The sequence below is a fragment of the Pseudalkalibacillus hwajinpoensis genome (genome assembly GCF_039851965.1).
Taxonomy (GTDB): domain Bacteria; phylum Bacillota; class Bacilli; order Bacillales; family Guptibacillaceae; genus Guptibacillus; species Guptibacillus hwajinpoensis_E.
This window is the reverse complement of record NZ_CP156674.1, coordinates 805,716-1,036,401: the sequence shown is the minus strand read 5'-3', so window position 1 is coordinate 1,036,401 and position 230,686 is coordinate 805,716. Positions and strand designations below refer to the sequence as shown.

At 40.8% G+C, this 230,686-nt stretch carries 230 protein-coding genes, 1 other RNA gene, 10 pseudogenes and 3 riboswitches (1 of these 244 running past the window's edge); of the genes and pseudogenes, 174 read left to right on the top strand and 67 right to left on the bottom strand.

The features are described from left to right. The 7 genes from nirB (ABFG93_RS05275) to ABFG93_RS05245 all read left to right on the top strand — a co-directional run. Nucleotides 1-826, top strand: partial view of a nitrite reductase large subunit NirB gene (gene nirB, locus ABFG93_RS05275; RefSeq protein WP_347551244.1) — the 3' end only. Its footprint begins 1,472 nt before the window's first position; the window shows 826 of its 2,298 coding nt (coding positions 1,473-2,298); the start codon falls outside the window, past its left edge; its stop codon occupies nt 824-826. Then, nucleotides 823-2,970: an assimilatory nitrate reductase catalytic subunit NasC gene (gene nasC, locus ABFG93_RS05270; RefSeq protein WP_347551242.1), complete on the top strand. Its 2,148-nt coding sequence runs from the start codon at nt 823-825 to the stop codon at nt 2,968-2,970. The genes nirB (ABFG93_RS05275) and nasC overlap by 4 nt, the downstream gene beginning before the upstream one ends. Nucleotides 2,971-3,181: 211 nt before the next feature. Continuing rightward, nucleotides 3,182-4,636 (top strand): NarK family nitrate/nitrite MFS transporter, encoded by a 1,455-nt coding sequence (locus ABFG93_RS05265; RefSeq protein ID WP_347551241.1) that lies wholly within the window; start codon nt 3,182-3,184, stop codon nt 4,634-4,636. A gap of 20 nt (nt 4,637-4,656) precedes the next feature. Next, complete coding sequence (gene nirB / locus ABFG93_RS05260) at nt 4,657-7,062, top strand: nitrite reductase large subunit NirB (RefSeq protein WP_347551239.1); 2,406 nt, start codon at nt 4,657-4,659, stop codon at nt 7,060-7,062. Between the two features lie 24 nt (nt 7,063-7,086). After that, the gene (gene nirD / locus ABFG93_RS05255; protein ID WP_347551237.1) at nt 7,087-7,422 is read left to right on the top strand and encodes a nitrite reductase small subunit NirD; all 336 of its coding nucleotides are present in this window, start codon (nt 7,087-7,089) and stop codon (nt 7,420-7,422) included. 27 nt (nt 7,423-7,449) lie between these two features. Continuing rightward, the gene (cobA, locus tag ABFG93_RS05250) at nt 7,450-8,226 is read left to right on the top strand and encodes a uroporphyrinogen-III C-methyltransferase (RefSeq protein ID WP_347552763.1); all 777 of its coding nucleotides are present in this window, start codon (nt 7,450-7,452) and stop codon (nt 8,224-8,226) included. Between the two features lie 163 nt (nt 8,227-8,389). Continuing rightward, entirely contained in the window at nt 8,390-10,792 is a 2,403-nt protein-coding gene (locus tag ABFG93_RS05245) for a M14 family zinc carboxypeptidase (RefSeq protein ID WP_347551236.1), read from the top strand. Nucleotides 10,793-10,834: 42 nt separating this feature from the next. On the opposite strand, the gene ABFG93_RS05240 is transcribed toward ABFG93_RS05245, so the two are convergent. The 4 genes from ABFG93_RS05240 to ABFG93_RS23025 all read right to left on the bottom strand — a co-directional run bounded on the left by ABFG93_RS05240 (nt 10,835) and on the right by ABFG93_RS23025 (nt 12,649). After that, nucleotides 10,835-11,092 (bottom strand): ATP-binding protein, encoded by a 258-nt coding sequence (locus ABFG93_RS05240; RefSeq protein WP_347551234.1) that lies wholly within the window; start codon nt 11,090-11,092, stop codon nt 10,835-10,837. 269 nt (nt 11,093-11,361) lie between these two features. Continuing rightward, nucleotides 11,362-11,865, bottom strand: coding sequence for a PAS domain S-box protein (locus ABFG93_RS05235; protein WP_347551232.1), 504 nt, complete (start codon nt 11,863-11,865; stop codon nt 11,362-11,364). A gap of 80 nt (nt 11,866-11,945) precedes the next feature. Next, complete coding sequence (locus tag ABFG93_RS05230; RefSeq protein WP_347551231.1) at nt 11,946-12,392, bottom strand: PAS domain-containing protein; 447 nt, start codon at nt 12,390-12,392, stop codon at nt 11,946-11,948. Then, nucleotides 12,365-12,649 (bottom strand): PAS domain-containing protein, encoded by a 285-nt coding sequence (locus ABFG93_RS23025; RefSeq protein ID WP_431522052.1) that lies wholly within the window; start codon nt 12,647-12,649, stop codon nt 12,365-12,367. Before ABFG93_RS23025 ends, ABFG93_RS05230 begins: the two co-directional genes overlap by 28 nt. Before the next feature lie 116 nt (nt 12,650-12,765). On the opposite strand from ABFG93_RS23025, the gene ABFG93_RS05225 reads away from it, so the two are divergent. From ABFG93_RS05225 to ABFG93_RS05195, 7 genes and pseudogenes are all read left to right on the top strand, one after another. Continuing rightward, entirely contained in the window at nt 12,766-13,191 is a 426-nt protein-coding gene (locus ABFG93_RS05225) for a hypothetical protein (protein WP_347551229.1), read from the top strand. Nucleotides 13,192-13,269: 78 nt separating this feature from the next. After that, nucleotides 13,270-13,755, top strand: a complete 486-nt coding sequence (locus ABFG93_RS05220) for a CBO0543 family protein (protein ID WP_347551228.1) — start codon at nt 13,270-13,272, stop codon at nt 13,753-13,755. Nucleotides 13,756-13,914: 159 nt separating this feature from the next. Further along, the gene (locus tag ABFG93_RS05215) at nt 13,915-14,562 is read left to right on the top strand and encodes a pentapeptide repeat-containing protein (protein WP_347551226.1); all 648 of its coding nucleotides are present in this window, start codon (nt 13,915-13,917) and stop codon (nt 14,560-14,562) included. 159 nt (nt 14,563-14,721) lie between these two features. After that, nucleotides 14,722-15,413: pseudogene (locus ABFG93_RS05210) on the top strand (DUF421 domain-containing protein). A 292-nt stretch (nt 15,414-15,705) separates the two neighbouring features. Further along, nucleotides 15,706-15,954 carry a hypothetical protein gene (locus tag ABFG93_RS05205; RefSeq protein WP_347551223.1) on the top strand — a complete coding sequence of 83 codons (249 nt, stop codon included), beginning with the start codon at nt 15,706-15,708 and terminating at the stop codon, nt 15,952-15,954. A gap of 3 nt (nt 15,955-15,957) precedes the next feature. Continuing rightward, nucleotides 15,958-16,185 (top strand): hypothetical protein, encoded by a 228-nt coding sequence (locus ABFG93_RS05200; RefSeq protein ID WP_347551221.1) that lies wholly within the window; start codon nt 15,958-15,960, stop codon nt 16,183-16,185. A 274-nt stretch (nt 16,186-16,459) separates the two neighbouring features. Then, nucleotides 16,460-16,933: a GNAT family N-acetyltransferase gene (locus tag ABFG93_RS05195; RefSeq protein WP_347551220.1), complete on the top strand. Its 474-nt coding sequence runs from the start codon at nt 16,460-16,462 to the stop codon at nt 16,931-16,933. A gap of 74 nt (nt 16,934-17,007) precedes the next feature. On the opposite strand, the gene mprF is transcribed toward ABFG93_RS05195, so the two are convergent. From mprF to ABFG93_RS05175, 4 genes are all read right to left on the bottom strand, one after another. Further along, nucleotides 17,008-19,542 (bottom strand): bifunctional lysylphosphatidylglycerol flippase/synthetase MprF, encoded by a 2,535-nt coding sequence (mprF, locus tag ABFG93_RS05190; protein ID WP_347551218.1) that lies wholly within the window; start codon nt 19,540-19,542, stop codon nt 17,008-17,010. A gap of 160 nt (nt 19,543-19,702) precedes the next feature. Further along, nucleotides 19,703-19,891: a hypothetical protein gene (locus ABFG93_RS05185; protein ID WP_347551216.1), complete on the bottom strand. Its 189-nt coding sequence runs from the start codon at nt 19,889-19,891 to the stop codon at nt 19,703-19,705. Next, a complete protein-coding gene (locus tag ABFG93_RS05180; RefSeq protein WP_347551214.1) occupies nt 19,872-20,318 on the bottom strand; it encodes an ArsI/CadI family heavy metal resistance metalloenzyme in 447 nt (148 codons plus the stop codon). Before ABFG93_RS05180 ends, ABFG93_RS05185 begins: the two co-directional genes overlap by 20 nt. Nucleotides 20,319-20,365: 47 nt before the next feature. After that, on the bottom strand, nt 20,366-20,695 hold the full coding sequence (locus ABFG93_RS05175; RefSeq protein ID WP_347551212.1) for an ArsR/SmtB family transcription factor: 330 nt from the start codon (nt 20,693-20,695) through the stop codon (nt 20,366-20,368). A gap of 251 nt (nt 20,696-20,946) precedes the next feature. Between ABFG93_RS05175 and ABFG93_RS05170 the strand changes: the two are divergent. From ABFG93_RS05170 to ABFG93_RS05150, 5 genes and pseudogenes are all read left to right on the top strand, one after another. Further along, nucleotides 20,947-21,555, top strand: a pseudogene (locus ABFG93_RS05170) (ArsB/NhaD family transporter); the annotation flags it as partial. 97 nt (nt 21,556-21,652) lie between these two features. After that, nucleotides 21,653-21,937, top strand: a pseudogene (locus ABFG93_RS05165) (arsenate reductase); the annotation flags it as partial. A 167-nt stretch (nt 21,938-22,104) separates the two neighbouring features. Continuing rightward, nucleotides 22,105-22,533, top strand: a complete 429-nt coding sequence (locus ABFG93_RS05160) for a MerR family transcriptional regulator (protein WP_347551210.1) — start codon at nt 22,105-22,107, stop codon at nt 22,531-22,533. A gap of 68 nt (nt 22,534-22,601) precedes the next feature. Then, nucleotides 22,602-23,885: a hemolysin family protein gene (locus tag ABFG93_RS05155; protein WP_347551209.1), complete on the top strand. Its 1,284-nt coding sequence runs from the start codon at nt 22,602-22,604 to the stop codon at nt 23,883-23,885. Nucleotides 23,886-24,027: 142 nt separating this feature from the next. Then, nucleotides 24,028-24,816: a serine/threonine protein kinase gene (locus ABFG93_RS05150; RefSeq protein WP_347551207.1), complete on the top strand. Its 789-nt coding sequence runs from the start codon at nt 24,028-24,030 to the stop codon at nt 24,814-24,816. 46 nt (nt 24,817-24,862) lie between these two features. Here ABFG93_RS05150 and ABFG93_RS05145 read toward each other — a convergent pair whose 3' ends face one another. Continuing rightward, entirely contained in the window at nt 24,863-25,024 is a 162-nt protein-coding gene (locus ABFG93_RS05145) for a hypothetical protein (RefSeq protein WP_347551205.1), read from the bottom strand. A gap of 262 nt (nt 25,025-25,286) precedes the next feature. Between ABFG93_RS05145 and ABFG93_RS05140 the strand changes: the two genes are divergently transcribed. The 6 genes from ABFG93_RS05140 to ABFG93_RS05115 all read left to right on the top strand — a co-directional run bounded on the left by ABFG93_RS05140 (nt 25,287) and on the right by ABFG93_RS05115 (nt 32,494). Then, on the top strand, nt 25,287-27,251 hold the full coding sequence (locus tag ABFG93_RS05140; protein WP_347551203.1) for a peptidoglycan D,D-transpeptidase FtsI family protein: 1,965 nt from the start codon (nt 25,287-25,289) through the stop codon (nt 27,249-27,251). A 43-nt stretch (nt 27,252-27,294) separates the two neighbouring features. Further along, on the top strand, nt 27,295-28,407 hold the full coding sequence (locus tag ABFG93_RS05135; protein ID WP_347551201.1) for an FtsW/RodA/SpoVE family cell cycle protein: 1,113 nt from the start codon (nt 27,295-27,297) through the stop codon (nt 28,405-28,407). A 129-nt stretch (nt 28,408-28,536) separates the two neighbouring features. Beyond that, complete coding sequence (locus tag ABFG93_RS05130; protein WP_347551199.1) at nt 28,537-29,196, top strand: DUF421 domain-containing protein; 660 nt, start codon at nt 28,537-28,539, stop codon at nt 29,194-29,196. 96 nt (nt 29,197-29,292) lie between these two features. After that, a complete protein-coding gene (locus tag ABFG93_RS05125) occupies nt 29,293-29,745 on the top strand; it encodes an SgcJ/EcaC family oxidoreductase (protein ID WP_347551197.1) in 453 nt (150 codons plus the stop codon). A 590-nt stretch (nt 29,746-30,335) separates the two neighbouring features. Beyond that, on the top strand, nt 30,336-31,421 hold the full coding sequence (locus ABFG93_RS05120) for a DUF1611 domain-containing protein (protein WP_347551195.1): 1,086 nt from the start codon (nt 30,336-30,338) through the stop codon (nt 31,419-31,421). After that, complete coding sequence (locus ABFG93_RS05115; protein ID WP_347551193.1) at nt 31,418-32,494, top strand: alanine/ornithine racemase family PLP-dependent enzyme; 1,077 nt, start codon at nt 31,418-31,420, stop codon at nt 32,492-32,494. The genes ABFG93_RS05120 and ABFG93_RS05115 overlap by 4 nt, the downstream gene beginning before the upstream one ends. Nucleotides 32,495-32,558: 64 nt before the next feature. On the opposite strand, the gene ABFG93_RS05110 is transcribed toward ABFG93_RS05115, so the two are convergent. After that, nucleotides 32,559-35,612, bottom strand: a complete 3,054-nt coding sequence (locus tag ABFG93_RS05110; RefSeq protein ID WP_347551191.1) for an efflux RND transporter permease subunit — start codon at nt 35,610-35,612, stop codon at nt 32,559-32,561. 172 nt (nt 35,613-35,784) lie between these two features. Here ABFG93_RS05110 and ABFG93_RS05105 point away from each other — a divergent pair, with 172 nt between their 5' ends. From ABFG93_RS05105 to ABFG93_RS05085, 5 genes are all read left to right on the top strand, one after another. Then, nucleotides 35,785-36,732, top strand: a complete 948-nt coding sequence (locus ABFG93_RS05105) for a TetR/AcrR family transcriptional regulator (protein WP_347551189.1) — start codon at nt 35,785-35,787, stop codon at nt 36,730-36,732. Between the two features lie 107 nt (nt 36,733-36,839). Then, the gene (locus ABFG93_RS05100; RefSeq protein ID WP_347552762.1) at nt 36,840-37,697 is read left to right on the top strand and encodes a GRP family sugar transporter; all 858 of its coding nucleotides are present in this window, start codon (nt 36,840-36,842) and stop codon (nt 37,695-37,697) included. A 16-nt stretch (nt 37,698-37,713) separates the two neighbouring features. Beyond that, nucleotides 37,714-38,499, top strand: a complete 786-nt coding sequence (locus ABFG93_RS05095; protein ID WP_347552761.1) for a glucose-1-dehydrogenase — start codon at nt 37,714-37,716, stop codon at nt 38,497-38,499. A 115-nt stretch (nt 38,500-38,614) separates the two neighbouring features. Beyond that, complete coding sequence (locus tag ABFG93_RS05090; protein WP_347551188.1) at nt 38,615-39,004, top strand: hypothetical protein; 390 nt, start codon at nt 38,615-38,617, stop codon at nt 39,002-39,004. 280 nt (nt 39,005-39,284) lie between these two features. Beyond that, on the top strand, nt 39,285-41,678 hold the full coding sequence (locus ABFG93_RS05085) for an immune inhibitor A domain-containing protein (RefSeq protein WP_431522051.1): 2,394 nt from the start codon (nt 39,285-39,287) through the stop codon (nt 41,676-41,678). Nucleotides 41,679-41,745: 67 nt separating this feature from the next. On the opposite strand, the gene ABFG93_RS05080 is transcribed toward ABFG93_RS05085, so the two are convergent. Continuing rightward, entirely contained in the window at nt 41,746-42,183 is a 438-nt protein-coding gene (locus tag ABFG93_RS05080) for a MarR family winged helix-turn-helix transcriptional regulator (protein ID WP_347551186.1), read from the bottom strand. A gap of 373 nt (nt 42,184-42,556) precedes the next feature. On the opposite strand from ABFG93_RS05080, the gene ABFG93_RS05075 reads away from it, so the two are divergent. After that, nucleotides 42,557-42,901 carry a MerR family transcriptional regulator gene (locus tag ABFG93_RS05075; protein WP_347551185.1) on the top strand — a complete coding sequence of 115 codons (345 nt, stop codon included), beginning with the start codon at nt 42,557-42,559 and terminating at the stop codon, nt 42,899-42,901. Nucleotides 42,902-42,994: 93 nt separating this feature from the next. Next, nucleotides 42,995-43,375, top strand: coding sequence for an SRPBCC family protein (locus ABFG93_RS05070; protein ID WP_347551183.1), 381 nt, complete (start codon nt 42,995-42,997; stop codon nt 43,373-43,375). 17 nt (nt 43,376-43,392) lie between these two features. Here the strand turns inward: ABFG93_RS05070 and ABFG93_RS05065 are convergent, their stop codons facing one another. Further along, on the bottom strand, nt 43,393-44,271 hold the full coding sequence (locus tag ABFG93_RS05065; protein WP_347551181.1) for a TetR/AcrR family transcriptional regulator: 879 nt from the start codon (nt 44,269-44,271) through the stop codon (nt 43,393-43,395). A 213-nt stretch (nt 44,272-44,484) separates the two neighbouring features. Between ABFG93_RS05065 and ABFG93_RS05060 the strand changes: the two genes are divergently transcribed. Both ABFG93_RS05060 and ABFG93_RS05055 read left to right on the top strand, forming a co-directional pair. After that, complete coding sequence (locus ABFG93_RS05060; RefSeq protein WP_347551179.1) at nt 44,485-45,996, top strand: DHA2 family efflux MFS transporter permease subunit; 1,512 nt, start codon at nt 44,485-44,487, stop codon at nt 45,994-45,996. A 220-nt stretch (nt 45,997-46,216) separates the two neighbouring features. After that, nucleotides 46,217-47,032, top strand: a complete 816-nt coding sequence (locus tag ABFG93_RS05055; protein ID WP_347551178.1) for an STAS domain-containing protein — start codon at nt 46,217-46,219, stop codon at nt 47,030-47,032. A 181-nt stretch (nt 47,033-47,213) separates the two neighbouring features. Here ABFG93_RS05055 and ABFG93_RS05050 read toward each other — a convergent pair whose 3' ends face one another. From ABFG93_RS05050 to ABFG93_RS05040, 3 genes are read right to left on the bottom strand one after another with little or no spacing between them, the layout of a single operon-like run. Beyond that, complete coding sequence (locus ABFG93_RS05050) at nt 47,214-48,356, bottom strand: Ger(x)C family spore germination protein (protein ID WP_347551176.1); 1,143 nt, start codon at nt 48,354-48,356, stop codon at nt 47,214-47,216. Beyond that, nucleotides 48,353-49,447, bottom strand: coding sequence for a GerAB/ArcD/ProY family transporter (locus ABFG93_RS05045; protein ID WP_347551174.1), 1,095 nt, complete (start codon nt 49,445-49,447; stop codon nt 48,353-48,355). Before ABFG93_RS05045 ends, ABFG93_RS05050 begins: the two co-directional genes overlap by 4 nt. Then, a complete protein-coding gene (locus ABFG93_RS05040) occupies nt 49,447-50,877 on the bottom strand; it encodes a spore germination protein (RefSeq protein WP_347551173.1) in 1,431 nt (476 codons plus the stop codon). Before ABFG93_RS05040 ends, ABFG93_RS05045 begins: the two co-directional genes overlap by 1 nt. 202 nt (nt 50,878-51,079) lie before the next feature. On the opposite strand from ABFG93_RS05040, the gene ABFG93_RS05035 reads away from it, so the two are divergent. The 3 genes from ABFG93_RS05035 (at nt 51,080) to ABFG93_RS05025 (ending at nt 53,615) form a co-directional block, all read left to right on the top strand. Beyond that, nucleotides 51,080-52,339: an NAD(P)/FAD-dependent oxidoreductase gene (locus tag ABFG93_RS05035; protein WP_347551171.1), complete on the top strand. Its 1,260-nt coding sequence runs from the start codon at nt 51,080-51,082 to the stop codon at nt 52,337-52,339. Nucleotides 52,340-52,381: 42 nt separating this feature from the next. Further along, the gene (locus ABFG93_RS05030; protein ID WP_347551169.1) at nt 52,382-52,699 is read left to right on the top strand and encodes a Rieske 2Fe-2S domain-containing protein; all 318 of its coding nucleotides are present in this window, start codon (nt 52,382-52,384) and stop codon (nt 52,697-52,699) included. Between the two features lie 118 nt (nt 52,700-52,817). Further along, on the top strand, nt 52,818-53,615 hold the full coding sequence (locus ABFG93_RS05025; protein WP_347551167.1) for a uroporphyrinogen-III synthase: 798 nt from the start codon (nt 52,818-52,820) through the stop codon (nt 53,613-53,615). Between the two features lie 67 nt (nt 53,616-53,682). Here the strand turns inward: ABFG93_RS05025 and ABFG93_RS05020 are convergent, their stop codons facing one another. The 3 genes from ABFG93_RS05020 to ABFG93_RS05010 are packed head-to-tail and all read right to left on the bottom strand — an operon-like array spanning nt 53,683 to nt 54,447. Beyond that, the gene (locus ABFG93_RS05020; protein ID WP_431522050.1) at nt 53,683-53,997 is read right to left on the bottom strand and encodes a DUF3243 domain-containing protein; all 315 of its coding nucleotides are present in this window, start codon (nt 53,995-53,997) and stop codon (nt 53,683-53,685) included. Nucleotides 53,998-54,031: 34 nt separating this feature from the next. Then, nucleotides 54,032-54,217, bottom strand: coding sequence for a YjzC family protein (locus tag ABFG93_RS05015; protein ID WP_347551164.1), 186 nt, complete (start codon nt 54,215-54,217; stop codon nt 54,032-54,034). A gap of 44 nt (nt 54,218-54,261) precedes the next feature. Continuing rightward, a complete protein-coding gene (locus tag ABFG93_RS05010; protein ID WP_347551163.1) occupies nt 54,262-54,447 on the bottom strand; it encodes a YjzC family protein in 186 nt (61 codons plus the stop codon). Between the two features lie 642 nt (nt 54,448-55,089). Between ABFG93_RS05010 and ABFG93_RS05005 the strand changes: the two genes are divergently transcribed. The 12 genes and pseudogenes from ABFG93_RS05005 to ABFG93_RS04950 all read left to right on the top strand — a co-directional run bounded on the left by ABFG93_RS05005 (nt 55,090) and on the right by ABFG93_RS04950 (nt 69,647). Further along, nucleotides 55,090-55,656 carry a type II secretion system F family protein gene (locus ABFG93_RS05005; protein WP_347552759.1) on the top strand — a complete coding sequence of 189 codons (567 nt, stop codon included), beginning with the start codon at nt 55,090-55,092 and terminating at the stop codon, nt 55,654-55,656. Nucleotides 55,657-55,767: 111 nt separating this feature from the next. Beyond that, nucleotides 55,768-56,630 (top strand): annotated as a pseudogene (locus tag ABFG93_RS05000) (MBL fold metallo-hydrolase). A 43-nt stretch (nt 56,631-56,673) separates the two neighbouring features. After that, nucleotides 56,674-57,714 carry an alpha/beta hydrolase gene (locus ABFG93_RS04995; RefSeq protein WP_347551161.1) on the top strand — a complete coding sequence of 347 codons (1,041 nt, stop codon included), beginning with the start codon at nt 56,674-56,676 and terminating at the stop codon, nt 57,712-57,714. A gap of 105 nt (nt 57,715-57,819) precedes the next feature. Further along, on the top strand, nt 57,820-58,827 hold the full coding sequence (locus ABFG93_RS04990) for a LacI family DNA-binding transcriptional regulator (RefSeq protein ID WP_347551159.1): 1,008 nt from the start codon (nt 57,820-57,822) through the stop codon (nt 58,825-58,827). A gap of 83 nt (nt 58,828-58,910) precedes the next feature. After that, nucleotides 58,911-60,140 carry an ABC transporter substrate-binding protein gene (locus ABFG93_RS04985; protein ID WP_347551157.1) on the top strand — a complete coding sequence of 410 codons (1,230 nt, stop codon included), beginning with the start codon at nt 58,911-58,913 and terminating at the stop codon, nt 60,138-60,140. A gap of 56 nt (nt 60,141-60,196) precedes the next feature. Next, entirely contained in the window at nt 60,197-61,060 is an 864-nt protein-coding gene (locus ABFG93_RS04980) for a carbohydrate ABC transporter permease (RefSeq protein WP_347551156.1), read from the top strand. Further along, on the top strand, nt 61,060-61,878 hold the full coding sequence (locus ABFG93_RS04975; protein ID WP_347551154.1) for a carbohydrate ABC transporter permease: 819 nt from the start codon (nt 61,060-61,062) through the stop codon (nt 61,876-61,878). Before ABFG93_RS04980 ends, ABFG93_RS04975 begins: the two co-directional genes overlap by 1 nt. A 19-nt stretch (nt 61,879-61,897) precedes the next feature. Continuing rightward, nucleotides 61,898-63,580: a glycoside hydrolase family 13 protein gene (locus ABFG93_RS04970; protein ID WP_347552758.1), complete on the top strand. Its 1,683-nt coding sequence runs from the start codon at nt 61,898-61,900 to the stop codon at nt 63,578-63,580. 216 nt (nt 63,581-63,796) lie between these two features. Then, a riboswitch (SAM riboswitch) is annotated at nt 63,797-63,911 on the top strand. A 171-nt stretch (nt 63,912-64,082) separates the two neighbouring features. Continuing rightward, the gene (locus ABFG93_RS04965; protein ID WP_347551152.1) at nt 64,083-65,921 is read left to right on the top strand and encodes an assimilatory sulfite reductase (NADPH) flavoprotein subunit; all 1,839 of its coding nucleotides are present in this window, start codon (nt 64,083-64,085) and stop codon (nt 65,919-65,921) included. Nucleotides 65,922-65,943: 22 nt separating this feature from the next. Next, nucleotides 65,944-67,647, top strand: a complete 1,704-nt coding sequence (cysI, locus tag ABFG93_RS04960) for an assimilatory sulfite reductase (NADPH) hemoprotein subunit (protein WP_347551151.1) — start codon at nt 65,944-65,946, stop codon at nt 67,645-67,647. Nucleotides 67,648-67,746: 99 nt separating this feature from the next. Then, nucleotides 67,747-68,973 (top strand): threonine synthase, encoded by a 1,227-nt coding sequence (locus ABFG93_RS04955; RefSeq protein WP_347551149.1) that lies wholly within the window; start codon nt 67,747-67,749, stop codon nt 68,971-68,973. Between the two features lie 128 nt (nt 68,974-69,101). Then, entirely contained in the window at nt 69,102-69,647 is a 546-nt protein-coding gene (locus tag ABFG93_RS04950; protein WP_347551147.1) for a hypothetical protein, read from the top strand. A gap of 70 nt (nt 69,648-69,717) precedes the next feature. On the opposite strand, the gene ABFG93_RS04945 is transcribed toward ABFG93_RS04950, so the two are convergent. Beyond that, entirely contained in the window at nt 69,718-70,197 is a 480-nt protein-coding gene (locus tag ABFG93_RS04945; RefSeq protein WP_347551145.1) for a site-2 protease family protein, read from the bottom strand. 342 nt (nt 70,198-70,539) lie between these two features. Here ABFG93_RS04945 and ABFG93_RS04940 point away from each other — a divergent pair, with 342 nt between their 5' ends. Next, the gene (locus ABFG93_RS04940; RefSeq protein WP_347551143.1) at nt 70,540-70,962 is read left to right on the top strand and encodes a DUF1801 domain-containing protein; all 423 of its coding nucleotides are present in this window, start codon (nt 70,540-70,542) and stop codon (nt 70,960-70,962) included. A 118-nt stretch (nt 70,963-71,080) separates the two neighbouring features. Further along, nucleotides 71,081-71,776, top strand: coding sequence for a DUF421 domain-containing protein (locus ABFG93_RS04935; RefSeq protein ID WP_347551141.1), 696 nt, complete (start codon nt 71,081-71,083; stop codon nt 71,774-71,776). A 652-nt stretch (nt 71,777-72,428) separates the two neighbouring features. Here ABFG93_RS04935 and ABFG93_RS04930 read toward each other — a convergent pair. After that, nucleotides 72,429-73,703, bottom strand: coding sequence for a hypothetical protein (locus ABFG93_RS04930; RefSeq protein ID WP_347551139.1), 1,275 nt, complete (start codon nt 73,701-73,703; stop codon nt 72,429-72,431). A 457-nt stretch (nt 73,704-74,160) separates the two neighbouring features. On the opposite strand from ABFG93_RS04930, the gene ABFG93_RS04925 reads away from it, so the two are divergent. From ABFG93_RS04925 to ABFG93_RS04915, 3 genes are all read left to right on the top strand, one after another. Next, on the top strand, nt 74,161-74,391 hold the full coding sequence (locus ABFG93_RS04925) for a hypothetical protein (protein ID WP_347551138.1): 231 nt from the start codon (nt 74,161-74,163) through the stop codon (nt 74,389-74,391). A 241-nt stretch (nt 74,392-74,632) separates the two neighbouring features. Continuing rightward, nucleotides 74,633-74,986 carry a DUF1878 domain-containing protein gene (locus ABFG93_RS04920; protein WP_347551136.1) on the top strand — a complete coding sequence of 118 codons (354 nt, stop codon included), beginning with the start codon at nt 74,633-74,635 and terminating at the stop codon, nt 74,984-74,986. Nucleotides 74,987-75,115: 129 nt separating this feature from the next. Beyond that, nucleotides 75,116-76,312 (top strand): alanyl-tRNA editing protein, encoded by a 1,197-nt coding sequence (locus ABFG93_RS04915; protein ID WP_347551134.1) that lies wholly within the window; start codon nt 75,116-75,118, stop codon nt 76,310-76,312. Nucleotides 76,313-76,529: 217 nt separating this feature from the next. On the opposite strand, the gene ABFG93_RS04910 is transcribed toward ABFG93_RS04915, so the two are convergent. After that, complete coding sequence (locus tag ABFG93_RS04910; protein ID WP_347551133.1) at nt 76,530-77,498, bottom strand: DMT family transporter; 969 nt, start codon at nt 77,496-77,498, stop codon at nt 76,530-76,532. A gap of 119 nt (nt 77,499-77,617) precedes the next feature. Between ABFG93_RS04910 and ABFG93_RS04905 the strand changes: the two genes are divergently transcribed. Both ABFG93_RS04905 and ABFG93_RS04900 read left to right on the top strand, forming a co-directional pair. Continuing rightward, a complete protein-coding gene (locus ABFG93_RS04905; protein ID WP_431522049.1) occupies nt 77,618-78,196 on the top strand; it encodes a helix-turn-helix domain-containing protein in 579 nt (192 codons plus the stop codon). Nucleotides 78,197-78,323: 127 nt separating this feature from the next. Then, nucleotides 78,324-79,595, top strand: coding sequence for a LysM peptidoglycan-binding domain-containing protein (locus ABFG93_RS04900; RefSeq protein ID WP_347551131.1), 1,272 nt, complete (start codon nt 78,324-78,326; stop codon nt 79,593-79,595). Nucleotides 79,596-79,727: 132 nt separating this feature from the next. Here ABFG93_RS04900 and ABFG93_RS04895 read toward each other — a convergent pair whose 3' ends face one another. After that, nucleotides 79,728-81,179: a SulP family inorganic anion transporter gene (locus ABFG93_RS04895; protein ID WP_347551129.1), complete on the bottom strand. Its 1,452-nt coding sequence runs from the start codon at nt 81,177-81,179 to the stop codon at nt 79,728-79,730. 356 nt (nt 81,180-81,535) lie between these two features. On the opposite strand from ABFG93_RS04895, the gene ABFG93_RS04890 reads away from it, so the two are divergent. From ABFG93_RS04890 to ABFG93_RS04870, 5 genes are all read left to right on the top strand, one after another. After that, entirely contained in the window at nt 81,536-81,733 is a 198-nt protein-coding gene (locus tag ABFG93_RS04890; RefSeq protein ID WP_347551127.1) for a helix-turn-helix domain-containing protein, read from the top strand. 362 nt (nt 81,734-82,095) lie between these two features. Continuing rightward, nucleotides 82,096-82,716, top strand: a complete 621-nt coding sequence (locus ABFG93_RS04885; RefSeq protein WP_347551125.1) for a TetR/AcrR family transcriptional regulator — start codon at nt 82,096-82,098, stop codon at nt 82,714-82,716. A gap of 41 nt (nt 82,717-82,757) precedes the next feature. After that, the gene (locus ABFG93_RS04880) at nt 82,758-84,206 is read left to right on the top strand and encodes a DHA2 family efflux MFS transporter permease subunit (RefSeq protein WP_347551124.1); all 1,449 of its coding nucleotides are present in this window, start codon (nt 82,758-82,760) and stop codon (nt 84,204-84,206) included. Nucleotides 84,207-84,263: 57 nt separating this feature from the next. Further along, nucleotides 84,264-84,369, top strand: a riboswitch (SAM riboswitch). Nucleotides 84,370-84,430: 61 nt separating this feature from the next. Next, a riboswitch (cobalamin riboswitch) is annotated at nt 84,431-84,610 on the top strand. Nucleotides 84,611-84,744: 134 nt separating this feature from the next. Continuing rightward, entirely contained in the window at nt 84,745-87,030 is a 2,286-nt protein-coding gene (gene metE / locus ABFG93_RS04875; RefSeq protein WP_431522048.1) for a 5-methyltetrahydropteroyltriglutamate--homocysteine S-methyltransferase, read from the top strand. 66 nt (nt 87,031-87,096) lie between these two features. Further along, nucleotides 87,097-87,264 (top strand): hypothetical protein, encoded by a 168-nt coding sequence (locus tag ABFG93_RS04870; protein ID WP_347551120.1) that lies wholly within the window; start codon nt 87,097-87,099, stop codon nt 87,262-87,264. Nucleotides 87,265-87,313: 49 nt separating this feature from the next. On the opposite strand, the gene ABFG93_RS04865 is transcribed toward ABFG93_RS04870, so the two are convergent. After that, nucleotides 87,314-88,060, bottom strand: coding sequence for a MerR family transcriptional regulator (locus ABFG93_RS04865; RefSeq protein ID WP_347551118.1), 747 nt, complete (start codon nt 88,058-88,060; stop codon nt 87,314-87,316). Between the two features lie 343 nt (nt 88,061-88,403). Here ABFG93_RS04865 and ABFG93_RS04860 point away from each other — a divergent pair, with 343 nt between their 5' ends. Further along, entirely contained in the window at nt 88,404-88,964 is a 561-nt protein-coding gene (locus tag ABFG93_RS04860) for a maltose acetyltransferase domain-containing protein (protein WP_347551116.1), read from the top strand. 167 nt (nt 88,965-89,131) lie between these two features. Here the strand turns inward: ABFG93_RS04860 and ABFG93_RS04855 are convergent, their stop codons facing one another. Further along, nucleotides 89,132-89,455 (bottom strand): hypothetical protein, encoded by a 324-nt coding sequence (locus tag ABFG93_RS04855; protein ID WP_347551115.1) that lies wholly within the window; start codon nt 89,453-89,455, stop codon nt 89,132-89,134. A gap of 240 nt (nt 89,456-89,695) precedes the next feature. Between ABFG93_RS04855 and ABFG93_RS04850 the strand changes: the two genes are divergently transcribed. Together ABFG93_RS04850 and ABFG93_RS04845 are read left to right on the top strand one after the other, a co-directional pair. Further along, the gene (locus ABFG93_RS04850) at nt 89,696-90,817 is read left to right on the top strand and encodes a HAMP domain-containing sensor histidine kinase (protein WP_347551113.1); all 1,122 of its coding nucleotides are present in this window, start codon (nt 89,696-89,698) and stop codon (nt 90,815-90,817) included. A gap of 149 nt (nt 90,818-90,966) precedes the next feature. Next, nucleotides 90,967-91,182 carry a hypothetical protein gene (locus ABFG93_RS04845; RefSeq protein ID WP_347551112.1) on the top strand — a complete coding sequence of 72 codons (216 nt, stop codon included), beginning with the start codon at nt 90,967-90,969 and terminating at the stop codon, nt 91,180-91,182. 221 nt (nt 91,183-91,403) lie between these two features. Here the strand turns inward: ABFG93_RS04845 and ABFG93_RS04840 are convergent, their stop codons facing one another. Further along, nucleotides 91,404-91,580 carry a hypothetical protein gene (locus ABFG93_RS04840; RefSeq protein WP_347551110.1) on the bottom strand — a complete coding sequence of 59 codons (177 nt, stop codon included), beginning with the start codon at nt 91,578-91,580 and terminating at the stop codon, nt 91,404-91,406. A 295-nt stretch (nt 91,581-91,875) separates the two neighbouring features. Here ABFG93_RS04840 and ABFG93_RS23020 point away from each other — a divergent pair, with 295 nt between their 5' ends. The 5 genes and pseudogenes from ABFG93_RS23020 (at nt 91,876) to asnB (ending at nt 95,915) form a co-directional block, all read left to right on the top strand. Continuing rightward, entirely contained in the window at nt 91,876-92,061 is a 186-nt protein-coding gene (locus ABFG93_RS23020; protein WP_431522047.1) for a hypothetical protein, read from the top strand. Then, nucleotides 92,027-92,152, top strand: a complete 126-nt coding sequence (locus tag ABFG93_RS04835; protein WP_347551109.1) for a hypothetical protein — start codon at nt 92,027-92,029, stop codon at nt 92,150-92,152. Before ABFG93_RS23020 ends, ABFG93_RS04835 begins: the two co-directional genes overlap by 35 nt. Nucleotides 92,153-92,270: 118 nt before the next feature. After that, complete coding sequence (locus ABFG93_RS04830) at nt 92,271-92,753, top strand: DinB family protein (RefSeq protein ID WP_347551107.1); 483 nt, start codon at nt 92,271-92,273, stop codon at nt 92,751-92,753. Nucleotides 92,754-92,891: 138 nt separating this feature from the next. Continuing rightward, nucleotides 92,892-93,474, top strand: a pseudogene (locus tag ABFG93_RS04825) (peroxiredoxin). Between the two features lie 533 nt (nt 93,475-94,007). Then, entirely contained in the window at nt 94,008-95,915 is a 1,908-nt protein-coding gene (asnB, locus tag ABFG93_RS04820) for an asparagine synthase (glutamine-hydrolyzing) (RefSeq protein ID WP_347551106.1), read from the top strand. 41 nt (nt 95,916-95,956) lie between these two features. Here the strand turns inward: asnB and ABFG93_RS04815 are convergent, their stop codons facing one another. Then, on the bottom strand, nt 95,957-97,342 hold the full coding sequence (locus tag ABFG93_RS04815; protein WP_347551104.1) for a DUF2254 domain-containing protein: 1,386 nt from the start codon (nt 97,340-97,342) through the stop codon (nt 95,957-95,959). Nucleotides 97,343-97,529: 187 nt separating this feature from the next. On the opposite strand from ABFG93_RS04815, the gene ABFG93_RS23015 reads away from it, so the two are divergent. From ABFG93_RS23015 to ssrS, 5 genes are all read left to right on the top strand, one after another. Continuing rightward, nucleotides 97,530-98,003, top strand: a complete 474-nt coding sequence (locus ABFG93_RS23015) for a CBO0543 family protein (protein ID WP_431522046.1) — start codon at nt 97,530-97,532, stop codon at nt 98,001-98,003. 67 nt (nt 98,004-98,070) lie between these two features. Continuing rightward, nucleotides 98,071-98,400, top strand: a complete 330-nt coding sequence (locus ABFG93_RS04810; RefSeq protein ID WP_347551103.1) for a DUF3889 domain-containing protein — start codon at nt 98,071-98,073, stop codon at nt 98,398-98,400. Between the two features lie 151 nt (nt 98,401-98,551). Then, nucleotides 98,552-98,851: a hypothetical protein gene (locus tag ABFG93_RS04805; protein WP_347551101.1), complete on the top strand. Its 300-nt coding sequence runs from the start codon at nt 98,552-98,554 to the stop codon at nt 98,849-98,851. 169 nt (nt 98,852-99,020) lie between these two features. Next, on the top strand, nt 99,021-99,935 hold the full coding sequence (locus ABFG93_RS04800) for an AEC family transporter (RefSeq protein ID WP_347551100.1): 915 nt from the start codon (nt 99,021-99,023) through the stop codon (nt 99,933-99,935). 112 nt (nt 99,936-100,047) lie between these two features. Further along, a non-coding RNA gene (gene ssrS, locus ABFG93_RS04795) (6S RNA) lies at nt 100,048-100,231 on the top strand. Between the two features lie 156 nt (nt 100,232-100,387). On the opposite strand, the gene splB is transcribed toward ssrS, so the two are convergent. Continuing rightward, nucleotides 100,388-101,416: a spore photoproduct lyase gene (splB, locus tag ABFG93_RS04790; RefSeq protein WP_347551098.1), complete on the bottom strand. Its 1,029-nt coding sequence runs from the start codon at nt 101,414-101,416 to the stop codon at nt 100,388-100,390. Between the two features lie 11 nt (nt 101,417-101,427). Continuing rightward, nucleotides 101,428-101,688, bottom strand: coding sequence for a transcriptional regulator SplA domain-containing protein (locus tag ABFG93_RS04785; protein WP_347551096.1), 261 nt, complete (start codon nt 101,686-101,688; stop codon nt 101,428-101,430). A gap of 488 nt (nt 101,689-102,176) precedes the next feature. Here ABFG93_RS04785 and ABFG93_RS04780 point away from each other — a divergent pair, with 488 nt between their 5' ends. The 11 genes from ABFG93_RS04780 (at nt 102,177) to ABFG93_RS04730 (ending at nt 111,838) form a co-directional block, all read left to right on the top strand. Continuing rightward, nucleotides 102,177-103,238 (top strand): AbrB family transcriptional regulator, encoded by a 1,062-nt coding sequence (locus ABFG93_RS04780; RefSeq protein WP_347551094.1) that lies wholly within the window; start codon nt 102,177-102,179, stop codon nt 103,236-103,238. 110 nt (nt 103,239-103,348) lie between these two features. Then, nucleotides 103,349-103,912: an HD domain-containing protein gene (locus tag ABFG93_RS04775; protein ID WP_347551092.1), complete on the top strand. Its 564-nt coding sequence runs from the start codon at nt 103,349-103,351 to the stop codon at nt 103,910-103,912. A 27-nt stretch (nt 103,913-103,939) separates the two neighbouring features. After that, nucleotides 103,940-104,488, top strand: a complete 549-nt coding sequence (locus ABFG93_RS04770; protein WP_347551091.1) for a phosphoglycerate mutase family protein — start codon at nt 103,940-103,942, stop codon at nt 104,486-104,488. Between the two features lie 382 nt (nt 104,489-104,870). Continuing rightward, complete coding sequence (locus tag ABFG93_RS04765; protein WP_347551089.1) at nt 104,871-105,116, top strand: biotin/lipoyl-binding protein; 246 nt, start codon at nt 104,871-104,873, stop codon at nt 105,114-105,116. Nucleotides 105,117-105,235: 119 nt separating this feature from the next. Then, complete coding sequence (locus tag ABFG93_RS04760; RefSeq protein WP_347551087.1) at nt 105,236-105,451, top strand: hypothetical protein; 216 nt, start codon at nt 105,236-105,238, stop codon at nt 105,449-105,451. Between the two features lie 66 nt (nt 105,452-105,517). After that, entirely contained in the window at nt 105,518-105,841 is a 324-nt protein-coding gene (locus ABFG93_RS04755) for an FBP domain-containing protein (protein ID WP_347551085.1), read from the top strand. A 202-nt stretch (nt 105,842-106,043) separates the two neighbouring features. Next, nucleotides 106,044-107,234, top strand: a complete 1,191-nt coding sequence (locus ABFG93_RS04750; protein WP_347551083.1) for a dicarboxylate/amino acid:cation symporter — start codon at nt 106,044-106,046, stop codon at nt 107,232-107,234. 580 nt (nt 107,235-107,814) lie between these two features. Continuing rightward, nucleotides 107,815-108,579, top strand: coding sequence for a class I SAM-dependent methyltransferase (locus tag ABFG93_RS04745; RefSeq protein WP_431522045.1), 765 nt, complete (start codon nt 107,815-107,817; stop codon nt 108,577-108,579). A 284-nt stretch (nt 108,580-108,863) separates the two neighbouring features. After that, the gene (locus ABFG93_RS04740) at nt 108,864-110,828 is read left to right on the top strand and encodes a phospholipase D-like domain-containing protein (protein ID WP_347551079.1); all 1,965 of its coding nucleotides are present in this window, start codon (nt 108,864-108,866) and stop codon (nt 110,826-110,828) included. Nucleotides 110,829-110,991: 163 nt separating this feature from the next. After that, complete coding sequence (locus tag ABFG93_RS04735; protein WP_347551077.1) at nt 110,992-111,159, top strand: DUF4083 domain-containing protein; 168 nt, start codon at nt 110,992-110,994, stop codon at nt 111,157-111,159. A gap of 73 nt (nt 111,160-111,232) precedes the next feature. After that, nucleotides 111,233-111,838, top strand: a complete 606-nt coding sequence (locus ABFG93_RS04730) for a 3'-5' exonuclease (protein ID WP_347551076.1) — start codon at nt 111,233-111,235, stop codon at nt 111,836-111,838. 72 nt (nt 111,839-111,910) lie between these two features. Here the strand turns inward: ABFG93_RS04730 and ABFG93_RS04725 are convergent, their stop codons facing one another. Together ABFG93_RS04725 and ABFG93_RS04720 are read right to left on the bottom strand one after the other, a co-directional pair. Beyond that, complete coding sequence (locus tag ABFG93_RS04725; protein ID WP_347551074.1) at nt 111,911-112,540, bottom strand: redox-sensing transcriptional repressor Rex; 630 nt, start codon at nt 112,538-112,540, stop codon at nt 111,911-111,913. Nucleotides 112,541-112,656: 116 nt separating this feature from the next. Further along, complete coding sequence (locus tag ABFG93_RS04720; protein ID WP_347551072.1) at nt 112,657-113,319, bottom strand: peroxiredoxin; 663 nt, start codon at nt 113,317-113,319, stop codon at nt 112,657-112,659. 148 nt (nt 113,320-113,467) lie between these two features. Between ABFG93_RS04720 and ABFG93_RS04715 the strand changes: the two genes are divergently transcribed. From ABFG93_RS04715 to ABFG93_RS04705, 3 genes are all read left to right on the top strand, one after another. Next, nucleotides 113,468-114,322 carry an MBL fold metallo-hydrolase gene (locus ABFG93_RS04715; RefSeq protein ID WP_347551071.1) on the top strand — a complete coding sequence of 285 codons (855 nt, stop codon included), beginning with the start codon at nt 113,468-113,470 and terminating at the stop codon, nt 114,320-114,322. Between the two features lie 84 nt (nt 114,323-114,406). Continuing rightward, nucleotides 114,407-114,658 carry a hypothetical protein gene (locus ABFG93_RS04710; RefSeq protein ID WP_347551069.1) on the top strand — a complete coding sequence of 84 codons (252 nt, stop codon included), beginning with the start codon at nt 114,407-114,409 and terminating at the stop codon, nt 114,656-114,658. A 413-nt stretch (nt 114,659-115,071) separates the two neighbouring features. Beyond that, nucleotides 115,072-115,287 carry a hypothetical protein gene (locus tag ABFG93_RS04705; protein WP_347551067.1) on the top strand — a complete coding sequence of 72 codons (216 nt, stop codon included), beginning with the start codon at nt 115,072-115,074 and terminating at the stop codon, nt 115,285-115,287. Between the two features lie 57 nt (nt 115,288-115,344). Here the strand turns inward: ABFG93_RS04705 and thiM are convergent, their stop codons facing one another. The 5 genes from thiM to ABFG93_RS04680 all read right to left on the bottom strand — a co-directional run bounded on the left by thiM (nt 115,345) and on the right by ABFG93_RS04680 (nt 121,139). After that, nucleotides 115,345-116,145, bottom strand: a complete 801-nt coding sequence (thiM, locus tag ABFG93_RS04700; RefSeq protein ID WP_347551064.1) for a hydroxyethylthiazole kinase — start codon at nt 116,143-116,145, stop codon at nt 115,345-115,347. A 312-nt stretch (nt 116,146-116,457) separates the two neighbouring features. Next, the gene (locus tag ABFG93_RS04695) at nt 116,458-118,818 is read right to left on the bottom strand and encodes an FdhF/YdeP family oxidoreductase (RefSeq protein WP_347551063.1); all 2,361 of its coding nucleotides are present in this window, start codon (nt 118,816-118,818) and stop codon (nt 116,458-116,460) included. A 124-nt stretch (nt 118,819-118,942) separates the two neighbouring features. Further along, nucleotides 118,943-119,299, bottom strand: a complete 357-nt coding sequence (locus ABFG93_RS04690; RefSeq protein WP_347551062.1) for a DUF2294 domain-containing protein — start codon at nt 119,297-119,299, stop codon at nt 118,943-118,945. Nucleotides 119,300-119,354: 55 nt separating this feature from the next. Beyond that, complete coding sequence (locus ABFG93_RS04685) at nt 119,355-120,617, bottom strand: L-lactate MFS transporter (protein WP_347551060.1); 1,263 nt, start codon at nt 120,615-120,617, stop codon at nt 119,355-119,357. A 294-nt stretch (nt 120,618-120,911) separates the two neighbouring features. Beyond that, nucleotides 120,912-121,139: a hypothetical protein gene (locus ABFG93_RS04680; protein ID WP_347551058.1), complete on the bottom strand. Its 228-nt coding sequence runs from the start codon at nt 121,137-121,139 to the stop codon at nt 120,912-120,914. Nucleotides 121,140-121,446: 307 nt separating this feature from the next. Between ABFG93_RS04680 and ABFG93_RS04675 the strand changes: the two genes are divergently transcribed. The 7 genes from ABFG93_RS04675 to ABFG93_RS04645 all read left to right on the top strand — a co-directional run bounded on the left by ABFG93_RS04675 (nt 121,447) and on the right by ABFG93_RS04645 (nt 128,142). Continuing rightward, nucleotides 121,447-122,334 carry a diacylglycerol/lipid kinase family protein gene (locus ABFG93_RS04675; RefSeq protein WP_347551056.1) on the top strand — a complete coding sequence of 296 codons (888 nt, stop codon included), beginning with the start codon at nt 121,447-121,449 and terminating at the stop codon, nt 122,332-122,334. 113 nt (nt 122,335-122,447) lie between these two features. After that, nucleotides 122,448-124,061 carry a gamma-glutamyltransferase family protein gene (locus tag ABFG93_RS04670; RefSeq protein WP_347551055.1) on the top strand — a complete coding sequence of 538 codons (1,614 nt, stop codon included), beginning with the start codon at nt 122,448-122,450 and terminating at the stop codon, nt 124,059-124,061. Nucleotides 124,062-124,086: 25 nt separating this feature from the next. Continuing rightward, nucleotides 124,087-124,650 carry a chromate transporter gene (locus ABFG93_RS04665; RefSeq protein WP_347551053.1) on the top strand — a complete coding sequence of 188 codons (564 nt, stop codon included), beginning with the start codon at nt 124,087-124,089 and terminating at the stop codon, nt 124,648-124,650. Continuing rightward, nucleotides 124,647-125,177 (top strand): chromate transporter, encoded by a 531-nt coding sequence (locus ABFG93_RS04660; protein WP_347551051.1) that lies wholly within the window; start codon nt 124,647-124,649, stop codon nt 125,175-125,177. The genes ABFG93_RS04665 and ABFG93_RS04660 overlap by 4 nt, the downstream gene beginning before the upstream one ends. 112 nt (nt 125,178-125,289) lie before the next feature. Further along, a complete protein-coding gene (locus tag ABFG93_RS04655) occupies nt 125,290-126,237 on the top strand; it encodes a nucleoside hydrolase (RefSeq protein ID WP_347552756.1) in 948 nt (315 codons plus the stop codon). A 187-nt stretch (nt 126,238-126,424) separates the two neighbouring features. Beyond that, nucleotides 126,425-127,039, top strand: coding sequence for a serine/threonine protein kinase (locus ABFG93_RS04650; protein WP_347551049.1), 615 nt, complete (start codon nt 126,425-126,427; stop codon nt 127,037-127,039). 5 nt (nt 127,040-127,044) lie between these two features. Beyond that, the gene (locus ABFG93_RS04645; RefSeq protein ID WP_347551047.1) at nt 127,045-128,142 is read left to right on the top strand and encodes an AI-2E family transporter; all 1,098 of its coding nucleotides are present in this window, start codon (nt 127,045-127,047) and stop codon (nt 128,140-128,142) included. Between the two features lie 40 nt (nt 128,143-128,182). On the opposite strand, the gene ABFG93_RS04640 is transcribed toward ABFG93_RS04645, so the two are convergent. Then, nucleotides 128,183-128,983, bottom strand: a complete 801-nt coding sequence (locus ABFG93_RS04640) for a peptidoglycan-binding protein (protein WP_347551046.1) — start codon at nt 128,981-128,983, stop codon at nt 128,183-128,185. Nucleotides 128,984-129,206: 223 nt separating this feature from the next. On the opposite strand from ABFG93_RS04640, the gene ABFG93_RS04635 reads away from it, so the two are divergent. The 5 genes from ABFG93_RS04635 to ABFG93_RS04615 all read left to right on the top strand — a co-directional run bounded on the left by ABFG93_RS04635 (nt 129,207) and on the right by ABFG93_RS04615 (nt 132,847). Further along, nucleotides 129,207-129,470, top strand: a complete 264-nt coding sequence (locus ABFG93_RS04635; RefSeq protein ID WP_347551044.1) for a hypothetical protein — start codon at nt 129,207-129,209, stop codon at nt 129,468-129,470. Between the two features lie 108 nt (nt 129,471-129,578). Beyond that, nucleotides 129,579-130,241 carry a type 1 glutamine amidotransferase domain-containing protein gene (locus ABFG93_RS04630; protein ID WP_347551042.1) on the top strand — a complete coding sequence of 221 codons (663 nt, stop codon included), beginning with the start codon at nt 129,579-129,581 and terminating at the stop codon, nt 130,239-130,241. Between the two features lie 111 nt (nt 130,242-130,352). Next, nucleotides 130,353-131,306, top strand: coding sequence for an alpha/beta hydrolase (locus ABFG93_RS04625; protein ID WP_347551040.1), 954 nt, complete (start codon nt 130,353-130,355; stop codon nt 131,304-131,306). A 305-nt stretch (nt 131,307-131,611) separates the two neighbouring features. Beyond that, on the top strand, nt 131,612-131,890 hold the full coding sequence (locus tag ABFG93_RS04620) for a hypothetical protein (RefSeq protein ID WP_347551038.1): 279 nt from the start codon (nt 131,612-131,614) through the stop codon (nt 131,888-131,890). An 87-nt stretch (nt 131,891-131,977) separates the two neighbouring features. After that, complete coding sequence (locus ABFG93_RS04615; protein WP_347551036.1) at nt 131,978-132,847, top strand: aldo/keto reductase; 870 nt, start codon at nt 131,978-131,980, stop codon at nt 132,845-132,847. 24 nt (nt 132,848-132,871) lie between these two features. Here the strand turns inward: ABFG93_RS04615 and ABFG93_RS04610 are convergent, their stop codons facing one another. Continuing rightward, a complete protein-coding gene (locus ABFG93_RS04610) occupies nt 132,872-133,387 on the bottom strand; it encodes a cupin domain-containing protein (RefSeq protein WP_347551034.1) in 516 nt (171 codons plus the stop codon). A 327-nt stretch (nt 133,388-133,714) separates the two neighbouring features. Here ABFG93_RS04610 and ABFG93_RS04605 point away from each other — a divergent pair, with 327 nt between their 5' ends. From ABFG93_RS04605 to ABFG93_RS04575, 7 genes are all read left to right on the top strand, one after another. Beyond that, on the top strand, nt 133,715-134,215 hold the full coding sequence (locus ABFG93_RS04605; protein WP_347551032.1) for a PTS sugar transporter subunit IIA: 501 nt from the start codon (nt 133,715-133,717) through the stop codon (nt 134,213-134,215). A gap of 92 nt (nt 134,216-134,307) precedes the next feature. Next, the gene (gene treP / locus ABFG93_RS04600; RefSeq protein WP_347551030.1) at nt 134,308-135,711 is read left to right on the top strand and encodes a PTS system trehalose-specific EIIBC component; all 1,404 of its coding nucleotides are present in this window, start codon (nt 134,308-134,310) and stop codon (nt 135,709-135,711) included. 94 nt (nt 135,712-135,805) lie between these two features. Next, entirely contained in the window at nt 135,806-137,497 is a 1,692-nt protein-coding gene (gene treC, locus ABFG93_RS04595; RefSeq protein WP_347551028.1) for an alpha,alpha-phosphotrehalase, read from the top strand. Nucleotides 137,498-137,501: 4 nt separating this feature from the next. Beyond that, nucleotides 137,502-138,221, top strand: a complete 720-nt coding sequence (treR, locus tag ABFG93_RS04590; RefSeq protein ID WP_347551026.1) for a trehalose operon repressor — start codon at nt 137,502-137,504, stop codon at nt 138,219-138,221. Nucleotides 138,222-138,344: 123 nt separating this feature from the next. Further along, a complete protein-coding gene (locus tag ABFG93_RS04585) occupies nt 138,345-138,833 on the top strand; it encodes a GNAT family N-acetyltransferase (protein WP_347551024.1) in 489 nt (162 codons plus the stop codon). Between the two features lie 28 nt (nt 138,834-138,861). Then, nucleotides 138,862-139,947 (top strand): nitronate monooxygenase, encoded by a 1,086-nt coding sequence (locus ABFG93_RS04580; RefSeq protein WP_347551023.1) that lies wholly within the window; start codon nt 138,862-138,864, stop codon nt 139,945-139,947. A gap of 244 nt (nt 139,948-140,191) precedes the next feature. Beyond that, nucleotides 140,192-141,184, top strand: a complete 993-nt coding sequence (locus ABFG93_RS04575) for a zinc-dependent alcohol dehydrogenase family protein (protein WP_347551021.1) — start codon at nt 140,192-140,194, stop codon at nt 141,182-141,184. 74 nt (nt 141,185-141,258) lie between these two features. Here ABFG93_RS04575 and ABFG93_RS04570 read toward each other — a convergent pair. Then, nucleotides 141,259-142,122, bottom strand: a pseudogene (locus tag ABFG93_RS04570) (glycine betaine ABC transporter substrate-binding protein). Nucleotides 142,123-142,258: 136 nt separating this feature from the next. Here ABFG93_RS04570 and ABFG93_RS04565 point away from each other — a divergent pair. Next, on the top strand, nt 142,259-142,453 hold the full coding sequence (locus tag ABFG93_RS04565) for a hypothetical protein (RefSeq protein WP_347551019.1): 195 nt from the start codon (nt 142,259-142,261) through the stop codon (nt 142,451-142,453). A 101-nt stretch (nt 142,454-142,554) separates the two neighbouring features. On the opposite strand, the pseudogene ABFG93_RS04560 reads toward ABFG93_RS04565, so the two are convergent. Further along, nucleotides 142,555-143,116, bottom strand: a pseudogene (locus ABFG93_RS04560) (LysE family transporter). A gap of 320 nt (nt 143,117-143,436) precedes the next feature. Here ABFG93_RS04560 and ABFG93_RS04555 point away from each other — a divergent pair. The 13 genes and pseudogenes from ABFG93_RS04555 (at nt 143,437) to ABFG93_RS04495 (ending at nt 158,236) form a co-directional block, all read left to right on the top strand. Then, nucleotides 143,437-146,664, top strand: a complete 3,228-nt coding sequence (locus tag ABFG93_RS04555; protein WP_347551018.1) for a DEAD/DEAH box helicase — start codon at nt 143,437-143,439, stop codon at nt 146,662-146,664. A gap of 68 nt (nt 146,665-146,732) precedes the next feature. Beyond that, a complete protein-coding gene (locus tag ABFG93_RS04550; RefSeq protein WP_347551016.1) occupies nt 146,733-147,020 on the top strand; it encodes an HNH endonuclease in 288 nt (95 codons plus the stop codon). Nucleotides 147,021-147,205: 185 nt separating this feature from the next. Further along, entirely contained in the window at nt 147,206-148,774 is a 1,569-nt protein-coding gene (locus tag ABFG93_RS04545; protein WP_347551015.1) for a glycine betaine uptake BCCT transporter, read from the top strand. 215 nt (nt 148,775-148,989) lie between these two features. Then, nucleotides 148,990-149,703 carry an NAD-dependent deacylase gene (locus ABFG93_RS04540; protein WP_347551013.1) on the top strand — a complete coding sequence of 238 codons (714 nt, stop codon included), beginning with the start codon at nt 148,990-148,992 and terminating at the stop codon, nt 149,701-149,703. 197 nt (nt 149,704-149,900) lie between these two features. Then, nucleotides 149,901-149,999, top strand: a pseudogene (locus ABFG93_RS04535) (GNAT family N-acetyltransferase); the annotation flags it as partial. A gap of 26 nt (nt 150,000-150,025) precedes the next feature. Next, nucleotides 150,026-150,619 carry a TIGR00730 family Rossman fold protein gene (locus tag ABFG93_RS04530; RefSeq protein WP_347551011.1) on the top strand — a complete coding sequence of 198 codons (594 nt, stop codon included), beginning with the start codon at nt 150,026-150,028 and terminating at the stop codon, nt 150,617-150,619. Nucleotides 150,620-150,767: 148 nt separating this feature from the next. After that, on the top strand, nt 150,768-152,327 hold the full coding sequence (locus ABFG93_RS04525; RefSeq protein ID WP_347552755.1) for a fatty acid--CoA ligase: 1,560 nt from the start codon (nt 150,768-150,770) through the stop codon (nt 152,325-152,327). A 166-nt stretch (nt 152,328-152,493) separates the two neighbouring features. Continuing rightward, the gene (locus ABFG93_RS04520) at nt 152,494-153,738 is read left to right on the top strand and encodes a DHH family phosphoesterase (protein ID WP_347551010.1); all 1,245 of its coding nucleotides are present in this window, start codon (nt 152,494-152,496) and stop codon (nt 153,736-153,738) included. A gap of 355 nt (nt 153,739-154,093) precedes the next feature. Further along, on the top strand, nt 154,094-154,297 hold the full coding sequence (locus ABFG93_RS04515) for a hypothetical protein (protein ID WP_347551008.1): 204 nt from the start codon (nt 154,094-154,096) through the stop codon (nt 154,295-154,297). 270 nt (nt 154,298-154,567) lie between these two features. Then, nucleotides 154,568-155,239: a YIP1 family protein gene (locus tag ABFG93_RS04510; RefSeq protein ID WP_347551006.1), complete on the top strand. Its 672-nt coding sequence runs from the start codon at nt 154,568-154,570 to the stop codon at nt 155,237-155,239. Between the two features lie 2 nt (nt 155,240-155,241). Next, nucleotides 155,242-156,366 carry an efflux RND transporter periplasmic adaptor subunit gene (locus ABFG93_RS04505; protein ID WP_347551005.1) on the top strand — a complete coding sequence of 375 codons (1,125 nt, stop codon included), beginning with the start codon at nt 155,242-155,244 and terminating at the stop codon, nt 156,364-156,366. Then, nucleotides 156,363-157,052 (top strand): ABC transporter ATP-binding protein, encoded by a 690-nt coding sequence (locus tag ABFG93_RS04500; RefSeq protein ID WP_347551003.1) that lies wholly within the window; start codon nt 156,363-156,365, stop codon nt 157,050-157,052. Before ABFG93_RS04505 ends, ABFG93_RS04500 begins: the two co-directional genes overlap by 4 nt. Beyond that, nucleotides 157,049-158,236: an ABC transporter permease gene (locus ABFG93_RS04495; protein ID WP_347551001.1), complete on the top strand. Its 1,188-nt coding sequence runs from the start codon at nt 157,049-157,051 to the stop codon at nt 158,234-158,236. Before ABFG93_RS04500 ends, ABFG93_RS04495 begins: the two co-directional genes overlap by 4 nt. Before the next feature lie 21 nt (nt 158,237-158,257). Here the strand turns inward: ABFG93_RS04495 and recQ are convergent, their stop codons facing one another. Then, nucleotides 158,258-160,351, bottom strand: a complete 2,094-nt coding sequence (recQ, locus tag ABFG93_RS04490; RefSeq protein ID WP_347551000.1) for a DNA helicase RecQ — start codon at nt 160,349-160,351, stop codon at nt 158,258-158,260. Nucleotides 160,352-160,509: 158 nt separating this feature from the next. Between recQ and ABFG93_RS04485 the strand changes: the two genes are divergently transcribed. The 3 genes from ABFG93_RS04485 (at nt 160,510) to ABFG93_RS23010 (ending at nt 161,812) form a co-directional block, all read left to right on the top strand. Next, complete coding sequence (locus ABFG93_RS04485; RefSeq protein ID WP_347550998.1) at nt 160,510-161,208, top strand: DUF421 domain-containing protein; 699 nt, start codon at nt 160,510-160,512, stop codon at nt 161,206-161,208. Between the two features lie 16 nt (nt 161,209-161,224). Next, complete coding sequence (fbpA, locus tag ABFG93_RS04480; RefSeq protein WP_347550996.1) at nt 161,225-161,404, top strand: Fur-regulated basic protein FbpA; 180 nt, start codon at nt 161,225-161,227, stop codon at nt 161,402-161,404. A gap of 285 nt (nt 161,405-161,689) precedes the next feature. Then, nucleotides 161,690-161,812: a Spo0E family sporulation regulatory protein-aspartic acid phosphatase gene (locus ABFG93_RS23010; RefSeq protein ID WP_431522076.1), complete on the top strand. Its 123-nt coding sequence runs from the start codon at nt 161,690-161,692 to the stop codon at nt 161,810-161,812. Here the strand turns inward: ABFG93_RS23010 and ABFG93_RS04475 are convergent. Then, the gene (locus tag ABFG93_RS04475) at nt 161,762-161,932 is read right to left on the bottom strand and encodes a hypothetical protein (RefSeq protein WP_347550994.1); all 171 of its coding nucleotides are present in this window, start codon (nt 161,930-161,932) and stop codon (nt 161,762-161,764) included. The two genes, ABFG93_RS23010 and ABFG93_RS04475, sit on opposite strands and share 51 nt — an antisense overlap. A gap of 336 nt (nt 161,933-162,268) precedes the next feature. Between ABFG93_RS04475 and ABFG93_RS04470 the strand changes: the two genes are divergently transcribed. Then, a complete protein-coding gene (locus ABFG93_RS04470; RefSeq protein ID WP_048310190.1) occupies nt 162,269-162,511 on the top strand; it encodes a type B 50S ribosomal protein L31 in 243 nt (80 codons plus the stop codon). A 38-nt stretch (nt 162,512-162,549) separates the two neighbouring features. Here the strand turns inward: ABFG93_RS04470 and ABFG93_RS04465 are convergent, their stop codons facing one another. Both ABFG93_RS04465 and ABFG93_RS04460 read right to left on the bottom strand, forming a co-directional pair. Then, the gene (locus ABFG93_RS04465) at nt 162,550-163,029 is read right to left on the bottom strand and encodes a sigma-70 family RNA polymerase sigma factor (protein WP_347550991.1); all 480 of its coding nucleotides are present in this window, start codon (nt 163,027-163,029) and stop codon (nt 162,550-162,552) included. Between the two features lie 365 nt (nt 163,030-163,394). After that, nucleotides 163,395-164,279: a TetR/AcrR family transcriptional regulator gene (locus tag ABFG93_RS04460; RefSeq protein ID WP_347550990.1), complete on the bottom strand. Its 885-nt coding sequence runs from the start codon at nt 164,277-164,279 to the stop codon at nt 163,395-163,397. Nucleotides 164,280-164,494: 215 nt separating this feature from the next. Here ABFG93_RS04460 and ABFG93_RS04455 point away from each other — a divergent pair. Further along, nucleotides 164,495-167,659, top strand: a pseudogene (locus ABFG93_RS04455) (efflux RND transporter permease subunit). 139 nt (nt 167,660-167,798) lie between these two features. Beyond that, complete coding sequence (locus ABFG93_RS04450) at nt 167,799-168,632, top strand: STAS domain-containing protein (RefSeq protein WP_347550988.1); 834 nt, start codon at nt 167,799-167,801, stop codon at nt 168,630-168,632. On the opposite strand, the gene ABFG93_RS04445 is transcribed toward ABFG93_RS04450, so the two are convergent. Together ABFG93_RS04445 and ABFG93_RS04440 are read right to left on the bottom strand one after the other, a co-directional pair. Beyond that, the gene (locus ABFG93_RS04445; RefSeq protein WP_347550986.1) at nt 168,615-168,965 is read right to left on the bottom strand and encodes a hypothetical protein; all 351 of its coding nucleotides are present in this window, start codon (nt 168,963-168,965) and stop codon (nt 168,615-168,617) included. The genes ABFG93_RS04450 and ABFG93_RS04445 overlap by 18 nt on opposite strands. A gap of 263 nt (nt 168,966-169,228) precedes the next feature. Next, entirely contained in the window at nt 169,229-169,900 is a 672-nt protein-coding gene (locus tag ABFG93_RS04440) for a haloacid dehalogenase type II (protein WP_347550984.1), read from the bottom strand. Between the two features lie 193 nt (nt 169,901-170,093). Here ABFG93_RS04440 and lepB point away from each other — a divergent pair, with 193 nt between their 5' ends. Then, nucleotides 170,094-170,648 carry a signal peptidase I gene (gene lepB / locus ABFG93_RS04435; protein WP_347550982.1) on the top strand — a complete coding sequence of 185 codons (555 nt, stop codon included), beginning with the start codon at nt 170,094-170,096 and terminating at the stop codon, nt 170,646-170,648. A gap of 310 nt (nt 170,649-170,958) precedes the next feature. Further along, nucleotides 170,959-171,762: a CAP domain-containing protein gene (locus ABFG93_RS04430; RefSeq protein WP_347550981.1), complete on the top strand. Its 804-nt coding sequence runs from the start codon at nt 170,959-170,961 to the stop codon at nt 171,760-171,762. Nucleotides 171,763-171,778: 16 nt separating this feature from the next. Here the strand turns inward: ABFG93_RS04430 and ABFG93_RS04425 are convergent, their stop codons facing one another. The 4 genes from ABFG93_RS04425 to ABFG93_RS04410 form a co-directional block, all read right to left on the bottom strand. Next, a complete protein-coding gene (locus ABFG93_RS04425; RefSeq protein ID WP_347550979.1) occupies nt 171,779-172,468 on the bottom strand; it encodes a DNA alkylation repair protein in 690 nt (229 codons plus the stop codon). Between the two features lie 265 nt (nt 172,469-172,733). Next, on the bottom strand, nt 172,734-173,582 hold the full coding sequence (locus ABFG93_RS04420) for an STAS domain-containing protein (protein ID WP_347550978.1): 849 nt from the start codon (nt 173,580-173,582) through the stop codon (nt 172,734-172,736). 103 nt (nt 173,583-173,685) lie between these two features. Beyond that, a complete protein-coding gene (locus tag ABFG93_RS04415) occupies nt 173,686-174,708 on the bottom strand; it encodes a YecA family protein (protein WP_347550976.1) in 1,023 nt (340 codons plus the stop codon). A 113-nt stretch (nt 174,709-174,821) separates the two neighbouring features. Beyond that, nucleotides 174,822-176,489 carry a PAS domain S-box protein gene (locus tag ABFG93_RS04410; RefSeq protein ID WP_347550974.1) on the bottom strand — a complete coding sequence of 556 codons (1,668 nt, stop codon included), beginning with the start codon at nt 176,487-176,489 and terminating at the stop codon, nt 174,822-174,824. Between the two features lie 241 nt (nt 176,490-176,730). On the opposite strand from ABFG93_RS04410, the gene ABFG93_RS04405 reads away from it, so the two are divergent. Continuing rightward, nucleotides 176,731-177,579 carry a YihY/virulence factor BrkB family protein gene (locus tag ABFG93_RS04405; protein ID WP_347550972.1) on the top strand — a complete coding sequence of 283 codons (849 nt, stop codon included), beginning with the start codon at nt 176,731-176,733 and terminating at the stop codon, nt 177,577-177,579. Here the strand turns inward: ABFG93_RS04405 and ABFG93_RS04400 are convergent. The 4 genes from ABFG93_RS04400 to ABFG93_RS04385 form a co-directional block, all read right to left on the bottom strand. Beyond that, entirely contained in the window at nt 177,576-178,382 is an 807-nt protein-coding gene (locus tag ABFG93_RS04400) for an ATP-binding protein (protein WP_347550970.1), read from the bottom strand. The genes ABFG93_RS04405 and ABFG93_RS04400 overlap by 4 nt on opposite strands. 445 nt (nt 178,383-178,827) lie before the next feature. Next, nucleotides 178,828-178,947 carry a DUF6254 family protein gene (locus tag ABFG93_RS04395; RefSeq protein WP_347550968.1) on the bottom strand — a complete coding sequence of 40 codons (120 nt, stop codon included), beginning with the start codon at nt 178,945-178,947 and terminating at the stop codon, nt 178,828-178,830. Between the two features lie 59 nt (nt 178,948-179,006). Then, nucleotides 179,007-179,855: a polysaccharide deacetylase family protein gene (locus ABFG93_RS04390; RefSeq protein ID WP_347550966.1), complete on the bottom strand. Its 849-nt coding sequence runs from the start codon at nt 179,853-179,855 to the stop codon at nt 179,007-179,009. Between the two features lie 293 nt (nt 179,856-180,148). Continuing rightward, nucleotides 180,149-181,423, bottom strand: coding sequence for an NCS2 family permease (locus tag ABFG93_RS04385; RefSeq protein ID WP_347550965.1), 1,275 nt, complete (start codon nt 181,421-181,423; stop codon nt 180,149-180,151). A gap of 186 nt (nt 181,424-181,609) precedes the next feature. Here ABFG93_RS04385 and ABFG93_RS04380 point away from each other — a divergent pair, with 186 nt between their 5' ends. Together ABFG93_RS04380 and ABFG93_RS04375 are read left to right on the top strand one after the other, a co-directional pair. Beyond that, entirely contained in the window at nt 181,610-182,899 is a 1,290-nt protein-coding gene (locus tag ABFG93_RS04380) for a purine/pyrimidine permease (protein WP_347550963.1), read from the top strand. 68 nt (nt 182,900-182,967) lie between these two features. Further along, nucleotides 182,968-183,402 (top strand): universal stress protein, encoded by a 435-nt coding sequence (locus ABFG93_RS04375; RefSeq protein ID WP_347550962.1) that lies wholly within the window; start codon nt 182,968-182,970, stop codon nt 183,400-183,402. A 30-nt stretch (nt 183,403-183,432) separates the two neighbouring features. Here ABFG93_RS04375 and rpiA read toward each other — a convergent pair whose 3' ends face one another. Beyond that, the gene (gene rpiA, locus ABFG93_RS04370) at nt 183,433-184,098 is read right to left on the bottom strand and encodes a ribose-5-phosphate isomerase RpiA (protein ID WP_347550960.1); all 666 of its coding nucleotides are present in this window, start codon (nt 184,096-184,098) and stop codon (nt 183,433-183,435) included. A gap of 349 nt (nt 184,099-184,447) precedes the next feature. On the opposite strand from rpiA, the gene gndA reads away from it, so the two are divergent. Then, nucleotides 184,448-185,860 (top strand): NADP-dependent phosphogluconate dehydrogenase, encoded by a 1,413-nt coding sequence (gene gndA / locus ABFG93_RS04365; RefSeq protein ID WP_347550958.1) that lies wholly within the window; start codon nt 184,448-184,450, stop codon nt 185,858-185,860. Between the two features lie 181 nt (nt 185,861-186,041). Here the strand turns inward: gndA and ABFG93_RS04360 are convergent, their stop codons facing one another. Beyond that, nucleotides 186,042-186,665: a cyclase family protein gene (locus ABFG93_RS04360; RefSeq protein WP_347550956.1), complete on the bottom strand. Its 624-nt coding sequence runs from the start codon at nt 186,663-186,665 to the stop codon at nt 186,042-186,044. A gap of 210 nt (nt 186,666-186,875) precedes the next feature. Beyond that, nucleotides 186,876-188,363 carry a glucose-6-phosphate dehydrogenase gene (zwf, locus tag ABFG93_RS04355; protein WP_347550955.1) on the bottom strand — a complete coding sequence of 496 codons (1,488 nt, stop codon included), beginning with the start codon at nt 188,361-188,363 and terminating at the stop codon, nt 186,876-186,878. A 384-nt stretch (nt 188,364-188,747) separates the two neighbouring features. Between zwf and ABFG93_RS04350 the strand changes: the two genes are divergently transcribed. The 3 genes from ABFG93_RS04350 (at nt 188,748) to deoD (ending at nt 190,909) form a co-directional block, all read left to right on the top strand. After that, nucleotides 188,748-189,365 (top strand): hypothetical protein, encoded by a 618-nt coding sequence (locus ABFG93_RS04350; RefSeq protein ID WP_347550953.1) that lies wholly within the window; start codon nt 188,748-188,750, stop codon nt 189,363-189,365. A 128-nt stretch (nt 189,366-189,493) separates the two neighbouring features. Beyond that, on the top strand, nt 189,494-190,024 hold the full coding sequence (locus ABFG93_RS04345; protein WP_347550951.1) for a DUF420 domain-containing protein: 531 nt from the start codon (nt 189,494-189,496) through the stop codon (nt 190,022-190,024). 174 nt (nt 190,025-190,198) lie between these two features. Further along, nucleotides 190,199-190,909 (top strand): purine-nucleoside phosphorylase, encoded by a 711-nt coding sequence (gene deoD, locus ABFG93_RS04340; protein ID WP_347550949.1) that lies wholly within the window; start codon nt 190,199-190,201, stop codon nt 190,907-190,909. A gap of 143 nt (nt 190,910-191,052) precedes the next feature. Here the strand turns inward: deoD and ABFG93_RS04335 are convergent, their stop codons facing one another. Beyond that, nucleotides 191,053-191,670, bottom strand: coding sequence for an NAD(P)-dependent oxidoreductase (locus ABFG93_RS04335; protein WP_347550947.1), 618 nt, complete (start codon nt 191,668-191,670; stop codon nt 191,053-191,055). A gap of 247 nt (nt 191,671-191,917) precedes the next feature. Here ABFG93_RS04335 and ABFG93_RS04330 point away from each other — a divergent pair, with 247 nt between their 5' ends. Further along, complete coding sequence (locus ABFG93_RS04330) at nt 191,918-193,132, top strand: amidohydrolase (protein ID WP_347552754.1); 1,215 nt, start codon at nt 191,918-191,920, stop codon at nt 193,130-193,132. Between the two features lie 20 nt (nt 193,133-193,152). Continuing rightward, a complete protein-coding gene (locus ABFG93_RS04325; RefSeq protein WP_347550945.1) occupies nt 193,153-194,997 on the top strand; it encodes a helix-turn-helix domain-containing protein in 1,845 nt (614 codons plus the stop codon). Here ABFG93_RS04325 and ABFG93_RS04320 read toward each other — a convergent pair whose 3' ends face one another. After that, on the bottom strand, nt 194,998-195,279 hold the full coding sequence (locus tag ABFG93_RS04320; RefSeq protein WP_347550943.1) for a hypothetical protein: 282 nt from the start codon (nt 195,277-195,279) through the stop codon (nt 194,998-195,000). 217 nt (nt 195,280-195,496) lie between these two features. On the opposite strand from ABFG93_RS04320, the gene ABFG93_RS04315 reads away from it, so the two are divergent. After that, entirely contained in the window at nt 195,497-197,293 is a 1,797-nt protein-coding gene (locus tag ABFG93_RS04315; RefSeq protein WP_347550941.1) for an ATP-binding protein, read from the top strand. A gap of 52 nt (nt 197,294-197,345) precedes the next feature. Here ABFG93_RS04315 and ABFG93_RS04310 read toward each other — a convergent pair whose 3' ends face one another. Beyond that, nucleotides 197,346-197,576, bottom strand: coding sequence for a helix-turn-helix domain-containing protein (locus ABFG93_RS04310; protein WP_347550939.1), 231 nt, complete (start codon nt 197,574-197,576; stop codon nt 197,346-197,348). Continuing rightward, nucleotides 197,551-198,039, bottom strand: a complete 489-nt coding sequence (locus tag ABFG93_RS04305) for a universal stress protein (RefSeq protein ID WP_347550937.1) — start codon at nt 198,037-198,039, stop codon at nt 197,551-197,553. Before ABFG93_RS04305 ends, ABFG93_RS04310 begins: the two co-directional genes overlap by 26 nt. Before the next feature lie 406 nt (nt 198,040-198,445). Here ABFG93_RS04305 and ABFG93_RS04300 point away from each other — a divergent pair, with 406 nt between their 5' ends. The 14 genes from ABFG93_RS04300 (at nt 198,446) to ltrA (ending at nt 210,168) form a co-directional block, all read left to right on the top strand. After that, complete coding sequence (locus ABFG93_RS04300) at nt 198,446-199,375, top strand: metal ABC transporter solute-binding protein, Zn/Mn family (protein WP_347550935.1); 930 nt, start codon at nt 198,446-198,448, stop codon at nt 199,373-199,375. A gap of 21 nt (nt 199,376-199,396) precedes the next feature. After that, the gene (locus ABFG93_RS04295; RefSeq protein ID WP_347550933.1) at nt 199,397-200,152 is read left to right on the top strand and encodes a metal ABC transporter ATP-binding protein; all 756 of its coding nucleotides are present in this window, start codon (nt 199,397-199,399) and stop codon (nt 200,150-200,152) included. Nucleotides 200,153-200,164: 12 nt separating this feature from the next. After that, nucleotides 200,165-201,535, top strand: coding sequence for a metal ABC transporter permease (locus ABFG93_RS04290; protein WP_347550931.1), 1,371 nt, complete (start codon nt 200,165-200,167; stop codon nt 201,533-201,535). After that, complete coding sequence (locus ABFG93_RS04285) at nt 201,532-202,419, top strand: metal ABC transporter permease (protein WP_347550929.1); 888 nt, start codon at nt 201,532-201,534, stop codon at nt 202,417-202,419. Before ABFG93_RS04290 ends, ABFG93_RS04285 begins: the two co-directional genes overlap by 4 nt. A gap of 282 nt (nt 202,420-202,701) precedes the next feature. Beyond that, complete coding sequence (locus ABFG93_RS04280; protein ID WP_347550927.1) at nt 202,702-203,541, top strand: DUF1206 domain-containing protein; 840 nt, start codon at nt 202,702-202,704, stop codon at nt 203,539-203,541. A gap of 28 nt (nt 203,542-203,569) precedes the next feature. Further along, on the top strand, nt 203,570-203,893 hold the full coding sequence (locus ABFG93_RS04275) for a thioredoxin family protein (RefSeq protein ID WP_431522044.1): 324 nt from the start codon (nt 203,570-203,572) through the stop codon (nt 203,891-203,893). A 262-nt stretch (nt 203,894-204,155) separates the two neighbouring features. Then, nucleotides 204,156-204,653, top strand: coding sequence for a DinB family protein (locus ABFG93_RS04270; protein WP_347550923.1), 498 nt, complete (start codon nt 204,156-204,158; stop codon nt 204,651-204,653). 203 nt (nt 204,654-204,856) lie between these two features. Beyond that, a complete protein-coding gene (locus tag ABFG93_RS04265) occupies nt 204,857-205,003 on the top strand; it encodes a hypothetical protein (RefSeq protein WP_347550921.1) in 147 nt (48 codons plus the stop codon). Between the two features lie 11 nt (nt 205,004-205,014). After that, complete coding sequence (locus ABFG93_RS04260; RefSeq protein WP_347550920.1) at nt 205,015-206,082, top strand: hypothetical protein; 1,068 nt, start codon at nt 205,015-205,017, stop codon at nt 206,080-206,082. A gap of 42 nt (nt 206,083-206,124) precedes the next feature. Then, nucleotides 206,125-207,405 carry an isocitrate lyase gene (gene aceA, locus ABFG93_RS04255; RefSeq protein WP_347550918.1) on the top strand — a complete coding sequence of 427 codons (1,281 nt, stop codon included), beginning with the start codon at nt 206,125-206,127 and terminating at the stop codon, nt 207,403-207,405. 357 nt (nt 207,406-207,762) lie between these two features. Continuing rightward, the gene (locus ABFG93_RS04250; RefSeq protein WP_347550917.1) at nt 207,763-207,966 is read left to right on the top strand and encodes a hypothetical protein; all 204 of its coding nucleotides are present in this window, start codon (nt 207,763-207,765) and stop codon (nt 207,964-207,966) included. Between the two features lie 113 nt (nt 207,967-208,079). Continuing rightward, nucleotides 208,080-208,385, top strand: a complete 306-nt coding sequence (locus ABFG93_RS04245; RefSeq protein WP_347550915.1) for a hypothetical protein — start codon at nt 208,080-208,082, stop codon at nt 208,383-208,385. Nucleotides 208,386-208,813: 428 nt separating this feature from the next. Further along, nucleotides 208,814-209,005: a hypothetical protein gene (locus tag ABFG93_RS04240; RefSeq protein WP_347548066.1), complete on the top strand. Its 192-nt coding sequence runs from the start codon at nt 208,814-208,816 to the stop codon at nt 209,003-209,005. Further along, a complete protein-coding gene (gene ltrA, locus ABFG93_RS04235) occupies nt 208,972-210,168 on the top strand; it encodes a group II intron reverse transcriptase/maturase (protein WP_347550913.1) in 1,197 nt (398 codons plus the stop codon). The genes ABFG93_RS04240 and ltrA overlap by 34 nt, the downstream gene beginning before the upstream one ends. 133 nt (nt 210,169-210,301) lie before the next feature. On the opposite strand, the gene ABFG93_RS04230 is transcribed toward ltrA, so the two are convergent. Then, nucleotides 210,302-211,144, bottom strand: a complete 843-nt coding sequence (locus tag ABFG93_RS04230; protein ID WP_347550911.1) for a superoxide dismutase — start codon at nt 211,142-211,144, stop codon at nt 210,302-210,304. 135 nt (nt 211,145-211,279) lie between these two features. Here ABFG93_RS04230 and ABFG93_RS04225 point away from each other — a divergent pair, with 135 nt between their 5' ends. Both ABFG93_RS04225 and ABFG93_RS04220 read left to right on the top strand, forming a co-directional pair. Next, nucleotides 211,280-213,997: a PBP1A family penicillin-binding protein gene (locus ABFG93_RS04225; RefSeq protein ID WP_347550910.1), complete on the top strand. Its 2,718-nt coding sequence runs from the start codon at nt 211,280-211,282 to the stop codon at nt 213,995-213,997. Between the two features lie 98 nt (nt 213,998-214,095). Further along, nucleotides 214,096-214,322: pseudogene (locus ABFG93_RS04220) on the top strand (alcohol dehydrogenase catalytic domain-containing protein); the annotation flags it as partial. A gap of 117 nt (nt 214,323-214,439) precedes the next feature. On the opposite strand, the gene ABFG93_RS04215 reads toward ABFG93_RS04220, so the two are convergent. From ABFG93_RS04215 to ABFG93_RS04190, 6 genes are all read right to left on the bottom strand, one after another. After that, nucleotides 214,440-214,652, bottom strand: a complete 213-nt coding sequence (locus ABFG93_RS04215; protein ID WP_347550908.1) for a spore germination protein GerPB — start codon at nt 214,650-214,652, stop codon at nt 214,440-214,442. Nucleotides 214,653-214,666: 14 nt separating this feature from the next. After that, complete coding sequence (locus ABFG93_RS04210; protein WP_347550906.1) at nt 214,667-214,882, bottom strand: spore germination protein; 216 nt, start codon at nt 214,880-214,882, stop codon at nt 214,667-214,669. Between the two features lie 66 nt (nt 214,883-214,948). After that, entirely contained in the window at nt 214,949-215,338 is a 390-nt protein-coding gene (locus tag ABFG93_RS04205; RefSeq protein WP_347550904.1) for a spore germination protein GerPE, read from the bottom strand. An 11-nt stretch (nt 215,339-215,349) separates the two neighbouring features. After that, nucleotides 215,350-215,529 carry a spore gernimation protein GerPD gene (locus ABFG93_RS04200; protein WP_347550902.1) on the bottom strand — a complete coding sequence of 60 codons (180 nt, stop codon included), beginning with the start codon at nt 215,527-215,529 and terminating at the stop codon, nt 215,350-215,352. Then, nucleotides 215,526-216,134, bottom strand: a complete 609-nt coding sequence (gerPC, locus tag ABFG93_RS04195) for a spore germination protein GerPC (protein ID WP_347550901.1) — start codon at nt 216,132-216,134, stop codon at nt 215,526-215,528. The genes ABFG93_RS04200 and gerPC overlap by 4 nt, the downstream gene beginning before the upstream one ends. Nucleotides 216,135-216,204: 70 nt before the next feature. Further along, nucleotides 216,205-216,426 carry a spore germination protein gene (locus tag ABFG93_RS04190; protein ID WP_347550899.1) on the bottom strand — a complete coding sequence of 74 codons (222 nt, stop codon included), beginning with the start codon at nt 216,424-216,426 and terminating at the stop codon, nt 216,205-216,207. Between the two features lie 109 nt (nt 216,427-216,535). On the opposite strand from ABFG93_RS04190, the gene ABFG93_RS04185 reads away from it, so the two are divergent. The 19 genes from ABFG93_RS04185 (at nt 216,536) to ABFG93_RS04095 (ending at nt 230,555) form a co-directional block, all read left to right on the top strand. After that, the gene (locus tag ABFG93_RS04185) at nt 216,536-216,799 is read left to right on the top strand and encodes a DUF1871 family protein (RefSeq protein WP_347550897.1); all 264 of its coding nucleotides are present in this window, start codon (nt 216,536-216,538) and stop codon (nt 216,797-216,799) included. Between the two features lie 299 nt (nt 216,800-217,098). Continuing rightward, nucleotides 217,099-217,767 (top strand): DUF4397 domain-containing protein, encoded by a 669-nt coding sequence (locus ABFG93_RS04180; protein ID WP_347550895.1) that lies wholly within the window; start codon nt 217,099-217,101, stop codon nt 217,765-217,767. 87 nt (nt 217,768-217,854) lie between these two features. Continuing rightward, the gene (locus ABFG93_RS04175; RefSeq protein WP_347550893.1) at nt 217,855-218,118 is read left to right on the top strand and encodes a hypothetical protein; all 264 of its coding nucleotides are present in this window, start codon (nt 217,855-217,857) and stop codon (nt 218,116-218,118) included. Between the two features lie 72 nt (nt 218,119-218,190). Next, complete coding sequence (locus ABFG93_RS04170; protein ID WP_347550891.1) at nt 218,191-218,355, top strand: DUF2188 domain-containing protein; 165 nt, start codon at nt 218,191-218,193, stop codon at nt 218,353-218,355. Between the two features lie 85 nt (nt 218,356-218,440). Next, on the top strand, nt 218,441-218,923 hold the full coding sequence (locus ABFG93_RS04165) for a ribonuclease H-like YkuK family protein (RefSeq protein WP_347550890.1): 483 nt from the start codon (nt 218,441-218,443) through the stop codon (nt 218,921-218,923). A gap of 268 nt (nt 218,924-219,191) precedes the next feature. Further along, entirely contained in the window at nt 219,192-220,211 is a 1,020-nt protein-coding gene (gene moaA / locus ABFG93_RS04160) for a GTP 3',8-cyclase MoaA (RefSeq protein WP_347550888.1), read from the top strand. A 2-nt stretch (nt 220,212-220,213) separates the two neighbouring features. Continuing rightward, the gene (gene fdhD, locus ABFG93_RS04155; RefSeq protein ID WP_347550886.1) at nt 220,214-221,011 is read left to right on the top strand and encodes a formate dehydrogenase accessory sulfurtransferase FdhD; all 798 of its coding nucleotides are present in this window, start codon (nt 220,214-220,216) and stop codon (nt 221,009-221,011) included. A gap of 124 nt (nt 221,012-221,135) precedes the next feature. Then, the gene (locus ABFG93_RS04150; RefSeq protein WP_347550885.1) at nt 221,136-221,408 is read left to right on the top strand and encodes a hypothetical protein; all 273 of its coding nucleotides are present in this window, start codon (nt 221,136-221,138) and stop codon (nt 221,406-221,408) included. A 195-nt stretch (nt 221,409-221,603) separates the two neighbouring features. After that, nucleotides 221,604-223,442, top strand: a complete 1,839-nt coding sequence (locus tag ABFG93_RS04145) for an LTA synthase family protein (protein WP_347550883.1) — start codon at nt 221,604-221,606, stop codon at nt 223,440-223,442. Between the two features lie 68 nt (nt 223,443-223,510). Continuing rightward, nucleotides 223,511-223,765 (top strand): hypothetical protein, encoded by a 255-nt coding sequence (locus ABFG93_RS04140; RefSeq protein ID WP_347550882.1) that lies wholly within the window; start codon nt 223,511-223,513, stop codon nt 223,763-223,765. A gap of 144 nt (nt 223,766-223,909) precedes the next feature. After that, the gene (locus tag ABFG93_RS04135) at nt 223,910-224,767 is read left to right on the top strand and encodes a transporter substrate-binding domain-containing protein (RefSeq protein ID WP_347550880.1); all 858 of its coding nucleotides are present in this window, start codon (nt 223,910-223,912) and stop codon (nt 224,765-224,767) included. Nucleotides 224,768-224,783: 16 nt separating this feature from the next. After that, nucleotides 224,784-225,461 (top strand): amino acid ABC transporter permease, encoded by a 678-nt coding sequence (locus ABFG93_RS04130; RefSeq protein ID WP_347550878.1) that lies wholly within the window; start codon nt 224,784-224,786, stop codon nt 225,459-225,461. Between the two features lie 159 nt (nt 225,462-225,620). Continuing rightward, nucleotides 225,621-226,346, top strand: a complete 726-nt coding sequence (locus ABFG93_RS04125; RefSeq protein ID WP_347550876.1) for a peptidylprolyl isomerase — start codon at nt 225,621-225,623, stop codon at nt 226,344-226,346. A 56-nt stretch (nt 226,347-226,402) separates the two neighbouring features. Next, nucleotides 226,403-227,038, top strand: a complete 636-nt coding sequence (locus tag ABFG93_RS04120; protein WP_347550874.1) for an HD domain-containing protein — start codon at nt 226,403-226,405, stop codon at nt 227,036-227,038. Nucleotides 227,039-227,136: 98 nt separating this feature from the next. Further along, nucleotides 227,137-227,307 (top strand): H-type small acid-soluble spore protein, encoded by a 171-nt coding sequence (locus ABFG93_RS04115; protein WP_347552753.1) that lies wholly within the window; start codon nt 227,137-227,139, stop codon nt 227,305-227,307. 99 nt (nt 227,308-227,406) lie between these two features. Beyond that, nucleotides 227,407-227,886 carry a GNAT family N-acetyltransferase gene (locus tag ABFG93_RS04110; protein WP_347550872.1) on the top strand — a complete coding sequence of 160 codons (480 nt, stop codon included), beginning with the start codon at nt 227,407-227,409 and terminating at the stop codon, nt 227,884-227,886. A 232-nt stretch (nt 227,887-228,118) separates the two neighbouring features. Continuing rightward, nucleotides 228,119-228,274, top strand: coding sequence for an aspartyl-phosphate phosphatase Spo0E family protein (locus ABFG93_RS04105; protein WP_347550870.1), 156 nt, complete (start codon nt 228,119-228,121; stop codon nt 228,272-228,274). A 54-nt stretch (nt 228,275-228,328) separates the two neighbouring features. Next, a complete protein-coding gene (locus tag ABFG93_RS04100) occupies nt 228,329-228,568 on the top strand; it encodes a hypothetical protein (RefSeq protein WP_347550869.1) in 240 nt (79 codons plus the stop codon). A gap of 67 nt (nt 228,569-228,635) precedes the next feature. Then, nucleotides 228,636-230,555, top strand: a complete 1,920-nt coding sequence (locus tag ABFG93_RS04095; RefSeq protein WP_347550867.1) for a PAS domain S-box protein — start codon at nt 228,636-228,638, stop codon at nt 230,553-230,555. Nucleotides 230,556-230,686: the final 131 nt, after the last annotated feature.

Sequence of the window (230,686 nt, the reverse complement as noted above, 5' to 3'; positions counted from 1 at the left end):
TCGTGTCGAACAGATCCAAACGTTGGAAGAGGTTCATCGGTTGTTTGAGTGGGAGAATACTGAAGGATGCCATACATGCACTCCGGCTTTAACGTATTATCTAAGCGGTAGCCCTGGTGAAAACCAGCAGGTTTCCTTTTCGCTACTCGATGATGGGACGTATGCTCTCATTCCTAAAACAAGCGGAGGTTTTGCTACATCGAAAGAATTGAACAGGATCACATCTGTCATAGAGCGATTTAACATTCCAATCGTAAGGTTCACAGAGGACCACCGGATTAAATTAATGGGTGTTCAAGAAGAGGTGCTTCCTTTTGTACTAGAATGCCTGCAGGCAGTATGGTCACATCGCTCTCTTTCAATCAAAATTGATGAGGGCAATCAAACGGGATATCAGAAAATAATGCGTTTTATTCGTCTTGGGGAGATGCTCGAACAAAAGCTCGAACGTCTAGAATTACCAGAGAAAGTTGAGATCACGCTATCGGCCTCTTTTCTGTCAAATGTCGAAACTGACTTGATGATTGTACAGGAGGGGGAGCGTTTTGAGGGGCACCTTTTGATCGAGGGTGAATCGCTTCTTCTATTTAGTGTGGAAGAGGAAAAGGAGATTCTCGGCCTCATAGGGGCATTTCTCCAACTCTATAAGCTCGATGCCTTTTATCGTGAGAGAGTGGAGAACTGGGTAAATCGAGTTGGGGTTATCCAAATCAGGGAAGCAATTTTTGATGAGGTTACTTTTGAAGGGCTGCATGAATTTTTAAGTGAATCACTACCGGATCAATTCGAGAATGATCGTATAGCTGTAAGGAGTGTGGAGAGATGAAGAACTTTTTGCATCATTTCAGAGAGAAGGAAAAGGAACGCGGTACTGAAGAGATATATGAATCGCAATGTCCCTTTTGCAGCGTGCAATGTACAATGAAGCTTGTTGAAGAGCGTATTGTGACTAGAAAAAGGGTTTCAGTCAGCGGCACGCCTAACGTGACATCTGAGGGCCGGCTTTGTGTAAAAGGAATGCATGCGCATCAGCATCATTTCAATCCGAAGCGCATTCAAACACCGATGCAGAGAAAAGACGATGCCTTTGTCTCAATTACGTGGGATGAGGCATTTGCTTTAATGAAAGACCGCTTCGAGTCGATTCAAGAAAAGGAGGGAAAGGATGCGATTGGCGTGTATGGGGGCGGATCGCTGACCAATGAAGAGGCGTACTTGCTCGGGAAATTCGCAAGGGTGACACTTGGTACGCGTTTTATCGACTACAATGGGCGATTCTGTATGTCAGCCGCCGCTTCAGGTGCAAATGACGCCTTCGGAATGGATCGAGGGTTTACAAATAAGCTGAGTGAAATTCCATATTCGAAATGCATCATTCTGGCTGGGACTAATATTGCAGAATGTCAGCCGACATTGATGCCTTACCTTGAAGAGGCGAAGCAAAACGGCTCTTTTTTGATTGCGATTGATCCGCGTGAGACGGCAACAACGGATCTTGCAGATCTTCATATCAAGATCAAGCCAGGGATGGATGCTTCATTCGTCAATGGACTTTTAAAAGTGATCATCAATGATAAGCTTGTTGATTCAGAATTTATAACTGACCGAACAAATGGCTATGAGGAACTTTGTCGCCATCTGGATGATAGTGACTTAGAGCAATTGTCCGATCTTGTTGATGTCCCTGTTGAAACCATTACCGAAGTGGCTCGAACTTTTGCTACATCTCCGACCGGAATGGTGCTCACAGCGAGAGGGGTTGAGCAGCTGGCCTACGGATATGACACTGTCCGAAATTACCTGAATCTCCTTCTTCTAACAGGAAAAATCGGTCGGATTGGCTGTGGATATGGCGCTGTGACCGGTCAGGGGAATGGGCAGGGTGGAAGAGAACACGGTCAAAAAGCTGATCAGCTTCCGGGTTACCGTTCTATTGAAAACTTAGAGGATCGTAGCTATATCGCCAATGTGTGGGGCATTGACGAAGGAGAGTTGCCTGGTAAAGGCGTTTCAGCTTACGAAATGATGGAGAAAATAGATCGCGGTGATTTGAAGAGTCTCTTTGTGATGGGGTCAAATCCTGTTGTATCGAACCCAAACATCAATCTCGTTGAAAAAGCGCTAAAATCTCTTGAGTTTCTTGTAGTTGTGGATATGTTTGAATCCGAGACTGCTCAACTGGCCGATTTAATCCTGCCGTCATCTTCCTATCTTGAGGATGAAGGAACGATGACAAATTTTGAAGGACGGGTAGCGCTTCGTAAAGCTGCAAGGGTGCGGCCAGAAGGTGTGAGGCATGACTGGGAAATCCTCTGTCAACTTTCCGCTGTTCTAGGAAAAGGAGCATACTTTCAGTACTCAAATCCGCAAGATATTTTTAATGAATTACGAATAGCAAGTAAAGGCGGAATCGCAGATTATTCAGGTATTACGTATGATAGGCTTCAAACTGAAAGGGTATACTGGCCGTGCACAGAAGACGAACCAGACGGGGAGAAACGTCTGTTCAGTGAGTCTTTTCCGACAAGGGATGGACGGGCTTCTATCGGAATCGTTCGGAATCATGTGCCAAGTGAGAGTGTCAGTGCTCGGTATCCGTTGTATTTAACAACTGGAAGAGTGCTCGAGCATTATTTAACGGGCGTACAAACAAGGAATTCCCCAGGTCTTCGCTCAAGAGTAGTAGAGCCGTTTGTGCAAATTCACCCTGAAACCGCAAAGCGATTTGGGTTGCAGCCTCATGAAATGGCCCGTCTAACCTCTGAAAGGGGCGAGATCCAGTTAAGGTGCCATGTTACTGATCGGATTCGAGAAGACACCCTCTTTGTTCCATTCCACTGGGGAGGTAAACAGTGCATCAATCGATTAACGTCACAGGAACTTGATCCTCGATGTAAAATGCCATCGTTCAAAGTTTGTGCGGTCGATATTCAACCCTCCTATGAAAAATCACAATCTAATGTAACATAATATAACATGTGTCAAAATATGAATATCGTGGAGGCAGCAGAGCTATTGTGCTGCCTTTTCTGGTGTTTTGAGGTCTATTTGGTGTAAGCGTTTCCATAAAAAGGATGTTAGATAAGTTTACAAATAAGCACATATTATTGTCAGAATATTTTAAACTGCAATACATATCCAGGATATAAATTCTTTAGTAAATGAGGAGGAAAAATGCAGCGTGATAAAACGTCGAATAACACCTAACGTTTCGATCCTTGGTCTAACGACTTTTGCTTTCTTTCTGTCATTTGTTGTCTGGTTTAATATGGCGCCTTTTATTCATGTCATTCAGGAGAAGTTTCAGCTTACGAGTGATGAAATTGGTGCATTGTTGATTATGAATGTGGCACTAACGATTCCAGCTCGTGTTTTGATAGGTGTACTGGTGGATCGCTTTGGTCCTCGGAAAGTCTATTCCAGTCTCCTAGTCGTCATGAGTGTTCCATGTATTGCATTCGCTTTAGCAACGACATACTGGCAGCTTCTAATCAGCCGTATGTTTCTCGGAATCATCGGTGCTGGATTTGTCATTGGGATCCGGATGATCTCTGAATGGTTTCCAGAAAAGCGGATGGGTATCGCAGAAGGCATCTACGGTGGCTGGGGCAATTTTGGTTCCGCTGCTGCAGCGATGTCCTTACCGGTACTTGCTCTTCTATTAGGGGGCGAGGAAGGCTGGCGGTATGCGATCGGGATAACTGGTCTACTTGTTCTCATTTATGGAATTGTCTTTTACTTCACAGCTTCAGATACACCTCATTCGAAATCCTTGCCAGGTGAAGTAAAACGAAAAGGTGGACTTGAAGTAACAAGCTATAAGGACCTGATTGGTTTGATTGCGATCATGCTCCCGATGTACGGCATTCTTGGTGTCTTTCTTTGGAAGCTGTATAGCATGGCGATATTAACCAGTGAAGCTGCGATTGCAGGTTGTCTTATCCTTTTAATCCTATTTATCTCCAGTAGTTTTCGTGCGATTCAATACAACAGGCCTGCTCTTGAAAAAGGGGTTCCTGAAGAAGAGCAGTATTCGTTTAAACAGGTATTCATTCTTGCTTCGGCCTATTTTGTAACCTTTGGCTCTGAGCTTGCGGTTGTCTCCATGCTTCCTCTCTTTTTCAGTGAGACGTTTGACCTTGGTTTAGCGGAAGCGGGAATCATAGCCGGGTCCTTTGCCTTCACGAACCTTGTTGCACGTCCACTCGGAGGATACTTAAGTGATCGGTTTGGAAGGAAACTGATTCTGACCATTATGCTTTTCGGTCTGTCAATCGGATACTTTCTTCTGTCACAAGTCTCAGGAACCTGGCCTCTCGCTCTCGCCATCGCGGTGACGATGCTTTGCTCCTTTTTTGTACAGGGAGGGGAAGGCGCCGTGTTTGCGATGGTGCCATTAATCAAAAAGAAAGTCACCGGTCAAATTGCTGGTCTTGTCGGAGCGTACGGAAATGTTGGAGCAACAACATTCCTTACCGTTTACAGCATGGTTCAGCCCGGACAATTCTTTTTGGTGATTAGCGTTACTGGTGCTGTGTGTACGGCAGGCATGATTTTACTCGTCGAGCCTAAACAAAGAGCAGTCAGAGAAGGGAAAGTCTCGAGAGTTCCATCCAATACGAACGTATCAAGATGATAATAAATGGAGGAGATACCATGAAAGAACGAATACTTGTAATTGGAAACGGGATGGCAGGGATCCGCTGTGTTGAAGAGATTGTGAAGCTTGAACCGAACGCATACGACATTACGGTAATCGGCAAAGAGCGGACACCCGCTTATGACAGAATCCAGTTATCAACTGTGCTGCAGGGGAACGGAACGGTCGATGAACTGCTCATTAAACCACTCGACTGGTACGACGAACAGAAGGTGACGCTTAGGACAGACGAAGCTGTCACTGAAATTGATAAGGACCAAAGACTTGTATATACGAATAAAGGGGGTGCACTCCCTTACGACCGCCTTATTATTGCTACCGGGTCAAACCCTTTTATCATCCCATTTCCAGGGATAGACAAAAAAGGTGTCATCACCTTTCGTGATATAGACGACTGCAACGCAATGATAGAATCCGCGAAAACGAAGAGGAAAGCGGTAGTGATCGGGGGAGGTCTTCTCGGGTTGGAAGCTGCAAGAGGCCTGCTTAACTTAAATATGGAAGTGAGCGTTGTACATAATACAGATGCGCTCATGGATCGCCAGTTAGATGCAACCGCCTCGAAAATGCTGAAAGATGAGCTTGAACAGCAGGGCATGACCTTCCTGATGGAAAAAGAAACGACGCATGTGACAGGTGATGAACATGTTAGCGGTCTCGCTTTTAAGGACGGGGAAGAAATTGAAGCTGATCTTGTGGTAATGGCTGTCGGGATCAAGCCGAATATCGCTCTTGCTAGCGAAACGGGTCTTGAAACAAACCGGGGGATTGTCGTTGATGATTTTATGAAAACGTCCCATCCCGGCATTTATGCGGTAGGTGAATGTGCCGAGCATCGGGGCATCGCTTATGGGCTCGTTGCACCACTCTATGAACAGGCTGCTGTTCTGGCGAAATCGATTAGTGGTGATGAAAGTGGACCTTATGAAGGGTCTGTTGTCTTTACAAAGCTTAAAGTATCAGGAGTTGATGTTTTCTCAGCCGGACTGTTCCAGGAAGAGGAAGGTGTGAAGGCGATTCGAATTCATGATGAATCAGAAGGCATCTACAAGAAAATCATGATTGCTGATCAGAAAATTGTAGGAACGGTCATGTTTGGTGACACTTCGGATAGCTCTAGAATTCTAAGCTACATGCGTTCAGAAATGAATGTGGAAAAGATGAAAAAAGTGGCGCTTCTTGAGCCTGAAGAAGATGGAGGGGATGACCTTGTTGCATCAATGCCAGAGAGTGAAATTGTGTGCGGCTGTAATGGTGTAACCAAAGGATGCATTACTAAGGCAATTCAGGACCAAGGCCTCCGCACCGTTGGTGAAATCAAAGGGTGTACAAATGCATCAAGATCATGCGGTGGATGCCAGCCGCTTGTAAGTCAGATCCTCGAGCATACGCTTGGCGACGTATTTGATGCAAGTGACCAGCAGGAGCCGATCTGTGGATGTACATCCCTTTCAAGAAACGAAATTGTAGAAGCGATTCGAGAGAAGGGGATTCAAACAACGAAAGAAGTGTACCATGTGCTAGATTTTGAGAATAAAGAAGGCTGTTCGAAATGTCGTCCATCTCTTAATTACTACCTTGGCATGCTGTTTCCTGAGGAATATGAAGATGAAGCAGCTTCGCGTTTTGTTAATGAACGGATGCATGCCAATATTCAAAACGATGGTACGTTCTCTGTTGTGCCGCGTATGTATGGCGGAGTTACAACCTCCGATCAGCTTCGAAAGATTGCCGAGGTGAGTGATAAGTACGAAATCAAAATGCTGAAAGTTACAGGTGGGCAGCGGATTGATATGCTCGGTGCTAAGAAGGATGACCTTCCATCGATCTGGGCAGATCTTGATATGCCGTCAGGATACGCTTATGGAAAAGCACTTCGAACAGTCAAAACATGTGTAGGAGAGCAGTTCTGTCGCTTTGGGACACAGGATTCGATTGGGCTTGGCGTTCGACTTGAGAAGAAATTCGAGCGACTCCAAACACCGCACAAAGTCAAGATGGCCGTATCGGCCTGTCCGAGAAGCTGTGCAGAGTCAGGTTTTAAAGATGTTGGGATTATTGGGGTAGACGGTGCCTGGGAACTTTATGTTGGTGGAAATGGTGGCATAAATGTTCAGGGAGGACACTTACTGGCGACAGTAACCACAGATGAAGAAGTAATGAAAACCACAGGTGCCTATTTGCAATATTACCGCGAGACGGCTAACTATTTAGAACGAACGTCGGCGTGGGTAGAGAGAGTCGGAATTGACCATGTGAAAGAAGTTCTTTCTGATGAGGAGGAGAAAAATAACCTCAATAATCGTATCGATATTGCGCTTCGTGCCACAAGAGATCCATGGAAGGAAGCACTTGAAGATCGAACGGTTCGTCAGCAATTTGAAACGATTTTACAGCCCTAACAACTTTTTTGGGAGGAATGTTCCATGCCAGTTCAAGCAAGTAAGGTTAATACAAGTAAGGTTAATATCGGTAGAATCGAAGACTTTCCGCAACAGTCAGGGAAAACTGTTGAGGTTCTAAAATGGTCTATTGCCGTCTTCCATTTGTCAAACGGATCGATGCAGGCGGTTGAGAATAAATGTCCACATAAAGGCGGCCCATTGGCAGAGGGGATCATTTGCGGAGATCATGTTTATTGCCCGCTTCATGATTGGAAAATCAGTACAAAGGATGGAAAAGTTCAGGAACCAGATACTGGATGCGTGCAGACGTTTCCGGTTGATGTAGAAGATGGCTATGTTTATCTGACGATAGAGTAGGAGACTGAATAAAAGGGAGCGATTATGATGGGAAAAGTGTATTTAATTGGTGCTGGCCCGGGAGACCCTGAATTGATTACGCTAAAAGGACTGCGTGCCATTCAAGAATCTGATGTTATCCTTTACGATCGACTTATTAGTGAAGAGCTATTAGGCTATGCGAAACCAGGAGCAGAACTAATCTTTTGCGGTAAACTACCAAACTATCATGCGATGACACAAGAGACCATTAATCGCTTTCTCGTTAAATATGCGAAGAAAGGAAAAGTTGTTGCAAGACTAAAGGGTGGAGATCCTTTTATTTTCGGACGCGGCGGTGAAGAGGCAGAATGGGTCAGCAAAAGAGGGATTCCCTATGAAGTAGTACCCGGTGTGACTTCTGGGGCTGCAGCACCAGCATATGCTGGTATACCTCTCACACACCGATCAGTCAGCGCGTCTGTTACATTTATTACCGGGCACCTTCAGGATAATAGCGAAGGAGAATGGGAGCATCTTGCAAAAGGGAAAGGGACCATTGCGATCTATATGGGGGTGAGTAAGCTGCCGTCGATTTGTGAAAAACTAATTCGCCATGGACGTTCCGCTGAAACACCGGTCGCGGTCATCTATCAAGGAACAACCGAGAATCAGAGGACGGTGACGGGTACGCTAGAAGGCATTGCGGAGCGCGTGAAACAGGCAAACATGAAGAATCCATCTATGATCGTAATTGGAGAAGTTGTCTCCTACCACGAAAGCTTGAACTGGTTCCAGGCTAAAGGGGCAGTCTCAGAAGGCATCGAGATGAATGGGGTATTGTAGATAAGTAGGGGGTCAGACACGTGTCTGACCCCCTTTCCCTCTTTCCTCTTCTCTTCTAGTTCAAAAGACCTCCCTCTAATCAGGATGAATGGTATATACAAATTATTGAATAAAAGGTTTAAACTAGTAATTATACTATTTAGTTAATTAGAGGAGGCTGGGGATGAAGAAGCAATTGATATCGGGGTTGGCTGCTATAGGGCTCTTAGCTGCGCCAATGACAGGTTCAGCAGAGGCGAATTGGCAGAATGTAAATTGGAATGAGACGTTACAGGAGGAAGACGGAAGTTTATTTAATAGTGAGAACTATGATTTTGTGAAGTATTCAGAAGTGGATGATAAGCTTCAAGAGATTGAAAAGAATAGCAATCGGATTACCGTTGAGACACCTGCGAAGTCTTCTGAGGGACAGGATCTCTATGTAGTAACGATTTCTGATCCATCTGCGAAAGGGAAATATGGCTATCAGCAGGCGTTGAGGAAAAAGATGTTTAAAAGTCCAGATAAAGCAGAGGATTTTATCGAGAAACATCCGGATTTTAAGGTGCCAGTAATGATCAACGCGTCGATTCATGGTACGGAATTTGTCGGTTCAGATGCAGCACTACAGTTGATTGAACGTTTCGCTACGGCAGATGATGCGAAAACGAAGGAACTCTTGGAAAATCACATCCTTATATTTAATGTAGTCGCAAATCCCGATGGCCGAATCGATGCGACACGTTTTAATGGAAATGGCATCGATCTGAATCGTGATTTCATTACACAGTCCCAGGTTGAAACAAAACATACGGTTGAATTGATCAAGGAATGGAATCCGATGGTGTTTCTGGATTTGCACGGTTATGTGAAAGCATATGGTGGCGCAGATCATCCAGGGTTAATTGAACCATGTACACCACCTCATAATCCGAATTATGAATACGATCTATTCTCCAACTGGGCGCTGGATCAAGCAGAATCAATGGAAAATAATGTTATTGAACATCGGGATGAATACGATAATACGAATATAGATGCATCAGGAGTTAACTATCAAACTATGACAGGTACATATATTCCTCAGCGTGACGATGAAGCAGGCTGGGATGATTATCCACCGATTTTCACACCGATGTATGCCATGTACCACGGAGCATATGGGTACACGCTTGAAGCTCCGACAAACGATTGGGATGGAGTGAAATGGCATTATGACGCGGTGATGGGTGCGCTTGAATTTTCGAATGAGAATAAGGAAGAAATGATCAAGGATCAAATCGAAGTGTTTAAGCGTGGCATCCAGTTTGATCATCCGTATCACACAGAGGGATTTTTCCCGAAGGCGTACATTTTACCAGTAGATGAAACGGATCCTACTGCAACGGAAAAAGCGGTTGAGCACTTGATGTTTAATGACATTAGTGTTTCAGAGGCTAAGAAAGATTTTAAATATGATGGTAAGGCGTATCCTGCAGGCACCTATATCGTGGATATGAGTCAGGCAAAAGCTGGCCTTGCCAATACGATGCTGTGGGATGGGGAGGATATCACGGACATTACCCCGTCTATGTATGATATTTCTGCCTGGAATCTTCCTGAGCTATGGGGATTTGAAGCGATTGAGGTAGATGCAAAAAGCAATTTGACTGTGAAAACATCTGATGTGAAAAAAGTCTTAACAGATGGCGAATTAGTAGGAGGTGGTCCTTACCTGATTCCGAACTCCTCCGTTGAAGCAGTCAACCTTGCAAATACGCTAATGAAAAATGGATTTGATGTGACGTGGGGAGCGGATGATCAGTTTATTGTTAACTCAGCATCAATTCCTGAATTGAAAAAGCTTGTGAAGGCTTCTGGCATTACCGTTGTTTCAGGGGAGGGAACAGAAGGGAAGCCACTTGATTCTCAGAAAGTGACAATCTTAGAAGATGGTGGGATGAACAAATCACAGTCGCATTCGGGTACACGGTTAGCGCTTGAGCGATTGGGCTTTACTGTTGAAGAGATCACGCCAGTGGAGCTGGCAGAGAATGGTCTTCAGGATACAGATGCTTTCTTCTATAGTGGAACGTCTCGCCTGATTTCTTACACCAATTCACGTGCGAATGCGGAGTTTGGACTTGAAAGTGAAAGTCAGTATCATGCATTCAAGGAAAACATCCAATCATTTGTTGAAAGGGGAGGCAAGTACATTGCAGTAGGAGCTGGAGCTTCCGATGCTACGAAAAAGCTTGGGTTAACTGATGTGACAGTTAATAAAGGCTATTCAAACAGCAATGGAATTGTGAGAGTAGACTATGGGGATACATCATTAACGTCAGGCTATGAAGCAACTGACTTCGGTTTCGTTTACCAGCCTGTTTGGTACTCTAATGTAGATGGTGTAGATGTTCATGCTTCATTTGATGATGAGGAGGATTTCTTTGTAGCAGGCCACTGGGAAAATCGTGATGGTGCAGCAGGACAGCCTGTGATTGTGAAAGAGCAGGATCAGGATGTCACGTTAATTGGAATTGAAGCAGGGTTCCGAGATCATACGGATTACTTGTTCCGACTACTTTCGAATGCGGTGTTTAGTGAATAAAAGGGAAAGAGCTGAGCGGGGTCAGACCCCTCTCTGACCCCGCTATAGCGGTAAAGAAATCGTCACAGTTGTTCCTTCACCCACAGTGCTATCAAAATGAATCGTTCCATTGTGTTCATGAATAATCTTATAGCAGACAACAAGACCGAGTCCTGTGCCTGTATCTTTGTTTGAAAAGAATGGCTCCCCGAGGCGCTCGAGTCTTTCTTCTGGAATCCCAACCCCCTTGTCGGCAATTTTGATAATCTGATGTTTGCTTGAGTGGTGAGTAGTGATGGCAATATCGCCACCGTCTGGCATCGATTCGGGCGTTCTTGATGATGTTCATTATCACCTGTGTAATCTGGTTTTTCTCAACGTACATTGTCTGAAATAGGGTATGAAATGTAGCATAAAAATCCACTTTTTTAAGTAGAGCTTCTGGCTCCATGAGTGATAGCACATTGCGAATGAGCGCGATGATATTCAGTTCTTGGTAGGTAACAGCCTGAGGTCTTGCAAGTGATAGAATTTCATTAATGATTGATTCGATCCGCTCCATTTCAGACAGCATGAGTTGCAGTATGTCATCATTGATTCGGTTCTTGTAAACTAGTTGTTAATGGATTTCTTACTTCGTGTGCTACCGCAGCTGAGAGTTGCCCTATTGCTGAGAGTTTCTCTGAGCGAAGGAGCAATTCGTCGGTTTTTTTACGGTCTTGAATATCTCGGGTAATGGCTAACATGGCTGTAATGTTTCCTTCATGATCTTTAATGGGTGAATAGGTGATGCTTACATCGATTAATGATCCATCTTTTCGCTTGCGAATGGTTTCGAAATCGACCACACCTTCTCCTCGCATTACTTTGCTAATCATTTTTTCAGCTTCTGCTTTGTTGTCCTCAGGGTACACATTCATCAAGTTTGTAATCATGTCACCATCGTTGTAGCCATGTAACCGCTGGAAGGCAGGGTTTACTTTAATGATTTTTTGATTCAAGTTACTTACAGATATCGCATCAGCATTGTTGGTGAAAATTGATTCAATCAGCTCCTTTGTCGAAACGAGTTCTTTTTCTACTTTTTTAAGCATGGAGATGTCTCTTCCGATGGAAATTATATATTTCCGGTTACCATTAAGCTTGAAGGTTGGGGCTTTGATAATTTCATACGTTACTTCCTCACCATTCGTCTTTTAATCTTGTGCTCATATTCAATTTTCGATTTCATTTCCCATGCTACTTGATCTGTTTTGGCACTATTAAGCAGAAGTTGATTAGTGCCATTATGGTAACAATTTAGTTGTTCACAGGTTTTCCCGACATATTGTTTATCTCCAATTTTGAAGATGGACTTAGCGTATTCGTTCATCTCAATAATTCGACCATTTCCATCTTTAAAAACCACAAATTCAGGGATGGAATCAATAAGGGATTGTAATTGAGCTGCCTGTTCCAATGTTTCAAGTTGGGACTTTTTATAATCAGAAATGTCCTTAATGATTTTATAGGCACCACGGAATGCACCATCAATTTTAATTGGAATGGTTTTGATTTTGAAGATGAATAGTATGACCATTTCGGTGAGAGGCGTCAATTTCGTAAATTTTCGGGCGTCCATTCAATGCAGATGTGAACTGATGTCGAACAGTTTCCGCGGATTCTAACGATATCACTTCGTTTCCTGGTCGTAAGTTCTTCAAGAGAATACCCCAACATTCTTCTTAGCGCTTTATTAATGGATGTCACATTCAGGTGCTCATCGATGCAGGCAATGCCATCAAGAAGAGTTGTAGCGCTGACGTTGTTCTTCGGAAGGCATGCTCTTATCCTGTAACTCGTCTTTCTTGTAGTGAGGCATATGAGGAGTTCCTTCATTATCTAAAAACATGATAAAAGCATGATGTTGATCCATTCGTGAGAAGCGGATAGTTTCATTAGTTTGAGAGAGCTTGGAGTCTGCAAATTGACCGGGATGTAAGGTGAAAACATGAGTGAGATACTGGTGGATCTGTTTTTCCTCTATGGATAACAAATTGTCAAATAGACTACTAGATTCAGTTTCCATTTGTACTGAAAGCCTTGATGCTGCCTTCGGGTTGCAGTGGATCAGGATGGATCCACTCGCTCCAAGCAATTTAGAGTTTTTCATCACAGGACGTAATGATGAGCGTAGACGAAAGTATGGAAAGGAGCGGTATTACCTTGGCTTTAAGGTGTATGACGATGTGATACAGGCCGGGCAGGAGAGCGGTGAGTTTAGCAGGAAGTACTCGAGCGCTACTATTGCTCGTTCGATTGTTTCTTTCATTGATGGACTTGCGCTTGATCATGCGATCCTTCCAGAAGAAGATATTCACCTGAAGGAGCAATCGATTCTATTTGTGGAGTATTTGAAGATGGCGCTTGAGGTGGAGTAGAAACATATTTATCCTAACTTCTAACGTATTGATGTTCTGAAATTGGAAACATTAGTAGGATAGAGGAGGTCATGTGCCGTGTCAAAAGATAAATGTATTCTCTATTTCATTTGGATTGTTACAGGTGTACTTCTATATAAATTTATACCGAGAAATAAACTGAGACAGGGAATTCTGGTCATGTTCTCTAAGCAATGTATATCATGGTTTTTTGGGCTTCTTGTTGTTGAAAAAGGGTTAATCAAATATCCTGTTCGGTTATTTAAGAAATCAAATAAAATGAGCTTCACTTTTGAATACTTTATCTATCCTGCTTTTTGTGCGATATTTAATTTGAATTATCCAGAGAACCGCAACAAATTCATTAAATTCGTTTATTACCTTTTTCATGTAGGGTTAATCACATGTGGTGAGGTGTTAGCGGAAAGGTACACAAATATTATTAAATATGTTAAATGGAAATGGTATTGGAGCTTCTTGACACTTGGAATGACGAATTACCTTTCAAGACTATTCTATAAATGGTTTTTTAAAGATGAATTTGAGGCGGAACCACCTAATTGAAGAGAATTTTTTGAAAAGGCTTCTAAACTATAGAAGTCTTTTTGTGTTAGCGCAAATTAGTGCCGAGACACAACCAATAATAAAATGACAGACTTATATTGATCCCCATCGTATGATATCTTTCTTAATATCCAAATGAAACGAGTGAAGGGTGTTAATATGGGCAAAAAAATTAAGCTTGAGCTTCCGAAAATACCCCCAGTATTAGAAGAGGGGAGTTTTCGCAATATTTATCGTGACGAAGATCTTCATTTAATGAATTGTAAGATTACGGGTGAAGGTGTAGATGACGTAGAGCTGGATCAAGTCGTTCTATCGAAAGTGGTTTTTAAAAATGTGACGTTTACGAATGCTTTGTTCAATCGGGTCGATATGATCGATGTGATTTTTGAAAATTGTAATCTTTCGAATGCAAGTTTTAAAGAAGGTATTATTCATCGTGTCACATTTAAAGACTGCAAGTTAATGGGGACTGATTTTTCTGAGGCGAATTTGGGGAATGTATCGTTCATTAATTGCATGGGAAATTTAAGTAGCTTTGTGGATGCTCGTCTTAAGCAGGTAGTGTTTAAAGAGACATCGTTACAGAGTGCGAACTATCACGACTGCATGTTTACCAAGGCGACGTTTTCTAAATGTAATCTTAACGATGTGAATTTTGCACAAACGCTACTAAAGGGAGTCGATATTAGTACGTGTACATTCGAGCGGATCCATGTTGCGCTTGATAGTCTGGACGGGTGTGAAGTTTCAGCTGAACAAGCGATTGGGTTTGCGAAGTTGTTGGGGTTGAAGGTAGTTGAATGATAGAGAGGAGAGGATGGGGGTCAGACACGTGTCTGACCCCCATCCTCTCCTCTTTAAAGGAATAAATCAGGTGATGTTATCAAATAATGAATGAGATCTCTTCGATGAAGTAAATAAGGTTTCATCTTTAAAAACCGTTAAATTAAAGAGGGGTAATTGATGTTGGAAACAATAAAAGAGACCTTGATGATTTATGGAAGAATTATTACATTTTACCTTTGTTATTGATCGTTACTATTTTCATGGGAAAGCGATCAATTGGAGAATTACCTGTGTTTGATTTTTTGATTATAATTACGTTAGGAGCGGTTGTGGGAGCAGATATTGCTGATCCTAAAATTGAACATATCCATACCGCTACCACTGTCATTGCAATGGGAGAATTTCAACGAATCATTTCTAGTATAGTACTTAAAAAGCGCAAGGTAGGTAAATTAATTACTTTTGAACCAACAGCGGTGATGAAAAATGGTACATTCCTTGTCGGTTATATAAAAAGCATTCGTTATTCAATAGACAATATACTTCAAATGTTACGTGAAAAGGATATCTTTGATGTAAGTGAAGTAGAACTTGCGATAGTAAAAGCAAACGGAAACTTATCTGTATTTAGACAAACAAATAAAAATTACGTTACTAAAGAAGAGTTAGGGATTCAATCTAAATCTGGCGGAATTGCGTATCCAGTCGTAAGTGAAGGGAAGATTTATAGTGAGGTACTTGCTGACTTAGGATTAAGTGAGAGTTGGTTAAAAACTAAATTCGCAGAAAAAGGTGTAATGAAGTTAAATAGTATCTTCTTCGCATCCATAAATGAGAATCAAGAAATCCACTTGTCTGACCCCCCTTAAATTTAAGTAGGTGAATATTCCTTTTTCTAGAAGTAGTTACAAATAAAACGTATAATGGGAGATTAAAGATGATTGAAACGACATGCTTTTTCTGTAAGGAAAAATATAGCATAGGTCCATCTGATTCACAGTATCGAAAAATAAAACAGAATCCAGGCTCGAGTTATGTTTGCAAGGAATGTAATCAAACCATGCAGAGAGATGCGCAGAGAAGTACAGGATTACATCCTGATCAAATTGACAAGTATGATAAGTTTTTTGGATAAATGTTATAGAGAGGAGCATTTGAGAAATGAAGAAAGCAATGAAGGTCTTTCCATTGCTGATACTTTCTATTCTAATTGGCTGTACTGGAAATGAAAGTGTCAATGATAAAGGAGATAACCTCAGTAAAGAGCCAGTTAAAGAAGCGAATAAAGCCGAAGGCAGTCAAACCTTTGAATCTGAATCTTACTCGATGCTTGGTGAAGAAGGAAGGATCGGCTTTATATATGGATCTAACACGCGATTCAAAGCGGGTGAGCAAAACAAATACATGTAGCATTTGTGGGGAGAGGAAGAAGAGCTGGATGGACCATTTGAAGTTGTAGCGATAAATAAAGAAACAGGTGAAGAAATAATAGTTGTTGAAGAGAGAGAATTAGCCGGGGCGAATAATGGCGCAGATGCTCATATACCTTCACAAATGGGTCTCCCTTCTAGTGGCATCTGGCAGATGAAAGCTTTTGTAGGTGGGGAATTATTTGGAACGGTTGTAGTAGAGGTAGGGTGAGTAAACGCTTAAACACTTTTGAATCATTTTGAAAAAGGATGGAACTGATGAAAATCAAATCATTCAATGGTTGAAGGAATGATGAAAGTTAATCATTCTGTTGGGTGGGTAAACCATACCACTGAAAAGATCACTGCGATCTATGAAACTAGTAATGGTATTGCGATCGTAAAAAGGTAAAATAGAAATGGCTAGATATTTAAGTAATCTAAGTGATGAATATGTAGACTGAGCCGAGGTTCTTCATAAAGATAAGACTAAATTGGAGGGTTTTATGGAAATTCGAAACATCAAACAATCAGACTACTATGTCATATCCCCCCTAATTAACAAGTGGTGGAATGGAAGACAAATGACGGATATGTTGCCTAAATTGTTCTTTGATCACTTTACAAATACGAGTTTCATTGCAGAAAAGGACGGGGAGATTATAGGCTTTCTGGTTGGTTTCTTATCACAAACTCATCTTCAAGAAGGGTATATTCATTTTGCTGGTGTTCACCCGGCACACAGGGGGTGCAACATCGGAAAACAGCTCTATCATGAGTTTTTCAAGACGGTTAAGGTATATGGTCGCAGTTTGGTTAGGTGTGTGACGTCTCCTGTCAATAAAACATCAATTGCTTATCACATCAGGATGGGATTTGAAATCGAGGGTGGTAATCGTGTGGTTAATGGAATTGCGGTTCACTCGAACTATGACGGGCCAGAGCGAGAGCGGGTTGTCTTTGTAAAGAGATTGAACTGAATATCTAGTTGATATTTGAAGATACATAAGGCCATATAAGGGGGTCAGACACGTGTCTGACCCCCTCCTACCTTTCATTTTCTTTTCCTTCCAATCAAAAGCGAAACCTGTGCCATTGTAAACGGCAGTGAGGATTTTTTTCGATACGCCAGGTATTTCTGTTCCCAGGTATGAGCATATTTCCCTTTGAATTTCCTTAGGCCCTGGAAATGATAGAAAACGTGACCGTGGAGGAAAATTTGGGAAGCAATTCGTTCACTTAAAAAAGAAAATTTGGATCGCCCTACGTTAGAAAGTGGGGCCATTCCTAAATTAAAGTTCGTATAGCCTTCTTCTTTCGCCCATTCGAATAAGGAGAGAAAAATAAAGTCCATTGTTCCAGACGGGGCACATTGTTTGAAACGCATTAAATCGACAGAAACTGTCTCATTCTGATCATAGACTGGCATCAGACTTGTAAAAGCGATAATATCTGTACCGTTTTCTTTCATAATGGAAATCTCTGACTTATTCAGGTAATCTTCATCAAAGAAACCTAACGAATACCCTTTTTCTTTTCTTCCATGAAGCCATTCGTCTGATACTTCCTTTAATTTATTTAGCAGCTCATCACTATGGGGTGGTTTTACGATTTCAAAAAGAAAATTCTCGCGTTCAAATTTATTTTTAACTGCTCTTAACCCTTTCATTTTCTTTCCGGAAAGGGTGAAGCGATCCAAGACAACAAATGCCTCCTCACCAAGCTTAAAAAAGCCAAAGCCGTTTTCATGAAGGGTTGGAAGCAAGGTGTTACTAACTTCATAGAAAACTGGCGAATATCCGTGAAGATCTGCCATTTGCTGAAACTCTTCTATGGCAAGAGGGAACTCTTCTTTCTCACCGATGGGATCTCCAAGAACTACGAGCTTATCTGCTGATTTTTGAAAACAAAATAGAACATTGCTTTTGGAATTCCAGAACACATATTTATCATGTAAAAAAATTAAGTGTGTTAAGGTATTTCCTCCATATGTCATGAGGTGATCTAGAATCTTTTCCTCTTGATTCCTTGAAGATTCCATCACCCATTTATTTGGTTTCACAACGAAATACCCAATTGCAAAAACAAGTAAGGCGATCATTAAACCAATGAATGCACTATAGAACAAATTATGATAATCGGTAATAATGTAAGGCATGACCCGTGATGGTATTGTGCCCTTTGTTGAAGGTAGACTTAAATAGCCAATCAACACGTACATGAATGTTATGAGTAAGATTAATATTCCATCAAAGAACATCTTACTCCACGTTACTACATAGCTTTCTCGGTAGAAGCGAGACTTTGACATTCCAAGGATAAAGGCAACGATCAGTAAAAAGATGGCTTCCTCATAGTCAATTCCTTTGGAAAATGTGAAGAATGCTGCAGAAAACAAGACGACAATGGTTATTAGATAAGCCCGCTTTACTTTATATTCAATCCCTCTCGATAACCCGAGCAAGGCGAAACCAGCCGCAACAGAAAGCTGGTGAGATAAATTTGCCATAACAGGAGTTGTAAGAACGTGCTCAAGAACTTTTAACCTGTCTATTATTCCAGGCAAGGCGGCAGATAAAAGTAAAATCAGCCCTGACGCAAATACTAATACGGTTAATAAAACGTGGCTGAATCTCTGAATCAGCGCCATCGGTAAGTTATCCCAGGATGCATTCCACTTTTCCCAATAATCTCTTATGAATAAGATCGTAGCTAATAAGAAAGGGAAGAACAGATAGCCGATCCGATATAAAATTAGCAGGAAAAGGACTTTCTCATCCTCAATACCTGCATACTGTGTTCCCCAAATAAAGACAAGGTCAAATGAACCAAGACCGCCTGGGATCATACTGACAATTCCTGCACATGAAGCCACAATAAAAATGGGCAAGAGGTCGTTAAAGGAAATGTTAACCTCTAATACTAGGGAGAGTAACCAGATAGCAAGAAAAGCGGATGTCCATTCAAGTAAAGAGACAACAATAAGCTGGAACCTGGTTTGCAAATTAATAGAGCGAGTAGAGTTTTTGTGGTTTTTAATAAAGAAAACCAGCAAGAGAACGGGAAAATAAAGACCTACCGCTGTTACAGTCACATAAAGCCATGAAATATTCACTAAAAGAGGTGTATGTCTGTAAGCTGCCAGTGTAATCAGAGCAAGGAGTGAAATCCCTGTCAGATAAAAGAAAGAAACGTTGGTGATTGTTTTAGATAATCTCCGCTTATCACGTTCATACGCTTTATAGAAGTACTTTCTTAGCACCCCACTGATTAAACCACCAGATCCTAAAAGATTTGAGAAAGAATTGACAATAAACGACTGCTTGATTAGTTGTTTTGCTGGAAAGGCTCTTTGTAATATTTTTAAGATGATTGAGTCATACAAGAACATCGGGCTAACCGCACCCATCGTGATTACGAGCACAATGAGCAGCTTAACAACATTAAACTGACCGACTTCATTGCGGAGCATGCTAACATCAATGTCACCCATAAAATCATTAATCCCAATCGCCGCCAGCGCAAAAAGAATAACCGGCAAAAAGATTTTCAAATATTGAAAAACATATTGTTCAATAATCGTTTTCATAATCATCTCCTAACAGGGGGGTCAGGCACGTGTCTGACCCCCTTATTAGATTTTACAATATTATTGGAGAGAACATTCGATAAATAATAAATCTATCAGATGGTTTTATGGAAAGAGTATGCTCAACATTAAATAAAGCGACCTCATGAGGTCGCTTTATTTAACAGCATGTCGCACAACAGGAGTTTGAGTTCGTTGTTGTAACTTTTGAAACCAAACGATGCTTTAACGTTCTAATATGACTTGTGATGTTAGCGTTTCCAGTTTCATATTTCCAGGCATGAAGGTTCACATGTTCTACCTTTCGTCTATGATCGTTCACCATCGCTTCAAAGAGAGAGTGATTCATGATCTTCAGCTCCTTCATTTTTTGTAGAGCAGCACGGACTATTTTTATCTGGTGAGTTCTCAACATCCTGTTTAGTATAGAAGAATTCCCATTCGTTTCCATCAGGATCGGTAAGCCAAAATTTATCCTGCATAGCATAACAACAATTGGTGTTCATTTCTTCTCTTGCGAAGAAGCCAAGCTTTTCAAGTCGGTCCTTATGTCTCAATACTTCCTCAAGACTGTCGACCTGAACCCCAAAGTGACTGACCTGGTTGCCTTTGACCTCATTCTTAGCATTCAACGTGAAGTTTAATGCTAATTGCTCGGGTAAGAATTTTGCATAATCGTTTTTCACTTTGACTGGTTGACCGTTGAAAACCTTAGAGTAAAATGCAATAGAAGCAGTTAAATCAGTAACGTTAAGACCGATATGTGTTCTCATCATGTGAACCACTCCTTAATCAATTTTTTTTGATGTATTAGTTAAAAAAATTAACAGCAATCATTCGTACGGAACATGCAACAGAGCTCTTCAGATAATAAGTGATTAACTTCTTTCTGATTCAATTTGTAATAACTCCATGTACCGCGGGTTTCCTTTGTAATTAAATTAGCATCCATTAAGATTTTTAGGTGATACGAAAGCTTGGATTGAGATAAGGTTAGTTTGTCGGTAAGGTCACAAACACAAAGTTCTCCAGCTTGTGTGAGTTCATACATAATGTGAAGTCTTTTATGATCTGAGAGGGCTTTAAACTTCTTTTCATATGCTTTAAATGTTTGCTCGAGTTGTTGGTCAAACAATGGAAGATCGAGAGCCATTGGATTCACCTTCTTTTCATCAAATTATTTTGATTAATCATAGTATATGTGAGAAATTAAAAAAATGCAATCGTTTCATCAAAACACTTTGATTAATAACTTCTTTATAATTTTGATGTTTAGGAACGGTTATAAGAAACAAGGATAGTTAAAACGTCTATAACAAGTAGCCAGCGGGTTTTAATATGAGTTGTGTTAGTCGTGAAACTACGGCAAGACGTACTGAATCCTCCTTCTACTTATTTTTATAGTGGGCTGTGCTCGGCGTTCTTCTGATTGGCTACATTATTAGCGAATGGATTCATATTCCTGTTTCGATCATTGCTGGTGTTGTCGCTATTCTCTTCTTACTCATGGCAAGACGTAGCGATGCGGTGGAAACGAAAAAAGTGATCAAGGGAGCGCCATGGGCAATTGTGTTCTTCTCAATTGGGATGTACGTGGTCGTTTATGGTCTTCGGAATGTAGGGCTAACAGATGTTCTTTCTGATGTCGTTCAAGGAGCTGCAGAGCAGGGGCTGTTTGTCGCTACGATTTCCATGGGCTTTATTGCAGCAATTCTTTCATCCATTATGAACAATATGCCAACAGTTATGATTGATGCACTGGCCATTGAAGCAACTAATACGTCAGGTACAATTCGTGAAGCGCTGATCTATGCCAACATCATTGGATCAGACCTTGGTCCGAAAATCACACCAATTGGTTCACTTGCGACGCTATTATGGCTGCATGTTCTTTCACTAAAAGGTGTGAAAATTTCCTGGGGTTATTATTTTAAAGTAGGAATTATCTTAACGATTCCAACGCTATTTATTACCCTTACAGGATTGTATATCTGGTTATTAATTATTTCGTAACGTTTCACCTAAAACCAACACAAAAAGGAGTTTTACATCATGTCAAAAAAAACCCGTTATCTATTTCCTGTGTACTGGAAACTCTTGCCGAAGCCAGATGGCTGAAGGATTGGGAAAAAAATACCTTGGTGATCAGTATGATGTTCATTCTGCTGGAATTGAAGCTCATGGATTGAATCCAAATGCGGTTAAAGCGATGAACGAAGTCGAAATTGACATTACAAATCAAACGTCAGATGTGATTGATTCTGAGCTATTAAACAACGCTGATTTCGTTGTAACACTTTGCGGGGATGCGAATGATAAATGCCCAATGACACCACCACATGTGAAACGCGACCACTGGGGATTTGACGACCCGGCTAAAGCGGAAGGAACAGAGGTTGCTGCTGAAGGTAAATAATTTGTGCGATGAAAGCCGAGATGATTCTCGGCTTTTTTGAATGGAATGAAACAGAATGAACGGAGCTACTAACCGTATAAAAAGGAAATAGAAAGCATAACGTTATACTGTACAGTTTACACATTTTAACTTAGAATGAGTATGAGGTGATTGATCTTGGGGTGTTGTTAAGAATAGGCGAGTTAGCTGAAGTAAGTCATGTATCGAAACGCACAATTGATTATTATACAAAAATGGGTTTATTGCAGTGTGAGCGATCCGATACGAATTATCGCTTCTATGGGAAAGATGCAATTGAGGATATTAAATTCATTGAACAATGTAAAGAAATGCAAATGACTTTAAAACAAATACAGCAACGGCTAGTGGTAAAGAAGTCTAGCCAGGTTGATACAGAAATGATCAGTAATCAGGTGAAACAAGTAATGGATAAAATGGAGTATTTGGGGGCTGAATTGAAGGACATTCACGCAAGCGTTGAGAAATTAGACGAAGCAACCCAGATGAAGATTAAGAAAAATCTTTCGCCTCAGACTGTAGCACTTATTCAATCGTTACTTCTTTACTCGACTTGATCTGTCCAGGATCAAAAATGCAATTATAATAGGTAACTATAAACAATAACTCAGGAGAGTGAAATTTTTTGAATGACATACCACTGGATTCGATTCTTTTATTAGGTTCCTTAATTCTTTTATCTGCTTTTTTTTCATCAGCTGAAACCGCATATTCAAGTGTCAACAAGATTAGGCTGAGAAATTTTGCAGATGAAGGAAGACGTGGAAGTAAAAGAGCTTTAGCCATTGCCGACAACTTTGATAAAGCATTATCAACGATTCTCATCGGAAACAATATAGTCAATATTGCTGCTGCTAGTATTTCAGCTGCCTTAGCCACTGATTTATTTGGCGGAAACACCGGCCTGGTTATTAGCACGGTTGTCATGACTATATTAATCTTGATCTTTGGTGAAATACTTCCTAAATCGTTAGCAAAGGAACATGCAGAGTCTTATTCATTAATGATCGCTACTGTGTTATATGTTTTAATCAAACTGCTTGCACCCGTTAATTTCTTTTTTGTTAAATTGAAGGTATTGGTATCAAGTCTTTTTGCGAAAAACAGTACACTACCATCAGTTACAGAAGAAGAATTAAAGGTCATGTTAGACATTAGTGAAGAAGAGGGCGTAATCGATAAAGAAGAAAGAGATCTCATTCATCGCTCGATGGATTTCGATGATACGCTTGCAGGCGAGGTATTGACACCGCGAATTGATGTAGTGGCGATTGATATCGATCAATCAGTTGAAGAAATTAAAGAGATATTCTTTGAAGAGAGATTCTCAAGAATACCTGTGTATCAAGATAGTATTGATAATATTATTGGGATATTAACGGAGAAAGAATTTTTTACACACTTGATAAAGTATCAAAAGGTTGATATTAAAGAGCTAATTAGAGAACCGTTGTTTGTGGTAGAGTCAATGAAGATTTCCACGCTGTTACCAAAATTACAAAAGGAAAAGGTCCATATGGCGATCGTCCTGGATGAATTCGGTGGTACTTCGGGATTAGTGACATTAGAAGACGTACTAGAAGAGATTGTCGGGGAAATCTGGGATGAACAAGATGAGAAATTCAGTACCATGTCACAAATCTCTGATAGCAATTATCGTTTTGATGCTCAATATCAGCTAGATGATTTCTTTGATTTAATGAATGCCACCACCCCTGATAGTTCTTATCACACGTTAGGTGGATGGGTGATTGAAAGCCTCGGGACGGTTCCTACCAACGGGGATTCCTTTCATTATGAAAATCTTAAAATAATCGTCGAGCAGGTTGAAGAGCGTCGTGTGAGAAAAATACAGGTGGAAGTGCTTGCCAAGGATCAAACTCTTGAAGATGTGATGGTAAGAGTCTAGTATTGAGAATCCATCAAGTGAAACTTCCATCAGAGGGGGTTTTACTGCCCATTAAGGGTTGAGATCAAAACTTTTAAATATCACATAATGAATCAATAAGAGCAGCTGATACTAATGGCTGCTCCTTCTTATGGGGGAAGTTATGGATAACTGGAGAAGGCGAATCAAACATCTTTATCAATTTTTCGTCGACCGTCCCTACTCACCGCAATTTCTTATTGGCAACCAGTATGAAGTTATACGTGTCATTGGAATGGGGAGTTACGGAATTACCTATCTCTGTGAAAACAAGCAAACTAGAGGTATGTGTGTATTAAAACAAATGCGCCCAAGTAAACTCAAAAACAGAGAAACTTCTTCATCCTATCAAATTGAGGCAGAGATGCTTGCTTCTTTAGAGCACGATGGAATCCCTAAGCTACGTGATGCATTCCATTTTAAGAATAATCAGTTCTTAGTGATGGACTACATTGAGGGTATTAACCTTGAAGATCTACTTTTCGATAAACACTATCGATTCAATGAACTGGAATCCCTTGAGTTTCTTGATTATTTGGTTGATATAATTGCTTATTTACATACGCAAAAGGTTAGTCATGGTGATATACGAATACCGAATGTGATGGTGAAAAACACTCAGCTTTATGTGATTGATTTTGGATTAGCGGTCTCAATGAAAAATAAGTCAGATCAGGAGGTGCTCGAGCTCATTCAAAAGGATTTATACGATCTTGGGGATTTTCTACTCTTTCTGCTCTACTCCTCTTACGATCAAATTAGTAGAAACGACAGTCCATGGACAGAAGAACTGACCATTCATTACTCAACGGAACAGTTGATAAAGCGACTTCTGCAGATTGAACCCGCATTTGAGAGTATATACCAGGTACGTGATCAACTTCATAAAATACTAATTGAGCACCATGCTTAATAACAAAACCAGCACCCGATCAATTGATCAGGTGCTGGTTTTGTTGTTAGCTACTACTTGAGCCTTTCCGTTTATAACGATGACTGCCTCCATAAGGCGAATGCTTACGCCCGCTTGAGCTGCTTTTTTTATAGTGCTTCCTTTTGTGGCTACTACCGCTGGATTTTTTGATTTGTTTTTCTACTCTTTTTAATATCTTTTTAAACATGATCCTTGGCCTCCTTTCAGTCTCAAATAGTGTCCATGCATTCAAGCAGAAAGATAGACTAGATTCACTATAGCTTATCACAGGGTATGAAGATTCACTAATTTTACAAAGTGATGGCAATCAAGTTCCATTTCCCGGTGTAACCGGATTTACATGTTTGTAACAATTATGAAAAGTTTAAGTCATTTATGTAATCGAAATTGATTCATGTTAAGGTTTGGTTAAGGGTCTTATAAAGATGGGATTAAAGGGGAAGGTCGTTTTGAAAAAATCAAAAAATACAAAGGGTAGTCATAAGAAAGTAACTGCGTTTCGATTAAATATGATGTTTTTTTGCGTCTTTTTCTTGTTTTCTATTCTTATATTAAGGATTGGAAGCATACAGATCGTAAATGGCGAGGAATACGAGAATAAGGCTACAGAAACTGAAGTGAAAGTCACGGAATCCACAGTTCCACGCGGGAAGATGTATGATCGAAACGAGAACTTGATTGTTGGAAATCAGCCTCAATATGCGCTTACGTATACTCGAGATAATTCAATTGCTCAAAATGAGTTATTAGAAACAGCAAAAGAATTGGCGAACTATATTGAAGTAGATGTGGAGGATTTAACGAAGGAAGAACTTAAGAAATACTGGTTGCAAACCAATACGAAAGAGGCAAATGCATTAATCACAGCAGATGAAAAAGAGAGATTAAGTGAAGAGGAAATTCAAAGCCTTAAGTTGAAACGACTAACGGATGAGCAGCTAAATCAACTTTCGTCAAAAGAAAAAGAAATCGTCGCAATTAAAAACCAAATGTTGTCCGGATATTTCTATTCTTCTGTCGTCATCAAGAAAGACTTAACGAACGATGAAATTGCTCGAGTTAGTGAACACCTTGGTTCCTTACCAGGCATACATGTAAAGGTTCTGGCAGAGCGAACTTACCCCTATGAAGATACATTTCGGGATATTCTAGGAAACACAGGACCAATCGCTAAAGAAAAATTATCAGAGTATGAGTCAATGGGATATGAAGCGACGGATAAGGTAGGGACCAGTTTTCTAGAAGAAGAGTATGAACCCTGGTTAAAAGGGATTAAGAGTAAAAAAATATTTTCAACTGACGATGCATCATCACCTGAATTGATTCCAGGGGAAAGAGGAAATGATCTCGTCTTATCAATTGACATTGCATTGCAAGAAAAAGCAAATGAGATATTGAAAAGGCAACTTCAAAATTCCGATATAGGAGCAACATCAGCCTATGCCGTTATGATGGATCCGAATACGGGTGAAATTCTAGCAATGGCAGGGCAAAAACAGCAGGATGGCAACTATATCAATCAGGCATACGGTAATGTATACAACGCTTATGAAATGGGATCAGCTGTTAAGGGGGCTTCCGTATTAACTGGGATGAATGAGGATGTTATTCAGCCGGGCTCCCGTTTCTATGATGAGCCTGTCCTAATCCCGGCCACACCTGAAAAGTCTTCTTACGTCAATATGGGTTTGATTGATGATCTAGAAGCCCTGGAACGTTCATCGAATGTGTATATGTTCAAAACGGCAATGGAACTTGCGGGCTATGAATATGAGCCGAATAAGGCTGGTATTCCATGGGATCGGGAAGCATATGATACGATCCGTAAGAATTTTGAACAGTTTGGTTTAGGGGTTAAAACTGGCATCGACCTACCGAGTGAGTCCAATGGCTATAATGGCGGTGTTAAGCGTCTTGGGAATCTCATGGATTTAATGATCGGTCAATTTGATACGTATACACCGCTTCAAATGGTTCAATATATCTCGACAATTGCGAATGATGGCAAGCGTTTAGAACCCCATTTATTGAAGCGAGTCCATGAGTCAACTAAAAAGGATAAACTCTCAAGCAGTGTGCTTTATCAGAATGTGCCTACCGTACTCAACCGACTCTCGGTGACAGAGGGTGAGATCGAACGAGTCCAGCGAGGGCTATACCTTGTGATGAATGGGGATCAAGGTACAGCTACAGATTATTTTGAAGATACCTCTTATGTACCTGCTGGGAAAACTGGAACGGCAGAGGTAGGAGATGGACAATATAATCTCTCGCTTGTCGGTTATGCTCCTTATAATAACCCGGAAGTGGCGTTTGCGGTTATTGTGCCGGGAGTGGAGAAAGAAGGAAGTATTAATAAGCACATTGGGCGAGATCTATTAGATGCTTACTTTCAAATGAAAGAGGAGAAATAATAACCATTACTGAAATGAATTTTGTCATGTAGGAGTAATTGATTTGATTAAACGTATGTTTCGCCATTATGATTACACAATGATTGTGGCAATGAGTGTATTGCTCATTGTTGGATTGCTTATGATTTATAGTGCAAGTTATTATGCTGCGTTAAGGTATGAAGTCCCAGCAAACTATTTCTTTCAACGCCAGCTGCTATCTGTCGCAATTGGCCTTGTAGCATTATTGGTCACGATGATGTTGCCATACAAACTTTATAAGATATTGCTTAAATACGTTATGATCGCAACTATAGTTCTGTTAAGTTTTGTTTTATTATATGGGGAAGTAACGAACAATGCTCAATCATGGATCAATGTGTTTGGGCTAGAATTTCAGCCTTCGGAAATAGCAAAAATTACTATTATTATTTACCTCTCGTCCGTGTTTTCAAAGAAACAGAGGTATATTTCGAGTTTTACCAGAGCAATCATTCCACCTCTGATGTTTGTATGTCTTATCGTGTTGCTAGTCCTTCTTCAACCTGACCTTGGAACAGCTGTCATTATTCTATGTTTGGCTGGGTTGATAACTATTTGCTCAGGAACGAGCTGGAAGAACATCTTATTCCTGATGAGTCTAGTTGGTATGGCTGGCTTATTTTCTAAATTTTTCTTAAGCGCTGAACAGCTTTCCAGGTTTGGTGCTGCTTATAATCCTTTTAAAAATCCAGAGGCCGGCTATCAAGTCATAAACTCTTATGTAGCGATTGCTTCCGGGGGCATCTGGGGCAGGGGATTTGGAATGAGTGCGCAAAAAATGGGTTATCTACCTGAGGCGCATACTGACTTTATTATGGCCATCGTAGCCGAAGAACTGGGCTTTTTCGGACTTCTGCTCATTATCGGCACGCTTTTCTATCTGGTTTATCGGGGATTGTTGCTTGGTATCCGCATGAAAGACAGCTTTGGCAGTCTGTTAGCGATAGGCATTTCATCGCTTATTGGCATTCAGGCATCAGTAAACCTTGGGGTTGTCACAGGCTTACTTCCCACGACAGGGATTCCATTTCCTTTTATTAGCTATGGTGGGTCATCTTTATTAACAGTCATGCTTGGGATGGGAATTCTTTTGAATGTATCTATGTTTCATAACATAAGAAAAGCAGGTGATTGAGGCTGAAGAAATAAAAATTTGCTCAATAAAGAAGACGGATTATTATGCCGTCTCGCTCTGAAAATTACTTTACGGATAGGCATATGAGCAAAAGGAGATAATGAGTTAAAAAGATTGTGGGGATAAGGCATGATTTTACCTATAAAGATTTTAACGCTATATCTCGTTACAATTGCGATTATGAGGTTAATGGGAAAGTCAACAATCGTCCAGATGACACCCTATGATTTAGTCGCTATTATCATCGTTGGCACTGTAGCATCTGAGCCTTTAATTAGTACAGAATTTTGGCCAACGATTTATGCCTTAGTGATTCTTGTAACGCTGCATATTCTATTTTCTAAGTTAACGCTATGGCAAATGGGAAACCATTTCTTTCTCGGAGAACCAACGATTCTTGTGAAGCACGGTGAAATTGTGGAAGACAATATTGAAAAATCCAGATTATCAGTCGCACAGCTTCTCTCCATTTTAAGAAGTAAAGGTTATCCTAAAATTGCTGATATTGATTATGCCATGCTTGAGCCAATTGGAGAAGTTAGTGTGATCCCAAAAGTTGGGAATACTCCTGTCACGGTACAGCATTTAGAGATATCCATAGATGACGAAGGATTGCCGATCTCGGTTGTGATTGATGGGAAAGTTCAATTGAAAAATCTTGAACTGCTAGGGAAAACGAGGGAATGGTTAATGGATCAACTTGAAGCGAATCATGTTCAAGTTAAGGACATTATTTATGCTTATGTGAATGAGAAAACGAAGAAGTTAAACATCAATAAAAGGTGCTGATTGAGCCTTGTACGAGTTGCTTTAGTGGTTCGAATGGGTGTTGCCTTACATAAAAAACAGGTATAGTTATATAAGAAATTGAAATGGGGGAGAATTATGGAAGCAGAGAAAATGAAATTGGTCAATGGTGTTTACGAGCTACTTATAGGTGCCTGGAATGATCGTAATGCAGAAGGGATGGCTCGTTTGTTTACAGAGGATGGAGAAATAATCGGATTTGATGGAAGTCACTCAGTTGGTCCACGGGAAATCCTAGCTCACTTAAGTCCGATTTTCAAAAATCATCCGACAGCTCCTTATCTATCAAAAGTAAAGGATGTTCGCTTCATAGGTAAAGATGTGGCTATCCTTAGAGCAATTGCGGGGATGATCCCGCCGGGTGAATCTGACATTAAACCAGAGGTGAATACTCACCACACGCTAATCGCTGTCAAGCATGCAGAAGGGTGGAAAATTGAATTGTTTCAAAATACACCCGCACAATTTCACGGAAGGCCAGAATTGGTTGAACAAATGACAAATGAATTGAGAGAATGGATGAATCGATAATGGGGCCGAATAATCGGCCTTATTTTTTGAGAAAGCAGATCTGGTTTTAGAAACATAATCATCAAATGGTATATGACAAAGCTGCATTTCAGCACCTGATCTTTTATTACATAAAATAAATTTAAACTTTAATTAATGATTTTCAATGATTAAGCGATGATTTGAAACAATAATCCTCAGATAAGGATTTGCCTTTGGTAAATCCCTTTTAAAAAATAATGTCCTAAATAAGTATTCCGAAAAAGCTGGAATTTATTTGAACAGAATGCCAATTTTAGCAACACACTTTTAAATTTTCGAAGATAAGCATCCATTTTCAAACAATCAAAAACATATTCTAATATAATGATAACAATTCAAAAAACACTTTATTACAAGTGTTTTTTTATATTACAAACTTCGAAAAAACTACGTCAATAAAATTTATCCTAATTTCATGTGCTATAATTGCATCTGCGTGTGAATGTTTTTTATTTTTTGAAAATTTCACTTACAGGCTTTTCTATATGGTCAAGTTATCTTGGCCGACATGTAGAATCTCTTTTACGCGGATTGACTGCAGTAAAACTAGATTTGGGAGGAATAGCCTTATGAAAGAAAGTGCAATCGTGTATTGTGAAGATAAATTTGGAACAATGGATGGAAAGACAGCCAATGGGCTGGTAAGAAGCTCAAGGAACTTTGAAATCGTTGGGGTTATTGACAGTACGAAGGCTGGGATGGATGCCGGTGAATTTCTATTTGGAAAGGAAAATGGTATTCCGATCTTCAAGGATCTTCATCATGCATTGGAATTGTTACAAAGGGTGCCTGATCAGTTTATATACGGAATAGCGCCATCTGAGGCATTTTTGAAAAAAGATGAAAGAAATCTTCTTTTTAATGCAATGGAACAGGGGATGAATATCGTTAATCCTCTTCACGAATTTTTTACAAATGATCAAGAATTTGTAGAGCTTTCTAAGAAGTTTAATGTCACGATAAACGACGTTAGGAAGCCTCCGGAAAAGAAAGACATGCATCTGTTTTCAGGTCGAATTCTAACGATTGATACGCCGATCATAGCGGTACTTGGTACAGATAGCGCCATCGGAAAACGAACAACATCTGTTTTGCTTGAAGATGCCTTAATCAAGCAGGGGTTAAATGTCGCCTTTATTGCAACAGGTCAGACAGGGTTGATCCAGGGGGCAAAATACGGTGTTGCCATTGATGCAATTCCCTCTCAATTTATGACAGGTGAAATTGAGAACCAGATCATGAAAGCGTGGGCAAATGAAAAACCAGATGTCATAATCGTTGAAGGACAGGGAGCCTTAAGTCACCCCGCATATATTAGTTCATGTGGAATTATAAGAGGGTCGAGACCAGGTGCCGTTATTGTACAGCATGCGCCAAAGCGGGAACATCTTGGTGATTTTAGCTATATGAAAATGCCGACGATCAAAAGTGAGATTGATCTGATCGAAAGCTTTGCGAATTCGAAGGTCATTGCTGTCACGATTAATCACGAAAATATGTCTGATGAGGAACTTGATCAGACAATTTCAAAATATGAAAAAGATCTTACACTCCCTACAACGGATGCCCTTAAATTTGGTTGTGATAAATTAGTATCAAGTATCTTTGAAGCCTACCCGGCCTTAAAAAGCAAACAGACTGTTACCACTCATTGACCACATCACATGCTCCGCGCATTGAAATAAATCTTGCAAAAATTGCCCATAACGCATCAACGTTAGTCGGCATTTATGGAGCTAAAAATATCGGGTTAATGGGAGTTACGAAGACGGTTTGCGGAGCACCTGAAATTGCTCAGGTCCTCTTAGACCAGGGAATTCCTACGCTCGCAGATTCAAAACTGATAAACCTTAAACGAATGCGGGAAGCAGGTATTAAGGCGAATTTTGTGTATTTGAGATCACCCGCCTTGAGTGAAGTTGATTTGGTCATTAAATATGCCGACATAAGCATCAATACTGAACTTGCTGTTATTACAAAATTATCTGAAGCGGCTTTAATAAGAGATCTTGTGCAGAAGATTATCCTTATGATCGAGATGGGTGATTTAAGAGAAGGGATCATGCCTGTAAACCTTGACTCTTTTATTCAAGAGGTTTTGACATTGCAGGGGGTTGAAATCGTAGGGATTGGTGTGAATTTCGCCTGTTTTGGAGGCGTCAAACCAGACAATCAGAAAATGAACGATTTATCTTTACTTGCTTCAATGATTGAAACAAAATTTTCTTTTCCACTTACATTCGTATCAGGCGGGAATTCAGCCAATTATCAGTGGTGTATGGGTGCTGCAGATGTTGGGAAGGTAAATAATTTACGTTTGGGAGAATCGATTTATTTGGGTCGAGAAACGTTAAATCGATTGGTGATTCCAGAGTTGTATACGGACGCATTTACTTTTGTGTCAGAAGTTATTGAGGCAAAAGTAAAACCTTCGATGCCATACGGAGATATAGGACAGAATGCTTTTGGAGAGGTTCCACAGTTTCAAGATCGCGGACTTATGAATCGCGTGATAGTTGGTGTGGGGAATCAAGACGTATTAGTAGCAGGTTTAACGCCGCTACTGGATATTGAAATTCTTGGGGCAAGCAGTGATCATACTGTGATTAATGCTAGAGATAGTAACTTGAGAGTTGGTGATGAAGTCACTTTCAATTTGAACTATGGTGCACTTCTTTCCATCATGACGTCTCCTTACGTATATAAAAAATACAGTTATATGATTTAAATAGAAACTTAGCATCTTCATAAAAGCCGCTCAGGAGCATTTACTCCTGAGCGGCTTTTGAAATTTACAACTCTTCTTGAACTGTCTTTTTTCTTCTAAAACGATAAAACACAAGATAGAGCATGGGTACCATAATCAGGGTTAGGATCGCTGAGAAAAGAATACCAGAAATAATTGTAACAGCAAGCGGTGTGAAGAGTGCATTTCCGCTTACGGCAACTGGAATAAGGGCAACGATTGAGGTAATGGCTGTAAGCAGAATAGGGCGTACGCGACCGGATTCGATCACCGCTTCTTTTACATCCATGCCTTTTTTCAATGATTGCTCAATGAATTCAATTAACACAACCGAGTTCCGGACTACGATACCGGTGAGTGAGACCATTCCCATGACACCAAGGAAACTGATCGGTGTTTGTGTGACAAACAGTCCAAGGATAGCACCTGCGATTGCCAGGTATACCGCAATAAGTACAAGGAACGGTAGTGAAAGTGAGTTGAATTGAAATGCTATTAACAGATATACAAGGAAGATAACGATGGTGAACAGAACTGTAATTTCTGCGAAGAAGTCACTTTGTGCTTCATTTTCTCCACCGAGTGTAATGCTGTAATCAGCGTCAAGTTGATCGCGCTGTTCTTCAACGATTTCTTTTACATTAGCTTCATAGTTCTCTTCATTTTCAGGGAAGGCACGAATGGTGATCGCACGCTCTCCATCAATGTGGGGGATCTTTTGAAGCTTTTCATTTCGTTCCTTTGTGACAAGCTTATCAAGTGAGATGAGCTCAGGTGGTTCACTATTTGTTGTAGCTGGAAACTCGAGATTTGAAAGATCGACTTCATCTTCTGCTCCCCCAAGAACAATGTTCATGTCTCGTTTGATGACACCATTATCAAATGCTTTTAATGGAATGCCTTCGGTTGCGAGTCGTATTTGCTGGCTTATCTGGTTAACCGTGATGCCGTTTTCCTCAAGTGCATCACGATCTGGCACATACTCAAGAGATGGTTCGAAATCACCAATATTATCAACGACAAGGTCGGTTTCCAGCGCTTCGATTTCAGTTGTTAAGGTTTCTCGCAATTCGATCAGTTTATCAATTTCAGGACCTGAAATTGTAACCGTCACAGGTGCTCCAACTGGGGGTCCCTGTTGAATGGTTTCCATAAAAATCTCTGCATCTGGATATTCATTACGAAGCTTATCTGTCCAGTCGTCAATTAGCCCCTGAGTTGTCTGATTTTCTCGATTAACCCGCGCCACTACCTGACCCGTGTTTTCACCTGTACTCTTCAATGAGCTGTTAAATAAACCAGGTGTTCCAGTCCCTGTAAAGACGCTTGTTTCATAGACACCGTCATCACTTTGCAACATTTCTTCGATGTCTTGAAGGGCTACGTGCGTTTCTTCTATTGGTGTTCCAATCGGTAGAGTGACGTCTACCGTTACTTCCTCCTTATCAGCTGCCGGGAAGAATTCGAACGGTGTTAGGACAACTAATCCAAAGATTGCCGTTGTGAATAGAAGACCAATGGTTGAGACGAGAACAGGTTTCGTTGAAAACTTTTTTAGTAAGCGGTCAGCGTAAACATCTGCAAGCTTATTTAACGGTTTGCCTAGAAGACCTGGCGCATCTGACGTTGGCTTCTTCGTTCTGCGGCTAATAAAGTATCTTAGAATCGGTACAAAAACAAGCGCCACGAGTGTGGAGGCGATAATGGTTGTAATCAGAACAGTAGGCAAGGCGCGAATAAAGGCTCCATTTCCTCCCGATAAAAAGATAAGCGGCAGGAAGGTGAAGACGATCGCAAGAGAAGAGGTTATGATTGATCCCCAGATCTCTTTAACACCGTTTACGGCTCCTATTAATCCTTTATCCCCGAGCTTGTATCTGCGCTGGATGTTGTCATTGATAACGATGGAGTCATCCACGATAATCCCGAGTGCAATGATTAAGCCGATTATTGAAATTTGGTTAAGGTCTACATCTGCAAACGGAAGTGGAATGAATCCCATCAGGACAGAAATTGGCACGGCAAGCGCCACTACAAGCGCTCCTGATCCAGATAGTCCCAATGAGGTTGCGACAATAACGGCAATAACTGAAATCGCTAGTGATAGAAACAATCCATTAAAGATATTGGTTACGATGGAGGCCTGTGAGTAGTAAGGCTCAAGTTCTATTTCAGACGGTAAACCCTCTGCAAGCTCATCCACTTTTTGGCTAACTCGTTCATCAACTGTTGGGATGTCCTGACCTGATTTTACGTAGGCTGTAAAGGAAATGGAAGGCTTTCCTTCAAATGTAATAATGTCTTCAAGCTCTTTAGGACTCACCTTTACTGTGGCGATATCCCTCAAGAAGACGGATTCATCAGCCGTGTTTTTCCCAATAAATAGCTCTTCCATCTGGTCAAGAGAGTCGAAGTTTTCCACTGACAATTGGACAACTTCATCGTCCATTTCCTGTTTGCCAAGAGGTGTTGGGTAATATTCATTGTTGATTGCGCTCTGAACATCAGTAACATTCAAGCCAGATTCTTTAAGGTTGTCTTGATTTAGCTCAATAATAATTTGTTCCTCAGGTAATCCTTTGATGGTTACACCCGAAACGCCTGCAAGTTCTGAGACTTCATCTTTCCAGCGATTTAATTCTTCCTGCAAGGAAAGTAGGTTATCTCTGTTTTCACTTGTGAGGTGATAGGAAACGATCGGCATTTTGGCAGTTGATTCGTTTACTTCAGGATCAAATGCTTCCTCTGGGAAGGAAGTGGACGCATCTGAAACAGCCTGGCGTACGTCGCTAAAGACATCTTTCTTGCTTTCTCCTTCTGCTACCTCTACAACGATCGTAGAGAAGCCGGCTGCTGAGGAAGAAGTTACCTCCGCAATGCCATCGATTGAACTGAGCGATGACTCGATTGGGTTTGTAATCGATCGTTCAACGGTATCGACGGTAGCCCCTGGATATACGGTGTTCACCGTTCTGATATTAACGGTTGTTTCTGGAATTTCGCGCTGTGGGAGTTGAATAAATGTAAATGCTCCAACAATAATGAACAAAAGAATAAGGATCATGAAAATCTTGGAGCGTTGTAGAATCCATTTCAGCATGATATGCCTCCTTTGATGGGCATCGACTGTATGGTCAATATGAATTTTGTAACACCCTTTATTTACTGTTATATATAGAGTTTTACTAGTTGACTCATTAGTCATTTTACCTTGATGATGATAGATGTCAAGATTCGGATATGCTTTAAAAGTCATCTAAAAGGGAATAGATATGATAAACTATTTTTTGGTTGGGACGGATGAAGATGTAGAGGTGAAGATAGTGGATAAACGGAAAGCTATATTAGAAGCTGCGGTAGAGCTTATTGCAGATAAAGGGTACACTCACACATCGATGCAGCAAATTGCAGATAGTGTAGGGATTTCGAAAGGATCCCTTTATTCATTTTTTCCATCGAAGGAAGATTTGATTATTTCGATTTATGAGCATTATCAGCAGCTTGTCTTCGAACGGGCTTTTGTTGTTGGTTTGGATGGGAACATTCCTGCAGATGATCGTTTTGCTAAGCAGTTTCAGGTGCAGTTCGAGGGGATTATCGAATACAAATCTTATATGAAAATGCATATGCGAGGCGAGTCGGCACAGAGTAGCGAGAAGCTCGAAGCAATGGGACATCGGATGAGAGGAAGGCTGTTCAGTTGGCTTGAACATAACCTTCTTGAGTTATATGGAGACAAGATTACGCCATATAAATGGGATTTAATGTGGATGACACAGTCGATTTATACTTCATACATGGGGCTGATGATTTCATCTGAAACCGAGCTACAGCCACGAGAGCTTGGAAGGCATATTGTAAGACAGATTGATCTTCTCGCATGCGACTTTCTTGATGGTAAGAGCAAGCCTTTACTGGATGACGAGATGATGCGTCCATTTTCAGTAGGGATGGATCGTGAAGGTGCTTTTACATCATTTGAGAAGAGAGAAAGTGCGTGGAGAGCACTTTACGAGAAGATTCATTCGCTTTCGAATGCACAGTATTATCTTAACGTTACGGATCGCATCTCAGAAGAATCCAGGAATTCGAAGCCGGATGAGCTTGTGATGAGAGGGTTATTGCATCTGTTGAAGGAAGCGGATCAGTTGAAGGAGGAAGTGGTGGCTTTAGAGAAAGAGCTTTTAAGTGATGAGGAGGGGGGTCAGACACGTGTCTGACCCCTTCTTTTTTTCTCTTAACTAAAGCGACTATGGATAAAAATCGTGTGAAAGAGAAATCTAATTAAGCAAGTAAATTCTCTTTAGAACAAGAAGGTGACTGGATGATTGAAATTTTAATTGCGCTTATTCCTGCGATTATGTGGGGAAGTATTCTCCTTGTGAGTACAAAGTTAGGTGGAGAGCCATATAACCAGGTGGTTGGAACGACATTAGGTGCTCTGATTTTCTCTGTTGTAGTGTATTTTTTTACTACCCCAGAATTTACAACAACAGCGCTTATTGTGAGTTTTGTTTCCGGTTTGTTGTGGTCGGTTGGGCAAATGAATCAATTTAAAGCTGTGACTTTTCTTGGTGTATCTAAAACGCTTCCAATCTCTACAGGACTTCAGCTTGTTGGAACTTCATTATTCGGTGTTATTGCATTCGGAGAATGGTCCTCAACGACTAAATTAATTATTGGGATTTCAGCACTTCTCCTTATTGTGGCAGGTGTCATTTTCACTTCTTATGAAAAATCTGAGAAGAACAAATCAGAAGGAAAGAGCGACTTAGCTAAAGGGTTCACTATCCTATTAATTTCCACAGCAGGTTATGTGGGATACGTCGTGATCATCAGATGGTTCACAATTGACGGTTGGACAGCTATTCTTCCTCAGGCTGTCGGAATGGTTGTTGGTGCACTCCTCTTGAGTATTCGCCACAAACCGTTTAATAAATATACAATTCGAAACGTCATACCAGGATTGATGTGGGCGACTGGAAACCTGGCACTGCTCATTTCAATTCCTAGAGTTGGTACAGCTACAAGCTTTTCACTTTCCCAAACTGGTATTATCATATCTACACTTGGAGGTATATTCCTTTTAGGTGAGAAAAAAACAAAGAAGCAACTTATTTTTGTGATTATTGGTTCCATTCTCATTATCATTGGCGGCGTTATGCTTGGTTTCACGAAAAAATAAGGAGGTTAGTGGTGTGGTGTATAAAGAATTGCAAGATAAAGTCGCAATTGTTACAGGTGCAGCTTCAGGTCTTGGTAAAGCGATTGCACTTCGATTTGGTAAAGAAGGTATGAAGGTTGTAGTGAATTATTTAAGTAAAGAAAAAGAAGCAGCTGAGGTTGTAAAAGAAATTCAGAATAGTGGTGGAGAAGGCATTGCTGTTCAGGCAGATGTTTCGAAGGAAGAAGATGTTGAACGGTTAATCTCTTCTGCCCATCAAGAGTTCGGTACGTTAGATGTGATGATGAATAATGCCGGGGTTCAAAAGGAAATACCTTCTCATGAGATGACACTGGAAGATTGGAATAAGGTAATTGCCGTTAATCTCTCTGGAACGTTTCTTGGCTCGACGAAAGCTATTGCGTACATGCTAGACAATGGGATTAAAGGTTCGATTATTAATATGTCTAGCGTTCATGAGATTGTACCATGGCCTCACTTTGTGCACTATGCTTCAAGTAAAGGGGGCATGAAGATGCTAACCCAGACGCTCGCACTTGAGTATGCCCCACATGGAATACGTGTCAATAACATTGGTCCAGGGGCTATTAATACGCCTATTAATGCTGAGAAATTTTCAGATCCGAAGACAAAAGAAGACGTCCTGTCAATGATCCCAATGAAAGAAATCGGGGAACCCGAGCAAATTGCATCGATTGCAGCTTTTTTAGCATCAAATGAAGCAAGTTACGTTACCGGAATCACATTATTTGCTGACGGAGGGATGAAGCTCTATCCAGCTTTTCAGGCTGGTAGGGGTTGAAGTAAAAAAAAAGGGGGGGGTCAGACACGTGTCTGACCCCTAACGTTGTAACTTTTATCCACTTCACCTCGTCTAAGTTCTTAAATGCTGATATTAATGGGATGGGGGACATTCTATGATACCGAAAAAGGTTGTATTAATGCTCTGTGGAAACTTCCTCTTGTTAGGAATATCGGGATGTGCCGGGATGGAGGGCAAGAATTCAAATTCCGCAGGTACTGACTCTGGTGAAGAGACGGTTGTGGAAGAAGAACCTGTTTCAGGAAAAGAAGAGAATTTATCAGGACAGATAGAAATGCTGGCAAACGATGAGAAAATCATTGAAATGTTGAAGTCTTCAGGTGTAATAGGAGAGGACGCAAGTCAGGAAGAAATTAAGCAAGCCTTAGAAGAATACCTGAAAGGGAAGGCTGAAGATAACCAGGTAAAAGACAAATCTAACAAACAATATATTAAGAAGTTAAAGGAGGATATTAAGAAAGATCTCCAAAGAGAGACCCCTTAATCTCTTCTTCAAAGTATGGCTTAACAAAGGCTCAGGTGCTTACCTGGGCCTTTTTTCTAATTAAATTGAATTTAATATCAAAACAAGGTTGGTTGGGAGGTTATGATTGTTTATACCTACAAATTTCGCAAGAAGATTGTCTGTTTATTAGTAAAAAGAGACTATCTTTACGGAAAACCTTGGATTTTGAGACTTTTGTATCATTCTAACTTTTCAGAAAAAAGTTTATAGTAAGTTTATTGTAAAGGTATTGTAAAAAAATATTAGGGGGCGTGAGAAGTTGAAGGGGAAAAACGTATTATCGATGGCAATGATTGCTGCTTTAACGATAGGTGCATTCACGGCACCTGCCGCAAGTAGTACAGTAAGTGCAGACACGACTTCAGTGAAGCAAGAAGTGAAGGAAGAAACAGTACATAAGCAAGGACCGTTTGACTTAGCGGTAGCAAATGAAGAGAAACTGATTGAAATGTTAAAAGAGAGTGGGGAAATTCCAGAAGCTGCTTCAGCAAAAGAAGCAGAACAAGCGCTGGAAGAATTTTTGAAAGAAAAATCCGAATCACTTAAAGAAAAGGAAGCAAACGGGGAGTTAGAAGATGAAAAGCTTGAGCTTGAAGCTGACATCAAAGATAAACTGAAAAACGATAATGGAAATAAAGCAAATGATAAGGCGAGAAAAGGTGTAAAGAAGCTTGATACGGTCGTTGAGGAAGACTATGAAGGAGATGTCCGTTCTGATAACGTCCTTGTCCTTCTAGTAGAATTCCCGGACTTTCCACATAACAGTATTCAACCAGATGAATCGGATATGTATTATGCTGATTATGTTAAAGAACACTATGAAGATATGATTTTTGGCGATAATGGATATGAAGGTCCGAATGGCGAGAATCTAATATCTATGAAACAATTCTATGAACAACAATCAAATGGAGCTTATACAGTCGATGGTACTGTTGCTGGATGGTATATGGCTTCTAAAAATGCTGCTGAATATGGCGGGAATTATCCTACTGAAAATGATAGCGACGTCAATGCACGCGGTTTAGTAAAAGAGGCGCTGACTGCCGCAGGAGCTGATCCTTCGGTAAATCTAGCTGATTATGATCAGGAAGATCGCTATGATCTTGATGGCGATGGTAATTTCCGTGAAGCAGATGGCCTAATTGATCACTTGATGGTTGTTCACTCTGCTGTTGGTGAAGAAGCTGGTGGAGGTCAACTTGGAACTGACGCGATCTGGTCCCATCGTTGGAACCTTGGAAACATCTTCCCCATTGCAGGATCTCCTGAACCAGAAGTGGATTACTGGGGAGTAGGTTCCATGTATGCATATGACTACACGATCGAGCCTGCTGACGGTGCGGCTGGTGTGTTTGCCCATGAATATGGACACGACTTAGGTCTTCCTGATGAATATGACACACAATATTCTGGTAAAGGTGAAGCGGTATCGTACTGGTCAATCATGGCAAGCGGCAGCTGGGCAGGAGCGGTTCCGGGAACAGAGCCAACTGGTTTTAGTGCATGGTCTAAAGAATTTCTGCAGGCTGCGCATGGAGGAAACTGGTTAAAGTACGATGAATTCGATTTAGAAGATATTGATAAAAAAGGTTTTGAAGTTTATTTGGATCAGGCCAATACGAAAGGGACTAATCTCGATGCCCTTCGAATCAACCTTCCAGATAAAGAAACTGAAATTAACAAGCCATTTAGCGGAGAGTATGAGTACTTTAGTGGAAGTGCAAATGATTTAGATAATTCAGCTGTATTTAATGTCGATCTTACAAATGCTACGGCTGGAGAACTAACGTTTAAAACCTGGTATGACATTGAGTTGGACTGGGATTATGGATCTGTTCAGGTAAGTGAAGAGGGAGAAAACTGGACAGCTATTCCGGGGAACATTACAACGGAAAAGGATCCACATGATAACAACCCTGGTTACGGAATTACGGGTAAATCCGATGGATGGGTTGATGGAACATTTGATTTGAGTGCATATGCAGGTAAAGATGTGCAGGTGAAAATCAACTACTGGACAGACGGTGCTGCTATTAACTCTGGTTTCTATGTTGATGACATTCGTGTAACCGCTGGTGGAGACGAATTGCTTTTTGATGATGCAGAAGGAGATCCTAAAGTTGATTTGCAAGGATTTACGAAAGACGATGGTGTTAAAGTATCTGAGCATTATTACTTGCTTGAATGGAGAAACCATCAAGGTGTTGATAAAGGTTTAGATCACATTCGCCGAGGAGCAAGTCTGATGTCATTTGATCCGGGCCTAGTTGTCTGGTATGCAGATAATAAATATTCGGATAACTGGACCGGAATTCACCCGGGAGAGGGTTATCTTGGCGTAGTGGATGCTGATCAGAAAGAATTATTCTGGAGTGACGGAACGGTGGCTCAAACACGTTACCAAATTCACGATGCAGCATTTAGTCTGCGTAAAGGTGAGAAAATGTTCATTGATTACCGTGATATCACTGGTCTCACAATGAAAGATAACCACAGAAACGTCGCGAAGGTATTCGACGATAGTAAGAGCTATCTGAACGAAGCAATTCCAGATGCAGGACGTAATGTTCCTAATTATGGTTTGGAATTCAAGGTAACGGGTGAAGCTTCAGATCGTTCTGTTGGCCGCGTTTTGATAACGAAAGATTAATACAGGTAAGGGGCGCCGATTATAGGCGCTCCTTACTTATCTTTCTGATTAACATCTGTCCTTTTCGCTAGACAATTTCCTTTAACGAATGGTTAAACTTATTTAATAGTTGTTCAAATGTCTGGCACTCTTCTTCGGACCATTCGTTTAAAAGGGTTGTAATGATATCCATTCTAGTTTGTTTATACTGAAGTAATTCTTTTGTTCCTAATTCCGTGATTTGATAGAAGTAGGATCGGCCATCGCGTGGATCTGCGATTTTCGTAACGAACCCTTTCTTCTCCAGGGCTGCAGCTTGCCTACTGACTGTTGAATTATTCAAATACAATTCATTCGCTAACACTTTTACGCCAATCGAAGTATGAAGAGAGATTTGATGTAACAAAAGATATTCCGAACGTTCAAGGTTTCCTTCTTTATCTTTTTTATTAGGAGTAGCTAAATTGATATAGCGAATCAAAAACGATAATTCAAGATGGATGTTTTCAATTGAGTGGTTGTCCATTCCAGTTTCACCTCATTATTTGCAATATGAATATGATAACTTGTCGTATTCAGATGTCAACTATCCAAAGCTGAGTCGTATAGTTGCATTATACAACTAAATAATTCTGTGTTAAAATAATTGCATTATACAACTATTAATAATCAGTTGGTCTATACTTTAAAGGAGATGTCGTCATGGCGTTTTATAAAATATGTAAACATTGTATGGGCAAGGGGCATGTACCGTTAAAAATATTTTTTCTGAAAAAGAAATGCCCTACATGCAAAGGAGAAGGAAAGGTTCATGGGGGCAGACACGTGTCTGACCCCATGAAGAATTTAGATTGACTCAGTGGTGCACCCCACGGTTTATGATGAATGGGGAGGTAAACATGTACAAGATAAGTGAATTTGTTCAGTTAACAGGATTGAGTAAAGAGACGCTGCGCTATTACGCAGAAGTGAACTTATTGGAGCCGGCTTTTACTGATCCGAAAAACAAATACCGGTATTACGATGATGGTAGTTATTTTCTAGCGTTGTTATTAGTGAAACTTCGACGATTTGGGTTTACGATACAGGAAATGAGATCTGTAATGGAGGACGAATCGTTCGAGCATTTAGAAGATTTACTGTGCGAGAAACGAGCTAATATACTTGTGCAAATCGAAGACCTTCGTCTTCAAATAACTGAAATTGATGAATTTCTGGAATCTGGCAGGGAGGAAAATGAATGATTAGTTGGAAAGAGGAGAAAGTGATTAAAGCTCCTATTGAAACAGTGTGGTGTTTGTTCTTGTGTGTGTGTAAATGAGAATATTAAAACAATCATGCCTAAGGTTGAAGAACATGTATTAATTGAGAAGAAAGAAAATGAAGTTGGAGCTAAACATCGTCAAACCTATCGTGAAGGTAAACGGTTAGAGACTTATACAGTAGAAACCCTGGCCTATGAAGATAATAAGGATAGCAAGGTGAAAAGAATAAGCTTTGTATTAGGGAAAGCCTTTGAAATCACACTGGGCTTCACTCTAGAAAAGCTAGATAAGAACAGCACGAAATTTGTTTATGAAGGGCAAAACAAAGGTGTTAATTTCGTTGGCAGAGCCATGCTCAAGCTAAGCAGACCGAAGGATCAGATGAATGTGGTGCAGGAGTTTATGGAACGAGTGGAAAAGGAAGCGTTAAAGAGGGGTCAGACACGTGTCTGACCCCTCCTCTCTTTTCCTTACTCAAAATAACTGTTTACTAAAGAATCAAGCGTTTCTACAGTTTTCTGATCAAGAGCCTGATCTTCCCTCAGTGAACAAAGCACACTTTCAATCAGGAATTTTCGTGATTTTTTCGAATGCAGGAGTTCATCCTGCACAAAATCCAAGCGCTCAATCGATTCTGAATAATTTTCTTTAGGTTGTAGCTTATCTTTCAGAGAACCAATCGTTTTGAGAAGGTTTGCCTGGAAGGTCTGGTCACTACGCATGCCTTCAGGAAACCAGTTTTCCATCTGTTCTGGTTTGTTTAATTGAACACCTGAAGCAGAGGCATCTTCTACAATCTTCACCATTCGCTCTACGCTATATCGAACTACTGGATAGATATCTGCGCTTGAACCGTTTGAGACCGAATAATATTTTACATTATGATGCAGGATACCTAGGAACATAATGGAAGCATCGAGTAAATATGGGCGCTTCTCCTCACCGAAGAGTTCGAGAAAACGATTGAACACCCACTGAAGCATCCTCTTTTGTCCATCTTTAAGAAATTGTTTTAAATCCTCATCATTAGAGACAAATACTTCCTCAAAAAGCGTAACCAGCTTATTTTTCTTATTCGTGTTCATCTGAAATTCGATTTGTTTAATAAAGATAGCAAGGTTAGAGGGATCCTGGCCAATGAGCAATTCATCTCTGCTGTTTTCCATAGATTCATAAAGCGCCTTAAAGAGCGCGATTAATAGCTCATTCTTTGATGAAAAATAATTATAGAACGTCCCTTTCGAAATGCCACTATAATCCAAAATATCCTGAATCGAAGTTCCTTGAAATCCTCTATCGATAAAAAGCTCATGAGCCATCTTAATGACATGTTGTTTTCGATCATGCATTGTATCACCTTTGGTTTTTGTATTATAAATGAGTGGGGATTCTATTTTGTACTGCCGGTATAAAGTTGATCATACCTTATTTTATTTATGGAAACAAATGCTTTCAAATTGGCAATAAATAATGATTGCAAAAATTATACTCATGGTATATGATATTAGAGATTTGAACCTGCGGTATAATTTATTGAACTAAAGGTATATGGGGGAAAAACAATGAGTGAAACAATAAAAGAAACGCCTCGTCCAAAGTACGGTATTCTGGCGATTCTTATCATCGGAGCATTTATAGCCTTTTTAAATAATACGTTGCTGAACATAGCCTTACCATCAATTATGGCAGATTTAGAAATAGAGACAGCAACGGTCCAGTGGTTAACTACAGGATTTATGCTCGTAAACGGAATAATGATTCCGGCTACGGCCTTTCTCATAGAAAAATATTCTGTGCGAAGACTATTTCTTGTCGCAATGGGCTTATTCACCGCTGGTACAGTTGTAGCGGGAATGGCTGATGTGTTCCCTGTATTGCTAAGTGGGCGAATGCTTCAGGCTTCTGGATCGGCGATTATGATGCCGCTGCTAATGAACGTGATGTTGATTAGCTTTCCAATTGAAAAGAGAGGAGCGGCAATGGGTGTGTTTGGATTGATTCTCATGGCTGCACCGGCAATTGGGCCGACGCTATCGGGCTGGATTATTGAACATTATGATTGGAGAATGCTTTTCCATTTCGTAACACCAATCGCGATTACAATATTCTTACTTGGATTCTTCCTATTAAAGGATAAAAAAGATAAGGTAAATATTCGTCTTGATGTATTTTCATTAATCCTTTCTAGTGCCGGTTTTGGTGGAATTCTATACGGATTCAGCTCGGCTGGAACTAAAGGATGGGATAGCCCAGAGGTTTACTTGACGATTGGAATCGGAGTCATTTCGCTAACTACATTCATTTTCCGCCAATCAAAACAGGCACACCCGATGCTGAATTTTACAATCTTTAAGTACCCGATGTTCGCTTTATCATCCTCGATTACAATGGTACTAAACATGGCGATGTTCTCCGGGATGCTGCTGTTACCGATCTACGTTCAAACCATTCGCGGCATTTCGCCACTTGATGCCGGATTGATGATGCTTCCAGGAGCGCTTGTGATGGCTTTCATGTCACCGATTACTGGACGTTTGTTTGATAAAATTGGTGGACGTATCCTGGCGACTACAGGTCTTGCGATCACAGTGGTCACAACGTATCTTTTCAGTACATTGTCAATGGATACTACGTATAACTACATTATGATTCTTCATGCAGTTCGGATGTTCGGAATGTCTATGGTCATGATGCCAGTATCGACGAACGGATTAAATCAGTTGCCAGCTCGCTTCTATCCACACGGTACAGCAATGAACAATACGCTCAACCAGGTGGCTGGTGCGATTGGTACAGCATTGCTTGTGACAATCATGTCGAATAGAACCGAGTCCGTTGCAGCTAACCTTGCAAAAGATGCGACCAGCAGCGGGGCAGTAGCTGCTGCTGCTCAGCAACAAATTGCTATGCAGGCGATGCTTGAAGGAATCAACTTTGCTTTCTTTATCGCTACATTCATCGCAGCGATTGCTTTTGTGCTCGCGTTCTTCATTAAGCGTGCGGGTCAAGAAGTGCCAGTTAAGGATCCAATTGTGAAAGAATCGAAGCCAGTTGATCTTGTAACGAATTCATAGAGGTCGCAAAGAGAGGGGTGGGGGCAGACACGTGTCTGACCCCCACTTTATTTTTTATTCTTTTACTCACAATAAAATTTAATTAAAGAAGGAAATCTGTTATGTCTATCTAATTAAATACAAGAGATGATTTTATATTTGATTATTAAAGGTGTTGTTATATAATGTTAAAGTCTATATACGAAGAAGAGACATTAAATTGTTTTGGAGGGGTGTCGTTATGGAATATACTTTTAAATTAAAAAAATATTTCGAGGAAAATAACCAAAAATTTCAAAGAACTCTATTATCAGAGGCAGGAAATGTAAAGAACAAAATCGATGAAATTCTCCAAATTGGTAATATTGATCTTGTCAATAACGCCAAAAAATTAGTTGTTTACATTATAGATGGTGAAGATGAAGAACTTAAAGCGTTTGCGAAACGAGAGGGGATAGCCTGGGCTACCCACTCCATAGCATTGTCATTTAAATTGGAGTGGGTACAAGCTATTCGCAGAACCTTATGGGTTTTTATAGAAAAGTTTTATGAAGAAAAAGATGAAGAAAGAATTAGAGATTTTTTTCAGCTAGAACAAGAAATAAATAATAGAGTAGACGAATTTCTAAATTCTTTTTTTATTAGTTATTCAACATATAAGGATTCATTGATAAAGGTTCAAAGAGAGTTGGTTGAAAATCTATCGGTTCCAATTATTCCAATCGATCCAACTATTTGCATATTGCCTTTAATTGGTTCTATCGATTCACATCGATCTGAGATCCTCAAAGAGAAAGTTTTGACTGAGGTAGCAGATTTACGAATTCAAACATTGATTATGGATTTATCTGGAATTGCAACTATGGAAAGGGATATTATTTTTGACTTAATGAAGATTATAGATGGTATTTCACTGATGGGATGTATAACTGTTATTACAGGATTAAGAAAAGAAATTGTTACAGAGATGACCGATTCAGGTATCATGTTTAACCCACAAACAGCAACATTAGGAACTTTACAACAAGCACTAAGTGAATACTTTGCAAGATCATAAAGGATATGAGTAATGAAAATTATTTAAGGTGAAAAGGAGCAACACAACAGAAAGCTTACAAAGGATAAGTGAACAGTTTAACTGAAATATTCCTTACACACCGATTGTACAGGTTCTTACATGTTGGGGCATAATGCAATGCCCCAACATAACTAAATACTGAACCTAAGTTCATCATTTTTTAAACAAGATCCTGTGTTCCAAACCCTGTAATTTTAAAATTTACATCAACGTGTATGGGTACCTCACTAAACAAAGTGTTCCATTTGTCTTTATTCTTTTTCCAATAGGAAGGGTGGTTAATTCTAACCCACGTCCCGAGGTCGAGGAAGTCCAGCTTAAAGTCATTTTGAGCAATGTCAATGACCTGTTCCATGGACTCGCTCACGATTTCTTCCGCATCCTTCTTCATCGCGTCATCCCATCCTTTCTTGAAAACATTCCGCTCCATATTCCAGTCTTCAGCAAGCTTGAGTGAGCCATTTACATTGATGTTAATAGTTAATTGGTCTCCTTTAAGGACGGGTTCGATCTTTGTTTTAGCCTCATTGATTTCAAGAACAACCTGGTCTTCAGGTGAGTGTTCGCGATCTATTGTAACGAGGCCACCCTTTACCGTATCTTTAATCCACTTCAAACCACCCACTTCTTCAGGTTCAAGCCAACCTGCCAGTTTATAATCTTCACTTGAAATAATAGCCGCTCCTAATAAGCGAACGCGGTTTTGGTTGATCCCAATTTCAGGAATGACGAAACTTGATCGATCAGAAATGTGTTCAGAAAGATCGCCGAACGTTAAGTTGTCTTGAACATGGAGACTTCGATCAATGTTTTGAGTGAGTTCTTTAATTTGAACAGCTGGAAACATTTCTTTTGTAGGTTCAACATTCATTATGGTGGCGACGTTCTCTTTTGTAATAAAAACTGGGACTGTTCGCCTAAATTCATGATCTCTTAAGAAAAAGCTGATGATTTTGTGCGCAGGTTCCTGCTTAAGAATTTTGTCTGAGATAACCAGGGATTTTAAATGCGTAAAGTTTGGTGGTCGATCTGTTTCTAACGAATTTTCACGGATAATTTCAAAAAAGTTTTTACCATTAAGCGTTAGGTTCTGATAAGGGTTGCTCAGTGCACCACCTGACTGCATGCCTGGAATGTTATTTGGAACAACGTACTGGTTGGTCATTGAGAACGGCTCCTCTCCGCCTTTATAATCAAGCCCAACACCGATGATCATGCCAAGGTCTTCAATTTCATTACTATCCCAGCAGGCAGTTAGCACGATTAGGATACAAACGAGCAGTGATAGAAGTTTTCGATTCATCTCCGTTCTACCCCCTTAATTAAACTAACGACTAGTAAAATGAGAGGTACGCCAATCAGGGCTGCATAAGATAGGTAATTTAAGTATTTAGCTGAATCAAATAGCTCCGTTACTCCTTCTGGTTGTAAGGAAAGAGCAAAAATGACGAATCCTACAGCAGCGTTCATAAAAATGTTTTTTTTACAATTAAACGTTCTGCATAAACCTAAAAAAGCGCTGTAATAATACGCTGATACCGTCGTGAAGATTGTAATAATCCAACCGAAGAGAAAAACCAGTTCAAACCGTTCAAAGAAAAATCCCTTGAATTCGAGCGATTTGGCCATTTCGATTGTGGGGAAAGTAATCACTTTTAGCTCTTGGATGCTCAAGATCCCAATGTTCAGGATGAAGAATAGAATGTAGATCACACAAACCGATCCTATAGAAATACCAAGCGTCCAATTCATTGATTTCCATTTAGTCATGGATTGGTAGCTTGACAGAATCATGATGAGTTCATACCCTACGAAGGAGAAAAAGGTCGAATTAACCCCTTTCAAAATTGCAAAGTGATCAAACTCGAAAATTGGAAGTAAATGAGTTGGTTCAATGTTCTTTATGCTTAGAACAGTTAAGAGAAAGAACATCAACAGGATAATCGGGAAATACAGTTGAAAGAAAAATATGATATTCGTTAAGCCACAAGAGACAAGATACATGCTTGCGAGAATCAGGGTGAGAATGACGATGTATTTAGGCGTATTATTCAAAAGATAATAGTTCACAATTTCCGCCGATGTGCGAATTACATAAGCTGAGATAGCAATCGCATAAGCCACAAAAACAATACTAAATGCTTTTCCGAGCCATTTACCGATAATACGCGGAGCAAAGTCAAAGAGATTTAGATCGGGATAGCGCTTCACAAGCAAAAAAATGAGAACTCCATTTAAGAAAGCGATGGCAGCACCTGGTATAATACTTAGCCACATGTTTGGTTGTCCGACGATACTAGCCGTTTCTCTTGGCAGGGTTACGATTCCAACGCCAATCATTGTAGAAATGAGGAAGACAATAATTGGGAGGATAGAAGGCTGTTTTTCACCCATTATTTTGTTCCGTCCTTACTTTGACGAAATGGGAAGCGAATGATGGAATCTTTCCACCGTTTCACATAATAAGGACCAAAGGGTTCCAGGTAAGGTACGGTAAAACTTCGCAATTTAACCAGGTGGGTCGTGACAATGAAAATCGTAATTAACATGCCGTAAATGCCAAGTGTAGCTGCACCTAATAATATGAAGAACCGAATGGTTCTTAATGCCAGACTTAGCTCATAATTGGCAACCGTGAAGGAGCAAATGGCTGTAAAGGATATGACCATGACCATCATTGGACTAACAATACCGGAACTTACTGCTGTTTCACCGATAACAATGGCACCGACAATACTTACGGTAGAGCCAATAGGCTTTGGTAGTCTTACACCTGCCTGGCGGAGAATTTCGATCGTGAATTCCATCAAAAATGCCTCGATAACAGATGGGAATGGAACACCCTCCCTTGTTTTGGAAAGAGAGATGGCAAGCCCCGTAGGAATGAGGCCATGATGAAAGGAAACAAACGAAATATACGTTGCGGGTAGTAGGACAGAAATGAGTGCTGTTACAAAGCTAAGTATTCTGAGAAATGAAGCAGGAATCCACTTGAAGTAATAGTCATCCTGAACTTGCAACAGCATGTTAAGCGTTGTTGGTGCGATAAGGGCGGTTGGAGATCCATCGGTTAGAATGGAAACTCTTCCTTCCATTAAGGCGTTAGCAACCTTGGTTGGGTGCTGAGTAATTGTTAGTTCAGGGAATACAGACAGATGATTTCGCTCTAATAACTGCTCCAATACACCTGCATCGCCGATGTATTCTGCTTTAACTAGAGAAATGCGTTCTTTGATTTCTTCAATTAATTCCACATTTGCTTTCCCTTTTATATAAGCAACGAAGAGATGAGTTGATACCTCTGTTCCTACTGTGAACTTTTCAAATAATAAATCCTTTGTTTTCAAGTGCATGCGTAATAACGCTTTATTATCGTCTATTGCTTCAATAAACCCGTCTCTAGGACCGCTTATTGTTGGTTCGTTAACAGGCTCTTCAGGTTTGCGCTTAATAAATTGCGCTGTATTCAGTGCATGGACGTCCTGTTTGCTTTCCTTCGTTACAAGAATAATCGTGTACCCGTCTATAAGAAACGTGCTGATGGCGTCAGGATCTTTAATCGAATGGATTGTTTCCAACGGCAAAAGCTCTGGAATTGTGGATTTACTCAAGGCCTCTGTCTGTTCTTTAAATGATAGCAAGGGAGTAATAATTGCTTTTTGGATCACGGTTTTATCCGTGATGTTTTCTAAGAACAGAAGGGAGACGTTGTAAGAACCTAGTTGCAAGGATTTATGTTGAAGATCGTTGCTATTATGAAAATCAGCTTTTATTTTATCTTTTATATTAAAAGTTTCTTCTTTTTTTCTTCTTCTAATCTTCATGTTTGCACCACTCCGAATGTCAGCTAATCCTTATTATTCACAATGATTGATCATCTATCCCATTTCTTGTTATAAATGTGATTTACCAACTTGCATTGACTTTCTCGGAAACCCTGTTAGGATATATCACGAGTTTATTATTTTTAATTTTCAAAAATGGTACGATTTTGCATAATGGTACAGCGTAGAAAGAAGGGATACCATGAAGGCAAAGCTTATGGTGGTAGGAAATGGTGAAGCGGCAACTCGATTTCTAGAGAGCTTACTTTCAATCCAGGCTAAGGGATTTGAAATAACAGTCGTGGGAAAAGAACCTCAGCCTGCTTATAAACGGCATTTGCTAACGCGCATTTTACAGGGAGAAGTGGCGATGGAGGATGCTGTCTTTCAAGACAGCGATTGGTATAAATCTAGTGGCATTCGCTATTATTCAAATGAAAGTGTCCTTACAATTGATACGGACCGATCGCAAGTGAAAACAGATCGAGGCAGAAAAGTTAGGTATGACCATCTAGTCATTGCGACAGGTTCTAGCCCTTATCTTCTTCCTATTCAGGGAGCAGGGAAAAAAGGTGTAAAAACGTACCGTACGCTCGAGGACTGCAGAGAACTGATTCAGACTTCGGAAACATATAAGAAGGCTGCAGTCATTGGAGCAGGTCTTCTCGGTCTTGAGGTTGCGATGGGCCTTGTTCACCTTGGACTAGAGACTACGGTTGTACACCATCAACCCAATGTGATGAATCGCCAACTTGATCGATTAGCATCTGAGATGCTTCAGGAAGCACTAGCAGCAAATGGACTGAACTTTGCTCTAAGTAAGCGAACGAGAGAAATTACGGGTGATTCTCATGTGAAAGGCATCCGTTTTTCTGACGGAAGCATGATGGAGGCTGATCTTGTTCTGATGTCAGTTGGCATTCGACCAAATGTAGAACTAGCGAAAAAAGCAGGTCTTGAGGTTCACCGAGGGATAGTGATTGATGATGATCTTTGTACGAGTGTACCTAATGTTTACGCGATTGGAGAATGTGCTGAACACCGCGATGTTTTGTATGGCACGATTGGACCGATTTATGAACAGGCTGAGCATCTTGCGAGAAAACTCTGTGATTTACCGGCTAGGTACACAGGCTCAATGGTATCAACCCATCTTAATATTAGGAGCATAAATGTATTTTCAACAGGGCAGGTGCTTGAAACAGAAGAAACAAGAACATTTCAGTGGATTGATCCGATTCGTCACATTTATAAGAAAGTCGTCACTCTTCATGGCCACGTAATTGGCGCAATTCTTTATGGAGACACTTCTGATGCGTTGCGGCTAACACAGTTGGTAAAAGAGTTTGCACCAGTAAACGAAATTCCTTCGAACACTCTTTTCCCAAATGTATCAAGAGATCGACACAATCTCAAGTTAGTTTCGAAAAAATTTCTTTCAAGTGGGGCAGGTCAACCGTAAAGTAATCTGAACTTTAAACTTTTACTCGAGAGGAACGTTCGCATGCCAGTTGAGGCGGTAAAGATCAATTTAGGAAGAGTACGTGAGTTTTCAAAAGATATGGGGACAAAAGTCAATTTACTAAAGTTATCTATTGCCGTGTTTCACCTCTCTGACGATAGGTTTTATGCCCTTCATAATTGCTGTCCAAAGGGAGGCGAACTTGTAGAAGGTGCCATTCTTGGCGAACACATTTTCTGCCCGCAACACGATTGCAAAATTAATGTGAAAAACGGGGTAATGCAGGCACCTGATAGCGGTCAGATTGAAACGTTTCATGTTGAAGTTGAAGACAGTTTCATTTATCTTACGTTAGCGTAACTTTTTCTCTATTCTGGATAAAAGCGATTGAAGTATTCATTACGATCCTGTACGATCGATCTTAACCGAAACAACTATTTACGATGTAAAAATTTTTGTGTATGGGAGGGGAGCTGTCATGCAGGCACTAACGAATAAAACAATTGCTGTAACTGGTGGAAGAAAGGGCGAGGAGATAAGCGCTCTTATTGAAAAGCAGGGAGGACGTGCGCTGATTCGTCCCGCGCAGGGGACTGTTTTTACTAATGAGGAGCAGGTTCTTGAAACGTTAAGGGATAGTATTGAAAACCCACCTGATGTGCTCATTTTTACAACAGGGATGGGCGAACGCCGGATGGCTGAGCTAGCTAACGAGGCCGGACTCGGCAAGAGATATGAGCAGTTGTTAGAGGCCATTCCAATTGCAGTAAGAGGAACGAAAACATTCCAGCATTTAAAACAAAAAGGGATAACACCAGCGACTGTCGCTGACAGTGGAACAATGAAACAGCTGGAGGAGAGGCTTAAGATTAAGGACAAGCGCGTGCTTCTTCAAATGCATGGTGAGAATGTGCCTGATTTCATTCAAACACTTGAACGAGCGAACAACACGGTTGTGACGATTTATCCGTATGAGCACACGCCACCAGATGAGGCGGTGCTTGACCAGTTAATTGAGGAGATTACGAACAAGCAACTTGATGCGGTAGCGTTTACGAGCGCAATCCAGGTGCGGTTCTTTTTCGAGTATGTGGAAAGGATGAAGAAGAAGGAATTTATTCTTTCCTCGTTCGGTGATCATGTGCTTCCTGTTGCGGTTGGAGAAGTAACAGCTGAGCATCTTGAAAGGCAGGGAGTAGAAGGAATTCTTATTCCGGCCACACCACGGATGGGCGCGATGGTGATGGAGATTGCGAAATATTATAAAGAAAATTAAACTGGAACAAAGAAAAGAGAGGCCGTTATCCATCATGGATAACGGCCTCTCCTGTGTGATTTCCGATTTAGTTCGTTTGGGCTGCAAGCTTCACGAGGACATGAGACATATGCTGACGTTCTTCCTCATTTGCTACGTTCCAAAGTTCATTCAACACTTTTTCTTCGCGGTTACGTGGCTCTTCGTGGTTTGCGAGGTAGTCGCCAACACGCTCAGCCCCCTTGGCAAGACCTTCTTCACCAAGTCCTAGCTTTTCACCTTTATGAACCTGATCACCAAGATAGTCTTTAAATGATTGGAAATTCTGTAAGATATCGTCTTTCTTATCCTCACTCATTTGAGCTGCTGCTTGTTTTGGATCGCGTTCTGCCATATTACTCATCTCCTCTTGAATACGTTAAGTCATTAAATCGTTCTTATGCTTTTTTCCAATATGCTGATTCTTTGCTTGATCGAAGTGGAGGAAACGTGTCGCCACTTTGGAGGCTGATATGCATCTCATCTTCAGTCGGATTGCTATTCTTTCTTCCGTCTGTTAAACCATCAAACTCATATTTTCCATTCTCAGGGGCCTTTTCACCAGTTTTGAAACGATCTGCCATTTTCCTTCATCTCCTCTTAAATAAGTTAAGTCATTATATCGTTCTTATGCTTTTTTCCAATATGCTGATTCTTTGCTTGATCGAAGTGGAGGAAACGTGTCGCCACTTTGGAGGCTGATATGCTTTTCATCTTCAGTCGGATTACTATTCTTTCTTCCGTCTGTTAAACCATCAAATTCATACTTTCCATTCTCAGGGGCATTTTCACCAGTTTTGAAACGATCTGCCATTTTCCTTCATCTCCTTTGTTGTTTTGTATATAGGGTATGTTTCCGGAAATGAGAGGGATTAAACCCATTAATTGCTATAAGAGCACATTGGAATGTAAATGAACTGGTTTTGGAATAAGGGTAAGGGGGATGAAAAAATCCTGTAATTGATCGTATGCCACTTACCAGTTTTTGTTGATGCCGTGAACATTCCTTCCATGTAAATCCCTCATAAGAATTTTTCTACACCCTTAATGTAATCGATCAGCGTGAATCGAACTGTGGGGTATATCACAGTTATTGCGACAAAATGATGAACGAGGAATTTTATTAAATCGGTAGGGAATGAGTTTTTTAGGTGACGTAAACGTTAGGAGAAGATGAACGCTAGATGACGCGCTGAGCGACAACTTAGAGCAATACTTTGGAAAGATGAATGAAGTTCAACGTAAATCTAAAAAAGAGAAAATGGATTATCACATCCGCTATGTCGCAAATATTGGGGGATAGGTATCAAACAGGTAAGCAAAATTCGTAAGAAAAGATCGAAAAAAGTTAGAAATTCTTCTTCATGAAGCTGGATTTGGGAATCGATCGGCTGTTGAATTTAGACTTATTCAACTTCTCATTAGCATCTGCGGGGGATTCTTAACTTTCTTGCTTATGGTACCTGTTTCAGATAGTAAAAATTCTGCGACCGTGTTATTAATACTTGCTGTTGTTTTCTTGTTCTACCGCTATCCAGTGTTTTATTTAGCAAAGAAAAAAACACAAAGAGTAAAAGTGATCAATAAGGAAATGTCTGTTTTCTTTGATATGGTGAGCTTACTTCTTGAAGCAGGGGTTGGGCTTGAGGGATCTATCTCTAATGTTTGTGCCAGGAAGCCAGGACCGCTCGCGGATGAGTTCAGTCAGGCGCTTGATGAAATGAAACGTGGCAAATCACGGAGGGAAGCGTTCTATAGCTTAAAGAAGCGTGTCCCATCAGATCATTTCCAGAGCGTCATGATGTCAATCATTCAGGCTGATCATCACGGGATTGGGATGGCGAAAGTCATTAAAAACATTACGACACGTATTTGTAAGCAAAGACGTGAACTCTCACGTGAACAGGCGATGAAGGCACCAGTCAAAATGTTGATCCCGATGATCCTGTTTATATTCCCACCTCTTTTTATTATCATAATTGGACCAATGGTTGTGAAATTGATTGTCGATGGACTGGGTTAATCAAAGGGGGGCAGACACGTGTCTGCCCCCCCTCTCTCTTTAATGATATGATGTAAAAAAAACACTCAATTTGATACATACTAACGTTGTTTATTTAGAGGAGGAAATGAGATGCAAACTATCGAAAGAATTGGAGATCGATTCTGGTATCAAACGCCAGTATTTGAGACAGATCGTCCAATTTTAGGAATGATTGTTGGTGATCAAAGGACCCTTATGATTGATGCAGGGAATTCTGAAGCACACGCTCGTTATTTTCTTGACGAGCTATCTAACAGAGGTGTCCCTGAACCTAATATGTTAGCCCTCACCCACTGGCATTGGGATCATATTTTTGGTCTTTCTGCTCTCGATCAGGTTATATCGATTTCATCAAAGCAAACGAAAGAAGAAATGGAGAAGCTACTTCCTTACTCGTGGTCAGATGAGGCGCTAGATGAGCGAGTAAAAAAGGGAACTGAAATCGAATTCTGTGCGACAGCGATAAAAAGGAGTTTGTTCATCACCGGGACATTACCATCACGCTCCCATCGTTAACTTTTGAAAATAAAGTGGAAATCGATCTTGGTGGTGTCACTTGTGTACTTCTTCAAGTAGGCGGGGATCATGCGTCTGATTCAGTTGTTGTGTACATGAAAGAAGAGAAGATCTTATTTCTAGGTGATAGCATGTACCCGGATATTTTTTCTGAAAAGGACAACTATACAGTCAGCAGAACGCTTCCATTGCTAGATCTGATGGAGCAATTCAATGCGGAGTGGTATGTGTATTCTCATTATAAACCCGTTTCGAAGGAAGAGTTCTTGAACGAAACGAAGGTGTTAAGAATTGCTGCAGAGCTGACCCATAAGTTTAGCGGAGATGAATGTCAGATGCAGAATGCCTATAAGAAGCAAGTTGGCAGGGAAATAAATGAGGAAGAGCTTGAAACAATTGCGTTCTTTGTGAATGGATATAATATGAAGAAGGCGTAAGTGTTGGAAACGTATATGCCACTTGATATGGGAGTGTTTTCTAGTGGGGATCTTTTCGAAAAAAGTAGATTACACCGTATCTCAAACCGGTATAAGTTCTAGTGAAGAGATCATGATTGGTGGGATTCGGCAGACAATTCTTATCCAGGCAGAGGATCAAACTAAACCTGTGCTGTTGATTTTGCATGGAGGGCCAAGTATGCCTCTTCCAGGTGTGTCGTCTAAAGGAAGAGACTATACGATTGTGACGAATACGCGAGAGTTAGTTAAACACTACGTTCTCGTCTACTGGGATCAGAGAGGAACAGGTAAATCCTACCGACATGATATTCCAGGAGAATCGATGACGGTTTCTCAATTTGTTTCGGATGCGAATGAGCTAACGGATTATTTGCGTACACGATTCAAACACCCTAAGATTTTTCTCGCCGCACATTCATGGGGGTCTACAATCGGGCTTGAGCTCGTCACAACCTTTCCAGATAAATTCTACTCATATGTAGGATTATCTCAGGTTGTGAGCTGGACTGAGAATGATCGCCTTTCGCTTGAATGGACAAAAGCGGAAGCAAAAAGAAGAGGGCATACGAAGGCATTAGTTGAGCTAGAGTCCGTTGGTGAACCACCGTTTGTAGAAAGCTTCCAACAGTGGGGAGTGTTAAGAAAGTGGCAAAGAAAGTTTAATACGCTCATTTATTCGGATGACGTGATCAAGCATCCAGGGTTAATGAATGTCACAAAGGCAATGTTTCAATCAGATGAGTACTCATTAAAGGATATTTACAACACGTATTATAAAGGATTTAAACTCGTCTATACAGATTCTTTTATTAAAGAATTAGCTGCCAACAATTTCATGGAGAGTGTACAGAAAGTTGCGATTCCAATTACCTTCATTCATGGGATGAAAGACTATCATGTCCATGGTCAGCTTGTAAAAACGTATTATGATCAACTCAATGCACGAGAAAAACGACTGCTGTGGGTAGATAAATCAGCCCATTTGTTCCACCCGGATGATACAAAGCTTATTGAGAAGTATCTGATTGAGCAGTTGAGGCATAGGAAATTGGTTTCGAAATAGAACAAACAATTTAATTTTCTGAAAAAAAGTGTTGAAAAGGCTTTCAATTAAAGTTATTATGGGAATAAGAAATTACGTAAACGTTTACTCGAAAGAAGGTGAGACATGGCTTCAACCATTAAAGATGTAGCCAAAAAGGCAAATGTGTCTATTGCTACAGTATCCAGGATTTTGAATGACTTACCGGGATATTCTCCAAAGACAAAACAAAAAGTCCTTGACGCCATTGAGGAACTGGGCTATCAACCCAATGCGGTAGCAAGAGGCTTAATTAACAAGAAAACACAAACAATCGGCGTTCTTTTCCCTGACGTATCAAGCATGCTATCGTCTGAAATTTTGAATGGTATTGAGGATGTCGCACATGAGTTGGGACACAGTGTCATTGTTTGTCACACTGATTCAAGTGGGAAACGAACGAAGAAATACTTACAGCTGTTAAATGAGAAAAGAGTAGAGGGCATCCTCTATGTTAGTGAAGTACTGACAAAAGAATATGATGATATTATGAAAAAGATGGATGTGCCAGTTGTTCTTATTTCTACTGAGTCATTAGAGTTTCAATTGCCTTATGTGAAGGTAAATGATCGATCTGCTGTTTTTAGTGCCACACAATATATGATCAATCAAGGGCATAAGAATCTTGGGATGATTAGTGGTCCAAAGGAAGATACAATTGCTGGCTATCCAAGGGCACAGGGTTTTCTAGAAGCATTAAATCACTACGGTTTAAGGGCTAGTGAGGAACAGGTCTTTTATACGAAAGGGTTTGCTTACGAAGATGGTCTTACTAATCTAGAACCTCTTCTATCACGATTTCCTGATCTTACAGGGATTGTAGCTACGAGTGATGATGTGGCAGTAGGTGTCATTTCAGCAGCATATAAGCTTGGAATTACGGTTCCTGATCAGTTGTCTGTAATAGGTTATGATAATATTAAGATTGCACAAATGATAATTCCCCCATTAACTACTGTCGCTCAACCCTTATATGAGATGGGGCAAACAGGAGCTAAAATGCTCTTTAAATCAATTGCCAGCGGGAACACAGTGGAAAGTAGAATTATGCCACATCGCATTATAGAGAGAGAATCCGTAAAAAAAATAAATTAATTTTTTTTTAATCATTTAGTTAAACGTTTACTTAAGTTTATTAACGCGATAAATGATTAAACCAACCGAAGGAGGAGTATAGGATGAAGCTTCATAGCAAATTGGTTACCGGTTTTGTTTCAATGGCTCTCGGCGCGGCACTTTTAACAGGATGTAGTAGTGGTGGTAAAGACGATGCACTAGAGGTGTTCTCTAATAAATCGGAGAATACGGAAACCTATAAGGCTCTCATTAAAAAGTTTGAAGAAGAAAATCCTGATATCGATATCAAATTAAATGCACCGCCAGAAGCAGAAACTGTCCTGAAGTCACGGTTAACAAAAAATGATTTGCCGGATGTTATGGCGATCGGTGGGAATGCAACTTATGGGGAGCTGGCCCGTGCAGGAGTATTAATGGATTTATCAGATTCAGAAATGATTAACAAAATTCAGCCTGCCTATTTAGATATGATTAACCGTCTAGCGGGAGAAGAAAAAGAAGGAACGTATGGTATTCCCTATGCTACAAATGCGAACGCTGTCATTTATAACAAAGATAAATTTGAAGAGCTGGGTGTTGAAGTTCCCAAAACATGGGATGAGTTTGTAGCAATACTCGACAAAGCAAAGGCTGAGGGAGAAATTCCTTTATACCTGACGTTAAAGGATGCTTGGACAGGAATGATTCCATGGAATTCTCTTGCTGCGAATATTCAACCTGAAGAGTTTGCGAAAAAGGTAAACAACGGTGAGGCGAGTTTTCAGGAAGATTATCCTGAAGTAGCAGATAAAATGTTAACGCTTTTAGAATATGGACATCAAGACAACATGGGTGTTGCTTATGGTGATGGAAACACAGCTTTCGCAAAAGGTGAAGGGGTTATGTACTTACAAGGAAACTGGGCCATCCCTGAAATCAAGAAAGCAAATCCGGATATTAACTTAGGGGTTTTTGCAATGCCAGTTACAAATACACCTGAAGAGAACAAACTAGTTTCCGGTGTAGACGTTTTATTTGCTGTTAATAGTGATACCGAATATTCCGAGGAAGCGAAGAAGTTCATTGAGTTTATGATTAATGAACAAAATGCAAAACAATATATCGATGAGCAAGCAGCATTCTCAGCTGTAGAGGGTGTATTCCAGGAGGATCCTGTCATGGAGGGAATAAAGGTTAACTTTCAAGAAGGTTCAATTACCAGCTTCCCTGACCATTATTATCCTGCAGGAATGCAAGCAGAGAATTTGATTCAAGACTTTTTGATTAATAAAAACAAAGATGAATTCCTGAAGAAAATGGATGAAGAGTGGGAAAAGGTTCAAAACCGATAAATGAAAATGGGCATCTACTAAGGTGCCTCTTCATTTACCTTAAAGGAGAGGTGAACATGCATAAACGGAAAAACGCTTTTATAATCATGACTGTTCCTGCCCTGTTGCTCTTTTTTACTTTCCATACATATCCTGCTCTTCAAGGGGTTTATTATAGCTTTACAAACTGGAGAGGGTATGGGGATTTTGATTTTGTTGGATTAAAAAACTATATTAATGTCTTTAAGGATGAGCGAGCTCTTCATGCCTATCTTTTCACTTTCAAATTCGCGGTCGTTTCAACCATTCTTGTTAATGTCATTAGTCTTATTGTAGCGATGGGGCTAAACGCAAAAATAAAATTTCAAAAGACGCTGAGAGCAGTTTACTTCATGCCAAATATTTTAAGTATCTTGATCGTCGGTTATATATTTAATTTTATCTTCGCACATTTCATTCCTGAAATTGCAGAAGGGCTTGGAATTAATGCGTTGACAAGGAATATTCTTGGAGATCAGGATGTTGCCTGGATCGGAGTTGTCATTGTAGCTGTGTGGCAGGCGGTAGCATTCAATACGATACTTTATCTAGCTGGTCTTGTGACTATACCTGAGGATTTATATGAGGCTGCAAGTATTGATGGTGCTGGACCATGGAGAAAGTTCTGGAGCATAACGTTTCCTCTTATTGCAACGTTCTTCACGATTAACATGGTGCTTGCCATGAAGAACTTCTTGATGGTGTTCGATCACATTATTGCGTTAACCGGTGGGGGGCCTGGACAGGCTACCGAATCGATCTCTCTATTAATCTATCGAGGTGGTTTTGAAGGTGGAGAGTTTGCTTACCAGTCTGCTAATGCGGTTGTTTATTTCGTTATCATTGTAGTCATTTCAGTCATTCAAATTAAGGTCTTACAAAGAAGAGAGGTGGAAATGTAATGGGAAAGAAATCGAATTGGTTTATAACAACCTTATTAATTCTTGGTTCACTGCTCATTCTCTTTCCATTGTATCTCACGGTTACGATCGCGCTAAAAACCCCTCAGGAACTAGCCGATTCATTTCTAGCTCTACCTAAAGAATGGCGATTTGAAAATTTCACAGAAGCAATCCAACTAACAAATTTCTTCAATGCTCTTGGAAACAGCGCATTCATTACGTTATTTGTTGTTGTTTTAACGTTGCTCACAAATTCGATGGTCGCTTATGCTATTGCACGAAATATGCATAAAAAGTTTTATAAGTTTCTTTTCTACTATTTCGTGAGTGCGATGTTTGTTCCTTTTCCTATAATCATGTTACCAATTGTGAAACAAACAAGTTCATGGGGAATTGATAATCTAGTTGGATTGATTATGCTATATGTCGTGTATGGACTTGCCTTTAACGTCTTTATCTACGTTGGCTATATCAAATCTATTCCGAAGGAGCTTGAAGAAGCAGCAATAATGGATGGAGCAAGCACATGGGGTGTTTTCTGGAAGGTTATTTTCCCGCTTCTTGCTCCGATGAATGCCACAGTCGGTATTCTGACAACACTATGGGCATGGAATGACTTTATGTTGCCACTCGTAATCTTGAGTGATCAAGAGCTTGCTACGTTACCTTTAGTGCAATATATTTTCCAATCTCAATTTAGTACAGATTACAATTTAGCATTTGCCTCTTATTTGATGGCTCTTGCTCCGATGATACTTGTTTATATCTTTGCCCAGAAATGGATTATTAGCGGTGTAACGAAAGGCGCTATTAAATAGAGAAATGGAGTGGATGATGATGGAGAAAACATGGTGGAAAGAAAGTGTCGTATATCAAATTTACCCGAGAAGTTTCAATGATAGCAATGGTGATGGGGTTGGCGATATTAAAGGCATTACTGAGAAACTGGACTACTTGAAGGAACTTGGTATAGATGTGATCTGGCTGTCTCCCGTCTATCAATCTCCTAATGATGACAATGGTTATGATATTAGTGACTACCGTGCCATTATGGAAGAGTTTGGCACGATGGAAGATTGGGAGGAAATGCTGCATGAGGTTCATCAGCGTGGTATGAAGTTGATTATGGACCTCGTGGTAAACCATTCTTCTGATGAGCACAACTGGTTTGAAGAAAGCCGGAAGTCGAAAGACAATCCATTCAGAGATTATTATATCTGGAAACCTGGTAAGGACGGCAAAGAACCGAATAACTGGGAGTCGGCTTTTAGTGGTTCTGTTTGGGACTATGATGAAAAAACTGATGAATACTATCTCCATTTATTCAGTAAAAAGCAGCCTGACCTTAACTGGGAGAATCCCACTTTAAGACAGGAAGTCTATGACATGATGCAGTGGTGGCTTGATAAGGGAATTGACGGTTTCAGAATGGACGTTATTAACTTTATTTCTAAAGTACCAGGGCTTCCGGATGCACCAAATCCGAATGGTAAACGCTATGTTTCTGGTGGAGATTATTTCATGAATGGTCCACGGATCCATGAGTATTTGAAGGAAATGAACGAAAAGGTTCTCTCTCATTATGATGTGATGACAGTGGGTGAAATGCCAGGTTTAGACGTAGCTGATGCGCAGAATTATACAGCTGATGATCGTAATGAACTGAATATGGTTTTCCAATTTGAGCACGTTGATCTTGATTCAGGTGATGGGAAATGGGATGTTCAGCCTCTAAAGCTAAACGATCTAAAGGAGACGTTCACGAAATGGCAGAAAGGGTTGGAAGAAGCAGGATGGAACAGCCTGTACTTGAACAACCATGATCAGCCACGGATGGTATCAAGATTTGGAGATGATACAACCTACCGTGTGGAGTCAGCGAAAATGCTCGCCACCTTCCTTCATACGCTGCAGGGAACGCCTTACGTCTATCAAGGTGAAGAGCTTGGTATGACAAATGTTCATTTTGATTCCATTGAGGAGTATAAGGACATTGAGACGTTAAATATGTATCATGAAAAGGTTGACCAGGATAAAGAAGATCCGGCAAAAGTCATGCAGGCGATATACAAGAAAGGGCGAGACAATGCTAGAACGCCAATGCAGTGGGATAACACGAGTCATGCTGGATTTACAACAGGTAACCCGTGGATAAAAGTGAATCCAAATTACAAAGAAGTGAATGCAAAATTAGCAGTAACTAATCCTGATTCTATCTACCATTACTATAAAGAATTGATTAAACTTCGAAAAGAAAATCCAATTCTTGTCTACGGTCAGTATGATCTTATTCTAGAAGACCATGACGAAATTTATGCTTATACGAGAAGGTATGAAGGTGAAACAATACTCGTTATTCTTAATTTCTCGGATCAGAAGTCTGAATTTGCTCTTCCTGAAGAGTTAAAGCATCGCAGTAAATCATTATGGATCAGTAACTACGATGTGAACGAGGATGAGTCAATTGGACGATTTGCGCTGCACCCTTTTGAGGCACGGGTATACAAGTTGGAATTCTAAGATCATGATTCGCAATAAAACTTTGAAGATAAAAAGCGTATCAATTGAGTGAAAATTGTCATGGTTATTTTGATTCAACTTTTTGAAATAGACCTTATTCTGGGCCTTTCTTAGTTAATTGAATGATAATAATTTTCTAATAATATATTGACATTTGATTCACAAGAGGATAAAATTTGAAGCAATCATTGCTTTTTAACAATTTCATAGCAACATTTCTTATCAAGAGAGGTGGAGGGACTGGCCCTTTGAAGCCTCGGCAACCGATGTGATGGTTCTTCATCACGTACTGTGCCAAATCCAGCAGGACGACGCGCCTGAAAGATAAGAAGATTGGCTGATTCTATTAACAAAACCTTTCTTCTTACTTTAACGAAGAGAGGTTTTTTTCGTTTACAGGATGCAGGAAAGGAGAAGTGAAATTAGTTTAGGTTTAAATCCGAGTAAACAACTTGTACTACATTGAATTTATTTTAAAAAAGTTATTGTGAGGTGGATATTATTGCAGTTCCAAGTGATGAACAGCCCGTTTACTCATGAGCAAACGGAGCTATTAAATCGATTATTGCCAACACTTACGGAAACTCAAAAAATCTGGTTGAGCGGGTATCTTTCTGTTCCTTCTGTTCCTGGTGCAACAGAAGCAGCAGCAACGCTTGAGCCAACTGTTCAAGATTATCCTGTTCCAAATCTAGAAAACCATAATCAGGGTGGGACTAAGACGCGCGAGATCACGATTCTCTACGGATCGCATACGGGAAACGGTGAGGGACTCGCTGAAGAATTCTTTAAGAGACTCGAACAAGACTATACGGTTACCCTTTCATCACTGGATGATTTCAAGCCGAAAGCTCTTAAGAAAGTGCAGGATTTATTGCTTATTTCAAGTACACATGGTGATGGTGATCCGCCGGATAATGCGCTCAGCTTCTATGATTTTCTTTATAGCGATCGAGCGCCAGAAATAACGGATATACGCTTTTCTGTACTTTCTCTTGGAGATAGCTCCTATGAGTTTTTCTGCCAGACCGGGAAAGATTTCGATCAACGATTGGAAGAATTAGGTGGGACGCGGATTTATCCTCGCGTTGACTGCGATCTTGATTTTGAAGAGCCTGCGGAAGAATGGTTTGAAGGGGTTCTAGCTGTTTTAAATGATGCGCCTGAAGTAAGTTCATCCTCAGCAGGGGAATCAGAACCATCTCAAGCTCGAGCAACATACTCCAGAAAGAATCCGTTTAAGGCTGAAATTATTGCGAATATCAACCTTAATGGAAGGGGATCGAACAAGGAGACGCGCCACCTTGAGCTAGACCTTGAAGGCTCAGGTCTTGATTATGAACCAGGGGATAGTCTGGGGATTTATCCTGAAAATGATACAGTCCTTGTCGATCATTTAATTGAAGAAATGGATTGGGATCCTAATGAACAGGTGCCAATCAATAAGGAAGGTGACCTTACATCCCTTCGTGAGGCGCTTGTGAAGACCTATGAGATTACAAGTCTCACAAAGCCTTTGCTTGAAAAAATCGCATTACTCACCCCAAATGATGCGCTTAATAAGGTGCTGGAGGCTGGAGGGGAAGAGCTTAAAACATACCTTTATGGACGGGACCTAATTGATTTAGTACGCGATTTTGGGCCGTGGCCCGTTTCAGCAAAAGAATTCATAACCGTGTTGCGAAAAATACCGGTGCGGCTATATTCGATCGCGAGCAGCTCAAGAGCTAATGAGGATGAAGTCCATCTAACAATCGGGGCGCTCAGATACGATGCTCACGGACGTGATCGCACTGGCGTATGCTCTGGTCAATGTGCGGAGCGTTCACAGCCGGGTGATACACTACCAGTGTTTGTGCAGCGTAATCAAAATTTCCGGTTGCCTGAAAATCCAGACACACCGGTGATAATGATCGGGGCTGGCACTGGCGTAGCGCCTTATCGCGCATTCTTGCAGGAGCGGGAGGAAGCGGGCGCACGAGGAGAAACGTGGTTGTTCTTCGGTGAACAGCACTTTGTCACAGACTTTCTTTATCAAATTGAGTGGCAAAAATGGTTAAAAGATGGTGTCCTTTCAAGAATGGATGTGGCTTTTTCTCGTGATACCAATGAAAAGGTATATGTACAACATCGGATGCTAGGGAGAAGCAAGGAGCTATATAACTGGCTAAACGCTGGAGCGCATGTATATGTATGCGGTGACGAGAAGTATATGGCGAAGGACGTTCATGCGGCCCTTGTAACAATCCTTCAGGAAGAGGGAGACTACAGTGAAGCGGAAGCGGAGGCTTACCTTGCTGATTTACGAAACGAAAAACGCTACCAGCGTGATGTGTATTGAGTAGCAGGAAAGGAGTGCGATCATGACGAAAAAGACGTTGCAGGAAAACCTGAGCGGGATGGAAAAGATTAAAGACGAAAGCAATTACTTGCGAGGGTCACTTGTCGAAAGCTTTGCTGATCCGATTACTGCATCGATTCCAGATGCGGATACAAAGCTATTAAAATTTCATGGCAGTTATATGCAGGACGATCGAGATATCCGCCAAGAACGTAAACAACAAAAGCTAGAACCTGCCTATCAATTTATGGTCCGTGTTCGATTACCAGGAGGTGTTTCAACCCCTGAGCAGTGGCTAGTAATGGATGACCTTTCTGATAACTATGGCAATGGAACGTTGAAATTAACAACGCGCCAAACTTTCCAATTGCACGGTGTTTTGAAATGGAACATGAAGAAAAGCATCCAGGCGATGGATCGCGTGCTGATGGATTCGATCGCTGCGTGTGGTGATGTGAATCGAAATGTCATGTGTAATGCGAATCCGTACCAGTCAGACATTCATGCTGAGGTCTATGGTCTTGCACGAAAATTAAGCGATGACCTTCTGCCAAGAACGAAGGCGTATCATGAAATCTGGCTTGATGAGGAGAAGGTGCTTGATCGAAAGGAAGAAGAAATTGAACCAATGTACGGCCCGCACTATTTGCCAAGGAAGTTTAAAATTGGTGTAGCCGTACCACCTTCGAACGATGTCGATATCTTCTCCCAGGATCTTGGCTTTATCGCCATTATTGAGGAAGGCAAGCTTCAGGGCTTTAATGTCGCCGTTGGTGGTGGTATGGGCATGACGCACGGAGACACGAACACGTATCCACAGCTTTCAAGGGTCATCGGTTTTTGCGCTCCTGACCAGATTGTTGAAGTAGCTGAGAAAATCATTACGATTCAGCGTGATTACGGAAATCGATCTGAACGGAAGAACGCCCGATTTAAGTACACGATTGATAGTAGAGGACTCGACTGGGTTAAAAGTGAACTTAACACGAGACTTGGATGGGACTTAGCTGAAGAACGCACATACCATTTCGATCATAACGGCGACCGCTATGGCTGGGTGAAGGGTGATGGGAAATGGCATTTAACGCTCTTTATTCAAAATGGCCGCATTGTTGATACGGAAGATTATAAGCTTAAGACAGGGCTAAGAGAAATCGCGAAGGCACATAATGGGGATTTCCGTCTGACCCCGAACCAGAATTTAATCATTGCGAACGTAACCGAAGAAAAAAGATCTGAAATCGAGGATCTTGTTGAACAATACGGTTTGACGGATGGAAAGAAAAATTCCGCATTGCGTCAAAATTCGATGGCATGTGTGGCCTTCCCAACCTGTGGCCTTGCGATGGCGGAAGCAGAACGGTACCTTCCATCATTGATTGATAAAATTGAAGTGATCGTTGACGAGGCGGGAATCCGGGATGAGGAAATTGTAATTCGAATGTCCGGGTGTCCGAATAGCTGCTCACGTCCTACCCTTGGGGAAATTGCGTTTATTGGGAAGGGACCTGGTAAATACAACATGTATCTCGGCGCCGGTTTCGTTGGAGACCGTTTGAGTAAGCTGTACCGCGAAAATATCGGAGAGGAAGAAATTTTACAATCACTGAAACCGATTCTATTTAATTATGCGAAGGAAAAAGAAGAGAAAGAGCACTTTGGTGATTATGTGATTCGAGCGGGATATGTGAAAGAAGTTCGCTCGGGACTTGATTTTCATAGTTAAAATAACTCGAGACCCAGAGTTCACCTGTACGTGAGCTTTGGGTTTCAGTCTGTCTGCTCAATGTTATGATGATGGTACGATACCAATGGAGGTGCTCGAATGACATTCAGTATGATATCTCATTTATCCTGTCCGAAATGCAAGGAAACCTACTCTCCCAAAACGATTCAGCAGTTATGCGTATGTGGCTCACCTTTGCTTGTAGACTATGATCTTGAAGCAGTAAAGAAAAGTCTCACAAAAGAAGATTTACAGGATCGCGATCAGTCTCTCTGGCGCTATCATGAATTGCTGCCAGTACAGGATGAAAATGATATTGTGAGTTTTGAAGAAGGAATGACGCCATTACTACCAATGCCAGCACTTGGAAAAGTTTTTGACATTCCTCATTTATACATAAAAGATGAAGGCATGGTGCCAACGGGCTCCTTTAAAGCAAGAGGGGCTTCAGTAGGCATTTCAAAAGCTAAAGAACTTGGTGTTCAGCATCTCGCCATGCCGACAAACGGAAATGCTGGCGCTGCCTGGTCGCTTTATGCAGCCAAGGCGGGAATCACTGCTCATATTGTGATGCCTGAAGACGCACCTGAGATTACGAGAAAAGAAGTAAGCATTTCTGGGGCTCATCTGTACCTTGTAAATGGCTTAATCAGTGATGCTGGCAAAATTGTCGCTGATGTTGTGAAGCAGCAGGGCTTTTATGATGCATCAACTCTTAAAGAGCCTTATCGAATTGAGGGGAAGAAAACGATGGGGTATGAAATTGCTGAGCAGTCCCAATGGGAGCTACCTGATGTGATCCTTTATCCAACCGGCGGGGGTGTTGGATTAATCGGCATATATAAAGTGCTAAGGGAGCTTCAGCAGCTTGGATGGATTGAAGGTCAGAGGCTGCCGCGCCTTGTAGCGGTTCAGTCTGAAGGCTGTGCGCCGATTGTTAAAGCATTCGAGGAAGGGAAGATGGAATCAGATTTCTGGGAAAACTCTCAAACCCATGCATTCGGCATTAATGTGCCCAAAGCGATTGGAGACTTTCTAGTGCTCGATGCTATCTATCAAACGGAAGGATGTGCAATTGCCGTTTCAGAAGATGACATTCGAAGTACTCAGAAGGACGTAGCTAGAATAGAAGGGCAGTTTGTTTGTCCTGAAGGAGCAAGTACATTTGCGGCCGCAAGGTATTTAAGAGAAACGAATTGGATTAAAGCGGATGAGAGGGTTATATGTTTAAATACCGGCCAGGGGATCAAATATCCGGATGCTTTTGATGTACACGCTCCTGTGTTAGAACCGAATGAACGAATTTCCTTCTCATCTAATATCTAATAGAGAAACTACATGAGTTAAGCAAAGTCCACTGGCACGGTACAGTGGACTTTTTTATAAATTTAATTGGACTTGTGTGAGCCAGAGGTCTTTTATATGATGATTACAAAATGAGAAGGTGATAGAAATTGGAAGAATCCATGAAACGAGAATTCGATAACTTACAAGCTAAGGACAAAACACTCCAATACGAAGCTTACAACCATATTCTTGAAGCAACGACACAAGAAGTAGACTGGGCTTATGACGTTTGGGAAGAGTTGCTAGAAGGACTAACAGCCAAAGACAATCATCAGCGATCAAGGTGTGCACAGTTTTTATCGCATCTAGCTATCAGTGATCCAAAAAAGCGTATACTAAATGATTTTGAAGCTCTATGGGATGTGACAAAAGATCCTAAGTTTGTAACCGCACGCCATAGTCTGCAGGCAATCTGGAGAGTTGGTCTTGCTGGAGTCGAACAGCGAAAGTTAGTTATTTCTTATCTCGTTGACCGTTTTCTAAACTGTGAGGATGAAAGAAATCACACGCTAATTCGCGCTGATATCCTGCAGGGATTAAAGCATTTATATGATGAGGTAAAAGATGAGGAGATTAGGAAGCAGGCAATGAATTTAATTGAATCCTTAGACGATCCTAAATACATTAAAAAGTATCGATTAATTTGGAAATAGACCTACTAGTAAAGAACCTATTCTGGTTTTCCAGAATAGGTTCTTTTCATTCCATGCTTTCGTTGTGAGTTTAATCAATTGGATCGACTGATTTTCCGTAGCGTAGGACATCAAAGACGGCCATTCCATCACTCGGTCTACCGTCGTCGTTTCGAAATGGCAGAAGTGAGAAGAAGATAAAGTAAACAGAGAAATACGTAAATTGATAGAAGAACAGCGTAACGGGAATAGCCTTTGATGCAACTAAATAGTTAATCAGCAAAATAACGATAAGGTTAAACAAACTGCCACCTAAATAGATAGCCACGTGAGCCCAGGTTTTATTGTATTTCAGTTCTCTGTACTGGCACCATCCCTCCATAAAATACAATCGTTTGATTTCAAGTGATCCTATATGAAACAGTGTCCGGCCAGAGCCGATACAAAATTTAATTTTTCCGCCAAATAGTCTTGCGATTAGGACATGACCTGCCTCATGGACAAGTGTCACAATCGGTAAAATAATGAAAAAGTTCACGAAAAACATTGGTATATCATTTAAGGTAAACATATAAACCCTCCGTCTCGATCATGATGTTTTTTTGTTCTGTTAAGGAGCCCAATATCAGGGGTTCATCAATAGTAACTATCAGAGTTTTTTTAAGTGATAAGTACTCTAGAACAGGACGTTCCCGATTCAGTGGATCTATAACTCTTTTAGAGTAAGAATCATGAAACGGTAATAAAAGAAACATGTCAGAGATATTCTTATTAAATCATTTAGAAATGTGGTAATGAATCCATATATTCTTAGAGATTTTGGTGCTATTTTACGGTTTGAAGCAGGATTGAACATAAAAATATAGTAATGGAAGTGGAGTGTGAAATTAACAGTGAAATGGGGGATTAACGAATGTATGACCTGAAAACAAAGGAAACGGATAACAGTGTCATTGAGTTTATTGAAAAGGTCGCTCATCCAAAAAAGCAAGAAGATGCTTATCGATTGCTAGATATTTTTACTGAAACAACAGGGTATGAGGCGAAAATGTGGGGTCCGAGCATCATCGGCTTTGGATCTTATCATTACAAATATGAATCAGGACATGAAGGTGATGCACCGTTTGTGGGCTTTTCGCCGAGAAAAGCGAAGATTAGTTTGTACTTAGCCCAGGGAGATCCAGAGCGGGAGGAAATGCTCGAGCAGCTTGGAAAGCATATGACAGGGAAGGCCTGTGTGTACATTAATAAAGTTGCGGATATCGATGTAGGCGTACTAAAAACATTGATAACTAAATCAATTGCTTACTTTAATGAAACATACTCCGATCAATGATCTGGAAGGAAATTGTAACAGCCTCTTTTTCTTAAAAGCATGAATAGCAATTTCTAATAGGGGAGACAGTAATAGATATTGTTACAATGCTAAACCTCTAGATGAAGGGTGTTATAAGATGGACATAACTGAAGTACTTGTTAGAATCACAATCACTTTTATAGTGCTATTTATTCTTGCCAGAGTTATGGGGAGAAAAGAAATTAGTCAGATGACCTATTTTAACTGGGTCTCCGCAGTAGCGATAGGTTCTTTAGCTGCAAATATTGCTTTTAATAAAAACATAACTCTTTCTATTGGTATAATTGCACTGGTTGGATGGACGATTTTTACGCTTATACTTGGTATGATTGATATCAAGTTTAAAAGCGCTCGTAAAGTTACGACTGGAGAACCAATCATTGTGATAAGAGAAGGGAAGATCATGGAACATGCTCTTCGGAAAACTCGTTTGGATATTGATGCATTAAGATCTCTAATTAGAGAAAAGAATGTCTTCCAGCTTTCAGATGTTAATTATGCTATTTTTGAAACGAATGGAAAAATTTCTGTTATGAAAAAGGATCCGGTACAGACGGTGACAAAGCATGATATGAATACATTAATTAGCCCGAAACCATTCCCCATACCCACTGAAGTGGTATCAGAAGGTATCGTTAATATGAAAAATTTAAAGATGTTGAATCGGGATAAAGAATGGTTGGATCAGCAACTCGCACAAGAGGGGGTACAGGATGTTTCAAGCGTTTTATATGCTGAAATTCAACAGGATGGTACCCTTTATGTTGATCAGAAGAAAGATAGTTCAATGTAGCTGAATGACTATAGGAGGTAGGTATGTCCTCTCTTTATTAACATCAACTGGATTTCTTAATCAAGAAATAAGACAGCAATTCTTAAGATTAATCGATAAGATGCCTGAAGAAACCAATGTAGGAATCATTACGATGCTTCTGTAAAAGAAAAGAAACTAAATCAATTTGCCAAAGAAGGCGAAGGAAGATTTTTCAGGAAATGAATTTTAGAAGTGTGAGGTTTATTGATATAGAATTCGATAAAGTCGATACTGGAAATCTTCGATTTTATATCAATGGAGGAAACCCGTGCTATTTACTCTATTATCTGCGACAAAGTGGTGGGCTCGGAAGTTGGGTTTGGTAACGGCATTGTGATTGTGGGTGTTTCGGCAGGGGCGGTTGTGCTTGGGGCAATATCGACATTGTACAGTTCTTCACGTCAGAAATAAATCATGTCAACTTGAAAGATTTAACCAGGCGACACCTCACCGAAAAAATCATCTTTCCACATTATGACGAGGTTCTATGGGGAAATAATAATAGTATTGATGTAAGAATTAGTCGTTTTGAAGAAGCGCACCAATGCAAGGTTACAGATTAGCAGATGAGATCATCATTAGTCATATGTAGAAAAACCCTCATCAGATCGTAGACCTGATGAGGGTTCGTTTAATCCTGAATTGGATTTGCTTTCAGCTTATCTTCCATTGATTCTAATTCTACCGCTTTAATGTCTCCGCCTTCCTTATCTGAAACAAATGATAGTTTGTTGTCTCCGGCGTAGTAAACATGCAGGTATTCACTATCCATATCATTCAAAACGACCTCGTCTGGTTCTCCGAACTGGCAAAGCATATCCTCATAAGGAATAGCAGCACCTTCTGATAGGGCGTCATAGCGGAGGTTGAATACTTCTTCATTCGCCATTAAGTATGCATACGTCTCATCATAAAAGCCTGGGATCCCTTCATATAAAGTCTCCTCAAACTTCATAGATGGTTTCTCTTCTTTTAATTTTTCCTCAGTCAGACCGAGAAAGATGGACGGATCCTTCAAGTGGCCCTGCTTAGCAAATTTTAATAAGTCGGAATGGAAAGGTGAAGCTTCACATGAGTTGGCTTCTCTCTTAGTTGAACTCGCAAGTGGTGGTTGATCTGTCATTGTGTAGCTACCATTAAAATCAACAGCTGCTCCGTGGTAATAGAGACAGGAATCTTCTTCGAACGAGATGACACCATCCGTAGAAGTGAACGTTCCTGTGCAATCAGGCTGGTCTTTATCTTGAAATGTTGCTTCATTACCGGTAATCTGAGCGGTACCACTGAGTTCGCCAACATGATCACCGCTACTTACGTCAAAGGAAAATTGGAAAGATTCAGCGGTGACGTTTGAGATACTCAGATTACCTTGTTCAAATTTGGGGTCGATATAGAGAGCTTCACGCCATTCTGACGTTTCACTTGCGCTATCCTCTGAGGTAGTCTGTTTTCCAATCGGAATCAAGGTATAGATACCCGTAAATGATACGTTATTTCCAGCAACACTCTGACATCCTTCGCTTGTATCTATCGTCATACGATCTTCCTGCCATCCGAAGCTAGCTTTGCATTCTCCATTTTCAGGATGCGTGAATGTCGCAGTATCTCCTTCAACGATTGCCGTTCCGGAAATTTCACCAACATTTATTCCATCATAAGCCTGGAGCATGAAGGTGAACGAGTCATCAAGCGGATCGGTAAGGTCGACCGCACCCAAAATGACGCCGTCCTTTTCCCATTTATACGTACCTTCTTGAAACAATGCCTGGTCGGATGGTTCGGAGAGCTTGTCCACCGTTTCTTTTTCTGCCTCCACCTTTTCAGAAGAGTTTGAGCTAGTCAAAAAGTTGCAGGAAGTTACTAGAAGTAAAAGGGAAAATAAGAATACCAGACGAAGGGCTTTCATACGATTCCTCCCACTGTTTATAGTTGATAAAGTTATTATACACAGTACTGTATGAAAGAAAGGACAGTTGGTGTCGAGGGTAAAAAAATTACTTTGTCTACTTTAATAGAACCGTTCTGTAAACTTGTAGTCGATTTCCGGGGAAATGATTGTAAGTAGTCGAAAAAGATATATCTATAAATTTTAATGAACGAGAAAGATCGAAAATAACTCGAAGTATTCAAATCTACAAGAAATACCAATCAAAAAAATCTCTGAAAGTTTGGTTTATGTTATCATTTCATTATTCCAGATTAATTAGATGATGAAAGGTAGATGTGTCACTGTGGACTTTATTTCAGAAAATGTCGTTTTAATAGGAGTAGCTTTGCTTGTTTTTGCTTTATTACTAGCGAAATTCACTAGAAAAAAGTAAAGTGGAATATAACACTTAATTGTAGTTCGGGAGGTTCTGAAAATGGGGAAATGTACGATCGATCACTCATATAGTGATGTTTTAACGAAACTTAAAGGGCAGGCTGATTACATGCCCGATTCACTCGTGCAGGGCATAAACCGTTTCTTGGAGAAGACTCTTTCTCAAGAAGCATTAAATGAGCTGTTTCACTTGCTGAAAAAATATGATCTTGCTTCACAAGAAGAGCGTGAAAAACGTAATGAAGAGATCGATGAGTTAATTCAAGTCTAGCAGAAAGAAAGGGTGATCCAGTCGGATCACCCTTTCTTTCTGTTCCGAGATAATTGTTTCATTTATGTGTTAATGTGATGATCTTCATAGAAATGAAAGAGTTTTCAGATTATAATGGTAGAGAAATAAGATAACTAAGGTCGTGGAAAAGTTTATTGTCCGGTTTGACAGTCTGACGTTTGTGTGCACTCCTGTAACCCCTTTCAAAGACTTATGGATTTAATAAATTGGAGGGATCGAAATGAATAACGTGGCAATGGTGAAGCGTATTGCTGAGCTTGAGGAAACCATCGAGATGCTTTTATTCAGACAGGACTTGCTATATTCGAATACATCGATCGACCGGATGCTCTATGAGTACCAGATTACGAAGAAGCAGTATCACGAGATTATGGCGTTAATGGATAGGTATCAGGAGAAGATTTTAATGAAAGAGCCCGTCGATCACAGAACGTTCGAGAAAGAAATTTATCATATTGTGCCAGAACAATCAGGTGATTACCAGTTTGTCGAATACCTGACGCGCGTCTTCTGGGAAAATGACTGCTGGGAAGATGTTTTTAGAGAACTGTATGAGATGGAGCTTTATTATTAAGAATCTAGAAGAAGCGGTCGATTTTTGACTGCTTTTTTTGATGAAGGTTATGAATTAATATATTTTTCCTGAAACATGATAGGATGAGTTGTGAAGTAAATTTAGTATAAGGTGAAAGAAGTGATTTTAATGGCTAAATTATTCTATCAAGACCCATACATAACCTCCTTCTCTGCAAAACTTATTAAACAGGGGCATGATGAAGCAGGTCGTACTTATGTGGTGTTAGACCAAACCGCATTTTATCCAACAGGCGGGGGACAACCACATGATACAGGAACGCTAAACGGTTTGAATGTAATCGATGTGGAAGAAGTGAATGGTGAAATCCGTCACTACTTGGAAAGCACATTCTATGATCAGAAGGAAGTGAATGGTGAAATCAACTGGTCGAGACGTTACGACCATATGCAGCAGCATGCTGGTCAACATATTCTATCAGCAGCATTTGAAGACCAATTTGGATACAAAACCGTAAGCTTCCATCTTGGACAGGAGATGTGTACGATTGATCTTGATATTCCTTCACTTGACGAAGCGGAAGCAAGGAGGGCAGAGGCATTCGCGAATGAAGTAATTCAGCACAATCTCCCAATTAAAACGAAGTGGGTGAATGAAGAAGAACTAGCTGAATACAAACTTCGAAAACAGGTTGCGGTAGCAGATAATATTCGCCTTGTGATCATTCCGGAAGTAGATTATAGCGGCTGTGGAGGTACACATCCTTCGTCTACAGGACAGGTTAGCTCAGTGAGTATACTGAAAATAGAGAAGCAGAAAAAACAAACGCGCGTTCATTTTGTTTGTGGCAATCGAGTCCTTACAGAGCTTTATGACAAACAGGGTGTTGTGCTTGGTTTGACTAACGTGCTCAATGTACCACAATCTGATCTCGTTCAGGCTGCACATCGCGTATTGGTGCAGTCCAAGGAGCATGAGAAAACAATCGATGAGCTGAAGGATCGCCTTCTTACTTATGAAGCAAAAGAGCTATTGGAGTCTGCAGGAATGATCCATGACCAGCGAGTTGTCCATCTAATCTCTAAGGAGTATGGTATGCGTGAGCTACAAAAGCTCGCAAAAACGATTTTAAATGAAGATGCTACTATAATCGTTTTCTTTATAAGTGAAATGGAGGGTAAGATGCAGATTGTTTGCGGAAGAGGATCAGAAGTAAACATGGACATGAACCTTGCTTTAAAGGGAGTCCTTCCACTTATAAACGGCAAAGGTGGAGGGAAGAAGGACTTTGCTCAGGGTGGCGGAGAAGCAATTCGTTCTGCAGAAGAAGTTATGATGGAGTTAGTAAAGGTAAGTTTGCAATAGAAAGAGTGCTGGGGAATAGCTCCCAGTGCTTTATTGAATTTCTTCGATTTAGTGAATAATTTATAAAATACTGAAGGAATCAACAAAAAGGGCAGCAAGAGCTAAAGGGGATTCATCGAACGGTGGAAGTTCACTTTTCGCAAAGGGTTTTCGAGCTACCTGATCCTTAAACGTATTAGTCCTTGCTGTTTATTCCTTTTGAATTTTCATTACGCTTCTAAAGTCTAATACTCTTAGGTTGCTTACTGTTTTTCTTTTTTACGTTGTAACTGTGAAAGACGATCCCAAGAACAATAAGAAGGACCCCGGTGGACGCTACACTACCTGGCAATGGACTTGAAAGGAGTACAGCTTCACCTGCTATAACAAAAAGTACTTGTGTGGATTGGGTTGCTTCTACTGCTGCAAGCTTTACTTGATGATTTCGAACCCGATCTGTTGCAATGAAAAATAACGTTGTTGCTATGACTCCTGAACTTATGGCAACGATAAAGGATTGTATGAGCTGACCTGAAGATGGTGGTCCAACTCTAATATAGGCACTAAAGGATATTAGTAACCAGAATGGTAAACTTGCTAATGTCATGCCAAGAACACGTTGGAATGTATCGAGTCTACCTGCACAAAGCTCCATCATCTTTCGGTTCCCTAATGGGTAGGCGAACGCGGCAACAATGACTGGCAATATACCAATGACAACTTCATTAGTGGATAATGTTCTTGAATTTTGTTGCTGAATCAAAACGACCCCGATTAGAATAACAGTCGATATCAAAAGCGCTTTTATTGGCACCTTGTGACGTTGTTTCTTGGTTCCGTATGGTGTTGCGATGGTTGTGAAGAATAGTGGTGATACAAAGATACCTCCGACGATCGTGATTTGCCATGTTCCAGCTACAAGCCAGCCCGGACCATATGAAGCAGCATAGGTTAATGGGGCATAAAATAGCACGAAACCAATGAAACTCCAGCAAGTCCAATGGAAAAAATTTCTCTTCATTTCTGTGAAGACTTGTTTCAGATTGTTTCTGACGAATACAATAAGAACTAAAAAAGGTACCATAAAAAGGAATCGCAATGAGGAGCTCCACATCCAGCTTCCTCCAGCTAACTCCATTGACCGATTTAAAATAAACGTAACGGCAAAAAACATCGAAGCAAGAATACCAATTAGAATTTCCTTCATTTTGTATACATCCCTTTCCTGTGAGAATAATGTATATTATAATAATCTTTTAGTATATTATAGTATACTAAATGAACACTTATTAAATTACAAGAGAAAATGATAGAGAGGAACATAATGTGAGTGAAGAAACGATGAAAGATGCAGAGAAAGTAGCTAAGCAGGTGGGCCATACACTCAGAAGAATCAGGAAAGAGCGAAATATTAGTCTACAGGAATTAGCTGAGTTTACTGAGGTTAGCAAATTAACTCTGGGTAAAATTGAGAGAGGGGAAGCTAATCCTTCTCTAACGGTAATCTGGAAGATAGCGAATGGGCTCTCGATTCCCATCTCAACCTTACTTGCTGAAACCCAGCAGGTCGCAATATCCCGTAAAAATGAAGGTAATAAAGTATTAAGTACAAATGAGGAACTGATGTTAGAACCGATGTTTACAAACGCAGGATATGGATCAATAGAAACACATCGGGCCTTTTTAAAGCCGGGAGGCGAATATTATGCAGACGCCCATCAGGCGGGCGTTATTGAATATGTGACAGTTATGGAAGGAAGCGTAATGGTTCAAGTAAAGAATGAATTCTATGAGCTAAATACTTATGATTCAATCAAGTTTAGTGCCGATCAAGAACATGGTTATCTTAATCGTAATTCTACTCCAGCGGTTTTACATTTCGTCATGATTTATACAAAATCATAGGATTAAGACACCAGACGAAACAGATGTCTAAATCTCCTGTCGGACTAAAAGTAAATTCTTCTTCATGAACTCCTTTATTCAGAAATAGGATGTCAGTAGAGCTTTTTGAGTAATGGAGGGATATCCGATGGCGATCCATACGGTAGTATCTGGGGATAATTTATGGAGGATTTCAATTTCTTATGGTGTGCCGATTTCAACTTTGAAGGTAGTGAACGGGCTTGTCTCTGATCGGCTTGTTCCTGGTTTGAATCTGTATATCCCGGATCAACAGCTGCCTGTAAGATACTATCAAATCAAGCCCGGAGATACTTATTGGAAACTCTCCCAACAATTTAAGACCTCGGTTCAAGCCATCATTGCAGCGAATCCAGGGATTAACCCCAATGCGCTTCCAGTCGGACTAAGAATCCGAATTCCCACTTTGCAAAAGTACTCGATGCAATCACTTGTTTTCTTTGATGCACTAGAGGGTTCGCCTTATTTAGATATTCTCGATGATCTTGCAGGGTCGATAACTTATCTAGCCATTTTCACTTATTCATTCACACGTGAAGGTGAGCTGCTCTCGATAGATGATGCCTCGATTTTACAAAAAACGAAAGAACTGAATATCAAGCCATTACTTGTGATCAGTAATTATGAAGAGGGAATGTTTAGTCCAGCGTTAGCTGATAACGTTCTCCATAATTCTGAAAGAAGAAGTGCATTGGTACGGAATCTTGTCTCTAAAGTGAATGATAAAGGCTATGCAGGAGTAAGTATTGATTTTGAGTTCGTTCCTCCAGATAGAAGGAATGACTTTACGGCATTTTTAGAGGAGTTAAAAGAAGGTCTAGGGAATCTGATTCTACAAATTAATGCGCATTCGAAAAGTAGCGATATGCCGACGAATCGATTGGTTGGTTTCCTTAATTACAGGGCAATTGGGGAGATTGTAGACATCGTTTCTATTATGACAATTGACTACGGATACGCGATTGGCCCGCCTGATCCCATTGCGCCTGTATGGTGGGTTGAACAGGTATTGATGTATGCAACTGGACAGATCAACCGGCGCAAGATAATGATGGCGATGAGCCTTTATGGGTATGACTGGACTCTTCCACTACAGACGGGAAGAGTGGCAGAAATGCTTTCAGTACAAAACGCACAAAACCGTGCCATCGAGGCATGGATTCCTATTCAATATGAGTGGGTGGCAGAGGCTCCAAACTACGGTTATCGATATATGAATATGGTGGATCATCTGGTATGGTTTGAAGATATCCAGAGTATCACTGCGAAATATAAACAAATGGAGGTTTATAACCTCCTCGGAGCAACTTATTGGCGGCTGCGCTTTAAATTTCCGCAAAATTGGGCATACGTTAAGAAGAACATATTCGTCTTAAAATAGGTTGTTAAAGCACTTGAATTTCCAGGCGATTATCACACGTTAAACAGCAAAATCATCTGGAACAAGAAATGTGTCTAAAAGTATAAAAAGAAACGCTCAATTTAGCTCTGAGCGTTTCTTTTTTATACTTTCTTATTTATTATATAGCGCTAACCGATCTATCAACTGTGAGCTATCCTGGTTGACACCGGTAATCTCGACATGAATCTTATTCTGTCTAAATTTCATAACGACTTTATCAACGGCTCCTACACCTGAGTCGTCCCAGACATGAGCGTTAGATAAGTCGATTTCTACCTTGTTCATCGGTTCTTCTTTAAAGTTAAAGCTATCAACGAAATCTGTTACAGAAGCAAAGAATAGTTGACCGTTTACATGGTAGATTGTTTTCTCATTCACATCATCGACTTTCTCTTCGATTCGCACTTTGGAAATTTTAGCGGCAAAGAAGAGGGCGCTTAGTACAACACCTGCAAGCACGCCTTTTGATAAGTCGTGAGTTGTTACTACAGTAACAACCGTTACGACCATAACAACACTATCTGATTTAGGCATTTTATGAAGGTTTGCAAGGGAAGACCAATCAAATGTGCCGATTGAAACCATGATCATCACACCAACAAGTGCGGCCATCGGAATCATAACGAGAAGGTCATTCAGAACAAGAATTAAGAACATCAGGAAAACACCAGCAACAAGTGTAGATAAACGTCCGCGTCCGCCAGATTTGACGTTAATCACTGATTGTCCAATCATGGCACAACCAGCCATTCCTCCGAAAAATCCAGTCACGACGTTTGCCATACCCTGTCCCTTTGCTTCTTTATTCTTATTACTTTCTGTATCTGTCATGTCATCAACGATTTGGGCTGTTAAAAACGATTCAAGTAAACCTACAATTGCGAGTGCTAGTGAATAAGGAAAGACAATTGCTAATGTTTCAAAATTAAGCGGAATGCTTGGAATTAAAAACATAGGTAGAGCTTGAGTTAATTCACCCATGTCACCTACTGTTCGTACGCCACTGCCAGTCATCAAAGCGATGATTGTAATTACCACAATCGCTATTAATGGAGAAGGTACAGCTTTTGTAAAGCGTGGAATGATATAAATGATCGCAAGTGCACCTGCAACCATCGCGTACATACCCCACGATTCACCGACAAAGTGTGGAAGCTGGGATGTGAAAATAAGAATCCCCAGTGCATTCACAAAGCCTACCATTACAGATCGAGGAATGAATTTCATGAATCGGGCTAATTTAAACACCCCAAGCAGGTATTGAATCACACCTGTTAAAATGGTGGCAGCAAGCAAGTATTGTAAGCCGTGATCGGCAACTAGTGTGACCATCAGGAGCGCCATCGCTCCTGTAGCTGCTGATATCATTCCAGGTCTACCACCAACGAATGCAATCACAACCGCGATACAAAAACTCGCGTACAATCCGACCATCGGATCAACACCAGCAATAATAGAGAAGGCAATGGCTTCTGGAATTAGAGCAAGTGCGACGACAATACCAGCAAGCGTATCGTTTTTTACATTACCAAACCAATTTTCTTTTATTGTAGATAAGTTCAATGTTGCACCTCTTTCTTTTTTGATTGTAGTTATGACTTTTAACTCTCATAAAAGTCGGGTCCGTTAGCAACATGATGAAGTTTAGCATGAAATCTATGAAAATGAAAATGGTTATGTAAGCGTATATCATAGTAGTTTTTCTTTTAATTACGATTATTTTCTTTTGTATACTTCAATTTTGATTTTAGTAATTTTAATATCATATCGTTCATTTTGTTGGTTCTAAGTGGTAATTTAATAGAATTTATTATAATTTGCTATAATTTGTTATAATGAGTTATCTTTTTCATGAAGTTTGGTTCACGGTAAGAGGAACTTTGTTAGAATAAGAAGACAGATTTATAAGGAGCGATACGATGAGTCAGGATAACGAGCATCATGATATTATGACGATCTCTCAAGTAGCAAAATACTTTCAAATCAGCGAGATGACCACATATAAATTAGTTCAGGACGGGAAAATCCCTGCATTTAAAATTGGAAGTCACTGGCGTGTTCAAAAGTCAGATCTAACGGAATTAATAAAGAAGCTTAAAAATGGCGAACGAATATGAGTTGGCCAAAAGGTTACAATAAAGAGCGCTATTCGAAGCGAATAGTGCTCTTTTCTATGAAAATTATACAAAGATCATCCTCCTTTTATTTCATTTACGAAACTTAAACAGGAAAACAATTAGGTCCTAATGCTCCAGAAAAGATGTTTCCCCTCTACTGATATTTCTCCTCATCATAAGTACAACTTCTGCAGAACTTTATTTCCACTGATATTTTCCAAAATGGTGAAGGCAAGACTAGTTAGGCGCGTAAAATATTTCTCGATCTAGTACGAGTTGGTTGACTTATGACACCGTGTCACATATAGTAGGATTTGTTCATTATGACACCGTGTCATAAATAATCGAGTGGGTGATAAGAGATGCCGAAACAAACGTTTTTTAATTTGAAGGAAGAAAAGAAGCAAACACTGATTAATGCCGCTAAAAAAGAGTTTTCAAGGGTGTCGTTATATGATGCTTCCATTTCAAATATCCTCAAAACTGCTGGTATACCAAGAGGTAGTTTTTATCAATATTTCGAAGACAAAGAAGATGCTTTCTTTTATTTATTAAATGAGCATGCGAAAGAACGTCACAAGAATTTTATTTTGAACTTAAAGAAATTTAATGGTGATCCATTCGAAGCGATCGCTGAGATTTTTCTATCCGTTCTAGAATACTCAGAAGATACCGGTCAGAGGGATTTTATTCGGAATGTCCTCCTAAATATGAACTATAAGATTGAGAACACGTTTTCTAAATATTTAACAGAGGAAGCATTAAATGATCGATTCAATGACGTTTATGATTTATTAGATACAACACTTCTTAATATTACTGATAAAAAAGAAGTGTTTCATGTGATGCAAATCTTGAAAGCCGTAACGTTTCATAACCTCATTTACAGTATTTCAAACGATTTAACAATCGAAGACGCCATGATAAAATATCGCATTGAATTAAATCTGCTGAAATCTGGGCTCATTCGAGGTACAAATTGATGTCGCGAAAAAAAGGATAACTTAAAGAAAGAAGGAAAAATATGAGCGAAAACAATCAAACATCACAGGGGATTGGGTCTTTCAATAAAGTGCCACTTTTGCTTGTGTTAATTTCTGGCGCGTTCGCTGCTATATTAAATCAGACGCTACTAGCGACGGCATTGCCGCATATTATGGTTGATCTGGACCTTGATGCAAGTACAGCTCAGTGGCTAACCTCAATCTTTATGCTTGTTAATGGAGTTATGATCCCCATTACTGCTTTTCTAATTGGGAAGTTTACGACGAGAACACTGTTTCTAACAGCAATGGGGTTATTTGCTGGGGGAACATTAATCTGTGCGATTGCTCCTAATTTCGCAATCTTAATGCTTGGACGTATTATTCAAGCATCAGGCGCAGGGATTATTATTCCACTTATGCAAACCATCCTATTCTTGATCTTTCCTGTTGAAAAAAGAGGAACAGCTATGGGGATGTTTGGACTTGTAATTTCATTTGCTCCAGCTATCGGTCCAACCCTATCAGGATGGCTTGTTGAACAATACCCATGGAGAAGCCTGTTTTATGTTATTTTGCCCATCGTCATAGTTGATTTTATCCTTGCATATCTCATCTTGAAAAATGTCACAGAGAAAACGAATCCGAAGTTGGATATTTTATCGATTGTCTTATCTTCCTTAGGCTTCGGTGGATTGCTTTATGGATTTAGTAGTGCAGGTACGAATGGATGGGGTAGTGAGCAGGTCATCATTGCGATGATCGTTGGTGCAATTTCGTTATGCTGGTTCATCTTGAGGCAATTAAAATTAACTCAGCCAATTCTGCAGTTTAGGGTATTTCAATACAAAGTTTTTACCTTAACGACGGTTCTTGGCATGGTAGTGTTTATTGCAATGATTGGAGCAGCAACTGTCCTTCCGCTCCTTATGCAGAATATGCTTGGATTCACTGCATTTGAGTCAGGGTTAATGCTGTTACCCGGGGCTCTTATTATGGGCTTTATGAACCCTATTACAGGACGGATCTTTGATAAGTTCGGGGCACGATGGCTCGCAATCATTGGGCTTGTCATCGTAACAGTTACAACCTTTATGTTCACGAATTTAACGCCGCAAACATCATTCACTTATCTAGCAGTGGTCAATGCTGTCAGAATGTTCGGGGTTGCAATGGTGATGATGCCAGTTACGACCGCAGGACTCAATCAGCTTCCTGCTCATTTAATTCCACACGGAACTGCGATGAACAATACGATGCGCCAGGTATCTGGCGCGGTGGGGACTGCACTGCTTGTAACGGTGATGTCTCAGGCAGCACAGCCTGGTCGTGGTGTTGAAGGTCTTGTTCATGGTGTAAATGTCTCCTTTATTGTAGCTGGAATCTCGGCGATTGTAGGACTCGTGTTAGCGTTCTTTATTAAAAAGCCCGCCGCTGGAAAAGAGACAGAAGAACCATTGAAAGCACAACAGGCTATTACTGAAAAATAAGAAAAGTCTTTTCAATTCAATCTACGTCATGTACAATGAATACTAATTTAATAGAATTCCTTATCAAGAGAGGCAGAGGGAAAGGCCCGATGAAGCCCGGCAACCATCAAGCGTATGTTTGAACGGTGCCAATTCCTGCAGAGTTATTTCTGCAAGATGAGGAAGAGGCCGTATCAAACTCTTCCTTTTACACTGGGAAGAGTTTTTTTATTAAATTACTTAATTGAATACTTTCAGCATATGGTGCTGTGACTGATGTCACGGCTTAAAAGGGAAGTCCGGTGTAATTCCGGCGCGGTCCCGCCACTGTGAAGGGGAGCGACTTACTAACCACTGTGATCTATGGGAAGGGGTAAGAAGCGTTGAACCTGAGCCAGGAGACCTGCCTTATGTCTGCACATGTACTCTACGGGTTAATAGAGGAGGTGATGAATCATAGGCAGTTCAGCGTGTGACTAAATCTCCCTTTCCGTAAGGGGGATTTTTTTGTTATCTAGTGTTCACGGTAAGAGACTTTTATTATGAAAGGAAGATGGAAATGACTGTGAAAAGTTCATCTATGGGCTATCCAAGAATAGGAGAAAATCGTGAATGGAAGAAGCTGCTTGAACATTTTTGGGGAGGGGATTTATCAGAAGAGACGTTTCATCGTGAAGCAAAACAACTTCGTCTCTCTTATTTGAGAAAACAGCAGGAAAAAGGGATTGATTTGATTCCGGTCGGTGACTTTAGCTTGTACGATCATGTCCTTGATACCGCGGTTATGTTTGGAATTGTCCCAACACGTTTTGATTATGACGGTGGACGAGTGTCTCTTCACACCTATTTTGACATTGCGCGAGGTACAAAGGGAGCATCAGCTTCAGAAATGACGAAATGGTATAACACGAATTATCACTATATCGTGCCTGAGCTCAATGACTGTAAACCTTTACTTGTGCAAAATCGTCCGCTTGAGTTTTATAGGGAAGCGAAACAGGAGCTTGGAATTGAAGGGAAGCCAGTCCTACTTGGTCCAATAAGCTTCGTTCTCTTATCAAAGGGATATGAACCAGAACAAACCAGAGAGGTCATTCATAAATTCTTGCCATTATATGAACAGGTCTTTAAGGAATTAGAAAATGAAGGAGTAAGGTGGATACAGATCGATGAACCAGCTCTAGTAACAACAGTTTCAGATGAAGTTCGTAGTTTATATAAAGAGGTATACGAAGTGTTGCATCAATCAGCTCCAAACTTACATGTACTTCTCCAAACCTATTTTGAAAGTGTCACACACTACGATGACGTTATACAGCTTCCGGTTCAGGGGATTGGTTTTGATTTCGTTCATGACCGCGGTGAAAATTTGAAGGCGATTAAGGAAAAAGGGTTTCCTTTAGATAAGGTGCTAGCAGCAGGCGTCGTGGATGGGCGAAATGTATGGAGATCCAATCTTGATCAAAAGATCGATGTGTTATCGGAACTGACCAATGAAATTGAATTGGATCGGCTCATTGTTCAGCCGTCTTCAAGCTTATTACATGTTCCTGTTACCTTAAAAAATGAGAATAAAATCCCTGATGTATTGCTCAATGCTCTTTCATTTGCAGATGAAAAACTCCAGGAAGTTGTTTTGCTTGCAATGGGAGTTAAGGAAGGAAAAGAAGCGATACGGCAGGAAATCTCATCAAGTGTTTATGCAGTACAACAGTTGAATCAATCTTCCTATCGAAATGACGATGTAGCTCAAGAATCAAGTCAATCTTCTGAAGACATAAAGCGGAAAGCGCCATTTCACGTTCGTTATGAGCTGCAGAAAAAGTCACTTGAGATTCCATTCTTACCGACAACAACGATCGGTAGCTTTCCACAAACGAAGGAAGTAAGAAAACAGAGGTTACAATGGCGGAAAAATGAAATAAGTGATAAGGCGTATAGAAGCTATATTGAAAAAGAAATTGAGAAGTGGATTCGGATTCAAGAAGAAATTGGACTTGATGTTCTCGTGCATGGTGAGTTTGAACGAACTGATATGGTCGAATTCTTCGGAGAGAAATTAAATGGCTTTCAATTTACGAAGTTTGGGTGGGTCCAGTCATATGGTTCACGATGTGTAAAACCACCGCTTATATATGGAGAAGTATCATTTGAGAAACCAATGACGGTGAGAGAAACAGTATATGCTCAGTCGTTAACAAATAAGCGTGTCAAAGGAATGCTAACTGGACCGATTACGATCGTTAACTGGTCGTTTGTCCGAGATGACCGGACGAAAGCTGAAACAGCAAACCAAATTGCAGTGGCACTTCGAGCAGAGGTAGAAGCTCTGGAGCAAAATCGTATCCGGATCATTCAGATGGACGAACCCGCGCTAAGAGAAGGACTTCCTCTGAAGAAAGAGCTACAGCAGCAGTATTTAGATCAGGCTGTTTATGCGTTCAAGCTAGCTACATCTTCTGTTGAAAATGAGACGCAAATTCATACACATATGTGCTACTCGGAATTCGAGGAAATCATTGAATCCATCAAGGCGCTTGATGCTGATGTCATTTCAATTGAAACGTCAAGAAGTCATGGTGAGCTTATTAAAGCTTTTGAGGATAGTACCTATGAACAGGGGATTGGGCTCGGTGTTTATGATATTCATAGCCCACGTGTTCCTAATCAGACTGAAATGATCAGAAGCATTGACAGAGCGCTTCAGGTTCTTCCTGAAAACTTGTTCTGGATTAATCCAGATTGCGGCCTAAAGACAAGAAGGCCTGCGGAGACAATTGAAGCGTTGAAAGTGATGGTCAGTGCTGCAAAACAAACAAGAAAAAGATTCCTCGTTCATGAGTAAGGATGAATGAAACCTTTCTCAATGTTGTTCGTATGTACAGGTACAAGCGTACGAGGAGGAAGTAGATTGAAAAAGGAGAAGAGTACTACCAATAAGTTGGGATTCGGGATAGGAGCAGGACTCGCAATTGGTGCAGGGGTAGGTGCCGCTCTTGATAACATTCCAGTTGGTATAGCAATTGGACTGGCACTTGGAATTGCGTTTGGTTCAGGAGCAGGCAAGAAAAAGGAATAACAGCTAAACAGCTCAAACCTGACTGGTTTGAGCTGTTTATATTATGGAGTTACTTGTTTCGATCAGCATAAATCTTCATTGCATCTCGGATAAATTTAGCCAATCCTTTACCGTATTTATCAATGTTCTTTGTAAAGCGCTGATCATCTACATACAGTTGACCGAGGCCTTCAAAGGCTTCAAGTGTATAGTGATAACCGAAGTTGCCATTGAGAAAGTGATACCATTCGTCGATCGCTTTCTGGGCTTCTCCGGAATCAGGTGCATCATTGCGTAGTTGAGCAAGTTTCTTATAGATGATGTCAAACGACTGTCCAAGCTCTTCCTGTTCATCTGTCGTCAAGCTGCCGAGCTTTTTATTGCAACGCTCTACAGCTTCGTCTCCGTACCGGTCACGTGCTTCCTGTTCATAAGGATTGTGACTGAAGTTAAACCCTTCAAATTTTTCTTTTTCTGTCATGTTAATTTCTCCTTTCGCATGTCGAATCGTCTTATCAATCGTGGTGATCATATTGCTAAAACTCTGTTGTTTTTCAAGTAAGATCCCTCTTTGATACTGGAGAGCTTCCAATCGATTGAAATCAGGTTGATCGAGAATGCTTTTAATTTTCTTTAAAGGAAAGTCGAGTGCCTTAAAGAAGAGGATGTGCTGCAACTTTTCCAGATCGTCTTTAGCGTACATACGATAACCTGCCTCTGTTGTATAAGGAGATAACAAATCAATTTCATCGTAATAATGTAGCGTGCGCACGCTGATGCCTGTTAAATCAGATACTTCTTTGATCTGTTTTTTCAAGGTGTTGGCCTCCTTTCACTGCTTACTTTAAGGGGTGACGTTACGTTAGAGTCAATACTTTAGATTGTTGTCGTAAGATCAATTTATTATAACGGATAAATAATTAGTGAGGTTCCTGTCCGAATCTGGCATGGTAAGAAGGATACTAATCACCTGCAAGTGAAATTAGGAAACTAGCAAAGCAGATTCCTTCCTGTGAAGTTTCCCTGATACTAGGGGGCGGTCATTTCTTAACAGAGAATGAAGATTTTTGGGCAGATATGCTATCCTATTTAAAGAAAGAAGGCTCTTGACCCTGCGTTTTAGTGAGTATATTAAGGAGCACTTAGAAGGAGAGATACTAGTGAAAACTGAAAAAGAAAAAATGATAAACGGTGAGCTTTATGAACCAGCAGATGAGGAATTGATGTACGAGCGGCACCATGCACGTCGAATTACCCGTTTATTTAATCAAACAACCGAATCAGATGAAGAAGAGCGAACCAGATTGCTAAAAGAATTTTTTGGCTCAACGAAAGAAAATGTTTATATCGAACCGAGCTTTAAATGTGATTATGGGTACAACATCCACGTAGGAGAAAATTTCTTTGCGAATTTCGACTGTGTCATTCTCGATATTTGTGAGATACGGTTTGGTGATAACTGTATGCTGGCACCTGGCGTACATATCTATGCTGCTACTCACCCAATTCATCCAGTGGAACGCAATTCGGGCAAAGAATACGGTAAGCCTGTAACAATTGGAAATAATGTATGGATTGGCGGGGGGGCGATTATCAATCCCGGCGTTACGATTGGTGATAATGTTGTTGTAGCCGCAGGAGCTGTTGTTACGAAGGATGTGGCAACGAATGTTGTTGTTGGGGGGAATCCAGCGAGAGTGATTAAAACGATCGAAATTTGATCTGAAATTATCTATGCTAACATTAGTCTCCTTCAGGGCAAGTTATGTTTAATCTAAATAAAGTTTGTTTGAAATAGGTTACTCAGTGCTATGGAGGTAGAGGCGGCCCCCTCTATATGTACGGGGATTTTTGTTATAAAAATCAAAGAACACATAAATAATTGTATTCAATAGTGAATTGGGTAGTCATAAAGAGCTAATTCCTTCATAAAGAGTTGTTCATTTGGGAGACGGAGTAAAATGTTTTGTGAAACGGTCTGAATAATAATAGATTCTGCTTTAATAGATGTAGTTCCTATTAATTTTTCATACCCGTGGATTCGTTTGTCATAGGTAGAGATTTCAATAATATCTTGTTTTAGAATCTCAAAATCACTGAGTAAATAATTTATCGTTATTTGTGAAGAGTTTACTTTAGGTCGAACGGTTAAAAGATGTAACAAATAGCTAAGGGCAGCTGTGACCACAAGGATTCCAAATAGTTTTAACATTCCAGTCACCTCATCTTTCTTGTAATCTTTACGAATTTATTGGATAAGATCCTTCCTATAAATTAGAGGAATTTTGACTTTTAGTAAAAAATAGGTATAAAGTACTGGTTATCAAGTGGTAAATGATCTAATTAATCGGATATGGTAACTATAAAAGCGCTGTTATTTCCTGTTATACTTGTAGTAGCAAACAATACCCTCCCCATATTTCCCAAAATCTGTGATAGGGGTGAATGAAACATGGCTGTTCGTGAACAACTCATTGAATACCTTGATCAGAACATTGATCAGTATATACGAAATTGGAAAAAGAAGATTCGAATCTCTGAGTCAGATATTCACAGAGATAAAGTAGAAGCGAATGGGGTTATGATGTACCAGCTCGTCCAAACAAATATAAAAAACCCAATTAGTGATGAAAAATTGATCATGCTTGCTAAAAAAGTTGCAGTCGAGCGTGCGGAAGCTAACATAAATATCGGGGATTTCATCTTTAACGTTAATGCAGGTAGAAGTGTATTGATGAAACACATGACTTATTCTGGCATAAATGTGGAAGACCTACAAGCGATTTTGGATTCAATAAATGAACTATTTGATCAGTTTTCATACCATGCAGTAACAGAGTATACGAAGCTGAAAAGCAATGAATTGCAGGAAAAGATCTCGTTTATTGACGAGACCCATCAGGAGAAGCTTTCGATTCTGGGGCAGATGTCTTCGAGTTTTGTGCATGAGTTTAGAAACCCACTGACTGCTATAATGGGATTTGTTAAACTTCTACAAAAGGAACACCCTGACATGGCCTATATCGATGTTATTGACCATGAACTACAACAGTTGAATTTTCGTATTTCTCAATTTCTCCACGTTTCAAAGAAGGAAATTGATACGGGGTACGAAGAGAAGATTGAGGTTAATAAGATTTTTGCAGGGATTATTGAATTCATTTACCCGAGTATTGTCGACATTGATGTTGAAATACAGAATACCATTCCATCAGGTTTGTACATTTTCGGTCAGCACGATAAATTGAGACAAGTTTTCTTAAATATTCTTATGAACTCCCTTGATGCTCTGAAAGAGAAAGGTTTTCCTCGGAAAATCTTGTTACGAGGAGATAAGTATGAGGATGTTATTCATATTCATATTTCAAACAATGGTCCTATGATTCCGCCTGAAACAGTGGATACTATCTTTGAACCTTTTTATACAACGAAAGAACTAGGCACAGGAATAGGATTATATGTGTGTCAAAAAATTATTCAGAATCATAAAGGTCATATTAGCTGCATGTCAGATGAAGTAGAAACGACCTTTACGATTACTCTCCCTGTGGAGAAGAGTGACCTGCGAGCATAATAGGTTTCGTCTTCATACATAATCATTTCCCTACATCATAGAGTGCTTTTCTCCAAAGTAAGAGCATAACCTCTTCCTGTTTGAAACCTGTTACCATTGACGACTATAATGGCAGTACATATTTAAAGGAAGAGAAGCGGGGGATTTAAATGGTTACGAAAAATGCAGGTAAACTTAGTAAAAAATATTTCAAATCATACATTCAGTTAGTGATGAATTCCAGAGGGTTTTCTTTAGAAGAGGCGAAAGCCTTTACATTTAAGGAATTGTTTCAAGGTGATGAAATGACGAACGGACAAGCATCTTATCAACAGTTTTTGGAAGCCTGTGAGGAAATGTCTGAAGAAGCTTTGAATAAAGATTGATCAAATAATGGTGATATCAAATTCGTAAAGTTTAGAGACTATGAACGAGTCTCTTTTTTTAGTAGGAGGCACTGGTATGTTTGGATGGGAGTATGTGCCACAGTGGTTTACCGGGTTTACGGCATTTGTGATGATTGTATTTATTGGATTAGGTGAATGGTGGCTTAGGAGATAACTATAAAAGAATTTAAAAAGGACAGGCGACCACCTGTCCTTTTGCATTAAAGCATTCTATATTCTTCGTGTCTCACAACCACACGCTTTTCTTCGTCTTCTGAGTATTCTTCCCATTCCGCAACAATTGTGTTGTTTAATAGGCTAACGACTTTTGCTTTGCGGTTATCAATCTCAACAACACTACCGATTTCAGGGAGAATGATTTCCTGTTCTTCCTCCATGTAAATCCCTCTTTTCCATTTAAACTGATTTATATAATAACATAATTCATTTCGGTTTCCTAACAATCTGAAGCAATCTGATGACATTTTTTGTGACGAGGCGTTAGATCAGCAAATACACTTTTTGTGGAAGGGGAAATGCTCATAATGAAATGATGAAATTGTGAAGAAAATACGTTGTGACTCGGTTGCATATCGTGATGTTTCTTGCATATAGTGCAGTATAGCCTATTCTCTCCCCCCTCATTTTGAGGGGTATTTTTGTTTTTATGGCATTGAGCTAGATGATGAAGGAATGAAAAGTATGCAAAAAAAATTAAGCCGATCGATAACAACATTCGATCTGGTTCTAAACAACGGCATGCGACTCAGGTGGTTTACACCTACTCAGGAAATCCATCTCTGTGGACAAGGGTTTGCTCAGTGTGCGCTAGCTTACTACTGGCATGGATACAAATTGGCGTGCTTTTCAGGCGTTTAAGCGTGTAGGTGATATTGCCATGACGCTGACTGATAAGCATGTAACGTTAGTTGGAGAAAGTGTTGTACTAATGTCAGAAGAGCTTTTGTGAAGATCACAATCTAAAGTATGAAAGTACTTAAAACAGGTCATTTCTCTCTTTTTTTCACTTCAATCCGGGTGTAGAATGAAAGATGACAAGAATGAATATCCATTCAGGAGGTTTTAGAATGTTTCGATCATTAGAAGATTTCATTGGAACATGGAAGCAAGAGGCGGCTCAAACAGGTAGACTTCTTGACCAACTAACAGACGAGTCGTTGTCGCAACAGGTAGTAGCTGATCATTTCACGCTTGGAAAGTTAGGCATTCATCTCTCAGAGGCGCTTGCGTTCATGATGTCAAGCGCAGGACTTGATCTAGAACCACTTCCAGAAAGTGATTCTAACAGTGCCACTGAAATCGCTGCATTGTATAAGCAAACCGCTGATGGTTTTGTATGGAGGCTACAAGAGCAGTGGAATGATGAAAAGCTAACCGAAACGACAATGTTCTTCGGGAGCGAGACTAGATATGGTAGCATTCTTTTTCTATTGCTTCAGCACCAGACGCATCACCGTGGACAGATGACCGTTCTTATGCGGCAGGCGGGCTTAACAGTGCCCGGAATGGTAGGGCCATCTCGTGAAGAGTGGGCAGCAATGAAAGAGTAGCAGTGTCACCAAAGTAGATTCTCTTTTGAAGAGGATCTATTTTTGTATAGAAGAAAAGTAACAAATGGACAAGCTCTATAACATATACTGCCTGTGAAAAGAGGTGGGAATGTGGATAGTGAATATAAACGTGCATGTATGCTTCCTAATTGTGCGCAAACTACTGAGACAGCTCCCTTATTTAGAGCCGAGGCTTATGATCCAGTGGAAAAAGAAATTAAGAAAATAAGTCTTGAAGAGTACAGAGGCAAATGGGTGATTCTCTTCTTCTACTCAAGTGACTTCACATTTGTTTGACCGACAGAACTTGCAGCGGTCGCTGCAATTCATCCTCAGTTAAAGGCAATGAATACGATGGTATTTGGAATAAGTACGGATAGTGTTTATGCGCATAAAGTGTTTACAGAGGTTTCACCATCTGCTCAGAAAGTAAACTACCCACTTGTGAGTGAGTGATCGTAATCAGCAGATCAGCAGGGCGTATCGTGTCCTGAATGAAGGCGCGGGTGCAACTGTTAGAGCCACGGTTATCGTTAATCCAGAGGGTGTCATCGTAACAAAAATGGTGTATCCCGTTGAAGTAGGAAGAAATGCATACGAGATTTTAAGATTGATGCAGGGGTTGCAGTATAATAAAAGCACCGGGGAAGGGGTGCCGGCCAATTGGGTACCGGGCCAGCCGGGGATTGTTCGAAATACGATGTATATAGGAAGGATATGAAGAACAGCTGCGGAATAAATCCGTAGCTGTTTTTTCAATCAGGGTAAATCAAGTCATCTAATCATTTATCATTATTCATCCCTTTTCATAAATTGCTTCTATTTATGTCGAATGGTGTCTTGTTTTAGAATGCGATACCTATATCATTTGGGAGTGTGTTTTAATAAAGTATATAAATGGGAAGAGACAAGTGTAGTCCATAAATAGAGATGCAGATGTCAATCAATTGAGTTATTAGAGGATAAAGTACTAAATAGAGTCTAAAGTCTTACCCACCGATACAAGACCACAAGCATTCCAAATAATGACAGTTATTCCTCTTCTATTGTAGCATCCTGTTCACTTATCGAATTATCTTCTTATTTCCCTGAAACATTTCTCATTATTAAATCGTTAAATAGAGTGTGAAGGATAAGAATCCTATATTAACTATAGGACTGATAAATTTCCATGTTGTGTAACATTAAAGTAACATTAAGGTTACGTTAGTGTTACAATTGGTTTATATTCTAAATGAAAGTGTGGCTATAATTATGTGTGGTTTTGTTGGAGTGTTACGTGCAGAACCAGGGAAACCTGATCGTCATGATCATTCTAGTTTTTTAAAAAGGAATCAAGTAATAACACATAGAGGTCCTGATGACGAAGGCTATTATACAGATGAATTTGTTTCTTTGGGATTTAGAAGATTGAGTATTATTGATCTAGAAAGTGGTCATCAGCCTTATCACTATGAGGATGAGCGCTACTGGATGATATTCAATGGTGAAGTATACAATTATGTTGAACTCCGTGAGAAATTAAAGAAAGAAGGATACACGTTCAAGACTGAATCGGATACAGAGGTCGTACTCACACATTTCGTTTCTAAAGGTGAGAAGGCTTTTGCAGATTTTCGTGGGATGTTCTCGATTCTAATCTGGGACAAGCAGGAGAAGAAGTTAGTCGGGGCAAGGGACCCATTTGGAATTAAACCGCTTTACTATATGCAAAAAGAAGATGAAGTCATTTTTGCTTCAGAGAAAAAAAGCATTACCCTTGTTGAACAATTTGAAGAGGTTAATCCGACCGCTCTTCAGCATTATTTAAGCTTTCAATATGTACCAGAGCCTATGACAATGACAGAAGGCATCAAGAAGATAGAACCTGGTCATTATTTTGTTAAAAAGTACAAAGAACCTATGGTGTTTAAACAGTATTTCCATGCAACGTTTCAACCGATTACAACGGAGCGTAATTGGGTGAATCGTATTCAGAACGTTCTTTACGATTCCGTGAATGTTCATATGCGTAGTGATGTACCAGTTGGGTCTTTTCTATCTGGAGGAATTGATTCTTCCATTATTGTAGCGATGGCGAAAAAGTTCAATCCGCAAATTAAGACATTCTCGGTTGGTTTTGAACGAGAAGGCTATTCAGAAGTGGATGTGGCAAAAGAAACGGCTGATAAATTGGACGTACCCAATTTTTCCAATATGATTTCAGCAGAAGAGTATAGTAAGAAATTGCCGAAGATCATCTGGCATATGGACGATCCACTTGCAGATCCAGCATGTGTTCCGCTTTATTTTGTTGCTCGAGAAGCTCGTAAACATGTGACGGTTGTCCTTTCAGGTGAAGGGGCTGATGAGCTGTTTGGCGGTTATAACATCTACAGGGAACCGGATGCCCTTCGTCTGTTTCAACCGATGCCGTCAGCGATGAAGCAGATGGTAAACCGTGTTGCAAGTGTTCTACCTGAAGGAATGCGAGGAAAGAGCTTCCTTGAGCGCGGTTCAACTCCACTTTCTGAGCGATATATTGGAAATGCGAAAATGTTTGAAGAGAATGAGAAGGAAAAACTTCTTACTACGTATTATGAGAATGAACATTATCAAAAGATTACAAAGCCATTCTACCAGAATGTAAAGCGGGAGCATCCTGTGAATCAAATGCAATATATAGACATCCAAACGTGGCTGCGTGGCGATATTCTATTGAAGGCTGATAAAATGACAATGGCCAATGCGCTTGAGCTCCGCGTTCCGTTTCTGGATAAAGAAGTTTTTCGGGTTGCACGGGAGATTCCGGTTCATGAAAAGATTGCTGATGGCACGACAAAGTCGATTCTCAGAAAAGCAGCGCGCGGTATTGTTCCTGATCATGTACTTGATCGTAAGAAACTTGGGTTTCCAGTTCCAATTCGTCACTGGCTAAGAAATGAACTTTACGATTGGGCCAAACAGCTTATTCATGTGAGTGAAACGGATTATTTAATTAATAAATCCCTTGTAATGAAGCTGCTAGAGGCCCATGCAACTGAAAAGGGGGATTACTCACGTAAAATTTGGACGATGCTGATTTTCATGCTCTGGCATCAAATTTTCGTAGAAGGTGTATACTCCATTGAAGAGCTTCAAATGGAAGATGAGATCGTTAGTAAAGTCGCAACATACCGATAGAAATGAAAAAGGTGATCGCCAACAGCGATCACCTTTTTTAGTTACGTATATCTTTCTTCAATTTCAAGAAGTCTACGTTCAATTTTGTAGTAATCCTCCTCGTGATGGGTGAAACTCGCAAGATCTGAGAGCTTTTTCAAAAGATAATCTCGGTCAAGGTGGTAAATAAATTCTTTTGGAATATGATCCATTGAGTTTTTCGCAAAGTCCCAAACAGCATCAAGTTTGTCATTGCTGATAGATTGAGAAACCATGCTTAAAGCTATGATGATTTCTGTAATAATTGGGTAATTATCTCCAGCATAGTGTCTTAAATAGCCGAAGCCTCGGTACAGATAAAAGTTGAAATCTTCTGTATCCATTGCGACGCGGACCTGTCCTTCGTGATCTGCAAGGTATGGAGTGAAGGTAATGTCTTTTTCTACTTCTAAAAGGAGGTCTGCCATCTGGTGAATGACCGTGGTTGCAGTCTGGGGATCATTATTTCCCAGAGACTTTACGCCGATCTCGGCTAGTTTTGTCATCCCCATTTTCAGATCTTGAATTTCTGTCTCTTTATAACCTAATTCTATAAACGAGGAATATTTCTCCGGGTTTACTCGTTCAGCACCCGGCCCCCAGTAGGAGAAGAAGCGGTTGTCTTTAAGGACGTAATCTCCTACTTTATTGTGAAGTTTAACGATCACCTGATCTTTCTTAGCTTCATCAATCATGGATTTAAAATCAACTAATTGAATATACCCTGACTCTGGAGCGAGTATGAGTGACTGTGTTTCACGCTCTTTCTCCATAAGGTCGCCGGGTTCTTCACAGCGAAATTGTTCAAGATCATTCCGCAGTGTTTTTCTTACAATAGAAATGGATCCTTCTTTCATATTCGTCGCAATATTATGTACCTGCATCCAACTGGTTGCATGGTTAATAAAGAAGATGAAGGTTACGACGGTTACAAATGCGAGTAAGACGGTCATGCCTGGTATGGCGACGAAGTATTCATCTTCCTTACTCGTAATAAATAAGAAAATAATGAGTACATACACAAAGCTACCGTGGAAAATACCAATGAAGTGCTGGGTTGTTCGATCGGCAACAAAGTTAATTAACATTCGTGGTGAGAACTGTCCGCTAAACGTAGTAAGTACAACGAGTAAGGAGTTGAGTGTGAAAGCGCTGAGAGTCAGAATTCCGCCAATCAAGGCACTAATGAGTAGGCGAGTTGGTTGTGCCGTTGTGCGGATCATGTTAGGCGTATATTGGGAAAGCTCTAAAACTAAATCAAGATAAAGTGTGATGGCTACGAAGATAAAAGCGCCGAGGATGTAAATGCCTGGCATGTACCAGAGCGTAGACTGAAGTTCGTGCTGGCGAATTCTTTTGGACATCTCAAAATATTTTCGTAGCTGCCACGGTAAAAACTTTTTGAACATGGCAGGTGCTCCCTTCAATTATTCGTGCTGTCACCTTAGAAATACCCTTGAGTGACTTGTTTAAACCGGGGTATGAAAAAAACTGATCAATCTTTTGCTAGAGTGCGACTTTTTATTTTATTGAATGGGTTTGAAGTTGTGCTTTTTAATAAATACTATTAGGAACTAGTGGTTGTGGGTGATAAGGATGGAATTCGAGAAGTTCCTGTTATGGATTCTTTTTAGTAGTGGGGTAGGTCTATTTTTGTATAATCTGAGTAGACCACATGCGAAAGAGTGGCTGTTAATCTTTTTATTAACGGGTTATTGTGCATCTATTCTAGGTACTCTTGTCGTAGAGGAGAAGATGTTATCCTACCCGTCAAATATATTTCATCATTTTGATTCAAGTGTGACATATGAATATGTGCTTTTTCCACTGATTAGTGTTTATTATTATAGATCTACATATCGTTTGGGTTTAGGAGGGATTCTTCTTAGGGGAGCTGTTTATTCAGGCGGGATCACGATAATAGAATATTTTCTTGAACGATATACAGATTTGATCCACTACTACACTTGGACATGGGGGTATACATTTATCAGTACATTTTTCCTTTTGCTGTTTGTTCGTGGAATTGTTCAATTATTTCGCGATATAAATTGGCATGCATCATCATGATGAATGTATGTTTTTGGGAGAAAAAATGGATACTATCTTTTGAGTAACTTAAATGGAGGTAGTAACCATGGAAAGAAAAATCACACTGTTCTTAAGTTTATTCTTGTTTGTTAGTTTTCTTCTACCAGCTACATTTGCCGAAGCACAGCTCCCATCTTATGCAAAATGGGGGAAGACGGCTATTGAAGAAACTACAAAAAAGTATCCGGACCAACAAGTTACAGATTATCGTTATGATGGAAAAGTGTTTATTTCAGACGTTCGAGAACAATATAATTTTGAATTTACGATGAAAACGGAAAATGGGACATCGAGAGAAATCAGGGCTTATGTACTTGTAAACCCAAAAACCGAACAACTTATTAATGTACTTTATGATGAAATTGAGGAATTTTAGTAGAGCGATTAAACCCTGTACTTAAAAGGTCAGCCGCATGAGGCTGACCTTCTTTTCATGTGTCAATAGAAGGATTTCACCACTTTAAATCGAACCTAATTAAGAATAGAGAGAGCAAGCAAGCCGGATAGGCAGGAAGGAGAGGAAATCCATGAACATCATTAAACGAAAGCGTGATGTCGAAGCGCTGCTTTCAGATTTTGAAGGGATTGCAGGCTATGACAAAACTGGTAATAAACACTATCTTGTTTTCGCGGATTTTCTAAGGAATGGAAAGTGTACGTTGATGAAGTATAGTGATGGGTCTTTTTCAATCCATGGGAAGGGTGACGCGTATTGCGATGAGAGCGAACTATTTTTAACAGAGGATGAAGTTACATCATTCCTATGGAAGCATCGAAAGGCCATAAATATCCTGGTTCGAAGTAGTCAGGAAGCAAATGTTTCCTGACTTAGTCGTTTAGTTGTAATGTAGAAGAACAGCGAAGTTCATTATGTGAGCTTCAGCTGTATTTTTTGTGGTTCTACTTTGGGTAGTGAGCCGGTTTTGCTGAAGAGTTTCTGCATTTCGTGTAAACTATGAATGGTAATGAAATGCAGTATAGATTTGAGGGACAGTTGTGATTGGTGTATTTATTGATATTATCGTGCCTGTATTTATTTTAATCGGGCTTGGCGTCGTGCTTCATCGTATATTTCAGTTTGATCTATATACACTTGCTAAAGTTAACATTTATTTTATCGTGCCGGGTTTTATTTTCATAAAATTGTATGAAACGGCTTTTTCACTAGCGTTATTTCTATCGGTGCTTTCTTTTTTCTCAATTCAAATTTTGCTTCTGTATGGTATTTCGAGTCTCGTAAGCCGGCTGTTTGGCTATAGCAGGAGCGTTCGCGCTTCTTTTACGAATAGCATTCTATTTTACAATTCGGGAAACTACGGTGTCCCTGTCAATGACCTCGTATTCAAACACGATCCGTTCGCTATGTCCATTCAGGTAATTATCCTTACATTCCAGAACATTCTGACGTTTTCATGGGGAATTTTCGCTTTAAAAACAGTCGAGGGAAATAAACTCAGTGCAGTGCTTGGTTACTTTAAAATGCCAGTACTCTATGCAATGGTATTTGGGATCGGCTTGAATTTATTGAATGTTGATGTACCGAATTTCGTTCTCATTCCTGCCAATTATATTGCGGATGCGATGGTGGCACTCGCGCTCGTGACGCTTGGGGCACAGGTTGCACAGCTTCGCTTTGCGAGAAATTTATCCGTGGTTTATGTTAGCCTTATTCTAAGGTTATTGCTTGGTCCAGCAATTGGTATCGGGATTATCTATAGCCTTGGCATCGATGGAGTTACAGCCCAAGCCCTGCTTATTTCATCAGCTATGCCTACTGCCGTAAATAGTGCGATTATTGCGCAAGAGTATGAGAACGAACCGGAACTTTCTGCTCAGATTGTGCTCGCTTCGACGGTGTTTAGTATGGTGACGGTAACCATCGTTATTTCATTAAGCAGGATGTTGTTCTAAAAGTGATTAGTCTTAGGGTTTTGCTTAATGTAATAAGGATAGGGTGAATTGGTAATCAGAACCATTGCTATTGTACTCAAAAAGGTGTAAAGTATGGTCATAAGCAATAACCCATTTCCTGCAACGCACGTTTACAACGGTTGTCTCAAACCGATGCTAGTTTTCCGGGAACTCTATATCCAGGTGCTGATAACAAGCCGGCCTTCTGAGCGGGACGTTAAAGGTAGCTGTGCGGGTACCCACCTGCTTTTACGCGGGCTTTGAGACACTTATAGTGACGACGAAGCGGGTATGGGATATATTTTGCTTATTTTTTATTTAATGAAACGAATGATGACAATACTATGAATACATACAATTATTAGGCCAGAGACTCTTCGAAGTCTCTGGCCTTTTTTGGTGTTATTCGACATCATTCGAGTTAAAACGGGTGGTGACAGGCACCACTCGATCTAAGTAAAGTATTCCAGTTTTGCACCGGGGAAGTATTTCTCAATGTATCCGCCAAATGTATCTTTCATATCCTGTTGCTGATCTTTCTGATAAACGTACTTGCCAATTCCATACTTACCCCATTTATACATCCGATCTTCTTCTTCCATTTCGAGCTTCGACATAGGATAGTTCTTCTGTATCACGCGCTTTGCCGGTTTTGTAAAGCGATGCTGGATGAGCTCAAAGGTTAAATCCTTTGTTGCGCTTTTAGGAAGAGTGGATTCGAGCTTTTCAAACAGTTCAAGATACCCTTGCTTCCAGTCGTCATACAAATAGATTGGTGCCACAATAAACCCGAGCGGATACCCTGCTTCGGCTACTTTGGCAGCAGCCTCAATTCGTTCATCAAGTCTCGAGGTTCCAGGCTCAAGAAACTTAATCACATAATCTGCGTTCATACTAAATCTGAACCTTGTTCTTCCCTGATGATCAGCATCAAGCAGATGATCGACATGAGCGAATTTCGTCACAAAGCGCAGTCGACCGTGCTCCGATTTGCCAAAGTACTCAATCGCCTTCTTTAGCGTGTGGGTTAAATGATCGATTCCAACGATATCAGATGTACATGAGGCTTCAAATCGTGTTGGCTCGGGCGCTCGTTCCTGCATATACTTTTCAGCTGCTTTAAAAATGTCGTCGGTATTGACGTACGTTCGAATATAAGGTTTGCTACCCATCGTCGTTTGTAAATAACAATAATGGCAGTGACCCATGCAACCAGTTGCGAACGGAATCGCATACTCTGCAGAAGGTTTCGAAGTATCGAATTTCAGTGTTTTCCTGACACCGACCACCAGCGTTGATTTGGCAACGCGATATTGCTGGAAGTGGTTATCTCCCGGCAGATTCCGTACCTGATTGTGTGAGGTTGTCTCCCGAATCTCGATACCTAGTTTTGTGAACTTTTCTTGCAGCTCCTGCCCAAGCGGATACTCTAATGCACGGGGCTCCATGTATACAAGCTGAGGTACAAATGGTTTGACCAACAGAATACCTCCTAATTGCTTGAGCCGAAGTATGTGGCATAGGCCTGTTCTGCATCTGCTTCTGTATGATAGATCGCGATGTCTGAATTGAGAGGATAATACGTTTCATACAGAAATAGGGCAAGCTCACCGGGATGATCTGGATTGTTCACAACAGCTGCTTGCTGAATATTAGCTACGTTATACGTATGAGGATTTCGATACATCACATAAACCACATCCCCGGCCCTGTAGCCCTTTGAAAATTCTGAGGTTGATTCATAAATGTCCATTCCTACCACTCCTCCATAAGGTTCTTCCTTATTGTTCCTCAAATGGTACTGTTCCTTACTGGTAAATAACGCCTGTTTTCTTCATAAAACTCATCCTGGCGCATATGATGTTCTGTTGACTTGATTTTAAGGAGGTGGGTGAAGGCATGTTGAAATACCTCATTAAGTTTTTGCCTTCACTTAAAAAGAGTGACAGTCTTTTTTCGCGGTGGAAACTTTATCGACGCTTAAGGGGGGGAGTATGGTACAAAGTTTCTGACAGAGTTGCACCTAAAAAAAGTTTCTGGGTTAGAAAGGTCGTTAATCCAGAAGCGTATTATGTGTGGAAGCGTGAAGGGCATTAAGAGCTAAACGAAGAGAGACATGGAGAATCATTCAGCTCCCATGTCTCTCTTTATTTCGTTCGACAAAAAACGGGCGGTGACAGGCACTACTGCCATCCTCTATACTAATTAAAGAAGGTTTTCCAATAAAAGGAGTTTACGCAGATGAAGTTACATAATATACGATCAATAGCCGAACCTCTAATCATTGGTCTCATCGGTGCATTCCTCTTTCATCTCTTCCACGCACCACTTCCATGGATGCTTGGTCCTCTAACCGGAGTAACATTCTGGCATTTTAGTACAGGGAGGAAGCTTTCATGGCCAGCTCCTTTTAGAGATATAGCTCTAATAATGATTGGGTATATGCTCGGAGCATCGTTCACACAGAGAACAATTCATGAGATAGGGCTTCATTTTCCATATATAATTGGTGTTACGCTGATTACGGTTATCGGTAGCCTGTTTTTAGGTTTACTACTTGTGAAGAAAGCGAATGTAAAGCTTGTTGATGGACTGTTTGGGAGCGTTCCAGGGGGATTATCCCAGGTTGCGATTTTAAGTGAAGAGACAAAGGAAGTTGATACGGGTCTCATTGTGTTCATGCAAACGATTCGAGTTGTACTGGTAATCCTTGTTATCCCATTTCTCACGATGTATTTCATCAAGCCCGGCTCCATGATGCAGGGCTCTCCGATGACAGAAGGATCAATCTCATATCCAGTTTTGTTTGGGTTGCTAGGCATCGCCTTACTATCAGCCTTTGTTGGAAAGAAAATCAGGCTGCCCGCTGCGTTTTTAACAGGTCCGCTAATTGCCATTGCACTTATCTCCATCTCAGCTATTCAAGTGCCGGACTTACCCGGTGGTTTCGTTTTAGTCTCCCAGTTTCTGCTTGGCATTCATCTCGGTCTTTACCTAAAAAAGAACATGCTTGGCAACATTAGAAAACTTGGGTTTTATTCCATGCTAACCAGCCTTCTTTTAGTAGGCTTTTCGTTTCTTCTGGCAATCCTGCTGACTCAGGTGACATCAATTACGCTGGCAACAGCTTTTTTGAGCACAGCTCCTGGAGGGCTTGCGGAAATGGGAGTAACAGCAACGATCGTCGATGCCGATCTTGCGATGATTAGTGGCTATCAGCTCTTTCGTATCTTTTTTATTATTTTTATTGCACTACCGCTGCTTCAATGGTGGGTGAGAAAACGTGAGGCAGATATTAAATGAGTCACATCGGACTTCATTTCTAAAAATAGGGACCGGGTATTGATGACCCCCGAAGCTCCATTAACATATATAAAACATAATACAACGTATGATAAGGAGTCTCGACAATAATGAATGCAGAAAAGATGATCATCTTTGTTAAAGAACTTGAACGATTAAAAGAGACGCGACGAACTGCTTATATGAAAAGTGGACGAAATGAAAGCGTTGCGGAGCACTCATGGCGATTAGCTCTTTTTGCTCTTACGCTTAGCAAGGAGTTACCAGAGCTCGATATGTACAAAGTTCTTTCCATGTGTCTCGTCCATGATCTGGGTGAAGCGTATGACGGAGACATCTCGGCTACTATTCAGGTGAATCAACAGGAAAAAGTGAGGAAAGAGGAGGCAGCTGTTGAAAGGCTGACAGAAGTACTACCCGATAATATGAGTCACTTGATACTGAATTTATGCAGGGAATACAATCTTGGTGAGACGAATGAAGCGAAATTGGTAAAGGCGCTCGATAAAATGGAAACGATCATACAGCATACACAGGGGACTAATCCACCAGGATTTGATTACACATTTAATTTAACCTATGGCAGAGAATACGTAGACTACCACCCGGTATTAAAGTCGATACGTCAGGCAATTGATGATGAGACAAAAAAGAAAATCGATGAGGAAGGCTGACCAGACCTTTCATAAAGTGGGTTTTTGATGACAGTTTTATTAATTAGACATGGAAAGTCTGTTCAGCAAACTAATTTGTTTATGAATAGCTCAGATTTTCAGGAATGGGTAAAGATCTATAATGAAAAAGGTATTGAAGATACTGCCCCTCTGCCTGTTAAGGAGTGTCTAACTGAAGCAAGTGCTGTGTTTACGAGTGACCTGAATAGGTCGATTCAGTCGGCGGATAAGCCAGATGGCGTGAGTGATTGTATTTTTCGAGAGCTTGAACTGCCCGTTTATAAAATAAGGTTCATCAAATTAAGGCCATCGGGCTGGATCGTTCTCTATCGACTATTCTGGTATCTGGGACGAGCTGATAATTCCGAATCAGTAAAGCAATCAAAAGAACGAGCGGAAAAAGCAGCGTCTATTCTGGAGAATCACGCTACAACCGATTCAAAAGTTGTGCTAGTAGGGCACGGATTTTTTAATCGGTTCATTGGGAGCGTACTTCAAAAGAGAGGATGGACGCTCGAGGGACAAAAGGCAACGGCGAACTGGACAATGCTGACTTATCGAAAGGAGAAAAAATAATCATTTTCACAAAAATATTTTCTGTTTATCTCATTATGGTAAGATATTTTTCTGAAAGAAGATGCCTCAAAGCCTAATTTTGAATGAAAACGAAACCAATAAAGAAGATGAACTGAGATGGCGAGGTATTATTATGAAAGAGATACTTTATACTTATATTATTGTAGTAAAATAAACAAGCGTTTTCCCTTTTATAGCAACAATTTGAATACAGAAACAGTTAAATTTAGGGGTTGTCAAACTCAAAAAAGCAGGTAAAATAAACGCATGGTTAAGAAATAACATGTTTTGCATCATAGAAAAACGAGTGAGACATATTCATTAAGAGTAGCTAGCCGTTCCTAAAGAGGAACCATTACATGCTTGAAAGGGGAAAGAAATCATGAATCGTTCAGTAGTCTGTCCATGTGAGGGAGTTATCGAGAAGGTATTGGTAAACCATGCGTCCCGTGTTTACGAGTGGGAGCCAATGTTTGTCGTACGCAACGGACAGGGTAACGCGGAGAAGATTACGCTTGGAGTAAGCGGTGAAATTTCTGAACTTCATGTGAAAGAGAATGATCGTGTTAAAGGCGGTTTTGTTCTCGCATCAATGAAAGAAGATGACTTTGTAACAGGAAGTGACTAAGGTCCTGATTAATAGCCGGCGCTGCCGGCTTTTCGTATTAATAAACAGTTTAATCAAGCCTTCCGCACGTCTTTATATTTGGGGTATAAAGAAAGAAAACACAAAGAGGAGGGTCTTCTATGCTTAAACCGTTTTTGTATAATCATCAGTTTAATGTGATTCGAGAGCAGGTTGACGTGCTTCTTTATAATGTGAATTATCTTATTGATCAGGATGTTCTAGATGCTGTCCGACACAATGCTACTGATAAAGTTCTTGGGCTATTCACGTCGCTGAACGGAGATGAACGTTCATTTCTGAATCGACTTAGAACGATTCGCTATGTTGACATCTAGGAGTTTCTTGATGAAGCGTACACATATGTTTTGCCGTTTCCTAAAGTAACTCAGGAAGAAATGCAAATGCTTTTTCCAAATAGCAATAAAGTGAAGGCATCCGATTACGATTCGTTACTCCTTACTTATCTTGGATGGAATGACGTTCGTTCAAAAAGAAGATATTTTGTCTATCCCATGGACGACACTTTAGTGGGGGTTGAGGGAGCGTACATGATTCATACTCAGCCTGCAACATGTGCCCTGTGTGGCTGTTTAGGACAAGTTGCACACGTAACAAAAAAAGCTGTCAATCAAGAATCAGACTATCATACACTCGGCAACTACATGTGTGTGGATAATCAGCAGTGTAACGCTCAACTAACAGATCCACATGCACTTGAGCAATAGAGAGTATCTGCTTTATTGCCCATCCCTAGGTGTTAAGTTTACGAAAGCAGACGAGCTCCTTATCTGGTAAAACTCATTAAAAGGTTTTGTGTTAAAGATTTTTAGTTTTTTTACATAAAAGTCTTGCGCAGTGACTGAAACTTTAGTATTGTACACATATATTGCATCTCAGATGGACAAATGTTTTTGTATGGAGGACACGATGAAGAAAATTGGACTGTTACCACGGATTCTTATTGCCATTGCTCTTGGTATTGTAATCGGGGCTTATTTTCCTGAATGGACCGTACGATTATTCGCTACATTTAACGGTATTTTCGGTAATTTCCTTGGATTCGCCATTCCGCTCATTATTATCGGATTTATAGCGCCGGGTATCGGGGAGATCGGAAAGGGTGCCGGGAAATTAATCGGTATAACAACTACTGTTGCTTATTTATCAACGTTCCTCGCAGGACTGCTAGCGTTTTTAGCTGCACGAAATCTTTATCCTTTATTCCTTGAAACTGGAGGAGCAGCGTCGGAAATGGCAAATCCAGAGGAATCGCTGTTAAAACCGTTCTTTCAGGTAGATATTCCACCGATCATGGGGGTCATGACTGCCCTTGTTCTTGCCTTCACGCTTGGACTCGGAATGGCTGCTATGAAGGGGAATCAGCTTAAGAGCGTTATGATTGAGTTTAGAACAATTATTGAGAAAGTGATCAGTTTTGTCATTATCCCGCTTCTTCCGATTCATATATTAGGGATTTTTGCGAACATGACAAGCGCAGGTCAGGTGCAAACAATCTTAAGCGTTTTTGCAAAAGTGTTTATAATGATTATTCTCCTTCACGTGACGATGCTCTTGATTCAATATAGCGTGACAGGTGCAGCGACATCACGAAATCCGTTGAAGCTTATAAAAGGAATGATGCCAGCATATTTTACAGCGCTTGGTACGCAGTCTTCAGCTTCGACGATTCCAGTTACGCTGCGCCAAACAAAAAAGAATGGGGTACGCGAGAAGGTGGCAGATTTTAGTGTTCCTCTTCTTGCGACCATTCACCTATCAGGTAGTACAATTACGATCGTATCGTGTGCGATGGCCGTGATGCTTCTAAATGGACAGGATCCTACTTTTGCATCGATTATACCATTCATTCTTATGCTTGGTATCACGATGATCGCGGCACCCGGTGTTCCCGGAGGGGCCGTGATGGCTGCCATCGGGTTGCTTGAAAGCATGCTTGGCTTCGATTCAACGATGGTCTCCCTTATGATTGCTCTCTATCTTGCACAGGATAGCTTCGGTACAGCTTGCAATGTGACTGGTGACGGTGCATTGTCAGGACTTGTCGATCGACTGACTTCGAAAAAGAAATCAGTACAAAGTGCAGCGAAAGCTGGATGAAATACCAGAGAAGCGGACTCAAATTGAGTCCGCTTCTTTGTGCTGCTAAATGATTGGGATTTTAGATTGCTGTGGATGGCCAATGTCTGTCCTGGAATAATGAAACAGCTTAAACTATTGCTATTCTTTGACCCCGACGAAATTTGGCTATTTATGATTGATTTGCTTTAAGACTATTTTATTAACGTACATGGCCAGGTTCAGCATTGATATTTGAATTCTGGTTTAGTTAGTCAGGAATCCACAATGAATGGGTATCATAAAGCCTTTCGTATAATTCAATTCTTGTAAAATTCCTTTTTTCATCGTAAGACCTAATTTGCAAGAAACGATTTGACATTCAGTATTTCTAGTAATCCCTGCAAGGACATAATTGAAGTGGATCACAGGCGTATTGGAAATGGAATTCCAGGTTGGTTCGGTTACCCAACGAATTCAGTATATTTATAACATGATTGTTCATGGAAATGTTCAATCTTACCATCATTACTGTACACCTGTTTACTAGAGCTTTAAGTAGAATAAGGTATTAAAAGGTATTTCCCTCCTATCTCTTGAATTTAAATTAAGACTGGAGGAGATGAAATTGAAGAACGATATTCTTGTACGTAATAAAGAAAGCTGGAACAAAGTTGCTCATCATTTTAATGGAGTGGATGCGTTACCTTCATATGGGCCATACGGGCAAACTGAGGAAGAGCTCCAACTATTTGGAGAAGTAAAGAATAAAAAAGTACTCGAAATTGGCTATGGGAGTGGGCATTCGCTACGCTATATGGCAGAGGCCGGTGCAAGTGAACTATGGGGTGTTGATCTTTCTGTGGAGCAGAAGCTTGCTGCAGAGGAAACATTGAAAGACTTATCAGCCCATCTGTATTGTGCCCCGATGGAGCAAGACATTGACCTTCCAAAGGATTATTTTGATATCGTGTATTCGATCTATGCGATTGGCTGGACGACCGAGCTTAGAGCGACATTTGAACTAATTTATTCTTATTTAAAAGAGGGCGGAACATTTATCTTTAGCTGGGATCATCCACTCTATGTTCATGCGAAAAGTGAAAATGGACGTGTCTATCTTGATGGATCTTATCAGGAGGAAGGTCTTCATACGTTTGAGAACTTTAAGGGTGAGGACGCGACAATGGTGCTTCATAAACGAAAAATGGCAACTTACATAAATGAATTGATTCAAGCGGGATTCACTATTGAGGAAGTTATCGAAAGCGCCGTGGGCTCCGGTTATGATGGAGAAGAAGCTGAAATCTCTGATCGGTATTATTCTCTATATAAAGCGAGGAAGTTTCCAACAACGATGATTATTAAAGTATTTAAAAATAAGTAGTTTATTAAAGAAAGCCCAAAATGAGGTTGAACCTGTTCAGCCTTTTTTTGATAGACTGTTGTGTGGATTAGCTATAATCTTGCGACAAAGACCAACAACCATCAGCTACGTTCAGCTAAATAATCGCTTTTATGCTGAATAGACCTGTCAAAATTGAATTCTACTTAGTTCCTATATGATTGTAAATTCTTAATTAACAAATTATTAAGGAAAAACACATTAGCACGAAGAGTAGATTTATGTAAGATGGAACAGTACGCACTTTTATTTCTGGGGAGGACAACATGAGAAAAACAGTAAAACTACTTGCGTCTGCTAGTCTTGCATTAACATTAACAATACCAGCGCCAGGTAACAGTGCTGAGGCAGCTACGCCTGAGGTCGTCGTAAACGAAGTTGCCTGGATGGGGACAACAGTCAGCTATAACGATGAATGGATTGAGCTCTATAATAATACGGGCGCTGCAGTATCACTGGATGGTTGGACACTTGCTTCTTCTGATGGGAGTCCGTCTATTTCACTAAGTGGAACGATTCCTTCGGAGGGCTATTATGTGCTTGAAAGAACAGACGACACTACGGTTTCAGAAGTTTCCGCTAATCAGAACTACGCTGGAGCGATGGGGAATTCAGGTGAGGTGCTCGAGCTAAGGGATTCTGGTGGAACGGCAGTTGATACTGTTGATGCCTGGCATGGGGGAGATAATGCTTCTAAAGCGACGATGGAACGAATTGATTCGAACACGAGAGGAACTGAGCCTTCTAATTGGGGAACCTCTACTGGTACATATACAGAAGGAACAGGGACACCTGGGAGAGCGAACTCAGTAATTGGATCTTCTTCTGCTCAAGGGTGTACGGATACAACGGAGCACTTAAATCAAGTATCTGAAGCGCCTGATGCAATTAACGTCTATTTTAATAAATGTGCACTTGATCAATATGCAGTTGCAGGAAATGAAGCGAATTATAACGTAAACCTCGAAGATCGTTTGTTGCATCGGATTAATGGGGCACAAACGAGTATCGACTTCGCTACATATGAACTAAATCTTCCAAAAGTGGTTGATGCGTTAATTAACAAAGCAGCCGAAGGGATTGATGTTCGCGTGATTGCGGATGCGAAGGATGCAACAGATCCGCATTATATTGAACGATTCGAATTAATGAGATTGTACATTGAAGAAATGGTGCGAGGGAAAGACATGGTTGTTGGAACGGCAGATGACATTACGATCCTATCTGATTCACCAATGCTTGCTGTTGAAGATCAGGTAAAGCGAGCGGATCATAATCTTCCACCCACACCGGACGATTTTCCACAGAAGACGATAATGGTTGGAAATACGGAAATGAGCGGCTATCTGTTTGTAGATGCCGAGCAGCAAAGTGATGGTACGTATTATGCTCCTGGAAACCAAATGCACAATAAATTTGCGGTGATCGATGACAAATGGGTATTTACAGGTAGCTGGAACTTCACAGTTACAGGGCTTTACGGCTCTGACGAAAATATGCAAAATGGTGTGCTCGATGGAAATCAACAGCATGTTATTGAGGTGAATTCTCCAGAGCTTGCTACGATCTATGAAACGGAGTTTAACGAGATGTGGGGAAGCGGTACGTTAATCCCTGATGTTGAAGGGGCTGACTTTAGCTCCCGTAAAACAGATAATACCGTGCATGAGTTGACCGTTGGTGGGAAGAAAATGGAGGTCTACTTTTCGCCAGGAGATAATGCAGTTGACCATATGGCTGAGCTTGTAAAATTAGAAGCAGATTTAAACACATACTTCACTATTTTTGCATGGAGTGATCAAGCGCTAGTTGATGAGTTGAAAAATAAGTGGGAAGGCTCTTATAATGACCAGCAGGGAACACTTACTGGCTTCGATGTAAAAGGCGTATTTGACAGTAGTTTCTGGAACCAATGGTGGTCAGCCAGCATTGAAATGACCGGGCAAACGGTAAGCGGAAGCACAAACAATCCTAATACACGCTGGGCAAATGCTGCTCCTGTTTACAAAGATGCAGAATCACGAAAGCTTCATAGTAAAACAATGATCATTGATGCTGATACAGAAAGCGATCCAACGGTTATTGTAGGTTCTACGAATTGGAGTACGAATGGAAATGACGTAAATGATGAGAACATGCTCATTATCCATGATTCAAGCATTACAAACCAGTTTGTTCAGGAGTTTAATGCGCGTTATTCTCAAGCTGGAGGTACGGTATCGACACCTTAAAATTAAATCTTTCTGAAGAATAGCTGATTCAAAGCTATTCTTTTTTTAGGATCAGTGAAACCTTTACACGTACAAAATCGTAATTTTAAGTGACAGCTTGACTATAGATTAAAAGATGATCCAATATTAAAAAGCAAATTATCGAACATATAGGAGTGATTTTATGAATTTTCATTGGGGGGATGTTCTTTATCAAGTGATCAGCCTTGTGATTTTAGTCGTTCCTATCGGTCTTATCGTCTATTTCATTCGAGAGTCATTCAGAAGAAAGCGACAGTTAAACAGAATTGAGGAAAAAGTTGACGCAATTCAGCGAAATCGGGATGAATGATCAATCAAATCGGTGGACGAATGGGTGAGAACATTCTAAGATAGATTTATCTATTATTTAAAGGAGTTTGCAGATGAATTTCGTAGCACTGGATTTTGAAACGGCAAATTCTTCAAGAGGTAGTGTCTGTTCAATAGGACTTGTGGAATATGAGAATGGACAGCTTATAAGAGAATATTATCGTTTAGTGAAACCAAAGCAAAATTATTTTGCAGGAATCAACGTAAGTATTCACGGAATAACGAAAGAGGATGTGGCTGATGCACCTTCATTTGATGTTCTATGGCATAAGGAGATCAGCGAATTAGTGGAAGGGAAATTCCTTGTTGCTCATAATGCTCAGTTTGATATGAGCGTACTTCGTGCGGTACTGGATCAGTATAACCTTCCTTATCCAATGCTTGCTTATAATTGTACGGTGAATATTTCGAAAAAGACATGGACGTTGCCACGCTATAAATTAAACGTGGTATCTGATTACCTCGGAATTCAGTTAGATCATCACCATGCACTTGATGATGCGAGGGCATCTGCGCAAATACTACTAAAAGCGGCCGAAGAGTTGAATGCCGATAATGTAAAAGATTTGATTGATCGAACAGGGACAATGAATGGTATGATGTTTGACACCGGCTATGAACCTGCTAAATTAAACAAAAGGCGTAAGGCTAAACTTTAATACTATTTCAACGCTCATCTCCAGGAAGTGGAAAGGGGATGAGGGGGCGCCTTTTTATTTTGTTCCTGGCGATTATAGGAAATGAATAAGGAAGGCGAGTGTATCCAGTTCTCTTGCCAGATCAATTTGTTGAAGATGAATCTTAGCTGGGAGCTTTAGGTATGCAGATGTAAAGTTCATAATGCCAAGCACACCTGTCTCGGCAATCTTCTCTGAAATACTTTGAGCGGATGCGGCGGGAATCGCAAGGATCGCAACCGTCACTAAAGGCGTCAAGCGCTCGCTCATCTCATCAATATGATAGACAGGCACCCCGGCAATGGTTTTCCCAACAATTTTCGGGTTGTTGTCAAAAGCCATCTTTATTTTAGGCGATGACTTTCTAAGGTGATTGTAGTGAAGAAGAGCTGTTCCAAGACGTCCGGCACCGATGAGAGCGGCTTCAGGCTCAGCGTTCGTATTGACGATATGGTGCAGGTGAGTAATGAGTTTCTTCACTTCATAACCGCTTCCTTTTCGGCCTGGAGCCTTTATCTTAGAAAAGTCTCTTCTGACTAGATCAGATTTTAAATTGAGTGCGTCTCCAAGTTCAACAGAAGATATCGATTTTTGACCTGATTTCTTCACCCTTTTTAAATAAGAGAGATAGAGAGGGAGACGCTTAATTGTTGCATTGGGAAGTTTGTTTTCTTCCTTTTTCATAACATAACCTCCGTAAAGTACACATTCTCCTCTATTATAATCTTTATCTAGCAAAGTGCAATTTGGAAAATGTTCTCAAAAAAAGAGCCGATGGGTTATCCACCGGTTTTTTTGGATCATTGGTTGGGTAAATCCGTTTTGCAAAGATACCAGTCAATGCATTCCAGATCTTCTTCTTTCTCCCTTGATTTCATGGCTTCCTGTGTTTTCGGAGGGGATACGAGCACTTTATCGCCTGGCTGCCAGTTGGCAGGAGTAGGTGCGCCGTGGTCATCTGTTGTTTTCAACGCTTTCACTAATCTCATAATTTCATTCATGTTGCGTCCAGTGGTGAGAGGATAGTAGATTACAGCGCGGACGACCTGTTTGTCATCAACAACGAATACGGCACGACTTGTTTCAGTCTGACTTTCCTCAGGCATAATCATTCCATAGCGAGTTGCAACGTTACGGTCAAGGTCAGCGATAACAGGGAATTCAATTTCGGTGTCAAAGTTTTTCTCGATGTTACGTACCCATGCGAGGTGGGAAGAAACGCTATCCACGCTAAGACCAATTAATTCGACATCAAATTTATGAAGTTCAGGGTAAATTTCTTGAAAGGCGACGAATTCAGTAGTACATACCGGTGTAAAATCTGCCGGATGCGAAAAGAGGACGAACCACTTTCCTTTATAGTCATCAAGTGAAAGTTGACCGTGTGTGGTGTTTGCCGTGAAGTCAGGTGCTTTCGAACCGATTCTTGGAAGTTGGTACATTTCAGTTTGTTGTTCAGACATGTTTAAACGTCCTCCTTATAATAGAATCTATACGCTGTGTTCCCTCTGTTTTTAGATTCAAACTGTCTAAATTGTGAAGGAAATGGGTATAAGCCCTTTTTTTGTAAATGAAGAATCGTTAGAATAGTAAAAAAGAAGGGGTGAACTGATGAAAATTGAATTTCTAGGAACAGGTGGTGCAATGTCGATTCCTCGACCGCTTTGTGACTGTACGGTTTGTGTAGAAGCAAGAGAAAAAGGGGTTCCTTACAGCCGTTCCGGACCAAGTGTTTTTATACACGGACCGAACGTCCTAATTGATACGCCAGAAGATAGTTATATGCAGTTGAATCGATCGAACCTTAACAAAATTGAAGGGGTCTTCTATTCACATTGGCATCCGGATCACGTGATGGGGAGAAGGGTGCTAGAATCAATCAATGCCGATTGGATTAACCACCCGGCACAGGGGACGACGTCAGCTGTTTATGTTCCTGAACAGGTTGCAGTAGACTTTCAATCAAGATTAGGGACGGGACAGCACCTGGAGTTTTTTAAGAGCCAAAAGTACATCAGTCTTCATGAACTTAAAGATGGAGAGACTGTGACTATAAATGGTGTTACGATCACGCCGTTTCGCCTGTCAGAAGATTATGTATACGCCTTTTTGTTTGAAGATGAGAAAAGTAGAGTGTTGATTGCACCAGACGAGTTATTTGGTTGGGAGCCACCAGATCTTGGGGAGATCGATCTTGCGGTATTGCCAACAGGAGTATGTGAATTTCATCCGGTTACAGGTGAGCGTCAGATCAGTTCAGGTCACCCTGTTCTATTGGAGGAGAGTCAAACGCTAGGGATCATCGATAAGCTAACGGTTAATAAAGTGTATTTAACACACATCGAAGAGCCTGACCGCGTAAGCTATGATGAGCTTGCAATAGTCGAAAACCAACTTCAAGCGGAGGGGAAGAACATCTCTTTTGCTTACGATACGCTCGTCGTTGATACTGGTGAACACGCTTGAAGTAAGACTTTATGCAAAAAAGCATAGTCCAGTTTAACTGAATTCTCATTAGGGAAACCTTTTTAGAGGAAACGAGGTGAGCAGATGGAACTGTCATTTGGATTTATTATTAATTTAGTAATTGGTATTTACTTATTTATGGATGCCAGAAAACGGAATAAGAGTGCGATCCTCTGGGGAATACTCGGATTAATTATCGGACCGCTTGTTCTCGGTATTTACTTTATTCAAACAGGCCGAAAGATGATTGGGTGGATTATCGTCATCCTTGCAATAATCTGGTATATTATTGCGATTGTACTCGGAATATTAGGGGCCATCATTGGCCTATTATAATCGAAAGCCTGAAGCCATGATGCTTCGGGTTTTTTTATTTGATTCTCAGATAGTGAAAAGAACCATTGACCTTAGTGGTAATTCCGAATAGACAGAAGAAAGCTTCTAGAGAAGTGGTAAATGGTAACAATTAGAAGGAACTGTATTAGTTATTTTTGCGATGATGAGGGTTGGAAAAAGACTGCTGTGGGGGCATTCTTGATGTGTTTTTTAAAATGATTTAAGAGACCTTATTTGAAGTTTCCAGTAAACTCTGGTTTGAATCGCAGGCCGAAGTGGAAAGTATCAATACATACTAATTAAAACGAGTGCGAGCGCTTGAAGTGGATGGGGCAAACAAGTTATAAATGAACCTGTTTAATGACTATATTTTAAGGGGCATCCACGGAAAATAAAGACTCAAGGGGGAAGCAATGGATGGAAATGAACAAGTGATGGATTGGATTACTTCCGAACTCGAAGTAGAATCATGCATCACACAGGATTATCCGAGATTCCAAGCGGGTAAAAGAGTCATCGATCGAAGCGGAGACTATCTAATTGTCTACTTTCATCCTTTCCTTGAAAAGGTTGTCTATACATTTAAGGGGATAGAGGATTTTTATTTCATTGCAAAGAAATTGTGTTGATCTGTTATGACACATTGTATAGGTTGAAAACAGAGCGGGTATTATACCCGCTCTGTTTTAATTGAGCCGAATCGCTTGTTGGATTTCTTCAGGGGTTATGAGAGCGAGTTGATTTAGTAGCTCAATTTGAAAACTTCCCGGACGGTTTCCTCCTGTGAGTTCTGCTGCTTTTTCACTCGCGACACTAAAGAACGAAAGTGCACCAGTGGCAGCAAGGATTGAATCTGCTTCAACGGCTGCAAAAGCGCCGAGGATGGACGATAGCAGGCAGCCTGTGCCAGTAACTTTTGTTAGAACCTGATGTCCGTTTGTGAGATTAATTGTCGTTGTGCCATTCGTAATGGTATCGACGGCGCCAGTAACGACTACAGTACTTCCGAACATAGTGGCAACTTTTTGAGCAAGAACGGCTTTGTTACCGGCATCTTTTGTCGCATCCACCCCTTTAATTGCCCATGTTTTGCCTGCAATATTTGCAATTTCAGCTGCGTTGCCACGGATGAATTGCACGTCAACTTCTTTTAGGATACGACGAGCTGTGCTTGTTCTGTATGGTGTTGCACCCGCACCTACAGGATCAAGAATGACCGGTATGTTCATGTCGTTCGCAGCTTTCCCTGCGATAAGCATGGCTTCAACAACCTCATTCGTAAGGGTACCAATGTTAAGGACAAGGGCTCCTGCGATCTGCGCCATGTCTGCCGCTTCTTCACGAGCGTATGCCATAACAGGACTCGCGCCTGTGGCGAGTAGGCCGTTGGCAGTAAAGTTGGTAACAACGGTGTTTGTTATATTAAAGACAAGAGGGGATTCCTCTCTCACTTTTGTAATAAGGGCGGCAGCCTGAGGTTTTTTCATTAATAATCATCCCTTCTCATCATTTGTTTTTTCACGGGGGTCAGACACGTGTCTGACCCCTGAATGAAGAATTTTACAGACATCCAAACGATTACGATGGTTCGATACAGCGATTTGTATTTCGTATCCTTCTTCAGGTACTAAAAATGGCGTTGTCCGATTGGTTTAATTAACATTAGAAAACCCTCTGATGGAAGTTTCACTATATTGTTTAACATAGCCTATTTTACTTACAGGAAAACACTTTTTCGTTTTGGCGGTACATTCAACAATGAGAATACCCCGGACTCAAGCTGAGCCGGGGTAGGGGGATTATTCGGGTGCATTGACTTTCAAATCTTCAATAACCTTCTCCTGATACTGAACATCCTTGCGGGCGTTAAAACGATCGGCTTTCTCAACAGTGACCGTGATATTGTAATCCGGAATACCTGCGTATTTCTCATAGCGTCCGCGTGGTAACAAAAAGTTCCCTTCTGGAAAGTGGACCTCTAAATTGCCTGGTGCAATATCCACAAATTTTGCACGGCCCTGGAAGACACCAAAGCCGTTATAAACGACGATCCCTTCTCTTTCTGCAATGCTTAATCTCCCGGCATCTTCTGGATTCATCAGAACATCATACCGTTCGGCTTTGTTGAATGGATCGGTTTCCTTGTAAACCATTGAGTTAAATTGCTTTCCACGTCTTGATGTCACAATGAATTGCCCATCTTTTTTTCCGAAGTCTGGAATGTCGACGGCTACAAGATTTCCTCTTCCGTCCGACGTCGGGCAAACGCCACCTTCGCAGAGCCATGCGCCACCCCACTGGAACACATCTCCTTTTTTTGTTAAGTGCTGGACCCCATCGTAATCTTTATTCGCAATCGCGATTTCATCACGGATGTCCTGACCCGTTTTGAAATCGACAAAATGGGCAGTCTCAGGCTTCACTCGTTTCGCAAGGTCAATGTAGATTTTCCATTCAGAGCGCGCTTCTTCCACCTGGTTGTTGTTGCCTTCAATTTCTGGAGAGAAGTAGACCATGCGCTCGGTTGACGTCGATGTTCCACCACCTTCTTGTTCGTACCTTGTCCTAGCAGGAAGGACTATGACTGCTTCTTTCGCATCAACGAGGGTAGAGGTGTTCAGAATAATGTCCTGATGAACGCGAATGTCGAGCTCAGATAGCGCTTTTTCAATAAAATCAGGATCCGGCATCGTTTCAAGGAAGTTTCCACCGGAAAGGTAATACAATTTGATTTTCCGCTCGTGATCTTCCGGAAGGACGATGTTCTCAAGTGTAACCCCAACAATATCACCCTGCCATTTAGGGAGTTCGAAACCCCAGACTCTTTCCATGCGACTGACGTTTTCAGGATCAAATCCACTTCCAGGTAAGACAAATGGATCAGCCCCCATTTCTCCTGATCCCTGAACAGAGGAGTGACCTCGGAATGGCATTAAGCCATTGTTTTTACTTCCTAGAAATCCTCTTAAGAGAGCAAGATTTGCAACCTGTGAGATGTTGTCTGTTGCAAATGAATGCATGGTCAACCCTAGTGCCCAGGCGAATACGGCACTTTTACTTCTTGCAAGTAGTTCTGAAAGTTCTATAATTCGTTCCTTCGAAACACCTGATGAAGAAATGATGTTATCCCAGCTCTGCCCCTTTACGTTCGCTTTCAAATCCTCATACCCATTGACGTGTTCTTCAACGAAAGAATGGTTGATAGCTGATCCATGTTCATTCTCTTCCATTTCAAACCAGTGCTTCATGATGCCATGCATAAAGGCAATGTCGCCACCCACATTCACCTGGTAAAAATCATCCGCCACTTTTGTACCGAAAAGCGCAGACTCAGCGTTAGAAGGAATCCAATATTTGTCCATCGCAGGCTCTTTGTATGGATTAACCATAATGATTTTAGTGCCGCGCTTTTTAGCTTCAAGCATGTATTTTGTTGAAACGGGTGAACTGTTTGAAGCTACACTTCCCCAGAACATCAGTACGTCCGTACCAAACCAGTCCTGGTAGTTAACAGTTGAAGCGCCAACACCAATGGAGCGTTTTAGCGCAGTTTTACTTGGTGAGTGGCAGATACGTGAAGCGTTATCCACATGGTTTGTCCCGAGGAATCGTGCCACTTTTCCAGCAACGTAATACGATTCATTTGTAATCCCTCGTGAGGTTAAATAAAAAGCATACTGCTTTGGATCTAACTTCTTCATTTTATTTGCGATCATATCCATTGCGTCATCCCATGTCAGACGGGAAAAGCTTCTTTCTCCCTTGCGGCGAATGAGAGGATAGGGGATACGTCCTAATTTTCTAAGCTCGGTGCTGCTGTACTCTCGAAGCTCATCGATGTCCGCATGAAGAATCTCCTCATCGACGGCCGGCATCGTATTTAAACGAAGAACATTTAAACGCGTTGTACACACATGCGGACCCTTCAATGTTTGATCATAAAGTCCAGAAACGCCAAGTGCGCAGCCATCGCAAACACCCTGGGTAAGAATTCGTGTTGCGTACCCGATGTTATCTTTGTTTTCCCAGGCAATTTTCATCGTGTCTCTAAAATGCTGCGGCTTAACTTTTCCGAGCCCAAAGGGGATAGGACTTACCCAGTGTTTTGGTTCAGGTTTCTTCGTTGCTTTAATTGGTCCCTGGTGTTTTGTTTCACCCATTGATCTCACTCCTAAATGTACGTCTGTGTAAATAAAAAACCACCGTTTGCTCATAAACCAATGAGCAAAACGGTGGTTGAGTCTTTAGCAGGATCGCTGCCAAGTGCCTAACCAGGTTAGGGAATTATCTAAATTTATCTTCAATGTTTTCATCAAATACAAAGATCGACATGCCAAAGTCACGATCAATATCAATGTCTACGAATAGGTCTACGAATTTAGACTGGAGAAATTCCTCCATTTGTACTGGTGGATTGTTGCGATACATCTCTTTCACCATTTCCGTTCGGGCTGCCCGGAGCATTTGCTTGCCATCATCTGCGCTGGCAATAAACTTTTCAACTGGCGAAAGATTGCCTTCCATTTCACATATGGCCCATTTTTTACAAAAGGTCGTGGTGATCTTGCTCGGTCCTTTTCCCATATGCTTCTTGCGGAAAGAACGGACAAGGTTGCTGAATTCTGCTTCATACTTATTCATTGTGTCCTACTTTCTGATCGTGATAATTTCCCATCCTTGACATAAGGAGGAGTTATTACATATTGACGTTTGCGGCAGGTTCCATTGCATTTCTTTCACGTACTTTGCGTATATCTTTACGAATGACAAGAGAAATAATCAGTGCGACCACAAACATCCCGGCAAAGAACGTTAAGCTTGCGGCATAGCTCCCTGTTGTATCCTTCATCCATGCAGCAAACATTGGTCCAACCAATCCAGCAGCTGCCCATGCAGTTAAAATGTAGCCGTGAATCGCACCGAGTTGTTTCGTGCCAAACATGTCTCCAATATAAGCTGGAATAGAAGCGAAGCCACCGCCGTAGCATGTATAGACAATCGCTAGCATGACCTGAAAGAGAATCGCTGTAGACGTATGTGGAAGAAGAGCAAACAGCGCGATTTGTAAGACAAAAAAGGTAGTATACGTATTCGGTCGACCAATATAATCGGATACTGAAGCCCAGCCAATTCGACCTAGTCCATTAAAGATACCAAGTACACCGACTAATGCTGCTGCTTCTGTTGTCGAGAGTCCAATGCTTTCCTGTGCAAGTGGTTTTGCTGCTGATAGAATCGCGATCCCACACGTTACGTTAATAAAGAGCATTAGCCATAAATAATAGAATCTTGATGTTTTGATCGCTTCATTAGCAGTAAGCTGTGATAAATCACCTGCAGCTTTAGATTTCTCCTGCTTCTCTTTAAATCCTTCAGGGGTCCAGCCTTCAGGTGGCTTTTCTAAATAGAGGGATGAAGCGACCATAATGATAAAGTAACTTGCTCCAAGAATATAAAACGTAGTTGCAGTACCAACAGATTTAATCAATATGTCCATTACAGGACTTGCAATAGCAGCTGCAAATCCAAAGCCCATGATGGCAAGGCCTGTTGCTAAGCCTCGTCTATCCGGGAACCATTTTACTAGTGTCGATACCGGTGCGATGTATCCGACACCGAGACCAATTCCTCCGAGTGCCCCATAGAAGATATAGAGGAGTGGGAGGGAGCCCATATTAACCGCAAAGCCCGATCCGAATACGCCAACTCCGAAAAAGCTTGCTGCGAGAAGCCCGGCTTTCCTCGGGCCATATTTTTCAACAAAGTGTCCAAGAAAAGCTGCTGATAATCCAAGAAAAAGAATGGCTAAACTAAACGTAAATTGAACTTGTTTAGCAGACCAACCAAATTCATCAATCAGTGGATCTGTAAAATTACTCCATGCATAGACCGATCCAATCGAAATATGTATGCCTACTGCTGAAGCGGCTATTAACCACCGGTTTTTCACTTTGCTCATCCCATCCATCTCCTTTAGTCAATTAGCATGTTAATATTCTATACAAAATAAAAAACTGCCTCTCTTCCGATTTAGAGAATAAGAGATTCTCTAATGGGAGATCGACAGTTAGTTTTTAGCAGGATACGCTACTATCAAACCAACAGTTAATCGCTTTCAAAAACAATGTAATACTTAAACCGATGACAGGGTCGCTATCTCGTGTCAAAATGTTACATAATTATGAACTTTATTAAATAATAGCATGAACTGTAAATTTAGTTCAATAGTGAATCATGCTTTAGTAGGTATTTTTTATATGCTTTTCTTTCGAACGAGCCACCGTTGAATAACGAAAGCGAGAATAGCAGAAGTGAAAATGACGATAGCTGTTATAACAAATGAATTTTCTGCTGAAGCATATTCTTCGATCACAGCTGAGGATTGCTGTTCATTGGGGACGGTGAATATGATTCCTGAAATGATCTGTAAACAAAAGAATAGAATAATAAATGAAATGACGAAATAGAGATAATTCTTCAAGTCCAATAGTCCTTTCCATAAATGAAAATAGCTAAGATCTTTATTTTTACTTAATAGATTCGAAAACTTCGCCATATTAGCGGGGAGAGGCACTAGGATTGATCGTTTCTTTTAAAAGGAAGGTGAAGATACCATTCATAAAGATCGTATTATTTTGTATCCAGAAGCTAGAAGAATTCGGGATTAAGTGTTTTGTTTGTAAGCAGGATTGCCTTTAAGTAGCGTGGAATCAGTTTCAAGACATACAAACAGGGGAAGTGATTTACTAGATTTTACATACTATATATTCATACAAGGGGGCTTTTCATTGAAACAAGCAATGTTAATCATTAATCCATCTTCCGGTAAGGAACAAGCCATGGATTTCGAAAATGAAACTGTGAGTATTTTAGAAAAAAATCATGTTGATGTTACGGTAAAGTATACCGAAAAAGAAGGGGATGCGATTCGATTTGCAAGCGCGGCGTGTGAGAATCATTTCGATACAGTCGTGGCGATGGGAGGCGACGGCACGATCAACGAAGCGGTTAATGGTCTCGCGAAAGAAGTTGAGCGTCCTGATTTCGGTTTTATCCCTCTTGGCACGGTGAATGATTTCGCGAGGGCGCTTGGGATTCCGATGCAACCAAAGAAAGCGCTTGAGGTTCTGAGTCAGCAGCATACTAAGCCTGTAGATATCGGAAAAATAAACGATCGATATTTCATGAATGTGCTTGCGGTCGGAGCAATTGCCGAAGCGGTTTATGATGTTTCGCCTGAACAAAAGTCAAAGTTCGGGCCGTTAGCCTATATGATTGAGGGCGCACGAGCACTGAAGGATAAGGCGCCATTTGATCTCACCGTTACGTATGATGGAAAGGTGTGGGACGGCGAGGCGTATTTGATGCTAGTTGCATTAACTAATTCGGTCGGAGGGATTGAGAAGTTCGCTGAGCAGGCGGAAGTGAACGACGGATACTTCCATGTGTTTATCCTTAAAGAGCTCTCGCTTCCGCAGGTGTTCAAAATTATTCCAGACTTATTTAGTGGGAAGCTACAGGGCAATGCCCAGGTTGAGTATTTTCCAGTAGCAAACCTTAAAGTAGAATCGGAACAAAAACTGGTCGTGAACATTGACGGCGATGAGGGGGTTCCCATACCGTTTGAAGCAAAAGTACTTCACAATGAACTTAATATTTTCGTTCCGGAAGAGTAGGTTCTCCTGCTCTTTTAATATTTTTTGCAAAATTTTGTATTTCGCGTAAACTGTACTTATCATTACAAAATGAATGCTTAGAAAAGACTCTTATAAGACTTGGGGGAATGAACATGCTTCGATTTGATTCACTTTATCAACCGTATACATCAAGTCGTCTGCCGGTGATAGCCAATAAAGGAATGGTTGCGACATCCCAGCCGCTTGCTGCTCAAGCTGGGCTAGATATGCTGAAAAAAGGTGGTAATGCAATAGACGCCGCCATTGCGACAGCGGCCTGCTTAACTGTTGTTGAACCCACTTCAAATGGAATCGGTGGAGATGCATTTGCCCTTGTTTGGGCAGAAGGAAAGCTTCACGGGCTAAACGGAAGCGGACCTGCCCCTGCCTCACTCTCAATTGAGGAACTGAAGAAACGTGGGTTAGATCATATCCCAAAGTACGGGTTAACACCGGTAACTGTTCCAGGAGCACCGGGGGCATGGGCCGCACTTTCGAAGCGGTTTGGGAAGCTGCCTTTTAAAGAACTTTTTGAACCGGCGATTTCGTATGCGAAAGAAGGGTATCCCATTTCAGCGACGCTAGGACGGTTATGGGACCAGGCTTATAAAACGATGAAGGAACACTGTACAGACGAGGTGTATGAATCCTGGTTCGAAACGTTCTGTCCTGATGGTCGCGCACCTGCTATTGGAGAAACGTGGAAGTCACAAGGGCATGCAAGTACACTGAGTGACATCGCAAAGACAAAAGCTGAATCCTTTTACCGTGGAGAGCTGGCTGATCAAATTGATGCCTTTTCAATCCAAAACGGGGGATTTTTGAGAAAGGAAGATATGGAAGCATTTTATCCTGAATGGGTTGAACCGATTTCAGCGAACTATCGAGGTTTTGACGTCTGGGAAATCCCGCCGAACGGACAGGGACTTGTCGCGCTGATGGCCTTAAATATATTAAAAGGCTACACGTTTACAGACCGGGATACTGTTGATACTTTACATAAGCAAATTGAAGCCATGAAGCTAGCGTCTACTGATGGTCAAACGTATATTACTGATAGGAACGAGATGAGGCGATCTGTTGAGGGGCTGCTTTCAGAAGCCTACACAACTTTTCGTCGCGACCTAATTGGCAAAGAGGCGCGTCTGCCGGAACCTGGAGAACCACAAAGGGGAGGAACTGTTTATCTCGCAACAGCGGATGAAGATGGGAACATGGTCTCGTTCATCCAATCCAATTATATTGGGTTTGGATCGGGGATAGTCGTACCTGATACGGGAATTGCGCTGCAAAGTAGAGGACTTAACTTTTCGATGGATCCATTCCATGATAATGCACTCAAGCCTGGAAAACGGCCGTATCACACCATCATCCCAGGGTTTTTAACAAGAGGGGAAAAAGCAATCGGACCATTCGGTGTAATGGGGGCGTTTATGCAGCCGCAGGGGCATGTGCAGGTGATCATGAATGCGATTGATTTTCACTTAAATCCTCAGGCGGCTTTGGATGCGCCTCGCTGGCAATGGAAACACAACCTCTCCGTTGATGTAGAGCAAACGATGCCGCCGCATTTAGCTGCTGCGCTTGCGAGGAAAGGTCATGATGTTCGTGTTGAACGAGATTCATCAACGTTTGGAAGGGGTCAAATAATCTGGAGAGATGAAGCTAGCGGGACTTATACAGGTGGTACAGAGTCTAGAACAGATGGGACAATCGCTTCGTGGTAAATCCTGATGCAAAGGGTTTGATGAAATGAAACAGTGGCATCTATTTCTGGCTTTTTTAAAAGTGGGAATGCTTGGTTATGGTGGGGGACCGTCTTCTATCCCTCTAGTGTATAAAGAAGTTGTTGAACGTTATCACTGGCTGAGTGAGGATGAGTTTGGTGATGTCCTTGCCCTTGGTAATACATTGCCCGGTCCGATTTCAACAAAAATGGCAGGATACATTGGCTACCGTGTTGGCGGTGTTGTTGGCATGATCAATGGCGTAATGGCGACGATTCTACCGACGATTGTTCTCATGATCATGCTACTAACGTTTCTCAGCTCGTTTAAAGATCAGCCATGGGTGCAGGGCATGACGAAGGCTGTTGTCCCTGTCGTTGGTGTGATGCTAGCCGTCCTAACGTGGCAGTTCTTTAAGAAGGCTACCGGTGGTCTTGGCTGGGTAATGAGTGGTCTATTATTTGTTGGAAGTCTCCTTCTTATAGAAGTAGCAGGGATTCATCCTGGTATTTTGATTGCCGTTATACTTGTCTATTCACTTTTGAAAAAGGATCGTGGTAATGATGATCGAAAGGGGGAAGTTGGGTGATCTATTGGAAGATCTTTCTCGCCTTTTTTATTCCTGGCATTGTTGGTTATGGCGGTGGCCCTGCTTCTATCCCCCTTGTTGAAAATGAGGTTGTCGATCGCTATGAGTGGCTGTCAATTCAGGAATTTAGTGAAGTTCTAGCACTCGGAAATGCGTTGCCTGGTCCAATAGCAACGAAGATGGCAGGGTATATTGGATTTCATCAGGGGGGTGTAATCGGGGCGATTGTTGGGGTATTTGCAACTGTTGCACCTTCCCTCATTCTGATGATTGTACTGCTTAGCATTCTTTATAAATTCAAAGACTCACCAAAGGTTAAACGGATGACATTGCTGATTCGTCCAACGATCGCCGTCCTTCTCGGTGTAATGGCTTACCAGTTCTTTCAAACGTCCTATGAAGGAGCAGGTTGGCTACAAACCGCATTTCTGGTTGGAGTTAGTCTCCTTTTACTTGAAAAGTGGAAAGTCCACCCAGCTTTTGTAATCATAGGTGCTCTTGGTTATGGAGCGATGTTCCTCGGTTAATTGAAAAGGCTTTTCCTTTACTGATAAAGGGAAAGCCTTCTTATTCTGAAGCTTCTTAAAATGGTGTTTGTTGAATATGTTGATCGTAAAAGTGAAACAGGGAGTGACAGCATTGGCGCAAAAAGCACTTTTTTTCGGAGATGTTGGCATCGATGATACAGTGGCACTCCTTTACGCTAGTTTTTCCGAGGAAGTTGATGTCATTGGCATCGTAGCAAGCTATGGAAATGTATCTAAAAAACAAACGACGGAAAATGTACGGTATTTGCTAAAGGAAGCAGGGAGAGTAGACATCCCGGTCATCGGAGGTGCTGAGAAACCAATGACAGGAGAGGTGCCAATCTTTTATCCGGATGTACACGGTCCCCATGGTCTTGGACCAATAAAACCACCTCCAGCTACTTCTGAGCCACTGGAGAACTTCTTTGAGGTGATCAAATTAATTGAGCAGTACGAAGGTGAACTCGTTATTGTCAATGTTGGAAGGATGACGTCTCTTGCTACACTATTTCTTCTTTATCCGGATACAATGAAATCGATCAAAAGCTTTTATATTATGGGGGGAGCTTTCAATGTACCAGGAAATGTAACGCCGATTGCTGAAGCGAATTTCTATGCGGACCCCGAGGCTGCAAATATCGTAATGAAATACGCTGAACATGTTTTCCTTTTTCCATTGAATGTTACACAGAACGCCATCGTGACACCAGGAATGGTTAATTACATTCACTCGAAGGGGAGAACCAATCTTCTTAAGCCGTTGTTGGATTATTATTATGAAGAATTTTATAAGAAAAAGGTTCCCGACATCGAAGGTAGCCCCGTTCACGATGCTTTAACATTAATGGGTCTCGTAGACGAGGGAATCTGTGCCTTTTATCCAACGCCGGTGGCCGTTGAAATAACTGGAGAAGCAAGAGGATTAAGTATTGGAGATTTCAGAAAAACCTTCGAGCATGAGACATTCAATGGTAGGCCTGTCCATTCTGTTGCCATTGGGATCGATTATTTATCCTTCTATCGAAATTTCATGCGAATTATGACTGGTGAACCCTTCTAATTCTGAAACCTTAAGGGATGCTGATTCGTAACAGTAGTCATGTCGTTCTCTACTAAATATCTTATGAGACCGGCTCCTCAAGCATGGGCTGGTCTATTTAGCACGTGTTGTTTCCCACATCACTTAAGATAAAGTATATAATAGGACAAACTGATACCGTAGAGGTATATATTGTTTGTTGAAGAGGGTGGTTCCATTTTATACTGCAGAGATAATTAACAGAATCGTCATTGAGGGAACAACCGTTATTGATCAGCCTGATGACCTGGTTGAAGTTGGTAAAGGAAGAAGCGCAGTGGTATTTAAATTTCCTGGAGAACAAAAAGTACTAAAGGTTTTTTTTCCTGCCTTTTTGCATTTAGCAGAACAGGAAGCGGCCATTTATAGGGAACTTGATAACAGTGCTTATTATCCTCAGCTATTTGAAGAGGGAGAAGGGTATTTGATTCTTGAGTATCTTGAAGGGATCACCTTCTACGATTGCCTGGTCAGCGGAGTGAAAATAACAGAAGAAATGTTGAGGCTGGTTGACGAAGCTCTTAACTATGCGAGGGGAAAAGGACTGAACCCTTCAGATACACATCTTCAGAATGTGATGCTTCTCCATAATGGAGGAGTTAGAGTCATTGATGTTGTGCGTTTTCGCCAAGCGAAGATTTGCACACATTGGGAAGATTTGAAGTACGCCTATTACAAGTATTATCTTAAGCCTTATTTTCCTAAGAAATACCCGAAATGGGTGATGGAAACGATTATCTGGCTATATCGGAATAGATGGATCAAAATTAAAAATAGGAAGTGAGATCTTTGCAACAATCCCGCTTATTTCGTTTTTTTATCTGGCTCCTCCTCATCTTCACGGTGGTCTGGGTCGGTAGTAAAATTGAATTTCTATTTCGTCCACTCGTGATATTAGTGTCGACACTTGCATTCCCTATTATCGCGGCAGGGGTGTTCTATTATATTTTAAGGCCTGTTATTGCCCTTTTAGAAAAGTGGAAAATACCACGACCTCTGGGAATCCTGATTGTTTACCTCGCCCTTGCTGGTGGCGTAACTGGTCTTGTGATTAGTATTGGACCTGTCCTTGTGGATCAATTCAATAGTCTTGTAGAGGGTGCTCCATCTCTCATATCAGATCTCCAGGCAGCTATTAACGATTGGCAAAGCAATCCATACATAGCAAGGATTCTACAGAGTGAAATGATTGACATACAGGGTTTAACTGATCGCATCTCTGGATCCATTGGGGAGGTAAGCTCGTCATTTGGAGACTATATTTTCTCATTCCTGAACATTGTGACGAATGTCCTTATCGGACTTGTACTTCTTCCCTTTATTTTGTTCTTCATGTTGAAAGATGGAAAAAAGCTGATGCCATCATTACTGCGCGTTGTGCCACGAGAACACCGGAAAGAAGGCGCGAAGATTCTAGAAGATATGGATGATGCGCTTAGTGGATTTATTCAAGGACAGCTTATTGTCAGTGTGTTTATCGGAACGTTCGTCTACATCTGGTATGTGATTATTGATTTAGATTATGCACTAATTCTTGCCGTCATCGCACTGTTCCTTAACGTTGTCCCTTTTATCGGACCGATTATCGGTACCGCTCCAGGCGTCATTGTTGGCCTCATTGAATCACCTCTTACAGCACTCTGGGTAGTGCTAGGTGTCCTTGTGATTCAGCAAATTGAGAGTAATCTTGTTTCACCACTCGTAATGGGTAGACGACTAGACATTCACCCGCTAACCATTATCCTTTTGCTCCTCGTTGCGAGTAGTCTCGCAGGTTTCCTTGGACTTATTCTAGCGATCCCAACCTACGCTGTCCTAAAAGTAATTTTCACACATACGTATCGTCTGGTAAAGTTACAGCAGCGTGGAAAGCATGATGGAAGCTAACCAAAAAAGCTCTCCAAACGGAGAGCTTTTTCTAATCAACTTATTCAATGACGGTCACTTTTACGTCTTTTCGTCCCCAGCGTAAAGCATCATCCTGTTTAGGTATGAATACATCAATTCGGTTGTCTTTAATGTCGCCACCAGTATCAGCTGCAATTGCCTTTCCGTATCCTTCTACTTCAACAATTGAGCCGAGTGGAATAACTTCAGGATCTACAGCAATGACCTTTGCGTCTGAGTATTTCGCTACATTAAGTCCCATTTTAGTTACACCTGAACAGCCGGTACATTCCGCCGTATATGCTGTACTTTCGGCGGTTATTTCTTTACCTGCAGCAGAATCATTATTTGCATTTTGATCAAGAGCCCTGCGTGTTCCAGGTCCTGCAATTCCATCTACTGATAGACCTTGCTGTTCTTGAAAGCTTTTAACAGCGCTAATCGTTCCTGAGCCATAAATGCCATCCATGGATGAATTATAATGACCTGTTTGCTTTAACTGACTTTGAATATGTATAACCTGCTTACCAATGTCGCCTCTTCTTAGTACTTTAATCGCCTGTTTCGTTTCGGAACCAGCGATGCCATCTACCTTTAAATTTCTTGAGGCTTGAAAATCTTTCACTGCTTCTTCCGTAATCTGACCATAATAACCTGTCGCCGTATGATAAGGGAAAACGCCCTTTGTCATCAAGTAATCTTGTAATTCGCTTACGTCTGAGCCTGTGCTTCCTTCTTGAAGCATACGGTCTCCGAGCTCTGCTGATGCAAGTGATGGGGTTGCGATCACTATAAGCACCGCAGCAAATAACGCTACTGTCAATTTAATATGTTGAATCATTCTCTTTCCTCCCTATTCTGTAGTTGGTATGCGTGAAACCATTCGGGAGGAAACGAATCTATTCGTCGTGATCGAGAGGATTCCCTACAATCAGATTAGATTTTGTCCAAATAATGGAACGGATTGGGGGACTTATCTCCCTGGTCGGAGATTGGCTCACAATTACTTGAGTTGGTAAATAAAAGATAGCATATGAGCTACATGAGAGAGGGGGCTCCTATTTATGAAAATACTGGATAGAAAAATCATTCATATTGTTAATGTCATTCTCGGAATTATTATCGTGCCATATTCGATCCTAGAGCTAATCGGCGTCTTTAAGCTCGGGAAACAAACCATGTATGTACTTGTTCCAATCGGCCTCTTCATGGTTTGGTTGATATTATATAGCCTGCAAATCAAAAAGAGACGGACGCTTCTTGTGATGTTCTCCGTGTTCATCAATGTATTTTATCTGTTTTTCATCATTCCAAAAATGCTATATTGAAAGAATTACTTCTCTTAAACTTTTATGAATACTTTTGTCCACAGCGGGTATTGTACTAAAGCGGTCACCTGAGACCATATTACTTAGAAGATAAAGGAGAGGAATCCATTGACAAAAGTATTAATGGTAGTAACAAATCATACAGAAATTGATTCAGAAAATAAAACAGGCCTCTGGCTTGAAGAGTTCGCCGTTCCTTATAACGTCTTCAAAGACAACGGTTATGATATTAAAGTCACTTCAATCCAGGGTGGAGAAGTTGAACTTGATCCAAATAGTATTCCTGAAGAAAATCCTAAAGAGTGGGAAGAAGCTCAAAATCAGCTTAAGAACACTACGAAGGTAACGAAAGAAGATGCAAACAAATTTGATGTTGTTTTCTTACCAGGTGGTCATGGTACGATGTTTGACTTCCCTGATAGTGAAGTACTTCAGCATATTCTTCAAGAGCAAGCAGAAGCTGATAAAATTATTGGGTCTGTCTGCCACGGTCCGGCTGGACTTGTGAACGTAACATATAAAGATGGTACGCCTCTTGTTAAAGGTAAGAAAGTCAGTGCCTTTACAGATTCTGAGGAGCGTGAAATGGGTCTTGTAGAGCAAATGCCGTTCTTGCTTGAAACGAAGCTACGCGAAAAAGGAGCAAACTTCCAATTAGGTGAAAACTGGTCAGTTTATTCCGTACGTGACGGTAATTTGATTACTGGCCAAAATCCACAATCAAGTGAAAGTGCAGCAAATAAAATTATCGAAGCAATTGAAGGCAAGTAGGAATGAGGAGCGGACCCCTTAAGGTCTGCTCTTTTTCTATACATTGATAAAAAGGGACATGGCACCATGTTGTAGAAATTAGAAGAGAATAGCTACGTAGGAGGTTTTACTATGCCTGTATTTGATTCAATTCAATGGCTTTTGCGATCTCAACAAGCTAAACCACCCCTATATAATCTTTCTCTTGATGATGCGCGAAAGCAGTGCAATTCTGGTTCTACTATGATGGCTGGTGAAAGAGAATCTGTAGCAAGTGTTATAGATCGAGTAATCGAACTTGATACAGGGAGAATAAACCTTCGCTCTTATTACCCCGCCTTTGCTCCGGATGCTGAGGTTTTACCTGCGCTTGTTTTTTATCACGGTGGAGGCTTTGTATTAGGTAACCTTGACACTCATGATGCCTTTTGTAGAATCCTTTCAAACCGTGGAGAATGTGTTGTCGTATCAGTCGACTACCGTCTGGCTCCCGAGCACAAATTTCCTGTAGCTACGGATGATGCTTATTTAGCACTAACCTGGGTGTATGAGCACGCTGATGAATTAGGTTTAATGAAAGATCGAATTGCCGTTGGAGGTGATAGCGCTGGTGGAAATCTTGCAGCTGTTATTGCGATTAGAGCTCAGGAAAAAGACGCTCCTTCCATCGCCTATCAGCTTCTCATCTACCCAACTGTCGATAGTACAACACCTTATCCTTCCTATAAGGAAAATGGTGATGGCTTCTTTCTGACGGCAGCTGACATGAAGTGGTTTCAAGAGCAGTATGTAGAGGAAAAGACCGATAAGTTCAATCCGTACTTATCTCCGATTCACTTTAAAAATTTAGGGGTTTTACCATCTGCCCATGTGGTTACGGCAGAATTTGATCCACTTCGTGATGAAGGCGAAGCCTATGCAGAGCGTATAAAGGAAGCGGGAGGTAAGGTTTCTGTTAAGCGCTATGATAGAATGGTACATGGATTTATAAGCATGACTGGTGTAGTACCAGAAGCGTATGCGGCAGTTGAAGAAATGGGTGAGGTGCTTAGAAAAGCGTTGTACGAGGAGACTTTTGTGAAATAGGTCCAGCGCTTGTCGGGGGCTGACCAGGCGCTTCCAACTTTACAGATCTAGCTGCAGTGGCCAGACCCTTTGTCACTTCACCCTCCAACTCAGAACACAAATAACGTGTTCAATTTGGAGGGCTCCAGTGCCTGACGGGTCTGATCGGCCACTTCCGCTTTATATGATCTAGCTGCAGCGCCTAGCCCCTCGATCGCTTCGCCTTCCGACTTGAACACAAAGAACGTGTTCATTTCGTAAGACTCCAGCGCTTGTCGGGGCTGACTAGGCGCTTCCGCTTTTCTAATAAAAAGGATAGTGATTTTATGGATATTATTTTTTCTCAGCCATTTGTGAAAGTGGTGCGTAAGATTGAGCGAAATGAACAGAAGACAATTGAACAGGAACATGCTTTGACGTTATATGAGGATCGAATTAGTGTGGGTCAGGAGTATTTTGCGATTAAAGATGTGTTTGATGTTTCTTATCGTTTTACTTCAGCTCTATATGGGTTTCTTTATCTTCATACGAAAAGCGGTGTGGTTTCCTTTATTATTAAGAAAGATCCAACTTTGTTTATTGAGGAATATCGAAAGCTTGTGTGATGAATGGGAAGGTTTACATCAGAATAAATTGGTAGTGAGATGGTGGATTTTCGAATGTAAAAGATAGATACAGGGAGGCAGAAGATCATGGGGATAGATAACCGAGTAACACTTTCAAATGGTGTGAAAATGCCGTATCTTGGTTTTGGCGTTTTCAAGCTTGGAGATGGAGAGGAGACGATCAATGCTGTTAAGGTCGCTCTTCAAACTGGATATCGAGGGATTGATACGGCCTCTTATTATGGAAATGAGGAGTCTGTTGGCCGTGCCATTAAAGAATCAGGTATACCAAGAGAAGAACTTTTTATAACGTCTAAAGTCTGGAATGATGAGCAGGGATATAATGCCACTCTTGCGGCGTTTGAACGATCGCTTGAGCGTCTTGGTACTGATTATCTTGATCTGTATTTAATTCACTGGCCGGTACCAGGCCTATTTACTGAAACCTGGCAGGCGTTAGAGAAGCTTTACCATGAAGGAAAAGTTTGCGCCGTTGGTGTAAGTAACTTCGAGCCACATCACCTCGAAGCGATTTCTAGAGTTTCAAATGTTAAGCCGGTCATTAACCAGATAGAATTTCACCCTGAATTGATTCAGGGAGAGGTCCGAGACTACTGTCGGTCTAAAGGGATTCAGGTAGAAGCATGGTCTCCACTAAAAAGGGGTCAGGTACTAAATGAACCTATTATTCAGGCTATCAGTGAATGCTACGGGAAAACAACGGCGCAGGTTGTGCTAAGGTGGTGTCTCCAACATGATATCATTCTTAATGTGAAATCATCGCGTGCTGAACGCATTAAGGAAAATGCCGATTTGTTTGATTTTGAGTTAACGAAAGAAGAGATGGGTGAAATTGATTCGCTTCATTCAGACAGTCGTATTGCCCATCATCCGGATAACATGGAATTCTACGAGAAAACAGTGCCCGGTTTTGTGAAATCCGAATATTCTTCATAAAAAAAGACGCCCAGGCGTCTTTTTTTAGTTTCGATTCACATGTGACCAGATTTCAATTAATGGTCCGTTTCTTCCCAGAATCGGATCTTTATCAGGAGAAGGAACGTTCTGGATGTTCTCAATTACTTTCGGACGTTCTTCTGGTTTTCCAGTTTTCAAATCATGATCCATCCCATTCGGGTAAGCCCCGACTACTTTAAAATCTGCCGATCCCCGTTCTTTTTTATGTCCAACCCCTGCAGGTATAACAACTACATCACCTTTGTTCACTTCAACTGCTTCCCCTTGCTCACCACCAAACGTAATAACAGCTGTTCCACCTACAATTCCAAGAACTTCATGCGTATTGCTGTGATAATGATGATAGTCAAAAACCCCATTTTTCCAGGAATTTGTCCAATTATTTATTGCAAACTGCTCTGCACAAGATTCAATGTAACCCGAAAGAATGCCCCGATAGAGGACGAGTGGAAGGTCAGGGTTGTTTGGAATAGCACCGTGATCAGTGAAAAACAATTTTTCAACATTCGTTTTATTCATTTTTTACTTCCTCCTATTTTCTAGTTAATACCTCTTTAGTAAACGTTTTGAGGGTGAGTTAAACCTGTTTATTCCACCCGAACCATAGGTGCGGTTAGTTGAACGATTCATTATAAACTTTTGATGGAAGTCTCACTATATTGTTTAGCGCTTCTAAATAGGGGAAAATAACTTATGCTTACCCAAAGCCATCTTCCCCCTATTTTTTAAAAAATGGTGAGCTTTGCAGTTGACTAACTTGTCTATACAATATAAACTGCATGTGTATGCTAAACATGTATAGACAAGTTGGAATATAAATGTAAGCGGTTGAGAGGAGAAGATTATATGTTAAAAAAACTATTCGGTAAAAAAGAAAAGTCGTTAGACGAGGTAATCTACGCTCCGTTAAACGGTAAAGTTGTAGAACTTGAAACGGTACCAGATCCAACTTTCTCACAAAAGATGATGGGGGACGGCATTGCGATTGAACCAACTGACGGTAAAGTCGTTTCACCTGTCAACGGGAAGATCATTCAATTTTTCCATACGAAGCACGCAGTAGGAATTGAATCAGAATCAGGTCTTGAACTTCTCATTCACGTTGGTCTTGAGACAGTAGGGATGAACGGTGAAGGTTTCGAAGGACATGTCAAAGAGGGCGACAAAGTAAAAGTGGGGGATCCTCTTATTACTGTTGATCTTGATCTTGTAAAGGAAAAAGCTGCAAGTACAATTACGCCGGTTATCATTACAAATGCGGATTTGCTTGAAACAGTTGATAAGAAATATTCTAATGGCGCTTCTCATGGTGAAACGGAAGTAATGACTACAAAAGTAAAAGGATAGTGGATAAAGGGCAGGCATGAGGATCCGGCTGTTGGAATTGACCGGATTTTCAAGCTCTCCCACATTCATTTCTTTTTAAGGGGGAAGAAAACATGGCAATTAATCGGCAATCAGTAGAAGGAATTATTGAAGCGATTGGCGGTAAGGAGAACATATCAACAGCAACACATTGTGTTACGCGACTTCGTCTTGTGCTTCATGATGAAAGTAAGGTAGATACAAAAGCACTTGAAGAGAATGAACTTGTGAAAGGTTCTTTTTCAGCAAATGGTCAGTTCCAGGTTGTAATTGGACAGGGGACAGTTGATAAAGTATACAAAATATTGGCAGAGATTGCAGATATTGAAAGCGCGTCCAAACAGGATGTGAAAGATGCTGCTGCAAGTAAGCAGAATTTTCTGCAGCGCGGTGTTAAAACGTTAGCCGATATTTTTATCCCGATTCTTCCTGCGATCGTAACGGCTGGTTTGCTGCTTGGGATTAATAATATTCTTACTGGGCCTGATATCTTCTTCAGCGATCCACTTGTAGAAGTTTATCCGCAGTGGGCAGATCTTGCGAGTATTATTAACCTGATCGCAAATACCGCTTTCGTGTTCTTACCAGGTCTCATTGGCTGGTCAGCGGCTAAACAGTTTGGTGGAAGTCCATTGCTCGGGATTGTTCTTGGTCTCATTCTAGTTCACCCGGATTTATTAAATGCCTGGACATATGGACAGGCTGATGAGATTCCAACCTGGAATTTATTTGGACTTGAGATTGAAAAAATCGGGTATCAGGGTCAGGTGCTGCCCGTTCTAGTGTCAGCTTATATTCTGGCGAAGATTGAAACCTTTCTTAATAAACGAATTCCTGATTCAATTCAAATGCTTATTGTTGCTCCGGTCGCTCTTCTAGTCACAGGGTTTCTAGCGTTTACGCTGATTGGACCTGTCACATTCTGGATTGCGAATCTCTTAACAGACGGCTTAATCGGCCTGTTTGACTTTGCACCTGCGATAGGTGGTCTTGTGTATGGCGCTCTTTATGCACCACTTGTTATTACTGGGATGCACCATACGTTCCTTGCTGTTGATCTACAGTTAATCGGTAGTACGGGAAGCACTTTCTTATGGCCAATGCTTGCCCTATCAAATATTGCTCAGGGTGCAGCGGCACTCGCTATGATGCTTGTAACGCGTAATGAGAAAACAAAAGGCCTTGCTGGTACTTCAGCAGTATCAGCCTTTCTTGGTGTCACAGAGCCTGCCCTGTTCGGGGTTAACTTGAGATTTCGATTCCCATTCTTTGCAGCGATCATTGGATCAGCGATTGCTGGTCTTGTCATTACATTAAGTGGTGTCGAAGCAGCTTCCATTGGTGTTGGCGGCATACCAGGCTTCCTTTCTATTTTTAAAGAATACTGGGCAGCGTTCTTCACAGGTATGGCCATTGTACTTGTAGTACCGTTTGCTCTAACTTTCCTTTATGGGAAGGTAAAGAAAGTAAGCGAGTAATCAAAACAGCGATATCATCAGGAGTTTAGCCAACAAAAGGCCGTTCCGGTGATATCGCCTTTGTTGTTTAACATAGACATAGGAGTTGAAGAAAATGCAGCAACCATGGTGGAAGAAATCAGTAGTTTATCAAATTTATCCGAAGAGTTTTAACGATACGACAGGAAATGGAAAAGGAGACCTTCAAGGCATTATTGAAAAGCTAGATTATTTAAATACCCTTGGCGTAGATGTGGTCTGGTTAACACCGATCTATGATTCACCTCAAAATGATAACGGCTATGATATTCGAGATTATTTCAGTATCTATGAAGAATACGGAACAATGGAGGATTTTGATCGGCTTCTTCATGAAGCACATTCACGCGGAATTAAAATCATCATGGACATTGTCGTCAACCACACGTCTACAGATCATCAGTGGTTCGTCGAGTCAAGAAAGTCAAAAGACAATCCCTATCGCGACTATTACATCTGGAAAGATGGTGTGAACGGTGCCGAACCAACGAACTGGCAATCGAAGTTTGGAGGCAATGCTTGGCAGTATGACCGCGAAACTGATCAGTATTACCTGCATTTGTTTGATGTTACGCAAGCGGATTTAAATTGGGAAAATGAAAAAGTACGCGATGAAGTGTATGACATGATGACCTTCTGGTTTGAAAAAGGGGTAGATGGATTCCGCCTTGATGTGATTAACTTGATTTCAAAAAATCAGGATTTCCCGAATGATGATGGATCTGTCGCACCTGGCGATGGTAGAAAGTTCTATACTGACGGACCACGTTCGCACGAATTCATGAACGAGATGAATCGCAAAGTGTTTATGAAGTACAATAGTATGACTGTAGGAGAAATGTCTTCAACAACGATCGCTGACTGTATTAAATATTCGAATCCTGAGCGCAACGAACTCAGTATGACATTTAACTTTCATCATTTGAAAGTAGATTATCCGAACGGAGAAAAATGGTCTGTCGCTGATTTTGATTTCCTTAAGCTAAAAAATATTCTGTCGACATGGCAGAAGGAAATGCATGAAGGCGGTGGGTGGAATGCCCTGTTCTGGTGTAACCATGATCAGCCCCGAATTGTTTCTCGCTACGGAAATGATGGGGAGTTTAGAAGAGAATCGGCCAAGATGCTCGCAACCACGATGCATATGATGCAGGGGACTCCTTACATTTATCAGGGTGAGGAAATTGGGATGACAAATCCGAAATTTGATGATATTTCCTCCTATCGAGATGTTGAATCTCTTAATAGTTACTCCATTCTTAAAGATGAGAAAGGGTACAGTGTAGAAGATGTTCTCGAAATCTTACGTCATAAGTCAAGAGATAACTCGCGAACACCGGTTCAATGGACCTCAGAAGATCAAGCTGGCTTTACAACAGGCGAGCCGTGGATTCCAGTTGCCAAAAACTACGAGGATATTAACGTAGAGGACACGCTAAATGAAGAAAGTTCAGTATTTGAGCACTATCAAAAACTGATCTCATTGAGGAAAAGTGTAGACCTAATCACATACGGTGACTATGAGCTGCTACTTCCTGAAGACAAGCACATTTTCGCTTACGTTCGTAACGGTCAGGGTGAAAAGCTCCTGGTAGTGAATAACTTTTATGAAAGTGAAGTAACGTTTGAACTACCATCGCATGTGGAAGTAAATGGGTATGATTCACAAATTCTTCTATCCAATTACGAAGATAGCGACGAATCATTTAATAACGTTACATTACGTCCGTATGAATCCGTTGTTTATCATTTAAAACAAGTCGGGTGAAAGTATGAAGCAAACCAAATACCAGCAGATTTATCAAGAATTATCTTCTAAAATTCAGGATGGTTCTTATAAACCGAATAATAAGCTGCCATCTGAACATGAGCTTGCAGAAACGTACGGGACGTCCCGCGAGACGATTCGAAAAGCGCTTAATTTACTCTCTCAAAATGGGATGATTCAGAAAATCAAGGCGAGAGGATCTGTGGTACTTGATCTTAATCGCTACGATTTCCCCGTTTCAGGGCTAGTTAGCTTTAAGGAAATCTCAGAGAAAATGAACCAATCTTCGCGTACAATTGTACATTATCTTGAGAAGGAATCGCCGACAGAGTGGGTAAGGGAGCAGCTTGAGCTTGATAAAGAAGCACTCGTCTGGCATGTTGTTCGTGGGAGAGAGATTGATGGCGAGAAAATTATACTTGATCGCGACTACTTTCCAGCCCGCTCCGTTCCAGAGCTAACCAGGACGATTTGTGAGAATTCGATCTACGATTATCTTGAAAATGATATGGGTCTCACGGTTAGCTATGCGAAGAAAGAAATTGTGGTTGAAGAAGTAGACGAGGATGATCGACGGTATATGGATTTAAAAGACTATGATCATGTAGTTGTCGTTCGAAATTATGTTTATTTGAGCGATACGACACTAATTGAGTATACCGAATCACGGCATCGATTAGATAAATTTAGGTTCGTTGATTTTGCTCGTCGTGAGAAACAATAATGAAAGGCGCTTCAGTCCGGGGCGCCTTTTTTGTGATCAGGAATTGTCTTTCAATGGAAGGGAATTAAATGATGAAGGAGAATTGTAAAGGAGAGAATCGAATGTTGGAAGGAGCTTTAAGAGTTGAAAATAGTCGAGAATAGTATAGTGCTAAGAAAAGCAGAAGCAGAGCACGTTGAATCGCTACGTCAGTTCAAGCTAGGAGAAGACCAATTAGCCTTTACTTCAATGCCGATTCCTACTTATGAAAAGTGTTTGGCTGATCAAGAGAAGTTTCCGGTCGTAATTCTTGATAACGAAAAGGTTATTGGTTTTTTTGTTCTTGATCTGGGAGCAGATGTGGCTTTATATACGACTAATCCTGAAGCGGTCTTAATGAGAGCTTTTTCAATTAATTTGGAAGAGCAGGGAAAGGGGTTCGGAAAGTGCTCCCTTCATCTACTTGAACCATTTGTTAGAGAAAATATGCCTGGTCGGAATGAAATTGTTCTGGGAGTTAATCACAATAACCCAGCAGCCAAACAGTTGTACATAAATGCTGGATTTGTTGATCAAGGATATAAAAAGGAAGGTCGCTCAGGGTTAATGGCAATTCTTCATAACTTTATTTGAGCACTCATGGAAAGGAAATGATGATTACATGTGGTTTGAAACATCAGTTACAAACCGATTAAAGATTACTTATCCAATCATACAGGCTGGTATGGCTGGAGGGGTGACAACACCTGAACTTATCGCTAAAGTTTCTAATGCGGGTGGGCTTGGCAGTCTAGGAGCAGGGTATATGAACCCCGGTCAAATGAGAGAAGCGATTCAGAAGGTTAAGCTGCTAACTTCGAATCCTTTTTCGATAAATGTTTTTATACCAGAAGGAGATGTGACTTCTCCGGTAAAAATTGATAAGGCAAATGCAGCAATGCGTCGCTATCGAGATGAACTTGGCCTGTCGGATCCAGAAACAGAACAAATATCGGCTTCTGTTCTCCAGGAGGAGTTCAAGCAAAAGCTTCAAATATTAATCGAAGAAGAGGTTCCGATCTGTAGCTTTACATTTGGTATACCTTCTAATGAGGAGATTCAGCTGCTAAAAGACCAGGGATTGACCCTAATTGGTACTGCAACGACTGTAAATGAAGCACTCCTGAATGAAGAGAGAGGGATGGATCTTGTCGTGATGCAGGGTTCAGAGGCTGGTGGACATCGAGGAACATTTACAGGTGAGTTTGACCACTCCTTAATCGGAACCGTCTCGCTCATCCCCCAAACAGTAGACAGAGTCAGTATTCCAGTCATTGCTGCAGGTGGAATAATGGATGGGAGAGGCATTCTGGCTGCTCTTGCTCTTGGAGCGGGAGGCGTGCAGATGGGAACTGCATTCGTGACTTCAAAAGAAAGCGGAGCGAATCCACTTCATAAGTCCTTGATAATGGATAGCACAGAAGATCAGGTTATAGTCACGTCTAAATTTAGTGGAAAGCCTGCAAGAGGCATTCACAATCAATTTATGAAAGAGATGGCTGTTGTTTCTATTGAAGATCTACCTGGATATCCTATGTTGAATTCTCTTACGAAAGATATCCGCGGGGAAGCAGCGAAGCAGCACCGTCCAGAGTTCATGTCGCTCTGGTCGGGACAGAGCCCTCGTTTAAGTGGAGAGAAGTCAGCACAGGAAATTGTTATTCAGTGCGTTAAACAGGTGGAAAGGTCTCTCCGCAATTTAACATAAAACATGTGTGTACGTGGGGTAGAAATAAGATAAGCTCCTCAATTGATGAGGAGCTCTTTCAACTTGCAATGGTACGGCCGGTCACCTGACAGCATCTTTTGGTGTGAAAAGATAATGACCGGCTGTATCAAGAAGTGTGGTCATAAAAGTGAGATGCAATACCTGTTTGTTTAAAAAGATATAGGGAACAGGTACAGGTGTTGATGTATAACGTATTTTCATTCATTGAGGAGGCCGTTTAAAGATGAAAGCAGTTGTATTGAATAAATTTGGAGAGCCAATTAATTTTCGTATTGAGAAGATAGCATCAAGAGAATTGAAAGCTTGCGAACTTAAAATCAACGTAAAGGCAACGAGCGTAAACCCTGTCGATTTAAAAATTCGATCAGGAGTTGCAGAGACATTTGCCCCTGAATTTCCAGCCGTTTTACATGGGGATGTAGCTGGTATTGTTGAAGAAGCCTTTCCGGGCAGCTCTTTTTCAAAGGGTGATGAAGTATATGCCTGTGCGGGTGGCGTTAAAGGACTAAGTGGTGCCCTTTGTGAAAGTATGATTGTGGACCAAAAGCTTGTTGCAAAGAAGCCGAAGCAGCTATCGATGGCAGAGGGGGCTGCGCTGCCACTCGTATCAATTACAGCATGGGAAGCACTCGTTGATCGTGTCAACGTTGAACCGGGGCAAACAGTCCTCATTCATGGTGCCGCAGGTGGTGTAGGGCATATCGCGGTTCAGCTGGCAAAGGCCCTTGGAGCAATTGTTTATACGACAGCTTCAACATCTGAAAAAATGCAAATGGGCAAAGATCTTGGCGCTGATTATGCTATTAACTATAAAGAGATGTCCGTAGAAGACTATGTGAAACACTATACGAACGGAAAAGGCTTCGACGTGGTTTTCGATACGGTAGGAGGAGACAACATGGAGAAATCATTCCAGGCAGTGAGAAATAGTGGACAGGTTGCCTGTATCGTGGGAAGTGGTGAACATGATATGACCCCGCTTTATATTAAAAGCGCAACGTATCATGGGGTATTAATGCTCTTGCCAATGCTCACAAACGAAGGACGGGAGCATCACGGAGAAATCCTCAAACGTATTGCGAAGATGGTCGACCACAAGGTTTTAAAACCTGTCCTGGACGGGGAGAAGTTTTCATTCTCATCGATCGGAGAGGCACATACACATCTTGAATCAGGAAAAGCGATTGGGAAAGTTGTTGCAGTAAATGATCTATAAGTGTACTGATATAAAAAGGAACCCTGCCAATCTGGGAGGATTCCTCCCGTTAGATAAAAAATTCGAAGATGAGGTTATTTTGTCCATTCAGACACTAAATCTTGATTGTCTTCAACCCACTGCTTTGCACCTGTTTCGGCATCATCGGCATTCTTGATAGTAGCCATTAAACTACCAAGTGAGTCGTCGTCCATCTTCCAATTGTTCATCCATTCAACGATTTCGGGATGATCTTCCCCAAACCCAGTTCTTGTCATGAAGTAGATATCATCTGCTTCACCGTAGACTTTTTTAGGATCTTCAAGATACTTTAAATCATACTCAGCGAATGCTCAGTGTGGATTCCAGAGTGTCACAACGATCGGCTCTTTGTCCTCATAAGCTTTTTTAAGTTCACTCATCATAGCTGGTCCAGAGCTATCAACAAGGTCGTAGTTTAAGTCATACTCTGCAAGGGCTGTTCTGCTCATTTCCATCAGGCTCGCACCAGGATCGATTCCGACAATTTCTTCTAAACCGAGTTTTTCTTTCTGAGCGTTAAGCTCATCGATGCTGTCAATATTCATGTATTCTGGAACAACAAGGCCAAGTCCTGTCCCTTCATACCACGTTTCGTGCATTTCAATATCTTCCTTGTATTCTTCATAGAGCGGTTTATCTGTAGTAGGAAGCCATACTTCTGCAGCCACATCCAGATCACCTTGAGAAACACCTGCCCAAACGGGTGCTTTCTCCATTGATTTTAATTCGATATCGTATCCTTTTTCTTCAAGAATTACTTTCCACATATTCGAAACCGCGATATTCTCAGCCCAGTTGTTCAGTCCGAATGTCACTGTGCCCTTTGATTCCTCGTCACCAGCATTATCTTCTGAATTGCCACATGCCGCTAGGATCGCTAGTGCAGCAATCATAATAAGTAAAATTCCTCTCCTCATAAAAACACTCCTATAAAAACTCTCTGTATTTTTTGCGAAAATGCACATGTTACCTATCTTAACAAATGTTTCACTTTTTTGCAGGTTTCTTACGATATGAAGTCAGTGTATGATAAAGATGAGGGGAGAGGAGAAAATGCTAACGATCGCAACGACACTTATTATATTTTTTCTTGTTATCATCATGATTGGTACGTTAATGGTTGCTGGGAAAAGCGATCCTGGTTATGGAAAGAAAGCGAAAAATACGACGGTCACGATCTCTGCGATCTATCTTTTAGTTGGGATTATAGCTGTTGCAGGGATAGCTACATACGTTTATTTTAGCTAAGAGCTTCTTGAGGAAGCTCTTTTTCTAATTCGAGTGAACCTAAGGTTTCACTCGGAAAGAGCCAAAAACGTGTTTTTAACAATAGCACCTAACAGGTTCTTTTAATTAGAAGCGATGAAGATCATTTCGGCAGCGAGGTAGCCAAACCTTATGCCAAAGTATAGCAGAACGAGACTGGCTGTCACGCTTATAGCTCGAAGGGTTCCTGGTTTCAATAGCGTTTTACCGAAATGGACTGTCATACAGAGATTCACTTTCCACAGTCCGATGCCGATTAAAATGAGTGCAGATAAGAAGAAAGCCTGCCATTTGTCTGGCTGCTGAAGAGAGGCGCTTAGGACCGATCCATAAATGCCAAGCCAGAATAGAAGATTCATTGGATTGAAAGCTGCTATCATAAACCCAGTGGCATAAGAGTGAAGCAACCCCGGGGTTCCCTTATCTTGCTCTTCATCTAAACTTATAGTTGATAAGAACCCCCTGAATTCCTGAACACGTTTAAATAACAGCACCAAGTACCAATAAGGAAATTTGCACATATGAAATTTCAACAAAGACAGCAATACCAAAATACATCAAAAACATAAGTAGTAAATCTGCGCTCATTCCCCCGGCACCAACGAAGAGAGAGGGCCAAAATCCTTTATGTATGCCGCGCTTCATGATTTCAATATTGATGGGTCCAAGTGGGGCGGCGATCGATAAGCCAAGTGCAATATGAGCAATCGCGATTTCAATCATGAACGTCATTCTCCTTTTCAAAAGTCTCTCTTAATGGCTTTAAGCAAGTTTTTACATAAAAGAAGATGCCCTTTATATACATGTCCATCTTTAATCAAATAGAAGTATTATTTTAAATTTGAGAGAAAATATGCTATTATGCGTCTTTGGGTCGCTCATGGTTTTGAAGAAGATGTGGAAAATTGTATAATGAAGGTTACTACTACCATTGGAATTGAAGTGATGCGGAAATGAGCTTTTCTATGTTTACTAAAAGCGAAATAAAAGAACGTTTTCCAGTAAGCTTTTATCAAAGGGGACTAACGTATTATCAAAGCGGGCGGGTAACGGAGCTCAAGTTTGATGAGGAGGATCAGTCCTTTCGAGCCTATGTGGATGGAAGTGAACGATACAGCGTGTTGATTGAAGTGCTTGGTGATAATTGGTTTGGTTCATGCGAATGTGCTGCCTTTGAAACATATGGCACGTGCAAGCACCTTGCAGCTGTGCTCATTGCGATCAGTGAGAATAGTCCTTTGACTTTGGAGGAAAAAGAAACAGAAAAGCCAGCACAGGTGTCGCCGCGGAGCTATCATGAGACGAATCAACTCATTCAAGTTCTCAGTGATTTTCAGCCGGATAACCTCACACAGATGAGATCAGATGAACTGCGGGTCGAATTTACAATCAAGGCTAGTTCATATCCAACACTAAGGAAATCACAAGGAGATTCCCCATGGACGATAGAGATGAAGGTTGGGATCAATCGCCTGTATGTGGTGAAAGACATCCGAACGTTTCTTGATGCGATTCTTGAAGGAGATTCTTATTTCTTTACGAAGAAGTTTAGCTTTGAGCCAGATGAACATCATTTCCATGAACACGATGAATCTCTCATAAAAATGCTTTTAGCCATTAGACGTAATGAGAAGGTTTATTTGGATTTGCCTGACAATTGGGGCCGCTTTACTGAGAATCGAGAACTCATTCTTCCCCCACTTGCTGCGAATGAGTTTTTGATGGAGTTTCTTAAACAGGAGAGAACCGTTCGATTTGAATTTAATCGCACGCTTCATGAACAAACCGCTGTACATGATGGAGCGCTTCCTTTCACATTTGAGATTGAGCAACGGGAAACGGATTATGTGTTGCAGTTAAACGGCTTTCAAACCGCACCTTTCTTTCCAACTTACGGATGGTTGTTTCACAATAAAACACTTTATAAATTGAGTAAGAGACAGCAATCATTACTAAAGGATCTTTCTCATTTTCGAGATTCAGCTAGAAAAAGCGATCTTTCTATTTCACAATCTCAAATTGAACCATTTCTTTCTAGAGTCGTTCCAGGCTTAAAGAAACTTGGGAACGTTACGATTTCTGATCAGATTCACGAAAAAATAGTCAATCCTGACTTGCGTGCTAAAGTGTACGTGAATGCTGAGGGAGAGCGTCTACTTGTCTCGGTCGAGTATCAGTATGGGGATGATGTCATTAATCCTTTCAAAGATGACGTCAGAATTGTGAAAGAAGATGGTGGCATTATTCTACGGGATAGCGAAAAGGAACAGAGAATCATGTCATTGATTGAGCAGGCATCCTTGAAATTTAATGGTCGTGAGCTTTATGTGGAAGATGAAGCCCTGATTTTTGATTTCCTTTATTGGACGATCCCACAGCTTCATGATCTTGCAGATGTATTTCTCACCGAATCTGCCAGTGGCTGGTTACTTGATGAGTCTTCGCTTCCGGTTACATCTGTCGATATGGATCGAAATGGAAACTGGCTAGACGTTAGCTTTGATATGAAAGGACTGGACGAAGGTGAGATTTCGAATATCCTGAAAGCTGTTATCGAGAAAGATCGCTATTACCGTCTGCCGGATGGCGCATTTGTTTCGATTGAGAATGATGATTTTCAACATGTTAGTCAACTATTGAACGACCTGAATATTAAAGAAAAAGATATTGATCGGGGCGAGCTTCACTTACCGCTTTATCGAGGGCTTCAAATCGATGAGCGAATCAGTGGTGGGCGAAATGCTTCACGCTATAGTAAAGCATTTCGTGAGCTTGTATCGCGTTTAAAGCATCCTGAAGATCTTCAGTTTGGGCTTCCTGAAGGGTTGGATGCAGATTTAAGGACTTATCAAATGACTGGATTTCAGTGGCTAAAGGCGCTTTCGTATTACCAATTAGGCGGCATTCTTGCCGATGATATGGGACTTGGTAAAACGCTTCAGAGCATCGCTTATTTGCTATCTGAAAAGAATGAAAATCCTGATGCAATCGCGCTTGTTGTGGCACCTGCATCCCTTATTTATAACTGGAAAAAAGAGTTCGAAAAGTTTGCTCCTAGTCTTCACATCGAAGTCAATACTGGGACACCAGCAGAACGGAAGGAATTGTTAAATCAAGGCCTGCATCCGGACGTTTGGATTACATCTTATCCTACACTGAGGCAGGATATTGCGCAGTATGAAGCGATCGCATTTGATTCTGTCATTCTTGATGAAGCGCAAGCCATCAAAAATCCTGCGACAAAAACATCTCAAGCAGTCAGACAACTTAGAGCAGCGAAACGTTTTGCGCTCAGTGGTACGCCAATTGAGAATTCACTTGATGAACTGTGGGCCCTTTTTCATTCGATCATGCCAGGGTTCTTCCCGGATCAATCAACATTTAGAAATCTATCTCATGAGCGTATATCGAGAATGGTTCGTCCGTTTATCCTAAGACGCGTGAAGAAGGATGTCTTGAAGGAGCTACCAGATAAAATTGAAACCGTTCAAGTATCCGAATTAACGAAGCAGCAAAAAGAACTTTATATCGGTTATTTGCACCGGATTCAACAGGAAACGAAAGAAAGCCTTGCTGGAGAGGGATTTCAAAAGAATCGCATGAAGATTCTAGCTGGACTTACTCGACTGCGCCAGCTCTGTTGCCATCCATCGCTATTTCTTGAAAATTACGATGGACAATCCGGTAAGCTCGAACAGCTTTTGGACATTGTGACTACGTCGATTGAAAATCAGAAAAGACTTCTGATTTTTTCACAGTTCTCAAGTATGTTAAAGATCATTCATCAAAAACTAGCAGATCTCGGCTACTCAGTATTTTACTTAGATGGCCAGACACCATCGAAGGAACGGGTTGAAATGACGGAGCGATTCAATGCAGGTGAAAAAGAAATCTTCTTAATTTCATTAAAGGCCGGTGGAACAGGTTTAAATCTTACAGGTGCTGATACAGTTATTCTGTATGATCTCTGGTGGAACCCTGCTGTTGAAGAACAGGCTGCGGGTCGAGCTCATCGTATTGGACAAAAAAATGTTGTGCAGGTCATGAGACTTATTACTCAGGGAACAATTGAGGAAAAGATTTATGAGCTCCAGCAAAAGAAGAAAGAATTAATTGAAAAAGTCATTCAACCAGGGGAAACGATGATTTCGAGTTTATCTGAAGATGAAATTAAAGATATCCTGAGCATCTAAATTTAACATCTAGTTGAATACGGGGAAAGCAACAAACAAAGAATAATGAAAGCGTGAGGTGATGAGAGATGGACGTTTGTGAATTATGCGGACGTAGTGTGGTTAAAGGTACTAGCCATCATCTTACACCGAAGGAAGAAGGCGGCACCTTCAAGCCGACCGCTTTCCTTTGTGTGCCTTGTCATAAGCAGATTCACGCCATATATACAAATCAGGAGCTCTCAGTCAGACTTGATTCGATTAAGAAGCTTAAAGAAGACGACAAAATTCGTTGTTATCTCAAGTGGATTAAGAAGCAGCCAGGTACAAAAAGCATTAAAATTAAAAAATCGCATGAGCGAAGTAGGAAAAAATAATGGGTTTAAAAAAATTAATCTTTTCAAAAACCCTGTGTTTGCAAAGGTTTAACCACGAGCTTCCTAGTTAAGGATAGAAATATGTGTTTCGACACTTTCTGTAGTGGTATAAGTAGATAGAGGTAAAATGGTACTATTTTTTAATGTAGTTGTTACAGAAATTATTTTAAGTTGAGGTGGAGTTTATGAGGGGTAAAGTATCCTCCGTGTTTTGGAGCACGCTGGTAATTAGTATACTAATGGTCATCTGGGGAGCAACTTCACCAGGAACATTAGAGTCACTCTCGGCGAGTGCTCAAACGTTTATTTCGAATAAGTTAGGTTGGTATTATCTTATTCTTGTCACGCTGCTAGTCATTTTCTGTGTATTCATTATCTTTACACCATACGGTAAGATTAAGCTTGGTAAGCCGGATGAAAAACCAGAATTCACAAGACTTAGCTGGTTTGCGATGTTATTTAGTGCTGGTATGGGAATCGGCCTAGTTTTCTGGGGTACAGCAGAACCGATGTCTCATTATGCTGTAAATGCACCAACCGCTGAAACAGGCACTCCTGCTGCAATTAAAGAAGCCATGCAGTATTCGTATTTTCACTGGGGCATTCATGCCTGGGCGATTTATGCGATTGTTGCACTTGTTCTAGCTTACTTTAAATTTAGACACGATCGTCCCGGTTTGATTAGTGCTACCCTTTATCCAATTTTTGGTGAAAAGGTCAACGGTCTCTTTGGTAAAGTCATTGATACACTTGCCGTGTTTGCAACGATTGTGGGTGTAGCGACTACACTTGGATTTGGTGCAGTACAAATTAATGGCGGTTTATCATTCTTAACAGACATACCGAACAGCTTTAGTTCACAACTGATTATTATTGGTGTAGTAACTGTACTATTTATGATCTCTGCATGGTCAGGAATCGGAAAAGGTATTAAATACTTAAGTAATGCAAATATTGGACTGGCAGGTATTCTTTTCCTTGCTATGTTCATTCTTGGACCGACCATTTACATTCTAAATATGTTTACGGATACGATTGGTGCTTATTTTGCAAATTTAATTGCAATGAGCTTCCGTATTGCACCGCTTAATCCTGAAAATCGCGAGTGGATTAACAGCTGGACGATTTTCTACTGGGCATGGTGGATTTCCTGGTCACCATTTGTAGGAATCTTTATTGCTCGCGTATCAAGAGGAAGGACAATTAGAGAGTTTCTCGTAGGTGTTCTTCTTGTTCCTTCAGTCGTTGGTTTTCTATGGTTTTCAACTTTTGGAATTTCTGCAATCAACATTCAACAGCAGGGAATTGCAGATATTGCGTCACTCGCAACTGAAGAGTCGTTATTTGGAACCTTCCAGAACTACCCAATGAGCATCGTCTTATCAATAGTAGCGATTACACTGATTGGAACTTTCTTCATTACTTCTGCTGACTCCGCTACATTTGTACTGGGAATGCAGACAACACATGGATCTCTAAATCCTGGCACGGGTGTTAAACTTACATGGGGTGTAACTCAGTCAGCTATGGCGGCTGTGCTATTGTATACAGGCGGACTACAGGCGCTCCAGAACGTGTTGATTCTTGCCGCTCTGCCGTTCTCGATCATTATGATTTTAATGACCGTCTCGTTCTACAAGGCGCTTACGAAAGAGAAATACCTGGTAGCTAAAGATCCAAAGCCAAGGAAAGAAAAACGGAAAGAAAAACATGGTGTCGAAAAAGACGATCAAACTGCACCAGCAACGAAATAACCAAAATAGGCAATGAGGGAATATCCCCTCATTGCCTATTTTTATCGTTGATTAGCTCATGCGAGTTAAATCTTAGTTTCACCAATAGAGTATTTCTTTCGTGAAAGTTTGGTTAATAATTTTAAAATTAATTAACAGAATATAGGCCAGGGGGTTTAGAAAGGGCGAAATATGTGAATTGATAACTATCCGTAAAGATGAAAGCTGGTGATTATATGCTTACGGACTTGTTTCGTGAAGCAAAGCATACCGTCGTACTAAGCGGCGCAGGAATGAGTACAGAAAGTGGTTTACCTGACTTTCGCTCTGCGCTCGATGGGATGTGGAACGAAGTTGATCCTCTGCAGCTTGCGAGTAGAGAGGCGATGCGGGATGAGCGGGATTTATTTATCCGATTTTATAAACATCGAATTCAAAAGTTGAGGGCCGCCCGTCCTAATGCTGGCTATTATCATCTAGCTGACTGGGAGCGTAATGGCGATGTCAGCTGTATTTTGACTCAGAATGTGGACGGTTTTCATCAGCACGCAGGGAGTCTCAATGTCTCTGAGCTTCACGGGACACTGTGCAACGTCTACTGTGATGAATGTGGTGAAACGGGTTCTAACGAATCATATATAAATGAAGAAATCAATTGCTCGTGTGGTGGATTTAAAAGACCTGGTGTTGTCTTATTCGGAGAGCCCATTCCATTAAATGCGATCCATCAGGCCAAGCTTGAAACAAAGAAAGCGGACCTCTTTATCGTACTTGGATCATCGTTACAGGTTTCGCCTGCAAATGTATTTCCTATTGAAGCAAAGCGGAATGGCGCAAAACTGGTGATCGTTAACCAGGAAGAAACTGAATATGATTCGATGGCTGATCTTGTAATACATGAGAAAATAGGGGAAGTCCTCTCCAAGTTAGCCCGGGCAAATTCTGATTAACTGACAACGAATACCGATGAAAATCGGTATTTTTGTTTTGAGTGCATGTACCCTATTTTTCAGACATAGTTAATAGTAAGATGACGTTAGAAGGAAAGGGAGGTAACGTCATGGTTATGCTAAGAGAAATGAACGATTTTGAGTTTACCCAGTTTATGAATTGGAAAAGGTTTCACGAGTAAGGGATAGAAGGACTTTCCTTACATGTCTTTGGTCATAATAAAAAAGCAATTCGCCTTTATGAACGCCTTGGCTTTGAAACCACGAACATTAATATGAAGAAAGTTCTGCACTAAAAAAGAGACGAAGGGGGTAGAACCGTTTGAACGAATTGAAACGTTTGACAGTGTTTTGCGGTTCAAGTGAAGCTGTAGACAGGCTGTACTTTGATGCAGTTGAGGAGCTTGGGAAGGTACTCGCCGAAATGAAAATAGAAGTCATCTATGGGGGCGGGAATGTAGGGTTAATGGGGAAACTTGCAAGAACGGTATTAGACCATGGTGGCAGAGTGACTGGTATTATTCCACGTAAAATATATGATAATGTGACACATATTGAATTGACTGAACTGATTATCGTTGAGACGATGCATGAAAGAAAAGCGAAAATGTATGAATCCGGCGATGGGTTTATAGCACTTCCAGGGGGAATTGGGACGCTAGAAGAACTGACAGAAATTTTCACTTGGTATCAGTTAGAATACCACAACAAACCAATTGGTCTCCTGAATACGAAAAACTATTATGCCCCCTTTAATAATATGCTTGAGCATATGGTCAGTGAAGGTTTCCTTCACAAACGCTATATGGAGCCGCTGCTATCTGAGGAAAACCCACGTTCTCTGATCGAACGCATTAAAGATCATTCAGTGCCACTAATGAATAAATGGAAGCAAGACATAGGAGATCGTATCTAAATACCGGGAAAACCGGTATTTTTTGCGTCTTTATGACAACTAGTCGATAAGATAATGCAATACTCTAATAAAAGAAGGGTTTTACACTATGAAAATGGAACTATACATACGGCTAGCCTAAAACCTAATTTGATATGGAGGGGTTATGATGTATGCAACTATTGGTTCTTTGTTTCTTCAAACGGTAAGAAAGTATGGGAAAGAAGAAGCACTTGTCGACTCATTGCGAAATGTCAGGTGGACGTATGAGGAATGGAACCTAGAAGTTAATCGTCTTTCGAACGCGCTTCTGGATTCCGGAGTTAAAAAGGGAGACAGAGTCTCTGCTTTTTTGTTCAATACGGTCGAACTTGCTACGCTATTTTTCTCTTGCGCGAAGATCGGTGCGGTATTAAACCCTATAAATTTTCGATTGAAACCAAATGAAATCGCTTACATTATTGAGGATGCACAACCTTCCGTTTTTATTTATGAAAAAGCGTTAGAACCAATCGTTGCGGAAATCCATGAACACTATCCAGGTGTTTCTTTCTGGTCGACTGATGCGAATGTCCCTGCTTATGCTGAAAGCTATGCCCAGCATGTTCGATTATCGAAAGAAAGCGAGCCACAATCGGATGTAGATGAAAATGATTTGTATGCCATTATGTATACGAGTGGAACAACAGGTAGACCGAAAGGCGTCATGCATAAGCATCGCAGCATGCTTGAGCAAAGCATACTCTGTGGTGCTTCGTTGCAAATGAAACAGGCTGATCGGGGACTTGTTGTGGCTCCAATGTTTCACTGCGCTGAACTACACTGTAATTTCCTTCCAAGAGTTCATTTTGGAGCAGCAAATATTATATTACATCATTTTGAACCTCGTAAAGTGCTTGAGACGATCCAGGAAGAGAAAATTACAGTATTCTTCGCTGCGCCTACGATGTGGAATATGATTCTTCAGGAAGATTTGTCTCTCTATGACCGAAGCAGTTTACGGGTAGGACTATATGGAGCAGCACCGATGGCACCAGCGCTTGTAGTCGCTGTTAAAGAAAAGCTTGGCATTAACTTGATTCAGGCGTATGGTATGACGGAGATGGGCCCTGCCGTTACCTTCCTTGATGAACATGAGCAGCTATCAAAGGTTGGATCTGCCGGTCGTTCAGCGCTGAATCATGAGGTGCGGGTTGTTCGGTCAAATGAGCATGGACCATCTGATCCTGAGGCGATCCTTCCGGCTGGGGAAATTGGTGAAATCATTGTAAAAGGACCATGCATGATGATGGGTTACTACAATAGACCGGAAGCCTCAGAAGAAGCAATGCACAAAGGCTGGTACCATTCAGGAGATTTAGGTTATATGGATGATGAAAACTACCTCTTTGTTTCTGATCGCGTCGATGACATGATTATTTCTGGGGGCGAAAACGTTTATCCAAGAGAAATTGAAGACGTGCTGCACGGCCACGAGGGTGTTCTTGATGTAGCAGTTCTTGGACAGCCAGATGAAAAGTGGGGCGAAATTGTAACTGCGATCATTGTGAAAAAAGAAGGAGCACTTACCGCGGAGGATTTGGAACTCTTTTGTAAAGAAAGCCCGGATCTTGCGGACTATAAGCGTCCGAGGAAGTATGTATTCTTAAATGAGCTCCCTCGAAATGCAAGTGGCAAAATTCAAAAGTTTCGCCTCCGTGAACAGTTTCATCTTGAATCTAATGCATAAAAAGGAACAGAAGCTATGAAAGATTGGACAGGTGCTCATAACGACCTCTATAATTGAAAATTTTAAAGAGAGAAAGCGGGCAGGCGCTCGCTCTTTTTCTATGTTTAGATGAACTCATGATTTCTAATATGGCGGTCATACTAACATGGAATAGGAGGAATACTTGATGATAAAATTATTTACCGATAGCGATCTTGATGGTGCAGCCTGTGCCTTAATCGCTGAACTTGCTTTCGATAAGGAAGCAGCTATCACCCATTGTACATATCGAAATTTAGATTCCAGGGTAGAGGCGTTTCTAGAGCAGAACGATAGTGATCCGGTATTCATAACAGACTTATCTGTCAGCAAGCATGTAGAAGAGATGCTTGAGGAGCGATATAAAAATGGCAGTCATGTGCAGATGATTGATCACCACGCAACTGCGATGCATTTTAACGATTATGAATGGGGACTTGTTGATCCAGGAGCAGAAAAAAAGACGTGCGCAGCTACACTTTTCTATGAGTTTCTTATAAAGCGTGACAAACTTGAGCGCATTGAAGGACTGGAGCAATTTTTGGAACTCGTCCGAAAGTATGACACGTGGGAATGGGAAGAAGAGAATGAAGTGGATGCGAAAAGGTTAAACGATCTGTTTTCCATTATGGGAAGAGAAACCTTTAAATCCGAAATGCTCCGTCGCTTAACACGTGAACCTGATACGTTCTCTTTCAATGAATCGGAAGAGATGATCTTGGATCTTGAAGAACGTAAAATTGAGCGGTACATTCATCTTAAGAATCGCCAGTTAGTCCAAACGTTTATTGATGACTATTGTGTCGGTATTGTTCATGCGGAATCATATCATTCAGAGCTTGGAAATGAATTAAACAAGCGAAATCCACATCTCGATTTCATTACGATTATTAACACTGGAAGTAAGCGAATTGGATTTCGAACGATTCATGATGAAGCAGATGTCTCGGAATTTGCTTCCCGTTTTGGTGGTGGTGGTCATCCAAAGGCAGCTGGATGTGAATTGAATGAGCAAACATTTTCGACCTTCGTAGGTGGTACATTCTCATTAAAGCCGATGAGAAGCGATGCAGATCGCAACCGTTTGAATCAGCGCAACAGTGAAAGCGGCTCATTTTATGAAAATCATGCTGGTACAATTATTTACATTCGTCCATCTCATAATAATGAGTGGTCAGTCATGTGTAAAGGTGAACTCGAAGATATTGTCTTTCATCGTTTTGAAGATGCTGAACGTCATGTGAAAAGGAATTATCATGCCTGGTTAAGATCTGATAAACATGTGATCGAAGACTTGATTAATGTCCTCCCGCTAACGAAGGAGCAGTTAATAGAGCGCTATGATGATTTTATCAAAGCTATGCTTCATCAGAAAGAAGACGCCAGTACTTGAGCGTCATCGATTTAAGTATTTCTCAACTGGTCTTCACATATATTTTTCATATGTGAACCTATCCTTTTTATGATAATGAAGGAGTAGAGAGGAGGCGTCAAGCTTCCAATGGATGCAATGATTGTGAAAAGATTAATGAGGAGTTGTCTGCTTGCAGGGTTAGCCATCTGTTTTCTTCGTCTCATAAGAAAACATCAAATCATACTAGTGGATGCTGAATTGGATAAGTAAGATGGCAATTTAATAAATGATTAGCTGTTTCTGAAGTGACGAACATGGGTATAGATAACTGCATGCCCATAGCACTCAACCACAGCGTTGTGAGTTTGCAATATGGGTGTGAAAGGAGTACACAGTGAAGCGAATGAAATTTAACCATCGCTACTCGCAAGTCCTTTACCAGACACAGAAAGCCAGAGCACGATGCATGAAATTAGAGAAAAAACCGTACATCAGGACCATTGCGACTGTTACTGGATTCTCAGAAGAAGAGATCTTAGAATCTCTCGAATTTGGTGATGTCGATTACATCATGAAGCTGCGTTTCCACTTAAGCTAGACACAACGTTGTGGGAAGAGTTGCAGGTCTTAAGTAAGGGCATGCTACCTCTTCTGTTGTTTCTTGAAGAGTGCAGCTATTTATCTATAGCAAGTATTAGACCGATTATTTCTACATGAAATAATCGGCTCTTTTTGTTCGTTTTAATGAAAATAGGGTTATCTATAAGGAAGATATGTAAATTATTGATTATTTTGGCTGAAAAAGAAACCTTTCAAGGAACGGAATCGTACACTTAAATGAATAAACTTTTGGAAGGTTGTGTACATAATGAGTGAAAAAGAATCAGTAGCCAAACCATCAATACCAGGAATGATCTGGAGTCCAGGGGAACAATTCGAGAAAATTCGGACGAATCCCAAAATATGGATTCCATTAATTGTCTTAACCGTAATGAGTTTACTAGCTGGATGGTTAATGACATTAAGTCCGGGGTTTGAGGAGCAAATGACTGCAGGCGGAGGGGTTAATGAAGAAGATATGAGTGGTTTCATTACATTTATTAAATTTACTACGGTGCTTTCGGCCGGATTTGGTCCTGCATTTGGCGTTTTATTTTCTAGTTTCATCTACTGGTTAATCACGAAAGCAACAAGCTCAGAAGTAACATTCAAGCAATTGTTTTCTATGAGCACATTTATTACGATAATTGGAGCTCTGGGTCTTATTCTAAACGGAATATTATTAGCAATATTCGGAGGTTCTATTGAAACTTTATATACTAGTGTTGGTAGTTTAGTAGACGCAGAAGGGGGACTTGGCGCTTTCTTGAATAGCATCGAAATTTTTGGCATTTGGACAACGATCTTATTTGCGATTGGCCTACATATTACAGCAGGTTGGTCGAAAATTCTTGCATGGACTATCTCAATTGTTTTCTTTCTCATTGGAATTGGTTTTACAACGCTTAGTGGTGCGTTAAGCTCCATGACAGGAATGTAATAATGAAAAGGAAAATTTGGATCTCCATTTTAGTTGTAGCAGTGCTTGCTATTGTGATTGGATTAAACGTTTTCCGTACATACGCAGATAGCACCGCGAATGTAAAAACTGAATCGGTAAAAGATGAGGAAATCAATTCAACGGTAATGACACCCGGAACATTAACGATGGCGAATGAGAGTCTTCTTTATCAGGATCCTGCTAACGGTGAAATTAAGGAAGTGCTCGTGAAAGAAGGCGACTCCGTAAAAAAAGGTGATCCGATCATAACATACGAGAATCCCGATCTTGAGATGGAAAAAGAGCAAAATGAGATAAACATTGAATCACTTTACCTGCGTATTAACTCTCTTGATAAGCAGGAAAACCGTTTAAAGGAAAAAGAAAATGAGTTAGCAGATGATGTGGGTGAAGAAGAAGCGGAAGAGACGATGGAAACAGAGCTTGAACAGGTGAAGATGGACAAACGAATGGCAAATTTAGATTTACGTCAAGCACTCCTGCAGCGAGATCGTCTTAAGCAAAAAATAAGCAAACTTGAAGTAACAAGTGAAATCTCGGGTGTTGTTATCAAAGTAAATGAACCAGGGGTTTCTCAGTCTGTGCTGGAGCAGCCAATTCTACGTATTGGCAGTATGGACAATCTTGTGGTTGAAGGAAAGCTATCAGAGTATGACACGCTTAACGTTGAGGCAGGTCAAAAAGTAACCATTACTTCCGACGCACTCCCTGACGAAAAATGGAAAGCTGAAGTAATGGATGTTGGGTATATGCCTGAGGCAACATCAGGTGAGGGAGGTGCTTCCTCATCTGCCGTGCAATACCCGGTCACCGTTAAAATAAGCGAATCTGAGGATTTGAAGCTAAAACCTGGTTTCCAGATGATCCTAGAAATCGAAACAGAGTCGCATCAAGCATTAACTCTTCCTTTTGAAGCTGTAATGCAGGACGGAGAAAAACAATTTGTGTACGTAGTGAAGGAAGGGAAGGCAGTTAAGCGTAACATCGAGACGGGTTCTTCAACACCGAAACGAATTGAAGTAACGAAGGGTCTTAAGAAGGATGAAGCTGTCGTTATTGATCCGCCTGAAAAGCTGAAAGACAATATGGAAGTGACAGTCAAATGATCCAACTCGACCAGATTATCAAAAGCTATACCCTCGGCAAAGAAAACATTAACGTCTTAAAAGGAATCAGTCTTGATATCAAGAAGGGCGAATTTGTAGCGATTATGGGACCATCCGGGTCAGGTAAATCGACTCTCATGAACATTATCGGCTGTCTGGACCGCCCGACTTCTGGATCCTATTATTTAAATGAAGAAGATGTCTCACAGCATAGAGATCATGAGCTCGCGAAGGTTCGCAATCAGTCAATCGGATTTGTTTTTCAACAGTTTCAGCTTTTACCACGATTGAACGCACTCAAAAACGTTGAACTTCCTATGGTATATGCTGGTGCTTTAAAGAAAGAGCGAGAGGAACGTGCGCGTGATGCACTAACGAAAGTGGGGTTGCAAGATCGTGTCGACCACCTGCCTAATGAGCTCTCAGGAGGGCAAAAGCAGCGTGTAGCCATTGCAAGAGCTTTGGTAAATGATCCATCGCTTATTCTCGCTGACGAGCCAACAGGGGCACTTGATACTGTGACGAGTGTTGCGATTATGGATTTATTCGTGGAATTAAATAAAGAGGGCACTACGATTATTGTTGTCACGCATGAGCCAGAAGTAGCTGCCTATGCAAGTCGCGTCATCTATGTGCGTGACGGCTTGCTCGGGCAGGCACCTTGTAAGAGCGGGAGGCTTTCATGAGTATCTGGGAAAATATTAAGATGGCATTAATGTCGGTTAAGGCTCATAAGATGCGTTCTATTCTCACCATGCTTGGCATCATCATAGGGGTGGCTGCGGTTATCGTTGTCGTTGCGATTGGACAGGGTGGCGAAGCAATGTTGAAATCGCAAATTGCTGGAGATGGTAACACAATTGAAGTCTTTTATCAACCGTCAGAAGAAGAAATGCAGCAGGGAAAATGGGAAGACAATCCATTTACACAGGAAGATATACGTCAGCTTGAAACAATTGAAGAAGTGAAAAACATTGTCGCTTCTTCCTCAGACTTTTCAACTGTGCGCCTTCGAGAGGATGAAACCGATACGTCGATTACTGGAATCAATCAAGCATACATGGATGTGAATAATCTCGACATCGAGGAAGGGCGTACGTTTACAAGTGCTGATTTTCTTGGTGGAAGAAGAGTGGCGGTTGTTAGCGAAGCGATGCAGGAAGAGCTTTTTGAAGGGAAATCGGCAATTGGCGAAATCATTCGCATTGGTGTGCAGCCTGTGGAGGTAATCGGCGTGCTGAAGAAACCAACTGGCCTCTTTGCATTTGGTTCAGTAGAGACATACGTTCCGTGGACTGCGATGCGTAATATGTTCGGAACGAGTAACTACAGTCAGGTTACCCTTCAAGTGGAGAATGCAGATGAAATTAGTACAGCGGGAACGAAAGCAACTAATCTACTCAATCGCCTTCATGAAACCGAAGATTCCTATCAGGTTATTAATATGGAGGAAATTGCGCAGGGCATTGGTCAAATTACTACAATTATGACAACGATTATTGGTAGTATCGCCGGGATCTCTTTGCTCGTTGGTGGAATAGGGGTAATGAACATCATGCTCGTATCGGTCACGGAGAGAACGCGTGAAATAGGCATTCGCAAATCATTAGGAGCGACACGACAGCAGATTCTGCTGCAATTTCTTGTAGAGTCTATTATCCTTACATTGATTGGTGGGATCATCGGGATTTTGCTTGGATCTGGAACAGCCTACCTGGTTTCTTTCTTTGCCAACTGGCCATCGTTAATTTCATGGCAGGTGGTAGTCGGTGCCGTTGTATTCTCGATGATCATTGGCATTGTCTTTGGCCTACTACCAGCAAATAAAGCATCGAGACTTGATCCAATTGAATCACTTCGGTATGAATAGAAAAGAGGATGAGCCTTCTGCTCATCCTCTTTTCATTGTTTGTCGATGTTTTGATAGCGCTGCTTTAAGTTGAAAATACGTGATCGATTCTGGCAGCGCTTCTTTTAGCGGTTTTAATTTGTCATTACCGATCATATCAGCCTGTTCAAGGATGGCTGATTCCGTTTCTTCGTCCATAAAGTGATCAATTTCTTGAAGAAGACCTTCATCAATTGCTTTAAGAAGATGCCCTTCTATCGTAGTTGGGCTCAATGAACGGGTAGCTGCAATTGTGGGAATATCTTTTCCTTCTTCAAAAAGCTTAAATGAAGCAAGGTGACTTGCTTCATCAGATGATTCAGGTTTAACATTAGCAGCTTTTAATAACTCCAGAAACGCGTCCCCGTATTTTTCGAATTTCATATCGCCAACGCCTTTAATGTCCAGCATTTCCGCACGAGTGGATGGCGCTTTAGCACTCATTGCACGAAGTGTACTGTCTGCAAAGACAACATATGGCGGCACGTTGTCTCTATCCGCAATTTGTTTGCGTAGTGTACGAAGCTGGGTAAAGAGCTGGTCATTTTCTTCGATTGCTTCCGGTTTTCTCGCAACTTTCTTTTGGATCGTTGCCTCTCCTTTCAAAACAGGCAGAGTTTTTTCTTGTAAAACGAGTGTCGGATATTTGGAGTCTGTTAGCATGATATACTGATCTGCGGTTAGAAAGTCAATCATATCAACGGTTTCCTGCTGTGTTTGGTGCTTCAATAAACCAAATGTCGATATTTGATCAAGGCGAAGCTCATTAATGCGCTTTGATTTAGAACCTTTCAAAATCTGGGCAATGATCGTTTTGCCGAAGCGTTCATTGACACGTTTAATCGTCGAAAAAATCATTTGCGCTTCTCGGGTAATATCAACAGCCTCCCGCTCATCCTTACAATTGCTGCACTTCCCGCATTGATACCCTGGACGGTCATCTCCGAAGTAATGAAGAATCGTTCCTTGCAAGCACTTTTCAGTATGGCAGTAATCGACCATTGCCTTTAATTTAGCAAGATCCGCTGATTTTCTAACCTGATCGTGCTGGTTTTGATCAATTAGAAACTTTTGTACATGGATATCCCCTGGTGAGAAGAGTAGAAAACAATCGCTTTCTTCTCCGTCTCGTCCAGCTCGTCCAGCTTCCTGGTAGTACGATTCCATGTTTTTAGGAAGATTATGATGAATAACAAACCGGACGTTTGATTTATCGATACCCATCCCAAATGCGTTTGTAGCCACCATCACCGATATGTTATCAAATAGAAATTCTTCCTGCGCTTTTTTACGCTGATGTTCCGTCATCCCTGCATGGTATTTACCGATCTTTATTCCCTGTTTATGAAGGGAAGTGTATAGCTGATCTGCTTCCTTCCTTGTCGCCGTATAAATGATACCCGACTCAGAAGGATTTTGACTCAAATACTTATCAATAAAAGATTTCTTCTTTTCACCTTTTACAACAGAGAAGTGAAGATTTTCCCGTGCGAAGCCTGAAATATATGTCTGCTCGGTTGTGATATTTAATATCCGCTGAATATCACCAATGACTTCAGGTGTGGCGGTCGCGGTTAATGCAATTACAGGTGGACGCTCTGTAAATAGGTCCATCATGCTGCTAATTTTCATATAGCTTGGTCTGAAATCATGGCCCCACTGAGAAATACAGTGCGCTTCATCAACAGCAATGAGTGAAATGGGTGTGCGCTTTAGTAATGCCTGGAAACTTGGAGCCTCAAGGCGTTCGGGTGCAATGTATAGAAGTTTCACCTCACCGTTCTCAGCAGCCTGCATATGTGTTCTTATCTCTGTATCCGTAAGTGAACTATTAATATAAGCTGCATCAATCCCATAGCTTGCAAGCGCATCGACCTGATCCTTCATCAGTGAGATAAGAGGTGAAATAACGATTGTTAAACCCTCGGAAAGTAAAGCGGGGATTTGATAGCATATGGATTTACCGCCACCGGTCGGCATGATTCCGAGCGTATTCTTTTGGGTAAGGATGCTAGTAATAATATTTTCTTGACCAGATCGAAACTTGTCGTATCCAAAGTAATGCTTAAGTTGTTCTTTTGCCTCCTGAAGCATCATATCTTCCTTTCTAAATGACCAGAGGTTTAAATTATCTTATCTTACTGTATCAGATGAATTCGATCTAGAGAATACATAATTCCTTATTAGGTGGGACAGGTTAGTAAAATAAGGATGAAACAAAAGGTTTTTACGTTGAATAAAAGGGGAATAAAACGATGGAGGAATGGTTTGAAATTGTTCTTAGATCACTGTTTATCCTGGCAGGGTTGTTTCTAATTACGAAGCTACTCGGTAAAAAACAGCTGTCCAAGCTATCCTATTTTGAATATATCGTTGGTATTATTATCGGTGATATAGCTGGTAGCTTATCAATGGACGTTAAAGCGAGCATGTTGCACGGGACAACGAGTATTATGATCTGGACACTTGTATCCGTTTTGCTCAGTTACGCTTCATTGAAAAATAAGAAAGTTAGAGATTTTGTGGAAGGACAAGCAAGAGTATTTATTAAAGATGGAAAAATCTTAGAGGATAACTTACGTAAAGAGCGATTTACATCAGACGAACTTCTAGAGATGTTACGAAAGAAAAGCGTTTTTTCCGCACGCGAGGTGGAGTTTGCCATTCTAGAAGCAGACGGGGAGCTCAGCGTGTTATTAAAACGAGATTATCGTGCCGTAAAGCCGTCGGAATTATGGCTTCAGCTACCTGAAGATAAAGAACCCAAAACCGTTATTATGGATGGAGAAATTATAAAGGATATGTTGGAGAAAGTGGGCCGGAATGAGCAGTGGCTGAAAAAAGTACTTGCTGATAAGCATGTGGAAGTTACGGAGGTCTTTCTTGCGCAGCTTCACTCAGATGGAAAGCTCTCACTAGATTATTATCAAGATGGCATTACACAGATCGAATAGTTTTGGAGGATATGTGATGGAAAAGGAAAGATCATATCGAACAAAAGAAGAACTTATTGTGCAATTATTAGAGAGAGGGATCTATAAAGTGCAGCGAAAACAACTGTATGAATGCTCACACACTGAGTTAATCTATTATTACCTCTCAATAACGAAAGATTCGCTGCAAGTTCTAAATACAAAAGTCAGCACGTAACAGCTTCGTTTGTGAAGCTGTTATTTTATTTGGTTGGGAAAACGTCTGGTTCTTTTATGGCATATGGACTTATATTGAGAACCGAGACGAATAGTGTAACGAACATTATCGTAAAAAAAAAACGAAATGTTTTTGTCTAGTTTTGACGAAAGTCTATACAACTCATAATGAAATTTGCATAATAGATTTTGTACGTAAGAAAAGGAGGGGTGGCGAGCCTTGTTGTATGTAAAGCAAAGTGCAAAGGAAGAGTTGCTTCACTGGATTAAACGTAAGCAAGAGGAAATGATTGAGATTGGCATTGAGAAAGGAATTTCTCATGAAGAAACGTTACAGTGTAGCCAGGAGCTTGATAACTTATTGACCTCTTACCAGCGTTTGGCCTCTATCAACCAGTTTAGAAGTTAGTCTCATAATCGAATGGTAAATCGCTTCTTTCACAACAGGTGGGTAATCGTTTTGAAATTCCTTAATACAATCACGAATTTGTTGAATAAGTAGTATCTCCTCATGAGTCTCATTCTTCATTTCAACAACCTCCTTGAAGATCCATCTATATGGCAATCATGACAAATTAGACACATATCCGTCAATGGCTTTTAATGAAAATCGTTCATTTGATAGGATAAAGTTTACGATCCTTTTCTCTAGTGGGTCTTTTGAACTATTTAATATGTCTAACTTACATAATATTTATCAAATTTCTTTAAAAAGTTTCATACAATGTTTGAACATATGCCACAAAAATTATATACTAGAAAGGACGGGTTTTGGTGTCCATTACATTTGGGTCCAAACCTCTGTTTATTTCTATACCATTCATTTAACGTAAATGATGATTTGATTGATAAAGGAGGTCTAGCAATGAAGGAAGGAATCCATCCAAAATACCAGCAAGTTGTATTTTTAGACGTTAGTACTGGTTTTAAGTTTCTAACAGGTTCTACTATGGGATCTAACGAAACAATTGAGTGGGAAGACGGTAGCGAATATCCACTAATCAAGGTTGATATTAGTTCTGAATCTCATCCGTTCTACACAGGTCAGCAACGCTTTAACGATGCTGGTGGACGTGTTGAAAAGTTCAAAAAGAAATACAACCGCTAGTAATAATAGAAAACACTCCGTGTTACGGAGTGTTTTTTTTAATCCTTAATATGCTTCCTTAACTTCGCAAGCGTGCTCTTCCTCCAGGATTTAACAGCTCCAATGCTTACTCCTTCACGACAAGCAATTTCTTTAAGTGACATTCCCTCTACGATGGCCTGTTGTACCCATTTTTTCTGGTTATCTGTCAATACTTTCATATACTCATCCACGTCATCTTCACGATGCAAGGTGAAATATAATTCTTCGTGCTTCTCCCAATCCGACTGATACTCTTGCTGTTTGTATAGACGCATCTCTTTACGGAATTCGTCTATAAGTTTACCACGAACTTTGACATAGGCGTAGGCAGAAAAGCTTCCCTTTTCATGATCAAAGCTTATATAAGATTCCCATAAAGCAATTAATGCAACCTGTTCATAAGTTCTGTAGTCATGTGCAAGGTGTAGCTTTTTAATCTGACTTTTCATTAGTGGGGCATAGAGGCTCGCGAGGTGCTGAAATAAATAATCATCCAATGATTTTGACTCCAGAGAGGGTGCACCCATCTTCTATTCCGTCGGTAAGTTTAAAATAAGGCATATCCCAACAGGTGTCACAAAAGGGAACAAGTTATTAGCGAGGATGAAGAGCACGGAAACGTTTAGTCGGTGTAGGGGGAATGAGGTGTTTCATTAACATAGAGGGAGTTTAATACCATGTACGGTTGTTTTTCTACAAAAAAAACGACCTATATCAGATCGTTAGGAGGTGTGGACTTATGCTTTTCTATAGCAAAGCTGGGCATTGATTCCTTTTAATTGAAGTTCGCGAACAATACGTCTTAGTTCTTCTTTTGTCAGGAGCGGCTCTCTCACAATCTTCCACCTCCAATAATTTTGGTCTATCGTTCAAGATCCAGTGCTTCGATAAGAGCTTTTGTATATAAATCAAGTTCAGAGATCCCTTCAAACTGATGGAGCATTCCTTTAAAAATGAATAGCCGTGGCTGATTTTCTCTCGCTTCTTTCATAAGAAAGTGAAGGGTTTCGATTAATTCTTCTTTTCTCGTAACTTGAAGGTTAAGGGGTTTCACTGTCGACTCCATTTCTATCAGGATGGATAAGGGTGAACTTTCACAGGTACTTTTAGGGCTCTTTTTCTTGAAAATAGAATACGCCTTTTCCTGAGAAAGAAGTGGTTCTACTCGATCACGAATTAAACCTTCTACAACATTATTCATTCTATCCATGATGAATAGAGGTAGTTTCTCAAGGTCTATCTCCACATCCTCGAGGACCATTAGCTTTATGTAGGAAGCGTACATTCCATCCAAAAGTAGAACACAGTCAGGTAAAATGGGCGTAACTTTGTCACCGTATAAGTCTTTAATTACTGTTGCTAGAGTTTGAAGTGACTCGATTCTAATCTTCATAATTAGTTCGTCAATTTCTTTGTTCATCGAAATAGCTTGTTCCCTGAATTGCATAATAATAAACTCTTTATGTTGTAAAATTTCCTGTCCCTGCACATAGAGAAGTTTCTTCAACCGCTCTTCAGGAGTAATCGAGTCTAGTTTCGCTTCGGAAATGTTTGCCTTCAGTTTCTCATAATGATAAGCAAATATAGAATATAATACATCATCTTTAGACTGAAAGTGCAGGTATACCGCTCCTTTAGAAATTCCACTCTCGTTGGCGATTTCCTGTATGGAAGTTGAATGAAACCCTTTTTTTGCAAATAAATGCATCGCGGCTTCTATAATCAATTTCTTTTTTTCGTTCATCATACACCTCTGTTCGCAGTATACTTACTGACTGAGTTGTGGTGACCAGTTGGTCATTATAATTATATCATTTTGAAGATAGATTTGGTAACCCAAATTAAATTACAAATACTACATATTTTTTTGAAATAAATAGCTTGAATTATATATATTGATTGAGTATAGTGAAGTGTGAAATGACTGGTCAGTCATAAGAGGGGAAAAGGAGTGGAAGTTGCTTGAAGAAGTTGATTCAATTTTCTTTGAATAATAAGTTTGCGGTCTGGTTGCTAACCATTATTGTCACAGCCGCAGGGTTGTATTCAGGTTTTAACATGAAAATGGAGACAATTCCGAATATCACTACACCGCTGGTTTCAGTAACAACGGTATATCCGGGTGCGACACCAGAGGAAGTGTCTGATAAGGTATCAGAACCTATAGAGAATAAAGTAGAAAGTTTGTCGGGTGTTAAAGTAGTCAGCTCATCTTCGTTTGAAAATGCATCGAACGTGCAGATAGAGTATAACTTTAGCAAGGACATGGATGAAGCGGAAGCTGAAGTAAGAGAAACACTTCAGAGTCTCGAACTTCCAGATGAAGTACAGGAACCTGATGTGTCTCGATTGAGTTTTAATGCTTTTCCAGTTATGTCATTGAGCGTGTCTGAAAAAGATAGTTCTCTAACAGAACTAACAAAGAGAGTAGAAGATGAGGTTCTTCCGGCGATTGAAGGGGTAGAAGGTGTCTCTTCCGTCTCGATTGCTGGACAGGAAATTGAAGAAGTTTCATTTACCTTTAAAGAAGAGAAAATGCAAGAATATGGGCTTGATGAAGCAACTGTTAAGAGTATCATTCAGGGATCTGCGGTTAACTTCCCGCTCGGGTTGTATGAATTCAGCGATAGCCAGAAGGCGGTCGTTTTGGATGGGAATGTTTCATCCTTAGAGGACTTGAAAAACCTTGAGATTCCTGCCATCCCTTCATCACAAAGCCCAGCAACTGGAACGCAGCAACAGGGGCCACCTCAAGGCGCACAGCAGCCGGCAACTGGAAGCGAATCAAGTGCTTCAGCTCAAACAGCTCAGCAGACAACAGTTCCAACTGTTCAGCTTCAAGAAATCGCCGAAATTGAGATAACTGGTGAAGCGGAATCTATTTCTCGTACGAATGGAGAGGAATCGATCGGCATCCAAATTATAAAATCAGCCGATGCGAATACGGTTGATGTTGTAAATGATGTTGTAAATGATGTTAAAGAAGAAATCGCTTCACTTGAAGAAGCAAATTCAGATGTTAGCATCATTACAATATTTGACCAGGGTGAACCAATTGAAGAGTCTGTCAGCACAATGCTTAATAAAGCCATCGTTGGTGCTATTTTCGCAGTGCTCATTATTTTGCTCTTCCTTCGTAACATTAAATCAACTTTGATTTCAGTCATTTCCATTCCGCTGAGCTTACTAATAGCTCTATTGGTTCTGAACCAATTGGATATAACACTTAACATTATGACGCTTGGGGCTATGACAGTAGCGATTGGACGAGTTGTCGATGATTCCATTGTTGTTATTGAAAATATTTATAGACGAATGGCGATTAAAGGCGAGGAACTAAAAGGAAAAGCGTTAATCACTGCAGCGACAAAAGAAATGTTTGTTCCAATTATGTCTTCAACAATTGTTACGATCGCAGTATTCCTTCCTCTTGGTTTAGTTCAGGGACCTGTTGGAGAATTGTTCTTGCCGTTCGCTCTTACCGTTGTATTTGCGCTACTAGCATCATTACTTGTAGCCATTACAATCGTGCCAGCTATGGCGGATTCATTGTTCAAAAAAGGACTTAGCCAGAAACTGAGTGAGCACAAACAAGAAGGTAATGGTCGTCTTGCGAATAGCTATAAAAAAGCCTAGAACTGGACGTTAAACCATAAACTCATTACATTCGGTGCTAGCATTCTACTGCTAGTTGGAAGTCTTTTCCTTGCTCCTATTGTTGGTGTAAGCTTCCTGCCTTCTGATCAGCAAAAAATGATTATTGCAACGTATAATCCTGACCCAGGTCAAACCACTGAAGAAATTAATGACCTCGCGATGGAAGCGGAAAATTATTTCCTCGATAAAGAGGATGTCGACACGATTCAGTACTCTATTGGTGGAGAAAATCCAACGAATCCGGGTGCTAGTAATCAAGTTCTCTTCTTTGTAAACTATGATAAAGAAACAGAAGAATTTGATAAAGAGCGTAAGACAGTACTTGACGAGCTCAAAGACATCGGAGGAAAAGGGGAATGGGGTTATCAAGACGTTTCTGCCTCTGGTGGAAGTAACCAGATTACGTTAGTTGTGAATGGCGAAACAATGAGTGATCTTGGCCCAGTTGTAACTGATGTTACTTCATTACTTGAAGAACAGGATGATTTGACGAATATCTCTTCTAGTATTTCAGAATCCTATGATCAATACACGATCGTAGCTGACCCTGAGAAGCTCAGCCAGCTTGGCTTAACAGCTGGCCAAATTGGAATGGAACTTCGTAACACGGGAACACCTCCAGTTCTAACGACTGTTGAAAAAGACGGAGAAGAAGTTGATGTTGTTCTTGAAGTGGACAAGAAGACGTACGAAAATAAGCAGGATCTTAAAGATACAACGATTCAATCACCTTTAGGTAAGGATGTTCCGCTTAGCGAAGTAACGACGGTTGAAGAAGGCGAATCCTCAAACACCATTACGCGACGCGATGGTAAAGTCTACGCAAACGTAACGGCAGAAGTGCTTGATGATAATGTCGGGAAAGTATCTGGTGACGTTCAAGCTGCGATTGATGAAATGGAGCTACCGGATTCATCTGAAGTGACGTTAGGCGGTGTAACAGAAGATATCAACGAATCATTCACACAGCTTGGTCTTGCGATGGCTGCTGCGGTTGCGATCGTATACCTTGTTCTCGTTGTAACGTTTGGAGGAGGCCTCGCGCCACTTGCCATTCTGTTCTCACTTCCGTTTACCGTGATTGGTGGTCTCGTTGGACTATTAATTGCCGGTGAAACGATAAGTATCTCTTCCATGATTGGGATGCTGATGTTGATTGGTATCGTTGTAACAAATGCGATTGTGCTAATTGATCGAGTGATTCATAAAGAGAAAGAAGGACTTACGACTAGAAATGCTCTTCTTGAAGCGGCAGGTACTCGTCTACGACCGATCTTAATGACGGCTCTTGCTACGATAGGTGCATTAGCACCACTTGCTTTTGGTTTAGAAGGCGGGGCATTAATCTCGAAAGGACTTGGGGTAACCGTTATTGGTGGACTTACAAGTTCTACGCTGCTTACACTGATTATCGTACCGGTCGTTTATGAATTCTTTATGAAGTTTAGAAGAAAAGAAAGAAGCGAATAGGATTAGAAAAGAGGCCTTCTGAGTGAAGGCCTCTTTTACTAGTTAATAAATGATGAGATGAAAAACAGAGAGTTAAAAAGTGTACAAAAGGTTTCTTTGGGGAAACAATGAGTTATCAACTTAATTAGGAGACGTGACAATGGATAAAGTAGAGAGTATGTATGTCGACTATTTTCATGATCGTCTTGAAGAAATCGGTGAGAAATGGGTTAAGCGACTTCAACTTCTAGTCGATGAAAAAGAAGCGACTGATACAGCCGTTCTTCAAGTGCCTGAACTAAAAAAAGAAATTCAAGCATTTTGTTCTGATTTTGTAAGACAAATGATCTTCCTGGAATCCAATAGTCGCGATGTTCAGGAGTGGGCAGGGAGAATTGTTGAGATTTTTGAATATCACACTTTCTCTCTTCAGCAAATGGTTGCGAGCTTAACATACTTAAGACAGATCCTTTGGGATGTGATGGTTGAATTTAGCGTACAGGAAAATGAACTCATTGTGGCAAGTCGCCTTGCTGAATGGGGGAGCTATATGAATAAATCATTTGATCTTCTTCTTCATAAAGTTACGGTCTACACGAATCAATTAAAGGAAGAGAAAATAGAAGCCCAGCAAACAAAGATAACCGAACTAAGTGTACCGGTCATCCTGGTTTCAAAAGGAGTAGGTATATTACCGTTGATTGGTACGATTGACACTTACCGTGCAGCTCTAATTCAGCGCAAAGGAATTGAAAGAAGTGCTGAACTGGAGTTGTCTTACCTGGTGATTGACCTTTCTGGAGTTCCTATTATGGATACGATGGTTGCGAACGAAATCTTCCAGCTGATTAAAATGCTTGAGTTATCTGGAATTGAATCAGTCTTAACAGGAATACGTCCGGAAATTGCTCAAACAGCTGTTCAGCTTGGAATCAATTTCGATCAAATTCGAACTTACGCTCATCTTCACAGGGCTTTAAAAGCCATTATCTAGTATAGACAAACTAAGGTGTTCATTTAGAAAGTGATAGTCTCCGTGCTTAAGAAGAAAGAGGGCAAGGATGTATTTACTATTTCGTTTAAGTGAGCTTATTCTGCAAAGAAATTGTTTTGCTAGGTCTCGGTAAGGAAGCTTTCTTGTTTTAAATATTTTTGTAATGAGTGATTGTGATTGCGCCATGGTAAAAGCTACCTCTCGACACCAGATTCTCGTCGATAGTTCGGATGGCGTACTCACAGTGAGCTGCTGCAATGAAATACGGAAGAAACTCAGCTGTTCCTGATAACGAATGATTTCCTTCTGAATCGAAGAGTTTACCTTTATCATAGTTTAAATACCTGGCTACTTTCTATCAGATTTTAGTAAGTGAAACCTGTATTGGGTAGATTATACGGCTAAGTCATGCAGGGGTCAATGGGTCCAAAATGGGAAATTCGTTTGAATGGAGTAGTACGAAAGTTCCGTTCTTTGTGAAGAACCTTATCAGTGGAATAAAACACGGTGAAAATTTATTTAAGGAAGCTTTGCTTAGTCAATATAAATAGAACCTGAACGGTTAACCGTTCAGGTTCTATTTATCATTTTTGTCATTAAGTCATCCAGTCTTTAATTCCGGTAAGGTCTGCGTAAATCGTATCAGGTTCAAGATTAAGCTGTTCAACTGGTTTCTCAGGTCGATTGATCCAAGCTGTATTGAATCCAAAGTTCTTAGCTCCTGAAATATCCCATCCATTAGAGGACATGAACAGGATTTCTTCTCTTTTCAATTCGAGAGAGTCGAGAGCAAGTGTATAGGATGCTGGTGTAGGTTTATATTGTTTTATGTCATCTGCACTAATAATATGATCGAGATAGTCAGCTAAAGGGGACTGTTTCACAAGGGAGTCGAGCATATCGTGTGATCCATTTGAGAAAATTGCGAGTGTCATCCCTTTTTCCTTCAAGTCCTTCAATACCCCTGGGACTTCGTCGTATACCGCCAGTTTTTTGTAGGCTTCTAATAAAGACTCTTCGTTTTCCTGGTTCAATTCGGCTCCAGCATTAGCAACTGCAAAGCGGAGGGCATCTCTTGTAACCTCTGAAAAAGGGCGGTATTTCCCCATCATTTGCCTTAAATAACTATATTCGAGTTGCTTTTGACGCCAGGTCTGGTTAATCTGATCACCTTTATTCGGGAATAGTTCTTCACATTTCTCCATTACTGAAAATACATCGAATAATGTTCCGTAGGCATCAAACACAAATGCTTTCATAGACTTCATGGAAATCCTCCTCTAAAGTGAACTAATCTAAGTTTTTCACACTGGTGGAAATTAATAAATTAATTTGCTCAAAATAGGCTGTTTGGCGGTGGTATAAAGATAGGCGGATATAGGAAAATTATGCTAGACTTATGGGTAATTAACCAAATGATCGATCATAGATAATAGCTTTACTTTAGCATGGAGGGAAATCATGAGAAAAGAATCACAGTCACATTGGCTCAAAGAATGGGCAACACCTCTCCTTTTTGCCATCGTTCTGGCGTTTGTATTGAAAATGTTTGTCATCGCTCCTTATATCGTGGAAGGTGCGTCTATGGATCCAACGTTACATGATGGCGACCGACTCCTGGTAAATAAGTTTATCTCTCATGTACAGGACAAGCCATCCAGAGGTGATATTATCATTATTAAAGATGATGAAGCACAAAAGCATTATGTGAAACGAGTCATTGGCTTGCCTGGGGACACTGTTGAAATGGTAGAGGATAAATTACTTGTCAATGGTAAAGAACTTAATGAACCTTATTTAACGAGCAATAAAGATGATGCAGAGACAATGGGGATGCTGTTGACAGAAGATTTCGGTCCTGTAGCTGTGCCTGAGAATCAGTTGTTTGTAATGGGAGACAACCGCCTCCGGAGCATGGACAGCAGAAATGGACTTGGGAAGATTGAGCTTGATGAAGTCGTGGGCAAGGCTGAAGTGGTCTGGTACCCATTTAAAGATGTGCGTTCAACTAAATAATACGGAAGGGGGGGCTTGTTACACTCCTCTCTTTATTGTTACGGAGTTGAAATAGTTGAAATCGAACGTTAATGGACATGAATCTCCTATAATATGGTTCTTATACCAACTTGCGATCCTGTCTTAAATGAAAGGAGTAGCAGGAAAAACCGTTGGTACATAAGGGATTTTTATCATTGTAGGAATTGAATGATAGAAATATAAACTGGAATAGCTTACCGTAAGAGGAAGTTATTATGTCCTTTCGGAACAGTGATAGTGTGATAGTCTCATGGTGTAAGAAATTTTACCCTATCAAGGAGGAATCACATTGAAAAAGTCAATTATACTAGGAGTTACGGCGGCAGCAGCGCTGCTGGCAGCAAATCCATCTTCAAGTTCTGCAAATACGGGTGCAGATCAATTCGCTCAAGCGAAAGTAGAAGCTCATACGCTTCAGATTAAGAATATAGACGAGTTACAATCGGTCATTGATCGAATTGAAAAACAATATAATATTTCGATTCAAGATTCTATTAACCTTGAACAACTGAAAGAGCAAAAAGCTCAGGTAGAAGAAAATAAAGAAGCGCCAGTTGCTGAACAAGCGCCAGAGCAGGCACCTGAACAAGCACCTAAACAAGCGCCAGAGCAGGCACCTGAACAAGCACCTGAACAAGCACAACCACAACCAGCTGAACAAAATGAACCAGCAGAGCAAGCTGCTGAGCAGAAACCAGAAGCACAGGATTCAGCCCTTTCCGCATTCGAGCAGGAAGTTGTTAATCTAACAAATGAAGAGCGTGCTAAAGCTGGTCTTCCAGCACTAGAAGTGGACACTGAATTAAGCAAGGTTGCACAGGCGAAATCTGAAGACATGAGAGACAACAACTATTTTGCGCACAATAGCCCAACTTACGGTTCTCCATTCGACATGATGAATCAGTTTGGTGTTGAGTACCAATCTGCAGGTGAAAACATTGCTAAAGGACAGCAATCTCCTGAGGAAGTTGTTAATGCATGGATGAATAGTGAAGGTCACCGCAAAAACATTATGAACGGAAGCTTTACTCATATTGGAGTAGGATACGTTGAAGAAGGCAACATCTGGACACAGCAATTTATCGGTAAATAATATTCAGAAACACCCATTACTTCGTGTGATGGGTGTTTTGTTGTTTTTTTAAGAATTTAAGTGCTTCTCGTTTACTAAGTGGGGCGAGGTTATTTTCGTTTACAAAATTCACCACATCTTCACTGTTTGTTTTGGAATATTCTCTAAGTGCCCAGCCGATCGCCTTTTGATGGAAGAATTCGTTGGAGTTTGCATGAATTAAGATATACCGCTTCAACATTTCAAAATCAGTTTTGTTTTTGTAGGATAGCTGAAAGAGGATGGCACTGCGATTTAACCACATGTTCTGACTTGTTATCCATTTTTCAGTTATGCCGCGTGTTCGATCGGGGAACTGCTGAAAGTAGGTTCCTGCACTATGTACGGCCAGTCCGTCCACAGTATCCCACCATGATTTCGTAGTCATAAGGGTTTCAATCAACTCGATGTAATCAATTGGATAGTGTTTTACACGATCAAGAAGGTCAAGTGCAACGTTCTGGTATTCTCTTTCTTTGAGGTTCCATAGCGTGTAAACTAAATTTTTAAGCACTTCTTCGTTAGGGAATTCCTGTGCTTTCAAGACTTCCTTAACTGCTTTTCTTCTTTCTGGTGTTTTGATTCCAAGGAAAGGAAATTGATCTCGCATATACGATTCCATTTGTTTCGCTTGCGCGCAATTGCAAAAAGGAGCGAGTGCTTCTTGTATCAGTTTGACGGTTACCATTTGAGAATCACCTCTACTTTTATTTTACATGAAAATAGAAAAAGACGCGTCAATCGACGCGTCTTTTTCTTAACTAAAATAAGGAGGTTTCCCGGGGGAGGGAAGGGATGCACTATCTTTTATTATGTTAAAGTCCAGTGTGCTTTCCGGGTTGTTAGAAAGCTTTACTGGATTGACTAAAGTATAGCAGGAAGAACCTCCAAAATTGTGAGTATGGGTTATTTTTGATAAGAATGACAAATAGACAGTTTTTTGTTACAAATCGTTAACGAGGGGAGGGATTCGTCAAAATGTCGAGATCTACTAGTGCGTTATGAAGGCTCGACTTGATTGATAGTTTGTGTAAATCGATACCGAGTTGAACAGCTGAGATTGAAATGGATGGACTAATGCCGGTTAACGTCATCTGGACTCCCATTAAACTTAGTGCTTCTGTTATATCAAACAGATGCTTTGCAACCATAGTATCCATTGTTAAAACGCCAGATAGGTCAATAATCATATGATCCAGATGTAACTTACGACTTTGTTCGAGCGTCTTTTCCATAATAAGTGTTGCTCGGTATGTATCTATATTTCCTACGAGCGGGAGAATTGCAAGATTATTATTAATTGGAATGATCGGAGTTGAGAGTTCCTCAAGTGTAGTATCATACTTTGTAATTAACTGTTTGTTACTTACGATATAAGTACTTCCATAGCTGTAGACGAACTGGTCGAGTAGTGGATCGATCTTACCAGGTAGGTTAACAACCTCTCGTGGCTTCATTTGTAGCTCTTCGACTTTAGGTTCGATAGCTTCCCAGATTGCTTCTCGAATTAGTGGGACAGTGATGATTAACGAGATAATCATTTCATTTTCATCCTGAACGAGCTCACCTGACTCTTCTCCAAATTCTTCAATAGCAGTAATAGTTGATGTACTGTCACGAAGCAGGCTTTTTCCTATTAATTTAATGAGATAGGTAGTGTTCGCTAGTGAAAGCTTTGCCTGTTGATTAAAATTTGTATCATTCAGGTCCTGACGCTGACGTTCATATGTACTATGGGCAATTTCAGAAGCCTGTTCTAAAATAAACGACCCAATTTCTTGAAACGAATTTTTCGGTGCCATTTCATTACCTCCCTTTAATACTTCTAGTATACCTTATTCGTAAAGTGGCAGAAACTAAGGCTGGTGCCTGGCACCAGCCTTAGTTTCTGACGCAAATTGTGTTTCAAGTTATTGGAACCGCGTGGAATTGTTCATTGAAAGCTTTGTATCGACTTGAAATACTTGAAGCTGATGTGCCGTATTTCTTAGCAAGTGCACTCTGACTAATGGAAATGTCATATACTTTAGCCCCAAGGTACTCAAGTGAAGCCGCAAAAATGGCTGCTTTTCGAATAACTGGTTGTTCTTCTGTGCTATACGTTTTCCAGAACGCCAATATTTCGCTGATCTGATCATGAGAGAAAATCTTGCTCGCATGCTCAGAGAATATAGAGGCAACTTCGGCATCTTCTTTTCTTTTCCAGATCATTTCAATTGATTCTTCTTTTGTTTCTGATCCGTTCCCATGTTTGACGATTTCACTTAATACTTCAGGAAACTCGGTCTGCATCATGGAACGGATTTCGGTAGACCCGTCCACCTTCTCTTCCACCAATTGCATGGCATCTGGAGCAATCTTTAGAAGCTCAATAAACGGCATTGCTCCTTTTTTGACAGGGAGTAGAATACCTGCTAGAATTTCACCACTTGCTACAATAACTTCCTCATGTAATAGAATACTGATTGGCTGTTCTGAGCCGTATTCTTTCACAACCGCTGTATTCCCTGAGACTTCTTCTATGCTGTAAATAGACATATAAGCTTCACGCCAGTCATTTACTGTTCCACGAACCCGATCAGTCGAGAATGTATGAGCAAAGCGCTGAATGTATTCTTTAACGATTGTTTTGTTCCATTGGTTCACAGATTGATGGAAAATCGCCCAGGGGAAGATACCATGCATGTAAGCTTCTTCAAGGTTTTTTGGAATCTCGTACCTTCTAAATAGGTCGTTTGCGAGTGATACCATTTTTTGATCATGTTCACTCATTGCGTACTCTACGAGTTGAGCCTGTATCGTGTATAGTTCCTGCGTATAGAGCTGATCTTCTAATTGATCCTGTGCATTTTCAGATGTCATACAGCATTTTTTGTATTTTTTGCCGCTGCCACATGGACAGGGATCATTTCGTTTTGTTTTTTGCAATGTTGCTTCCTCCTTCAGGTCAACCTTATTCGAAAATAAGAGACGAATGATATTTTAGCATATAAAGGGAAGGAAGCACAAAAAATGCACGAAACCAAACCTTATGAGCTTATTCAATCATTGTCATTCGTAGTGTCAGATTCAGTTAGAGGGAGAAGGACGGTTACGGATGTACCTATACCTACTGTACTCTCAAAGTGAATCGTTCCTTTGTGGTTCTCAATAATTTTAAAGCTGGATAATAGGCCAAGGCCGGTGCCTTCTTCCTTGGTCGTATAGAAAGGTTCACCAAGCGTTTTGATTTTGTGTGAAGGGATACCAGCACCCTCATCTCGAATGGTTACTTCAATCCCTCGATCAAGTTTCCTTGTTCTAATCTTAACACAACCTCCGTCAGGCATTGATTCGATTGCATTTTTGATTAAATTGATAAAAACTTGCTTTAACTGATTTTCTTCTCCGAATAGAAAATTCTCCTCTTTAACTAATTCATATTGAAACGAAATGTTATAAAGGGAGGCCTGTGTGCTAAGTAATTGGGTTACATAGGTCAGCAATGTGTTCATTTCAAAAGAAGTGAATCGATGTGCCTGCGGTTTGGCAAGCACGAGTAGGTCTTTAATAATGACATCCATACGATCAATTTCAGCCAGCATAATTGACATAAATGGCGCCTTGTCTAAAAAACGCTCATCCTGGTTAAGGAGCTGAATAAAGCCTTTTACAGATGTAAGTGGATTTCGAATTTCATGAGCAACACTTGCTGCAAGCTGCCCAACCGCAGAAAGCTTCTCCGTTTTAATGAGCGCTTCTTCTGTTTTTTTCTTGTCGGTAATATCCATGAATGCAGCCATGATGCCAATTATATTACCATTCTCATCTTCTATGGGAGCGGTGGAAAGCGCTGTATATGCAATGGACCCATCTTTACGCTTCCGTTTTACTTCCTCGTTGATGATATGACCGTGCTTAATTATTTCAGGTATCGTAATATCTCTTTCTCCTTCAGGAACGAGAGGACTTCTTTTTCCAACGATGTCGTTGCTTTTCCAGCCGAATATTTTTTCAGCTGCAGGGTTCCATGATTGAATGTTTGCATTCATATCAAGCGTCATGATAGCGATGGGAGAGGCGATTATAATGGCCTGAATCATTTGTTTCGCATCCCAGAGCTCTTTCAGAGCATTCTTACGCTCTGTAATGTCATTCGTCTGGATAATCGTTGCACTTTCTCCTTTAAACGTAATGGGGATAAATGTCGATTCTACATCTATGATTTCATTGTTTTTTCGCCTCAGCTGATATTCGAACGTTTGTGGACTGCTATGTTTATTTGCCTCTAAACTTGCTAAGATCGTTTTAATTCGGTGGGAATCCCCGGGGGATACGACAAGGGTGGTATGATCTTCATCCATATCTTCAAACCTTTTAACACCAATCATGTTTAAACCTGTCTGATTTGTGAAATTTATTTTCCCATTTTGTAAAAGGCATATCGCATAGGGAGAGGACTCTACAAGTCTCCGATACCGTTCCTCGCTTTCTAAAAGCCTTGTCTCCATTTCTCGATTCTGAGAGAGGAGATGTCTTAGAAGGAAATAAAGATATCCACACGTGAGCAGAATGAAAAACCAGCCTTTATACAGTCCCATTTGTTTATTGGTAATAAAATTTGTTGAAATTTGATAAAGAAGCGTATCGGAAAGCAAGATCCAAACGGATCCAAACACAAAATAGCTTCCGATGATAATCCAAGGAATTGAGCGTGTTTTGATTTGCAAGACGTTTAGTCCCTTCTATAAGAGCTTCTTAATATATTTTACAGAAAATTACGTTTGATTACAAAGTATTGCTGGTCAAAACCGAGATAGTAGCAGTAAACTCCATAATAAAAAGGGCAGACTCGCATCTGCTCTTTTTTGTGGGGGCGTTTCTATTGAAAAGAATAAGCTTAATCTTCTAGTAGATTATAACATTGATATTGAGGGAAAGGACTTGAAGAACTGTTTAAGGGGGAACTTAATGATGGCTACGATATCATTTGCTAAAAAACTCGGTAAGGAATTAGGCGAAGATCGCGTTACCAGTCTTGCTGCTGAACTGGCTTACTACTTTATGCTCTCTATTTTTCCATTACTTATCTTAATTATCTCCATTCTCCCATACCTATCCATTGATAAACAGCAGGCTATTGATTTCTTGACGAAGTATGCGCCTGGTGAGACAGGAGCCATGCTTCAGGAAAATGTGCTCTCAATTATTAGTGAGCCGCAGGGCGGGTTGTTAACTGTAGGTATCCTTGGTACTCTTTGGTCTGCTTCTAACGGTATGATGGCGCTGATGAGAGCTCTTAATCTTGCTTACGATGTGGATGAGACAAGGTCTTTTATTAAAGCCCGTCTTTTATCCATTTTTCTAACGCTCGGACTTGTCCTTGTTTTTATCGTAACACTTGTTTTACCTGTTTTCGGTGGTGTGATCATTAACACACTCACTTCGGCGTTGAGCCTTCCAGAGTCCACCGAATTTCTATTTCGAATATTAAGATGGGTGATTGCGGTAGGGATTATGGCTTGTATTCTTGCTGCATTATATCACTTTGCTCCAAATAAACATTTTCCATTTAAGGAAGTCATCATTGGAGCGATTGTGGCTACAATTGGCTGGCAAATCATTTCCCTTGCTTTTTCCTTTTATATAAGCAATTTTGGGAATTATTCAGCAACGTACGGAAGCCTTGGTGGGGTCATTATACTGATGCTCTGGTTTTATCTAACGGGGTTAATTCTCGTTGTTGGTGGCGAGGTGAATGCCCTCCTTCATAAATCGAGAAACCATAAACAGACTGCTGATGAACAGGTTGGATTTTAATCCGTTTGAAGGAGGGGCAACTGAATGAAAAATGTTGTGCCAATTGACGGAGTGCTTTTTACTCGGATGCTTCCCCTGTGATTTTGAATAATTTGGTTACAAAGGAATAGGCCGAGTCCTGTTCCTTTTTTCTTTGTAGTGAAAAATGGCTGAAACAGTTTTGAAGCTGTGGAGGCATCCATTCCATTTCCATTATCATGGATTTGAATATTTACCGTGTTCAGTCGTTTAAAGATGGATAGAGAAATGTTACCTTTGTCACGATTCGCAGATTGGATTGCTTCCAACCCATTTTTAATAATATTGAGAAAAACCTGTTTAAACTGACCTTCGTCAATCATGACGTAAAAGGGATGGTTAAAATGGTTTAAGTTGTGTGAAAGTGTACATCGGTTTATAATCGCTTCACTTTGGTAAAGAAGCAAAATGTTCTTCAGGAAGGGTATTAGATTGATTTTTACTTTGGTATGTTCAGCAGGGCGTGCTACACTTAGAAATTCTTCAATCAACTCATTGGTTCGATGAATTTCTGTTAACAGTAGCTCGGCAATTTCACTTTTGTTAAGCTTTTCTAGATCAGGTTTAATAATTTGTAGGAAGCCTTTCATGATTGTAAGCGGATTTCTGATTTCATGAGCTACTCCTGCAACAAGATGGTTTACCATGCCCAACTTTTTATTCTCATAGGCAAGTGCGTCAAGTTTCTTAAGCAGGATGGGATCATCGCATGTTAAATTCGGATCCGTATGGTGTTTTGACACAAGAACACTGGAATCACCTAGGTTTAGATGAGACTGTTCCACGTACGGCACCCCTTTCATCTTCTTATCAATAGCGCATAAGTATACCTTACCATCATGAATTTGCGAAGATTGAAAGTTCGTGGAAAGTTTAACTTGTTTTATTGTTGAATTATGTAGCAAGCTGTAAAGCTTCATATAAAAAAAGCCTGCGGATGCCAGGCTTTTTTTAAACGGTTTGATATCCAGCTTCTTCAATGGTTTGTGTAATAGCGGATACGTTAACAACTTCTTTGTCATACACAATGGATACCGTCTTCTCTTAATTCGGCAAGTGCGCTTGTTCCACACCATTCAATGAGAGGAGGGCAGATTCGATTCGCTGTATGCCGTCCTCACCCTTCATTCCAGCTACAGATCCAGTCATTTCATTCATCAATCGAAACTCCTTTTAGGTGTCCTAACCATCACATTACCCTTATACTAAGAAGTTTAATCGGATAGACGCTTACTTACCTGGAGGTGTTTCATTGGAAAGCTGTTCTAACGATTTGATTTTACCATGTGGATTTTGCGCTTCTTTACGTTTACGAAATTGTCGTTCACGTTGGCCTTTTGACTGACTCATCCCTGTTCACCCCTTTTTTGATGCGTTGTTTTTAAGGTGACCGTTTCAAGGATAATTAATCACTGCAAATTCTGGTTCTTCAGTTGAACGAAGGAATAACCTTTTTTCTTAAGAATAGGAACAGCTAATTTTAAACCTTCAGCTGTTTCACTTGCAGGCTGGTTCGCGTGGAGAAGCGCAATATCACCGGGACTAGCAGCAATGAGTGCATCTTTGACCTGATCACGCGAGAAGGTGGCCCCAGCGTCTCCAAGAATGGTGTAGTTTACGACTTCAACACCGATTTCATTCGCAATATTAACCGACACGTCATCGTAATAAGCTGTTCCAGAACGAAAGAGTGAGGGTTTTTTATCGGTGAGTTCCGTGATTTTATCCTGGTTTTGTGTAATCTCCTGGACGACCTCATTTACGGATGACGTTCCCATTATCCCCCACGCAGAACGACCGTTAACAGATAAGGGCTGATGATTCGTCCCGTGATTTTCGATCTGAAATATCGGCTCCGCGGCAAGCTCTTGAAAGAGTCCAGTGTTTTCATCAATCCATCTGCTGTTAACGAATAGTGTTGAAGGAATTTGCTGGTCAATTAAGAAGGTAAATAATTTTTCATCCACATCACTTCCGTGTGGGCCTCCGCATGCGTCAAAGGTTAAAGCGATTTCTTTGTTTGTTGTTATAAAACGGTTCTTTACACCAGTGACGCGTTCGCCCCATTCAACTGGATCCTGCTTCTTGTATTCCGCCAATATCTCTAATGTTCGCTGATTAGAAAGAGAGGAGGCGAGCGCGGTGGTCTCAGAGCGAACAATTGATTTCTCAGCTGAGGGCTCATGGAAAGCAACTGACTGGGACTGGCAGCCGGTTAGAATTAGGGTTGATAAAAATAAGGAACGAGTTTTTTTCATTGGGTATCACCAAGAAAAAGCATATCACACAAAATATGGGTTTGGAGAGAAAAATCGGATAAACCGTTTTATATAACATCAAATATAGAGCGCAATCATAATATCGATTATATTTTCTTGAGCTGCGTTTGTGAATATATGGAAAAGAGGCACAGAGAGCTTAGTCTCTGTGCCTCTTGGTGTTTTTGGCTTTCCGGGTCCTTCGGTCGTTTCACTCATTGGATTGAGACACAAAACGTCTCATTCTTATGGCTTCCACCGCCCTGCAGATTTAACCGGCCACTTCCGCTTTTCTATATGCCATGTAAGAAAAAGTTGAGGAAAAATAAACTTGCGATGATGTACATTGGAATTGGGACTTCTTTTCCTTTGCCTAGAGCAATCTTCAGGAACGGATAGGCGATGAAGCCGAATGCGATTCCGTCGACGATGCTGTAGGTTAGGGGGATCATCACGATGATTAAGAACGCAGGAAACCCTTCCGAGAAATCCTGTAAAGAAATGTTCTGAATGGATGTGATCATTAATCCACCTATGATGATGAGTACAGGTGCAATGGCGGAATCCGGTATGATTTTAAAGACTGGTATGAAAAACAGGGAGGTTAAGAACAATAATCCTGTTGTAATGGACGTTAGACCTGTTCTACCACCTGCTGAGATGCCGGATGCACTCTCTACTGTTGAGACTGTCGGGCTTGTGCCGAATAACCCAGAAGAAATAGCTGAGATCGCATTGGCTTTGTATGATTTCTCGAATTTGGATTGATCAGGAAGTAAACCGTGAAGGAGCCCCATATTTTCAAAAACAAGAATCATTGCCATTGAGAACGTAGCGATCCAGAATGGTACCATTAGAATGTCATTGAATGACATGGCTCCAAAGACTGAACTGTATGAAGCGATCGAGAAGCTCACCTGCTGTCCGGTTTCAATTAAGCCAAGAGACCAGGCGAGTACCGTACCAGCAAGCATGCTGATCAAGAAATGACCTTTGACATTTCGAATGAAGAGAATTGCAGTTAACGCCAGTGTAACGAGCGTTGCAATCACGTGCGCAGATCCTAAATTCCCCATTTCAACAAAGGTTGAATCGCTTGAAACAACTATCCCGCCTTTTTGAAGACCAATGAATGTAAGAAACAATCCAATTCCAACGGTAATGGCTTCTTTTAATGAACGAGGAATAGCTTTTGATAGAACACCTGCAAGTGGTGTAAAAGCTGTAATGGCGAAAAGGATACCTGCAACGAAGACAGATGCTAGGGCAACCTGCCAGCTCAATCCCATCGATTCAACCATAGTATACGTAAAGAATGCATTAACGCCCATCCCTGGGACTAGGATAATAGGGGCATTTGCATAAAAACCAATTAACAGGCAGCCGACCACTGAGGTTAGGACAGTTGCAATCATTCCTGCTTCAAAAGGAATTCCTGCATCAGCTAGGATTGACGCGTTTACAGCTGCAATATAAACAATTGTAAAAAATGATGTAATGCCTGCAAGAATTTCTTTCTTCAGTGAAGTATCGTGACTCTGAAAATCAAAGTTAATTTTCGTTTTCACTTTATTCCCTTCTTACTTGTGTATCCCTCTCCCACCCGTGACTTTGATTGAAATCAAATCACCAATAAAATAGTATAACAGAGCGCAGGGGTATTGCACACTGGAAAAATTCGTAATGACCGCAATCCCTCATTTTGATAAAATAAACTGGGGTACATAATTTGTGTAAATGAAAGAAGGATTTTTATGCGTAATACGTTATCTGCTCTTCAATGGGCAGTATTTATGATTGCAGGATCAATCGTGGCACCCGTAGCGATCGCCAGCCTGTTCCACTTAGATCCAGCCATGTCGGCAGGATTTGTGCAAAGAACGATGTTTGTCCTTGGCGTGGCAGGTATTTTGCAGGTTACTCTTGGGCATCGACTGCCAATTAATGAAGGGCCAGCTGGATTATGGTGGGGTGTTTTTGTTTTATACGCTGGACTGAGCTCTGCGATCTTTGGTTCAGAAATGGAAACGTTACAGGCACTTGAACTTGCCATGATTGCAAGTGGAATTATCTTTATTCTACTTAGCGCTTTCGGAATGGTAGAGAAGTTATCACGTTTATTCACTCCTGTTGTAACAGGGGTTTATCTTTTACTCCTGGTTGCACAGCTAAGCGGCTCATTTCTAAATGGCATGATGGGTGTGGGCTATCTTGGAGAGGGGATTGATTTACGAATTGCCGGGTTATCTCTTCTCCTTGTTCTCATTTCAATTTGGTTCTCAAGATCGATGCCAGCGATGATTCAGCAGTATTCCATTTTGATTATCTTAATCATTGGCTGGGTTATATTTGCGCTGTTAGGACTTGCGAAGCCTGTTTCAATTCCTGAAGGTGGACCTGTCGCTTTTCCGCAAATCTTTGCTTTTGGTTATCCAAGCTGGGATTCTGGAATGATTGTAACGGCTGCCCTGGTAACGTTGCTGCTCTTAACGAACATGATTGCGAGTATTCGTGTCGTTGAAGAAGTGTTAAGTAGACTAACGAGTCAAAAGCCGATGGGACGTTACCGTCAGGCTGGGTTTATCTCAGGAATTAATCAAATGCTGGGGGGAGTTTTTTCAGCAGTAGGTAGCGTGCCGATTTCAGGTGCTGCTGGTTTCATCTTGACCACAGGTCTCAAACGCAGGCTTCCATTTATTATTGGAAGTGGACTAATCATTATCATAAGTCTTTTTCCTACTCTAATGGCGTTCTTTGCTGCGCTTCCTGAACCAGTCGGCTATGCCGTTATTTTCATTGTCTTCGTAAACATGGTTGGAATCGCGTTTAATGAGTTTAAAAAGGATTCATCTGAGGGAAAACCATTTATAATAGGGATTTCCTTTATGGTTGGGATTGGCACGATGTTTATTCCCCCTGAAGCGTTCCAAGATGCCCAACCTATTACGGCTTCCCTTTTAAATAACGGTTTAATTCTCGGCTCATTAACAGCAATGATCACTGAGCAGGTTCTTTTCAGAAAGAAACCTCAAGACCATTCGTGATTGAAGTCACAGTTAGAGTCCTTTCATCATGATAAGATGAAAGCAGATCAGGGAAGGAGAATGTTATTATGAAAAAGTATAATAAAGTCCTGGTTGCCATTGACGGCTCCGACCTAAGTATCAAGGCACTTAATGAAGCGATCGCCATGGCTAAGGAAAATCCATCGCTTGAAGTCGACGTGGTTACGGCACTAAATCCTACAGCTCAAATCAGCTCTGCCGTTGTTTATGCTAGTATTCTAAACGAATTAAGAAAAGAAGCGGTTGATATGTTAAAAGGGATCAGCGAAAAGCTTGAGGTTCAACTTCCGAATCATAAAGTGAAAACAATTGTACTTGAAGGAAATCCCGGAAATGAGATCGTGAAGTATGCAGATGAAAACAACCGTGACCTGATTATTATGGGGAGCAGAGGACTAAACGGTTTAAGAGAGTGGTTTCTCGGTAGCGTAAGCCATTCTGTGCTCCAGCGTGCTCACTGTCCGGTATTAATTATTAAATAATATGAAACAAGCCTGGCAATCCGCCAGGCTTTAGTTTTCTATAAAGGTGATGTCGTTCTCTTGCCCGACAATGGCTTTGTTAGCATAGCCTATAAATAATCCATTATCAACGACGCCCGGGATCTGATTGATCTTGTCATGTAAAGTGGATGGGTAAGGGATTTCTCCAAATGAGCAATCTACGATATAATTTCCATTATCCGTTAGGAAGGGGGAACTGGCATTGTTACGAATGACTACACGACATCCCAACTTTTCAAGAGATTGCACTGTTTTGTTATATCCAAAAGGAACAATTTCGACAGGAAGCGGAAAGGTGCCGAGCTTACTAACAGATTTATTTGAATCGGCAACTACGATCATATGAGTCGAGTGGTAAGCAATAATCTTCTCGCGAAGTAATGCACCACCACCACCTTTAATAAGCGTAAGATCATCGTTCAATTCATCAGCACCATCAATAGTTAAATCAATCGATGATACATCTTGGAGAGCAATGAGCGGGATACCATGTTCGATTGCAATGGCTTCCGTTTCCTTAGAAGTGGGTATACCCTTTATCATTAGTCCTTCCTTAACCCTCTCCGCCAATTTCAATAAAGTAAAATAAACTGTACTGCCTGTACCAAGACCGACCACCATACCATCCTGTACGTAAGCTGCCGCTTTTTCACCCGCGAGCTTTTTTTCGTTCAAAGCTTAATCACTCCTTTACTTCGTTCAATTCCATTATAAAGTATCTTATCTATGTTTTCCCAGTTAAACAATCCCATAACCTACCACCATCGGGTGGAATTTTTAGAAAGCGCTTGCTTATGTATGATTTAAAGAAACCCCTTCATAATGTGAACGGAAATTCTGGTCTCTCAGTTGCTAATCTTTGCACGGTGGGCTCAAAAGACGTATAATGCATACTGTCAGACTGTTAAGGTGATGAACCTGATTTTAGGTGTACATACTATTACAAGTGAGCAAATCGTTATGGTATACTTTCAGTTGCAGTCGTTATTCAGAGAATTTTAGTAGAAGAGCTGGAGGGAATAAGATGTCAAAACAACAAATTGGCGTTATTGGTTTAGCTGTAATGGGGAAGAACCTCGCGATGAATATCGAGAGCCGAGGCTATTCTGTATCTGTCTACAACCGATCTGAAGAAAAAACAAAAGAAATGATGTCTGAAGTTGAGGGACGAAACTTTCAGGATACATATAGCATTGAAGAGTTCGTTCAATCACTTGAAACACCAAGAAAGATTTTGCTAATGGTGAAAGCAGGCATGCCAACTGATGCTACAATTGACCAAATACTGCCACACCTTGATCAAGACGACATTATCATCGATGGTGGTAATGCGTTCTTTAAAGACACTCAGAAGCGTAGTGAGGACCTGAAAGAAAAAGGCATTCGCTTTATTGGTACTGGAGTGTCCGGTGGTGAAGAAGGTGCACTTAACGGACCTTCTATCATGCCTGGTGGGCAACCAGATGCATTTAGCGAAGTTGAAGATATTTTTAAGGCAATAGCTGCAAATGTAGATGGTGAGCCATGTACGACATACATCGGTCCAGATGGGGCAGGTCACTATGTGAAAATGGTGCATAACGGTATTGAGTACGGTGATATGCAGCTCATCGGTGAAGCTTATTACATGATGAAGCACGTACTTGGTCTTTCAACAGACGAACTTCATGAAGTATTTAAAGAATGGAATAAGGGTGAACTTGATAGCTACCTGATTGAAATCACAGCTGATATCTTTACGAAAAAAGATCCTGAAACAGGGAAGGCCCTTGTTGATGTTATTCTTGATACAGCAGGACAAAAAGGTACTGGTAAATGGACAAGCCAGAGTGCGCTTGATCTAGGTGTGCCTCTTTCAATTATCACTGAGTCTGTATTCTCACGCTTTATTTCAGCTATGAAAGATGAGCGCGTAAAAGCAAGCAAGCTTCTTACAGGACCAGATGTACCAGCATTTGATGGCAATAAAGAAGAACTTATCGAGAAAATCCGCAAAGCTCTTTACTTGAGCAAGATTTGCTCTTACGCTCAAGGATTTGCTCAAATGCGTTCAGCATCTGACGAGTATGACTGGAACCTTGATTACGGCTCAATCGCTATGATCTTCCGCGGTGGTTGTATTATCCGTGCAGGCTTCCTACAAAACATCAAAGAAGCTTACGACCGTGAGCCAGGCCTAACGAATCTGCTTCTTGATCCTTACTTCAAGGAAATCGTTGAATCTTACCAGAGTGCTGCTCGTGATATCGTATCACTTGCTGTACAGCGTGGGATCCCTGTTCCTGGCCTTGCGAGCGCGATTGCTTACTTTGACAGCTATCGCAGTGAAACATTACCTGCGAACCTTCTCCAAGCTCAGCGTGACTACTTCGGTGCTCATACGTATCAGCGTATCGATCGTGAAGGAGTGTTCCACACAGAATGGCTTGAAGATTAATTATTAATTAAAGGACCACCGTGCTTGCATGATTAGCAGAGCGGTGGTCTTTTTCTATGAGATAGATACCTAAATTGAATTGTTTTTTTGAACAATGATTTCCTTTAGTGACCTATCTCACTAAATTATTACGAGAGGCATAAATAGAGCCGGGGTAGTTTAGTAAACCCCGGCTTCTTCATTATGCTTCTTTTAATCCTTCAAATAGAAGGACGCGTGCTGGTGATGCATCCGTTCCCTGAAGCTTTAATGGAGCAGCAACCATAAAGTACTGACCTGGGTCAACGTCCTTTAAACGGAGCCCTTCCATGATGATGACGTCCTTCTCAAAAAGAGAACGGTGTGTCGGATGTTCTGGCTGGCTACGTTCAATACCAAGCCCATCAACACCAACGCCACGTATATTTCGCTCGGCTAAATAACGCGCAGCATCTTCGCCAACGAATACAAATTCAAAATTGAACTCATCTTCGAATGAATTCTGAGATTTGAAGAGAATAAAATCTCCCTTTTGAATATCTTCTGACTCAATATCCTTATCAGTAATAGCACCTTTAACATTTGTAACATCAATGACTTTAGCCTGACCAACGAGATCCTCCATATTAATGGTTTCAAATGTTGCGCCGTCATTCATCATGTGAAGAGGTGCATCAACATGTGTGCCGGTATGTACATCGAGAGAAAGGCGAGATTCGGTTACATGGCCATTTGTGTTTGTGTTGATTTCAGGTTGTTTCTCCTCTTTGTTTTTGTAGACAGTCATCCCATTATAAATTGGTGCGCTAACGTCATACATTTTCATTGTAATGCACTTCCTTTCAGATTTAAGTTGATAAGTTAAAGAAAGATACGTCAAACACGTATCTTTCTTTTGTCAGTTAAGCCATATTGAGAGTGAAACCAGTTACTGGCTCCAATGTAATGTTGATTTAAGCGGAACACAACACAAAAAGCGTCTTCAAAATGAATGGCCTCCCACGCCCTGCAGATTTAACCGGCCACTTCGCTTTTCTTATGGCAATGGCCACCAATGCAGATCGTCTTTCTCTAGCAAACGGTCTGCTGCATCAGGGCCCATTGATCCTGCAGGATAGTTAGGGAAGTCCTGTTCTTTCTCATTTGCCCATGATACTGAAATAGGGTCAATGAACTGCCATGAGAGTGCAACTTCATCCCATCGAGTGAAGTTGGTTGCATCGCCACGCATGACGTCATGAAGAAGACGCTCGTAGGCTTCTGGAGAGTTGATGTTGTTTTCCTGCTTGTTATTAAAGTTTAGTTGAATTGGCGTTGTTTTTCTCATATCGCCATTATCCTTGACGTTCAAATGAAGCGTGATGCCTTCTTCAGGTTGAATGTTAATAACGAGAATGTTCGGTCCTAGTTTACCACTTTCATTCTTATAAAGGTTCATCGGCATGTCTTTGAACTCAATAAGAATTTTAGTGGATTTACTTTTCATTCGTTTACCTGTTCGAATGTAGAATGGAACGCCTGCCCAGCGGAAGTTATCAATCATCAACTTCGCAGCCACAAATGTTTCTGTGTTTGATTCTTCATCTACATTATTTTCTTCACGGTAGCCAGGAAGTGTCTCTCCATCGACTTCACCCTGTTTATACTGACCGCGAACAAAGTAATCCTTCACTTCTTCAGTGCTTATTCCTCGAAGTGCACGAAGAACTTTAACCTTTTCACCGCGGATTTCTTCAGTCGTTAGACTACCAGGTGGTTCCATCGCAAGAAGGGAGACCATTTGAAGCATATGGTTTTGTACCATGTCACGTAGCGCTCCGGATTTTTCATAGTAACCGCCGCGTGTTTCAACTCCTACTGTTTCACTGGATGTCACCTGGATATTGGATATATAACGGTTATTCCAGAGTGGTTCAAATAATGAATTGGCGAATCGAATCGCTTCAATGTTTTGCACCATTTCCTTACCGAGATAATGGTCAATTCGATAGATTTCATCTTCTGAGAAAACCTGACGAATTTCATCGTTAAGCTTTTGAGCAGATGGGAAATCATGTCCGAAAGGCTTTTCAATAACAAGGCGATTAAACCCATCACCTTCAATGAGTCCTTCGGAATCAAGGTTTAGTGCAATCGTGCCAAAGAATTCAGGCGCCATCGCCATGTAGAAAATACGATTACCTGGAATATCAAATTTCTCATCAAGCGATTCCGTTAATCTTTTAAGATCCTGGTAAGATTCCTTCTTCGTTACGTCGAATGGCTGATAGAAGAAGTGACTGCTAAATTCTTCATGCTTGTCGTTTTTATCCATACATGCGGTGTGAATCACGGAATCATGGACGTTCGCACGAAATTCTTCATTAGATAACTGTCTGCGGGCAACGCCAACAACAGCGAAATCCTCTGCAAGCACACCTTTGCAATAGAGGTTATACAGTGATGGAAATAGCTTGCGTTTTGCAAGATCTCCTGTAGCTCCGAATATGACGATAACAGAAGCCTGTTTGGATGGTTGATTCATCTTTGTGACCTCACTTCTTTTCATTATTGCTGTTCCAGAGGGAAGGTATTGAAATGAATAGTAAAATTCCCGGTTTTTAACATTATCCTGGATCAGTCAGTGCATACGATTAGTAATAAGTCGTCAAACCCATTACTGGGTTCCCAAGTAAAAATTTTATAGCTTTTTAGCACTAAAATCAAATTGTGAGATTGCAAATGAATAGAAATTTGAATTTTCAGTTTAGAATAAATGAGTTGTAAGCGATGCCATCCCCGTTTTTACGCGATTTAATGTGAGATGGATATTCTGAAAACTAATTTGCTTTTTTTTCAGTGAAATGAATGATTGAGGTATAGAACGGCGAATATAGTAGATATGTGAATGGCCGGGAGGATGAGGGTGATGATCTATCGTAACGTGATCTTTTTCCTGTTCCTTAGCTTATTAATTGGTTGTGCTCAAGTTAGTGAAAATGAGAGTGGTATAACTGAAGTTGTTGAAGCAGGTGACAAAAAGTCTGTCCAAAGTATTGTGACAGAAAGGGCATACAAGGTTCTAAATGCGCTTCGTCATCAAGAGATGAAAGAGCTTGCAGGCTTTGTCCATCCAAAGAAAGGCGTTCTATTCTCGCCATACGGAACAATAGAGAAAAAGCGTGCTCAAGTATTGATGCCAATGCAAATCAGAGAATTATTAAAGAACAGAAAGCAATATGAATGGGGAATGGAAGCGGGAAGTGGAAAACCTATTCGCTTAACACCAATAGATTATTTTAACACCTACGTGAATGACGTTGACTATAGTGAAACGGACTTTGTAACTTACAATGATTATTTCGAGGAGACCAACAGTCTACAAAACAGTAAAGAAGCTTTTCCAGATAGCCATTTTATAGAGTTTTTTGTACCGGGGTCTGAAGAGAATGGGGGGCTGGATTGGAAGAGTCTTAAACTGGTTTTCACAGAATATGAAGGAGAACAATACCTGGTAGGGGTTGTTCATGATCAATGGACTCCTTAGCAATTCTGTGAACAAAAGGTGTCAGGTTATTGGATTTTACAATACTGATGTGTCTCATTGGTTGCCGAAATCATGAAATTTTCTTATCCTTAGAAGGTAGATGACTGTGATAAGGAGAAGAATTTGAAATGAATGATGTAAAACAACGAAATTATACGCCATGGATTGTCGGTCTTTCAATCGCGATTAACGTGCTTGTCGTTATCCTCTTTTTCCTACCTGAGTATAGTGGAGATGTAGGGTTTGATATTACGCTATTACCATTGTTGAATGCAGTGTTTAACAGCTTCACGTTTGTTTTTCTAGTAGCTGCGCTTATTTTTATCCTCCAAAAGAATATTAAACTTCACAAACGGTTTATCTTTGCTGCTTTCACCACAACGGCGCTGTTTCTTATTTCTTATGTCACGTACCATGGATTGTCTGAATCCACTTCATTTGGGGGAGAAGGAATCATTCGATCGATCTATTTTTTTATATTAATCACTCACATTGTTCTTGCAGCAGCGATTGTGCCACTGGCATTAATTACAGTAACTCGTGGCATTAATATGCAGGTAGCAAAACATCGTAAAATAGCGAGATGGACAATGCCGATTTGGTTATATGTAAGTATTACCGGCGTGGTCGTATACCTGATGATTTCACCGTATTATTAAGAATGGTATTGAAGTAGAAAGAGGTTATTACCTTTTTCTACTTTTTTGATGTAAGCTGGCTTGGGTATCGTCTGGTTTATAGGAAAGGCTATGTATAGGGTGATTGCATGTGGAATCTCAGCGCATCTTATGCTACTTTTGATAGTGAACTTAATAACTGAAGGAGGTCGTACAATGAGTGTACATATTGGAGCAAATCAAGGAGATATTGCTGAAACGATTCTATTGCCGGGAGATCCACTTCGTGCGAAGTACATTGCAGAAACGTTTTTAGAGGACGTTGTCTGTTATAACGAAGTAAGGGGAATGCTCGGGTTTACAGGTACATACAAGGGAGAAAGAATTTCTGTTCAGGGGACTGGGATGGGAGTGCCATCCATTTCAATTTATGTAAATGAATTGATTCAAAGCTACGGTGTTAAGAATTTGATTCGTGTTGGGACATGTGGCGCATTAAAGAAAGAAGTGAACGTTAGAGACGTAATTCTTGCGATGAGCGCAACGTCCGATTCAGGTGTAAACCGCCTGCAATTTAACGGGATGGATTTCGCACCAACTGCCAATTTCGACTTACTTAAGCACGCTTACGATGCTGCTACTGAAAAAGAAATGGCTGTCCATGTTGGGAACGTCTTTACAAGTGATTCCTTCTATCGTGATAACCCGGAAATTTTCCAGCAGCTTGCTGATTACCAGGTTCTTGGTGTAGAGATGGAAACGTCAGCGCTTTATACGATCGCTGCAAAATTCGGTGTGAATGCACTTACTGTTCTTACGGTTAGTGATCACATTGTAACTGGTGAGGAAACAACATCAGAAGAACGTCAGTCTACTTTTAAAGACATGATGATTATCGCTTTGGAAGCTGCGTTAAAGCAGAAGTAAGCACAAGAAAAACGAGTGTACACTCGTTTTTCTTGTGTGCTTTTTTTATAGATCCTCGAATAGGCGAATAATATGTCCCATCTACCAAAAGGTTTTTCATAAACGTAGAGGTGGCAAGTAAACATCCAGGGGTGTTCCAGTAGCTAGTAAGCAATACCAACTCTTTTATAAAGGTGATTGCATACTTGTAATTCCTGATAAACAAATTGTGCTGTATCGCCTACTGAAATTTCACGTCCGTTCTCAGGGAGAACATCTTCATTAACGCGATAATTTCCTTTAGCTGGACCGTCCGGTAAATAGGTTGGGCAAACAATAGTCCAGTCAAGGTTGCTTTCAGATAATGTTTCATACATCTTCCTGTGCTCTTTGGCGGCTCGAGTCGTTTTAAGACGAGACTCCGAAGATTCATAGCGATATAGAGGTGGTTGGGTTCTACTCGTAAGGATTCCCGCTGTTCCCACAGTTATAATACGTTTAATTCCATTCGCTTTCATAACTTGAATTACCTTAGGCGTACTTTCAGATAAAGTTGTGGTTTTATCAGTACCAAGTGCGCTTACGACGACATCAGCACCTTTTGCTGCTTGAACAAGCACTTCTTGATCCAGAACATTTCCTTCAACAATTTTTATGTCATTTTGCACGTCGAGCTTTTCTTTCGCCCTAACAAGAACTGTAATGTCATGCTTGTCTGCAACAGCGAGTTTAAGAATTTCACTTCCAACTCTTCCAGTTGCGCCTAATAGTAAAATGCGCATGCGTGTTTCCTCCTTCGTGAACTTAATCCATTTTAGAAAAAACATTCACATAAAGCAAACACCTCTATTGAAATAGAACCGCTAATAAGAGAAATTCAGATGAGTAATCAGAATTTTTATTGTTTTTACATTTAAATTGCGGAAATCTACATAATAGGATCAAGATTTTTGTTAAAATACACATAGAATACTAATATCAGACTAGTATAATTATTCTTGAAACAGATAAAGGAGAGGGGAATGAATGATGAAGGAAGCCCTTTATACCAGATTAGAAGAGTTATACCCGGAAATGGTTGAACTAAGAAGAGACTTACATAGACATCCCGAGCTGTCTTTTGAAGAGGTCAGAACGCCGCGGTTAATTGGTGAATTCTACCAGAAACTTGGCGTGAAGGTGAGAACTGAAGTAGGAGGGAGAGGTGTAGTTGCTTATCTAGAAGGGTCATTGCCAGGTAAAACAGTGGCTTTACGAGCGGACTTCGATGCTCTTCCAATTCAAGATGAGAAGGATGTTCCATATCAATCGACTGTGCCAGGAGTTATGCACGCTTGTGGCCACGATGGTCACACATCCACACTCTTATTTCTAGCAAAAGCACTGCATGAACAGAAAGACCAACTTCCTGGCAAAGTGGTCTTCATTCATCAGTTTGCTGAAGAAATCACACCGGGTGGTGCGAAACCGATGATTGAGGATGGATGTCTTGACGGGGTGGATGTGCTGTTTGGAACGCATCTCTGGTCCGGATTCCCAACAGGAACGATCGCTTATAAAGCTGGCCAACTTATGGCGGCTGCAGATTCGTTTGAAATTGTTATTAAAGGAAAGGGTGGACATGGAGGTATTCCTCACGAGGCAATCGATTCCATTGTGATTGCAAGTCAGCTTGTAGGGAACCTTCAGCAGATTGTAAGTCGCTTTATTAACCCTACTCGTACAGCAGTTCTTTCAATTGGATCCTTCCATTCTGGATCAGCATTCAATGTCATCACTGAATCTGCAACTTTAACTGGAACCGTGAGAACATTCGACATCGAAATACGGGAAAAAATTGTTGCGCTCATGGAAAGAATAATTAAGGGAACATGTGAAGCTGCTGGCGCAGACTATTCATTTTCATATAATAGAGGGTATCCGCCCGTTATCAATCATGAGTCAGAAACAGCATTATTAAAAAGGGCAGCAGAGAAAGTAGAGGGAGTCAATCATGTTGTAGAGACAGAAGCATTAATGATCGGAGAAGATGTCGCCTATTATCTTAAAGAAGTCCCGGGGACATTCTTTTTAACAGGATCACGAAATGAAGAGTTGAATGCAACGTATCCTCATCATCACCCTAGGTTTGACATCGATGAAAAAGCGATGGTTATTGCAGCAAAGACTCTTGGAGAAGCGACGCTAACGTATTTGGAACAATCGAACAAGTCTGCTTCAGAAATCTATCAGACAAAAAGATAAAAAGTGAAGGAGTGGAATGAATGACCAGAGGTTTGCTAGAAAATGAAGCAGAACTCAGTAAGCGACAATTGCATTTGCTTATGCAGGTTTCAACAATTTTTAACTCATCCCTTGATTTTTATGCTGTCATTCAATCTGTTATTGAAGAAGCCGTTTCAGCAATTGAAGCAGCGGATGGGGGGGTTCTGTTTTTATATAACTCAGATAAAAAAGGACTGAGTGTTGCAGCTTCTTCTGGATTTCGCAAGAAGTCTGTTAATGAAGTGATCCTTCGCCCGGGGGAATCGATGACAGGTCTTGCATTTGAAAAGGAAAAAACAATTCATTTTCAAACAAATAAAGAAGTCGTGAAAGCCATGAATACAATGAGTGCTCACAATGCTGCTCTTTACCATAAGTCAGCCCAGGATCTTCCAATGAGTACTATTTGTATTCCGATTAAGAAGGAAAAATCCTGTACAGGTGTGATTGTGCTGGATTGTTTTAACGAAGAAAAATCCTTCTCAGAAAATGATATAAGGCTAGTAGAAGCTATTTCTTCACAGGCTGCGATCGCTCTCGAAAATGCTCACCTGTACCGAAACAAAGAGGTATCCATCAAGAAGTTACAGCAATTTAACCAGACGGTCGTTCACCAAAATGAAAGCTTATCAAAATCAGTTGAGACTCACCATGCGCTATCAGACATTGCTGTGAACGAAAATTCTTTTCAGGATATTTGTTCCTATCTCTCTGATTCTATTGGCAAACCGGTCGTTATTTTCGATCCATTCGGCGATGTGAAAGCTACAAGTTTAGAAGATATACCATCTATTAAATCGATTAGAAAAGCCATCCTCACTCATCTGAATTCCATGAAAGGAAAAATGGTGAGCGAGGTTTTACCAGTTGAACATAATTTTATGCTTTTTCCGCTAGGTCGATTGACGTTTCCACTTGGTTATCTTGCGATTCTTTCTGAAAAGCAGCCGTTAACAAGATTTGAGCATTCCGCTGTCTTTCATGCATGCACTGTCGCTGGTTTGCAACTGATGAAAAAAGAAGCCATGGATAAAGAAGAGCAGCGGCTGACAAGTGAACTGTTAATCAATGTTTTATCTGCTCAAGAAGACGAGTCAGACAAAGGTTATGCGGCATCAAGGTTAGGGATCAGTATGGATGGTCATTTCACAGTAGCCGTTGTAGAAGTTCCACACGAGTTCGTAGGACCTGAAGAAGAATGGCTACGCAGCTGTATCCATTCAGCAATTAGCCATTTGTTGGATATTGACGAAGGAAAGCAGTTGCTTGTGACAGAATGGGGGCGGCAACTGGTCTTGTTATTTTATGTCGATGGTTCAAATGGTATTGAATTTTCAATCACGGTAGTGAATGATTTTATGGAAAAGTTCAATGATCTTGTTGATACGGTTATGACTGAGAAGATATGTAGAATCGGGATCGGAAAACCAGTAAGAGGAATTCAAGCAGTAGAGCATTCTTTTCTGGAAGCGAAGAAAACCATTAAATTTCTAAAGCGGTTTACGTTCGCTGGATATTCCTCCTGGTATGGGGAGATAGGGGCTCTAAGACTATTATTAAATAACAAAGAAGCCGAACTATCAGATTATGCGTTAGAGTACCTCTCTCCGTTACTAGCTTATGAGAAGCGCAGAAAAGGAGAGCTGTTTCAAACGCTTTTTGTTTACCTTTCGACGGGACAGGATTTGAAAAAAGCGTCTGAACAGCTTCACGTTCATGTTAATACGATGAATTACAGAATTCAGCGCATTCAGGAAATACTTAACATGGATTTTAACGAACCGTCTGACCGTTTAAATATTCAGGTTGCCTGTAACATTTACAGCTACCTATTTGAAGCATGATTAATCATCATCGGGTTGAGGATATGGTCGTAATTTGCGAATATATCTCCTGCTATCAAACAGAAATTTTGTATGAAGCTTCTTGTCTCCATCAAAACGTCTAATATGTGAAATGGATGGGAAAGCGCCGTGCTCATTGAATCGAACAGGTACCATTCCCTGTTGAATGAGATTACCTGAATTTCGATCAATGATGTCGACTTCAACCTCAGCTTCAAAAGTATTAGGTATGCCACTGTCCAGTCTTTTCACGGTTTGAACTTTAAACAATATTTGTGGCATATCGTTCCTCCTCCTTCCCGTTAGTACCCGAAAACTAGAAACTTTACCCATTGAAAATGTAAGAAGTAGTCCGAGGTTTTGGACTGCTTCTTGACGCTGTTGATTTTTTGCATTTTCAGCCAGCTATAGCAGGAGGAATTTGATGGTTAGTGTCAAATAGTAATTACGTAGATTAAGTGTCTAGCGATAAACAGAGTTGCATAAAGCGGGGTATAACATGAATGAATTTACGTACACATTTCCTTTTTTTCTTATAACAATTTCGATCTTATTGATCGTTAGCTATGGGTATACAGCTTTTGATTTTCATGAGAAAGCTATTCGCATGGAAGGAGCTTATAGAAAGATATGGCTGTTTGGGAGTTCGCTTGCTCTCGGATCGGGGATTTGGATTCTTCAATATATCTCCTTGCTTGGTTTATCACCTAATATATCAGCGCATTATCAGCCGTGGTTCGTCATTGCGTCATTACTTATTCCTGTAGGTGGGGCATTACTATCATTTATAGTACTATCCTTAAGTATGCAGCCATTTCGAGCAATTTTGCTTGCGGCTATTCCAATTACTACTTCGTTATTACTTTTAAAAATTCTAAGTTCTGTTTATCTTTTGAAAGAGACATACAGCCTTAGTACTTGGTGGCAAATTGTTGTTCCGGGACTTATTGCACTCGTTTCATCAGTTAGCAGCTTCTGGTTGGTATATGGTATCACGGCGGAAAAGCGTAACGCATGGGGGAAGATAGCTGGTGCGATTGTGCTCGGGATTGCTGTATCAATGATCAATTACTTCATGATGATGAGGGTTTCCGGCAATACACAGGTCGAAATTGAAAACTACAGTGATAACATGCTATTGCAATCGATCGTCATAACGGGCATATTTATCATTTCAGTCTTGATTTTGATTAGTGTGGTACGTGATCGTAAGCTTGAATTCCAGGCATACCAGCTGCAAGAGAGTGAGCGTCGTTATCATTCTCTAGTAGAAAATAATCCAGATGGCATTATGCTTCTGGATCTGAATGGACAAGTACTGAACATGAATCCGTCTTTAGAGGGAATTAGTGGTTATTCCGCTAAAGAGACGAAATATACAACATGCTTTAAAATTGTAGAAGATCGTTTTCACGAACGCACAATGAACTGTTTTGAAGAAACCAAAACTGGTATTCCCCAAAAATGTGAATCAGCCATCATTCATAAAATAGGCCACTCCGTTCGTGTGAAATTAATTTCGATTCCGCATGTTGTGGATGGGAAGATGAAAGGTGTTATCGTCATTGTTGAAGACATTACGGAATTAAAAAAGACGGAGGAGTTATTAAGACGCTCAGAGAAATTAACAGCTGTAGGAGAACTTGCGGCAGGAGTAGCTCATGAGATTCGGAACCCATTAACATCCTTGAAAGGGTTTTCAAATCTCCTTTACAGTTCGGCTACTGATGAGAAGTCGCAAGAATTTCTACAAATCATGCTATCTGAGATCGATCGAATAAATTTTATTGTCAGTGAGTTTATGCTGCTTGCGAGGCCACAGGAGAAAGAGTTTGCTGAAGGAGATCTTATTTCATTACTCAGACACGTTGTAACGCTACTTAAAACGCAAGCGATTCTTAAAAACATTGTTATTCGAACGCAGTATGATTTTGACCGTTTACCTATTATCTGCGAAGAAAACCAATTAAAACAGGTGTTTGTTAACGTATTGAAGAACGCGATTGAAGCGATGCCTTCAGGTGGGGTTATTACGTTGAAGGTAATGAAAAGCGAGTCTAATGAAGCAATAGTAATAATTACAGATCAGGGAGTCGGAATTCCTCTGGATAAATTGCCAAGAATAGGTGAACCTTTCTACACGCTTAAAGAGAATGGCACCGGGCTTGGATTAATGGTTAGCTTTAATATTATTGAAAACCACAGTGGCAGAATGAATCTGACAAGTATTGAAGGGGAAGGAACAACAGTTGAAGTCGTACTTCCGTTTGAAGAAAATAAACTTGTGTCAATATAATAAAAAGCGCTGGCAAAATTTCGCCAGCGCTTTTTTAGATTACTCGAATTGCTTAATTCGTATCAGTCTGTTGAAGCACCTCAATTGTTTCTTTTTCTAGAAATTCTGATGCTGGAATATCAAGGGCAGTCGATATTTTGAGAAGGGTTTGCCCGTCCGGGTCAAAATGATTTTCTGCAATTCGCTGCATGAGTCCGGAGCCAATTCTAACTTTAAAGGCAAGTTCTTCAACAGTCATGTCTGCTTCCAATCTATGTTTACGAATTTTGTCTCCCACTTTCATTTTTAATCCCCTCGTGAACTGGTACTTTTACCCCTCTAACCACCAGAACATCACAGTTAGCGTTTCTCGTGATGTGTTCAGAGACACTTCCCATTAGAAGTCTTTCAACCCGATTCATTCCGGTTGCACCGCAAACAATGAGATCAATATCATGCTCAGGAGCGATTTTTCTAGCAATCTTTGCTTTTGGTGAACCGTATTCAATGACGCTTTTAACATCATTGACACCAGCTATAGCAGCTTTTTCTTCGTATTCTTTCAAAAGACGTTTGCCGAAGTCTTCGGCTCGTTCTGTTGCAATGTCATATAGCTCGAAGGTAGAGAAATTTCTAGTATCGATTACGTGCCCAATGAGCAGAAAAGCCTGATCTTGTAAAGCGATTTCTACCGCCTTCGAAAATGCTACCTCAGCAGAATCAGACCCATCAACTGCAACGAGTATTTTGGAATGTTTTGCACTCATTGTATACCCCTCCTAGAAATAGTTTGTTTTCTTACTTCTATTGTATGCCCTAGTGATTATAAAAACTGTGACGAACATCACACTAAGAGAAATAGAAATGATTCTATTTTAGAGAATTTTAGAATAAAATAAGTTGACAAAAATGCATCAACGCGATAATTTTGTACTAAGGAAACATTTATAGGCGCGGGCACAATTGTGGATTTTGGGTTGAGTTGACCTCAACTCTGTTTTTTTAAAATAGTGTTGCCTAAGGGAAAAACTTGTTTGCTAGGTGAAAAATAGAGAGATTGAGCAACTATTTTTCGTTAATGTTAGATGGAAAAGCACACCGCAACATCAAAGGCCATACGTTAGTCTAGAACTTCATGTAACGGATTAAATTTAAAAAGGAGAGTTGTTGAAAATGAAAAAATGGTTTGGATATCTTCTTGGTTTATCTTTATTTGTACTTATCCTTTCAGGATGTAATAGCACTGAAACTGATAAAAAAAGTGGCGACACGGTTAAAGTTACAACAACGATCGGACAGATAGGTGACATCGTCAAAAACATTGGGAAAGAGCATGTCACAGTAGAGTCACTTATGGGTCCTGGGATTGACCCACATTTATATAAAGCATCACAAGGTGATATCACGAAATTATCAAACGCAGATATTATCTTTTACAACGGACTTCATCTTGAAGGAAAAATGGGTGATATTTTCGCGAAAATGAAAAGCGAGAAACCAACGCATCCAGTAGCTGAAGCAATTCCTGAAGACATGTTATTAGTAGACCAGGCGAATTCAGCAGCCGTTGATCCTCACGTCTGGTTTGATATTGAGCTATGGAAGTACGCAGTTGAAGAAGTGCGTGATGGATTGATTGAATATGATCCAGAGAATGAAGCGGACTATGTGAAAAATACAGAAGCTTATCTGGAAGAGTTAACAACGCTGCAAAAAGAAGCGCAAGAGCAAATAAACGAAATACCCGAAGAAAGTCGCGTTTTAGTTACAGCCCACGATGCATTCCAATACTTCGGTCAGGCTTATGGAATGGAAGTTAAGGGGTTACAGGGATTAAGTACAGACTCTGAATATGGTTTGCGCGACGTTCAGAACCTTGTCAAAGTACTCGCTGATCGAAACATTAAAGCTGTTTTTATTGAAAGTAGTATTTCCGAGCGCTCAATCAATGCTGTAGTAGAAGGCGCAAGAGAAAAGGGACACGAGGTTGAGATAGGCGGAGAACTTTTTTCAGATGCCATGGGTGCTAAAGGTTCGCCAGAAGGGACTTACACAGGAATGTATCGACATAACATTGAGACCATTGTTAAAGCTTTAAAATAGATGATGAAGGGAGAAGGACGGATGAATCCAATAAATGTATCAAACGTAACGGTAGCTTATGACCGGAAACCTGTTCTTCAAGAAGTGACGTTCACAATGCCGGAGGGAAAGCTGATTGGTGTTGTCGGACCTAATGGAGCAGGAAAATCGACTCTTATTAAAGCAATATTAGGCCTTATTCCAACCGCTTCAGGGACAGTGGAAATCTACGGAAAGCCGTATCGTACGCAGAGAAAGCTTGTAGGGTACGTACCCCAGCGAGGTTCTGTAGACTGGGACTTTCCAACAAATGCCCTGGATGTTGTATTGATGGGGCGATATGGGCATATCGGATGGTTTAGACGTCCTGGCAAGAAGGACACTGCCATAGCTCTTCAGGCGCTGGATAAGGTTGGGATGAAGGAGTACGCTAACCGTCAAATTAGCCAGCTTTCAGGCGGCCAGCAGCAACGTGTTTTTCTCGCAAGAGCGCTTGCTCAGGACGCGACAGTTTATTTCATGGATGAACCATTCGTAGGAGTTGACGCTGCTACTGAAAAGGCGATTATTTCATTATTAAATGAATTAAAAGCACAGGGGAAAACCGTACTCGTTGTTCATCATGATCTACAAACCGTTAAGGAATACTTTGATTGGACGCTACTGTTAAACAAGCGAACAATTGCGCTTGGTCCGACAGAAGAGGTATTTACAATAGATAATTTACAAAAAACGTATGGGGGACGCCTGGCATTTCTTGATACTCAGGTTAACCAATCGTTTGTTGTGCAGCCATAAGGAGGGTTTACTATGTGGACTGAGCTTCTCTTAACCTTGCAGGATGCAAATACACAATGGGTTTTATTCGGGTCCATACTTCTAGGAATAGCAAGCGGGGTGCTGGGCAGTTTTGCTCTCCTTCGAAAGCAAAGCTTGATTGGAGACGCCATGGCTCATGCTGCACTCCCAGGAATTTGTCTTGCATTCCTTCTTTACGGAACAAAATCAATCGGATGGTTTCTCGTTGGGGCGGCACTCTCAGGTTTGCTGGCCACTTATTTTATCCAGGCGATCATCAACCATTCACGAATTAAAGAAGATACGGCGATAGGATTAGTCCTTTCAGTGTTTTTCGGGTTTGGAATTGTCCTGCTTACTAAAATCGCCCAGTCTGAGAACGGAAACCAGAGCGGACTGGATGACTTTATTTTCGGCCAAGCTGCATCACTTGTTGGAAATGACGTCAAGGTTATTTCAGGTGTTGCCATCGTGCTTCTGATCATTACGTTTCTTTTGTTTAAAGAGTTAAAATTGTTTACCTTTGATCGACAATTCGCGAAAGGAATCGGGCTTCCAACCAGCTTTCTGAACGCCCTTTTAATGACGCTGATTGTAAGTGCTGTTGTCATCGGTTTACAGGCTGTTGGTGTGATTTTGATGGCAGCGATGCTCATCACACCAGCGATATCTGCGCGGTACTGGACGGACCGACTTGATCGAATGGTTATTGTAGCAGGTACTATCGGGGCGCTATCAGGGATTCTCGGAACAATTCTAAGCTCAATGGCAAGTCGCCTTCCAACTGGACCTGTTATCGTTCTTTCAGCTACCATGATTTTCTTGATTTCTCTCATTCTTGCACCGAATCGCGGACTTGTTTCAAAAGGGTTAAAATTATACAAGATTCGTAAGAAAGTAGCTAGAGAATCGGTCCTGCAAACGATGTATGATCTATCAGAGGAAGCAAGCCAATCTGATCAGGGGCTTTCATTTTCCCGCGATCAATTAATTAATAGAAGAAAGATGGCAGGCCGTACGCTCGATTCTAATCTACAGCGACTTAAAAGAGAAGGGCATCTCTTAATGCCTTCAGAAGCTAAATGGCGCCTGACCGGGAATGGGGCCAAGGAAGCTTACGATATTACATTTAACAATCGTTTATTTGAAATGTATACGATGTACGAAATGAAGTTTGCTCATCTTCAATTAGCTGCTAACGAAACGTGGCAATATGAAGCGATTCCTAAAAGCACCTTAGAAGAGCTTAAACAATTAATGGCTGTTCATGAGCGTACACCCAAACTTGACCCTTCCCACTTCGAAAAAGGTGGAAAGTATTATTCTTCAAGAACACAATCAAGTACAGAGAAACAGCGGAAAAAAGAGGTGAAGTCATCATGAGTTATGGTGCATGGATTATCTTAACCGGTTCCCTTGTTGGAGTGACGTGTGGCATTGTCGGCTGCTTTCTCATTTTAAGAAAAATGGCGATGCTAGCTGACGCCATAAGTCACACAGTGCTTCTTGGCATTGTGCTCGCGTATCTTGTCAGTCATTCCCTTGAAGGAATTTATATGCTCGTCGGGGCAGGGATTATTGGTTTGTTAACAGCTTTCTTAGTGCAGGTACTCCATTCAAGCGGTGTGCAGTCAGACGCCGCGATCGGTGTCGTATTTACTTCACTATTTGCTTTTGGTGTCATTCTTCTTTCAGCGTTCGCCGGGAAGGTGCACTTGGACGTCAATCACGCTCTCATGGGAGAAATTACGTTCATACCATGGAATACATTAACAGTGGGCGGAAGGGATCTCGGGCCATCTGCCGTTTGGATGCTTGGCAGTGTACTCCTCATCAATTTAGTAGTCATTGTCCTATTTTACAAGGAGATCAAAATCAGTTCATTTGATCCAGCAATGGCTTCAGCAATTGGAATTCCAGTCATGTTTATTCACTACTTACTCATGTCGATGGTATCAATTACAACTGTAGCATCATTTGATAGTGTCGGGGCCATCCTTGTAGTTGCGATGCTGATTGTACCGGGTGCAACAGCCTACTTATTAACAGATCGACTGCTTGTGATGTTGTTTATTAGTGCAGGCATTGGTGTACTATCAGCTGTAGGTGGTTATTACGCCGCTCTTGCCTGGAACATCTCCATTTCTGGCTCAATGGCATCAATTGCTGGTTTATTATTTGCGATCACCTTTGTTTTGTCTCCAAGACATGGCTTATTATCTAAATTGCTGGCAAGAAGATCCATTGTTGCTGAGCAATCTTCATAATTTAACGCGATAAATCAAAAAAGAAATGATTCAAAACTATATGAAAATTATGTTAGTTATAGTATAGTAAAGAAATGCGATAGCTTGTGCCCACAAGTCTATCTCCTCAATTAGCAGCCCTTTAAGCGAATGCTGGATTCGCTTAAAGGGCTATTTTTTTGAATGTGAAATTGTGCTTCTGTATTTGGTTAGTTTTACTATTAATCTTTGGGATTGAAAATAATTAGAAATGGGAATAGAATCGAAGACTTAATTATACGATCTTTCGGAAGGAGATTCATAATGGACACGGGTACTGCAGCAAAACACAAAGCAAGACAGGCAACGAACGATGTAAAGCCCTGGATAAGAGGGTTAGCAAGAATGGGGTATGCAGCTAAAGGTGTTGTATACTTAATTATCGGGATTCTTTCATTTCAGGCTGCTTTTGGACCGGGTGGTAAAACAACCGATTCCAAAGGAGCATTTGTTACCATTGCAGGGAAACCATTTGGAGAAGTGCTTCTTTGGCTACTTATAGTTGGGTTAATTGGTTATGCATTATGGAAAGCCATTCAGGCGATTAAGGATCCCGATAATTATGGGAGTGATACGAAGGGGATTGTGATCCGTATCGGTTTGTTTGGAGCTGGTGTTGTGCATCTATTTCTTGCATATAATGCGTTTTCAATCATTACGAGAGCTGGTAGTTCTTCTTCTGGCAGTAATCAATCCATGTCGGCTAAATTATTAGGACAACCATTTGGTCAATGGGTTATTGGCTTTATTGGGCTATGCTTCATTGGATTTGGTGTATATCAAGTGATTCGTGCATATAAGAAGTCATTTATGAAACAACTCAAGCAGTATGAGATGCACGAGAAGGAAGAATGGTGGGGCAAACGTGCAGGTCAAATTGGACTATCAGCACGTGGTGTTGTTTTTGCAATGATGGGTGTCTTCTTTATTCAGACGGCGGTTACTGCTAAGCCTGATAAAACTAAAGGACTCGATGGAGCTCTTTCTGAACTAGCACAGCAGCCGCATGGCGCCATTCTCCTTGGACTCGTTGCAATTGGATTCATTGCATATGGCATCTTTATGTTCGTTAAGGGTAAGAATAAAAGAATGAACTTTTCATAATGAACAACGCTTTAAGAAGGTGGAGCAATTGAAACAGATTTCGCTAGAGGGAGCGCGGAAAGGAATTGAGGAGTATGAGCTATATTTCCTTTACCTTTATGGCACGAATTGTTCTGTTTGCCATGCGCTTTTACCTCAAGTTGAGGACGTGTTAGAAGAATTTCCACAAATCAAAAGGGAAAAGCTCAATGTTCATGAAATCCCTGAAGCCGCAGGAGAATTTTCTGTTTTTACAATCCCTGTCCTTCTCTTATATGTAGAAGGAAGAGAAAGCATCAGGGAAGCTCGGTTTGTGAATATTGAATCGTTCCGTTCATCAATTAGACGAATCACGTCTATGCTTGATGAATAGTGAAAAGCACCTGTAATGGGTGCTTTTTCTAATGTTAAGTTTAATTAATAGTGAATGTTGATCACACTATAGGTGGAGCAGATCCACTACTTAGTGTTAGAAGCGGTCTTACTGCAATTGACCATGCTAAGGACGTGGGAGATCAAAAGCTTATGAACCAATTAAGCGAGTCATAATAATGTAGGAATTGAATAGAAAATCGCGAATGATTAGTAATGCCCCTATTATAGGCGGTTCATAAAAAAACAAAGGTGGTTTTAATATGGATGATGCTCAATTGATTAAGCAGTTTACATTCTGGCGCTACCGCACGATTCAAGCACTAGAAGCAAGTACAGAAGAGATAGCTGACAAACTCCCTGAAGGGTTTTCCAACACAGTAAGATGGAACATTGGTCATATTCTAGTAACAGCTGAATTAGTGCTTCATCGTTTTACAGGAATGGAAAATAATCTCCCTGACCATTATTCTTCACTCTTTAAGGCGGGAACTCATCCAACTGAATGGACGGTAGAGCCACCAGATCTGATTGAATTGAAACACCACCTTTTGGAACAGAACAATCGCTTTAAATCCTTAGAAGGGAAACTTAATGAACAACTTGAAAATCCTTTTTCGATTGGGTCTTACCTCACCCTCGAAACGGTTTCAGAGCTTCTGCTTTTCTTAATGAACCATGAGAATCTTCATCTTGGAACAATAAGCGGTATTAAGAGGGCATGTGGAGTGAAAGAACTCTGGTCGAAATCAACTGTTTAATACACACAACGCGTGCGCTGCACGCGTTTTTTTGTTGTTCTTAATCGAATGACTTAAAAATAGACAGATTCTATTACTGTTTTTTGTAATATTTACAGATTTTAAAAGTTTTCTGAAAAAAAGGTTGAACCTTTTTTGTGGGTTGTTATATAATACTATCAAATAAAACAAATTGTATTATAACAGAAAAGGAGGAAGGTAAAATGGATTGTTATACATGCTATGGAAATGGTGAGCTTGAATGTCCACATTGCCACGGGAAAGAGAGACAGGGAGAAGGGTGCCATCATTGCGAAGGAGACGGTAATGTTGGATGTCACCGCTGTAATAGTAGTGGACGTCTGGAATAGGAGGGAAAGCAGTGATTGAGGAGAAAAGTGAAAGCGTTCACTTGGAAGCGAGCCGTGTACTAACACAGGAGACAATGCAGTTTCTCCAGAAGCTGCATTGCCAATTTGAAGCAGAAATAAACGAACTTTCGAGACAAAAGCCAACACTCACCTTAGAAGAAAAACGTGGATTCCTTTCCGAATCAGAAAACGTGCGCGAAGCACCATGGACTGTTTCACCGGTTCGAGCTGACCTTCAAGATCGACGTATCATCATCAAACAATCTGCCGAGGATCGCGATAACCTGTTAAGTTCATATCAGGGAGGAGCCAGTTTACTAACATGTGATTTTGATGAGTATCTATCACTAGATAAACGGATGGTGGCACAGGAAAACGTGAAGGAACTGATTCAACGAACAAATCAGGTTGTGCATTATCCTACTGCGATCATGATGATCCCTCGAAAGTGGGATGCGATGGAAGAACACTATCGAATAAATGGTAAAAGAATTTCTGCTGGTTTATTTGACTTCGGATTATACGTCTTTCATAACGCGCAAGCATTACAAAAGAATCGCTCAGCTCCTTATGTGTATTTGAAAGGAATTGGCTCCTATAAAGAAGCCAGGCTCTGGAATCATATTTTTACTTTTACTGAAAACGAACTGAATTTATTAAACGGTACGATCAAAGCATCTATCCTTATCGAAAGTGAAAACAGTATTTATCAGTCAGAAGAAATGCTTTACGAGTTAAAACAACATAGTGCAGGGCTTCATGTCTTATCGACTCTTGACGCTGCATCAGCACACTATGCGATCTATATTGCGCATAAACGACTTGCACATGTCATATATGAGCAGTCGAGCGAAAGCAGTTTCTATGACGGAGGTTTGAATTCGGGGGAGCAATTTGAAACGGGAACACAGAAGGCGGTAGAAGGGTTTGATGGAACCTGTGTCACTGATTCCAATCTAATCGGGATGATGAGGGCGATCTGGAATCACTATATGCCTGAGCCTAATCAGATCTGGAAGAAGCGACAGGGGGGTAGCCTTGAGGCCAACAGAAGCTGTAAGGTAAACAGGGATTGTTGATTGAAGTACTTAAAAATTAACGATAATCAGGGGGATATAAACATGACGAACAAGCAAATTACTTCTATTCAAGAACGCTGGAATCAGGATCGCTTTAAAGGAGTTGAACGACCATATTCTCCAGAAGATGTTCATAAACTTCAGGGTTCCGTTCAGATCGAATATACGCTTGCAAAAAGAGGAGCAGAGCGTCTTTGGAAACTTGTGAATGAAGAAGATTTTGTAAATGCCCTAGGCGCATTAACTGGAAATCAAGCCGTTCAACAGGTGAAAGCAGGATTGAAGGCCATATACTTAAGCGGTTGGCAGGTTGCAGCAGATGCAAATATGTCAGGACAGATGTATCCAGACCAGAGCCTTTATCCGGTAAACAGTGTTCCACAAGTAGTAAAGAGAATCAATCAGGCTCTACAAAGAGCGGATCAGATTGAGCACTCAGAAGGAATTCATGACAGAGACTGGTTTGTGCCTATTGTGGCAGACGCGGAAGCAGGTTTCGGCGGTGCACTAAACGTATTCGAGTTGATGAAGTCAATGATTGAGTCTGGAGCAGCAGCGGTTCACTTCGAGGATCAGCTTTCATCTGAAAAGAAATGTGGGCACCTTGGTGGAAAAGTTCTTCTACCGACACAGCAGGCTGTGAAAAACTTGATTTCGGCTCGTCTTGCAGCTGATGTAATGGGAGTACCGACGTTGATCATCGCTAGAACCGATGCAAATGCAGCGAATCTAATTACAAGCGATGTAGATGAGTACGATGGAGAATTTTTAACTGGAGAACGTACTCCAGAAGGCTTTTTCTATACGAAGCCAGGGCTTAATCAAGCGATCGCACGTGGTCTTGCTTATGCACCTTATGCTGATCTCATCTGGTGTGAAACGTCTGAACCGAATCTTGAAGAAGCACAGCGTTTCGCGAATGCCATTCATGAAAGGTTTCCGGGTAAACTTTTAGCATACAATTGTTCACCATCTTTCAACTGGAAGAAAAAGCTTGATGATGATACTATCGCAAAATTCCAGCGTGAACTAGGAAAAATGGGTTATAAGTTCCAATTCGTTACACTTGCTGGCTTCCACGCGCTAAACCACAGTATGTTCGAACTGGCAAGAGATTACAAAGACAATGGCATGGCAGCATATTCGCGCCTTCAGCAAGCTGAATTTGCAAGTGAAGCGGATGGGTATTCGGCAACAAGACACCAGCGTGAAGTTGGAACAGGTTATTTCGATGTCGTGTCTCAAGTGATTACTGGTGGGGCTTCGTCTACGACAGCTCTCAAAGGATCAACAGAGGAAGAGCAGTTTAGTAGTACTAAATAAGGTTCCATAAAGATGTGGAAAGGAAAAACCGGCTGAAAATCAGCCGGTTTTTAGTGTGGAAATAGCCATATTAGGTTAAGGGCCGGGTGAGCAGATGTCGTTCCACCCTCCTTAGTAAAAGGAATAAAAGGGGTTGTCTCATTCTTCTTATAACGACATGAGGGAACCCAGTTTTACTGTACAACCTGTTCTCCTTTTTCAATCACTTACTCATTCTTCTCTTAATGTTTTAGTATTTTTTTGAGCAAAACAAAAGGAATTGCTCTAAAAGGGAATAATTATGGAGTTGTCCAAATACGATGAGTAATAAAAGATCGAGGAGGGACAGGCACAAATGATCCAAGCAGTGCTAGCTAGATGATTGTCCGCTTCTTCATTTTTCTCATTGGCTTCGGTCTCTCTGTTGCAGGAGGGGTTACATTAATTCTTCATTTGAACTTAATTATTATTGGACATAGTCTAACTGACTATTTTATCTTTATTTCAAAGTCTCCTGAGCTTTATCTGTTTGCTTCAGGTATTGTCGTTGTGTGGTTTAGTGTTTATTGGCCAAGATTATAATTAGGTGAGAATTCATCTTTCTCCGCTAATGTCCCTTTCGAAATTCAAGTTTCTCCATACCCTATACTGTAGGCAGATATCTTGATTGGCCAGCAGGAAAGGGAGGAAGACAGATGGACAATTACCATTCAGGTTTTTATCCAGATACAAGAGTTTACCACCAGGTGAGGCAGTATGCTCACCAGCGGCCATATCCATTTTTAGGCGGTTTTGCAGGTGGCCTTGCAGGAGGGTTATTAGGGGGGCTATTAATTCCGGGAATTTATGGGGGCTCTTACTATGGAGGTTACCCAGGTTACGGTGGGCCTGGTTATGGATACCCGGGTCCCGGTTATCAAGGATATAGCGGGTATCAGGGCGGTTATGGATACCCAGGTTATGGAGGTCGTCCACCATACGGGTATGGACCATATCGCTAATCAAGATTAAAAGCAAAGGCGTGCTGCCTTTGCTTTTGTAGTGTGCCCGGCATGTGCATACGCTATAGGGTTCAAGTCCCGAACGGCAAAGGTCATTGTAGCCGTTAGCCAAAGGCAAGGGTGTCCGAGGCGACTCGGAATCTGAAGGAAGCCAGAGGCAAATCTCCGACCCGAGGAACACGAATCTCATACAAGGCTGTCATTTTTGGATGAGATGGCAACACACATCGAAGTCCAAATGACCAAAGGAAATGGCAGTAAATGAGGCGGGTAAATGGAGAGGAAGTTTGTGCACTTACCCGGGGAGGTCTGACGGTCACGCCATACACCTATGGTAACTGTCTTCAAGAGAAGTCACTGAACCATCAGAAGTCAGCCGAGGTCATAGTACCGTTCCAAACTCGAGATGGTACGGGAAGGACCGAATCATGAATAGAGAACAGGTTCTACCGAAGTACGCATCGTTCGATGACACAGAACATTTCAGCTCAACATATGAGGTAGGAGTGAAGTCTCTGAGGGCATATGGAGCGTGGAGAATTGGTGCCACACAAGGAAAGAAACCTGTCACGTGGAGGAAGAAAGCATGTTGGAAAAGATACTTCATCGGAACAATTTAAACGAAGCCTATCGACGAGTGGTCCGAAACAAAGGGAGTCACGGCGTTGATCACATTCCCACGTCTGAACTGAAATCCCAGATCTCGGAGTCCTGGAATGAGATTGAAGCCCAACTTCTGGATGGAACCTATCAACCGTTACCCGTCCGTCGTGTCGAAATCCCGAAACCGAACGGAGGCAAACGAAAGCTAGGCATTCCAACCGCCATGGATCGCTTCATCCAACAAGCTATCAACCTTTATCTTCAACGGATCTACGATCCGTCGTTTTCCAACTCAAGCTACGGGTTCCGACCAGGAAAACGAGCACACGATGCGGTCCGAAAAGCCCAAGAATATGTCAATGACGGATACCGGTGGGTGGTGGATATCGATCTGGAGAAATTCTTTGATCGCGTTCACCACGACCGACTAATGCGCACATTGAGTTGTCGGGTTAAGGACGGTCGCATCCTTCGAATCATTCGGAGATACCTACAAGCTGGGGTTATGGAGAACGGCCTAACACAGACGAACCAAGCAGGGACACCGCAAGGAAGTCCTATAAGTCCACTTCTATCAAATATCGTGTTAAATGAACTGGATAAGGAATTGGAGTCAAGAGGTATTCGTTTCGTTCGATACGCCGACGATTGTCAGATTTACGTAGGCTCAAGAAGAGCAGCCGAACGAATCCTTCGAAATATCAGCCAGTTTATCAAGAAGAAATTAAAACTAAAAGTTAATAAGGAAAAGAGTGCGATTGACCGCCCGTGGAAACGAACGTTCCTTGGGTTTAGTTTCACGCTCCACCGAGACTCGAAAATCAGGGTCGCGAAACAATCAATCCAACGAGCAAAACAGGAACTTCGACGCTTAACATCACGAAAGTGGAGATTAGCGATGTCCGATCGAATCAAGAAATTAAACAAATTCATTGTAGGGTGGCGAAACTATTTCCAGCTCGCTGAAACGACATCAACTTTTAGAGAATTAATGGCATGGTTGAGAAGGAGATTACGAATGATCCGGTGGAAGGAATGGAAAACACCTAAAACAAGAAGGAAAGAACTCCTTTCATTAGGTGTTACAAAAGCGAAAGCTTTTGAATGGAGCAACACAAGAAAAGGCTACTGGCGAATTGCCAGTAGCCCGATCCTCCACCGTACCTTCAATGACAAGTAGTGGCGTCAGTTAGGATTAAAATCGTTAGAAGCACGTTAGATTTTCATGAAACCGCCGTATACGGATCCGTACGTACGGTGGTGTGAGAGGTCGGGGGTTAGTCACCCCCTCCTACTCGATTTGCTTCATTTTCTTAAAATGCTTCCCATTTCACTGTTCGTGCTTTCTCAAATCGGTTGTTTACTTCTTCCCAATTAACAATTTTCCACCAGTTATCAATGTACTGTTTACGGTTGTTTTCATACTGAAGGTAATAGGCGTGTTCCCAGACATCAAGTGTGAGAAGGGGAATAACGTCCCACTGACTTAAGTTCTGATGTTTTTCTGCCATCAGAATCTCGAGTCTCCTTGAAACGGGTGACCATACGAGGATTGCCCATCCAGAACCTTCAACTTTGTTAGCGGCATTTGTAAACTGCTGTTTAAATTGATCGAAACTTCCAAAGCTCTTTTGGATCTCTGCTAGAACTTCTCCTCCAGGTTTGCGACCTTCAGGAATCATGATTTTCCAAAAGATCGTATGAAGGTAGTGACCAGCTCCGTTAAAGGCAAGCTCTCTCTCCCAATGTTTAATCAAATCAAAATTCCCGCTCCTCCTTGCCTTTTGTAATTCAATTTCTGCTTTGTTCAATCCATCAACATAACTCTTGTGGTGAACATCATGATGCAGTCTCATGATTCGTTTTGAGATGGAAGGCTCAAGGGCATCGTAGTCATATGGGAGAGATGGGAGTGTATGCCCGCCAATTGGCACACGCTTAGCTCGCAATTGATCGTATAAGTGTTCAGCTCTTTTGAATAAGTCTTCCATTTCCATGTCTGTGCGGCTGTTGACATTCGTTTGGACATCAAATAGCCATGCATCTGTACTTGTCAGTAATGATGCTTTTAATGATTCATTAATAGAACTAGTAATCAGGTGGCTTCGGAAATGCTGACCCCATGATAACAAATCCTGATGTTTAGAAGCTTCCAATTTCAATCCCCCTTATTAGACGCTATTACTATATGAAGGTTATTAAGAAATTGTTTCAATCTCTTAATAAATGTTTTTAACATGAAACATTTGGGTAATTCTTCACTATGGTATTTGATATTAAGGGGGATCATTATGGGGGAAAACATAAATAAGGAACATCAGCAAAAGAAAAGGTTTAGAAAGAAAAAAAAGGCGCGTGTCGTACGTAGTGTACTACTAACAGCTGCCTTCTTAATGATTTTTGTATTATCATTTGGTGGTTATAAAACATACGCGTATATCAATGGAGCACCAGAACTTGATGAACAGGAATTAAATCTCCCGCAATCTTCAACCATTTATGATGCGGAAGGAAATAAAATGAGAGATATTATTGGAAAAGAACATAGGAAAATGGTTTCGTTTGAGGATATTCCCGAACATGTTGTGAACGCGTTTATAGCGGTAGAGGACGTAAGATACTGGGAGCATAATGGCGTTGACATTAAAAGAATTGGTGGAGCTATTGTAGCAAATATCCAGGAGGGATTTGGAGCTGAGGGCGCTAGTACGATTACCCAACAAGTTGTCAAAAATATGCTGCTCGAACCTGAGAAAACGTTAAAACGTAAAGTTCAAGAAGCTTATCTTGCAGTTGAATTAGAGAAAACCTATTCCAAAGAAGAAATTCTGGAAATGTATTTAAATAAAATTTACTTCGGACAGGGTGCATATGGCGTGGCAACAGCTGCACAAACTTATTTCAATAAGTCACTTGATGAATTGACAACAGCTGAGGCAGCTCTCCTAGCAGGACTTCCTCAGCGCCCATCAGGATATGACCCATACAAACATCCAGATCTAGCAAGTGATCGACGTGCAACAGTACTTAGCTTAATGGAACAGCATGGGTTTATTACTGAGCAGGAACGCAAAGAAGCTGAAGCTGTTTCAATTGAAGATTCGATTGTAGAACAAACAAGCACAACGACAACGAATGATGCGTTCATTGATCAAGTAATTAACGATTTAAAGAAAGAAGGGATTCCAGAAGAGGCTCTATACTCTGGTGGACTGAAGATATACACGACACTAGATCAGCAAGCACAAAAGATCGTTGATGAGGCACTAACAACAGATGCTGCCGTTACTTATCCTGACGATCAGTTTAGAGCAGGGATTTCTCTTATTGATACTCAAACAGGAGCGATTCGTGCAATAGGCGGCAATCGTCAATCTGGTAAAGATGATGTCCAAAAGGGGTTTAACTATGCGACACAATTAACTCGATCACCGGGGTCAACCATAAAGCCAATACTTGATTATGCCCCCGGAATTGAGAAAAAGAAATGGTCTACAAATAAACAATTCATAGATGAAGAACTTGAGTTGAATGGAAAAGAGTTCAGCAACTGGAACGATGAGTTCCAGGGGAGTGTTTCCATTCGAGAAGCTTTGCAATGGTCTTATAATATTCCTGCTATTAAAGCGTTTATGGAAGTTGGGGGAGAAGAAGCGCAAGCTTTTGCTGAAAAGTTAGGTATCTCAATTGATGAAACATATCCTGCCTATGCTATTGGTGGATTTAAAACAGGTATTTCACCTTTAGAGCTTTCAGGTGCTTATGCAGCGTTCGGATCAGGCGGTGATTTTCATGAGCCGTTTAGCGTTAAAAAAGTAGTGTATCCTAATGGGAAAGAACTTGAGCTAGCATCCGAACCTGAACGTGTGATGAGCAAAGGAACGGCATATATGATTACAGATATGCTTCGGACTGTCGTAGATGAGGGAACGGGCATGCAAGCAAACGTAAACGGGCTGGACGTTGCCGGAAAGACCGGAACAACAAGTGTAGATGAAGAAATTAAAGGTGATGGTACATCTGACGCCTGGTTCTCAGGTTACACGACGAACTACACCGCAGCGGTTTGGACAGGTTATGACAAAACCACTCGGGAAACTTATATTCATAAAAAAGACGATGATATTGCCAAACTACTCTTCCAACATATTATGAGTAACGTTTCTAAAGGGAAAGAAACGGCTCCGTTTGAAAAGCCAGAATCAGTCGTAGAACTGAAGATTGATAAGAAGACTGGTTTACGAGCAAATAGTGCCACTCCTTCTTCAGATATCATTAAAGAATTATACTTTAAAGGCGAAGAACCCAAAAAAGCAATTGTACCTGAACCGAAAATAGAAGAAAAACCAAAGGAAAAACCAAAACCTGAGAAAGAAACAGAGCCTAAGAAAGATCCAGAACCAAAGAAAGATCAGGAATCAAAGAAAAAACCTAAAAAAGAACCTGAACCAAAGAAAGCCCCTGTAGAAGAAAATGAAACAGAAAGCGAGCCCGCTTCTACTAAAGAACAGAAATCTACCGATGAACCAGAAGAACCGAAAGAACCTGAAGAAAATCAGGATAACGGAACAGAGCCACCTGTAGATCAGAATGAAGGAGAATCTAACTCCGAACCCGAGCAGAGCGATTCAGAATCAGGTAGCAGTGAGGACTCAGACCCTGCTGATGAAACCGGGCAGACAGAGGAAGAACAGCCTGCTGAAGAACAAAATGGGAACAGTGATGCCGGGAATGAAGAAGGTTCAGGTGCTTCTGAAAATGATGGTGGTGCAACAGATGATGGAAACCAGGACAACAATGGTGAAACGTCTGATAACGGTAGTGGTGCCACTGAAGAAGAAGGCAGTAACAACGCAACCAATAATGAAAATGAAGAAACAGAGAGTAGTCAGAGCAGTGCCACTGAGGGAGAAGATAGTACAAATGATGGCTCAGGCACTGTAAATGATTCGGCTAATGAGACGGAAGCAACAAAAGAACCTGCTGAGAGCGAAAAGAAAAAGCAGTAGATGATTGTGGTTGTGACATATCAAACAGTCAATTGAGGAAACCTCTATTATGATGAAGAAGGAATTGAAAATTCATTCATCTAATGGAGGTTTTTTATATGAAAGCAGCTGTAGTTCACGCTTTTAAAGAACCATTGTCAGTAAAAGAAGTAGACAAGCCTGTTATCGGACATGGAGAAATACTTGTTCGGGTTAAGGCATGCGGCGTTTGTCATACTGACTTACATGCGGCGCATGGAGATTGGCCTGTAAACCGAAGCTTTCTTTAATTCCAGGTCACGAAGGTGTTGGGATCATTGAAGAGATCGGGGAAGGTGTTGCACATAGAAGATATCAATGAGGTATTTACTAGTCTAGAGAAAGGTAAAATCAATGGAAGGATTGTCCTAACCTTCGAGTGAAATCAGCCGCCAGCAGGCGGCTGATTTCTACTATGCTGAGATCATGTTGGTGGTGCAAGAGGGACAAATGGTGTGATTTCTCCAGTGTCTGGAGGTCCTAGTTCAGGAGCAGGCTCAGTGTAGGTACCTGTATTATAGAGATTGGAGAGTGGCTTGATAATACCAGCACTGCCAATTTGAAGAACGGAAGAATTCGAAATTCCTTCGACTCTTAGCTGATGAATAACGATGTTTTGATTCACAAAGAAATTCACGAATCCTCAGCTCCCTAGTTGTTTGCTGTAATATTTTCATCTGCGACGTCTGGATCAAGAGAGTTCGTTACACTAAATCCGTTATTCACGATATGGAAGTCTCCTGTATTAAACGCACCTGAACCTGCGTATGTTTTAGATGTGGATTTCGGTGTTGTATTAAAACTGTCCCCGAAATTGACAACTCCGTCCGCACTGTTAATCTTTACTGGTCCTACTATTGAGGGCATGATTAAACATCCTTTGCACTGAGCTTTATATCGTATTCTATGTGTCAGTAAATGAATACGTTCTCGTTATTCATTCCTGTCATATGGGTCAGTGAAGAATTGTCGAATGTTCTTAATTCTAGCTTCTGTCCGAACTGTTTTAGTTGAACCAACATGAAGAACGGATGAAGCAGCAACCCCAATAATCTGGATGCTATTCACTTTAATGATCGGATTTTCGTGTATGGTGATGTGCTCAATAGCTTCAGTAATGAGCGGGATTGGAATCTGCTGAGAATAAATGGGGAATTTAGATAGATCTTCGAATTCATTTCCCTCAAAAATAGGTCTTTCTCTTTGGACTGCAAACACGTTAGTTTCAGGAGTCACTTGATTACTATCGCCAATTTGAATCATACTACTTCCATCTACTGAATGGATGTCAATCCAATTGACTAGAGAACTTCTGCTATACACCTACACCACCCCTATGAAGTAGTGAGTGGTACAAAGGTTGGGGTAATGATGAGGGATTCAGGTGGGGTATCGAAAATAGAAGAGCATGTAATTGTTTCCGTATCTCCGACAAGAAGAACCGAAGAACTTGCAACAGCCGTTATGGTAATATTGCCTACTGATAAACCCCTGTTAATTACTGTATAATTCATGATGGATCAGTCCTTTTTGGTAAATTCTTTAGAAATGCTTCCATACCATTCACAATATCGCGTCTAAGTTTAGTGACAACTTCCCTTGAAAGCTCCTCGAGCGGTACATCAGGTGTTCGGGAATTTTGCTGACTAACGTAGTAATTAATCCTCTGGTCTAACTGTTTTTGAATGTCATTTAAAATAAAGTGTCGATAGGGATCATCAAGGGGATAATTATATGTTTTCTCGAGTTCTCCCAGCTGCTTAATAGCATCATTTTTCATATAGGAATGAATATTCTGTTGAATCGACTGAATGGCTTCAGGTGGGACGTGGTTTGTGTTCAGCCCATTGTTTCCATTAACAGTAAAATCGTCAAGCATCTCTGCGCCGCCGTTTGGTGTAAGACCAATATTCAGGGTACCATCAAGGCGTTCTATCTTAAGTTGGTCGAACTTGTATTCAATTTTTTCGATATTCGTTTTAGGTGTTTTAGAGAGTTCATCATTAGTCGTTTTTAACTCATCAACCATATTTTCAAGCATTTTGATCCGATGGTTTTGTTGTTCAATGCTCTGTTGCATCTGCTGAAGAATGGCGTATATGTTATCTTGTGGATACATTGACAATCAACTCCCGTATCAAAATGTATGCTTTAGTGTATGCGGGAGGATAAAATAGGTGTTTGCCCGGTTAGACGTTCGCAATGACATTTTGGTCTGCGACGTCACTATCATTTACGCTAGTTACACTGTATGAGCTACTCACGTTTAGACCATTACCGGTATTAAAAGAAGCAGCACCAGCGAATGTCCGGATGTTACTAAGCGGCGAAACAATAAACACATCACCGACGTGAAATACACCACTACTACCTACTGTGTTCACCTTGATTGCTCCTACGAGCGCCGGCATATCTTCACATCCTTTTTAAGGTATTTCTAATATTACTGTATGCGGAACAATAGCGGATGTTCGGGTCTTAAAGGTATGGTAAAATATCGTTGTAAGGTAGGTGTGAAAAATGAATGAAGTGAGTAAATTGAATATACAACTCGTAACAACGATAAAAGCATGGGATCCTTTATCTATAGGAGAAGATGATTACGATACGGAAGCTGCTGATGTTGTGCAGCTCGTTCATCAAACTGATGACCTCACACATCTCTCAAAGGGCATCCAAGAAATATATTATTTTTCCTTTTTAGAAACGATTCCGTTACCAATGTGCAAGGAAATGGCTGAGAAGCTTCTTATAATGAAAAACAATGCTTCATGCGAACTTTAATCTAAACAGACCTCGCCAGGGTCTGTTTTTTTATGCGTAATTTTCCATTTTAATATCTATATTCTTACTGGCTTTATAGAGCACAATAATTCTTGTAATGAAAACAGTAAGGAGGATAGGAGAAGTGGGAGGAACTAGATCATGGAAATGGCAAACCGAAAACGTTCAACAAGAGTTAATTGCATCATTTTAATAATGAAGAACAATGCCTTTTTTAATAACAGATGCACTGGTGAATAAGAAATGAAACTTTGTGAAAAATAGGGGAGTCAAAATTGAAATAGAAAGGTAGTGATTAAATGAAGTGGATCATGAGTGTAATGATGATTGCTGTACTTTTCGTCACTTCTTCACCACAAGTTTTCGCAGCACAACAAAGTAATGTTGCTAACGTGAGAGTTGTGCATGCTTCACCTGATGCGCCTTCTGTAGACATTTATGTGGATGGTAAACCTGCTTTTAAAGGTGCTTCCTTCAAAGATGTAACGGACTATGAGGGCTTAGCACCTGGTGAGAAAAAGGTGCAGGTTTTTCCATCTTCAGCGAACGGAAAAGGGAAACCTGTTTTGGAGCAGAAATTAACTGTTGCAGCTGGTAAAGATTACACGGTGGCAGCGATTGGAAAGCTTGCGAACCTTTCATTACTTGCTTTAGAAGATCAAAAAGGATCAGGTGATAATGCCAATATCAGGGCAGTGCACGCTTCACCTGATGCCCCACCAGTTGATATTGCAGTTAAAGATGGGGATGCGTTAATTAAAAATTTGGCGTTTACTCAAAGTTCAGATTATCAGGAGGTTGCTCCAGGTTCTTATAACCTTGAAGTAAGACCAACTGGTAGTGAGGAGAGCGTTCTCGATCTACCTAATTTACCGGTAGAGGGTGGCGTCAATTACACTGCATTTGCTATTGGTTTCCTTGAAGGTGATCCAGCATTAAATGTGATTCTACTCAAAGATGGTAAATAAACAAACATGAATCCGCAGCAAGTGGCTGCGGATGTTTTTATTTAAGAAGGGCAATACTGTAATCATTTCGATAAAGGAGATAAATAAATGCATACAAAACATACTGTTCGATACATTTGTGAACGTTATCCAAGTGGGAATTGCTATTACTTTAAACAGGAATTAATTACACACGATTCATGGCAAAACCCACAGTCAATTGAGTGGTCAGCTAGAAGGCCAATCACTGAACGTACCTTTCATCAAAAAGAGAAAGAAGGCTATAAAACAATAAGCACATTTATACAAAAAAATCCTGCTGTCGTCCTTCATTTCTCTGGAGGTGCAGGTCCTGGTTTATCTCTCATTTAAGGAAGGAATGGATCAGATAGGAGGGATTTTTATGAAAACGATTTATCATGTTCAAAGCGGTAAAAGTGAAAAATGGGAAGTAAAGAAGGAGGGGCAGATCATGCGACGAAATCATTTGATAAGAAAGAAGAAGCCTATCAATTTGGTAGAGTGATTTGTGATAACAATCGACCATCAGAGTTGATTGTGCACCAGTTAGATGGGGAGATTGAAGATAAGAGCGTTTATAATAGCTGAGTAATTCCTACTAGATCGTACATATTTTCTAGCTTTTGAATAAGTATAGTACTAACCACTATCCTGATGAAAGAAGGGAACAGGAATGGAATTCATTAGTCCAACAGCTGGAAAAGTAACGGTCGATCAGGTAACTCGGCTTATTGAGACCTACACAAAGGAAGATCCTAAGGCAACGTACCGCATCGTTATTGGTACTGATTCGCAAACAAGTCGAAAAACGACGCAGTTTGTTACAGCGTTGATTATTCACCGTGTTGGAAAAGGTGCAAGAATTTTTTATAGAAAAGTGAAACATAAACCGATCCATGAGCTCAGGCATCGTATTTATAAGGAGACAGAAATGAGTCTTGAGCTAATGGAGTCGCTAAAAGATGAGGGATTCTCAAGTCTGCTTGAAGAATGGCCGATCGAAATTCATCTTGATGTTGGCAAGCAGGGAGAAACGCGTAAAATTATTCAAGAAGTCGTGGGCTGGGTTACCTCGGTCGGTTATATTGCGCGAATCAAGCCGGACTCTTATGGGGCAAGCAGCGTAGCCGATCGTTATACAAAATCAATTAGCTAAACTGGATGGAAGTACAAGTTTAGTTTTTTATGAAACCTACTTCGCCTTTAGAGAACAGAGAACTTTAATGGCGTAGATGAAGTGATAGTCCCTCAAGAGGTTACCCAGAATGCACAGGAAATGCATGGAATGACGGAATAAATGATTGAGAGCGCAGTATTACGCAGTGCTCTTTTTTTAATGGGATGCAGCTAACTTAATACTGGAAAAATGTGAGCATAACCGTTAACATTAGCTTTACTAGTTGTCTTTGAAAGGAGTGGGGCTAATGTCTACTAAACCTCTAGTATATGATCAACTTAACCGACCGCTCCGGGACTTACGTATTTCTGTGACAGATCGGTGTAATTTTCGCTGCCGTTATTGCATGCCTGAAGAAACGTTCGGTCCTGATTACGAGTTCCTTCCGAAAACAAGTCTCCTTCAATTTGAGGAAATAACACGCCTTGCACGTCTCTTTGTCAATTTGGGTGTGGAGAAGATTCGCCTAACAGGCGGCGAACCACTACTTAGAAGAGATCTCGATGTTCTTGTTGGTATGCTTTCAAAAATAGATGGCCTTGAGGATATAGCGCTTACAACGAATGCATCGCTGTTAAAAAAGCATGCGGTTAAACTAAAAAATGCTGGATTAACAAGAGTGAACGTAAGTCTTGATGCCATTCATGATGACACGTTTGGAAAGATGAATGGGAGAGGAACGAAAATCAAGCCTGTCTTAGACGGAATTCAAGCCGCTTCGGATGCTGGACTTGATGTAAAAATCAATATGGTCGTTCAAAATGGAATAAACGATCATGAAGTTATTCCGATGGCTAAGTACTTCCGTCATAGTGGACACATTGTCAGGTTTATTGAATACATGGATGTTGGGAATTCGAATGGGTGGAAATTTGATCATGTAATGAGCAAACGCGACATTATTGACCGTATTTCTGAAATTTACCCACTTGACTCCGTTGATCCTGCTTACTATGGAGAAGTAGCCAGTCGCTACCAGTTCCGTGATGGTGGTGGAGAAATTGGAGTCATTTCATCTGTCAGCGATTCGTTTTGCTCAAGCTGCACGAGAGCGAGACTTTCCGCAGATGGGGCTTTATATACATGCCTATTTGCTTCACGTGGAACAAGCCTGCGTAATCCAATGCGTAATGGTGCAACGGATCAAGAGCTACAAAAGATGCTGACAGATCTCTGGAATGGTCGTCATGACCGCTATTCGGATGAACGTACTGAAGAGACTGTGGCTAACCGTGAAAAAATTGAAATGTCGTTCATTGGTGGTTAACGATGGAGAAAGAATTGAAACGTCATACTACAGAACGAACGGTGATTAGCTATCAGGAAGGCCAGTTTAGTGAGAAAGAAGATGTCATTGCGCTTGAAAAACCGCTGACGATTCGCATTAACCAAATAGAGTTTGCGACGGTTGTATGTACCCCGGATCACTTAGAAGATATGGTAATCGGTTTTCTTGCTTCAGAAGGCGTCATCCGTTCTTATCGTGATATAGAGGAAATGCTTTTCAATAAGAATCAGGGAATAGTGAATGTCAAAGCATCAATCAACATGTCACTGACCTCTGAAACGTATACACGGCGTGTTATTAGCTCGTGCTGTGGAAAAAGCAGGCACTTTTATTTAGAAAGTGATTCACGAACGGCGAGGACAATTATGAATGCACCAACGCTAACCGCTGCCGAATGTTTATCTAATATGATGGCGCTACAGGAGCAATCGACCACATTCAAATCGACAGGAGGCGTTCATAATGCGGCTATTTTTAGAAATGGCGAAATGATCGCTTCTAGAACAGATATTGGAAGGCATAACGCTCTCGATAAATTATACGGATATGCGTTAAAGAATCACATTCACCCTTCGGTTTTGAGCGTTGCTTTTAGTGGACGAATTTCCTCAGAGGTAGTGCTGAAGCTTTCGAAAATGGGGATTGGTATTCTTCTGTCGAAGTCTGCTCCGACCGATCTTGCCCTTCAATTAGCAGAAGATCTTGAGATTACAACGGTAGGATTTATTCGAAGAGGAAGTTTTAATATTTATACGAAGTCAGAACGAATTATTCTTTAAGGCATTAACACCTCCGATTTCGGAGGTGTTTTTATTTTCTCATTGCGTTTTTAATTTCGTATGTTCTTACAAGAAGTCGTTCATACTACTGAACATACAGGCTTTATGGAAGGGCGGGAGGATAATGGGGTGGACAATTGCATTACTTTTCTGGGCGGCTGGTGTGGTAATTGTCGCAAGTCCACGATATTTGTTTCACCGTTTAGAAGCGATAAAATCGGAATCGGTCGATCATGCGAAAGCTTCAGAAGCGGTTGATAAGGAAGAAAGTATTTTTTTCTTTATTGAAGCAAAGGCGCTGGATGCCATACCTTGGTGGATTGTGACTGTTACATGTGTAACGATCGGCCTTTTTCTAATCGCCTTTGGTGTCATAGCTCTTGTTTTTTCATACTAAAATGAAACTTTATTGCACGTTTATTCGTCTCTATTAGGTGATGCTTTCATTAGAGAGTTTCTTCAATGGCCTAACATGGTAATGGGGGTTGGCTAAAACGATTGAAACGTCGTTCGTTTGACCTACCTCATTTAGTGGTAAAGAGAGAAGAATAAATAACGTTTTAGTTAGGAAGATGTAAGGGGTGGGAGACACATGGGTTTAGAGAGGGAAGGTGCTTCAGTCTGGCGCTATTATTTCCTATTAGTAGGAATGCTGTGTTTGAAAACGTATCTTGTGTATCGTTTTGTGTTTTCATTGACGATTCGAGGTGCTGGAGAAGAAACACTCTTAATTATTAATTCAATTGGTTCAATTTTACTGCTGTTAGGGATAGGTCTTTTTCGGAAGAAGTCAAAACCAGGCCTGATGCTAACAGTTTATTTTTTGTTGTCTATTCTTTTATACGGTGACGTCCTTTATTATCGGTTCTACATAGACTTTATTACAGTTCCGGTTTTATTTCAGTTTGGAAATGTTGGTGGGTTGAGCCAAAGTACGGTCGAGTTGTTAAATGTATACGATCCACTACTGGTCCTGGATTCTTTGGTACTATTTTGGTTGATGAAGAGGTGGAAATTGAAACCAGTCTCATTATCGCCGGTACGAAAGAAAAAGATATCAATTGGAGCAGTTGGGGTCTTTGTGGCAACTGCAGCTATTGCGCTTGCAATGAGTCCAATGCTATTCGAAAAATCTTATGATAGAGAGCTTTTTGTCAAATCACTGGGTGCCTATACGTATCACATTTATGATATTGGGTTTAATTCCTTTACATCCATCACGAGCGTGTTCGCAGATGATACGGATATATCAGACATTCAAAAATTCGTAGAGAAGAAGAAGGTTGAAGCTTCCTCGTATGAAGGCGTGGCTGAAGGTAAAAATGTTATCATTATATCTCTTGAATCTACTCAAGCCTTTATGCTAAACGAAAGCATTGACGGGAAACCAGCAATGCCCTTTCTCAATGATCTAAAAGAGGACAGCTTCTATTTCCCAAACTTTTATCATCAAACAGCACAGGGGAAAACATCTGATGCTGAGTTTATGATTGATAATAGTCTTTATCCTTTATCAGGTGGATCGGTTTTTGTGAGAAAGCCAGAAAATGAATTCTTTTCTTTACCTGAAGCATTAAAAGCTGAGGACTACACGACAACTTCATTCCACGGAAATGATCGTGAATTCTGGAATCGTGCCGAGATGTATGAAACGCTAGGTTATGATCGCTTTTATTCCAAAAAGGATTATGATGTGAGTGAAGAAAACTCCATTAACTATGGACTGAAAGATATCCCATTTTTTGAGCAGTCGATACCATATCTTAAAGAACTGAAGCAGCCATTTTCAGCAAAATTCCTCACACTTACGAACCACTTCCCTTACCTATTAGAGGAAGAAGACACGATGATGCCCCTTCCTGAAACGGAGGAAGAAGTGGTGAATCGCTATTTCGCAACGGTGCGTTATGAAGATGAAGCGATTAAACGATTTTTTGAAGATTTGAAGTCGGCTGGGCTCTATGAGGATTCCATCTTTGTGCTCTATGGTGATCATTATGGCTTATCAGAAACGTATAATACAGCACTTGGGGAGTATTTTGGAGAAGAAATCGGAGCGGTCGAACATGTTATGCTACAAAAGGTCCCCCTTATCATTCACATACCCGGACAGGAAGGAAAAGAGTTTGATACGGTTGGTGGACAAGTAGACCTTAAGCCGACTATTCTAGAGTTACTAGGAGTTGAAGAGAACCCAAGCCTAAACTTCGGAACCAGTCTTCTTTCAACGAAACGACAGGAGCTTGTTATTTTTAGAGATGGCAGTTTTGTAACCAATAATTTAATTTATACTGAAAACACCTGTTATAATAAGGAAACTGGTAAGAAAACAAATCGGAATAAATGCGGTCGCTATTTTGGACAGGTCCAGGATGAACTTGACTATTCAGACAAAGTTATTTATGGAGACCTTCTCCGTTTTGTCGAGTAGCTTGAGTGTTCTTTTTCTGATAAATCATGGTACGATTAAACGGACTTTTGAGAAAAGGAATGAGCGAGATGGACTTAAAAAGGCTTCAAATTTTAACAGAAGTTGTGCGAGAATATAAAACGGCGATTCATATGGATCAGAAAAAGGAAGATGTAGGGAGAGAAGTTCTTGATATCGTAATGAATTCCCAGGATCTTGTATTATATGGCCATGTAAAGAGGGCAAAAGAGATTGATGCATTCCCGGGTGAAGCGATTAAGCACCTTGATCAGGCAACAGCTTACCTTCATGAAAAAATTGATGAACAGATAAAGCACTCCTAAAAGGGAGTGCTTTTTATATGAGCTATTTTAATGTGAATAATAGGAATAGTTTGTGTTTTTCGTATGTGTGTTATAACGGTTGCAAAAGCCTGCTATATAGTGATATGTTTTTACTGTTTACTAGATTAAAGGGGAGTGGAATGAATGACTAATTTCGTAAAGCTGGCTCCTGTATTTTTAATGGGGCTGGTTGTTTTTGTGATATCGGCTTGTTCGAACGGGGGAAACGAATCGAATGAGGCTGCAGATAAAGAAGCATCGAAATGGGAGCAAATCCAGAAAGAAGGGAAGCTCGTTGTCGCAACTTCAGGAACACTCTATCCAACTTCGTATTACGAAGAAGGATCAGACAAAGTTACCGGTTATGAAGTAGAGGTTGTACGGGAAATGGCAAACAGACTTGACCTTGAGGTCGAATTTGAAGAAATGGGCTTTGATGGCATGCTGTCGAGCATCAACTCTGGAAAAGTTGATCTTGCAGCAAATGACATTACTATTACAGAGGAAAGACAGAAGAAGTTTGCGTTCTCTGAACCTGTTAAGTATTCATATGGTACTGCGATCGTAAGAAAAGATGATCTTTCTGGAATTGAGTCACTTGATGACTTGGAAGGAAAAATCGCTGCTGGTGCTTCTACGACCATTTATATGGAAGTAGCCCGTGAAAACGGAGCTGAAGAAAAAATTTATGATAATGCAACGAATGAACAATACCTACGTGATGTGTCTGTAGGGCGTACGGATATTATCTTAAACGATTACTACCTCCAAACACTTGCACTTGCGGCATTTCCAGACTTGAATATTACGATTCACCCGGACATTAAGTACTATCCAAATGATCAGGCAATCGTAATAAAGAAGGATAGTGGTGAGCTTGAGGAGAAAGTGAATGCAACATTGAAAGAAATGAAAGAAGACGGAACACTCAAAGATCTATCCGAGCAGTTCTTTAATGGAGCGGACGTCTCTGTAAAACCTGATATTGATATTGAAGAATAGGCGGGAGTTGTAACGAGTGGATGAAATTCAGTGGGAATATCTATTTGATGCAGGACTTGCGTTAAAGTCATTCCCGTATGTCATTCAGGGACTCGGTCTGACACTTCTCATCTCGTTTGTTGGCATGATTATCGGTCTATTCATGGGACTGTTTCTTGCTCTCGGTAGAATGTCTAAATGGAAGGCATTACGCTGGCCTGCACGAATCTATATTTCATTTATGAGAGGTACGCCGATCCTTGTGTTTCTGTATATCCTTTATTTTGGACTACCTGTTGTAGGCATCGAATTCTCAGCACTGACTTCAGCATTAATTGGGTTTAGCTTAAATAGCGCAGCTTACATTGCTGAGATTCAGCGCTCTGCCCTTTCTTCGGTTGAGAAGGGACAGTGGGAGGCATCTACTGCGCTAGGCATGTCGTATTGGTTGACGATGAGAGAGGTGGTCCTACCGCAGGCAACGCGTATTGCGATCCCGCCTCTTTCCAATGTGATGCTGGATTTAATCAAAGCATCTTCACTTGCAGCAGTCATAACCGTTCCAGAACTGCTTCACCATGCGAAAATTGTAGGTGGGCGTGAATTCGATTTTATGACCATGTACATTCTAGTCGCTTTTATTTACTGGGCTGTGTGCGTGTGTGTATCCTTCTTCCAGGAACGTCTTGAAAAACGATATTATTACTTTCATTAATCCCTGATCAGATCAGGGGTTTTTTTGCGTTATCGGTTTTGATGTTTGTATAAAAAAACGAAATAATCCCATAATCTTCATAGTGATTTTAATGAATGATATAATTTATGATACGATCAACAAAGACGAATTGTTATAAGAAAGGAGTTCATCATCTGCATGAAAAAAATGGTTAGCTTATTAATGCTGGTTGCTGTTCTTCTTCTTGCTGCTTGTTCCAACAGTAATGCTGAGAACAATAACGAAGAAGCTATATCAGAGGAATCTGCTTCCGCCGATCAAACGCAAGAAGAACTGGAAGCAATGAAAGTAGAAGAAGATAAGGTTGTCGCTACTGTAAATGAAACAGAAATTAAAGGGAAAGATTATAATTCAATGCTGGTTCAAACCCAGCTTCGCTATACGATGAGTGGAGAAGATCCTTCAGATTCGGAAGTTGCGAGTTCGATTGAAAAAGAAGTGATGGACAATTTAATAGGCCAGGAGCTATTACTTCAAAAAGCAAAAGAGGAAGGGTTCTCAGCTTCAGAAAAAGAAGTTGAAACCGAGCTCGAACAAATAAAAGCCCAGTTTGACGGGGAAGATCAATTACAGGAAGCCCTTAAAGCACAGGGTCTGACTCTGGAGCAGCTGGAGAGCCAGTATGAGGATATTGTTGTGGTTGATAAGTATGTCAACGAGAAAGTTGGTACACCGGATGTAACGGAAGAAGAAATGAAAGCATTCTACGAAGAACAGTTTACGAAGGATGCAGAAAACCCGCCCTCATACGATGAAATGAAAGATCGCATTAAAGATTATCTTGTCGAAACGAAAACGCAAAAAAAAGTACAGGAAATTAAGGATGAGTTGAAGAAAGAAGCCGATATCGAAACGTTACTGTAGGTCAGCACTGCTGGCCTTTTTTCTATTCGGCTTACAGATAAAGGGGGACAGTGATAATGGACAGAAAGATCGAGGAAATCAGTACATACGTGAAGAGTAAGTTGGAAAAGGAAGGAAGCGGGCACGACTGGCATCATATTGAGCGGGTTGTAAAGCACGCACGGCAAGTGGCGACTGCTGAAGGGGCAAACCTGTTTGTGTGTGAAGTTGCCGCACTTGTTCACGATCTTGCTGACGATAAAATAGTTGCTTCGGAAGCTGAAGGTTTAGAAGAAGTGAAGGAACTACTTAAAGACCTAGAACCATCTGATCGGGAACATATCATGGAAATCATTACAACAATCTCCTTCAAAGGTGGGAACAGACCACCTGTTACCACCCTTGAAGCAAAAGTTGTTCAGGATGCCGACCGTCTGGATGCATTAGGGGCAATTGGTGTCGCTCGAACGTTCGTTTATGCAGGCTCTAAGGGAGATTTAATATATGATCCTTCTATTAAACCGCGTGACAAAATGACGGTCTCCTCTTATCGCAATGAGCAATCGACAGCCATCAACCATTTTTATGAAAAGTTGTTAACGCTGAAGAATTTAATGAACACTAGAAAAGGAATTGAACTAGCGAATCAGCGCCATCAATTTATGGTAATGTTTCTGGAACAATTCCAGGATGAATGGGATGGGATAAAATAAGTCATTGGGTACATCTAGGTATAGAGTGTATATTCAACGAGATCTAGCACAAACTGATAGAAGTAAAGCTAGAAAGGATGTGATGGATTGTGGATGCGATGAGAGCAAAACAAATCATGTCGATGAAGGATGAAATTCAGGTGCTTCATAATGGTGTGCCAGTGTGGTTAACCGCAGTTAATGAGCAAAAAGAAACGGCTCGTATTTATAAAACCGATCATCCCGAAGAAGAACAGGATGTTTCTCTGTACAATTTAATCGAACAATAATGAAAAGAGTCAGGATTCATTCCTGATTCTTTCTTTTACGTTATGGGGTAAGATGATTACAATAGAGAAGACTCATCTAAGCTAGGGGGGAATTTGTACATGTATCAGATTTATCCAATGACAAGAGAAGCAGCAAGGGAAATTCAGAAGTGGGTATATGAGAAACCTTATTCGTTGTATTGTTTTTCGGGAGATGACGAAGAATTAGACGAGCTTATGAGCGGGTCTTATGTTTCAGTTTGGAATGACAATCATCTAGTCGGGTACTTTTGCTTTGGAGAACCAGCTAAAGTACCAGCAGGTATAAAGGAAGGGGTATACGAAGAGAATCATATTGATATTGGATTGGGTATGCACCCGACTGAAACTGGTAAAGGAAAAGGTCTTACATTTCTTCAAGCGGGATTGGATTATGCTATTCGGGCTCACCTGGCCAGTTCTTTTCGCTTAACGGTTGCTTCATTTAATCAACGCGCTCGGAAGGTTTATGAACGAGAGGGTTTTGGTTACATTCAATCATTTGTGAATCATACAGGTGAAAGACCGATACCTTTCGATGTCATGGTAAAAATGAATTGATTTAATTAGTGGAGTATTTTCGAACTGTAATCAATGGATTAAACCTGAAGAAAAAGGGAATAAGAGTATTACATAAGTAAACACAGGAGGACGGGCAATAGAAAAGATCCAGCGAAAAACTTGTCTATTCTTTGCTACTTCTGCCATAGTATTGGAAGTTTAGTCGAATACGTTTTGATTCTTTCAATAATTGGGCATAATGGTTATGTATTGGCATGGGGAGGAATGAGACATGTATGATGCAATAGAAAAAAAACGAAAAGAAATGTTTGATATTGCTGGACGTTATGGGTTTGCATCAGAGAGAACCATTCGCTGTAGTCAAGAGCTGGATCGATTATTAAATGCCTTAATACAATCTAATCATTCTAAGGAACGAGTTTTGTGAAACTACAATCTACTTATTTTCTTCCTGTTTGTTTAAGTGAAGGAGGAAACCTATATGGAACTGGATTTAAAAGCAATTCTGCCGAAAGAGTTGTTTGATTGGATAGAGGACCATCCAAAGCGAAATCAGCTTATTGAATCAATCCAAGGAGAAATTTTTCAATCTGTTGTTCATTTCCGTGAATGGAATGATTCGAATTATGATGGAAATGAGGACTGGCTTCAATATGCACTTCGGAATGAAGAATTGTGGAAAGAAGAAATTGATCCTCTAAACGAATGTGAGAGCCGTTAGTTTCCTAATGGCTTTTTTTTTGTTGTTTTCCGTAGGTTTATGTAGATGAAAAAGCAGGAATTAGCTTATGAAAGAGAGAAGTGATAATGATAATACGGTCAGAGTTTTCAAAAACATGCAGTGGGAGGGGAAAATGGTAAATTACTCAGATAGCATTCTTATTGAAAAAAACCAACTAACTAAATTACACAGAGATTTTGAGAAATTCCAATCGCTGTTTACCCATTTTCCTGACATCATGTATTCTCTCAATCTTTCTGGATTTATCACGGATGTAAACGAATACGGTAAAAAGTATTTCCTTACTGAGCATATATCGAACATAATAAATCAACATTATACAGCATTTATTATTACTTCAGAACAAGATCGAGTATCAAAATCATTTCGTCTTACGATAGAGGGTCATGTGACTCAACTTCAAACAACTTTCGTTAATCGTTCAGGTGAACAGTTTGAAGTTGAATTAATCAATATTCCATTCTTCATCGAGGATGAAGTAAAAGGTATTTATAGTCTTGTTAGGGATCTTTCAAAGGAACATGGAACAGTTCTTGCGTTACGCGAAAGTGAGGGAAAGTACCGCTTAATAGCAGAGCATACCTCGGAACTAATCACCCTCGTTAATGTTGAGAGAGATGTTGTAACGTATGCTTCGCCTTCACATAGAACTATATTGGGTCATTTCCCTTCATATTACACTGGAAGCTCGATACAAAAAGATGTTCATCCAGAGGATCAACGTGCAGCTCACTTATTGTATAACAGGACAGATAATTCTTATCCGGCAGTAGTTGAGTATAGACGAAAACACGCCAATTGTACTTGGATTACGCTTGAAGATCGGGCAAAGCTCATTCCATATGGGATTAATGGAGAGCGGATGATCGTTGTTGTTTCAAGAGATATTACAGAAAAGAAACATGCTGAGAAAGAATTACAGCAGACCATTAAACAGCTTAAAGATTTAAAATATGCACTTGATGAAAGTGCCCTTGTGTCTGTAACGGATATGGAGGGTATTATCACTTCTGTGAATGAGAAATTTTGTGAAATTACAGGGTATGAAAAAAATGATTTAATTGGAGAGGACCATATTATTCTTAATTCAGGATACCACCCACCATCTTTTTTTGATGAAATGTGGAGTGTCATTCGTTCTGGATCGGTCTGGAAGGGTGAGATTAATAACTTTACAAAACAGGGCGATACGTTCTGGGTAGATACGACAGTCGTACCTTTTTTAGATGACAAAGGGGTGCCGTATCAGTATGTATATATCAGAAATGATATTACTGATCGAAAGCGTGCTGAAGAACTCTTGCGAACATCTGATAAGTTATCAGTGATTGGGGAACTTGCTGCAGGAGTAGCTCATGAAATTAGAAATCCATTAACTTCTCTAAAAGGGTTTACTCAGATCTTGAAATCAAGGCATACGTGTGATAGTGATCAGGAATTTATTAAAATCATGTTGGCGGAATTGGATCGAATCAATATGATTGTCAATGAGTTTATGGTTCTGGCAAGACCTCAGGCAGTGAATTTCGAACAAACGAACATTCACTATTTAATAACGAACGTGCTAACCTTGATCGAAACACAGGCCATTTTAAATAATGTTCAAATTTATACGAGAGTGATAGATAATCTACCTGAAATTTCATGTAGTGAAAATCAAATAAAACAGGTGTTAATTAATGTGATCAAGAATGCAATTGAAGCGATGCCTGAAGGTGGGGAAGTGGTCCTCTCAGTCTACATACGTCATGGAGAGTTGATGATCGAAATTCGTGATAATGGATCGGGTATACCTGAACATGAACTTGCTCATCTAGGTGAGCCCTTTTATACAACCAAGGAAAAAGGAAATGGACTCGGATTAATGATTTGTCGCCGTATTGTTCAAAACCATAAGGGGGAATTTTTGATTGACAGTCGGGAAGAGGAAGGAACTGTCGTAACGATCAGGCTCCCGATCGAGTAAAGTGATGGAAAGCGCTGATGAAGCGCTTTTTTTATTGGACATGGATCGTAATTATGCTTTACAAGAAATAAGAAAGCGCTTACGATATACGCAAGGTTGTGTAAGAATAATCGAATAAAGGACGTGTTGAG

Coding starts and splice junctions, on each gene's coding strand:
- ABFG93_RS04605 (WP_347551032.1), top strand. CDS start 133,715: ATGTTAAAAAAACTATTCGGTAAAAAAGAAAAGTCGTTAGACGAGGTA.
- ABFG93_RS04380 (WP_347550963.1), top strand. CDS start 181,610: ATGCGTAATACGTTATCTGCTCTTCAATGGGCAGTATTTATGATTGCA.
- ABFG93_RS05150 (WP_347551207.1), top strand. CDS start 24,028: ATGGATAACTGGAGAAGGCGAATCAAACATCTTTATCAATTTTTCGTC.
- ABFG93_RS05065 (WP_347551181.1), bottom strand. CDS start 44,271: ATGCATGATCGAAAACAACATGTCATTAAGATGGCTCATGAGCTTTTT.
- ABFG93_RS05105 (WP_347551189.1), top strand. CDS start 35,785: ATGATAAACTATTTTTTGGTTGGGACGGATGAAGATGTAGAGGTGAAG.
- ABFG93_RS04980 (WP_347551156.1), top strand. CDS start 60,197: ATGCATAAACGGAAAAACGCTTTTATAATCATGACTGTTCCTGCCCTG.
- ABFG93_RS04730 (WP_347551076.1), top strand. CDS start 111,233: ATGAATTTCGTAGCACTGGATTTTGAAACGGCAAATTCTTCAAGAGGT.
- ABFG93_RS04510 (WP_347551006.1), top strand. CDS start 154,568: ATGAGTGAAAAAGAATCAGTAGCCAAACCATCAATACCAGGAATGATC.
- ABFG93_RS04520 (WP_347551010.1), top strand. CDS start 152,494: ATGATAAAATTATTTACCGATAGCGATCTTGATGGTGCAGCCTGTGCC.
- ABFG93_RS04110 (WP_347550872.1), top strand. CDS start 227,407: ATGTATCAGATTTATCCAATGACAAGAGAAGCAGCAAGGGAAATTCAG.
- nasC (WP_347551242.1), top strand. CDS start 823: ATGAAGAACTTTTTGCATCATTTCAGAGAGAAGGAAAAGGAACGCGGT.
- ABFG93_RS04705 (WP_347551067.1), top strand. CDS start 115,072: ATGGATGGAAATGAACAAGTGATGGATTGGATTACTTCCGAACTCGAA.
- ABFG93_RS05045 (WP_347551174.1), bottom strand. CDS start 49,447: ATGGGTGAAAAACAGCCTTCTATCCTCCCAATTATTGTCTTCCTCATT.
- ABFG93_RS04440 (WP_347550984.1), bottom strand. CDS start 169,900: ATGAAGTCTATGAAAGCATTTGTGTTTGATGCCTACGGAACATTATTC.
- treR (WP_347551026.1), top strand. CDS start 137,502: ATGAAGCAAACCAAATACCAGCAGATTTATCAAGAATTATCTTCTAAA.
- ABFG93_RS04240 (WP_347548066.1), top strand. CDS start 208,814: ATGAATAGAGAACAGGTTCTACCGAAGTACGCATCGTTCGATGACACA.
- ABFG93_RS04485 (WP_347550998.1), top strand. CDS start 160,510: ATGGAGGAATGGTTTGAAATTGTTCTTAGATCACTGTTTATCCTGGCA.
- ABFG93_RS04880 (WP_347551124.1), top strand. CDS start 82,758: ATGAGCGAAAACAATCAAACATCACAGGGGATTGGGTCTTTCAATAAA.
- ABFG93_RS04815 (WP_347551104.1), bottom strand. CDS start 97,342: ATGTTCAAAAAGTTTTTACCGTGGCAGCTACGAAAATATTTTGAGATG.
- ABFG93_RS23015 (WP_431522046.1), top strand. CDS start 97,530: ATGGAATTCGAGAAGTTCCTGTTATGGATTCTTTTTAGTAGTGGGGTA.
- ABFG93_RS04900 (WP_347551131.1), top strand. CDS start 78,324: ATGGCGATCCATACGGTAGTATCTGGGGATAATTTATGGAGGATTTCA.
- ABFG93_RS04755 (WP_347551085.1), top strand. CDS start 105,518: ATGCTTTTTCCAAATAGCAATAAAGTGAAGGCATCCGATTACGATTCG.
- ABFG93_RS04425 (WP_347550979.1), bottom strand. CDS start 172,468: ATGGTAACCGTCAAACTGATACAAGAAGCACTCGCTCCTTTTTGCAAT.
- ABFG93_RS04765 (WP_347551089.1), top strand. CDS start 104,871: ATGAATCGTTCAGTAGTCTGTCCATGTGAGGGAGTTATCGAGAAGGTA.
- ABFG93_RS04545 (WP_347551015.1), top strand. CDS start 147,206: ATGAGGGGTAAAGTATCCTCCGTGTTTTGGAGCACGCTGGTAATTAGT.
- ABFG93_RS04915 (WP_347551134.1), top strand. CDS start 75,116: ATGGCTAAATTATTCTATCAAGACCCATACATAACCTCCTTCTCTGCA.
- ABFG93_RS04315 (WP_347550941.1), top strand. CDS start 195,497: ATGAATGAATTTACGTACACATTTCCTTTTTTTCTTATAACAATTTCG.
- ABFG93_RS05010 (WP_347551163.1), bottom strand. CDS start 54,447: ATGGCAGATCGTTTCAAAACTGGTGAAAATGCCCCTGAGAATGGAAAG.
- ABFG93_RS04105 (WP_347550870.1), top strand. CDS start 228,119: ATGTATGATGCAATAGAAAAAAAACGAAAAGAAATGTTTGATATTGCT.
- ABFG93_RS04810 (WP_347551103.1), top strand. CDS start 98,071: ATGGAAAGAAAAATCACACTGTTCTTAAGTTTATTCTTGTTTGTTAGT.
- ABFG93_RS04940 (WP_347551143.1), top strand. CDS start 70,540: ATGTATGACCTGAAAACAAAGGAAACGGATAACAGTGTCATTGAGTTT.
- ABFG93_RS05090 (WP_347551188.1), top strand. CDS start 38,615: ATGATACCGAAAAAGGTTGTATTAATGCTCTGTGGAAACTTCCTCTTG.
- ABFG93_RS04635 (WP_347551044.1), top strand. CDS start 129,207: ATGAAAATACTGGATAGAAAAATCATTCATATTGTTAATGTCATTCTC.
- nirB (WP_347551239.1), top strand. CDS start 4,657: ATGAAAGAACGAATACTTGTAATTGGAAACGGGATGGCAGGGATCCGC.
- treC (WP_347551028.1), top strand. CDS start 135,806: ATGCAGCAACCATGGTGGAAGAAATCAGTAGTTTATCAAATTTATCCG.
- gndA (WP_347550958.1), top strand. CDS start 184,448: ATGTCAAAACAACAAATTGGCGTTATTGGTTTAGCTGTAATGGGGAAG.
- ABFG93_RS04845 (WP_347551112.1), top strand. CDS start 90,967: ATGGTTACGAAAAATGCAGGTAAACTTAGTAAAAAATATTTCAAATCA.
- ABFG93_RS04840 (WP_347551110.1), bottom strand. CDS start 91,580: ATGGAGGAAGAACAGGAAATCATTCTCCCTGAAATCGGTAGTGTTGTT.
- ABFG93_RS04625 (WP_347551040.1), top strand. CDS start 130,353: ATGCCTGTATTTGATTCAATTCAATGGCTTTTGCGATCTCAACAAGCT.
- ABFG93_RS05130 (WP_347551199.1), top strand. CDS start 28,537: ATGATTTTACCTATAAAGATTTTAACGCTATATCTCGTTACAATTGCG.
- ABFG93_RS04450 (WP_347550988.1), top strand. CDS start 167,799: ATGGATAAAGTAGAGAGTATGTATGTCGACTATTTTCATGATCGTCTT.
- ABFG93_RS05180 (WP_347551214.1), bottom strand. CDS start 20,318: ATGATGAGAACACATATCGGTCTTAACGTTACTGATTTAACTGCTTCT.
- metE (WP_431522048.1), top strand. CDS start 84,745: ATGACTGTGAAAAGTTCATCTATGGGCTATCCAAGAATAGGAGAAAAT.
- treP (WP_347551030.1), top strand. CDS start 134,308: ATGGCAATTAATCGGCAATCAGTAGAAGGAATTATTGAAGCGATTGGC.
- ABFG93_RS04305 (WP_347550937.1), bottom strand. CDS start 198,039: ATGAGTGCAAAACATTCCAAAATACTCGTTGCAGTTGATGGGTCTGAT.
- ABFG93_RS04325 (WP_347550945.1), top strand. CDS start 193,153: ATGACCAGAGGTTTGCTAGAAAATGAAGCAGAACTCAGTAAGCGACAA.
- ABFG93_RS04990 (WP_347551159.1), top strand. CDS start 57,820: ATGGCTTCAACCATTAAAGATGTAGCCAAAAAGGCAAATGTGTCTATT.
- ABFG93_RS04185 (WP_347550897.1), top strand. CDS start 216,536: ATGAATGAAGTGAGTAAATTGAATATACAACTCGTAACAACGATAAAA.
- ABFG93_RS04785 (WP_347551096.1), bottom strand. CDS start 101,688: ATGGACATTTATGAATCAACCTCAGAATTTTCAAAGGGCTACAGGGCC.
- cysI (WP_347551151.1), top strand. CDS start 65,944: ATGACGAAAAAGACGTTGCAGGAAAACCTGAGCGGGATGGAAAAGATT.
- ABFG93_RS04345 (WP_347550951.1), top strand. CDS start 189,494: ATGAATGATGTAAAACAACGAAATTATACGCCATGGATTGTCGGTCTT.
- ABFG93_RS04210 (WP_347550906.1), bottom strand. CDS start 214,882: ATGCCCTCAATAGTAGGACCAGTAAAGATTAACAGTGCGGACGGAGTT.
- ABFG93_RS04250 (WP_347550917.1), top strand. CDS start 207,763: ATGATTGTCCGCTTCTTCATTTTTCTCATTGGCTTCGGTCTCTCTGTT.
- ABFG93_RS04935 (WP_347551141.1), top strand. CDS start 71,081: ATGGACATAACTGAAGTACTTGTTAGAATCACAATCACTTTTATAGTG.
- ABFG93_RS04100 (WP_347550869.1), top strand. CDS start 228,329: ATGGAACTGGATTTAAAAGCAATTCTGCCGAAAGAGTTGTTTGATTGG.
- ltrA (WP_347550913.1), top strand. CDS start 208,972: ATGTTGGAAAAGATACTTCATCGGAACAATTTAAACGAAGCCTATCGA.
- ABFG93_RS05110 (WP_347551191.1), bottom strand. CDS start 35,612: ATGCTGAAATGGATTCTACAACGCTCCAAGATTTTCATGATCCTTATT.
- ABFG93_RS04725 (WP_347551074.1), bottom strand. CDS start 112,540: ATGAAAAAGGAAGAAAACAAACTTCCCAATGCAACAATTAAGCGTCTC.
- ABFG93_RS04330 (WP_347552754.1), top strand. CDS start 191,918: ATGAAGGAAGCCCTTTATACCAGATTAGAAGAGTTATACCCGGAAATG.
- ABFG93_RS04610 (WP_347551034.1), bottom strand. CDS start 133,387: ATGAATAAAACGAATGTTGAAAAATTGTTTTTCACTGATCACGGTGCT.
- ABFG93_RS05035 (WP_347551171.1), top strand. CDS start 51,080: ATGAAGGCAAAGCTTATGGTGGTAGGAAATGGTGAAGCGGCAACTCGA.
- ABFG93_RS04505 (WP_347551005.1), top strand. CDS start 155,242: ATGAAAAGGAAAATTTGGATCTCCATTTTAGTTGTAGCAGTGCTTGCT.
- ABFG93_RS04665 (WP_347551053.1), top strand. CDS start 124,087: ATGAAACAGTGGCATCTATTTCTGGCTTTTTTAAAAGTGGGAATGCTT.
- ABFG93_RS04170 (WP_347550891.1), top strand. CDS start 218,191: ATGGGAAGTAAAGAAGGAGGGGCAGATCATGCGACGAAATCATTTGAT.
- ABFG93_RS04295 (WP_347550933.1), top strand. CDS start 199,397: ATGAATCCAATAAATGTATCAAACGTAACGGTAGCTTATGACCGGAAA.
- ABFG93_RS04640 (WP_347551046.1), bottom strand. CDS start 128,983: ATGATTCAACATATTAAATTGACAGTAGCGTTATTTGCTGCGGTGCTT.
- ABFG93_RS04735 (WP_347551077.1), top strand. CDS start 110,992: ATGAATTTTCATTGGGGGGATGTTCTTTATCAAGTGATCAGCCTTGTG.
- ABFG93_RS04970 (WP_347552758.1), top strand. CDS start 61,898: ATGGAGAAAACATGGTGGAAAGAAAGTGTCGTATATCAAATTTACCCG.
- ABFG93_RS04670 (WP_347551055.1), top strand. CDS start 122,448: ATGCTTCGATTTGATTCACTTTATCAACCGTATACATCAAGTCGTCTG.
- ABFG93_RS04975 (WP_347551154.1), top strand. CDS start 61,060: ATGGGAAAGAAATCGAATTGGTTTATAACAACCTTATTAATTCTTGGT.
- ABFG93_RS04750 (WP_347551083.1), top strand. CDS start 106,044: ATGAAGAAAATTGGACTGTTACCACGGATTCTTATTGCCATTGCTCTT.
- ABFG93_RS04540 (WP_347551013.1), top strand. CDS start 148,990: ATGCTTACGGACTTGTTTCGTGAAGCAAAGCATACCGTCGTACTAAGC.
- ABFG93_RS04310 (WP_347550939.1), bottom strand. CDS start 197,576: ATGAAAGTGGGAGACAAAATTCGTAAACATAGATTGGAAGCAGACATG.
- ABFG93_RS23020 (WP_431522047.1), top strand. CDS start 91,876: ATGAAAAGTATGCAAAAAAAATTAAGCCGATCGATAACAACATTCGAT.
- ABFG93_RS04695 (WP_347551063.1), bottom strand. CDS start 118,818: ATGGGTGAAACAAAACACCAGGGACCAATTAAAGCAACGAAGAAACCT.
- ABFG93_RS04685 (WP_347551060.1), bottom strand. CDS start 120,617: ATGAGCAAAGTGAAAAACCGGTGGTTAATAGCCGCTTCAGCAGTAGGC.
- ABFG93_RS05185 (WP_347551216.1), bottom strand. CDS start 19,891: ATGAATCACTCTCTCTTTGAAGCGATGGTGAACGATCATAGACGAAAG.
- aceA (WP_347550918.1), top strand. CDS start 206,125: ATGACGAACAAGCAAATTACTTCTATTCAAGAACGCTGGAATCAGGAT.
- ABFG93_RS04190 (WP_347550899.1), bottom strand. CDS start 216,426: ATGCCGGCGCTCGTAGGAGCAATCAAGGTGAACACAGTAGGTAGTAGT.
- ABFG93_RS04890 (WP_347551127.1), top strand. CDS start 81,536: ATGAGTCAGGATAACGAGCATCATGATATTATGACGATCTCTCAAGTA.
- ABFG93_RS04175 (WP_347550893.1), top strand. CDS start 217,855: ATGCATACAAAACATACTGTTCGATACATTTGTGAACGTTATCCAAGT.
- ABFG93_RS05195 (WP_347551220.1), top strand. CDS start 16,460: ATGGAAATTCGAAACATCAAACAATCAGACTACTATGTCATATCCCCC.
- ABFG93_RS04285 (WP_347550929.1), top strand. CDS start 201,532: ATGAGTTATGGTGCATGGATTATCTTAACCGGTTCCCTTGTTGGAGTG.
- ABFG93_RS05230 (WP_347551231.1), bottom strand. CDS start 12,392: ATGGACGCCCGAAAATTTACGAAATTGACGCCTCTCACCGAAATGGTC.
- ABFG93_RS05025 (WP_347551167.1), top strand. CDS start 52,818: ATGCAGGCACTAACGAATAAAACAATTGCTGTAACTGGTGGAAGAAAG.
- ABFG93_RS04780 (WP_347551094.1), top strand. CDS start 102,177: ATGAAGTTACATAATATACGATCAATAGCCGAACCTCTAATCATTGGT.
- ABFG93_RS04150 (WP_347550885.1), top strand. CDS start 221,136: ATGGGGTGGACAATTGCATTACTTTTCTGGGCGGCTGGTGTGGTAATT.
- ABFG93_RS05055 (WP_347551178.1), top strand. CDS start 46,217: ATGGAATATACTTTTAAATTAAAAAAATATTTCGAGGAAAATAACCAA.
- ABFG93_RS04290 (WP_347550931.1), top strand. CDS start 200,165: ATGTGGACTGAGCTTCTCTTAACCTTGCAGGATGCAAATACACAATGG.
- ABFG93_RS04265 (WP_347550921.1), top strand. CDS start 204,857: ATGGATTGTTATACATGCTATGGAAATGGTGAGCTTGAATGTCCACAT.
- ABFG93_RS04740 (WP_347551079.1), top strand. CDS start 108,864: ATGAGAAAAACAGTAAAACTACTTGCGTCTGCTAGTCTTGCATTAACA.
- fdhD (WP_347550886.1), top strand. CDS start 220,214: ATGGAGAAAGAATTGAAACGTCATACTACAGAACGAACGGTGATTAGC.
- ABFG93_RS04420 (WP_347550978.1), bottom strand. CDS start 173,582: ATGGCACCGAAAAATTCGTTTCAAGAAATTGGGTCGTTTATTTTAGAA.
- ABFG93_RS04475 (WP_347550994.1), bottom strand. CDS start 161,932: ATGAAGAATGAGACTCATGAGGAGATACTACTTATTCAACAAATTCGT.
- ABFG93_RS05015 (WP_347551164.1), bottom strand. CDS start 54,217: ATGGCAGATCGTTTCAAAACTGGTGAAAAGGCCCCTGAGAATGGAAAA.
- ABFG93_RS04930 (WP_347551139.1), bottom strand. CDS start 73,703: ATGAAAGCCCTTCGTCTGGTATTCTTATTTTCCCTTTTACTTCTAGTA.
- ABFG93_RS05040 (WP_347551173.1), bottom strand. CDS start 50,877: ATGAAGATTAGAAGAAGAAAAAAAGAAGAAACTTTTAATATAAAAGAT.
- ABFG93_RS04720 (WP_347551072.1), bottom strand. CDS start 113,319: ATGTCTGAACAACAAACTGAAATGTACCAACTTCCAAGAATCGGTTCG.
- ABFG93_RS04125 (WP_347550876.1), top strand. CDS start 225,621: ATGAAAAAAATGGTTAGCTTATTAATGCTGGTTGCTGTTCTTCTTCTT.
- ABFG93_RS04270 (WP_347550923.1), top strand. CDS start 204,156: ATGGATGATGCTCAATTGATTAAGCAGTTTACATTCTGGCGCTACCGC.
- ABFG93_RS04555 (WP_347551018.1), top strand. CDS start 143,437: ATGTTTACTAAAAGCGAAATAAAAGAACGTTTTCCAGTAAGCTTTTAT.
- ABFG93_RS05120 (WP_347551195.1), top strand. CDS start 30,336: ATGAAAGAAAGTGCAATCGTGTATTGTGAAGATAAATTTGGAACAATG.
- ABFG93_RS04620 (WP_347551038.1), top strand. CDS start 131,612: ATGGATATTATTTTTTCTCAGCCATTTGTGAAAGTGGTGCGTAAGATT.
- ABFG93_RS04390 (WP_347550966.1), bottom strand. CDS start 179,855: ATGAAAAAAACTCGTTCCTTATTTTTATCAACCCTAATTCTAACCGGC.
- ABFG93_RS05175 (WP_347551212.1), bottom strand. CDS start 20,695: ATGGCTCTCGATCTTCCATTGTTTGACCAACAACTCGAGCAAACATTT.
- ABFG93_RS04245 (WP_347550915.1), top strand. CDS start 208,080: ATGGACAATTACCATTCAGGTTTTTATCCAGATACAAGAGTTTACCAC.
- ABFG93_RS04760 (WP_347551087.1), top strand. CDS start 105,236: ATGCTTAAACCGTTTTTGTATAATCATCAGTTTAATGTGATTCGAGAG.
- ABFG93_RS23010 (WP_431522076.1), top strand. CDS start 161,690: ATGATTGAGATTGGCATTGAGAAAGGAATTTCTCATGAAGAAACGTTA.
- ABFG93_RS04460 (WP_347550990.1), bottom strand. CDS start 164,279: ATGATGAACGAAAAAAAGAAATTGATTATAGAAGCCGCGATGCATTTA.
- recQ (WP_347551000.1), bottom strand. CDS start 160,351: ATGATGCTTCAGGAGGCAAAAGAACAACTTAAGCATTACTTTGGATAC.
- ABFG93_RS04920 (WP_347551136.1), top strand. CDS start 74,633: ATGAATAACGTGGCAATGGTGAAGCGTATTGCTGAGCTTGAGGAAACC.
- ABFG93_RS04350 (WP_347550953.1), top strand. CDS start 188,748: ATGATCTATCGTAACGTGATCTTTTTCCTGTTCCTTAGCTTATTAATT.
- ABFG93_RS05070 (WP_347551183.1), top strand. CDS start 42,995: ATGCCTAAGGTTGAAGAACATGTATTAATTGAGAAGAAAGAAAATGAA.
- deoD (WP_347550949.1), top strand. CDS start 190,199: ATGAGTGTACATATTGGAGCAAATCAAGGAGATATTGCTGAAACGATT.
- ABFG93_RS05080 (WP_347551186.1), bottom strand. CDS start 42,183: ATGGACAACCACTCAATTGAAAACATCCATCTTGAATTATCGTTTTTG.
- ABFG93_RS23025 (WP_431522052.1), bottom strand. CDS start 12,649: ATGAAGGAACTCCTCATATGCCTCACTACAAGAAAGACGAGTTACAGG.
- ABFG93_RS04945 (WP_347551145.1), bottom strand. CDS start 70,197: ATGTTTACCTTAAATGATATACCAATGTTTTTCGTGAACTTTTTCATT.
- ABFG93_RS04095 (WP_347550867.1), top strand. CDS start 228,636: ATGAAAGAGAGAAGTGATAATGATAATACGGTCAGAGTTTTCAAAAAC.
- ABFG93_RS05005 (WP_347552759.1), top strand. CDS start 55,090: ATGGTACCTGTTTCAGATAGTAAAAATTCTGCGACCGTGTTATTAATA.
- ABFG93_RS05215 (WP_347551226.1), top strand. CDS start 13,915: ATGGGCAAAAAAATTAAGCTTGAGCTTCCGAAAATACCCCCAGTATTA.
- ABFG93_RS04115 (WP_347552753.1), top strand. CDS start 227,137: ATGAGAGCAAAACAAATCATGTCGATGAAGGATGAAATTCAGGTGCTT.
- cobA (WP_347552763.1), top strand. CDS start 7,450: ATGGGAAAAGTGTATTTAATTGGTGCTGGCCCGGGAGACCCTGAATTG.
- ABFG93_RS04615 (WP_347551036.1), top strand. CDS start 131,978: ATGGGGATAGATAACCGAGTAACACTTTCAAATGGTGTGAAAATGCCG.
- ABFG93_RS04855 (WP_347551115.1), bottom strand. CDS start 89,455: ATGTTAAAACTATTTGGAATCCTTGTGGTCACAGCTGCCCTTAGCTAT.
- ABFG93_RS04550 (WP_347551016.1), top strand. CDS start 146,733: ATGGACGTTTGTGAATTATGCGGACGTAGTGTGGTTAAAGGTACTAGC.
- ABFG93_RS04280 (WP_347550927.1), top strand. CDS start 202,702: ATGGACACGGGTACTGCAGCAAAACACAAAGCAAGACAGGCAACGAAC.
- ABFG93_RS05145 (WP_347551205.1), bottom strand. CDS start 25,024: ATGTTTAAAAAGATATTAAAAAGAGTAGAAAAACAAATCAAAAAATCC.
- ABFG93_RS04745 (WP_431522045.1), top strand. CDS start 107,815: ATGAAATTGAAGAACGATATTCTTGTACGTAATAAAGAAAGCTGGAAC.
- ABFG93_RS05075 (WP_347551185.1), top strand. CDS start 42,557: ATGTACAAGATAAGTGAATTTGTTCAGTTAACAGGATTGAGTAAAGAG.
- ABFG93_RS04165 (WP_347550890.1), top strand. CDS start 218,441: ATGGAATTCATTAGTCCAACAGCTGGAAAAGTAACGGTCGATCAGGTA.
- ABFG93_RS04805 (WP_347551101.1), top strand. CDS start 98,552: ATGAACATCATTAAACGAAAGCGTGATGTCGAAGCGCTGCTTTCAGAT.
- ABFG93_RS05060 (WP_347551179.1), top strand. CDS start 44,485: ATGAGTGAAACAATAAAAGAAACGCCTCGTCCAAAGTACGGTATTCTG.
- ABFG93_RS04850 (WP_347551113.1), top strand. CDS start 89,696: ATGGCTGTTCGTGAACAACTCATTGAATACCTTGATCAGAACATTGAT.
- ABFG93_RS04320 (WP_347550943.1), bottom strand. CDS start 195,279: ATGCCACAAATATTGTTTAAAGTTCAAACCGTGAAAAGACTGGACAGT.
- ABFG93_RS04775 (WP_347551092.1), top strand. CDS start 103,349: ATGAATGCAGAAAAGATGATCATCTTTGTTAAAGAACTTGAACGATTA.
- ABFG93_RS04225 (WP_347550910.1), top strand. CDS start 211,280: ATGGGGGAAAACATAAATAAGGAACATCAGCAAAAGAAAAGGTTTAGA.
- gerPC (WP_347550901.1), bottom strand. CDS start 216,134: ATGTATCCACAAGATAACATATACGCCATTCTTCAGCAGATGCAACAG.
- ABFG93_RS05245 (WP_347551236.1), top strand. CDS start 8,390: ATGAAGAAGCAATTGATATCGGGGTTGGCTGCTATAGGGCTCTTAGCT.
- moaA (WP_347550888.1), top strand. CDS start 219,192: ATGTCTACTAAACCTCTAGTATATGATCAACTTAACCGACCGCTCCGG.
- ABFG93_RS05240 (WP_347551234.1), bottom strand. CDS start 11,092: ATGCCAGACGGTGGCGATATTGCCATCACTACTCACCACTCAAGCAAA.
- ABFG93_RS04985 (WP_347551157.1), top strand. CDS start 58,911: ATGAAGCTTCATAGCAAATTGGTTACCGGTTTTGTTTCAATGGCTCTC.
- ABFG93_RS05030 (WP_347551169.1), top strand. CDS start 52,382: ATGCCAGTTGAGGCGGTAAAGATCAATTTAGGAAGAGTACGTGAGTTT.
- mprF (WP_347551218.1), bottom strand. CDS start 19,542: ATGAAAACGATTATTGAACAATATGTTTTTCAATATTTGAAAATCTTT.
- nirD (WP_347551237.1), top strand. CDS start 7,087: ATGCCAGTTCAAGCAAGTAAGGTTAATACAAGTAAGGTTAATATCGGT.
- ABFG93_RS04300 (WP_347550935.1), top strand. CDS start 198,446: ATGAAAAAATGGTTTGGATATCTTCTTGGTTTATCTTTATTTGTACTT.
- ABFG93_RS04575 (WP_347551021.1), top strand. CDS start 140,192: ATGAAAGCAGTTGTATTGAATAAATTTGGAGAGCCAATTAATTTTCGT.
- ABFG93_RS04120 (WP_347550874.1), top strand. CDS start 226,403: ATGGACAGAAAGATCGAGGAAATCAGTACATACGTGAAGAGTAAGTTG.
- ABFG93_RS05125 (WP_347551197.1), top strand. CDS start 29,293: ATGGAAGCAGAGAAAATGAAATTGGTCAATGGTGTTTACGAGCTACTT.
- zwf (WP_347550955.1), bottom strand. CDS start 188,363: ATGAATCAACCATCCAAACAGGCTTCTGTTATCGTCATATTCGGAGCT.
- ABFG93_RS04770 (WP_347551091.1), top strand. CDS start 103,940: ATGACAGTTTTATTAATTAGACATGGAAAGTCTGTTCAGCAAACTAAT.
- ABFG93_RS04955 (WP_347551149.1), top strand. CDS start 67,747: ATGACATTCAGTATGATATCTCATTTATCCTGTCCGAAATGCAAGGAA.
- ABFG93_RS04470 (WP_048310190.1), top strand. CDS start 162,269: ATGAAGGAAGGAATCCATCCAAAATACCAGCAAGTTGTATTTTTAGAC.
- ABFG93_RS04360 (WP_347550956.1), bottom strand. CDS start 186,665: ATGAAAATGTATGACGTTAGCGCACCAATTTATAATGGGATGACTGTC.
- asnB (WP_347551106.1), top strand. CDS start 94,008: ATGTGTGGTTTTGTTGGAGTGTTACGTGCAGAACCAGGGAAACCTGAT.
- ABFG93_RS04140 (WP_347550882.1), top strand. CDS start 223,511: ATGGACTTAAAAAGGCTTCAAATTTTAACAGAAGTTGTGCGAGAATAT.
- ABFG93_RS04500 (WP_347551003.1), top strand. CDS start 156,363: ATGATCCAACTCGACCAGATTATCAAAAGCTATACCCTCGGCAAAGAA.
- ABFG93_RS04375 (WP_347550962.1), top strand. CDS start 182,968: ATGAAAAAGTATAATAAAGTCCTGGTTGCCATTGACGGCTCCGACCTA.
- thiM (WP_347551064.1), bottom strand. CDS start 116,145: ATGAAAAAACCTCAGGCTGCCGCCCTTATTACAAAAGTGAGAGAGGAA.
- ABFG93_RS04145 (WP_347550883.1), top strand. CDS start 221,604: ATGGGTTTAGAGAGGGAAGGTGCTTCAGTCTGGCGCTATTATTTCCTA.
- ABFG93_RS04925 (WP_347551138.1), top strand. CDS start 74,161: ATGGGGAAATGTACGATCGATCACTCATATAGTGATGTTTTAACGAAA.
- ABFG93_RS04525 (WP_347552755.1), top strand. CDS start 150,768: ATGTATGCAACTATTGGTTCTTTGTTTCTTCAAACGGTAAGAAAGTAT.
- ABFG93_RS04495 (WP_347551001.1), top strand. CDS start 157,049: ATGAGTATCTGGGAAAATATTAAGATGGCATTAATGTCGGTTAAGGCT.
- ABFG93_RS04910 (WP_347551133.1), bottom strand. CDS start 77,498: ATGAAGGAAATTCTAATTGGTATTCTTGCTTCGATGTTTTTTGCCGTT.
- ABFG93_RS04690 (WP_347551062.1), bottom strand. CDS start 119,299: ATGAATAAGTATGAAGCAGAATTCAGCAACCTTGTCCGTTCTTTCCGC.
- ABFG93_RS04135 (WP_347550880.1), top strand. CDS start 223,910: ATGACTAATTTCGTAAAGCTGGCTCCTGTATTTTTAATGGGGCTGGTT.
- ABFG93_RS04200 (WP_347550902.1), bottom strand. CDS start 215,529: ATGAATTATACAGTAATTAACAGGGGTTTATCAGTAGGCAATATTACC.
- ABFG93_RS04835 (WP_347551109.1), top strand. CDS start 92,027: ATGGATACAAATTGGCGTGCTTTTCAGGCGTTTAAGCGTGTAGGTGAT.
- ABFG93_RS05235 (WP_347551232.1), bottom strand. CDS start 11,865: ATGCTTAAAAAAGTAGAAAAAGAACTCGTTTCGACAAAGGAGCTGATT.
- fbpA (WP_347550996.1), top strand. CDS start 161,225: ATGGAAAAGGAAAGATCATATCGAACAAAAGAAGAACTTATTGTGCAA.
- lepB (WP_347550982.1), top strand. CDS start 170,094: ATGAGAAAAGAATCACAGTCACATTGGCTCAAAGAATGGGCAACACCT.
- ABFG93_RS05205 (WP_347551223.1), top strand. CDS start 15,706: ATGAAGAAAGCAATGAAGGTCTTTCCATTGCTGATACTTTCTATTCTA.
- ABFG93_RS04395 (WP_347550968.1), bottom strand. CDS start 178,947: ATGAGTCAGTCAAAAGGCCAACGTGAACGACAATTTCGTAAACGTAAA.
- ABFG93_RS05020 (WP_431522050.1), bottom strand. CDS start 53,997: ATGAGTAATATGGCAGAACGCGATCCAAAACAAGCAGCAGCTCAAATG.
- ABFG93_RS04445 (WP_347550986.1), bottom strand. CDS start 168,965: ATGATAAAGGTAAACTCTTCGATTCAGAAGGAAATCATTCGTTATCAG.
- ABFG93_RS04715 (WP_347551071.1), top strand. CDS start 113,468: ATGAAAATTGAATTTCTAGGAACAGGTGGTGCAATGTCGATTCCTCGA.
- ABFG93_RS04180 (WP_347550895.1), top strand. CDS start 217,099: ATGAAGTGGATCATGAGTGTAATGATGATTGCTGTACTTTTCGTCACT.
- ABFG93_RS04405 (WP_347550972.1), top strand. CDS start 176,731: ATGATGGCTACGATATCATTTGCTAAAAAACTCGGTAAGGAATTAGGC.
- ABFG93_RS04565 (WP_347551019.1), top strand. CDS start 142,259: ATGCTAACGATCGCAACGACACTTATTATATTTTTTCTTGTTATCATC.
- ABFG93_RS04885 (WP_347551125.1), top strand. CDS start 82,096: ATGCCGAAACAAACGTTTTTTAATTTGAAGGAAGAAAAGAAGCAAACA.
- ABFG93_RS04580 (WP_347551023.1), top strand. CDS start 138,862: ATGTGGTTTGAAACATCAGTTACAAACCGATTAAAGATTACTTATCCA.
- ABFG93_RS04335 (WP_347550947.1), bottom strand. CDS start 191,670: ATGCGCATTTTACTATTAGGCGCAACTGGAAGAGTTGGAAGTGAAATT.
- ABFG93_RS04710 (WP_347551069.1), top strand. CDS start 114,407: ATGGAACTGTCATTTGGATTTATTATTAATTTAGTAATTGGTATTTAC.
- ABFG93_RS05050 (WP_347551176.1), bottom strand. CDS start 48,356: ATGAATCGAAAACTTCTATCACTGCTCGTTTGTATCCTAATCGTGCTA.
- ABFG93_RS04830 (WP_347551107.1), top strand. CDS start 92,271: ATGTTTCGATCATTAGAAGATTTCATTGGAACATGGAAGCAAGAGGCG.